Raw genomic sequence first — 206,761 nt, forward strand, 5'->3', positions numbered from 1 at the left:
AGGCGATGAGCAGGCTCTTCCTGCAGCACCCCGTGAAGTATCTGTACGTGGTGGACGCGGACAAGCGCTATCTCGGCGTGGTGCCGCTCTCGTCGCTCGGTACGGCGCCCCAGGAGACGACGGCCGCCGCCCTGCTCTCCCAAACGATCCAGCCGATCACCGCCGGCACCGGGCTGGGCGAGGCGCTGCAGCGCTTTCTCGACCACCTGGGCGAGCGGCTGCCGGTGATCGAGAGCGCGGAAAACCCCGTGCTGCTGGGCGTGGTCGCCAAGAGCGCGCTGCTGGCCACCTACGTGCGGCTGAGCGAGGCCTGAAAAGGCCGCGAAGGGTTTGATCGGCAGGCTGCAAAGCCGCAGAATCCCTGCCACGTCGGGCAGCGCGTCCGGCCTCGGCGGGACCGCCTCCCCGGGAAACTACAATCGCCAACCATGCCCGCCTCCAGCCCCATCGATCAGATCGCCGAGCGCGTCGAACGACTGCTCGTGCGTCACGAAGAGGTGCAGCGCACCAACGCGCTGCTGCAGGAACAGGTCGATGCGCTCACGCGCGAACGCGACGCACTGAAGTCGCGGCTCGTCGCGGCCCGCACGCGCCTCGATGCCCTGCTCGAACGGTTGCCGGCTGAACCACCTTCCGAAGATTCCCCCGCATGAAGCAGATTGAAGTACAGATCATGGGACAGAGCTATCTGCTCGGCTGTCCCGATGGCGGCGAGGCGCAGTTGCGCGAAGCCGTCGAACGCGTGGATGCCGCCATGTGCAAGATCCGCGACGCGGGAAAAGTCAAGGCCCGCGACCGCATCGCGGTGCTGGCCTCGCTGAACCTGGCATTCGACCTCGCGGCCCAGCAGGCCGCCGCCAGCGCGCCGCCCACTCCGGCAGCCGCGCCTGATACCACCGAAACCGATCCGAAGGCCGCCCAGCTCATTCAAAGACTCGATCAGGCCCTGGCGGGCGATGGACATTTGCTCTGAGCGGGTTCCGCCGGCGGGGCGGCAGCGGTAAAATCCGATTCGTCTGCGGTGCGCGTTGGGCTTTATATGTCCTTGTTCCAATGCTCTACGGAGCCGGGCTTGGTAAATCGCTCGACGGGTGTGATCATCTCGCGTCAGATGAACCCGAAGTCCTGCTGCCCTCGCCCACCTGAACCCCGGTTCAGGATGCGAGTCCGGCGCCCACTTGCAGACACCTAATTCCGCCACGGCCCCCTGCACACACTGCTCGGGGCCGTTGCTTTTTGCGATACAGAATTTCCGTGAACGTCTCCAGCCTGCTCGACCCCATCCTCATCGCCGAACTCGCCGCCCTCGGGCTCGGCACCGGTTTCCTCGCAGGCCTGCTGGGCATCGGCGGCGGCATGCTGATGGTGCCCTTCATCACGATCATCATGGGCCACCGCGGCGCGCCGGCCGATCTCTCGGTGAAGATGGCCATCGCGACCTCGATGGCGACCATCATCTTCACCTCGGTGTCGAGCGTGCGCGCGCACCACAAGCGCGGCGCGGTGCGCTGGGACATCGTGAAGCGGCTCGCGCCGGGCATCGTCATCGGCAGCCTGGTGGGCAGCCTGGGCGTGTTCTCGCTGCTCAAGGGCACGGCGCTGGCGATCTTCTTCGCGCTGTTCGTGGGCTTCTCGGCCACGCAGATGTTCCTCGACAAGAAGCCCGCCCCCACGCGGCAGATGCCGGGCACGGGCGGCCAGTTCGCGGCGGGCGGCGCCATCGGCTTCATCTCGGGCCTCGTGGGCGCGGGTGGCGGCTTCATCAGCGTGCCGTTCATGACGTGGTGCAACATCTCCATCCACAACGCGGTGGCCACCAGCGCGGCGCTGGGCTTTCCCATCGCGGTGGCGAACGTGCTGGGCTATGCGGTCAGCGGCCAGTCGGTGCAGGGGCTGCCCGCAGGCTCCTTCGGCTACATCTGGCTGCCCGCGCTGGCGGTGATCGCCCTGTGCAGCGTGCTCACCGCACCTCTGGGCGCGAAGGCGGCGCACAGCCTGCCGGTGAAGAAGCTCAAGCGCGTGTTCGCGAGCATCCTCTACCTGCTGGCGGCCTACATGCTCTGGAAGGGCCTGCACGGCTGATCCTTGCAGCTGAAGAAGAAAGGGCGCAAAGCCCTTCGGCAGGAGGTGCGACTCGTTGCCGCCCCCGCGGCACGCGCCGTATAACGGGGCCATGAAAATCCTCATCGCAGTCGACGGCAGCGCCTACACACAGAAGGCTCTGGCCTATCTCGTCGCCAACCGCGCCATGTTCGTGGATGGTCACGATCTCGTGATCGTGCACGTGTGCACCGGCATCTCGGGCCATGTCACGCGCCACCTCAGCAAGGAGCTCGTCTCCGACTACTACGCCGAGGAAAGCGCCAAGGTGATCGAGCCCGTGAAGGCACAGCTCGCGGCGCAGGGCATCGCCAACTACACGGTCGACGCGCGCCACGGCCACATCGCCGAGGAAATCCTCAAGTCGGCCACCGCCGCGCAAGCCGGTCTGATCGTGCTCGGCACGCACGGCCACGGCATCCTGGGCCGCGCGCTGATGGGCTCCGTCGCCACCAAGGTGATCGCCGAGACGAACACCACGGTGCTGCTGGTCCAGTAGTTTTTCTTCTTCGCTCGCTACTGCTGCGTGCGCTGCTGCCGCCATTCGCGCGGCGAGCAGCCGAAGCGTTCCCTGAACGCGCGGCTGAAATGCGCCGCGTCGTTGAATCCCCGGCCATAGGCGATGTCCGCCACCGGACGCCCAGCGAGTCGGGGCTCCAGCAGGTCGCGGCTGCATGCCTCCAGCCTGCGCTCCCAGATGTACTGCGACGGCGTGAGCGGCTCGCTCCTGAACACGCGATGGATGTGGCTGACCGACACGCCCAGCTCCGTCGCCAGCGTACTGACAGACAGCGACGGATCCGACAACTGCTCGTCGATGCGCCGCTTCACCCGTGCGAGGTGATAGGCGGTGAGATTGCTCAGCGCCGGAGCGCGCGCGGCCGGCAGTGTCTGCAGGCCCGCCACCAGGATGTTCTGCACGCCGTTGGCCACCGCGAGCGCGGAGGCAGGCTGCAGCGTGTCGATGTCCTCGCGCAGCGTATGGATCATGCCCAGCAGCAGGTGCCCCGCGCCCTCGCGCCCCGACACCGTGGTGGCCGTCAGCGCCTCGGTGTCGCGCAGCTCGCTGCGCAGGCGCTCGCCGGGCAGCTTGAGCACGATCTGCTCGAATGACTCGTCGAAGAGCAGCTGGTAAGGCCGGGTGCTGTCGTACAGGGCAAAGTCGCCGGCCGACAGCACCGCGTCTCGGCCGTCCTGCCGCACCACGCCACGGCCGCGCGCCTGGATGCTCACGAGGAAGTAGTCGTCGCCGGAATGCGAGATGTGGCCCGGCGTGCGCATCACCTTCTGCGGGCTCGAGGTGACGACCGACACGTCGAGCCCCGGCAGCGTGTGCTGGCGGATGCTGCCCTCGAAGTCGCGCGTGTCGCCCTCCCGCACGGGGTCGCAGCCCAGCTGCACGTAGACGTTGCAGATCATGTCGGTCCAGTAGGCGAGCCGCTGGTCGCGCGGGACGGCGTCGGTGCTGAGCAGTTGGGTCATCGGGGTTCCTCGGAAGGCCTGGGCAACGAACGGATGCAACGCTGGAACAAGAACGCCGCCAATCCGGGTCAAGGCGTTCCGGCGGCGCGAATCTACGCTTCAAGCAACCCGCATGCCACAGCGCAAACCCGGTGCAGGCACGCGGCGGACGCTTCGCCTCGTTACTTTCATTGCATCTGGAGAACCTTCATGCCGACCACCGTCCATCCCAAGCTGCGCGTCGCCGCAGTGCAGGCCGCCCCCGTGTTCCTCGACCTCGACGGCACCATCGACAAGACCATCGACCTGATGGCGCAGGCCGCGAAACAGGGCGTGAAGCTCATCGCCTTTCCCGAGACCTGGGTGCCCGGCTACCCGTGGTGGATCTGGCTCGACTCGCCGGCCTGGGGCATGCAGTTCGTGCAGCGCTACCACGACAACTCGCTGGTCGTCGGCTCGACCGAGTTCGAGCGCATCGCGCAGGCGGCGCGCAGGCTCGGGATCTGGGTGTCGCTCGGCTACAGCGAGAAGGCGGCCGGCAGCCTCTACATCGCGCAGGCGCTCATCGACGACCAGGGCCGCACGGTGCAGACGCGGCGCAAGCTCAAGCCCACGCATGTGGAGCGCACGGTGTTCGGCGAAGGCGACGGCTCCGACCTTGCCGTGGTCGAGACACCACTGGGCAACATCGGCTCGCTCTCGTGCTGGGAGCACCTGCAGCCGCTGAGCAAGTACGCGATGTATTCGCAGAACGAGCAGATCCACTGCGGTGCATGGCCGAGCTTCTCGCTCTACCGGGGCGCAGCCTACGCGCTGGGCCCCGAGGTCAACAACGCGGCGAGCCAGGTGTATGCGGCCGAGGGCCAGTGCTTCGTGATCGCGCCCTGCGCCACCGTGTCGAAGGCCATGAGCGAGCTGATGTGCACCGATGCCGGCAAGCAGCAGATGCTGCGCACCGGCGGCGGCTACGCGCGCATCTACGCGCCCGACGGTTCGCCGCTGGGAACGCCGCTTGCGGAGGACGAGGAAGGCCTGGTCGTCGCAGACATCGACCTCGGCATGATCTCGCTCGCCAAGGCAGCCGCCGACCCCAGCGGCCACTACTCGCGGCCCGACGTCACGCAGCTGCTGCTCAACAAGACGCGCCGCGAGCCTGTCGTGGTGCAGCAGTCGCCATCGCCCTTGCCTTCGCCGGAACCCGAGAGCAGCGCGACCGAGCCGGTCGCGGCCTGAACCATCGGAGGCACGCCATGGAATCCGCCATCGCCGAGCACCTGAAGTGCCCCCGCACGCGGCACCGCCGCGTGGAAGACGACTACGTGCCGCCCTACCCCGTGTGGTCGGCCCGCGCCCCGGTTTCGGTGAAGCAGGTCGTGATGGGCTTCTTCGGCGTGCAGTCGCGCGGCCCCGGGATGCAGGGTCGCGCCTGCGCCGCGCTGATGAAGATCGCGCGCGACTTCGCCCTGCCCGACGGCCCCGACCATCACGACCTGACGCACTACGTCGACGCGCAAGGCTTCGACAACATGATCGCCATCGCCTACTGGAGCGACCCTGTCGCGTACGCCCGCTGGTGCGCGACACTCGCGGTGGACGCCTGGTGGCGCTCCGACGAGCGGCTCACGGAAGGCTTGGGCTACTTCCGGGAGATCGCCTCACCGCGCGTCGAGCACTTCGAGACCATGTTCAACACGCCCGACCGCTTCGAGGGCGTCGGCGTGGTGATGGGCAGCGTCAGCGGCGAGCTGCAGGAGCATGGCTATTGGGGTTCGATGCGCGACCGCATCCCGCTGTCGCAGACCGACGCGATGGCGCCCTCGGGCACGCGCGCGGTGATCGCAGGCATGCCGGCTCCCGGTCAGCGCGTGCGCATCGCGGGGCACGAGAACATCGCGATGATCCGCTCCGGCCAGGAATGGACCGACACCACTGGCCAGGAACGCAAGCTCTACCTGGAAGACATGGAGCCCGTGCTGCGCGAAGGCATGGATTTCCTGCGCGACCAGGGCCTGCCGATCGGCTGCTACAGCAACCGCTACATGCGCCACCTGGACACGCACGGCTCGCCGCTGCAGAAATCCTTCGGCCTGAGCTACTGGCGTTCGCTGGCCGACATGGAGCGCTGGGCCGAGTCGCACCCGACGCACGTCGCAATCTTCGGCAGCTTCATGCGCTACGTGCAGGCGCTGAACTTCCAGCTGCAGCTGCGCGTGTACCACGAGGTGTCGGTGCTCAAGGCCGACGAGCAGAGCTACGAATACGTCAACTGCCACGCGGGCAGCGGGCTGATGAACGGGCTGGCCTGACCTCGGTTCGATGCGGGATGCCTTAGGATGCCGGGCCTGATTCCTGAGGCAAGGACCCCGACATGTGGCGTGATCTCGAGAGGCTGCTCGAAGCCTCGATGCATGAATGGAAGATCCCGGGCCTGGCGCTCGCGGTGGTGCGTGATGGCGAGGTGGTGCACCAGAAGGGCTACGGCGTGCGCGACATGCGCAGCACAGAAATGGTGACGCCCGAGACGCAGTTCCTTCTGTGCTCCATCACCAAGTCGTTCACCGCCGCCGGTCTCGGCCTGCTGGTCGATGAAGGCAGGCTCGAATGGAATCGCCCCGTACGCGAAGTGATACCCGAGTTTCGCCTGCAGGACGCGCTCGCGACCGAACGCCTCACCATACGCGACCTGCTATGCCACCGCAGCGGCCTGCCGCGCCACGACTGGGTGCACATGCCCGGCGATCTTGGTGGCGCGCAGATGCTGCCGCTGCTGCGCCACATCGCGCCAAGCCGTGAACTGCGTGACGCCTTCCAATATTCGAACTTGGGCTACATGGTGGCCGGCATGGTCACGGAGCGCCTCAGCGGCCAAAACTGGGAACACTTCACCACCGAACGGCTGCTGAAACCACTGGGCTTCAGAAACTTCGGCTTCACCATCGAGGCACTCGAAACCGCGGACAACTCAGCCCGGCCGCACGCGATGATCGGTGACGAATGCGTGCCTTCCCCTCTATGGCCGATCCGCACCACAGCTGGCGGCGGCATGAATGTTTCGGTGGCTGACATTGCGCAGTGGGCGCGCTTTCTGCTTGACGAAGGCAAGGTGAATGGCGCGCAACTGCTGTCGACGAAGTCGCTGCGCGAGATGTGCACACCGCATGTACACATGGGGCGCTCGGAACACACCGAGATTGGAGACTCGCACTACGGCTTCGGCCTGTTCTGCGAGAACTACCGCGGCGACCGGACATACGCTCATTCAGGCTCATGGCTTGGCTGGGGCACGCTGATGACGTTCGCGCCTGAGCGTCGCACCGGTGTGGTGGTGCTGACCAACCGTGCGCCGAGCGCAGTCACCTCCATGCTGACCTATGCGGTACTCGATCACGTCAGCGGCCGCGAGCCGGTCGACTGGTTCGCTCGCTTCCAGCCTAAACGACGCGAGTTCATCGAGCAGCAGAGAGTCGAGCGTGCCGCCCGCGAAGACAAGCGCAAAAAAGGCACACAGCCCAGCCACGCGCTCGATGAGTACGTCGGAAACTACGCGCACCCCGCCTACGGGAACATCGAGATAACGCAGGAAGCCGGCAGCCTTGCCTGGCGCTGGCGCACCTTTTCAGGCCCGCTCACGCACTGGCACTACAACGTGTTCACCACGCCATACCGGCCTGCCGAGTTCCACCCTGACGAATTGGCGCTGACCTTCCTCTATGACCGCGCGGGCCACATCGACCGCATCGCGGCCCCCTTCGAGCCGACAGTTGCGGACATCGTGTTCCAGCGCGCCGACGCGGAAGCCAAGCCCGGAGCCTAGGCCGCGAACAGCCCCTTGTGCTCGGTGCGCAGCAGCGCTTTCTGCACCTTGCCCATGGCGTTGCGCGGCAGCTCGGGCACCACGAAGCAGCGCTTGGGGATCTTGAAGTTGGCGAGCTTCGACTTGAGCTCCGCCACGATGGCGTCGCCGTCGAGCGCGGCGCCCGCCTTGGGGATGACGATGGCCACGCCCACCTCGCCGAAGTCGGGGTGCGGCACTCCGACCACGGCGCTCTCGGCCACGCCGGCCATCTCGTTGATGTAGCCCTCGATCTCGGCGGGGTACACGTTGTAGCCGCCGCTGATGATCAGGTCCTTGCTGCGCCCGACGATGGTGATGTAGCCGCGGCCGTCGATCTTGCCGACGTCGCCGGTCTTGAAGAAGCCGTCGGCGGTGAACTCTTCCTTCGTCTTCTCGGGCATGCGCCAGTAGCCCGCGAACACGTTGGGGCCGCTGACCTCGATGTTGCCGATCTCGTCGGTGGTGCAGTCACGGCCGCTGTCGTCGCGCACGCGCAGCTGCACGCCCGGCAGCGCGAAGCCCACGGTGCCGCCGCGGCGCTCGCCCTGCTCCGGCTTGTAGGGGTTGGAGGTGAGCATGACCGTTTCGCTCATGCCGTAGCGCTCCAGGATGGTGTGGCCGGTGCGCTCGCGCCATTCGTCGAAGGTCTCGATGAGCAGCGGCGCCGAGCCCGCGACGAACAGACGCATGTTGCGCACCGCCTCGCGCGTGAGGCCCGGCTCGGCCAGGAGGCGCACGTACAGCGTGGGCACGCCCATGAACACGGTGGCCTCGGGCAGCTTCTGCACGACGCGCTTCGGATCGAACTTCGCGAACCACAGGATCTTGCTGCCGTTGAGCAGCGCGCCGTGCAGCGCAACGAACAGGCCGTGCACGTGGAAGATGGGCAGCGCGTGGATCAGCACGTCGCCTTCGGTCCAGCCCCAGTAGTCTTTGAGCACCTCGGCGTTCGACAGCAGGTTGCCGTGCGTGAGCATCGCGCCCTTGCTGCGGCCGGTGGTGCCGCTGGTGTAGAGGATGGCGGCCATGTCGCCGGCCTTGCGCTTTGCCGGCACGTGCCGGTCGCTGCACTGGGCGGCCACCTCGAGCAGCGTGCCGGTGCGGTCGTCGTCCAGCGTGAAGACGTGCCTGGTGCCCGCCGCGCTGGCGATGGGCGCAACCCACGACGCGTTGCGGCTGGTGCACACCACCACGGCCGGCTCGGCGTTGCCGATGAAGTATTCGATCTCGGCGCTCTGGTAGGCGGTGTTCAGCGGCAGGAACACATAGCCCGCGCGCAGCGTGGCAAGGTACAGCAGCATCGCCTCGACCGACTTCTCGACCTGCACCGCAATGCGCGCGCCCTTCTCCAGCTTCAGTGCGTCGAGCAGGTTGGCGATCATGGCGCTGGCGCGCTCGATGTCGCGCCATGAATAGAACAGGCCGTTGTCGGTTTCGACGGCAATCGCGTCGAGGTCGGCGGGAAATGCCGCGCGCAGGGCGGCGAACAGGTTGGCGTTGGCGGTCTTCGTCATTCGGACAGGTTCTTCTCTTCAGAAATTCGGGCGGCGCTTGGCAAGGAACGCGGCGATGCCCTCGCGGTGCTCCGCGGAATCGGCGTAATCGTAAGCAGTGGCCAGCAGCACATGAGCCGAGGGAGCGCCGGCGCGCAGCGCCGCGAAGGTCGCCTTGTGCAGGCGCGCGGCCTGCGGCGAGAGCACGGCGATGCGCTGGGCGTGCGACTGCGCTGCGAGCGCCACCTCGTTGTCGGGCAGCACCTGCAGCAGGAAGCCGGCGTCGTACAGCCGTTGCGCACCGTGCACGCCGGCGGCCAGCAGCATGTCGCGCGCGAGCACGTCGCCGATGGCGCCATGCACCAGCGCCGCTTCGCGCGGCGCCATCGGAAAGCCGAGCTTGGCGATGGGCGCGCCGAACTTCGCGGACGCGCCTGCCAGGCGAATGTCGCAGCAGCTGGCGATCTCGATGCCCGCGCCCATGCAGGCGCCTTCGATCTGCGCGACCAGCGGCAGCGGGCAGTCGAGCATGGCCTGCAGCGCGGCCCAGACCTCGTTCTCGTGGAACTCGCGCAGGCTGGGCTCGCTGAAGCGGAACGACGGGTACTCGGAAATGTCGCCACCCGCGCAGAAGGCACCGCCCTCTCCGCGCACGACCACGCAGCGCAAGGCGCTGTCGCCTTCGCTGCGCAGGCCGTCGAACACGGCGCGCAGCTCGCGCCACATGGCGCGCGTCATGGCATTGAGACGCCCCGCGTTCGACAGCGTGACGACCGCGACGGCGCCGTCGCGGCGCAGGGAAATGGAGCTTTCAGTCGTCATTCGAGCTTGGCGCCCGACGCCTTCACCACCGCGGCCCAGCGCTTGATCTCGGCATTCACGAAGCTGCCGTAGGCGGTGGTGGTGAGGTTCGGGATCTCGGAACCGTTCTGGGCCCAGATGCCCTTCAGGTCATCGGTGGCCAGCGCCTTCTTCATGTCGTCGATGGCGCGCGTCTGCGTATCGGCCGGCGTGCCCTTGGGCGCCCACAGGCCGTACCAGGTGGTCACGGTGTACTCGGGCAGGCCCACTTCGGCGGCGCAGGGCACGTCGGGGAAGGCGGGGTTGCGCTTGGTGCCGGCCACCATCAGCGCCTTGATGCGGCCGCTCTTGATGTGCTGCGCCGAGGAGCCCAGGCCGTCGAACATCAGGTCGACGTTGCCCGAGATCAGGTCGGACAGCGCCGGGCCCGCGCCGCGGTACGGAATGTGGGTGATGAAGGTGCCGGTCTGGATCTTGAAGAGCTCGCCCGCCAGGTGGTGCGAGGTGCCCGAGCCGGCCGAGCCGTAGTTGAACTTGCCGGGGTTGCGCTTCACCAGCGCGATGAATTCCTGGATCGTGTTGGCCTGCACCCGCTTCGGATTGATGACCACCACCTGCGGCACGTTGGCCAGCAGCATCAGCGGCGCGAAGTCCTTCTCGATGTCGTAGTCGAGCTTCGGATAGATGGATGGCGCGATCGCGTGGTGCACCGCGCCCATGAAGAGCGTGTAGCCGTCGGCCGGCGCCTTGGCGGCGATGCTGGCGCCCAGCGTGCCCCCTGCCCCGCCGCGGTTGTCGATCACCAGCGTCTGGCCCGCGACGCGCGAGAACTGCCCCGAGAGCGGCCGTGCGAAGGCGTCCGTGCCGCCACCGGCCGGGAACGGCACGATCATCGTCACGGGCTTCGTCGGCCAGCCCTGCTGGGCCCGCGCGGCGCCGCACAGAACGGCCGCACCGGCGGCGGCCACGCGCAGTACGTCGCGGCGCTGAAAGCTTGGGTTCATTTGTCTCATCTCCTGTGTGTCGTTGTGGATCTTGCCGCCCCGTGCGGCTGCCGGCCATCGGTGCACCAGCTCTTTGCTCTGCTTCGACTTTCTCGACTTCCTCGACCTCCTCTTCGACGGTCTTCAGCCTTTCTTGAAATACAGGCTCTCGACGTCTCCCGATACTGCCACCTTGCCCTCGGCAAGCCAGGTGCGATGCTTGTCCAGGCGCTTGAGGTCATAGAGGTAGTTGACCATGAGGCCGTAGGCCTGTTTGTGCCCCTTGGGCGACGGATCGCCGGCCCAGTTCAGGCGCTCGACGCGCGCGCCATTGCCCAGGTGGAAGCGCGCGACCGGATCGGCCGGCGTGCCGTCGACCAGCGCACGGCCGAGGTACTCGGCGGCCGCCTGCATCAGCCATTGGCGCAGCGGCGACTTCGCATCGAAGGTGGCGGCCGCGTCCACCGCGGCGAGCAGGCGCTCGGCGGTCGGCGGCAGCGAACCGACGAGGCGGCCGATCTCGGCCTCGCGCTTCTCGTCGAGGCGCGGCAGCAGGTCGGCGGCGTTCTTCGCGAGCCAGGTGCGGAAACCCGGAATCGGCGAGAGCGTGGCGAAGGTCTTCAGGCGCGGCAGCTCGTCCTGCAGCGTCTCGACCACGCGCTTGATGAGCGAGTCGCCGAAGCTCACGCCGCGCAGGCCGTTCTGCGTGTTGCTGATCGAATAGAAGATGGCGGTGGTCGCCCGGGCGGCGGGCACCGGCACGGCGGCCTCGTCGAGCAGCGGCGTGATGCCGGCGCTGATGCGATCGACCAGCGCCACCTCGACGAAGATCAGCGGCTCGTTGGGCAGGCGCGGATGGAAGAAGCCGTAGCAGCGGCGGTCGCTGTCGTCGAGCCGGTTCTTCACGTCGGACCAGCTCTTGATGTCGTGCACCGCCTCGTAGCGGATGAGCTTCTCGATCAGCGAGGCCGGCGAATCCCAGTCGATGCGGCGCAGCTCGAGGAAGGCGACGTCGAACCAGGTGGAGAAGAGCTGCTCCAGCTCGGCGTCGAGCGCGAGCAGGCGCTTGTCGGCCTTCAGGCACGGCAGCAGGTCGGCGCGCAGGTCCACGAGAAAGCGCATACCCTCGGGCTCGACAGCGAAGCGCTGCAGCAGGCGCATGCGCGGCGACACCAGCGCGCGGCGCAGGCGCAGCTCGGCCTGTCCTTCGTCGGGCGTGCCGACGGCTGCCTGGTGCTGGTCGCGGGCGGCCTTGAGCTTTTGCGCATCGGCCGCGAAATGCTCGCTCATCAGCGACCAGTAGTCGCGGCGCTCGTCGGCCGTGGCTGCGCGGTAGGCATCGGCGATGGCATGCGCGCGGCGGCCGCCCTCGACCTCGCTCACGCGCGGGTCGATCACGGCCTGCAGGTCGGCCAGCACCCGGCGCAGCGCGCGCGGCGAGAGGGCTTCGTCGGCCTTGCGCAGCGTGGCCTGCAGGCGCTCGGCAGTCGTGCGCGCACTGGGCTTGGGCGCATTCTTCGACGCGCTCTTCGCTGCGCCTTCCGGTGCCACCGGCACCTTCGACTTCTCGCCAGAACGCAGCCGCGCCTGGAACCATTCGGTCGCACTCATCGGGGCACTCCAATGCTTGAGGGGGTTGTCACGACATCACCCTGGATTTCTGCTGGCGCGCGACCTCGCGCAGCGCCTCGCGCTGCCGGGTCAGGTGCGTGCGCATGGCGGCGTCGGCGCCTTCGCTGTCGCGCGCCTTCAGCGCCGCGAACACGGCCAGGTGCTCCGACAGGCTCTGCTCTAGCCGCCCCGGAGCATGCAGCTGCTGCAGGCGGGCAAGCTTGAGGATCTTGCGCAGATCGCCGATCACCTGTGCCAGCCACTTGTTGTCGGCCAGCTTGATGATCGCCTCGTGGATGATGTGATTGGTGGCGTAGTAGTCGTTGATGCGCTTGGCCTTGGCGTGGCGCACCAGCCGCTCGTGCAGCGCGTCGAGCTCCTGCAGTTCGGCGTCGCTGGCGTTGCGGGCGGCCTCGTAGGCGCAGCGGCCTTCGAGCAGAGCGATGACGGGGAAGATCTCGTCGAGGTCGCGCTCGGTCACCTCGTTGACGAAGCAGCCGCGGCGCGGCTCGTGCCGCAGCAGGCCTTCGGCGGTGAGCACCTTGAGCGCTTCGCGCAATGGCGTGCGCGAGATGGAAAGCCGCTCGCACAGGGCGATTTCATCGACGAAGCTGCCGGGGGCCAGCGAGCCATCGAAGATCTGCTCGCGCAGCGTGGCGGCGACTTCGTCGTGCAGGGAGTTGGGGACCAGGCGCATGGATCAGGGCCGCATAATTTCCTGTAATTACGCGTAATTCTGAGCCTGCATCCGGATCGATGCAAGTGCCGCGCAGCGGATGCGCGGCTGGTAGTTACCCTGAAAACTCAGGGCTCAACGAGCCCTCAGAAGGCTCAGGCGCGGGCGGTGGCCGTCTTGCCGCCGGTGCGGCCGAACCAGAACCACAGCGCGATGCCGGCAACGACCATCGGGATGCTGAGCCACTGCCCCTGGCTCAGGTCGAGTGCGCGCAGGCCCAGGAAGTCGTCAGGTTCGCGGAAGTACTCCGCCACGAAACGCAGCACGCCGTAGCCGATCAGGAACACCGCGGCCACCTGCCCCTGCCTGCGCTCCTTGCGCGCATAGAGCCACATCACGACGAAGAGAAGCAGCCCCTCGAGCAGGAACTGGTAGACCTGCGAGGGATGGCGCGGCAGCATCGAGTTGCTCTGCGGAAACACCATGCCCCAGGGCAGGTCGGGGCTGCTGAAGCGCCCCCACAGCTCGCCATTGATGAAGTTGCCCACGCGGCCGGCCGCGAGGCCCGTCGGCACGCAGGGCGCGACGAAGTCCATCACCTGCCAGAAGGGACGCTTGCGCGAGTGCGAGAACCACACCATCGCGCCGATCACGCCGAGCAGTCCGCCATGGAAGCTCATGCCGCCCTGCCACACGTAGAGGATCTCGAGCGGATGCGTGAGATAGAACTCGGGCTTGTAGAACAGGCAGTAGCCCAGCCGTCCGCCGACGATGACGCCCATCACGCCGAGGAAAAGAATGTCCTCGATGTCCCGGCGCTGCCACACGCCCGCGTCCACCAGGCTGCGGAAAGGCTCGTGCCGCAGGCGGCGCGTGCCGAGAAAATAGAACAGCGCAAACGCGGCCAGGTAGGTCAGGCCGTACCAGTGGATGGCCACCGGCCCGATTTGCAGGGCGATGGGATCGATATGCGGATACATGAGCATCCGCGGATTGTGCCCCGGCCGAATGTCGAGGCCGAGGCGGGGCTTTTCGGGCCCGCTCAGGCGTGAATCAGCGCCCGAACTTCCACCACACGAGCCCCGCCGCCACGGCTGGCACCGCGAAGATCAGCAGGAAGATCGGCAGCTCCTCGGCCACCGAATACCCCGCCTTGATCACGCCCACGGCCATGTTGATGCCCGCGCCGGCGAACCACGCCGGAATGAACCACCTGGCCGCCACGGCCAGCGCCGCCGAAGAGCCGTCGCCCAGCAGGCGTCCGGCCAGCAGGAACACCGCCAGCAGCACGAAGCCGCCGCCCATCACCATGATCGTGTGCATGTCGTTCGTCCTCCTCGCGCCATCTTGCCCGATCAGCGCGTGGTGTAGCCGCCATTGGCGAAGATCGTCTGGCCGGTGATCCACCAGCCCTCGGTGACGAGGAAGCGCACGATGGGCGCGATGTCCTCGATGTCGGTCAGGCCCTTCTTCGAGAACTTGCTGAGCGCGGCGGCGCTGCTGTGGTACTCGACGGCTTCCTTGCTCTCCTGGCCGTAGAAGAACGGCGTGTCCATGGGGCCGGGGCCGATGGCGTTGACCGAGATGCCGCGCTCGCCGAATTCCTTCGATGCGGCGCGCGTGTAGTGCTCCACCGCAGCCTTCGAGCCCGGGTAGATCGCATAGAACGGCGTGTAGGCCGCCAGCAGCGAGCTCACCAGCGTGACGATGCTGCCGCCGTCTGCCAGCGTGCGGCCAGCCTGCTGGATGAAGAAGAAGGCAGCCTTGGCGTTGGCGTCGAAGCTCTTGTCGTAGTCGGCCTCGGTGACGTCGAGGATCGGCTTCTTGATGACCACGCCGGCAGTGTTGATCGCGATGTCGACCTGGCCGAAGTGCTTCACCGTCTTGTCGAAGAGGCCGACGCAGTTCTCGACCACCGAGAGGTCGCCCTGCACCAGCAGCGTGTCGGCGCCCTTGGCCTTGAGTTCGGCGGCGGTCTTCTCGGCGTCGGCGCGCGACGCGTCGCTGTTGTAGTGGATGGCGATGCCGCGGGCGCCGCCGTCGACCATCTGGTGGCCGATGAGGGCGCCGAGGTTCTTGCCGCCGCCGGCGATGACAACGACCTTGTTCTTGAGAGTACGTGCGGACATGGGTGAGCTCCTTGAAGTAAAGCGTGATGCGTGACGAGAGCCTTCAGTCTATTGATGGCTCCGTCACTGATAAATCACCCATCCAAGGCTAGACTGTTCAATAAATCACGAACAATCAAGCCGATATCGAAGAACGACGATGGACCGCATCGACCTACTCCAGGTTTTCGTGTGCGTGGCCGAAACCGGCAGCTTCACGCGCGCCGCCGACCGCCTCGGCCTGCCGCGCGCAAGCGTCTCGACGGCCGTGCAGCAGCTCGAGACTCGCCTCGGCTCGCGCCTGCTTCACCGGACCACGCGACGCGTCGGCCTCACGCCCGACGGCGAAGTGATGCTGGAGCGCGCCCGCGCGCTGGTGGCCGACATGGAGGACATGGAGCAGCAGTTCCTGCCCGCCCACGGCCAGGTGAGCGGACGCCTGAAGGTCGACGTGCCCAGCCGTATCGCGCGGCGGCTCATCGCGCCGGCGCTTCCGGAGTTCTTCGGGCGCCATCCCGCCATCGAGCTCGAGCTGGGCTCCAGCGACCGCGCGGTGGACCTCGTGCTCGAAGGCGTCGACTGCGCGCTGCGTGTCGGCCCGATGGCCAGCAGCAGCCTCGTGGCGCGCCCTCTCGGGCACTTCACGCTGATCAACTGCGCGAGCCCGGCCTACCTGGTCCGCCACGGCACGCCGCGCACGCCCGCCGACCTGCCGCAGCACATCGCCGTCAACTACGCCTCGCCGACCAGCGGCCGCGCCGCGCCCTGGGAGTGGCTGCGCGACGGCGAGATCGCGACGCTGCGCATGCGCAGCCAGGTGGCGGCGAACAACGCCGAGACCTACATCGCCTGCGCACTGGCCGGGCTGGGCCTGATCCAGATCCCGGCCTACGACGTGCGCGAGCACCTCGCGACCGGCGAGCTGGTCGAGGTGCTGCCCGATGCCCGCGCCGAGCCGCTGCCGGTGCAGCTGGTGTATCCGCACCGGCGCAACCTGTCGCGGCGCATGCAGGCCTTCGCGGGCTGGCTCGAAACGGTGCTGGCCGATTCGCTCGACCGGCCTGCGGCATCGGCATCCGGCCGGCCGCGCAAGACGCGCTGAAGCGGCGGCTGCGAGCCTCGCTCAGGGCTTCGTCCGATCCGCGCGTCCGTAGGGCACGCTGCGGATGAACCTGAACTCCCCGTCGCGCAACTCGTAGAACTCCACCACGTCCTTGCCGCTGCTGTTCGAGCTGTCGATGTCGCCCGCCTGCACCAGCAGCCGGCTCGACAGCTTGTAGATGAGTTCCTGGCCGTCTTCCTTCTCGTACTGCGGCTTCAGCGGATAGACGCTCGTCAGCGCGTTCGGCATGCTGACGGCATGGCCGGTGCTCGCGTCGATCACCGCCCCCACGTTGCAGCCGCCCGTGCCGCAGCCCCAGCGCGTGACGATGTAGCGCCCGGCGAAACTGGGCTTGCCGCTGGCGATCGCCTCGCGCAGCCGGGTGCGGTAGCTGCGGGAGAAATCGCTGTCGAGTACGAGCGGGTGGTTCTTGCCGGTGTACGGCGCGTCGGCCGGATAGTCCTTGAACTGCGGCACGGCGGGTGGTGCGGGCGTCATCTGCGCCGTGGCAGCTGCGCTGCACAACAGCAGCGCCAGCAAGGCAAATCGCGTCTTCGTCTTCATTCGGTTCCCTCCTCCCTGTTCTTCGGATTGGCGCCCCGCTCTCGCACGAAGGCGATGAAGCGGGCAAGCGCCGGACTGACCGCTCCCTCGGGCCACACCAGGCTAGTCTCGCAGGCAGGCAGCACGGGCGTATTGCGTCGTCGCGCGGCCGGCGCGAATTCCGAGGCACGCCGGTACACCACCCCCGCGCGGCGGAACTGCGTGACGCTCTCGGGCACCCAGGCCACGCCGATGCCGCCCGAGACGAGGTTCACGATGGTCTGCATCTGGATTGCCTCCTGCCCCAGTTGCGGCGTGCGCCCGGCCGCGTGATACAGGTCGAAGATGGCATCGTGCAGCGAAGGCACGATGCGGCGCGGAAAGATCACCAGCGGCTCGGCCAACACGTCCGCCAGAAGCAGCCTGTCGGTGCGCGCAAGCGCATGCCGTTCGGGCAACGCCAGCACCAGAGGCTCTTCCGACACGGCCAAACGCGCGAGTCCGGGCGGCGCGGCGCCGGGCGAATGCAGCATCAGCCCGGCATCGATCTCGCCGCGCGCGAAGGCTTCGAGCTGCACGTCGCCGGTGGCCTCGACCAACTCCAGCGCCACTTCTGGGCACAGCACACGGAATTCGCGCACCCAGGCCGGCAGCTGCTCGAAACCCACCGTCGAGACGAAGCCGATGCGCACCCGCCCCACCTGCCCCGCCGCCGCCGCGCGTGCCCGCGCCGGCAGCGCCTGCGCGCGGGCCAGCAGCTCTCGCACGTCGGGCAGCAGCGCCTCGCCGGCCGGCGTGAGCGCCACGCGCCGCCGGGTGCGGTCGAACAGCACCACGCCCAGCGTCTTCTCGAGCTGGGCAATGGCCTGCGTGACCGGGGGCTGCGTCATGTGCAGGCGCTGCGCTGCCCGGCCGAAGTGCAGCTCTTCGGCCACGGCGACGAACTGGCGCCAGGCGCGCAGGTCGATGAGTGCTTCATTCATATGCCGAGCATATCAATCTGCAATTGAAAATGGATTGGAAGCAATCAATCAGAAGTCCGATACTTGGACTCCCCCGATCTCCCCACGACAGAAGAGACACCATGGACACCAAGCCAATCCAGATCAATCGCCGCAGCGCCAACATCGTCGAAGGCAAGAGCCGCGCCCCCAACCGCTCGATGTTCTACGCCATGGGCTACGAGGAAGGCGACTTCAAGAAGCCGATGGTCGGCGTCGCCAACGGCCACAGCACCATCACGCCCTGCAACTCGGGCCTGCAGAAACTGGCCGACGCGGCCATCGCAGGCATCGAGGAAGCCGGCGGCAACGCTCAGGTGTTCGGCACCCCCACCATCTCCGACGGCATGGCCATGGGCACCGAGGGCATGAAGTACTCGCTGGTCAGCCGCGAAGTCATCTCGGACTGCATCGAGACCTGCGTCGGCGGCCAGTGGATGGACGGCGTGCTCGTGGTCGGCGGCTGCGACAAGAACATGCCCGGCGGCCTCATGGGCATGCTGCGCGCCAACGTGCCGGCCATCTACGTCTACGGCGGCACCATCCTTCCCGGCAAGTACAAGGGCCAGGACCTGAACATCGTGAGCGTGTTCGAGGCCGTGGGCCAGAACGCGGCCGGCAACATGAGCGACGAGGATCTGCTCGAGATCGAGAAGCGCGCCATTCCCGGCACCGGCTCGTGCGGCGGCATGTACACGGCGAACACCATGTCGAGCGCGTTCGAGGCTCTGGGCATCTCGCTGCCCTACTCGTCGACCATGGCCAACCCGCACGACGAGAAGGCCAACTCGGCCAAGGAATCGGCCAAGGTGCTGATCGAGGCGATCAAGAAGGACCTGAAGCCGCGCGACATCGTGACCAAGAAGGCCATCGAGAACGCCGTGGCCGTCATCATGGCCACCGGCGGCTCGACCAACGCGGTGCTGCACTTCCTGGCCATCGCGCACGCCGCAGGCGTGGAATGGACCATCGACGACTTCGAGCGCATGCGCAAGAAGGTGCCGGTCATCTGCGACCTGAAGCCCTCGGGCAAGTACCTCGCGGTCGACCTGCACCAGGCCGGCGGCATCCCGCAGGTGATGAAGGTGCTGCTGAACGCAGGCCTGCTGCACGGCGACTGCATCACCATCAGCGGCCAGACCATCGCCGAGGTGCTGAAAGACGTGCCCGACGTGCCGCGCGCCGACCAGGACGTGATCCGCACCATCGACAACCCCATGTACGCCGAAGGCCACCTGGCCATCCTGAAGGGCAACCTGTCGCCCGAAGGCGCGGTCGCCAAGATCACCGGCCTGAAGAACCCGGTCATCACCGGCCCGGCGCGCGTGTTCGACGACGAGCAGTCGGCGCTCAAGGCCATCCTGGACGGCAAGATCAAGGCCGGCGACGTGATGGTGCTGCGCTATCTCGGCCCCAAGGGCGGCCCGGGCATGCCCGAGATGCTGGCGCCGACCGGCGCGCTGATCGGCGCAGGCCTCGGCGAGAGCGTCGGCCTCATCACCGACGGCCGCTTCTCGGGCGGCACCTGGGGCATGGTGGTGGGCCACGTGGCACCCGAAGCGGCTGCCGGCGGCACTATCGCCTTCGTGAACGAGGGTGACTTGATCACCATCGACGCGCACCAGCTCAAGCTCGAACTCAACGTGCCCGAAGCCGAGATCGCCAAGCGCCGCGAAGGCTGGAAGGCACCGGCTCCGCGCTACACGCGCGGCGTGCAGGCGAAGTTCGCGTTCAACGCGTCCAGCGCCAGCTCGGGCGCCGTGCTCGACAAGTTCTGAGATCGCTCAAGCCATCATCCACGCGCCGTAGCCGAAGGCCAGGAACCCGAGGCCTACGATCGCGAGGATGCTGCGCGACTGGAAATCCATCGCCGGCGGCAGGCTTTGCACGAGAAAGTGCAGCATGGCGCCGGCGCCTATGGTCATGAAGCCGGCGCCGAACTGCTTCATCGGGCTCGGGTCCGGGTAAAGAAACACGAGTGCGAAGCCGGCCAGGAAGACGAGGTTCGCGAGCACCGTACCGCGCGTGCGCCAGCGCTTCTGCCCCGGCGTGGGCTCGCGCACCGGCGGCGGCTTGCTGCCACGGCCGGACTTCTCTCGCGCCTCCTTCACCGCCATGCCGATGAAAAACAGGCCGAACATGGTCGGAAACGCGCCGAAGATGCCGAGCCCCCAGACCCCACCCCACATGTTCTGGAAATCGGCCACCAGCGCCTGCGAAGGGTCGGTCAGGCTGTAGCGCACCTCGACCGGGTCGCCCCATTCCTTGTCCGAAAGGCCGCCGCCCAGCCCCTTGACGCGGCGCTTCTGGCCATCGGGCGTGACGTACTCGACGACGGGCGCTCGCGACACCGTGGTGCGCCCCTTGCTGTCCGTGCTTTCCTCTTCGACGAATTCGACCAGGCTGCCCTGCACGGTGGTGGTGCCGGCGATCGACTGGTACCTATGCCAGCCGAGGGTGGCCGCGCCATAGAGGCCGGCGCAGCCGATGAGCAGCGCTCCCACGCCCACGCCCCAGAAAAAGTTCTTCAGCCATCCCACGAGCCCGCCGATGGCCGGGCCGACCAGCAGCGAAAGTCCGAAGACGATCAGCGCGCGGGTGGTGGCTTCCTCGTCCATGGCACTTCAGCGTGATGCATGCGGTGCGCGGACTCCGGCCGATGGAAGAAGCGTCTCAGCGGCGCGGGCGCTGCCCGTTGCTGGTCTTCATGCCCATGTTGGTCTTCTGCCGGTCGATGCGCGCCTGCTTGCGCCTGTCTTCGCGCTCGACGACCTTGCGCTTGGTGTAGCCCGACGAATCGGCCCAGGCCCACCAGGCGACTGCCATTGCGAATGGCGACAGCACGATCCACCAGCTCCAGCTGGCGACCATGCCGATTTCGAAGTATTTGAGGGCCAGCGCAAGCAGGCCCAAGCCGAGAAACCACATCGCGAATCCCTCAGGGTTGTATTGGCACCGCATTCGTGCGCCGTGCACGGTGCTGCCTAAAATCGCGTTGAGTCGAATGTAACTCAGCCCTTACCAATTACATCCCCCATGAAAAGAGTCTTGTTGTCGGCAGCCCTGGGCCTCGGCCTTGCGGGAGCCGCTGCGCCCGCCCTCGCCGACCTGGCACTGGCGACTTCGAAGAACTGCATGAGCTGCCACGCTGTCGAGCGCAAGGTGCTCGGCCCGTCGTTCAAGGACGTTGCCGCCAAGTACAAGGACGACAAGGGCGCCGTCGACACCCTCGCCAGCAAGATCATGAAGGGCGGCTCCGGCGTGTGGGGACCGGTGCCGATGCCGGCGAACAACCAGGTCAGCGAAGCCGATGCGAAGAAGCTCGCCGCCTGGGTGCTTTCGACGAAGTAAGCCCCAGGGACTTTCGCATCACACCTGCGGGTTGATGTCCGCCGGCACGGGCCGGCGCTCGATGCGATCCTCGAGCTGGCCGATGTGCGCGGCCATGGTGTTGTCGGTCTGGTCCGACCGCAGGCGGATCGCCGTCTCGAGCTGCTCCAGCCGCGCCAGGATCGCCGACTGGCGGTCGGCGTTCTGAGCCATGTGCTTGTTCTCCTGCGCCTCCAGGAAGTTGCGCAGCTCGGTGAAGCGCGAAGCCTCGGCCTTGTCGGCCAGGTCGCGCTGGGCCTGCATCTCCTTGGTGTGGCGCTTGGTGTCGATCAGCACCGAGCTGTGCAGGTACAGCACGTAGACGAGGAAGAAGGCCGCCAGCACCGCGGTCAGCCCCAGCATGATCAGTCCCAGCGGGGCCGAGACGGTCATGAAGCCCAGCCACACGTCGGTGGGCGTGGACAGCGCGCCCCAGTTGAGCGCGGCGAGCGCCACGATCAGCAGCACGACGACGAAAAGAAAAGCGGATCTCACGCCCATTGGAGGCCTCCTTCGGAAAGATCGAACACATGGGAAACCCGCGCGCTTCGAGGCGCGCGGTGATCCGATGGTTTTACCTCAGCGAAGAGCCCCGTTCGGCGCAAATGGCCGCATTAACGGCCACGTCCTACAGCACTACTGCTCAGTTGGTCTGAGACAGCTGCTCCAGGATCGCAGGGTTCTGCCGGCACATCACATCGCTGCGCGATATGAGTGCCGTCTTCACCTACGCGCGTGCTTCGCACGCACCGGCCTTCGGCCGGATCCCGGATCAGTTCGTCTGCGACAACTGCTCCAGGATCGCAGGGTTCTGCCGGCACATCACATCGCTGCGCGATATGAGTGCCGTCTTCACCTACGCGCGTGCTTCGCACGCACCGGCCTTCGGCCGGATCCCGGATCAGTTCGTCTGCGACAACTGCTCCAGGATCGCAGGGTTCTCGAGCGTGGACGTGTCCTGCGTGATCGCCTCGCCCTTGGCGATGCTGCGCAGCAGGCGGCGCATGATCTTGCCGCTGCGGGTCTTGGGCAGGTTGTCGCCGAAGCGGATGTCCTTGGGCTTGGCGATCGGGCCGATTTCCTTGGCGACCCAGTTGCGCAGCTCGTTGGCGATCTGTTTGGCTTCCTCACCCGTCGGGCGTGCGCGCTTGAGCACGACGAAGGCGCACACAGCCTCGCCGGTCACATCGTCGGGGCGGCCCACCACCGCGGCTTCGGCCACGAGATCGGTCTTGGAGACCAGCGCCGATTCGATTTCCATGGTGCCCAGGCGGTGGCCCGACACGTTCAGCACGTCGTCGATGCGGCCGGTGATGCGGAAGTAGCCGCGGTCGGCGCTGCGCACCGCGCCGTCGCCGGCGAGGTAGATCGTGCCGCCCATCTCCTCGGGGAAGTAGCTCTTCTTGAAGCGCTCGGGGTCGTTCCAGATCGTGCGGATCATCGAGGGCCACGGCCGCTTGATGACCAGCATGCCGCCGGCGCCGTTGGGCAGGTCCTTGCCTGTCTCGTCGACGATGGCGGTCATGATGCCCGGCAGCGGCAGCGTGCACGAGCCCGGCACCAGCGGCGTGGCGCCCGGCAGCGGCGTGATGACGTGGCCGCCGGTCTCGGTCTGCCAGAAGGTGTCGACGATGGGGCAGCGCTCGCCGCCCACATTGCGGTGGTACCACATCCATGCCTCGGGATTGATCGGCTCGCCGACCGAGCCCAGGATGCGCAGGCTGGTGAGGTCCCAGTTCTTCGGGTGCACCTTCTCGTCGCCGTCGGCCGCCTTGATGAGCGAACGGATTGCGGTGGGCGCCGTGTAGAACACCGACACCTTGTGCTTCTCGATCATCTGCCAGAAGCGGCCCGCGTGCGGGAAGGTCGGGATGCCCTCGAACACCACCTGCGTCGCGCCGGCCGCGAGCGGTCCGTAGGCGACGTAGGTGTGGCCGGTGATCCAGCCGATGTCGGCGGTGCACCAGAACACGTCTTCGGGACGGATGTCGAAGGTCCAGTCCATCGTGAGCTTCGCCCACAGCAGGTAGCCGCCGGTGGAATGCTGCACGCCCTTGGGCTTGCCGGTGGAGCCCGAGGTGTAGAGGATGAAGAGCGGATGCTCGGCGTTGACCGGCACGGGCGCGCACTCGGTGCTTTGCCCGTTCAGCGCCTCGGTGAAGGTGATGTCGCGGCCCTCGACGCGGTTCCACGCGGTGGGCGTGCGCTCGTACACCAGTACGGTCTTGATCGACTCGCAGCCGCCGAGCGCGATGCCGTCGTCCACGATGGCCTTCAGCGGCAGTTCCTTGCCGCCGCGCAGCTGGTAGTTGGCGGTGATGACGGCCACCGCGCCCGCGTCGATGATGCGCTCCTGCAGCGCCTTGGCCGAGAAGCCGCCGAACACCACGCTGTGGGTGGCGCCGATGCGCGCGCAGGCCTGCATGGCGACGACGCCCTCGATGGTCATCGGCATGTAGACGATGACGCGGTCGCCCTTCTTGATGCCGCGCGCCTTCAGCGCATTGGCGAACTGGCTCACGCGGGCGAGCAGCTCCTTGTAGGTGACCTTGGTGACGGTGCCGTCGTCGGCCTCGAAGACGATGGCGGTCTTGTTCTCGACCGGAGTGCCGACGTGCCTGTCGAGGCAGTTCGCGCTGGCATTGAGTTCACCGTCGCCGAACCACTGGTAGAACGGCGCATTCGATTCGTCGAGGGTCTTCGTGAAGGGCTTGGTCCAGTTCAGGTTGTCCTTGGCCAGGCGGGTCCAGAACCCTTCGAAGTCCTGTTCGGCCTCCTTGCACAGGGCCTCGTAGGCAGCCATGCCGGAAATGCGCGCGCCCTGGGTGGCGCGGGTATCGGGCGGGAACACGCGGTTCTCGACCAGGACGGATTCAATGTTCTTCGATGCGCTGCTGCTCATGCTCTTTGTCTCCAGGAGGGGTGCGGCCGTAATGTCGGCGGGCCCACTTACGGGTCACTGACGGTTGCGATGTTAGAGCCTGTTCGATAGCCCTCTCGGGGTTATCACGAGTGCGTCACTGGGACACCCCTAGAATTCCCGGTCCCCCACAACCGCCCTGCCGATGTCCGCTCCCGACCCTTTCGATACCCGGAACCCGCCCGTACCGCGCCGAGGTTCGCCGCTTCGCCCCCTGCCCAAGCTGATCTTCGCGAGCCGCTGGCTGCAGCTGCCGCTGTACCTGGGCCTGATCGTGGCGCAGGCCGTGTACGTGGTGCACTTCCTGGTCGAGCTGCTGCATCTGGTCGAGGCTGCATTCGGCAGCAAGGAAGCGCTGCAGGCGCTGATCACCAGCATCGGCTACAAGACCACCGCGCCGGTCGGCACGCTGAACGAGACGGTCATCATGCTGGTGGTGCTCGCGCTCATCGACGTGGTGATGATCTCCAACCTGCTCATCATGGTGATCGTGGGCGGCTACGAGACCTTCGTGAGCCGCATGGACCTCGAAGGCCACCGCGACCAGCCCGAGTGGCTGAGCCACGTGAACGCCTCGGTGCTCAAGGTGAAGCTGGCCACCGCCATCATCGGCATCAGCTCCATCCACCTGCTGAAGACCTTCATCAACGCGGACAACTACACCGACCGCGTGCTGATCGCGCAGACCGTAATCCACATCGCGTTCCTGTTCTCGGCAATGGCCATCGCCTACACCGACCGGCTGATGGCGCCAGCCCATCCTCCGGGCGACTCGCACTGAGTTCCTAACCCCGATCCTGGCCGGCCTGCGATGCAATGTCCCAGGCCGGCGGGTCGGTGAAGCGTGCGGCCAGGAAGTCGAGCATCGTGCGCAGCGTGGCCGGCATGTGCTTGCGCGAGGCATACACCGCGTACATGCCCACCACCTGCGGCTCGAAATTCGCGAAGAGCCGCACAAGTTCGCCGGACTGCAGCAGCTGGCATGTGAGATAGGTCGGCAGCATCGCGATGCCGGCCCCAGCCCTCGCCAGATACATCAGGCTCGCAGCATCGTTGGTCGAAACGTTGCCACCCACGGCCACGGACACCGGCTCCCCGCTCTCCTTGCGCGTGAAATTCCAGAGGCTGCGGCCGAAATACGAGTGAGTGAGGCAGTTGCGCTGCGCCAGCTCTTCCACGCTCGACGGCCTGCCGTGCTCCTTCAGGTAGGCCGGTGAAGCGCACACCACCGAGCGGCAATCCGTAAGCCGCCGCGCGATCAGGTTCGGGTCGATCTCCGCCGCCACGCGGATCGCGAGGTCGATGCGCTCGTCGACGAGATTCACCGCGCGATCCAGCAGCACCAGGTCGACCGCCACGCCCGGATAGAGCCGCACGTACTCGGCCATCGCATCGGCCAGTTGGGCCTGCGCGAACGATGTGCTGGCCGTGATGCGTAGCTGCCCGCGCGGCGCCTCGGCCGGATGCCGCACCGCCGCCTGCATGTCGCCCGCGAGTTCCAGCACCTGGCGGCAGCGCGGCAGCAGTTCCTCGCCCGCGGCAGTGAGGCTCAGGCGGCGCGTCGTGCGGTGCAGCAGGCGCGCGCCGGTCCATTGCTCCAGTTCGGCCACGTAGCGCGTGACCACCGGGCGGGACATGTCGAGCTTGTCGGCCGCGGCCGAAAGGCTGCCCGAATCGACCACCGTCACGAACACGCGCATTGCATTCAATCGATCCATTCGAACGATTTTAGGAATAAACAAGCGCGTAAATCGAGGTATTTCTTTCGAAAGCAGAAACCTAAGATTCGACTCATCCCATCCGATCTTTCACAGGAGTCACCATGAGCCACATCGCCATCATCGGCGCCACCGGACGCGCCGGCAGCCAGCTTCTCGAGGAGGCCCTGCGCCGCGGCCACACCGTCACCGCCATCGCCCGCAAGGCCAGCGCCAAGCTGGCGGGCCGCGCCAACGTGAAGGCCGTCGACCTCGACGTGCTCGACGGCGCCGCCCTCGAGAAGACGCTGGCCGGCCACGACGCCGTGTTCAGCGCCGCGCACTTCGCCACCGTGCCGCCCGCGGCCATCATCGAACCGACGAAGCGCGCCGGCGTGAAGCGCCTGCTGGTGGTCGGCGGCGCGGGCAGCCTGTTCGCGGCGCCCGGCCTGAAGGTGATCGACACGCCGAACTTCCCCGATGCCTATCGCGCAGAAGCCTCGGCCGGCGGTGTGTTCCTCGACACGTTGCGCAACGAGAAGGACCTGGACTGGACCTTCCTTTCGCCCTCCGCCGAATTCGTCGAAGGCGAGCGCACCGGCAAATTCCGCCTGGGCAAGGACGACCTGCTCGTGAGCGCCGAAGGCCGCAGCTGGATCAGCTTCGCGGACTACGCGATCGCGTTCATCGACGAACTCGAAAAGCCGGCTCACTCGCGCCAGCGCTACACCATCGGCTACTGAGCCGCAGGCAACAAAAAAGGACCCGCGAGGGTCCTTTTTTTCTTGAGCGGGCCGGATCAGCGACCGGTCATGTTCTCCGGCACCACCCACTGGTCGAACTGCTCGGCCGTCAGGTGGCCCGAAGCGATCGCCGCCTCGCGCAGGCTGGAGCCTTCCTTGTGCGCCTTCTTGGCGATGAAGGCGGCCTTGTCGTAGCCGATGTGGGTGTTGAGCGCCGTCACCAGCATCAGCGAACGCTGCACCAGCTCGGTGATGCGCTCGCGGTTGGGCTCGATGCCCACTGCGCAGTGGTCGTTGAAGCTCACCATGCCATCGGCCAGCAGGCGCACGCTCTGCAGGAAGTTGTGCGCCACCATCGGGCGGAACACGTTCAGCTCGAAGTTGCCCGAAGCGCCGCCGATGTTGATGGCGACGTCGTTGCCGAACACCTGCGCGGCCAGCATCGTCACGGCTTCGCTCTGCGTCGGGTTGACCTTGCCCGGCATGATCGACGAGCCCGGTTCGTTCTCGGGAATGCTCAGTTCGCCGATGCCGCTGCGCGGGCCGCTGGCGAGCCAGCGCACGTCGTTGGCGATCTTGTTCATGCTGGCGGCGAGCGTCTTCAGCGCGCCGTGCGCATGCACCAGCGCATCGACGCTGGCCATGGCCTCGAACTTGTTCGGCGCGGTCACGAAGGGCAGGCCCGTGAGCTTCGCCAACTCGGCCGCCACCTGTTCCGCATAGCCCTTGGGCGCATTGAGGCCGGTGCCGACGGCGGTGCCGCCCAGCGCCAGTTCGCACAGGTGCGGCAGCGCGGCGCGCACGTGCGCTTCGCCGTGCGCCAGTTGCGCAACGTAGCCCGAGAACTCCTGGCCCAGCGTGAGGGGCGTGGCATCCTGCAGGTGGGTGCGGCCGATCTTCACGATGTCGGCGAAGTCCTTGGACTTCTGCTCCAGCGTGGCGCGCAGCTTGCCGATGGCCGGCAGCAGCTTGTGCGTGATGGCCTCGACGGCGGCCACGTGCATGGCGGTCGGGAACACGTCGTTGCTCGACTGGCTGCGGTTCACGTCGTCGTTGGGGTGAACCAGGCGGCCTTCGCCGCGCTCGCCGCCAAGGATCTCGCTGGCGCGGTTGGCCAGCACCTCGTTGACGTTCATGTTGCTCTGCGTGCCCGAGCCGGTCTGCCAGACCACCAGCGGGAACTCGCCCGGATGCTTGCCGGCGATGACTTCGTCGGCCGCGGCCACGATGGCGCCGGTCTTCTTCTCGTCCTGCAGGCCCAGCGCGTTGTTGACCACCGCGGAAGCGCGCTTGACCTGGGCCAGCGCCTTGATGATCTCGCGCGGCTGCTGCTCGCCCGAGATGTCGAAGTTCTGCAGCGAGCGCTGCGTCTGCGCGCCCCACAGCTTGTCGGCCGGCACGTCGATCGGTCCGAAGGTATCGCGCTCGGCACGGGTCTTGGGGGAAGTCGTCATGAGAAAAAGCTCCGCAGGATCATGAAAGGTCGCGCCGCTTTCCGGCGCGCCCGAGAGTATCGCCCCAATGAGAGTAGCTCTCATCTGACGAGGGCATTGCGCCACCGCCGACAGAGGCGGCGCCTGCCCTGCCTTGACCTCATCATGTCAAAAAGTTATAATCGATAGCTTCTGACGACCAACAAGTCATGATGATGACGCTGTTGGTCAAGCCTTCACTACTCGCGGATCTCCGAATCCCGTCGCGGTGCAAGGTGCTCCCGCCGGGCACTGCCCGGCAAACCGGCCGGATCTTTCCAGCCCCATTGCCACGTCACGCTCATCCAGTCGGCGCCCCTCGACCAGGCCCGTCGTTCTGCGAATGAAGCATCCGGCGGGCACTGGCTTCGTCGCCCTGTCGTCTTCAGTGCCTGTCGGCAGCCCCTCCATCTGACGGGCTGGGACGTGGTCGCGTCGCCCTTCCGGAGCTTTCGGAGGGTGGCGATCTGTCAACCCTTCACCCAAGGAGCCCCGACGTATGGCCAAAGGAATTCTCATCGACCATGTCTTCAAGGTGTTCGGCGACGAGCCCGAGCAAGCCTTGGAGCTGGTCCGGCAAGGACTTTCCAAGAAGGAGATCCTGGCGCGCACCGGCCAGTCGATCGGCGTGTTCGACGCCACCTTCGAAATCCAGGCCGGAGAAATCTTCGTCATCATGGGTCTCTCGGGCTCGGGCAAGTCGACGCTGGTGCGGCTGCTGAACCGCCTCATCGAGCCGACCGCGGGCCGCATCGTGATCGACGGCGCGGACATCAACGAGCACTCCGACATCAAGCTGCGCGCGCTGCGCCGCAAAGACATCAGCATGGTGTTCCAGTCGTTCGCGCTGATGCCGCACATGACGGTGCGCGAGAACACCGCCTTCGGCCTCGAACTCTCGGGCACCGGCAAGAAGGAACGCCTGGCGCAGGCCGACAAGGCGCTCGCCCAGGTGGGCCTGGCCGGCTGGGGCGACAGCTACCCCGACGAACTCTCCGGCGGCATGCAGCAGCGCGTGGGCCTGGCGCGCGCGCTGGCCTCCGACCCGTCGATCCTGCTGATGGACGAGGCCTTCTCGGCGCTCGACCCGATCATCCGCACCGAGATGCAGTCGGAGCTCCTGCGCCTGCAGCAGGAGCAGCGCCGCACCATCGTCTTCATCTCGCACGACCTCGACGAGGCCATGCGCATCGGCGACCGCATCGCGATCATGAAGGACGGCCAGGTGATCCAGGTCGGCACGCCCGACGAGATCCTGCGCAGCCCCGCCAACGACTACGTGCGCAGCTTCGTGCGCGGCGTGGATGCGGCGGCCGTGTTCAAGGCCGGCGACATCGCGCGCAAGCAGCTCACCGTGGTCTGCGAGCACCCCGAGCGCGGTGCGCGCGCGGCGCTCAAGCAACTGGAAGACCAGGACCGCGACTTCGCCTACGTGACCAGCCCCAACAGGCGCTACCTGGGCACCGTGTCGGCCGACACGCTGCGCGCCGCGCTCGACGGCCATTTCGGCCCGCTGGGCCTGCGCCACGCCTTCCTGAACGACCTCGGCACCATCGACGCCGATGCCCCTGTGGCCGGACTCTTCGGCCAGGTGGCCCAAGCGCCGTGCGCGATGCCGGTGGTGGCGGCCGACGGCCGCTTCTGCGGCGCGATCAGCAAGACGACGCTGCTGAAGTTCCTCGACCGCGACACGCCGCCGATCGACCCGGCGCACCAGCCCCAGCAACCTGCTGCCGCTGCCGCCACGGCCGCCATCTGAACGAACTCGAAGGACACAACCGATGAACGACACCGCACTGCCCTCCGAACTCGCCCCGCTGAGCGACGCCGCGACGACGCTGGCGACGCCCGCCCCTGCCCCCACTCCGGTCGACCCGTGGGAAGCCCTGTCGGCCGCCCCCGACGCCTCGGCGACGAGCGCATGGCTCGACGCTCCTGCGCAGCTCGACACGGCCCATCAACTTGCCGGCCAAGCCGACGCCGCGACCAACGGCTTCCAGCTGCACCGCCTCTGGGACGGCTCGCTTCCGATCGAATCCTGGATCAACAGCGGCCTGGGCTGGGTGGTCGAGCACTTCCGCCCCTTCTTCCAGACCGTGCGCCTGCCCATCGACAGCACGCTCAACTGGGTGCAGGCCATGCTCACCGGCCTGCCCACGCTCGCGATGATCGCGCTCATCGGCCTGCTGGCCTGGCAGTTCGCCGGCCGCGCGCTGGCCGTCGGCACCACGGTGGCGCTGCTGCTGGTGGCCATGCTCGGCATCTGGCCCGAGGCGATGGTGACGCTGTCGCTGGTGCTGACCTCGCTGGTCTTCTGCATGGTCATCGGCCTGCCCCTGGGCGTGCTGCTGGCCAGCAGCGACCGGGCGCAGCGGGTCATGCGCCCGGTGCTCGACGCGATGCAGACCACGCCGGCCTTCGTTTACCTGGTGCCGGTGGTGATGCTTTTCGGCATCGGCAACGTGCCGGGCGTGATCGTGACGATCGTCTTCGCGCTGGCCCCGCTGGTACGCCTGACCAACCTCGGCCTGCGCCAGGTGCGCCCCGACCTGATCGAGGCCGCGCGCGCCTACGGCGCCTCGCCGTGGCAGATGCTGGTGAAGGTGCAGCTGCCGCTGGCCATGCCGTCGATCATGGCGGGCATCAACCAGGCGCTGATGCTGTCGCTGTCGATGGTCGTCATCGCCTCGATGATCGCCGTGGGCGGCCTTGGCCAGATGGTGCTGCGCGGCATCGGCCGGCTCGACATGGGCCTGGCGACCGTGGGCGGCCTGGGCATCGTGCTGCTGGCGATCTCGCTGGACCGCCTGACGCAGGCCATGGGCAAGTCGCGCCGCAGCGCCGGCCGCCGCTGGTGGCACACGGGGCCGGTGGGCCTTGCACTGCGGATGCTGCAGCGCGCCGTGGCACCGGGCCGAGCGGATGCCGAACCGGCACCCGCCCTGTCGACGCAAGCCCAGTGACAGGAGGCCCCGCACACATGATCAAGAAGACCAGACTCATCGCACGCGGCCTGCTGGCCCTCGCCTTCGTGGCCTCGGGCGCGGCCGCCCAGGCCGCCAACGACCTGCCCGGCAAGGGCATCACGGTGCAGCCGCTGAAGAGCTCGCTCGCCGAGGAAGCCTTCCAGACGCTGCTGGTGATGCGCGGCCTCGAGAAGCTCGGCTACAAGGTCGAGCCCATGAAGGACCTGGAGCCCGCCACCGAGCACCTGGCCATCGCCAACGGCGACGCCACCTTCATGGCCAACCACTGGAGCCTGCTGCACGCCGACTTCTACAAGAACAGCGGCGGCGACGCCAAGCTGTGGCGCAAGGGCGTGTACTCCGACGGCGCGGTGCAGGGCTACCTGATCGACCGCAAGACGGCCGAGCAGTACGGCATCACCAACATCGCGCAGCTGAAGGACCCGGCCATCGCGAAGCTGTTCGACACGGACGGCGACGGCAAGGCCGACCTCACGGGCTGCAACCCCGGCTGGGGCTGCGAACTGGCCATCGAGAGCCACCTGACGGCCTACCAGCTGCGCGACACCGTCACCCACAGGCAGGGCAGCTACGCCGCGCTGATGGCCGACACCATCGCCCGCTTCAGGCAGGACAAGCCGGTGCTCTACTACACGTGGACGCCTTACTGGGTGAGCGCCGTGCTGCGCCCCGGCGCCGACGTGGTGTGGCTGCAGGTGCCCTTCTCGTCCTCTCAGGGCGGCAGCGCCGTCGATACGCAGCTGCCCAACGGCAGGAACTACGGCTTCCAGGCCAACCAGGAGCAGATCGTGGCCAACCGGGCCTTCATCGAGAAGAACCCGGCTGCGGCGAAGCTCTTCGAGGTGATGAAGCTGCCGATCGGCGACATCAACGCCCAGAACCTGCGCATGAGCCAGGGCGCGAACACGCAGCAGGACGTGGAGCGCCACACGGACGGCTGGATAAGGGTGCACCGGCAACTCTTCGACGGCTGGGTGGAGCAAGCCCGGGCCGCCGCAAGGTAAGCGGGGTAGGCGGGGTAGGCGCGGCGGCTGAGATAATCGGGGGGCGTTTCCACACTCCTATAAAGCCCCCCACCATGACGACCACGATCCAGCAGGCCGACCTGATCGAATCGATCAGCGCCGCGCTGCAGTACATCAGCTACTACCACCCCGCCGACTACATCTCCCACCTGGCCCGTGCCTACGAGCGCGAGCAGAGCCCCGCGGCCAAGGACGCCATTGCGCAGATCCTGACCAACAGCAAGATGAGCGCCACGGGCCAGCGCCCGATCTGCCAGGACACCGGCATCGTCAACGTGTTTCTCAAGGTGGGCATGGACGTGCGCTGGGGCGGCTTCACCGGCAGCCTGGACGACGCCATCAACGAAGGCGTGCGCCGCGGCTACAACCACCCCGACAACACGTTGCGCGCCTCGGTCGTGGCCGACCCGCAGTTCGACCGCAAGAACACCAAGGACAACACGCCCGCGGTGATCTTCACGGAGATCGTTCCGGGCGACAAGCTCGAGGTCACCGTGGCCGCCAAGGGCGGCGGCAGCGAGAACAAGAGCAAGCTGGTCATGCTCAACCCCGGCGACAGCGTGGTCGACTGGGTGCTCAAGACCGTGCCGACCATGGGCGCCGGCTGGTGCCCGCCGGGCATGCTGGGCATCGGCATCGGCGGCACGGCGGAAAAGGCAGCGCTGATGGCCAAGGAAAGCCTGATGGACGACCTCGACATGCACGAACTGCTGGCCAAGAAGAACTCGGGCGCAGAGCTGAGCAAGGTCGAGGCGCTGCGCGTCGAGCTGTACGAGAAGGTCAATGCGCTGGGCATCGGCGCCCAGGGCCTGGGTGGCCTGGCCACCGTGCTCGACGTCAAGATCCAGATGTACCCCACGCACGCGGCGAGCAAGCCCGTGGCGATGATCCCCAACTGCGCGGCCACGCGCCACGCGCACTTCACGATGGACGGCAGCGGCCCCGTGTACCTCGAGGCGCCCTCGCTCGACCTGTGGCCCGACGTGAACTGGGCTCCCGACGAGAAGAAGAGCAAGCGCGTCGACCTCGACAAGCTCACGCCCGCCGAAGTGGCGAGCTGGAAGCCGGGCGACACCCTGCTGCTCAACGGCAAGATGCTCACCGGCCGCGACGCCGCGCACAAGCGCATCCAGGGCATGCTGGCCAAGGGCGAGAAGCTGCCGGTCGATTTCACCAACCGCGTCATCTACTACGTCGGCCCGGTCGACCCGGTGAAGGACGAGGCCGTGGGCCCCGCCGGCCCCACCACCGCCACGCGCATGGACGGCTTCACCGAGATGATGCTGGCGCAGACCGGCCTGATCGCCATGATCGGCAAGGCCGAGCGCGGCCCGGTCGCCATCGAGGCCATCAAGAAGCACAAGAGCGCCTACCTCATGGCCGTGGGCGGCGCCGCCTACCTGGTCAGCAAGGCCATCAAGACCGCCAAGGTGGTGGGCTTCGAGGACCTGGGCATGGAAGCCATCTACGAATTCGACGTGGTCGACATGCCCGTGACGGTGGCGGTCGACGCCGGCGGCACCAGCGCACACATCACCGGCCCGGCCGAGTGGCAGAAGCGCATCGCCACGGGCGAGTTCAAGACCATCATGATGGAAGAAGCCTGAGTTGAGCCCGATAGGCGTCTTCGACAGCGGTGTCGGCGGCCTCAGCGTGCTGGCCGCGCTGAGGGCCGAGCTCCCGCAGGAGAACTTCGTCTATTTCGCCGACACGGCCTACGCGCCCTACGGCGAACGCGGCGACGCCTACGTGATCGAGCAGTCGCGCAGGGTGATCGGGCACCTGCGGCGCGAACACGGCATCAAAGCGCTCGTCATCGCGTGCAACACCGCCACGACCGCTGCCGTCCACCTGATGCGCGCCGAGAACCCCGACCTGCCGATCGTCGGGCTGGAGCCCGCCCTCAAGCCCGCGGTGGCGGCAAGCCGCACGGGGCACATCTCGGTGCTGGCCACGCGCGGCACGCTGGCCAGCGCCAAGTACGCCACGCTGCGCGCCTCGTTCGGGGGCGGCGCCGACGTGCGGCCGGTGCCCTGCGACGGGCTGGTGAAGGCCATCGAAGGCTTCGACTCGGCGGGCATCGCGGCACTGAGCGAACGCTACATGGCCGAGGCCGGCCCCTTCGGCGACGGGCCCGGCGAGGTCGACACGGTGGTGCTCGGCTGCACCCACTATCCGCTGGTGAAGGACGAGCTGGGCAAGCATGCGCCGGCCACGCTGCGCTTCATCGACACGGGCGTGCCGGTCGCGCAGCAGACGAGGCGCCTTCTCGCGTCCGCGGGCCGGCTTGCCGCGAGCGGCAGCGGCGGTCTCCTGCTGCAGAGCAGCGGCGACGTCGCCGTGCTCGAGGCTGCGGCCGCGAAATGGCTCGGGCTTCCCGCCGCGGCCACGGCCTGAGCCGGACCTGAGCCGGACGACGACCGAACCATGCGCCTGCCGCGCCGCATCGCCTTCTGCGCCCTCTTCTTCCTGGGCCTTTCGAGGGCCGGCCTGAGCCATGCGGCCTGCGAGAGCGGCCTTGCCGAGCGCATGCACGCCAAGCTGCATCCCAACCGCCAACTCGACGAGCGGCTCGCGGCCTGCAAGATCTGGCCGGCCTTTCCGGGCCGCAGCATCGTCGTTCTGCCGATGCCGCGCGAAACCACCGACCGCGGCGCCAAGGTGTTCGACCTCGAGATCCTGCTGATCCAGCGCCCGGACAACGGCAACACCGACCGCGACACCGTGATCGGCCGGCTCATGCAGCCGGAGGCGCTCGACGAGGACGCCACCACCTCGATCCAGGACATCCGCATCGACACCTCGCGCTACGTGCTCTCGCCCGAGGCGCGCGCCTTCGGGCTGCGCGTTCGCTATCGCGGCAGCAACGCGCCGGGCAACCCGCTGGCCAGCGAGACCGTGCGGCTCTACGTGCACCACGGCAAGCAGCTGCGCCAGGTGCTGCAGGAGATCGAACTCGACCACGACCATGGCGGGTGGGATTCCACCTGCACCGGCCACTTCGAGAAGCTGCGCACCATGGTGTCGGTCGGCAAGGGCGGCAGCAACGGCTTTGCCGACCTGCAGCTGTCGCGCACGCTGCTGCAGAGCCGCGCGCAGGAGCAGGAGGACCAGGGCTGCGTGGAGAAGGCGCTGCCTCCGAAATTCAACACAGTCACGCTACGCTACGACGGCGAGCGCTACAAGGTGCCGAGGTCGCTCCAGCAGCAGACACCCTGACGCAGGCCTGACCCCGGGGCCGATTTTTCACGGGGCCGTCACACAAAAGTACCAGCATGCGCGGTTTGTCAAAAAGTATTGCCGCGCACAATGAACTCACTCTCCCAGGCCCACATCCCCTTCAAGCCTCTCCTGCTCGCCGGCGCGCTCGCGCTGATGCTGGCTGCCTGCGGAGGGGGCAGCGGCGGCTCAGGCTTCGGCGGATTCCTGCCGCCCGCCAGCACCAACCCGCCGGCGCCCGCGCAGCCGCCGGCCACGCAACCCCCAGCCGAACCCGACCAGCTCGTATCGAAGGCCCGGTTCACGCCCAATGCGGGCACCACCAAGGGCTCTTCGGACGCATCCACCGCCATCGCCCTGCCCGACAACTTCATGATCGTGGCGGACGACGAGGCCAACGTGCTTCGCATCTACCCGCGCGGCGGCGGCGCGGCGGTGAAGGAATGGAGCTATGAGCTCGAAGGCCCGAAGCTGGCGAAGGAGCTCGATCTGGAGGCCGGCACGCGCATCGGCGACACGCTGTACCTCACCGGCTCCAACAGCAACAAGAAGGACGGCGCCGACGCGGCCGCCGATCGCTCGCATCTCTTCGCCGTCAAGGTCAGCGGCACCGGCGCGGCCACCGCGTTCGACTATGTCGGCAAGTTCTCGCAGCTGGAGGCCCAGCTGATCGCCTGGGACGTCGGCAACGGTCACGGCCTCGGCGCCAACCGCTTCGGCTTCGCGGTGTCGGCCGGGGCCGGCATCGTGCCCGAGCGTGTCGACGGCTTCTCCATCGAAGGCATGACCAGTTCGCCCGGCGACACTGCACTGTGGCTCGGCTTCCGCGCGCCGCAGACCGGCACCCGTGTGCGCGCCAAGGCGCTGATCGTGCCGCTGCAGAACTACGCAGCCCTGATCGCCGGCACCGCCACGCAAGCCACCTTCGGCGCTCCCATCGAGCTCGAACTGGGCGGCCGCGGCATCCGCTCGATCGACAAGGGCACCGACGGCAACTACCTGATCGTTGCCGGCCCCGCGGGCGCTGCGAGCCCGGACGTGGACCGCGACTTCGCGCTGTTCGCGTGGGACGGCAACCCGAACAGCACCCCTGTGGAGCTGTCGAACGACCTCGACGCACTGCGCAAGGAAACGGGCGGCAGCTTCGAATCGACCGTCGAGGTGCCGGGCCCCGTGAAGGCCGGCACGCAGGTCCAGCTGCTGCTGGACAACGGCGACACCAAGTGGGACGGCAAGACCGCGTCCAAGGACCTGCCCGCGGCCGACCAGAAGTTCGACGGCTTCGTCGTGAACCTGGGTAAGCCGTGGGTCGATACCGCCGCCCCGACGCTGAAGAAGTCGATGCCCGCCGCCGGCCGCGTGGGCGTCAACCTCGACACCGCGATCACGCTGTCGTTCAACGAGGCCGTGCGCCTGGGCTCCGGCAGCATCGTGCTGCGCAAGGCCGACGGCAGCGTGGTCGAGACCTTCCACTCCAACAGCCCCGCCGCGCGCCTGCAGGTGGCCTTCAACGTGCTGAAACTGGTGCCGACGGCCCCGCTCGAGCTCAGCACCGGCTACTACGTCACGGTGGATGCGAACGCGATCACAGACGCCACCGGCAACGCCTTCGCCGGCATTTCCGACGCCACCAGGCTGAGCTTCACGACGACTGCCGGCGCCACGCCGCTGGTGGCCGGCGACCTGCTCTTCATGGCCGCCAATGCCGAAGCGCCCGATGCCTATGCCTTCGTGCTGCTGAAGGCAGTGAACGGCGGCACGCAGGTGCTGTTCACCGACCGCGACCGCAAGGCGGGCACGACCGAGTTCGCCGGCATCACCAATGAAACGGCCTTCTTCTGGACCGCCGACCAGAACCTGCCGGCGGGCACCATCGTGACGATCCAGACCGACGTCACGGGCAATCCGATCGCGGACAAGGGCTTCACGCTCGGGTCGCCGGGCGGCATCGGCAAGTCGGAAACCGTCTACGCCATCGCGGGCGGCACCATCGCCGGACTGGGCGACGGCGTGGCCGGACAGATCACCGCCGTCGGCAACCATCTCGCGACCATCACGCTCGGCGGTACCGCAGGCACCATCCCCGACGCCGTCACGACGGCCGGCACGGCGTTCAGCTTCACCGTGACGCCCGCGAACCAGACCAACGCGATCTACACCGGCTCGCTCGACCGCTCCGATCTGGCTGCCTTCGCAGCCCGCGTGAAGAACCCGGCGAACTGGACGGTGCGCTATGCGCCGGAGGTCGGCTGGCCGCTGACCAACGACAGCCTGTTCGGCGACAAGCTGCCCTGATCGCAGCCTGGCTTGGCTAGTTGCGCAGCGCGGCCTGGCGGCCGCGCTGCATGTCGATCGGCAGCAGCAGCACCAGCCCCACCACGAAGAGCACGGCCGTCGAGAGGATCGCGATACGCTGGTTGCCGCCGGTCATCCAGGTGATGGCGCCGAAGCTCAGCGGGCCGACGATGCTCGCCAGCCGCGTCGCGAAGGTCCAGAGGCCGAAGAACTCCGCCAGCTGCAGCGGGGGCGCCAGGTAGCCCGTCATGGCGCGGCCGGCTGACTGGCTCGAACCCATGGCCAACCCCGCGATGGTCGCGGCCCACCAGAAGCCGCCCTTGGTGGTGACCATCGCGGCGATGACGCAGACCGCGATCCACGCGACCAGCGTGCCGGCCAACGAGACCTTGTGGCCGATGCGGTCCTGCACGTAGCCGAAGCCGAAGGCCCCCAGCGATGCCGCGATGTTGAGCACGAAGATCAGCACCATCGTCTCGCTCGCCACGAAGCCGATCACCTGCTCCGCATAGATGGCCGCGAGCGTGATGGCCACCGCTACGCCGCCCTGGTAGCAGACCGTGCATGCCAGCAGCCACATGAAGTCGCGATATGCCCGCGCCTGGCGGTAGGTCGCGCGCAGCTGCTGCCATGCGCCGAGCCCGGTATCGGCGGCCCTGGGCTGCGCACGCTCGGGCAGCAGCGCGAAGGTGGCGCATGCGGCCAGCCCGTAGATGGCGGCCGTGATCAGCATCGTGACCGGAACGAAATGCGCCGCAGGCAGGCCCCTGGATTGAGACCACAGCACGTAGGCCAGGCAGATGCCCAGCGCCAACATGCCGCCGACATAGCCGAAGGCCCAGCCCCACCCGCTCACCTTGCCCATTCCCTCGGCCGTGGCGAGTTCGGGCAGGAAGGCGCCGGTGAGCGACTCGCCGTAGGAGTAAAAGGCGTTGGAGACGACGATCAGCGCCATCGCGAGCGCAACTCCGGCAGCGCCCGAGAAGCTCGGTGTGACGGCCAGCGCCGCCGTCGCGAAGACGCAGCCGATGGTCGCCAGCACGAGCACCCGCTTCTTGGCCGCGCGCAAATCGGCCCATGCGCCGATGGCGGGCATCGTGAGCATCACGATGGCATACGAGGTGCTGAGTGCTGCCGTCCACGCAAAGGCGGCCCATGGAGCGCCCTTGGCGATGCCGCCCACGAAGTAGGCGGCGAACACCGCGGTGATGACGACCGTGGTGTAGCCCGAGTTGGCGAAGTCGTACATCGCCCAGCCGAACACCTCGCGCTTGCGCACGCCCGGTCTCAGCGCCGAGGCGGGGAACAGGGCCATGCGACGGCCTGGCTGGGTCTTGTTGCGGCGTCTTTTCGCGGAGGAGTGCCGCGGAATCAGTGCAGGTGACGCGGACGGCGGCCGCCGCCATGTCCACCGCCGCTGCCCCCACTGCCCGACCCGCCGGTGCCGCGCGGACGCTTGCCGATCTCGAGCGAGTTCACGAGCGCATCGAAACGATCGCTGAAGAGGCGATCGATCTCGGCAACCACGCCGCCCAGCTCGGAGCCGTCGAAGTGACGCTCCATGAGGTTGACGACGTCTTCCACGAGCAGGTCGCGTTGCACCTGCATGATGGCGGCGGGGTTCGGGCCGACGAACAGCATCAGGAAGTCGTCGCGCGATTCTTCCTCGGGGTCGCCCTCTTCCTCGTCGAAGTCGGTGTCGTAGAAGGTGACCTCGATGGCGGCTCCGCGCTCGGAGAGCTCGTTCAGGCCCATGCACATCTCGTCGAGTGCCTGGCGGAAGTCTTCGTCGCCTGCCACGGTCCAGCACATCTGGAGCACGTGGTCCTTCTGCTCGAAACGGATGCCGGGTTCTTCCTCGTAGCTGCTGGTCGCGCCGTCGGCCAGCGACTTGGCGCCGGCGTATTTCCACAGCGGCTTGAGCGCTTCCTGGATCTGCTCGAAGCTCACGTCCGAACGCAGCGGCACATCGCCGTGCACATGAATCTCAAATGGAGCGTTGTAGCGAGGCATCTAATGCTCCCTTGTAAGTGTGGTACCCGGAACGGGGGTCGAACCCGTATGCCCCGATTAAGGAAGCGGCGGATTTTAAGTCCGATGTGTCTACCAATTTCACCATCCGGGCGTCAGGTTGGACATCGACGATAACCCAAACAAAACAAGCCCCGGCAACGTCGGTTGGCGGGGCTTGGCAGTCGGAGTCGAATCTGGTTGAACCGAGAGAGTGGAGGCGCGATCCGGAGTCGAACCGGACTAGACGGATTTGCAATCCGTTGCATAACCGCTTTGCTATCGCGCCACGCAGAAATACGAAATCGAACTAGCGAAAAAAAGGGAAGCTGCTGCTTCCCTTTTTCAAAACTGGAGCGGGAAAAGAGTCTCGAACTCTCGACCTCAACCTTGGCAAGGTTGCGCTCTACCAACTGAGCTATTCCCGCGTTTCGAGCCTTGAATTATATACCAGTTTTTCGAGGCTCCACAAGTTTTGCGAAGGGCTCGTCAGTGCTTGACCGAACCTTCCGAAGCCGGCGCCGGCGCGCGCTGCTTGGCCAGTTCGGCCATCGCGGCAGCGGACGCAGCAACCTCCTCGTCGGACAGCGGCTCGGGCTGCTTCTCGAGAGCGATCTCGAGAACCTTGTCGATCCACTTCACGGGCACGATCTCGAGGCCGTTCTTCACGTTCTCGGGAATCTCCTGCAGGTCCTTGGCGTTCTCTTCCGGAATCAGCACGGTCTTGATGCCACCGCGCAGCGCGGCCAGCAGCTTTTCCTTCAGGCCGCCGATGGCGGTGACCTCGCCTCGCAGCGTGATCTCGCCCGTCATCGCGACGTCGCCGCGCACCGGAATGCCCGTGAGCGCCGACACGAAAGCCGTCGTCATCGCAGCGCCCGCGCTGGGGCCGTCCTTCGGCGTGGCACCGTCGGGCACGTGGATGTGGATGTCGCGCTTCTCGAACATCTCGTCCTTGATGCCGAGCCGGCGCGAGCGGCTGCGCACCACCGTGCGCGCGGCCTCGACCGATTCCTTCATCACGTCGCCCAGCGAACCGGTGCGGCTGATCACGCCCTTGCCGGGCATGGTCACGGCCTCGATCGTCAGCAGGTCGCCACCGACTTCGGTCCACGCGAGGCCGACCACCTGGCCGACCTGGTTCTGCTTCTCGGCGAGACCGAAGGTGTACTTGCGCACGCCGAGGAACTCGTTGAGGTTCGCGCCGTTGACGGTGACCTTGGGCGTGAGCTGCTTGAGCAGCAGGCCCTTCACGACCTTGCGGCAGATCTTGGACAACTCGCGCTCGAGCGAACGCACACCCGCTTCACGCGTGTAGTAACGCACGATGTCGCGCACGGCCTCTTCGGTGACGAACAGCTCGTCGTCCTTCACGCCGTTGTTCTTCATCTGCTTGGGCAGCAGGTACTTGATCGCGATGTTGGTCTTCTCGTCCTCGGTGTAGCCCGAGAGGCGGATGACTTCCATGCGGTCCAGCAGCGCCGGCGGGATGTTCATCGAGTTCGAGGTGGCGACGAACATCACGTCGCTCAGGTCGAAGTCGACTTCCACGTAGTGGTCGCCGAAGGTGTGGTTCTGCTCGGGGTCGAGCACCTCGAGCAGCGCGCTCGACGGGTCGCCGCGGAAGTCCGTGCCCAGCTTGTCGATTTCGTCGAGCAGGAACAGCGGATTGCGCGTGCCGATCTTGCTCAAGCCCTGCAGCACCTTGCCCGGCAGCGCGCCGATATAGGTGCGGCGATGGCCGCGGATCTCGGCTTCGTCGCGCATGCCGCCCAGCGCCATGCGGGTGTACTTGCGGCCGGTCGCCTTGGCGATCGACTGCCCCAGCGAGGTCTTGCCCACGCCCGGAGGTCCAACGAGGCACAGGATCGGCGCCTTGACCTTGTCCACGCGCTGCTGCACCGCGAGGTACTCGAGGATGCGGTCCTTGACCTTCTCGAGGCCATAGTGGTCGGCGTTGAGCACCGCCTCGGCGTTGGCCAGGTCGTGCTTGATCTTGGTCTTCTTGCTCCATGGCAGGCCGATCAGCACGTCGATGTAATTGCGCACCACGGTGGCCTCGGCCGACATGGGCGACATGAGCTTGAGCTTCTTGAGCTCGCCCTCGGCCTTCTTCAGGCCTTCCTTGGACATCTTCGCGAGCTTGATCTTCTTCTCGATCTCCTCGATGTCCGCGCCCTCTTCGCCTTCGCCGAGCTCCTTCTGGATGGCCTTGACCTGCTCGTTGAGATAGAAGTCGCGCTGGTTCTTCTCCATCTGGCGCTTCACGCGGCCACGGATCTTCTTGTCGACGTTCAGGATGTCGACTTCGCGCTCGAGCTGACCGAACAGGTTTTCCAGGCGCGCCTTGACGTCGTCGAGGTCGAGCACGGCCTGCTTGTTGTCGAGCTTGAGCGGCAGGTGAGCGGCGATGGTGTCCGCGAGGCGGCCCGGATCGTCGATGCTGGAGATCGAGGTGAGGATCTCGGGCGGGATCTTCTTGTTCAGCTTAACGTACTGGTCGAACTGCTGCATCACGGCACGGCGCAGCGCCTCGACCTCGGTGCCCTTCTCGCCGCCTTCGGGCGCCTCGACGGGCGTCACGTTGGCCGAGAAATGGGTCTCGCCGTCATCGATGCGGTTCACGCGGGCGCGTTGCTGGCCCTCGACCAGCACCTTCACGGTGCCGTCGGGCAGCTTGAGCATCTGCAGGATGGTCGAGACGCAGCCGACCTCGAACATGTCCTCGACGGAGGGCTCGTCCTTGGCAGCGGCCTTCTGGGCCACCAGCATGATGCGGCGCTCCGCCTCCATGGCGAGTTCGAGTGCCTTGATGCTCTTGGGGCGCCCCACGAACAGCGGGATCACCATGTGCGGAAACACCACGACGTCGCGCAGCGGCAGCAGCGGCAGGTCGAGGGCTTCGGGAGGCAGAGGGGTGTGGCCAGACATGCAGATCCTTCGCGTCTTTGGCTTTAAGCCTTTTTCGCCGCTTCGCGATACACGAGCAGCGGGGGCTTGTTTTCGTCGATGGTCGATTCCTCGACCACCACCTTGTCGACATTGGTCGCGTTCGGCAACTCGAACATGGTGTCGATCAGCGACTGTTCAAGGATCGATCGCAAACCGCGCGCACCGGTCTTGCGCGCCAGCGCCTTGCGGGCGATCGCCTTGAGCGCCGCCGGGCGGATCTCGAGGTCCACGCCCTCCATCTGCAGCAGCTTGGTGAACTGCTTGACCACGGCGTTCTTGGGCTCGGTCAGGATCTGGACCAGCGCATCCTCGCTGAGTTCCGCGAGCGATGCGACCACGGGCATGCGGCCCACGAGTTCGGGGATCAGGCCGAACTTGATCAGGTCCTCGGGCTCGACTTCGCGGAACACCTCGGTGATGCTGCGCTGCTGCTTGCTCTTGACCGACGCGCCGAAACCGATGCCCGAGGCCTCGGTGCGGTTTTCAATGACCTTCTCCAGACCCGCGAACGCGCCGCCGCAGATGAACAGGATGTTGGTCGTGTCGATCTGCAGGAAATCCTGATTCGGGTGCTTGCGTCCGCCCTGCGGCGGCACGCTGGCCATGGTGCCTTCGATGAGCTTCAGCAGCGCCTGCTGCACGCCCTCACCCGACACGTCGCGCGTGATGGATGGGTTGTCGGACTTGCGCGAGATCTTGTCGATTTCGTCGATGTAGACGATGCCGCGCTGTGCGCGCTCGACTTCGTAGTTGCAGCTCTGCAGCAGCTTCTGGATGATGTTCTCGACGTCCTCGCCGACGTAGCCGGCTTCGGTCAGCGTGGTGGCGTCAGCCATCACGAAGGGCACGTCGAGCATGCGCGCAAGCGTCTGGGCCAGCAGCGTCTTGCCTGAGCCGGTGGGGCCGATCAGCAGGATGTTGCTCTTGCTGAGCTCCACGTCGTCGCCCTTGGCCTTTTCCTTGTGGCGCAGGCGCTTGTAGTGGTTGTAGACGGCCACCGACAGCATGCGCTTGGCCGGCTCCTGGCCGATCACGTAGTTGTCGAGGTTGGCCTTGATCTCCAGCGGCGTCGGCAGGTCGTTGCGCGACTCGCGCGCTTCCTCACCCGCCGGGAGTTCGTCGCGGATGATCTCGTTGCAAAGGTCGATGCACTCGTCGCAGATGAAGACCGAAGGGCCCGCGATCAGCTTCTTGACCTCGTGCTGGCTCTTGCCGCAGAACGAGCAATAAAGCGTTTTTTCGCTGGAGGAGCCTTTTTTATCGGCCATGGACATTTGCCTCGTTACAGGGTAGGGACAATGATAACTAAACAAAAACGGCGTTTCCCGTGTGGAAAACGCCGTTTTTTGCCATTTGGCGCCCTCGGCGCCGGCGTTCAACCGCGCTTGGCGACGACCTGGTCCACCAGGCCGTAGTCCTTGGCCTCGTCGGCCGTGAGGAAATAGTCGCGCTCGGTATCGGCCTTGACCTTTTCCAGCGGCTGGCCGGTGCGCTCAGCCAGGATGCGGTTCATCTGGTCCTTGGTGCGCAGGATGTCGCGCGCGTGGATCTCGATGTCGGTCGCCTGGCCGCGTGCGCCGCCGAGCACCTGGTGGATCATGATCTTGGAGTTGGGCAGCGAGAAACGCTTGCCCTTCTCGCCGGCCGCCAGCAGGAAGGCGCCCATGCTGGCCGCGAAGCCCAGACACATGGTCGACACGTCGGGCTTGATGAACTGCATGGTGTCGTAGATGGCCATGCCGGCGCTCACGCTGCCGCCCGGGGAGTTGATGTAGAAGGAAATGTCCTTGTCCGGGTTCTCGCTCTCGAGGAACAGCAGCTGGGCCACCACGAGGTTGGCGGTCTGGTCGTTGACCTCGCCCACCAGAAAGACGATGCGCTCCTTGAGGAGGCGCGAATAGATGTCATACGACCGCTCGCCGCGGCCGGATTGCTCGATGACCATCGGGATCATGCCGAGGGCCTGGGTTTCCTGTGCGCTCATGTATTTGCTCTCCGGGAAATGGAATCGTTCGCTGTTTCTGAACTGTACGCCTGAGTGAAATGGGGCTCGTGCCGCAAAGCACAAGCCCCATCGGCGTAGCGGGCGGCGACGGAAATCAGCCTTGCTGCTGAGCCATCAGTTCGTCGAACGACACCGACTTTTCGTTGACCTTGGCCTTGCCGAGGACGAAATCGGTCACGTTGTTCTCGATGACCACGGCTTCGACTTCCGCCAGGCGGTTGTTGTCGCTGAAGTACCAGCGCACCACGTCAGCCGGCTTCTCGTAGCTGGCGGCCAGCTCGTCGATGTGGGCCTTGATCTGCTCGGGCTTGGCCTGCAGGTTGTTGGCACGCACCAGCTCGGCCACCACCAGACCCAGGCGCACGCGGCGCTCGGCTTGCGGGCGGAACACTTCGTCGGGGATCGGGGCCTTGTCGGCGTCCTTGATGCCGCGCTGCTTCAGTTCGGCGCGGGCGCCTTCGACCATGCGGCTGACTTCCGACTGCACGCTGGCGTTCGGCAGGTCGAGCTCGGCGTTGGCCACCAGGGCGTCCATCACGGCGTTCTTGTTGCGGGCCAGCAGGCGGAACTTCACTTCGCGCTCGAGGTTGCGCTTGATGTCGGCGCGCAGGCCTTCGACGGTGGCTTCGGCGATGCCGAGCGACTTGGCGAGCTGCTCGTTGACTTCGGGCAGGTTCGAGGCTTCGATCTTCTTCACGGTGACGAGGAAGTCGGCCTGCTTGCCGGCCACGTCCTTGCCGTGGTAGTCGGCCGGGAACGACAGCGGGAAGGTGCGGCTGTCGCCGGCCTTCATGCCGCGCACGGCGTCTTCGAATTCCTTCAGCATCTGGCCTTCGCCGACGACGAACTGGAAGTCTTCGGCCTTGCCGCCCTGGAAGGGCTCGCCGTCGATCTTGCCTTCGAAGTCGACGGTCACGCGGTCGCTGTCCTGAGCGACGGCGTCTTGCGCGCGCTGGGCGAAGGTGCGGCGCTGCTTGCGCAGGATGTCGAGGGTCTTGTCGATGGCGTCTTCGCCGACTTCGGCCGACAGCTTCTCGACTTCGGCGCCCGACAGGTCGTTGATCTTGACGTCGGGGAACACTTCGAAGATCGCGTCGAAGGCCAGTTCGCCTTCAGGTGCGTCTTCCTTCTCGGTGATGCGGGGCTGGCCGGCGACGCGCAGCTTGGCTTCGTTCGCGGCTTGCGAGAAAGCCTCGCCGACCTTGTCGTTCATGACTTCGTAGTGCACCGAGTAGCCGTAGCGCTGGGCCACGACGTTCATCGGCACCTTGCCGGGACGGAAGCCGTCCATCTTGACGGTGCGCGCGAGCTTCTTGAGGCGCGAATCGACTTCGGACTGGATGGTGCCGACCGGCAGGGTCAGCGTGATCTTGCGTTCGAGCTTCTCGAGAGTTTCAACGGTCACGGTCATGATGTCTTCCTTGTGAGGGGTCTGTTGCGCGGGGCCTGCGTCTTTTTACCGATACAGATCAAGGACTTGCACGCGCTAGCGGGATTTATGCGGAGGCACACGCGTGCCGCCTGCAAAACTGGGCAACCCATGATTCTAATCGGCTGGAAGCGCCCGTTTTGAGCGAGCCGGCGACCAGCTGCAGCAGAGATTGCGCACCACGCCCGGATTCATGGCCGATTTCGCCTTTACAGTGGCTGCGATTCGACATTTCCCCAAGGAACGAATGCCCATCCTCTTCCAGCGACTGCTCGCCGCCCTCGCCTTCGCCCTGGTCCTCGTGTTCGGCATGCCTTCGCCCGCGCTGGCCAAGACCACCGCGGCGCCGGCGGCAGCGGCGAAGGAGCCGACCATCCAGCAGATCTACGAAGCGGCAAGCAACGGCAGGATGGCCGATGCCGACGCGATGATCGCGAAGGTGCTGAAGAACCATCCGAAGAGCGCGAAGGCCCACTACGTGCACGCCGAGCTTCTTGCAATGAAAGGCGAACTCGACGATGCCAGGGACGAACTGGCCCTGGCCAAGGAGCTGTCGCCCGGACTCAAGTTCGCGAAGGCCGAGTCGGTCGCCAAGCTCGAACGCAAGCTGGAGAAACCGGTCGAGACCAAACCCGAGCCACCGCCCGTACCCAGCCCGGCTGCAGCATTGGCATCCGGCAAGGCGGATACGGGCTCATCGTCCGGCCCGATCCCCTGGGGGCCGATCGGCATCGTGGCGCTGTTCGTCGTCGCCTATGTGGTCTTCCAGCAGCGCCGCCGCGCCACCACCTTCGAGGCGCCTGCCCCCGCCGGGAGCGGAACCAGGTTCTCCAGGCCCACCAGCGATTCGTCGATGGGCTACGGCAGGACGGACGACTACAGGGACTACGGCTCCGCCCCTCCCGCCCCCAGCCAAGGCCCCGGCATCGGCGGCGCACTGGCCGCGGGCGCCGCGGCGGGCGTCGGCGCGGTGGTCGCGGGCGAGCTGCTGCGCCACATGCTGAACGACCGCTCCGACGACCATCGGGGCAACACGACCAACATCTTCAACAACCACCGCCACCACGACACCGGCAACGACAGGATGGGCAGCAGCCTCTGGCCCTCGTCCGATCCGGAGCCGGAGCGGCAGGTCGATCGCAGCTTCGTGGACAACAACTTCGGCATCAGCGATACGAGTTCGTGGGACGACTCGAGCAGCAGCAGCAGCAGCTCCGACAGCGGAAGCAGCGACAGCAGTAGCAGCAGCGACTGGTAGGCCAGGAAAAGAGAAAAGAGGAAAAGAAAAAGCCCCGCTCCTTGCGGAACGGGGCTTCATTGCTGCTCGATAGAACGGGCTACGTGCAGGGCTGGTGCGCGGGGCCGGACTCGAACCGGCACGTTCTTGCGAACGTCAGGACCTAAACCTGGTGCGTCTACCAATTTCGCCACCCGCGCGATGCCAATCTTTTTTCAGGTGAATGCAAAAGCGGACGGGCTTTTCGCACCACGGATTCCCGTGGGCCAAAGACCATCCGCTTGAAATCGGTCAGCCTGCGATTTTAGACGCTAATCGGCACCGTTTCCGGCTCGCGCTTCACGCGGAACGCGGCGGCGTACATCGCGGGCAGGGCAAGCAGGGTCAACACCGTTGCCACGATCAGCCCACCCATGATTGCAACGGCCATCGGTCCCCAGAAAACGCTGCGCGACAGCGGGATCATCGCCAGCACCGCCGCGGCAGCGGTCAGCACGATCGGCCGCAGCCGCCGCACCGCCGACTCCACGATCGCGTCCCACGCCGGCACGCCCGCCGCGCGGTCGAGCTCGATCTGGTCGATCAGGATCACGGCGTTGCGCTGGATCATGCCCATCAGCGCGATCACGCCCAGCAGCGCGACGAAGCCGAAAGGCCGGTTCAGCACCAGCAGCGCGCCGGCCACGCCGGCGATGCCCATCGGGCCGGTGATGAACACCAGCAGCGAACGGCTGAAGCTGTGCAGCTGCAGCATCAGCAGCGTGAACACCAGGAACAGCATGATCGGCACGCCGGCCACGATGGAGGCCGAGCCCTTGCTGCTTTCCTCCACCGCGCCCGCCACTTCGATGCGATAGGCGCCCTGCCCGGCCGCGACCCAGCCGGCCTCGAGCTCGCGCAGCTTCGGCAGCAGTTGCGCCGTCACGGTCGCGCCCTGCAGGCCTTCGATCACGTCGCCCTGCACGGTGATGGCGTAGTCGCGGTTCTCGCGCCACATCACTCCCGGCTCCCAGGTGAACACGGGCTTGGCGATCTGCGTGAGCGGAATCGAACGGCCCGAAGTCGTCGGGATGTATGCATTTCCGATGTCCGAGATGGCCTGGCGCTCGTCGGGCGCCTGGCGCAGCACGATGTCGATCAGCAGGTCGTTCTCGCGGTACTGGCCCACGGTGGTGCCGCTGAACATGGTCTTGGAGGCCTGCGCGATGGCCTGGCTAGTCACACCGAGCGCACGCGCCTTGGCCTGGTCGATCTCGAGGCGGATGACCTTCACCGACTCGTTCCAGTTGTCGTTCACGCCACGCATGTTGGCGTTGTCGCGCAGCACGGCCTTCACCTCGTCGGCATGGCCGCGCAGCAGCGCCGGGTCCGGGCCGATCACGCGGAACTGCACCGGGTACGGCACAGGCGGGCCGTTGGGCAGCAGCTTCACGCGGCCGCGCACCTCGGGGAATTCCTGCGCCAGCACCTGCGGCAGCTTGATGCGCAGGGTCTCGCGCACCTTCAGGTCCTTGGCGAGCACGATCAGCTGCGACACGTTGGTCTGCGGAAACACCTGGTCCAGCGGCAGGTAGAAGCGCGGCACGCCCGAGCCGATCCAGGTGCTGACGGTGCTCACGCCGGCCTCCTGCATGACGCGTTTCTCGACCCGCTTGGCCACTTCCTCGTTCGCGGCGAACGAGGTGCCTTCGGGGAACCAGATGTCGACCAGGATCTCGGGCCGGCTCGAATCCGGGAAGAACTGCTGCTGCACCTTGCCCATGCCGAAGATGCCGAGCGCGAAGATCAGCACCGTGGCGCCGATGGTCATCCAGCGGTGCTGCACGCACCAGTTCACGGTGGAGCGGAAGGCGTTGTAGAACGGCGTGTCGAAGAGCTCGTGCGGCGGCGCATCGGGGTCGTGCGGCTTCACCTTCAGCAGCAGCGTGCCGAGGTAGGGAACGAAGTACACCGAGACGATCCACGACAGCACCAGCGCGATCACCGTCACCGCGAAGATGGCGAAGGTGTACTCGCCCGTCACCGACTTGGCGATGCCGATCGGCAGGAAGCCCGCCGCGGTGATGAGCGTGCCCGTGAGCATCGGCTTGGCCGTCACGTCGTAGGCGAAGGTGGCGGCGCGGACCTTGTCGTAGCCCTCCTCCATCTTCCGCACCATCATCTCGACCGCGATGATCGCGTCGTCCACCAGCAGGCCCAGCGCGATGATGAGCGAGCCCAGCGATATCTTGTGCAGCCCGATGCCGAAGTAGTTCATCGCCAGGAAGGTCACGGCCAGCACCAGCGGAATGGTGATCGCCACCACCAGCCCCGGTCGCATGTCGACGTACCAGCCGAAGCGCCCGCCCTTGTGCAGGCCCAGCGAGATGATGCTCACGGCCAGCACGATGGCCACGGCCTCGATCAGCACGCCGACGAACTCGTTGACCGAGCTCGCCACCGCCACCGGCTGGTCCTGCACCTGCGCCAGTTTCACGCCGGCCGGCAGGCGCTGTTCGATGGTGACGGCGGTGGCCTTCAGCGCCTTGCCCAGCGCGATGATGTCGCCGCCCTTGGCCATCGACACGCCCAGGCCGATCACTTCCTTGCCCTGGTGGTGCATCTTGACCGTGGGCGGATCGACGTAGCCGCGGTGGATGTCGGCGATGTCGCCGAGCTTGAGCTGGTTGCCCGAGCTGCCGCGGATGGGCATCTCGCGCAACTGGTCGACGCTGGTGAACTGGCCGGCGACGCGCACCTGCACCACGTCCAGCGGCGACTGGATCGTGCCCGCGCTCTCGATGGCGTTCTGCGAGCCGAGCTGCGAGAGCACGGCGTTGAAGTCGAGCCCCAGCTGCGCCAGGCGCTTCTGCGAGATCTCGATGTAGACCTTCTCGTCCTGCACGCCGAACTGGTCGACCTTGGCCACGTCCTTCACGCGCAGCAGCTGCTGGCGCACGTCGTCGGCCAGCGTCTTGAGTTCGGCGTAGCTGAAGCCTTCGCTCTCCAGCGCGTAGATCACGCCATAGACGTCGCCGAAGTCGTCATTGAAGAACGGCCCCTGCACGCCGGCGGGCAAGGTGGCGCGCATGTCGCCGATCTTCTTGCGCACCGTGTACCAGACGTTGGCAACCTCGGTGGATTTCGACGAGTCCTTGATGTTGAAGATGATCTGCGACTCGCCGGGCTTCGAATAGCTGCGGATCTTGTCGGCGTACGGCGCCTCCTGCAGCGTGCGCTCGAGCTTGTCGGTGACCTGCTCGGCCACCTGCTGTGCGGTGGCGCCGGGCCAGTAGGTCCGCACCACCATCGCGCGGAAGGTGAACGGCGGGTCTTCGTCCTGCCCGAGCTGGAAGTACGCGAACGCGCCCAGCACCATCAGCACCACCATCAGGTAGCGCGTGAGGGGCGCGTGGTCCAGCGCCCATTTGGAGAGATTGAAGCCGGAGGGCTTGTCGTTGGGGTTCGCCGCGCCGCCGCTCATTTGGCGGCACCCGCTGCGATCTCCTTGTTCGTCGCGGCAACGGCCGTGACCGGCTGCACGGACTCCTTCGCACCGGCATTGGCGGCGGCCGCGGCCGCCTCCTTGGACTGGTAGATGGTGACCTTCTGACCCGGCGACAGCACATGCACGCCCGCGGCCACGACCATCATGCCGGGCGAGATGCCGCCGGCGATCACGGCCTCGTTGCCGTCGGCCGTGGCCACCTGCACGGGCTGCGAGCGCACCGTCATGGTCGACTTGTCGAGCACCCACACGGAAGTGCCCTTGCCTTCCTGGCGCAGCGCGCTGGTCGGCAGCTTCATCACCGGGGCGCTGGAGTGAGCCAGCGCCTGCGGGCGCGCATAGACGGTGGCACCCAGCGGCGGCGCCGTGGCGGCATCGATGGCCACCTTGACCGAGTAGGTGCGCGTGACCGCATCGGCGCTCGCCGCCACCTCGCGCACCTGGCCCTGCAGCTCGTTGCCGCCGGACCAGCCGCGCACCGTCACGGGCGAGCCTGTCTTGATCAGCGTGGCCCGGTCTTCGGGCACTGCGAACACCACGTCACGGGCGCCGTCCTGCGCAATACGCACGACCGGTGTGCCGGCCTGCACCACCTGGCCAGGCTCGGCCTCGATGGCTGTGACGATGCCCGCCACGTCGGCAACCAGCGTCGTGTAGTTGGCCTGGTTGCCCTGCGAGGCGAGTTGCGCCTGCGCCTGCTCGAGCTGGGCCTGCGCGGCCTTCCAGGTGGTTTCGCGGCGCTCCAGCTCGGCTCCGCTGATGAAGTTCTGCGACCGCAGTTCGGTGTAGCGCTTGAGGTCGGCGGCTGCCAGGTCGCGGTTGGTCAGCGCGGCGGCCTGCTGGGCGCGTGCTGCTTCGGCGGCAAGGCGGTAGTCCTGAGGATCGAGCTGGGCCAGCACCTGGCCGGCCTGCACATGCTGGCCGAGTTCGGCCTGCCGCCTGGTGATCTTGCCGCCGACGCGGAAGCCCAGTCGCGATTCGACCCGGGCGCGCACCTCGGCCGAGAACTCGGGCTGGGCATCGAATTCGCTCGCCCCCACGGTCACGAACTTGACCGCGCGGACCGGATCCTCGGCTACGGGTTTAGGCGAACAGCCAGCCAGAAAGATGGCGGGAAGCAGCAGCCAGGCGGCACTGCGGAGGCGGGACGGGAAGACGGCGGAAGCGGTCATGAGACACCCTGGAAAGGACGAACCGGGCCATTACTGACCCACTGGTTAGTAATCTAGGGTAAACGTGAACCAGTGTCAATGACCCGCTGGTCACTAGGGCCTGCCGACCGCGAAATCTAGGTGCGCTGGCCCATCTCCACCAAGCGGTTGTCGGGCAGCTCGAAATAGTCCGAAGCCCGCCCCGCATTACGCTGCAACCAGCCAAAGAGCACTCGCCGGATCGGGTTCATGCCCGGCAGGTTTTCCTCGCCCACCGAGGCCCGCGAGACGAAGTACGACGTCTTCATCGAGTCGATCGCCAGCGTCTTCTGGTACGCCAGGATGCGGATGAATTCCGGCACGTCGGGCCGCTCCATGAAGCCGTGCCGCGCCGTGACCATCCAGATGCCCTCCATCAGCTGCTCGGCCTCGATGCGGATGCGCGCGTCGACGCGCGGCGTGTCGCAGGCCAGCACGCGCAGCACGATCACCTGCTCGTGCAGCACCTGGTTGTGCTTGAGGTTGTGCAGCAGCGCATGCGGCACCGCCGTGGCGTCGGGGTTCAGGAACACGGCCGTGCCGCTCACCCGGTGCGGCATGTGCTGCGCCAGCGATTCGACGAAGGGCCGCAGCGGCAGGCTCTCGGCCGCGGCCGCCTCCAGGCCCAGCCGGCGCCCCTTCGACCAAGTCGTGAAGAGCACCATCACCACGGCCGCCACCGCCAGCGTGAGCCAGCCGCCCTCGGCCACCTTCAGGCTGTTGGCGATCACGAAAGTCAGGTCGACCACCGCGAATGCGGCCACGCCGATCGCCACCGCCACCTTGTTCCAGCGCCACAGCCCCCAGGCCACGATGCCGGCCAGCAGCGTGGTCGTCACCATCGTGATCGACACCGCGATGCCGTAAGCCGCCGACAGCGCCCCGGAACTGCGGAAGCCCAGCACCAGCAGCAGCACGCCCACCATCAGCAGCCAGTTGACGGCCGGCACGTAGATCTGCCCGATGGCCGTGCCGGATGTCTGAATGACCCGCATGCGCGGCAGGTAGCCCATGCGCATCGCATGCGCCGTGAGCGAGAACGCGCCCGAGATCACCGCCTGCGAGGCGATCACCGTCGCCATCGCGGCCAGCACCACCATCGGCAGCACGCCCCATGAGGGAAAGAGCCGGAAGAACGGGTTGTCGATCGCAGCCGGGTTCGCCAGCACCAGCGCCCCCTGCCCGAAGTAGTTCAGCACCAGTCCGGGCAGCGCGATGAAGAGCCACGCCAGCCGGATCGGTCTTGCGCCGAAGTGCCCCATGTCCGCATACAGCGCCTCGCCGCCGGTGAAGGCCAGGAACACCGCGCCCAGCACCGCCAGCGACTGCGCCCGGTGCTCGATCAGGAAGCCGAGGGCGCGCCGCGGATCGAGCGCCGCCAGCACCTGCGGCTGCTGCAGCACCTGCCATGCGCCTGCCGCGGCCAGCACGATGAACCACAGCAGCATGACCGGCCCGAAGATCTTGCCCACCGTGCCGGTGCCCTTCTTCTGCACCATGAACAGCGCGATCAGGATCACCACCGTGATCGGCAGCACCGCGCGCTGCAGCACCGGCGCCTGCACTTCCAGCCCCTCGACCGCCGACAGCACCGAGATGGCCGGCGTGATCAGGCTGTCGCCGTAGAACATGGCCGCGCCCACCAGGCCCAGCAGCCCGATGGCGTTCCACACCCAGGGCTTCGTCTTCGGCCCCGCCACGGCGCTGCGCGCGAGCGCCTGCAGCGCCAGGATGCCGCCCTCGCCGTCGTGATCGGCACGCAGCACGAACACCACGTACTTCAGCGTGACCACGAACATCAGTCCCCAGAAGATCAGCGAGAGCAGCCCCAGCACCGAATCGGGCGTGAACGGCACGCCGTGCTCGGGGTTCATCGTTTCCTTGAAGGCGTAGAGCGGCGAAGTGCCGATGTCGCCGAACACGACGCCCAGCGCCGCCACCATGAGCGCCGGGCCCGTCGGGTGCGCCGCCTCGCCGTACGCTGAAACCTGGGACCCGGAAGCCGGAGCGGATGCTTTCATGAAGCGGGGAGTTCGTAGTGGCGACGCTGCGAGCATAGTGCCGGGGCATTGCGTCGTGGCTGACAATCGTGGCGTGCCCGCCACTCCCCACCTCGCCGCTGCGCCGGCGCATTACGAAAACTTCCCCGTAGCCTCGTGGCTATGCCCGCCGCACCTGCGCCCGCCGATCGCGGCCATCTACCACTTCGCGCGCACCGCCGACGACATCGCCGACGAAGGCAGCGCCTCGCCGGCCGAGCGCCTGGCCGATCTGCACGCCTACCGTGAAGAGCTGGCCGCAGCCGTCCGCGGCGAAGTACCGCCCGAATCGCGCTGGCCCCACGTCTTCGGCCCGCTCGCCCACAGCATCGCCCGCCACGGACTGCCCGAAGACCTGCTCGCCGACCTGCTGAGCGCCTTCGTGCAGGACATCGAGAAAACCCGCGACCGCGGCACCTACGCCGACCGCGCGGAGCTGCTCGACTACTGCCGCCGCTCCGCCAACCCCGTCGGCCGCCTGCTGCTGCACCTCTACGGCGTGCACGACGCCACGGCCCTCGCGCAGAGCGATGCCATCTGCAGCGCGCTGCAGCTCATCAACTTCTGGCAGGACCCGAGCGTCGACCTGCCGCGCGGCCGCTTCTACTTTCCGCTGACGGACTGCGACCGGCGCGGCCTGACGCCCGAGAACTTCAAGGTCTTCGCTCCGCTATCCGCCGCCGAGCCTCCGCAGGAAGCTATCAATCTGATAGCAGTAGTGGTCTACTGGGCACGCGAGCTCATGCACCGGGGCGCGCCCCTCGTGCATCGCCTGCCGGGCCGCGCCGGCTGGGAGCTGCGCCTGGTCGTGCAGGGCGGCCTGCGCATCCTCGACAAGATCGAGGACCTGGGCTTCGACACCTTCTCCCAGCGCCCCGCCATCGGCAAGACCGACGCGCCGGTGCTGCTCTGGAAGGCCGTGCGGATGCGGAGACAATCAGCGCCCATGAAAGCAGCGCCTCCCCGATGACCCCCGAGCAATACGTGCAAGACAAGGCAGCCGCCTCGGGCAGCAGTTTCTATTACGCCTTCCTGTTTCTTCCCAAGCCGCGCCGTGCAGCGATCACGGCCTTCTACGCCTTCTGTCGTGAAGTCGACGACGTGGTCGACGAGGTCAGCGACCCCGGCGTGGCCGCCACCAAGCTCGCCTGGTGGCGCACCGAGGTGTCGCAGTCGTTCGCGGGCACGCCGCGCCATCCGGTGATGCAGGCACTGATGCCGCACACAGCCGCCTACGGCATCGAGGCGCGCCAGCTCAACGAGGTGATCGACGGCTGCCAGATGGACCTCGACCAGACGCGGTACCTCGACTTCCAGGGCCTCTCGCGCTACTGCCACCTAGTGGCCGGTGTGGTCGGCGAAGTCGCGGCGCGCATCTTCGGCCAGACCGAGACCCAGACCACGGCCTACGCCCACAAGCTGGGCCTGGCGCTGCAGCTCACCAACATCCTGCGCGACGTGGGCGAGGACGCCATGCGCGGGCGCATCTACCTGCCGGTGAACGAGTTGCAGAAGTTCGACGTGAAGGCGCACGAGCTCCTGAACCGCGTGCACTCCGAGCGCTTCGTCGAGCTCATGAAATTCCAGGCCGCCCGGGCCCACGCCGCCTACGACGAGGCGCTCGCCCTGCTCCCGCTGGCCGACCGCCGCTCGCAGAAGCCCGGCCTGATGATGGCCAGCATCTACCGCACCCTGCTGCGAGAGATCGAGCGCGACAACTTCCAGGTGCTGAACCAGCGCGTGAGCCTGACGCCGGTGCGCAAGTTCTGGCTGGCGTGGAAGGTCCAGGCGCTGGGGCGGATATGACTCGCCCCCAGGCTCCGCGCACTTCGTGTCGCTTCGCCACCCCCCTACCGGGGGCAACACCTGAGGCCCGGCAAAGCCGGTTCCTCGGTGTTTCTGGAAGTGGGGCCGCATCACCATCGCGTCGCGAGGCTGAGGACGACGATCGCGGCCGCTTCATCGCCGCGTACCTGCACTCATGAGGGTCGCCGTCATCGGCGCCGGCTGGGCCGGCCTCGCCTGCGCGGTGGAGGCCACGCGCCTCGGCCATGCCGTCACGTTGTTCGAGGCCGCGCACATGCCGGGCGGCCGGGCGCGACGGGTCGACAACATGCACGGGCTGGCGCTGGACAACGGCCAGCACATCATGATCGGCGCCTACACCGCCACGCTGCAGCTGATGCGCGACGTCGGCGTGGATGTCGAAGGTGCTCTGCTGCGTATGCCTCTTTCGCTGCGTTTTGCCGATGGCGGCGGACTCAAGCTGCCGCGGCTGCCAGCACCGCTCGACCTGCTGGCGGGCATCTTCACGGCGCGCGGCTGGACCTGGCGCGACAGGTCGTCACTGCTGCGCACCGCGATCGGATGGCGGCTCTCGGGCTTTCGTTGTGCCAGCGGCACGACGGTCGCCGATCTCTGCACCAACCTCACGCCACGTGTGATGCGGGAGCTGATCGAGCCGCTGTGCGTTTCAGCGCTCAATACGCCCGTGGCGCAGTCGAGCGGGGAAGTCTTCCTGCGCGTGCTGAAGGACGCACTTTTCAGCGGCAGCGGCGGTGCTGACCTGCTGTTGCCGCGCGCCGATCTGGGCGCCCTGCTGCCCGACGCCGCCATCCGGTGGCTGCTGCAGCGCGGTGCCACCGTGCGCATCGGCACTCGCGTCCGCGCCATTTCGACCGAGGCCGGGCAATGGCAGGTCGACGGCGAAGCGTTCGATCGGGTCGTGCTGGCCTGTGCGCCGTGGGATGCCGCGCGGCTGGTCCGCGCGTCCGGCCTGCCTGCGGCCCCTTGGTGCGATACCACCGAGGCCCTGCGCTTCGAGGCCATCGCCACCATCTACGTGCGCGGCGCGACGCCGCTCGCCGAACCGATGCTCGCGCTGCGCAGCGATCCAGCCACGGCACCAGCCCAGTTCGCGTTCGACCGCGGTCAGCTCGGCGGCCTGCAAGGCGTGCTCGCCATGGTCGTGAGCGCGAACGAAGCTTCACGCGAAGTCCTGGAAGAGCAGGTCATCGCCCAAGCCGCCGCGCAGTTGGGCCAATCGAACCTGCAGCTGGTGCAGACCGTGGTCGAGAAGCGCGCCACCTTCGCCTGCACGCCGGGCCTCGCGCGGCCGCCCTCTGCCATCGCACCTGGCCTGCAGGCCTGCGGCGACTACGTCGAAGGCCCCTACCCCGCCACTCTCGAAGGCGCGGTCCTCAGCGGACTGGCCGCCGCCAAGGCACTCGCCCCATGACGACCGAACTGCGCTACCTCGACTTCGACTACAGCGAGGACACCGAAGGCCACGGCACCTTCGACGCGATGGCATCGACCTCGCCGGACAGGACGCCCGAAGTGCGGGCCGAAATCGCCCGGGTGCTGGCCTGGGCCGAGGCCACGTTTCCCGATGCGCGCGGCGCCCTCGACGAAGGCGCGACCTGGGACTGCGACCTGCAGGAATCTAGCGAGGACGACCCGCGCTACGACACCATCACCCTCTCGATCAGCGGCACCGCCGACTTCTGCGCGGCGCTGCGCGAGCGTTTCGGGCTCGACTGAGGAAAACGGAATCAGGCCGTCTTGTTGCGCAGCCGCAGCAGGCTCAGCCCCAACAGCACGAAGGCTCCGCCCGAGACCTTGTTGAAGATGCGCGTGCGGCGCGGATCGGAGAGCTGCTTGCGCAGCAGGCGGGCCAGCAGCACGTAGAACGAATGCGCGACCACCGAGGCCGCGGCGAAGGTGCCGGTCAGCACCGCGAACTGCGTGAGCATGGGCGCATCCTGCGTCAGGAACTGCGGGAACAGCGCCGAGAAGAAAAGAATGCCCTTCGGGTTGGTCAGCGCCACCGTCATCCCGTGGCCGAACAGACGCCAGCTCGAACGCGGCGCGGCGGCGCCCTGACTTCCCTGGACGTCGGCGAACACGCTGCCCTGGCTACGCCATTGCTTGATGCCCAGGTAGATCAGGTAGGCGGCGCCGGCCAGCTTCAGCACCATGAAGGCGTGGGCCGAGGTGGAAAGAACCACGCCCAGCCCGGCCATCGCGGCTGCAGACACCATGAAGAGCCCTGCCGCATTGCCCAGCGAACTGATCATCGCCCGTCGCGGGCCCACGCTCATCGAATTCGAGACCGCGAGCAGCACGGCCGGCCCCGGGGTGAAGACGACGAGCAGCGTGACGCTGCAGAAGATGAGCCAGTTGGAGAGATGCACTTCGGGTTTCCTGCCCGGCGCGGGGCCGCAAGGGAGATGGGTGGGTGGGAACGAGAAACTATAGTCAGCCCGGCGCCTCGTCGCTGGCGCCGCGCCAATACCCCTGCGCTTCCCTCAACCCACCACCAACCGAACCGCCATGGTCACCTGCTACCTGCGCTACATCGTCGATCCCTACAAGCTCAAGGAATTCGAGCACTACGGCCGGCTCTGGATTCCTCTGGTCGAGAAGTTCGGCGGCAAGCACCACGGCTATTTCCTGCCGTCGGAAGGCACGAACAACGTGGCGCTGGCTATGTTCAGCTTTCCGAGCCTGGCCGCCTACGAACAATATCGCGCCGACTCGATGCAGGACTCGGAATGCCAGGCCGCATTCAAGTACGCGGAAGAAACCCGCTGCATCCTCAGCTACGAACGCAGCTTCTTCAGACCAGTCTTCGGCTAACGCCTCAGCCGCCCAACGCCATGCACAGCGCGTGCAGGTTGGGCACGATCAACTGCGGCCGCGCACCGTGCACCCAGGGCCGCTCGTCGCGCACCAGCCATGCAGCCTGCATGCCGGCGTTGAGCGCGCCGACCACGTCGAGCTCGGCGTCGTCGCCCACATGCAGCACGTCCTTGGGCAGCAGACCGACCGATGCCGCGGCCGCGCGGAAGATGGGCGCATGCGGCTTGCCGCTGCCGAAGGCGCGCGCGTTGAAGGCGGTGCGGAACCAGCGGCCCACGCCCGTCTTGTGGATGTCGGCGTTGCCGTTCGAGATCGCCACCAGCGGATAGCGCTCGCTGAGCCACTTCAGCGCCGGCAGCGCATCGTCGTAGAGCGTCACGCGCTGGCGCTCGGCGAAGAAGGCATCGAAGGCCGGCTCGGCCAGCGCCGGGTCTTCACCGGCGCGCACGAGCGCCGTGCGGATCGACTCGCGGCGCAGCGCACTCAGGTCGTGCGCGAGATCGGAGCGCTCCTTGGCGGTGGCTTCGCGCAACTCGCGCAGGATGCCCGGCGTCATCAGCAAGGTGGCGGTCTTGGGCGCCTCGCGCAGCAGCCACTGGTGCAGCACGGCCTCGGCGCGTTCGATAGTCGGCCAGATCGGCCACAGGGTGTCGTCGAGGTCCAGGGAGATCGCCGAGATGCGCTTGAGATCGAGAGGCGCGGCGCCCGCAGGCACCGGGGAAGCGGAAGTCATGCCCGAGAATATCGCATGCCTTCGACCCAAGAGAACGCCTCCCCGAGTACCCCGCGCACAGCAGTGCTCTGGTGCAACCTGGGCTCCCCCGACGCCCCCACCGCGGCCGCCGTTCGCCCCTACCTCGCCGACTTCCTGGGCGACCCGCGCGTGGTCGAGATTCCGAAGGCGGTCTGGGCGCCGATCCTGCACGGCATCATCCTGCGCACGCGGCCGGCCAAGTCGGCCGCCAAGTACGCGAGCATCTGGATGCGCGAAGGCTCGCCGCTCAAGGTCTGGACGCAGAAGCAGGCGACGCTGCTGGCCGGATGGCTCGGCGAGCGCGGGCACCGCCTGACGGTGCGCGACGCAATGCGCTACGCCAGCCCCTCCATCGCCTCCCGCCTCGACGCGCTGCAGGCCGAAGGCGCGACCCGCGTGCTGGTGCTGCAGGCCTATCCGCAGTACTCGGGCACCACCACCGCGAGCGTGATCGACGCGGTGAACGCCTGGAGCCGCAAGCAACGCCGCGTGCCCGAATTCCGCTTCGTCAACGACTACCACGACGACCCGGCCTACATCGACGCGCTGGCCCAGAGCATCGAGAAGCACTGGAAGACCGAAGGCCGCGGCGAGGTGCTGCTGATGAGCTTCCATGGCATCCCCGCGCGCAACATCGCACTGGGCGATCCGTACCAGGCTCAGTGCACCGAAACCGCCCGGCTGCTCGCGACACGCCTGGGCCTTTCGAGCACCCAGTACCGCGTGACCTTCCAGTCGCGCTTCGGCAAGGCCAAGTGGCTGGAGCCGTACACTGAGCCCACCCTGCGCGAGCTCGGCGCATCCGGCGTGAAGCGCGTGGACGTGGTGTGCCCAGGCTTCCCCGCAGACTGCCTCGAGACGCTGGAAGAAATCGCCATGGAAGGCCGCGAAGCCTTCCTGCACGCCGGCGGCCAGGCCTTCAGCTACATCCCTTGCCTCAACGACAGCCCGGCATGGATCACCGCGCTCGCGGGCATCGCCGAACGCAACCTGGCGGGCTGGCCCACGCAAAAAACACCAACCATATGAAGCAGGATCTGCACGAAGCCAACCGGCTCTCGTGGAACGCGGCCACCGTCGCGCACAACAGCCACAAGGGCGACCAGGCCGCCTTCTTCCGCAAGGGCGGCTCCACCCTCTTCCCCGAGGAAGCCGGCCTGCTCGGCGATGTGAAGGGCCTGCGTGTGCTGCACCTGCAATGCAACGCGGGTCAGGACAGCCTGAGCATCGCGCGCCTCGGCGCCGAGGTGACGGGCGTGGACATCTCCGACGAAGCCATCGGCTTCGCGACGCGGCTTTCGCAGCAGTCGGGCATCGCGGCGCGCTTCATCCGCTCGGACGTCTACGACTACTTCCGCGAGGCGCAGGCACGCGGCGAACGCTTCGACATCGTGTTCTGTTCGTACGGCACGCTGTGCTGGCTGTCCGACATCGCCGCCTGGGCACGCGGCGTGGCACAGGTGCTCCAGCCAGGCGGCCGCTTCGTGTTCATCGAGTTCCATCCCTTCGCGCTGGTGTTCGACCCGGCCTGGAAGTTCCACTACGACTACTTCAACGAAGCCCCCGTGCCCGAGGAAGGCGTTGGCGACTACGTTGCCGAATCCGGCGACGGACTGGTCCGCGAGGGCTACGAGCGCGGCGTGGAGAACTTCGCCAACCCGCACCCGAGCTTCGAGTTCACCTGGGGCGTGGGCCAGGTGACGACCGCGCTGTCGCAGGCGGGGCTCGTCATCGAGCGGCTCGACGAGTACCCGTACGCCAACGGCTGGAAGCCCTTCGAGGGCATGCGCGACATCGGTGGCCGCCGCATGGCGCCGCCCGAGGGCATGCCGCGCATTCCGCTCATGTATTCGATCTCCGCACGCAAGCCATGACGAAACATCTTCGAGCCCGTTGCCTCGGCGGCCTTGTCCTGCTGCTGCCCTTCCTGGCCCACGCGGCCGGTACCGTCGATGTGCCCAGGGGCGTATGGGAAGGCACGCTCGGCACCAAGGCCATCGTGGCCTGCTTCAACGCCGAGTTTCCGAGCGGCAGCTACTTCTACAAGCAGTACAAGACGGCGATCCCGCTGAGCCGCGTCGAGAAGGACAGCTTCTGGCACGAAGCCGGCGACACCGGCCTGTGGTCGCTCGACCCGGCCAGGGGCAACACGCTCACCGGCACGTGGAAGAGCGTGAAGGGCACGCCCGTCACGCTGCCGATCAAGCTGGACCTCGCCGATGCCACGGGCGGCGACAGGGCCTGCGGAAGCGACGGCTACGCAGGCCAGCTCGAAGCTCAGCCGAAGATCGTGACCGGCAAGAAAGAGGAATACGCGGCCGGCCGCAGCTTCCGCCGGCTGCGCTTCGCGGGACAGGAAACCATCGAACTCTCCGGCCCCGAACCCACGCTCGCGGCCATCAACCAGGAGCTTCGCCGCGACTTCGACACCGGCAATGACACGATCAAGGAATATTTCGACAAGCGCCGCGAGTTTCTCGGCCGGGTCGGCGTGCCCGCCGAGGACGAGAACACCACCGAGCCCGAATACTGGACTTCGCAGTGGCTCAGCATCCGCAACTACACCTGGGCGGCCGGCACGGGCCGCGCCGGCATCTCCTGGTTCTACCGCACGTGGGACCTGCAGACGGGCAAGCAGGTCGACCCGTGGTCATGGTTCGGCCCGCGCCCGCAGGTGCAGCCGCAGAAAGCGCCGGGGCAGATAGCCGGCACCGAAAGCGGCCCGATGCCGCCGAAGCTGCGCCGCTTCCTGTTCAAGTACGCGGGCATCCAGCCGTCGAAGGCCGAGGAGAACTGCAAGTCCAACTACGAGGAAGACGCCCACTACGACCTTACGCTGGAAACCAAGGGCATGCGCTTCTCGCAGCCCGAATACGGCACCGGCTGTGAGATCGCCATCGAAGTGCCCTACGCCGAGCTCGGCCCGGTGCTCACGCCTGCGGGCAAGGCCGCGGTGCGGCGCATCGTCGAGCCGGCGAAGTAGTTCGGCGCCCTGCTCAGGCCGGCTGCCTGCGCCCCAGCAGCGCCTCGATCGCGGCTTCCATCTCGGCGTACTCCCCTTCGCCGAAGTGCTGCCGCATCACCTGTCCGTTTCTGTCGGCGAGGTAGAACGCCGGCCAGTACTGGTTGTTGTAAGCCTTCCAGGTGGCGAAGCCGTTGTCCTGCGCCACCGGATAGCGGATGCCGAAGCGCTGGATCGCGTCCTGCACGTTGCGCGTCGACTTCTCGTAGGCGAACTCGGGCGAATGCACGCCCACCACCACGAAGCCCTGGTCCTTGTACTTCTCGTACCAGCGAACCACGTAGGGCAGCGTGCGGATGCAGTTGATGCAGGAGTAGGTCCAGAAATCGACCAGCACCACCTTGCCGGCCAGGCCCTGCATCGTGAGCGGCTCCGAGTTGAGCCACTTGTCGATGCCCGCGAACTCGGGCGCCTTGCCGTAGTCGCGCAGGCCCGGCGACACGGCCAGCGCACTGCGCACCGGCCACGCGCCACCCACGGCAGCCGCGAGCGCGGAGGAGCCGGCAGCCAACCCCGAGAACGCCCTTCTGGACAACATCTGCATGATCGCGAACCTCGCTCGAATGCCAGACCGAAAGCGGTCAGGCGCGATTGTTCGCGGCGCACGCCGGGCGTGCGCATGTGTCACGGCAATTTGAAGTTTGTCCCGGCGGCGTGAAGAGCCGCCCGGGTCAGAACTCAGAACTTGCCCAGATAGTCCATCTTGCCGATCGGCATGCCCTTGTGGCGCAGCACGTCGTAGGCGGTGGTCACGTGGAAGAAGAAGTTCGGCAGCGCGAACTGCAGCAGGTAGCGCTGCGCGGTGAAGGTCGCCTCGCCTTCGCGGGTCTTGATGGTCACGGCGCGATCTTCATGGCCGTCGATCAGCGCGCGGTCGACGCTCGCCAGGAAGTCCCGCGTCTTCGCGATGCGCGCGACCAGGTCGTCCCAGGTCTTCTCCTCGTCGGGAAAGCTCGGCGCAGTGACACCGGCGATGCGCGCCGTGCCCAGCTTCGAGGCATCGCTCGCGCGCTGGATCTGGCCGACCAGCGTGAGCATGTCGGGCGCGAGGCGCGCATCCACCAGCGTGGCGGGATCGATGCCGTTGGCCTTGGCGTGCGCCAGGCTCTTGTCGAGCAGGTGGGTGAGTTGGCCGAGGCCGCGCGCGAAGACGGGCACGGAGAGGTCGTACAGCGAAAGCGCCATGATGTTCGAGGCCTGTTGCTCGGCCTGGTGGTTGAGGTGGGCGGCGATTGTCCCGCCGCCGCAGCCTCAGCGACCGGCCGCGCGGATAAACCCCTCGATGGGCTCAAGTTGTTCGGGCACGTTGAGCGCGGGAGCGTGACCGCAGGCAGGAACTTCGATCACCTGCAACCTGCCGGCCACGCCGGGGCCGCGTCGCTTCATCTCCTCGACCACGCCGGGCAGCACCAGGTCGGACTCGGCTCCGCGCAGGCACAGCACCGGCACCTCGATGGCGTCGTAGTGCGGCCAGATCAGGTAGTCGTTGTCGTGCGCGCTGAACTGCCGGACCATGGCCGGGTCGTAGTGCGGCGTGACGCGCCCGTCGGGCAGGCGGCGCGTGGAGGTCTCGGTCAGCCGGCGCCATTGCGCGTCGCTGAGCCAGCCGTAGGGCTTGTAGACCGTGCGGAAGAAGGCCTCCAGCTCGGCCACCGTGTCGAAGGCGGGCGGATTGCCCGCGTAGGCGCGGATGCGCTCGATGGCGGGCTGCGCCAGTTCGGGCGCGTTGTCGTTGAGCACCAGGCTCGCGATGCGCGCCTTCATGCGCGGCTCGAACAGGCCCGAGGCGCAGACGGTGCCGATGGCGCCGCCCATCGAGGTGCCGACCCAGTGCACCCGCCCCAGCCGCAGCTCGTCGCACAGCGCGTTGGCGATGCGCGCATAGAACGCGAGCGTGTATTCCTCGTCGGGCAGCGGGCTCCACTGGCTCAGGCCCCGGCCGATGGTGTCGGGGCAGATCACGCGGAATCCGCGCGACGCGAAGTGCTGCGCCAGCTCGTCCATGTCGCGTCCGGTGCGCGCCAGGCCGTGCCAGGCGATGACCACGGGCGCCTCGGGCGAGCCCCATTCGAGCCAGTGGATCTCGCGGCCCGCGAGCTGCGCATAGCGCGAGATTGGAATCTGATTGTTGTGGTTGTCGCTCATCGCGCCGCTCTCGCTCGCAGTTTTCCGACGATGCCGGTGGGGAAGTAATAGACGGAAAGAACGAACAGCACGCCCAGCCACAACAGCCAGCGGTCTGGCGACAGCAGCGCCGCCAGCCAAGGCAGGCCGCTCGCTGCTTCGTTGCCGATGCGCAGCAGGTCCTGCAGGTAGCTCTGCGCCACCACGAAGAGCACCGCGCCGATGGCCGCGCCGTAGATGGTGCCCATGCCACCGATCACCACGATCAGCAGCACGTCGATCATGATCTCGAAGCTCAGCGAGGTGTCCGGTCCGTTGTAGCGCAGCCAGATCGCGAGCATCGCGCCGGCCAGCGTGGCGAACAGCGCCGACAGCACGGCGGCCGTGGTGCGGTAGACCACCACGCGGTAGCCGATGGCCTCGGCGCGGAACTCGTTCTCGCGAATGGCCTGCAGCACGCGGCCGAAGGGCGAGTTCACGATGCGCAGCAGCGCCAGCACCAGCACCACCGCCGCCACGAACAGCAGGTAGTAGCAAAGCAGCCGTCCGTCGAGCGAGACGCCGAGGAAAGGCTCTTCCGCGAACTCGAAGCTCGGAGAGATCAGCTCGGGCAGCTTGAAGGTCAGGCCGTCCTCGCCGCCGGTGAAGTCGGACAGCTGCGAGGCCAGCGTCTGGAAGGCCGAGGCCACGGCCAGCGTGATCATCGCGAAGAAGATCGCTCGCACCCTCAGCGAGAACAGGCCGATGGCGAACGAGAGCACCAGCGAGATCGCCAGCGACGCGCCCAGCCCCACCAGCACCGCGCCCCAGTTGGGCCCGAGCCGGGAGGCCGAGATGGCGATGCCATAGGCCCCGATGCCGAAGAACATGGTGTGCGCGAAGCTCACGATGCCGGTGTAGCCCAGCAGCAGGTCGAAGCTGGCCACCAGCACCACGAACACCAGGATCTTGGCCGCGACGCTGAGCGCCTTCACGCCCGGGAAGATGAAAGGCGCGAAGGCCAGCGCGATGAACACCGCGAGCAGCAGCAGCGCAAGCAGCCGGCTGCGGGGCATGTCGTTGGAGAGGAGTCGTTTCAGGAACATGTTTTCGCCCTCCTCTTCAGCGGTTGGCCACCGGGTACACGCCCTGCGGGCGCCACAGCAGCACGGCCACCATCAGGAAGATGCTCGCGAACTGCGTGAGCGTGGGCAGCAGGAAGCCCACGTAGTTGGTCATCAGCCCCACCAGCAGCGCGCCGATGAGCGCCCCGCCCGTCGAGCCCAGCCCGCCGATGATGATGACGATGAAGATCAGCACGTTGACCTGCGCGCCCATCTGCGGCACCAGGTTCTGCTGAAACAGCCCCCACATCACGCCGCCCAGGCCGGCCAGCGCGCTGCCCACCACGAACACGCCGACGAAGAGCCGCCCGATGCGGTAGCCCAGCGACTCGACCATCTCGCGGTCCTGCACGCCGGCGCGGATGAGCAGGCCGATCTTGGTGCGGCCCAGCGTCCACGCCAGCACGCCGAAGACGACGGCGCCCACGGCCACCGCGAGCAGGCGGTACTTGCTGATGGCCGCATCGCCCACCAGCAGCGAGCCGCGCAGCGCCTCGGGCAGCGGCAGCGGAATCTGCGCCGGGCCCCAGATCACCTTGATGAGCTCTTCGCCGATGATCATGCCGCCCATGGTGATGAGAATCTGCTTCAGGTGCTGGCCGTACACGGGCCGCACGATGAAGCGCTCGAAGGCCAGCCCCACTGCGCCGGCCACGGCCATCGCGACCAGCATCGCCGGGAACACCGCCACGAGGTTGCGCCACAGCTCGCCCGAGCCGGTCCAGTCGCCCATCAGGCCGAGCACGCTGCTCGCCACGAAAGCGCCGAGCGCGATGAACACGCCGTGGCCGAAGTTCAGCACGTCCATCAGGCCGAACACCAGCGTGAGGCCCGAGGCGATGATGAAGATGATCATGCCCATGGCCAGCCCCGCCACGGTGAGCGTGAGCCAGGTGGAGAAGGAGCCGGTCAGCGGCAGCGCGACCAGCGCGAGCACCGGTGCGAGCAGCAGCGGCCGCCAGTCGAATTCGAGTTTCTTCATAGAGCCAGTCCGAGCAGCGATTGCTGAAGTTGCGCGTCGGCGGAGAACTCCGCCATGGAGCCGGCGTGCACCACGCGGCCGTTGTCCATCACCGCGACGGTGTCGCCCAGTCGCTGGGCGAAGTTGATGTTCTGCTCCACCAGCAGGATGGTCACCCCGCTGCGCTTGAGCTCGGCGAAGGCGTCGATCATGTTGTTGATCATCACTGGCGCCAGGCCCTTGCTGGGCTCGTCGATGATGAGCAGCTCTCGCGGCTCCACGATGGCGCGCGAGACGGCCAGCATCTGCTTCTGCCCGCCCGAGAGCTTGCCCGCCGGGTGATTCCAGAACTTCTCGACCGCGGGAAAGAGCTTGAAGATCCACTTCAGCCGCGTGTCGTTGATCTGCGCCGCGTTCTTCGCGCCGCGCGCGGCCAGCAGCATGTTCTCCTTCACCGTGAGGTCGGAGAAGATGCCCATGTTCTCGGGCACGTAGGCGATGCCCAGGCCGGCGATCTGCGGCGTGTGCTGGGTGGTGATTTCTTTTTCGCCGAAGCGCACCCTGCCCTGTGATGCATGCCAAAGGCCCATGATGGTTCGCAGCGTGGTCGTCTTGCCCGCGCCGTTGCGGCCCAGCAGCATCGTGAGTTGGCCGCGCGGCACGGCGAGGTCGACGCCGTGGAGGATGTGATACGCCCCGATGTGCGTGTGCACGCCCTCGAGGGTCAGCAGATTGTTCGTGCTCATGCGGCCTCCTTCGATACGCCCAGGTAGGCCTCCTGCACCACCGGCGAGGCGATCACCTCGGCCGGTTCGCCGTCGGCAACCAGCGTGCCGTTGTGCAGCACGATGATGCGGTCGGCGAGTTCGCGCACCACGTCCATCTTGTGCTCGACCAGCAGGATGGTCTTGGTCTTGTCCTTCTTGAGCTTGCGGATCAGGTCGAGGATGACGGGCGCCTCGGCCGCGTTCATGCCTGCCGTGGGCTCGTCGAACATGAAGACCTTGGGCTCCAGCGCCATCAGCAGCGCCACCTCGAGCTTGCGCTGGTCGCCGTGCGGCAGGCTCGCCACCGTGGCGTGCTCGCGCGACTTCAGCGCCACCTCGGCCAGGATCTGGTCGGCGCGCTCGGTCAGCGCCTTGTGGTCGCTCCAGATGCTCCACAGGTTGAGCCCGCGCCGGTGCGCGCCATCGCGCGTGGCCTGCACCGCGAGGCGCACGTTCTCGAGCACCGTGAGGTTGGGAAACAGGTTGGTGAGCTGGAAGGCCCGCCCCAGCCCCGCGTGCGTGCGCGCGGAGGGGGACAGGCCCGACAACGAATGCCCATCGAGCGACACGGTGCCCGCGCTCGCCTTGAGCTGGCCCGAGATCAGGTTGAAGTAGGTGGTCTTGCCCGCCCCGTTGGGGCCGACGATGGCCGTCAGCGTGCCCGGCGCGAAGGCGCAGCTCACGCTGTTGACGGCCACGTGCCCACCGAAGCGGATGGTCAGATCTCGGGTCTCAAGCATCGTTGTTGGTCATTGCGAATCGGAAAACAGGAATGAAGACCGGCCTGCCTCAACAGGTGCCGATCACGTAGTAGTTCGGGCCCGTCTGCTTCAGCGTGGTCGTCACGTAGATGTTCCACAGGCCCATCGACTGGTTCGAGCCGTACGCATAGGTCAGGCCGTACAAGGCATAGGCGCGCCCGGCGATGGTGTGCGTGTAGTTGCTGGCGGTATAGCAGGTGCCGCCGCTGCCGCCCCCGGTGGTGGTGCCGGTGGCGGCCGACGACATGGTGCCTTCGACGTTGCTCGCGTTCAGCGCGGCCACGGTCCAGCTGTAGGTGGTCGACGCGGCCAGGCCGCTGTCGGTGTAGCTGGTGGCAGTCACCGGCGAGGCGTTGACCTTGCTGCCGCCGCGGTACACGTTGTAGCCGCTGGCGCCGCTCACGGCATTCCAGGCGATCACCATGCTGCTGGCGGTGGCGCCCGAGGTGCCCACGCCGGTGGGCGCCGGAAGACCGCTGCCGCCCGAGGAGCCCGTGACGCGGTCGATCATCGCCTTCATCGCCGCCATCTGCGGACCGGACTTCTTCGCGTAGTTGGCGTTGTCGTAGCCCCACCAGTCCCAGCAGCTGTTGGTGGCCGCCGTGCTGGTCTGCGGGTAGATCAGCACGATGTTGTTGGTGTCGGCCCAGCGGTTGTAGCCGGTCTTGCGCACGTACTGGTCGCTCACGTCGGTGTAGTTCTGCTTGCAGCCGTGCAGCACCAGGTGCACGCGGCACGAGGTGGTGGTGCAAGCCTGCGGCACGTAGATCCAGCCGGTGGCGGCCATGCCGTGGCCGCTGATGAACTCCGACTGGTTGAACTCGGTGAAGGTGCCGCCGAGCGTGCCGTTGTTGCGCGGGTTCAGCGGGCCGTACAGCTGCGTGAGGATCTCGCCCGCGAGGTCGAAGCCGCAGTTGTTGATGTAAGGCGCGGCCGTGGTGCTGCAGGCGCTGCCGTAGTCGTCGGTGACCATCGCGTGGCCCGCGCCGATGTTGTTCTTGTAGGCGACGTTGGCCGCGGGCACGAAGCTCTGGTAGTAGGTCTTGAGGTCGTCCATCACCGGCTGCTTGACGGTGTTGTCCGAGGTGCCCGAGAACATGTACACCTTGGAGTTGCTCATGTTCGACACCGGGTCGATCGCACCGCTGGCGGCCCAGCTGTTGGTGGTGCTCACGAGCGAGGACACCGGGATGCTGGTGCTGTGCGTCATGCAGCGCCCCGTTGCGTTGACCACAGAACCCTCGGCGCAGTAGTACGGGCCGCCCGCCACCACGCCGGCGCCGCGCTTGAAGGTGGCCGAATAGGCCACGTGCAGTTGCACCGCCATGAAGCCGCCGGCCGACAGGCCCGACACGCTCACCTCCGCCGGGTTGGCGCCGAGCGCAGGCAGCGGCACCGCCGCCTGCGCGGCGTGCGCCGCCACCGTCATTGCCGCGGCCGCGGCAAGTCCCTTCCAGTTCTTCCATTTCATCGCTGGCATCGCTGTCTCCTTGTGTTGTGGGTATCGAACGCTTGCTTTGCTGACTGACGAATCGAATCGGCCGTGGGAACAACACGCCGCCGCGAAAAGGCGCAGGCTGGCGCTTCGCCCGGCGGCCATCCGGGGCGAAAAACGGGCGGCGCTCCTCGGGCGCCGCGCGGGTCAGGGGAACGATCTACGCCGTGGTGCTCAGCGCTTGTTCTTGATGGGGATGTCCATCTCTTCAGGCTTGATCTCGTGCACCAGCTCGGGCACGCCCCAGGCGAACGCCGGGTCGACCTTGATCTTGAAGTGGTACATCGACTGCATCGCCTGGTGGTCTTCCTTGCGGAAGGTCATCTTGCCCTTGGGGGTGTCGAAGCTCATGCCTTCCATGGTGCTGATGAGCTTGTTGGTGTTGGTGTCGCCGTTGGTCTTCTTCAGCGCCGTCACCACCGCCATCGCGGCGGAGAAGCCGCCGGCCGTGAAGAAGTCCGGCGGCGTCTTGAATTCCTTGTAGTGCGCCGACACCATCGCCTCGTTCACCGGGTTCTTCGGAATGCCGAAGTAGTAGTAGGCAGCGCCCTCCATGCCCGGCAGCGCCTTGTAGGCGGCCATGGCCGGCAGGATGTTGCCGCCGGTGGCGATCTCGATGCCATAGCGCTTGAGGTCGAGGTCGACGATCTTGAACGGGTTGCCCGCGCCGGCCCAGACGATCCAGATGATCTTGCGGCCCGGCTGATCCTTCAGCTTGTCGATCAGGCGCTGCGCGCCGGCCGTGAAGTCGGTGGTGGTGGGCGGCAGGTACTCCTCATGGACCAGCTTGGCTTTCTTGAGCGCGGCGCCGAAGGCCTTCACGCCGTCGCGGCCGAAGGCGTTGTCCTGCGCCAGCGTGGCGACGGTCACGCCGGGCTTGTCGACGGCCACCGCATTGGAGATCGCGTCCTGGCTCGAATTGCGGCCGGTGCGGAAGATGTACTTGTTCCACTTGTCGCCGGTGATCGAATCGGCCACGGCGGGCTCGACGATCAGGATCTTCTTGTATTCCTCGGCCACGGGCAGCATCGCGAGCGCGACGCCCGAGGCGGTCGGGCCGACGGCCAGCGCGGCCTTGTCGTCGGAATACGCGGCTGCCAGCAGCGACTTGCCGAGGTCGGGCTTGCCCTGGTCGTCCTTCTCGATGACCACGAGCTTCTTGCCGTTGATCGTCATCGTGCCGCCGGTGGCGTAGTCCAGGCCCATCATGAAGCCGGTCTGGGTCTGCTTGCCGTAGGCCTCCAGCGCGCCGGTCTTGCTGTAGATGTGGGCGATGCGGATTTCGTTGGACTGGGCCCATGCCGGGGCGGCTGCGGCACAGGTGGCGAGCGCTGCCAGCGCGACGAGGTGGCGACGGTTCATTCTTTGTCTCCTGAAAAAGGTGACTGAATATTGCACACTCCGTGCCATCCTCTAAGCCATTGATAACAAACGTTTCTTCATTCGGGAGAAACGCCCTCAGGCTGAATTCAGAACACTTGCATTGCCTGAATTTCAAACATTTGTCTGATTTTCAGTCAGGGTTTTCGCGGAGGCCCGGCGCTGCGCGATCCACTGCTCGAACTGGCGCTCGGCCTGCATGCGGAACTCGTTGCGCGCATGGTTGCACGCCGCGTGCGCCAGCCGACGGTGCTTCGACGAGCGGATGCCGCCGAAGGTCGAGTCGACGAGATGCTCGATGGTGGCGGACTCCGGCCGCCCCGCGGGCTCGTCGAAATCCATGGGCAGGCCGCACCAATGGCAGTTCGGCCCGAAGGTGGAGCGCAGCGCCTTGATGCTCACAGGCTCGCGTACTCCAGGACTTCCTGGCCCATCAGAGTGCAGTCGGCACCCGACACGTAGTAGATCAGCCTCATCCGATAGTTGCCCTTGTAGATCGATCCCCAGACCTCGAGCACCTTGAACTGCTGCTTGCTGTTCGCGGGATTGCGGATGGACGGCAGCTCCTTCACGTCGGGACTGATGCTGATGCGGTCGTCTTCGCCGAAATGGAAAGTCAGGAGTTTCTTCGCGCGGACGACTGCGTCGCTGGAGCACTGGGGTGCGGCGTTGGCGAAGCTGGCCGCAGCGCAAAGAGCAAGACAGGCGGTGGTGCGGGCAAGGGCCTTCTTCATCGGATATGACGCCGGGGTTGTGTACGGGAGCGGGAGTATCGCTTGGTGTCGGCTCAGTGCTCATGCTCTGCACACTCCACCCAGTAAAGCTGCTTGTGGCCCCGAGCCTCGTAGACGCGCTGGTAATAGTCGGCAACACGGCGACTCTCGTACTCGTGCATCAGGATGCGATTGCCGTTGTCGTCCAGCCGGAAGAGGCGGCAGGGCCCCAGATCCTTCGTGTAGACGGGATACCTGGCCCTCAACAGATCCACCATGTACGCCTCAACGTGCGTCTCGAAAGCTCTCAGTTCCAGAAAGTCGAGCACGGCCTCGATCTCCAGAGACTCGAGATAGATGTTGAACCAATCGATGGACTTGTGACGCTCGATGGTGATCTTGTGCCCCCATGGAAGCTCGAAGAACCAGAGCTCCACTGGCCCTGGCGCATCCCAATCGGCGGGGTGATCCGAATGTTTGTCGCCAAACCGCCTCACGAACTCCGGATACGACATTTCGACGGAAATCAAGCGCTCGCCAATCTCGATATCGGCACGACCGATCCTGCGCATGGCGAGCAACGGATTCACGCCGACCGCTCCTGGCTCGTCATCCGCTCGTACAAGGTCGCACGCGAAATCCCGAGCAGCCGCGCCGTCGCCAGCTTGTTGCCGCCGGTGGACGCCAGCGCCGCCGCGATCGCCTTGCGCTCGAGTTCGGCCACCTGCTGCGCGAGCGGGCGCAGCAAGGCCGCTTCTTCGTCCGCATCGTGCGCGCTCTGCAAAGTGGCCGGCAGCTCGATCTGCTCCAGCCCGGCCTCGCGCAGGATGCGTTCGAGCTGCACGGCGTCGATGCGCTGCGAGTCGCTTCGCATGGTCACCTGTTCCAGCACGTTGCGCAGTTCGCGGATGTTGCCGCGCCAGTGCTGGCCCGCGAGCAGCGCCAGCGCGTCGGGCGTGAGCTCGGGCGGAGCCTCGCCGCTGCGCAGCGCCATGTCTTCACCCAGTGCCTCGACCAGTGCGGGAATGTCCGCACGCCGTTCGCGCAGCGGCGGTACGCGCAGCGGCAGCACGTTGAGGCGGTAGTACAGATCTTCGCGGAACTGGCCGCGCCGCACGAGTTCGGGCAGGTCGCGCGAGGTGGCGGCGATCACGCGCGCGTCGAAGGGCACGAGCTTGTTGGAGCCCAGCGGTTCGATCTCGCCTTCCTGCAGCGCGCGCAGCAGCTTGGCCTGCAGGCCCAGCGGCATGTCGCCGATCTCGTCGAGGAACAGGCTGCCGCCGTCGGCCAGCTTGAACTTGCCTTCGCGGCCCTTGCGGTCGGCGCCGGTGAAGGCGCCGGGCGCGAAGCCGAAGAACTCTGCTTCGAGCAGCGTGTCGGGCACGGCCGCGATGTTCACGCTGACGAACTGGCCCTTGGCACGTGCGGACGAGGCATGAATGGCATGCGCCAGCAGTTCCTTGCCGGTGCCGGTCTCGCCCAGCAGCAGCACGGGGCTGGTCGACTGCGCCGCGCGCCGCGCATGCCGTTTCACCTCCACCGCGGCGGGGCTGCTGCCGATGAAGCTCGCGAAGGTGTACTTGGAACGCCGCTGCCCGTCGGCAGCATGCTGGTAGAGCGGGTTGTTGCGCTGGCTCGCGAGCTCGCGCCGCGCATCGTCGAGGTCTCGCTGCAGCAGCGCGAACTTGCTGATGAGCGGCTGCAGCGTGGTCTCGGGCTGGTCGAACAGCACGATGCCGATGGCGCCGATGACCTTGCCCATGCCGCCCTCGCCGCCCGCCGGCTCCTCGCGCAGCGGGATGCGGCTCACGACGAAGGTGCCGGCCTTGTTGGTCAGCAGGTCGACCAGTATGGGCTCGCCGGTCTCGAGCACGCGCCGCATCTGGGTGTTGGGAATCACGTCCTCCACCATGTGGCCCATGAACTCGTCGATGGACGAGAAGCCCAGCGCCGGCAGGAAGCGCCGGTAGCCCTCGTTCACCCACACGATGCGTCCGGTGCTGTCGACCAGGAACATGCCCTGGCTGATGCTCGAAAACAAATGAAACATCGAGCGCGCGGCAAGCGCGAGAATTCCTTCTGCGTCCAGAGGCAGCGAGGGCGTTGCGGTAGAGGGAGCGGCGGGCATGGCGGGATCGTAGCGCGCCCCGGTACGGAGCCGATGCAGGGCCGGTCCGGCACCCCTCGCCTTCAGCAAGCGCTCAGGTTCCTCGGCTTTCCGGAAGACCCTTCAGCAAACGTTAAGTAAATCAAACGTTTGATTTCGCACATGGTCTAATGCCGGCCATGAATGCGAGAGATCCGATCACCCAGGCACCTCGCCGCGCACCGCGCGCAGACGGTGCCGAGGCACGCCACCGGCTGCTCCACACCGCGCTGCGGCTCTTCGCGCAGAAGGGGTTCGCCAAGACCTCCACGCGCGAGATCGCCCGCGAGGCCGAGGTCAACATCTCGGCCATCAGCTACTACTTCGGCGACAAGGAGGGGCTGTACGCGGCCACCTTCAGCGAGCCGATGGGCGGCGACTCCAGCGACCTCATCGCCGCCTGCAACGCGCCCGGCCAGTCGCTCGAGGAGACGCTGCGCACCTGCATGGTGTCGATGATCGACCCGCTCAAGCAGGGCGAGATCGTGCGCCAGTGCATCCAGCTGCACATGCGCGAGATGCTGGAGCCCACCAGCCGCTGGGCCGAGGAGCTGGAGCGCGACATCAAGGGGCCGCATCGCGCCATCGCCGACCTGCTGTGCCGCCACCTGAAGGTGGAGCGGGCCGACGACGACATCCACCGCCTGACCTTCGCGATCACCGGGCTGTCGATGCAGCTCTACGTGAGCCAGGACTTCATCGAGGCCATCCGCCCTTCGCTGCTGCGCACGCCGCGCGCCATCGACGCCTGGGCCGATCGCCTCACTGCCTATGCGCTGGCGCTGGTCGAGGTCGAGGCGACCCGCCGGCGCGCCGAGAGAAAGCAGAAGAAACAATGAGAAAACTCCGACTCGAATTGCTGGCCGCCGTCTGCCTGGGCATCGGCCTCTCGGGCTGCGCGCTGACGCGTCCGCCCGCGCAGGTCGAGGCGCCTGTGCCCACGCAATGGCACGCGCCCCTGCCCCACGGCGGCTCGCTGACCTCGCTGGCCGACTGGTGGAGCCAGCTCGACGATCCGCTGCTGGTCGAGCTGATCGCCGCCGCCGAGGCCGCGAGCCCCAACGTCGCGAGCGCCGCGGCACGCGTGGCCGAGGCACGCTTCACGCGCGTGCAGGCCGGCGCCGCGCTGCTGCCGAGCCTCGACGGCACCGCATCGGCCAGCCGCGGCCCCGTGGGGCTGTCCAGCGGAAGCTCGGGCAGCGGGAGCGGACTCTCGAGCAGCACGCCGATCACCACGCTGCAGGCCGGCCTGCAATCGAAGTGGGAGGCCGACCTGTTCGGCCGCCTGCGCGCCGATCGCGATTCCGCCGAAGCCAAGCAGAGCAGCGCCAATGCCAAGTGGCACGACGCCCGCGTCGCCGTGGCGGCAGAAACTGCCAACGCCTATTTCGCCGAGCGCGCCTGCCAGCAGCAGTTGCGCGTGTCCGAATCGGACGCACGCTCGCGCGCCGAGACCTCGCGGCTCACCGATCTGTCGGCGAAAGCCGGCTTCACCGCACCCGCCGATGCAGCGCTTGCCCGCGCCAGCGCCTCCGACGCATCGGGCCGCCTCACCCAGCAGCGGGCCCAGTGCGCGGTGCAGCGCAAGGCGCTGGTCGCGCTCAGCGGCATCGACGAGACCACGCTCGAGCAGAAGCTCGCGGCCGCGCCGGCGCAGCGCTCGCTGCCGGCAGTGGGCAGCATCGCCAGCGTGCCTGCCGAGGCGATCTCGCAGCGCCCCGACGTGTACGCGGCCGAACTCGGCGTGGCTTCGGCCAGTGCCGACGTGGGCTCGGCCGAAGCCGAGCGCTATCCCAAGCTCACGGTGTCGGGCTCCATCGGCCGCACGCAGTACCGCGTGAGCGGCGTGCACCAGTCGCTCGAAACCTGGACGGTGGGCCCGATTGCGCTGACCGTGCCGCTGCTGGACGGCGGCGCGCGCAAGGCGAATGCCGACGCGGCCAAGGCGCGCTACGCCGAGGCCGTGTCGCTCTACCGGGCCAACGTGCGCCAGGCGGTGCGCGAAGTCGAAGAGGCGCTGGTCAACCTCGACGCGACCAACACCCGCACTGCCGACGCCGACGCCGCGGTGAAGAACTACCAGGCCTCCTTCGATGCCACGCAGGCGCGCTACAGCAGCGGCCTCGCCAGCCTGTTCGAGCTGGAGGATTCGCGCCGCACGCTGTTCACCGCGCAGACCGCGCGCGTGACGCTGCAGCGCGAGCGCACCGAGGCATGGGTGGCGCTGTACCGCTCGATGGGCGGCGGCTGGAACCGCCAGTCCGCCGCGGCACCCTCCTCTTCCGAATCGACCTCAATGACCACCACACCGACCGCCAAGGTCGCGACGTCGCCATGAAAACAATGAAGCGTTCCACCCTCGCCATCGCGCTGGCCGCGCTGGTCGTCGTCATCGCCGCGATCTTCTTCATGACGCGCGGCAAGCCGGCGGACAAGACCGCCGAACCCGCAGCGGCAGCCAAGGCCAAGGACGGCGCCGCCTCGCCCAAGCCCGCGCTGACCGTCACCGTCGCCAGGCCCGAGGCCACCGAGCTGATGCTCACGCTCGCGGCCAACGGCAACGTGGCCGCCTGGCAGGAGGCCGTGGTCGGCTCGGAGTCCAACGGCCTGAAGCTGGCCGAAGTGCGCGTGAACGTGGGCGACCTGGTGAAGAAGGGCCAGGTGCTGGCCGTGTTCTCACCCGAGACGGTGCAAGCCGACATCGCGCAGGCGCGCGCCTCGCTGGCCGAAGCCCGTGCCACCGCGGCCGACGCGGCGGGCAACGCCGCGCGTGCGCGCACGCTGCAGGCCACCGGCGCGCTGAGCCAGCAGCAGATCAACCAGTACCAGACCACCGAGCAGACTGCCAAGGCACGCGTGGAAGCTGCCGAGGCCGTGCTGGCCGCGCAGCAGGTGCGCGGGCGCAACACGCAGGTGCTGGCGCCCGACGACGGCGTGATCTCGGCGCGCACCGCCACGGTGGGCAGCGTGGTGTCGGCCGGCACCGAGCTGTTCCGCCTGATCCGCCAGGGCCGCCTCGAATGGCGCGCCGAAGTGACCTCGGCCGAGCTCAGCCGCGTCGCCGTGGGCACCACCGCCTTCGTGGTCAGCGCCAGCGGCGCGCAGGTGCGCGGCAAGGTGCGCAGCGTTGCGCCCACGGTCGATCCGCAGACGCGCGCGGCGCTGGTGTACGTCGACCTGCCCAACGTGCAGCAGAACACCGGCATCAAGGCCGGCATGTTCGCGCGCGGCGACTTCGAACTGGGCCGCAGCACCGCGCCGACGGTGCCGCAGAGCTCCATCGTGCCGCGCGACGGCTTCAACAACGTCTTCCTGCTGAAGCCCGACAACAAGGTGTCGCAGCTGAAGGTGCAGACCGGCCGGCGCCTGAACGACCGCATCGAGATCACCAGCGCGCTGCCCGACGGCGCCCAGGTGATCGTGCAGGGCGCGGGCTTCCTCAACGACGGCGACCTGGTGCGCGTGGTGGATGCACCCGCGCCCGCGCCCGCAGCCGCGGCGCAGCCGGCAAGGTCCGCGGCCTCCGCCGCCACCGCCCGGTAAGCAACGGCAGAAGAAATTCAAAGGAACACGCCCATGAACGTTTCCGCCTGGTCCATACGCAACCCGATTCCGGCGGTGATGCTGTTCGTGCTGCTCACCTTCGGGGGGCTGCTGTCGTTCAACGCGATGAAGGTGCAGAACTTTCCGGACATCGACCTGCCGACCGTGACGGTCTCGGCCTCGCTGCCCGGCGCCGCGCCTTCGCAGCTGGAGACCGACGTCGCGCGCAAGCTCGAGAACTCCATTGCCACGGTGCAGGGCCTGAAGCACATCACCACCAAGGTGCAGGACGGCGCCGCCACGCTGATCGTCGAGTTCCGCCTCGAGAAGCCCGTGCAGGAAGCCGTGGACGACGTGCGCTCGGCCGTGCAGCGCGTGCGCGCCGACCTGCCGGCCGACGTGCGCGACCCGGTGGTCACCAAGCTCGACTTCGCGGCGCAGCCGGTGCTGGCCTTCACCATCGCCTCGTCGGCCATGGATGCCGAGGCGCTGAGCTGGTACGTCGACAACGACGTCACCAAGAAGCTGCTCGCCCTGCCCGGCGTGGGCGCCGTGAACCGCGTGGGCGGCGTCACGCGCCAGGTGCACATCGACCTAGACCCGGGCAAGCTGCAGGCGCTGGGCGCCTCGGCCGCCGACATCTCGCGCCAGCTGCGCCAGGTGCAGACCGAGAGCGCGGGCGGCCGCTTCGACCTGGGCGGCAGCGAGCAGCCGGTGCGCACCATGGCCACCGTGAAGTCGGCCGACCAGCTCGCCGACATGCAGATCGTGCTGAGCGACGGCCGCCGCATCCGCCTCGACCAGGTGGCGCGCGTGAGCGACACCATCGCCGAGCCGCGCGCGGCCGCGCTGCTCAACGGCAAGCCGGTGGTGGGCTTCGAAGTGGCGCGCAGCCGCGGCGCCAGCGAGGTCGAAGTGGGCCACGCCATCATGAAGGCGCTGGCCGACATGCGTGCCGCGCGCCCCGACATCGAGCTGACCGAGGCCTTCAACTTCGTCGACCCGGTGGAAGAGGAATACAACGGCTCGCTGCACCTGCTGTACGAGGGCGCCATCCTGGCGGTGGTGGTGGTGTGGCTGTTCCTGCGCGACTGGCGCGCCACCTTCGTCTCGGCCATCGCGCTGCCGATGTCGGTGATTCCGGCCTTCATCGGCATGCACCTGCTGGGCTTCTCGGTCAACGTGATCTCGCTGCTCGCGCTGTCGCTGGTGGTGGGCATATTGGTGGACGATGCCATCGTGGAGGTCGAGAACATCGTGCGCCACCTGCGCATGGGCAAGACGCCCTACCAGGCAGCGATGGAGGCGGCCGACGAAATCGGCCTGGCGGTGATCGCCACCACCTTCACGCTGATCGCGGTGTTCCTGCCCACGGCCTTCATGAGCGGCGTGGCCGGCAAGTTCTTCAAGCAGTTCGGCTGGACGGCCTCGCTCGCGGTGTTCGCGTCGCTGGTGGTGGCGCGGGTGCTCACGCCGATGATGGCGGCCTACATGCTCAAGCCCGTGGTCGGCGCCGAGAAGGAGCCGGGCTGGCTGCGTTGGTACATGCGCGCCGTGGAATGGAGCACGCACAACCGCTTCAAGACGATGGTGCTGGCCACCCTCTTCTTCTTCGGCTCGCTGGCGATGATCCCGCTGCTCAAGACCGGCTTCATTCCGCCGGACGACAACTCGCAGACGCAGATCTATCTCTCGCTCGCGCCCGGTTCCACGCTGGCGCAGACCACTGCGGCGGCGGAGGAAACCCGCAACCGCGTGATGAAGATCCAGCACGTGAAGAGCGTCTACACCACGGTGGCCGGCGGCAGCGCGGGCGGCGACCCGTTCGCGAACTTCGGCACGCCCGAGACGCGCAAGGCCACGCTCACCATCAAGCTCGACCCGCGCGGCGACCGCCCGCGCAAGCAGGTGATCGAGAACCAGATCCGCACGGCGCTCGAGACGCTGCCCGGCGTGCGCAGCACGGTGGGCCTGGGCGGCTCGGGCGAGAAGTACATCCTGGCGCTCACGGGCGAAGACCCGGTGGCGCTGGCCAGCGCGGCGAGCGCGGTCGAGAAGGACCTGCGCACCATTCCCGGCCTGGGCAACATCACCTCCACCGCGAGCCTGATCCGCCCCGAGATCGCCGTGCGCCCCGACTTCGCGCGCGCCGCCGACCTGGGCGTGACCAGTTCCGCCATCGCCGAGACGCTGCGCGTGGCCACGCTGGGCGACTACGACCAGTCGCTGGCCAAGCTCAACCTGGCCCAGCGGCAGGTGCCGATCGTGGTGAAGCTGGAGGACTCGGCCCGCAAGGACATCGACCTGCTCGGGCGCCTGTCGGTACCGGGCACGCGCGGGCCGGTCATGCTGAGCCAGGTGGCCTCGCTGAGCATGGAAGGCGGCCCGGCCGTGATCGACCGCTACGACCGCTCGCGCAACGTGAACTTCGAGATCGAACTCTCGGGCGTGGGCCTGGGCGACGCGAAGGACGCGGTGCAGAAGCTGCCGTCAATCGAGAAGCTGCCGCCGGGCGTGCGCATCGCCGAGGTGGGCGACGCGGAAGTGATGACCGAGCTCTTCGCCAGCTTCGGCCTGGCCATGCTCACCGGTGTGCTGTGCATCTACATCGTGCTGGTGCTGCTGTTCAAGGACTTCCTGCACCCGGTGACGATCCTGTGCGCGCTGCCGCTCGCGCTGGGCGGCGCCTTCGTGGGCTTGCTGATCGGGCAGAAGGCGCTGTCGATGCCCTCGCTGATCGGGCTGATCATGCTGATGGGCATCGCCACGAAGAACTCCATTCTTCTGGTGGAGTACGCCATCGTGGCGCGACGCGACCACGGCATGAACCGCTGGGACGCGCTGCGCGACGCCTGCCACAAGCGCGCGCGGCCCATCATCATGACCACGCTGGCCATGGGCGCGGGCATGCTGCCCATTGCGGTGGGCTTCGGCACGGCGGATTCAAGCTTCCGCTCGCCGATGGCGATGGCGGTGATCGGCGGGCTGATCACCTCCACCGTGCTGAGCCTGCTGGTGGTGCCGGCCGTGTTCACCTACATCGACGACATCGAGCACTGGATCAGGCGCACCGTGCGCAGGCTGCGCGGGCAGCCGGCCGATCCGCACATCGACGACGACCTGGTCGAGACGCCCGCGGCACCGAGCCGCTAGCGCGCCTCGAGGTTGAGCACGATCACGCCCGCGACGATCGCCGCCACTCCGGCGATCCGCGGCAGCGTGACGGGCTCGCCGAGCCAGATCATGCCGAGCACGGCGATCAGCACCGTGCCGCTGCCGGCCCAGACCGCATAGCTCAACCCCACGCCGAGCTCGCGCACCGCGAGCGACATGAGCCAGATCGCGGCGGCATAGCAGGCGCCGGTGACGACAGAGGGAACAAGGCGGGTGAAGCCCTCGGCAAACCGAAGGGCCATGGTGCCGGCAACCTCCGCCGCGACGCTCGCGGCGAGCAGGAGCCAGGCAAGGGTCTGGGGACTCACTGAATACCTCACTGCACTCCCCGCCGTACCGGGCGGAGAGTGCATGTGGGGGAAAAGCGGTACCCAAAAACGAAAAAACCGGATGCTGACAGCATCCGGTTTCCCGATGATGACGAAAAAAAGACTCAGGCGTCCATCTGCGCCAGCTTTGCCAGCTTGCGTTCGCTCATGCGCTTGGCCAGGCGCGGGAGGATCAGCACGGCCACAACGATGACGATCAGCGTGATCGACATCGGGCGCTGGAAGAACACCGCCGCGCTGCCCTCGCCGATCGACATCGCGTTGCGCAGCTGCGCTTCGGCGAGCGGGCCGAGGATCATGCCGACCACCACGGGAGCGGTCGGGAAGTCGAAGCGGCGCATCACCACGCCCAGGATGCCGATGGCGTACAGCAGGAACAGGTCGAACGCGCTCTGGCGCATGCCGTAGGCACCCACCGTCGCGAAGATCAGGATGCCGGCGTAGAGCTGGGGCTTCGGGATCTTCAGCAGCTTGACCCACAGGCCGACCATCGGCAGGTTCAGCACCAGCAGCATCACGTTGCCGATGTACAGCGACGCGATCAGCGCCCACACCAGCGCGGCCGAGGTGGTGAAGAGCTGCGGACCCGGCTGGATGCCGTAGTTCTGGAACGCGCCCAGCAGGATGGCGGTGGTGTTCGAGGTGGGAATGCCCAGCGTGAGCAACGGAATCAGCGCGGCCGTCACCGTGGCGTTGTTGGCGGCCTCGGGGCCGGCCACGCCTTCGATGGCGCCGGTGGTGCCGAACTCGGCCTTGGCTTCCGCGTCCTTCGCGAGCTTCTTCTCGGTGGCGTAGCTCAGGAAGGTCGGGATCTCGGTGCCGCCGGCCGGGATGCAGCCGAAGGGCGTGCCGATGGCGGTGCCGCGCAGCCACGCGGGAATGGAGCGCTTCCAGTCGCGCTTGGTCATGTGCACGCGGCTGAGCTTGTTCTGGCCCTCGACCACCCGGCCTTCGTACAGCACGGCGTACAGCACCTCGGCCACGGCGAACAGGCCCACGGCCACCAGCACGATCTCGATGCCGTCGAGCAGTTCGGGAATGCCGCCGGTGTAGCGGCCCTGGCCCGAGATCTGGTCGAGGCCGATGCAGCCGGCCGCGAGGCCGACGAACAACGCCGTCATGCCGCGCAGCGTGCTCTTGCCGAGCACCGCGCTCACCGTGGTGAAGGCCAGCAGCATCAGCAGGAAGTATTCCGGCGGGCCGAGCTTGACCGCGAAGTCGGCCACGAAGGGCGCGAACAGCGTGACGATGACGGTGGCGATGGTGCCGGCCACGAAGGAGCCGATGGCCGCCGTTGCGAGCGCCGCACCCGCGCGGCCGCTCTTGGCCATCTTGTTGCCCTCCATCGCCGTCACCATGCTGGCGGTTTCGCCGGGCGTGTTCAGCAGGATGGAAGTGGTCGAGCCGCCATACATGGCGCCGTAGTAGATGCCCGAGAAGAAGATCATCGAGGCCGTGATGTCGACCTTGCCCGTGATGGGCAGCAGCATGGCCACCGCCACGGCCGGGCCGATGCCGGGCAGCACGCCCACGGCCGTGCCCAGGGCACAGCCGACCAGGCACCAGAGCAGATTGACGGGGGTGATGGCGGCCGCGAAGCCCGCCATGAGTGCGTTGAAGATTTCCATGTCAGATCCACCCGGTGTTGGTCAGGCCAGGCAGGTTGATGGCCAGGAATTGCGTGAACATCCAGAACACCGGTGCGGAAATGACTGCGCCGGTGACGAAATCGGTCACCCAGGTGCGGGGTGCGTTCACGCCGGCCTGCCCGCTCGCGCGGCGCAGCCCCTGCACGGCCAGCAGGTAGCACAGCGTGCAGCTCAGGATGAAGCCGAGCGTGGTGATGAGCGCCGCGTTGAGCAGCAGGCCCGCCGACACCCAGATGAAACCGGGCCAGTAGGCATGTTCAGCGCCAGAGGGAGCGTCGAGCTCGCGAAAGCCGCCGGTGCGCGCCTCCCACAGGATCCAGGCGCCGCACAGCATGAGCACCACGGACACCAGCCAGGGCAGAAAGTTGGGGCCGACGCCGCCGTAGCCCGCGTCGGAAGAAATGCCGATGGCACCGAAGGCCAGCGCGATGCCGGTCACCAGCACGCCGATGCCGACCAGGGTTTGCGGCCAGGTGACCGCGGGTTGCGGCGGGGCCGAGGAGTCTGGAGTTGTCATTTTTTGCTCCCGCATTCAGGGGAAAGAGAGCCCCTTCGAGGAACACCGAGGAACCGGCTCTGCCGGGCCTCAGGTGTTGCCCCCGGTAGGGGGTTGGCGAAGCGACACGAAGTGCGCGCAGCCTGGGGGCGAGCCTTGTTCAGACCATGCCGGACTTGGTCATGATGGCGCGCAGGCTCGCGAAGTCGTCGTCGACGAACTTGGCGAAGGCTTCGCCCGACAGCACGGCCGGCGTCCAGTCGTTCTTCTTGAGCGATTCGGCCCACGACGAGCTCTTCATGGCGGCCAGCACCATGTCGGTCAGCGCCTTGCGCTGCTCGGCCGAGATGCCGGGAGCGCCGTAGACGCCGCGCCAGTTGCCGATCTCCACGTCGATGCCCTGCTCCTTCAGCGTGGGCACGTTCACGCCCGGCAGGCGCTGCGCGGAGGTGACGGCGATGGGCTTCATCTTGCCGGCGGCGATGTACTCGGCGAACTCGCTGTAGCCGCTGCCGCCGATGGTGACGTTGCCGCCCAGGATGGCGGCGGTGGCCTCACCGCCCCCACGGAAGGCGACGTAGTTGATCTTGGACGGATCGGCGCCGACCTTCTGCGCGATCATGGCCGCGGCGATGTGCTCGGTGGATCCGCGCGAACCGCCGCCCCACTTGACGCTGCCCGGGTCCTTCTTGAGCTGCTCGACCACGTCCTTCATGGACTTGAACGGCGAGTTGGCCGGCAGCACGAACACGTTGTATTCGGTGGTCAGGCGCGCGATGGGCGTGGCCTGCGACAGGTTGACCGGCGGCTTGCCGGTGATGATGCCGCCCAGCATGACCGAGCCCATGACCATCAACGCGTTGGCGTCGCCCTTGGAGCCGTTGACGAACTGGGCCAGGCCCAGCGCGCCGGCAGCGCCGCCCTTGTTGTCGTAGGTGACGGTGTCGGCGACCTTCGCGTCCGTCAGCGCCTTGCCCAGCGCGCGGCCGGTGGTGTCCCAGCCGCCACCCGGGTTGGCCGGGATCATCATCTTGACGTTGGCGCCCGCCCGCGCGGACAGTGGCAGGGCCCCGGCGGCGGCCAGTGCGGCCAGTGACTTCAGAAAGGTGTCGCGACGCATGCGTGTCTCCTGGATTGGAAGGAATTTGAAAGGAAGCTGACTTTTAGCTGAGCGCTATCATGCGCCGCCCCGCTGTCAGTTGGCTGTCCGCCAGACTGGGGAAAACACCAAAGTACGCACCCCCGACGCCACCGTATGAAGCTGCTGCTGGTCGAAGACGACCCATCGATGCAAATCACCCTGCAGCGCACCCTCGGGCGCCGCCGGATCGACGTGCGCGTCTGCGGCGACGGCGCCGAGGCCGTCGCGCAATGGCGCGCCATCGAGCCCGACGTGGTCGCCCTCGACCTGAGCCTGCCCAACGTCGACGGCCTTCAGGTGCTGGCCCAGGCCCGTGCCGAGGGCCTGCGCACGCCGGTGCTGCTGCTGACGGCGCGCGGCACCGTCGGCGACCGCATCGTCGGCCTGAACGCCGGCGCCGACGACTACCTGCCCAAGCCCTTCGACCTCGACGAACTCGAGGCCCGCATCCGCGCGCTGCGCCGCCGCAGCCACGGCGTTGCCGGACAGGACGCGGGGCTGAACCCGCAGGAGATCGGCGGGCTGCGCTTCGAGCCCGACAACGGTGCCATCTACAACCGCGCCGAACTGCTCGAACTCACGCCGCGCGAACTGGCGCTGCTGAAGGCGCTGATGATGAAGCCCGGCCATGCCGTGACCAAGGAACGCCTCTTCGAGCTGGTGTTCCCGGGCGAGACCGACGTGCAATACGAGGCCATCGAGGTGGTGGTGTACCGGCTGCGCAAGAAGCTGGTGGGCACCGGCGCCGTGCTGATGACGATGCGCGGGCTGGGCTATCTCCTGCGCCCCGAGACATGACACGCCGCAAGCCCGTTCGATGACCCGTGCGATCTCGTTGCGTGCCCGGCTGCTGCTCGGCATCCTCGCGCCGGTGGCCGTGTTCATCGTGATCAACAGCGTGAGCCTGTATCGCCAAAGCCTGGCGGCGGCCACCACGGCCTACGACCGCACCCTGCTTGCCTCGGCCAAGACCATCGGCGAGCAGCTCGACGTGGAGGGCTACGACGACATGGCGCGGCTGCGGGCCATCGTGCCCTACTCCGCGCTGGAGGCCTTCGAGGCCGACAACCGCAGCCGTCTCTTCTACCGTGTCTCGGCACTCGACGGCGAGATGATCTCCGGCTTCGCCGAGCTGCCCTTCTGGCGCGGTCGCATCCCGGACCGCAGCGCCTATGCGGCGCTGGTCGACTTCTACGACGCGCAGTTCCGCAACCAGCCGGTGCGCGTGGCGGTGCTGCTGCAGCCGGTGGCGAGCGCGACCGGCCGCGGCATGGCCGTGGTCCAGGTGGCCGAGACGCTGGAGCTGCGCGAGACGCTGGTGCGCAAGCTGCTGGTCGACATGCTTTGGCGCCAGCTGCTGTTGATGGGCGTGATCGCGCTGGTCACGGTGTTCGTGGTGCAGCGCGCCACGCGGCCGGTGCGCGAGCTGGGCGAAGCCATCGAGAAGCGCCAGGCCGACGACTTCTCGCCCATCGACGCGCCCGACGCGCCGCGCGAGCTGCGCCCGCTGGTCGATGCCACCACGCAGGTCATGGGCCGGTTGCAGCGGCTGCTGGACCACCAGAAGCGCTTCGTGCGCGACAGCGCCCACCAACTGCGCACGCCGCTGGCGGTGCTGAAGGCGCAGGTGCAGTCGGCGCAGCGCGGCGACGTGGCCCCCGAACAGGCGCTGGACGAGATCAGCGGCACCGTGGACCGCGCGACAACGCTCGCCAACCAGATGCTGTCGCTGGCCAAGGTGGAACAGCTGCGCCAGCAGCCGGAATCGGTGACGCTCGACCTGGGCGACGTGGCGCGGAACATCGCGCTCGACCTGTCGCCGCTGGTGGCCGACAAGGCGCTCGACTTCGAGCTCGCCATCGAGGAGCCCGTGCCGGTGCGCGCCCACCAGTGGATGCTGCAGGAGCTCACGCGCAACCTGCTGCACAACGCGATCAAGCAGAGCCCGGCGGGCGCCGCGCTGTCGGTGGCTGTGCGCGCGGAAGGCCCCGACGCCGTGCTCGTCGTGCGCGACTGCGGCCCCGGCATCTCGCCCGAACTGCGGCAGCGCCTGTTCGCGCCCTTCGCGGCGGGAAGCACGTCGAGCGGCTCGGGGCTGGGCCTGGCGATCTGCCGCGAGATCGTGCTGGCGCTGGGAGGAAGCATCAGCCTCGACAACCGGAGCGCGCCCGGCGGCGCCGAGCGCGTGATCGGACTGGACGCGGTCGTGCGCCTGCCGCTGTACCAGCCGCCGGGCCGGCCGCTGTAGCGGGCCGTCTCGCGGCACAATTCCTGATCTCCACTTCCCCACATTCATGGACCGTCTGCGCATCGACAAATGGCTCTGGGCCGCCCGCTTCTTCAAGACGCGCTCGCTGGCCGCGGAGGAAATCGGCAAGAACCGCGTGCAGGTGAACGGAGACATCGCCAAGGCCTCGCGCGAGGTCAAGGCCGGCGACACCGTCGCCATACGCATGGGCCCGCTGACGCGGACCGTGACGGTGCGCGGCCTCAGCGGCCAGCGCGGGCCGGCGCCAGTGGCGCAGCAGCTCTACGAGGAAACGGCCGAGAGCCTGGCGGCACAGGCTGCGTTCAGGGAAATGCGCCGCGCGGGCATCGAGCCGGCCCTGGCCATCGAACAGGGCCGCCCCACCAAGCGCGACCGGCGCGAGCTCGACGGCGCGGTGCGCCGGCACACCGACTGGGACAGCCGCTGGAGCGCCTCGCTGCCGCCCGAGGACGACGAGCGCTGACGGCCGTCCGCCGGGTCGATCGCTTACGCTGTGGGCTTCGTTGTTCTTCACGGAGTCCCGCTTCATGGCCAGCTTCAAGAAATACCGCGTCGGCGGCAAGTTCAAGCTCTCGCACGTCGACCCCGGCGACACGCCCTTCTGCGAAGGCGATGAAGCCACGCAGCGCGCCGAAGTCGACGCGCTGGCGGTCGAGCTCGATGAGCTGCAGGACCTGCTGAACGCCGAAGGCCGGCGCAAGCTGCTGCTGGTGCTGCAGGGCATGGACACCAGCGGCAAGGACGGCACCGTGCGCTGGGTGTTCTCGCGCACCTCGCCGCTGGGCGTGCGCGTGACGGCCTTCAAGGCGCCGACCGTGGACGAACGCGCGCGCGACTACCTCTGGCGCTGCCACGCAGCGGTGCCGCGCACCGGCGAGATCATGGTGTGGAACCGCAGCCACTACGAGGACGTGCTGGTGCCCGTGGTCGAAGGCTGGATCGACAAGGCCGAGGCGAAGCGCCGCTACGCGCAGATCAACGACTTCGAGCGGCTGCTCACAGAGACCGGCACCGTGGTCGTCAAGTGCATGCTGCACATCGACAAGGACGAGCAGCGCGAGCGCCTTCAGGCGCGCATCGACACGCCCGGCAAGCAATGGAAGTTCAGCATGGACGACCTGGAAGTGCGCACCAAGTGGGGCGCCTACCAGCAGGCCTACCAGAACGCGCTGGCCGCCACGTCGACGGAGCATGCGCCCTGGTACGTGGTACCCGCCAACAGCAAGCGGCATCGCAACGTGATGATTGCCCAGCTGCTGGTGAAGACGATGCGTCAGATGAAGCTCAAGGCCCCGCCGCCGGACCCGGCGCTCAAGGGCATGATCGTCAAGTGAGCCCGGGGCCGGCGAAGCGGCCCGGCCCGGAACTCAGGCTCAGGAGCGGCGGATGACCGCCTGCGCCAGCACGCGGCACTTGCCGAACTCGCAGCGCACCGCCCAGGTTCCGCCGTTGTCGCAAGGCACGTTGTAGGTTTCGTAGCCGGGGCCCTTGGCCGTGAGTTCGGCGCGCGGCTGGATGTTGCAGCGGCCGGCCTTGGCCAGCGTCTCGACGTTGTAGGTGTCGACGCCCGTGCGGCGCGGCTTGACGATGACGCCCGGGTCGAAGGTGTTGCCGTAGAACGAGTCGCGCACGTTGGGATCGAGGTTGCGATAGCCGCGCTTGGCCATGCAATGCACGATGGCGATCTGCTGGTGCTCGGCGATGAGTTCGGAGCTGGGGCGGCCGTTCCAGTCGATGATGGCGGCGGTGATGCCGGTGTACGACGCAGCGGCCACGATGCCCTGGCCATGCACGGTGATCAGCCCCAGGCCCAGCGCGCCCCACATGGCATCGCCGGTTTCGCTGCGTGCCGAGATGCGATTGGCGGCGGTGCGACAGTCGGCCACGTCGTTGTCGTAGCGAGCCTTGTCCACGCCTTCCATGGCGACCATGGGCACATAGGAAGTGCCCCTGCCCGTTCCGGGCTCCGTGGGCGTGGTCGGTGCACTGGCGCAACCGGCCAGGGCCACGGCGGCGAACGCAATGCTCAGCAGCAGCTTCATGCAATCCCTCTTCTTCTTCGCGATAGTTGCGCGGATTTAACCATACATATAGTTACTCTTGAATCACCTTGTCGTGAATGCACGACGACGGCGCCCTGCCCGGCACATGCGACGATGCCCTGCAGAAGCCACACCCGCCACATGAAGATCGAGACCCCCGGCACATTCCTTTCCGCCCTTGCCGCCGCTGCCCTGACAGCCGTCCTGGCAGTACCTCCGAAAACGGCTGCAGCCCAGCAGACGACACCCGCCGACCTGGCCCGCAGGAACGCCTGCATGGCCTGCCACGGCCTTGTCCACAAGCAGGTGGGCCCGGGCTTCGTGCAGATCGCCGAGCGCTACCGCGGCGACGGCGAAGCCGCGGCGCGCCTCGCCGGGAAGATCCGCGACGGCAGCGTGGGCACATGGGGCCGTGTGATCATGCCCAGGCAGACGCAGGTTTCGGAGGCCGAAGCTCGCGCCCTGTCGCAATGGATCCTGTCGCAACAGCCGCCACGCTGAAAACCCCAAGGGAGCAAAACTGCTTCCGGATGGTTACAAAGTGAGAAAATAGGTTACATGCCTCGCGTCGGCTCCGGACGCGGCCCATGCCCCTGCACCTCTTGAACTACCGTCCCGCGCCCTTCTTCGCCAACGTGGTGCTCATCATTTCGATGGCGCTGCTGGGCATCATCGGCGTCTTCCTGGTCGGGGCGACGGGCCTGCAGCAGTCCGACGCGCTGCAGCACCTGACCAGGGCGGACTGGCAGGTCGACGACGCATCGGGCTTCAGCGCCCCGCCAACCACGCAGGAAAGCAGCACGCTGCCGGACAAATGGAAACCGGTCGAGCTGCCCCTGGCCCTCCCCATCGCGCTGCTGAGCCAGGCCGAGAACACCTCGACCACCACGACACGCACCACCTGGATCAGGCTGAGCACCCGCGGCCTGCACGCGGGCCCGGGGCCGCTGGCCCTGTACGGCGCGCGCATCAAGACCGACGGCACCATCGCGGTCTATGTCGACGGCCAGCTGGTCCATCGCGCGCAGCAGTCTGGCCCGCTGTGGAACAGCACCCGCACTCCGCTGTGGGTCCAGCTCGACGACAACAGCGTCGGCAAGGCGCCGCCCCGCGAGATCCTGCTGCGCCTCGAGCACACGCGCAGCGCGCAGGTGGCACTCTCGTCGCTGTGGCTCGGCCCCGTCGACGCACTGAGGGGCCGCCACGGGATGCGCCAGTGGCTGCAGCAGGAACTGCCCGCGATGCTTGGCGCGGCGTTCATGGCAGTGGGCGTGTTCGCGCTCTTCGTGTGGTTCAGGCGCCGCGACGAAACGGGCTACCTGCTCTTCTTCAATCTCGCGGCCACTTCCTTCATGCGGGGGCTGCATTTCTACGTGAGCCTGCCGGTCCTCAACGACTGGTTCGCATGGCTGACCGTCAACTCGCTCTTCTGGCTGGTGATGGTCGTGCACTTCTTCCTGCGGCAGCTTCATGGGCGGCAGCTCGCATGGCTCACCCGCGGCGTGGTCGTGACGACGGCGGCCATCGGCATCGTCACGATTCCCGGACTGGCCATCGTGCAGAACACGCCGCAGGTGACGCCGCTGATCTATGCGATCGCGGCGCTCATGGGCACGGCGGTCTGCCTTGTCGGCGCCGTCAGCGCGTGGCGCCGGTCCACCGAAGGCCGGCTGGTCGCGGTCGGCATCGGCATCTGCGTGCTACTGGGTATCACCGACTGGCTGCTGCAGAACAACTTCATCAGCCCCGAGGGCTGGTACCTCGGGGCGTACACCAACGCCGTCACCTTCAGCGTGTTCGGCGTGCTGATGTACCGCCGCTACATGCACGCCATCGGTGAAGTCGAGCAGCTCAACGCGAGCCTCGCGCAGCGCCTGCAGAAGCGCGAAGCCGAGCTGGAAGTCAGCCACCGCCGGCTGCGCGAAATCGAGCGCCGGCAGACCATCAGCGACGAGCGCCAGCGGCTGATGCAGGACATGCACGACGGGCTGGGCTCCTCGCTGATCAGCGCCATCCGCTCGGTCGAGGGCGGCGGCATGAGCGACGACAAGGTCTCGCAGATCCTCAAGAGCTGCCTCGACGACCTGAAGCTCACGCTCGACTCGCTGGAGCCGGTGGAGGCCGACGTGCTCCTGCTGCTGGCCACGCTGCGCTACCGGCTCGAACCTCGCCTCGAAGGCACCGGCGTCTCGCTGCGCTGGGAAGTGCAGGAACTGCCCGCGCTGGAATGGCTGGACCCGTCGAGCGCGCTGCACATCCTGCGCATCGTGCAGGAGAGCATCTCGAACATCCTGCGCCACACGCGCGCGACGGAGATCCGCGTGGCCACCTCGTTCGACGGCGCGGGCGTGTCCGTGACCATCGAGGACAACGGACAGGGCTTCGACATCGACAAGGCAATGGCCTCCTCGTCCGGCCGCGGCCTGCAGAACCAGCGGCGACGCGCGCGCTCGATCCACGGCACCGTCGACTGGGAATCCCGGCCGACGGGAACGCGGTTCGTGCTGTGGCTGCCCCTGCGGCGCGAGGCCCAGGCAGCCTGAGGGACGAGCCGCGCCGGGCGGCCGACTACAGCCGATCGACGGGAATCTTCAGGTAGGCAACGCCGTTGGCCTCGGCGGGCGGCAGGCTCCCGGCGCGGACATTGACCTGGACCGAAGGCAGCATCAGGGCCGGCATCGCCAGCGTGGCGTCGCGCGCACGGCGCAGGGCCACGAACTCCTCTTCGCCGATGCCGTCGCGCACGTGGATGTTGCCCTCCCTTTGCGCGGCCACGGTGGTGCCGGGCGCCGGCTCGCGCGAGGCAGGCGGGTAGTCGTGGCAAAGGTACAGACGGGTGTCCCCGGGCAGCGCGAGCAGCCGCTGGATGGAGCGATAGAGCTGGCGTGCGTCGCCGCCGGGAAAGTCGCAGCGCGCCGTGCCTACGTCGGGCATGAAAAGCGTGTCTCCCACGAACACTGCCGCGGGCCCTCCGGCCGGGTCCTCCACGAGATAGGCCACGTCCGCGGGCGTGTGGCCGCCTGCGTGGAGAGCCCGGGCCTGGAGCCGGCCGATGCGGAATGCCTCGCCGTCGGCAAACAGATGCTGGAACTGCGAACCGTCCACCGCCAGGTCTTCGGCATTGAAGACGCCCCGGAACACCCGCTGCACCGCGGTGATGCCGCTGCCCACTGCCAGCGTGCCGCCGAAGCGCTTGCGCAGATACGGCGCTCCCGACAGGTGATCGGCATGCGCATGCGTCTCCAGCAGCCACTGCAATGTCAGCCCTCGTCGCGCGATCGCCTCGGCCACCGCGTCCACCGGGGCGGGGTCGGTCCGCCCCGAATTCGCCTGGTAGCCCATCACCGGGTCGATGACCGCGCAGGAGCCTGCACCGTCATCGACCAGATAGGAAAAAGTCGAGGTGGCAGGGTCGAAGAAGTGCTGGATCGTCAGTTCGGCTTGGTTCATATAATGAAAGAAGTTTCATTGAACGAAATAAATTATATGACCCGCGATTCGGAATCGGTCCTGGCAGCCCACCTTGCGGCCATGCAGGGCCGCCCTCTTGCCCAAGCTACCCGCGACCGCCTGGCGCAGGCCATGCTCGACTGGTTCACCGCCGGGTGGTCCGCGATCGGCATGGCCGGCGCGACCGCGTTGCACCGGCTTGCCGCCGCCAGCATGCCGGGGCAAGGCCCGGCTCCGGTCTTCGGTGGCCCCTCTCTGCAGCCGCTGGCCGCGGGCTTCGCCAACGCCGGCATCGCCCATCTGCGCGAGATCGACGACGCACACCGCGCCGCGATGCTGCACCCTGGCGTGGTCGCCATCTCGCCAGTGATAGCGCTGGCCGCGACACAACCGCTGCCGATGCGGCGAGCTGCCGACGCGATCATTGCCGGCTACGAGGTGGCGCTGCGCGTCGGCGAAGTACTGGGCACGCGCCACGCCGCCGGCTTCCACGCCACCGCCACCGCCGGTTGCGTAGGCGCGGCGGCCGCGAGCGCGGTTGCGCTGGGCTTGCCGCAAGCGCAGTTGCACCACGCGATGGGAATCGCGGCGACGCAGTCCGCCGGCCTGTGGCAACTGGTGGACGACGAGGCGCACGAATCGAAGTCGCTGCACCCGGCCTTCGCCGTGCGCAACGGCATGATGGCCGCATGGGCTGCGCAGGCGGGCTTCCCCGGCGCGCGCGCCTTCGTCACCGGGCGACGCGGCCTCTACGCACTCCTGCAAGGAGACGGCCCGCTGGCAGCGCTGGACGGCGAGCTCGACGCGCCCGAACGGCTGAACACCGCCACCATCAAGGCCTGGCCCTGCTGCGCCCAGCTGTTCACCCCGCTGGATGCCGCGCGCGAAATCATGGACAGGCACCGCCCCGCGCCGCACGAGATCGAGTCGGTGGACGTGACCATCTTCCCGCACGCGCTGAAGATCGCCGGCGTGCACTGGCCGTCCAAGGCGGCGGAGACGGCCTTCTGCCTGCGCTACGTGATGGCCACCCTGCTGTTGAGCGGCCGACTGGGCATCGAGGACATGGAGACGCCCGACCTGCATTCGCCGACGCTGCTCGCGCTGGCCGAACGCGTGCGTGTGGCGACGGACGACGGCTTCCAGCAGGCCTTTCCGCGGAAACGCCCCGCGCGCGTGACCATCACGATGCAGGACGGCCGCAGCTTCAGCTCGCTGCGCGAACTGCGCCGGGGAGATCCGGAAGACCCCTTCGACTGGCCGCAGCTGCAGGCACGCATGCGCGCATTCGTCCCGGCGATGACCGATGCGCAGGCCGTGCGAATCGCCGACTGGTGCGCCACCTTCGCCGATGCATCGCGGGACGACGAGCCTTGCCTGCCGTCGCCCGAACTCTTCGGCCGCTGAGACCGCGCCCCGGCGTCAGGCCTGCACCGGCCTCCAGCCGCTCGGGGCCTTGCTGGCGAACCCCTGCAGGGCCAGTTCGTGCCGCACGATCTCCGCGGCCTTGCGCTGGGCCGCCACGCTATGGCGCGACGCCAGGCCGATGACCACCAGCGCGCCGAGAAAGGTGCCATCGCCGTCGAACACCGGAAGCGCGACCGATGCCATCTCGGCGACGCGCTCGGCGCGCGTCATCGCATAGCCCTTCGCATCGATCTCGGCCTGATGCTCCGTGGTGCCGCCGGTGAAGGCCAGGAGGATGTGGGCCGAGGAACCGCCGGCGGAAAGCGGAATGCGCGTTCCCACCTCGACGTGGTGGCGCACCTCCCTGGCCGTGTTCTCGCGGTAGAGGCAAACGCGCTCTTCCCCGCTGCGGATGTAGAAGGCCACGGTCTCGCCGGTCTGCTGCATCACCTCGTGCAGCACCGGCTGCAGCCGCGTGCCGAGGTCGAAGGTGCTGCGGTAGAGCATGCCCATGTGCAGCAACGCCGGACCGGGCGCGTAGCTGCCGCTGTCGAAGCGATGAATCATCCGGGCGCGCGTCAGCACGCCGAGCAGCCGCAGCAGCGTGGCCTTGTCCAGGCCCGTGCACTCGGCCAGCTCACGCAGGGACATGCGCAGCCGGTTTTCGCTGAAGCACTCGAGGATGGAAATGCCCCGCTCCAGCACGCCGGCGGGAGGCTTGGGTCCGACGGACGCTGCGGTATCGATTTCTTGGTTTTTCATGGTGGGCGCTCCGGGCTGCGGATTATCCGGGTTGACAGTTGCCGCCTGCGATCCTACAGTTTCATTCATTGAAGTTTGTTTTATTCATTGAAACAGACAAGAAAACGAAGAGACAACCCGCCGCCCAGCGGCGCAGCCATCGCGGAAGCGCGCAATCCATGTCGAACCCTGCCGACCCATTCGTCGAAGAGCTCCGTGCAATCACAGGCGCGGTCCACGTGCTCACCGACGACGCATCCACGGCGCGCTACGTCGGCGACTGGCGCCGCAACTACCCCGGCGCCGCGCGTGCCGTCGTGCGGCCTGCGAGCACCGAGGAGGTTTCGCGCGTGGTCGCCCTGTGCGCGACATGGGGAGTTCCCGTGGTGCCGCAGGGCGGAAACACGGGGCTGGTGGGCGGCTCCACGCCGGACGCGTCGAGCCGCGAAGTCGTGCTGAGCCTCGACCGCATGACCAGGGTGCGCCGCGTGGACCCTCTCGACAACAGCATGACCCTGGAAGCCGGCTGCACCGTGCTCGCGGCGCAGGAAGCCGCCGCCGCCGCCGGCCGGCTCTTTCCGCTTTCGCTGGCGTCCGAAGGCAGCGCCACAGTCGGCGGCGTGGTCTCGACCAACGCCGGCGGCGAACAGGTACTGCGCTACGGCAACACGCGCGACCTGACCCTGGGCATCGAGGTCGTGCTGGCGGACGGTCGCGTGCTCGACGCATCGGGAGCGCTGCGCAAGGACAACACCGGCTACGACCTGAAGCAGCTGTTCATCGGCGGTGAAGGCACGCTCGGCATCGTGACGGCGGCCACCTTCAAGCTCCATGCAAGGCCGGACAAGGTCGTCACCGGCTGGGTGGCCGTGCGCGATCCGCAGGCAGCCGTGGAACTGCTGGCCCGCCTGGGCGACGCCGTCGGCGAACGGGTGACGGCCTTCGAGCTGATCGGACGCGAGGCGCTGGCCCAGGTGCTCGCGCATGGCACGCCCGGCATGCGCGACCCGCTGGCGGGCGAGCACGCCTGGGCCGTGCTGTTCGACGTTTCCGAGACCTCCGCCCTGCTCGACCCGACGCCCGCGGTGGAAGACGCACTGGCCGGCGCGATGGAGCAAGGCCTCGTGCTCGACGCGGTGCTCGCCGCATCCGGCCAGCAGGCCCATGCGCTGTGGGCTCTGCGCGAACACGTGCCCGAGGCCCAGCGGCTCGACGGACCGTCGATCAAGCACGACATCTCCGTCGCCGTGTCGCGCATCCCCGAATTCATCGCCGAAGCCGGCGCCGCGCTGGAAGGCCTGCTTCCCGGCATTCGCGTGGTCTGCTTCGGCCACGTGGGCGACGGCAACCTTCACTACAACCAGAGCAAGCCGCCCGGCATGTCCGACGCAGCGTTCCGCGCGCGCGAGGAAGCCGTGCACGACGTGGTGCATGCGATCACCGCGCGCATGCAGGGCTCGATCTCCGCAGAGCACGGCATCGGGCGTCTCAAGCAGGAGGCCTTCCTGCAATACAAGCAGCCCGTCGCGCTGGAACTGATGGCGCGCATCAAGCATGCGCTCGACCCCGCGAACACCTTCAATCCGGGGCGAGTGTTGCCCCTGCCCGTCGCCACCCCGCGCCCCTCTTCCCTCTAGCACTTCAGGACTCACATGCCCGTTTCCGTTTTCGACATGCAATCGCTCCAGCACCTGTGGGGCACCGACGAACTGCGCAGGATCTTCGGCGAGGAGAACCGCGTGCAGAAGTGGCTCGATTTCGAAGCCGCGCTGGCCGCCGCGCAGGCCGAGCTGGGGATCATCCCGCCGGCCGCCGCACGCGAAATCGCGATGCAGGCGCAGGTGGAGAACATCGACATCGCCGCGATGTCGGCCGAGATCCGCCGCATCAAGCACTCGCTGGTGCCCGCGCTGAAGCAGCTGCAGTCGCGCTGCTCGAAGGAAAACGGCGAGTGGGTGCACTACGGCGCCACCACGCAGGACGTGGTGGACACCGGCGTGGCGCTGCAGCTCAAGGAGTTCCATGCCGTGGCGCTGCGCGACATCAAGGCGGTCGGCAAGGAACTCGCCCGTCTCGCTACCACTCACCGCGACGTTCCGATGGCCGGCCGCACGCACGGCGTGCAGGCCCTGCCCATCACCTTCGGCCACAAGTGCGCGGTGTGGCTCGACGAGCTGGGCCGCCATCACGAGCGGCTCGTGCAGGCCGCCCCGCGCGTGCTTGTGGGCATGCTGGCCGGCGCCGTGGGCAGCCAGGCATCGCTGGGCCCGAAGGCCGAGCAGCTGGAACACCTGATGCTCGACAAGCTGGGCCTGGGCACGCCCGCCATCAGCTGGGCGCCGGCGCGCGACCGCTTCACCGAGTACGCCAACCTGCTGGCCATGCTGGGTGCCACGCTCTCGAAGATCGGCAACGAACTCTTCAACATGCAGCGCAACGAATTCGGTGAAGTGGAAGAAGGCTTCTCGGACGGCAAGCTGGGCTCGTCGACCATGCCGCACAAGCGCAATCCGACATCGGCCGAGAACCTGGCCGGGCTGTCGCGCCCGCTGCGCTACAACGCCGCGATGATGGTCGAGGGCATGGTCCAGGAGAGCGAACGCGATGGCATCGCCTGGAAGATGGAATGGAAGGCTCTGCCCGAGTGCTGCATGATCGCCGGCGCCATGCTGTTCCAGGCGAAGAACCTGCTGGCCGGGCTCAAGGTCAACGCCGACGCGATGGCCGCCAACCTCGACCGGATGCGCGGCTACCTGCTGTCCGAGCGCGTCATGCTGGAACTGTCGGAGCGCGTGGGCAAGCAGACCGCGCACGAATGGATCTATGAAGCCTCGATGCACGGCATCACGTCGAAGCTCGACTTCGCCGACGCCATGCGCAGCCATCCCGGCCTCTCGAAGCTGCTGAGCGACGCCGAGATCCGCGACCTCACCGACCCGCTGCAGTACCTGGGCCAATGCGGCGCCACCGTCGACCGCGTCGTCGAGCAGCAGAAGGCCTGGCTGCAGGACTGAGCCGCCGCGCCTGAATCGCCGAACGGCACCCACAAGAGCAAAACGGAGACAGCCCATGACAACCTTTGCAAGCGCAACCATGCGCCGCCGCCGCATGGCGCTGGCATTGGCCGGCCTGCTGGGCCTGGCGGCCATGCCGGCATTCGCCGCCTATCCCGAGCAGCCGGTCAGGCTGGTGGTGGGGTTCCCTCCCGGCGGGGGCGGCGACCTGTACGGCCGACTGATCGCCAACGCACTCGGCAAGACGCTGGGGCAACCCGTGATCGTCGACAACCGCGCCGGAGCCGGCGGCAACATCGCGGCGGACGCGGTGGCCAAGGCGAAGCCCGACGGCTACACGCTGCTGCTCGCGATGAGCGGCAACCTCGCGGTGGCACCCGCCATCAGGCCGCAGGCCATCCCGTACAAGGCGCCCGAAGACTTCACGCCCGTCGGGCTGATCCTGGAAGCGCCGCACGGCCTGTTCGTCGCCCACAACTCGCGCTTCAGGACGGCGCGCGAACTGCTCGACGCGGCCCGCACGCAGAAGCTCAGCTTCGCCTCCACGGGCGCCGGCGCGGCCGCGCACATCGGCATGGAGATGGTCAAGAAGGAAGCCGGCGTCGAGATGCTGCACGTGCCCTACCGTGGCTCGGGCCCCGCCATCACCGACATGCTGGGCGGCCAGGTCGACTGTTTCTTCGCGACCGCCTCGCCGCTGGTCGGGCAGGTGCGCCAGGGGCAACTGCGCCTTCTCGCCATCACGGGCAATGCGCGCAACCCCGCCATTCCCGACGTGCCCACCTTCAAGGAGCTGGGCGTGAACGTTCCCGTGACCCAGTGGTACGGGCTGGTCGCGCCAGCGGGCACGCCCGCGCCGGTGGTGAAGTACCTGGCCGACCACCTGGGCCGCGCGCTCGCCACGGCGGAAGTGCGCGACGCGATCCGGCGCGATGCAGCCACGGAGCACAACCTGCCGATGGACGGCTTCGGCAAGTTCATCCAGGAAGACATCGCGCGCTACAAGGGCGCCGCCACGCCCGCCCTGCTCAAGGAGATCTCGCCCTAGGCGAGGCACGCAGCCCCTTCCTTCCGCACCTTTCACCGACTCTTCTCCTCCATGATCTTCGACACCCTGATTTCCCCCGACCAACTCGCCGCGGCACGGAAACAAGACCCCGCGCTGCTGCTGCTCGACTGCGGCTTCGAACTCACGGACCTGCAGGCGGGTCAGCGCGCCTACGACGCAGGGCACATCCCCGGCGCCTTCTACCTGCACCTGGAACACGCGCTGTCCGCCGCCAAGACCGGACGCAACGGCCGCCACCCCCTGCCCTCGCGCGAAGCCTTCGCAAGGACCACGGCTGCGATGGGCCTGAACGCCGATGCGCAGGTGGTGGCCTACGACAACGCCGGCGGCATGTACGCCGCGCGGCTGTGGTGGATGCTGCGCTGGGTCGGGCACCGGCAGGTCGCCGTGCTCGACGGCGGCATCGCCGCCTGGAAGGCCGCCGGCCACGCGCTCGACACCAAAAAGCCGGCACCGCGCCCCGAGGGCAGCTTCAGCCTGAAGGCTCCGCTGGTCGCGACGGTGTCCTATGACGAGGTCCTGGCCAACATCGACGGCACGCAGCGGCTGGTGCTGGACGCCCGCGCACCCGATCGCTTCCGCGGCGAGAACGAAACGATGGACCCGGTGGGCGGGCATATTCCCGGCGCGCGCAACCGCCTCTTCAAGGACAACCTGGGCCCGGACGGCCGCTTCAAGGCACCGGCCCTGCTGCGCAGCGAGTTCGACGCCGTCACCGGCGGACGCCCCGCCACTCAGCTCATCAACCAATGCGGCTCGGGCGTGACCGCCTGCCACAACCTGCTGGCGATGGAAGTCGCGGGACTGCGGGGCGCGGCGCTGTACCCCGGCTCCTGGAGCGAATGGAGCGCCCAGCCGGGCGCGCCCATCGCCACCGGCGCGGCCTGAGCCCCCATCGAGCGATCACAAGAACAGACTGGAGACACCCGTGCAAAGAATTCCTTCGATCGGACGCTGCTTCCGCATGGTCGCCGCGGCATGCCTGGCAGGCGCCGCAACGGTGGCCATGGCCGCCGGCTATCCCGAGCAGCCGATCCGGCTGCTGATCGGCTTTCCTCCGGGCGGAGGCGGCGACCTCTACGGCCGCACCATCGCCAACGAACTGGGCAAGCACATCGGCAAGCCCATCGTGGTCGACAACAAGCCGGGCGCGGGCGGCAACATCGCAGCCGAGCTGATGACGCAGGCCAAGCCCGACGGATACACCCTGCTGCTGGCGATGAGCGGCAACGTCGGCAGCGCGCCCGCCATACGCCCCAACCTGCCCTACAAGGTGCCCGACGACTTCGTCTTCATCAGCCAGCTGGTCGAGACGCCCTACGGGCTGGTCGTCAGCGGCAACTCGAAGATCAAGACCATCCAGGACTACATCGCCGCAGCCAGGGGCGGCAAGCTCACCTACGCGTCCACCGGTGCCGGCGGCGCGGCGCAGATCGTAATGGAAATGGTCAAGCAGCAGGGCAACCTCGACATCCTCCACATTCCCTACAAAGGATCGGGCCCGGTCATGACGGACCTCATGGGTGGGCTGGTCGACAGCTTCTTCGCGCCCTATACGCCGCTGATGGGACAGATCAGCAGCGGCAAGCTGCGGCTGCTGGCGGTGAGCAGCGAGAAGCGGATCCCGGGCATGCTCGACGTGCCCACGCTCAAGGAATCGGGCATCGACGTGGTCATGACCCAGTGGTACGGCCTGGCAGCCCCCAAGGGCACGCCCAAGCCCGTCATCGACAAGATCGCCCAGTCCGTGAAGCAGGCCATGCAGGCGCCCGAGGTGCTGCGCGTGTACCGCGCGGACGGCGCCCAGGAAGCGACGCGTACCGGCACCGCCTTCAGGGACTTCGTGCTGCAGGACATCGCCAACTACAGGCGCGGCGTGGAGCGCGGCAATCTCAAGGTGGAGTGACCCGCAGGTGCCCTCGTCGTCCATCACTGCGCCGGAACCCGGCACCGCCATGCGCCCGCACAGCGCCCATTGGGGCGTCTTCTCCGCGGGCTGGAAGGACGGCGCGCTCGTCGTGCGGCCGCACCCCGGCGACCCGGACCCGAATCCGCTGATCGAGAACTTCGCGACGGCCGTTCATCACCGCGCACGCGTCACCACGCCCATGGTGCGCCGTGGCTGGCTCGAGCGAGGGCCGGGCCCCGATGCGCGGCGCGGCGAGGACAGCTTCGTTCCCATGGCCTGGGACGAGGTCCTGGACCGGCTGGCGGCCGAACTGCGGCGCGTGCAGCAAGAGCACGGTTGCGAGGCCATCTTCGGCGGCTCCTACGGCTGGTCCAGCGCGGGGCGCTTTCACCACGCGCAGAGCCAGGTCCACCGCTTCCTGAACACCACGCTGGGTGGCTACGTGCGCTCGGTCAACAGCTACAGCGCCGGCGCTTCGGGCCCGATGCTGCCGCACGTCATCGGCACGATGGAGGAAGTGGCAAGGCGCAACGTGACCTGGGAGCAGATCGTCGAGCACACCGACGTGGTGCTGGCCTTCGGGGGCATGGCGCTCAAGAACTCGCGCGTGGCCTCGGGCGGGATCAGCCGGCACGTCGAGCGCGAGTCCATGCGCGCGGCCGCGGCACGAGGCTGCCGCTTCGTCTCCATCAGCCCGCTGAAGAGCGATCTTCCCGAGGAGGCTGCCTTCGAATGGCTGAGCGCCGTGCCGGGCACCGACACCGCGCTGATGCTCGCGCTGGTCCACCAGCTGGTGACCGACGGCTCGCACGACCGCGGCTTCATCGAACGCTATTGCGACGGCTGGAGCACCTTCGAGGATTACCTCATGGGGCGCAGCGATGGCATCGCGAAGAGCTGCGACTGGGCTGCCCCCATCTGCGGACTGCCCGCAACGCAATTGACGCAGCTGGCCCGCGACCTGGTCGGCAAGCGCGTGCTGGTGGTGGTCTCGCATTCGCTGCAGCGCTCCGAGCACGGCGAGCAGCCCGTATGGATGGGCGCGGTGCTGGCCGCCGCGCTCGGCCAGCCCGGACTGCCCGGCGGCGGCTACAACTACGCCCTGGGCACCCTGGCGCACTACGGCAAGCGCAACAACGCCGTCCCCACTGCGGCGCTGCCCCAGGGCGACAACGGGGTCAAGGCGTTCATTCCGGTGGCCCGCATCAGCGACATGCTGCTGAACCCCGGCCAGCCCTTCGACTACAACGGCAAGCGCCATACCTATCCGCACGTCCGGCTCGCCTACTGGGCCGGCGGCAACCCGTTCCATCACCACCAGGATCTGCGGCGCCTGAGCGAGGCCTTCCGTACCCTCGACACCTTCGTCGTGCACGAGATCGCATGGACAGCCACCGCCCACCACGCCGACATCGTGCTGCCCTGCACGATGACTCTGGAGCGCGAGGACATCGGCGCCACGCCCACCGATCCGCTGATGGTGGCCATGCACCGCGTCTGCGAGCCCCACGGGCTCGCGCGCGACGACTACGACATCTTCTGCGACCTGGCTCGGCGCCTGGGCGGGCTCGAAGCCTTCAGCGAAGGACGAGGCACCCGCGAATGGCTCGCGCACCTCTACGAGCGCACGCGCGCGGGCCTCGAGGCACTCGGCCTCGAAGCGCCGGACTTCCAGGCTTTCTGGCAGCGCGGCGAGATCACGCTGCCGCAGCGGGAGGACGACGGCGGCATCCTGCGCGCCTTCCGCAACGATCCAGAAGGAGCCCGGCTGGCCACGCCCAGCGGCAGGATCCAGGTCAGCTCGCCCACGGTGGCGGGCTTCGGCTACGCGGACTGTCCCGGCCATCCGGCGTGGCTGCCACCGAAGTTCGCGCCTGACGCGGTCCACCCGCTATGGCTCGTGGCCAACCAGCCGCACACCAAGCTGCACAGTCAGCTCGACTTCGGTGCCCACAGCCAGGCCAGCAAGCGCAACGGGCGCGAGGTCTGCACCATGCACCCCTCGGCGGCGGCCGCGCGCGGCATCCGCGAGGGCGACATCGTCCGTCTCTTCAACGAGATCGGCGCCTGCCTGGCCAGCGCGCACCTGTGCACAGACATGCGCGAAGACGTCGTGCAGCTGCCCACGGGCGCCTGGTATGACCCCGTGCTCGACGCCAGGAACAGGCCGATGTGCGCGCACGGCAATCCGAACGTTCTCACCCGCGACATCGGGACATCGTCGCTGGCGCAGGGATGCGCCGGACAGCTGAGCACCGTGCAGATCGAGCGCTTCGACGAGGCGCTGCCTCCGATCCGGGCCTACGATCCGCCGGAGGTCACTGCTCGTTGAGCGCCGCGCGCGAGACGATGTCTCGCAGGTCGGCTCCGTCGGCCAGCGTGCCGATCACGCCGGCATGCCGGCCTCCAAGGCGCGACTCGATGAAGCGCTGCGCGACCGCGCCGTCGCTGTGCCTGAGCATCTCGCTCGCCTGGAGCGCAAGGGCCATGCGCGTCACGATGGCTCGCGAGTTGCCCTCGTCGATCGCGCCCGCGCCGAGATCGTCGCGCAGGCTGGCGATGAACTTCGCATGCGCGGCGTTGCCCGCCGCCTGCGGTACCGACACCTCGTCGAGGAAGACTTCGAGCGCGCCCTTCTCGCGTCCCAGTGCGCGCACCACGTCCATGCACATCATGTTGGTGGTGCCTTCCCAGATCGAGTTGAGCGGCGCCTCGCGATAAAGCCGCGCGATCGGGTTCTCCATGATGAAGCCGTTGCCGCCGTGCACCTGCAATGCCTCGTAGACGAAGTACGTCGCGCGCTGGCAGTTCCAGTACTTGACCACCGGCGTCGCCACGCGGGCCAGAAGCCGCTCGCGTTCGTTCGATTCCATGCCGTCGGTAGCGCGCGCGACGCGCATCGCCGACAGCATGGCCGCTTCGCTTTCGAGCGCGAGGTCCGCCAGCACGTTGGTCTGCATGGGCAGGTCCGCCATGCGGCGGCCGAAGCCGTCGCGCGTCGATGCGTGGCCTATCGCCAGCGTCAGCGCCTGCCGCATGAGGCCGGCCGAGCCGACCGCGAAGTCCAGCCGCGTCAGGTGCGCGTGCGTGAGGATTTCTCGGATGCCGCGTCCCTCCTCGCCGACCAGCATCGCCCAGGTCTTGTTGAACTCGACCTCGCTCGATGCGTTGGAGCGGTTGCCGCACTTGTCCTTCAGCCGCTGCACCGCGACGCGATTGGCGCTGCCGTCCGGCAGGAAGCGCGGAACGAAGAGGCAGCTCACGCCCGATTGCGTTCGTGCCAGCGTGTAGAAGCCGTCGGAAGTCGGAACCGAGAAGAACCACTTGTGGCCCGTGATGCTGTAGACCTGCACGCCGTTGTCGGTGCCGACGAAGGCCGCCGTGGTCTGCGTCTGGCGCAGGTCGGAGCCGCCCTGCTTCTCGGTCATGGCATAGCCGATCACCGCGCCCGTCTTCTGCGAAAGAGGCAGGCGTCGCGGGTCGTACCGGCCCGAGAGCGTCTTCTCTCTCCACAGCGCGAACTCCGGCCGCCCTTCGAAGCCGGCGCACGCAGCGTACGCCATGCCGGTGGGGCAGCCAGTGCCGTTCTCGACCTGGTTCCACAGATAGCTCAGCACCGCGCGCGCGAAGTGGCCCGAGTCTTCAGTGGTCGTCCATGCAAGGCTTGGCACGCCATGCGCAAAGGCCAGGCTCATCAGTTGGTGCCATGAGGGATGGAACTCGACCCAGTCCAGCCTGTTGCCGAAGCGGTCGTGCGTGCGCAACTGGGGGTTGTGCTCGTTGGCGAGCCGCGCGAGGTCCTGCACCTGTTCGTCGCCTGCCAATGCACCCACAGCCGTCGCGTTCGGAATGCTCCATGGTGCATGCTTGCGAGCCAGTTCCCGTAGAGCCACGTCGCCCGTGAACGCGTTGTGGCCGATGCAAGGCTCGGCCTGGTTGAATACCTTGTGCGTTTCGACGCCGTCGGCCAGCGAAAACTGAAACGCCAGTTCTGTGCTCTCGAGAGGCATGTTCATGAAGATCTCCATGGAATGGCTTTGCGCCGCGCAGCATGGTGAATCATTCGCCGCGATTCGTGAACCTGATCTTTCCCGGTGCGACGCATCGCGTTCGAACGGAAGGCGGACGGAATGCAGACGGCCCGCAAAATGGCATAGCGTTTGCTTGAATCGAGTCACCGCGACCGGAAGCTTCCCGCTTCACCCAAGATCGCGCTGTAATCACCGGAACGAGACGGCCTTGCTCACCATTCAGGTGCCATCGACCGGTTGAACGAAGGGTGCGTTGCAACCGCTGATCCAAACGGAGGTATTCGTTGGCCAAGCTGGACCCTCTGAACACGTCGCGCTACTGGCATGCATCCGGCATCCCCGGCATGGACATGCTGCACGCCGACTTCACCACGCACGAATACGCGCCGCACGTGCACCATTCCTTCGTGATCGCGGTCACCGAAGTGGGCGGCGCGGAATTCAAGAGCCGCGGCCGCACCGGCATTGCGCATCAGCAGGCGCTGCTCGTCTTCAACCCTTCCGAGCCCCATTCGGGCCGCATGGGCGGCAGCAACCGGTGGCGATACCGGGCGCTCTACCTGGCCGACCCGGGCATCAGGCACCTGATGAGCACACTGGGAGTCGACCAGACCCGATACTTTGGTTCCAACATCTACGACGATCCGGAACTCATTGCCTGCTTCCTGGAGTTGCATCGGGCCTTCGACGGAGACAGCGGCCAATGGGATCCGCTGCGACAGCAGGAGCTCTTCGTCCATAGCTTCGGAACGCTTTTCCAGAACCACGCGCAGCCAGGCCAGCGCGTGCTTCCGGTGCCGGCGGATGCGAGCGTGCTCGCGCCGGTGCTGGAACTGCTGCGCGATGCCTTCGCGGAACGCCTGACCCTCGAGCAGATGGCGGCCGCGGCCGACCTGACGCCCTTCCAGCTGATCGGCGCATTCAACCGGACGATCGGCCTGACGCCGCACATGTACCTGACGCAGCTGCGTCTCAGGGCCGCCATCGGTCTTCTCACCGCGGGCCGTCCCCTGATCGAGGCCGCGGTCGCGAGCGGCTTCTACGACCAGAGCGCCCTCACCCGGCACTTCAAGCGCACCTTCGGCATGACGCCCCTGCAGTACGTCCGCGCGCGGATCAACTGAAAGGCCGAGAGCCTGACTCGCTCCCCGCGATACGCGCCGGGGCACCTTCACTTTTCCCGATACCACCTCGCGCGACATATGCGCGCCGGGTCGGCTTTACCTCGTCCGTTCCGGCCTCGCCAGGCCGGCCGCATTCTTTCGGCTCTCTTTTTTGGCTCTTGCTGCTGTGCCGCAATTTTTACCAATACGGCCTCCGGCACCCTGACTATCGTGCAACTAAATGGTTTCGGCCATTGCAAAGTAATCAGTTCGTTTTCAATAGTGTTTAACCCACAGGTGACCCATGCAAAATGTTGATCGCGGCATTACTGGTTCTTCCCTCGCAGGTTCTGCAATCCTGCTGGAAATAGGCGCTGAATACGGAGTCATCGATTTCCTCCAGAAATCGCCGATCGTGGACGCGGCAGCCGCTTCCCGCTCCTGCGGCATCAAGGAATCGGTCATTTCGGCCTACCTCGATTCGCTGAGCAAGGCCGGCATCATCGAGGACCTCGGCACCAAGGCACCGCCCACCTACAAGGTCGGCAGCAATTTCGACGAGCTGATCAACGAGGTCGGGTACCTCTCCTGGGCGCTTCGCGCCTGCGCGCCCCTGATCAACAACGCGAAGGAATTCTCGGAACGCAACGAGGAAGCTCAGGCCAAGTACCCGCGCAGCGGCGGCCTGGTCGCCCGCACGTCGAAGTGGATGGGGGAAAAGTCCTTCTATCCCCAGCCGGAGAACGCCATCGTCGCGATGGCACCAAAGAAAATCGTGGATCTTGGATCGGGCTCCGGCGGCTTCCTGATCCGCATGCTGCGCAAGATCCCGGGCTCCACGGGCGTGGGCATCGACCTGAGCGCATCGGCCACCGAGCAGGCCGTGCAGGCCGCCAAGGACGCCGGCATGAGCGACCGGCTGCAATTCGTGACGGCCCCCATCCAGGTGCTCGTGGAAGACGCGTCCCTCATCAAGGACGCCGACATCATCCACGCGGGCTTCGTCATGCACGACCTGCTTCCGGCCGAGGAAGCGACGCTCGACGCATTGCTGCGCGCCTGCTGCGCCTATGCGATCAAGGGCACTCTGATCATCGTCGATGCAATTCCCGTCGCCCAGTCGAATTGGGAAAAGCCGTTCGCGGCGGCATTCAACCACCTTCACAACCATTTCATGTCCAGGCGTCTTCTTAGCGAAGAAGAGTGGACTGAAAAATTGTTCCGCGCGGGATTTTCCAACGTGCGGATCGAAGTACTCGATCACCCTGGAGGGCGCATGCTGATGGCAAGCAAGTAATCAAGAAATTCAATTCTTCGTTTTTTCCTCGTGGCATTTTTTAACCAACCGTAATTAGGAGAAAGAAATGAGCGTTACCATTTCCGATCTGGTCGAAAGAGTTAAAAGTCATCGTTGCTATTCGCACCCGATTTTCAAGAATTGGGCGAAGGTCGAACCGGAGCCGCCCGTCGTCGGGGCGCTTTTCCACCAGATCCAGAGCTTCTGCGCGTCGACGCGTCCTGGATGGGCCTTCCCCGATGCACTGAAGGCGCACGGGCTGCACAGGCAAAGCGAGCTGCTCGAGGAAATCGTCGAGAGCGAATCGGGCCACGGCCCCGAGTTGGCGACCATGGCCGGCTACATCGTCAACCAGTCGGCCGAGCAGCCCGTCTTCGCGGACCTCTACAACCAGGAGAAGGTCGAGGCGAAGCTGAAGGCCTTCTCCGACCAGCTGCTCGGCTCCCTGCCCGGCTACGACATGGAGACCGGCCTGACCACCCAGGTCCGCAAGGCCATCGGCGTGTTCGACCACCGCAAGCTGACGGACATCGAGAACACCTACCGCAACCTCGGCACCACGCTGGCGCTGGAGATGATCTCGAACCAGCAGCTGATCCCCGGCGAGAAGTACTGCCTGGTGGACAGCGGCATCTACAACGCCGATCTCGAAGTGCCCGAGATGCACTACCTGCTGGAGCACTGGGGCGAAGTCGGCGCCGAGCAGCACCACGAGCAGAACGCGCGCACCGCCGTCGAGCTCGCGCTGAAGACGGAGTACGCGCACCTGGTCATCGAAGGCGCTGACGACTTCCTCGACTCGCTGACCGGCCTCTGGGACATCCTGGACGCGGCCCTGCTGCAGTCCGGCGTCGCGGCGCAGGCGCAGCAGCGCAAGGTGGCCTACGTCTGAAGGCGGCCGACGACGTCTTCTCCGCGCTCGGACACAGCGTTCATTGAAGCGAGTCGGGTAGCCACATGGTCGCCTATCTGATTGGCCGGATGTCCATCGTGAATCCGGACCAGTACAACGAGTACAAGCAACTCACGCCCGGCATCGTCGAGAAGTTCGGCGGCAGGTTCCTGACGCGGGGAGGCGAGCGCATGCACCTGGAAGGCGCTCACGACGACAGGCGCGTGGTTCTTGTCGAGTTCAAGACCGCGGACGCGGCGAGGGAGTTCTACGAATCGCCCGAATACACCCACGCAAGAGGGTTGCGAAAAGACGCCGCGGTCGACATGCAGCTCATGGTGATCGAAGGATTCGAAGAGCCGCTACTACGGCCCTAGCTTCTCGCCTTCGCCATGTCTGTCCTCCAGATCATTCACAACAAACCGAGCGATACGACCGATGGAGACCCGGTCGTATCGAACAGAACATGACGACAACCATCGCACTACCGGCTGCCTCGAAGAGCAGCTTCTTCTCGTTCGTCGCGCTGCTGCTGGGCGCGGCGGCATTGGCACTGGGCGGCGTCTTCCTGCGCCACAGCGAACTGCCTCCCACCGCCAGCGCGGTCTACCGGGTGGCGCTCGCGATCCCGATCTTCTTCCTGCTCGACATGCTCGCGGCAAGGGCCGAACCCGTACCCGCGAACATCGCCCCCGCCGACCGGCAGCAGCGCATGCCGGCCATTCCGGTGAAGCTCATCCTCGTTGGCTTCATCTTCTCGGGAAACCTCGCGCTCTATCACTGGTCGATGACGCTGACCACGCTGGCCAACTCCAACCTGCTGGCCAACCTCGCGCCCATCTTCGTGGTCCTCGGCTCCAGGATCTTCCTCGGCAAGCGGTTCAAGCCGGGCTTCCTGTTCGGCATGCTCTTCGCGCTGACCGGCGCGTTCATCCTCATAGGCCATCGGCTCGACTTCGGCTCCAGCTACATGGCGGGCAACCTGCTGGGGCTGCTCACTGCCGTCTTCTACGGCTCCTATCTGCTGGCGGTGAGCCTCGTGCGTTCCAACTACCGGACGATGACCGTCATGGCCTGGAGCAGCGTCGGCACCTTCATCGTGCTGCTGCCCATCACGCTGCTGCGCGGCGAATCGCTCGTGCCGCACACGCTCCACGGCGTGCTGATGCTGGTGGCGCTGGCCGTCGTTTCGCACGTCGGCGGCCAAGGCCTCATCGCCTATGCGCTGGCCAAGCTGCCTGCCGCGATGTCGTCGATCACCCTGCTGATCCAGCCCGTCATAGCCACCGTGTTCGGGGCCTATCTGTTCCACGAGTACCTGAGCGTCACCGAGTTCGTGGGCGCCGTGGTGATCCTGGTCGGCATTGTGACGGCCCGTCGTTTTTCCTGAGAAAGCAATCAAGCATCCCGCACAACCCGAGGAATTCATGTCCCAGTATCTTTGCCACATCGAACCCGATCGCCTCCAGTTCGAGGCGGACGTCATCGCACGCCGACCGAACGCAGTTCTTCTCGACAAGTCCTACTTCTATCCGGGCGGCGGCGGGCAACTGGCGGATCGCGGCACGCTGCAGTGGAACGGCAGCGAAGTGAAGATCGACCGCATCGAGATGGAAGGCAGGAACGCCTGGCACGTCTTCGACGAATCGGACATCGGCAAGGCCCCCGGCGACAAGGTGGTCGCAAGCGTCGACCAGGACTTCCGCTTCATGATGAGCCAGCTGCACACGGGCCTGCATATCCTCAACGCGCTCGTCTACCAGCGCTTCGAGGGCTCGCTGGTGACAGGCGTGCAGATGGCAGCCGATGGCACGGCCCGCATCGACTTCGACCTGCCCTCCGTCGACAACAACGAGCTGCGCAAGCTCGAGCCTCAGCTCAACAGCCTGATCTCCGACGGCCTGCAGGTGAATGCCGTGTACCTCGACGCGGCGGCGCTCTCGCTCGAGCCCGGCGTGCTGCGCAGCCGCTCGGTCGCGCCGCCTGCCCAGGACGACGGCACCACACGCATCATCGAGATCGTCGGTCTCGACCGGCAGGCCTGCGGCGGCACGCATCTCGCGAAGACTTCGCAATCGGCGCCGCTGCGCATCCTGAAGATCGAGAACAAGGGGCAGCACAACCGCAGGATCCGGATCGGCCTGCTCAAGTAGGCGGAAAGACATGCCGGCCGAAGCACCACCCGAAGCAGCCAGCTCCCGTCCCCTGCCCGAGGGCTTCCTGCCCTCGAACTGCACCTACGCGGAGCAGGACTGGCCCATTCTCGCGAGGCAGTGGTTTCCGGTCTGCCGGGCCGACGATGCGCTTGCCAGGCCCCGGCAGGTGATGGTGCTGAACCTGCGGCTGGTCATCTACCGGATGCCCGACGGCATCCGCGTCGGCCGCGACATGTGCCCGCATCGCGGGCTGCCGTTGAGCGGCGGCCGCGTCGAAGGCGAAGAACTCGTCTGCGCCTATCACGGCCTGCGATTCGGCTCCGACGGCCAGTGCACGAAGGTGCCGGAGAAGCTCGCGCCGAAGACGGCGGACTGCTTCAAGGTCACGATGTTCCCTGCGGTCGAGCGGCACGGTCTTGTCTGGACTTGCCTGATTCCGGATGCAGGACCGGAGGTTCCCGATGGAACTTCGGATTCACCATTCAAACTTTCAAGCGACCGCTTCGCTGAATCGATGGTTTTCGAATTTTTCGACAGCAGCATGATTGTCGATCCTGAAAATCATCAATCCTTGACGAACCTCGGACTCACCGAGTACCAAAGGCTTCTCGAAGAGATTGGCTTCAGCAGCGAGACAAGCCCTTCTCCGTCATCTGCCGCCTGATCTTTATCAGGCAGAAATTTTCGCCAATATCGCGGCGAATCTACCTGTCATGCTGCACCTCAAAGCGAGGCCAACACATGACGCAATCATTTCGCCAAGCAAGCACTGAAGTCCTTCCTCTATCGGGCATGGATCTCGATGTCCGTCCGGTGGAGCTTCTACTACGACTACGTCGCCTGTTGCTGTTCCTAGCCTGCTTTCGCGGGCATTGATGCGGCGGCCTTGCATTGAAGCCGGTCCGCACTCGTTCACACGAAATCCAAGAAGCACCAGATGACAGTTTTCTCCACCGAGTCTTTCGCGGACCACGAGCAGGTCGTTTTCATATCCGATGACAAGGTCGGGCTGCGGGCCATCATCGCCATCCACAGCACGCGGCTCGGGCCGGCGCTGGGTGGCTGCCGGATGTACCCGTACGCCGACGAAGCCTCCGCCCTGCGCGACGTGCTGCGGCTGTCGCGCGGCATGACCTTCAAGGCCGCGGCCGCCGGGCTGGGCCTGGGCGGCGGCAAGTCGGTGATCCTCGGAGATCCGCGCAAGAGCAAGACGCCCGAGCTGCTGCGGGCCATGGGCGTGGCAGTCAACCGCCTCGGCGGCCGCTACATCACCGCCGAGGACGTGGGCACTACCGTCGACGACTTCGCCTGGGTGAGGCAGAGCACGCGGCACGTGGTCGGCCTGCCGGTGGCACTGGGCGGCACGGGGGATCCCTCGCCGACCACTGCATTGGGCGTCTATCACGGCATCGTGGCCAGCGTCGCGCACCGGCTCGGTCGCGACCTGCGCGGGCTGACGGTGGCCGTGCAGGGCCTGGGCAACGTCGGCTGGAACCTCTGCCGGCTGCTCGCCGATGCAGGCGCGCACCTGGTCGTGACCGACATCGACGCGACGCTCGCGCACAAGGCCTCCGCCGAATTCGATGCGCTGGTGGTGGAGCCCGACGCGATCTACGCCGTGCGGGCCGACGTGTTCGCGCCCTGTGCGATGGGCGCCGTGGTGAACGACCGGACCCTGCCGCAGATGAAGTTCCGGGTGATCGCGGGCGGCTCCAACAACCAGCTTGCGCGCGACGAACACGGCAGGCAGCTGCGCGACAGGGAGATCCTGTACGCGCCCGACTTCGTCATCAACGCGGGCGGCCTGATCCGCGTGGCGTCGGAGCACGAGGGCTTCAACGCCGCGAAGGTGGATGCGCAGGTGGAAGGCATCGGCGCCACGCTGCACCGGATCTTCGAACTCGCCTCCCGCACCGGCACGCCGACCCATTCCGCGGCCATGCAGCTGGTGCAGGAGCGGCTGGGCGGACATCCCGCACAGCCCGGGCATCCCTTGCATCCGGCCGGCGGCGTCCGCGGCGGCGGCAACAACACTCTTGCCGAGCGTGTCGCATGAACACCATCGAGATCCTTCGCGCCCTGGTGGCATTCGACACGACCTCGCATCGCTCCAACCTCGACCTGATCCACTGGATCGCCGACTACCTCGCGGGGCACGGCGTCAAGGTGCAGCTCGTGCACAGCGACGACAAGCGAAAGGCGAACCTGCTCGCCAGCATCGGTCCCGACATTGCCGGCGGCATGGTGCTCTCGGGGCACAGCGATGTCGTGCCCGTGACCGACCAGAACTGGACTTCGAGTCCCTTCGCGCTGGCCGAGCGCAACGGCCGCTTCCACGGCCGCGGCGCGGCGGACATGAAGGGCTTCATCGCCGCCAGCCTCTCGGCCGTGCCCGCATGGCGGCGGCAACGGCTGCGCCGGCCGATCCACCTGGCCTTCTCCTACGACGAGGAGATCGGTTGCCTCGGCGTTCCGCAGCTCGTGGAGCAACTGAAGGCCCAGGTGCCAGCGCCTGCGCTGGCCATCATCGGCGAGCCGACCGAAATGCGGGTCGGCGTGAGGCACCGCGGCTTCTTCGGGCACCGGGCCATCTTCACCGGGCTGCCCGCGCATTCGAGCGACCCGTCGCTCGGTGCCAGCGCGATCGAGCCGGCGGCATACCTGGTCACCCGCCTGGCCGGGCTGCGGCGCCGCCTGGCGGACCAGGGCGGCGAAGCCACGATCAACATCGGCCGCATCGACGGAGGCACGGCAATCAACATCGTGCCGGGCTGCTGCGAAGTGCTGTGGGAGTTCCGCCCGAAGGACGAAGCGACAGCCGAGCTCGTGCGCAGCACGGTCCGCGAAGCGCTGGCCGACCTTCCCGCGGGCGTCACTGTCGAGGCTTCGCAGGTCGCAGGCGTGCCGGCGCTCTCGGCGCGCGACAACGACGCGGCCGTCTCGGTGGCACGCGAGCTCGGCGCCCTCTGGCCCGAGGCGGAGCTGCCCTTCGGCACCGAGGCAGGCTTCTTCCAGCAGGTCGGCATCTCGACGGTGGTGTGCGGCCCGGGCTCCATCGCCCAGGCCCACCAGCCCGACGAATGGATCGCCGCATCGCAACTGCAGGCGGCCGACCGCTTCATGCAGTCGGCCGGCGCCTGGGCGCTGGCCAAGCCCGCCGCCCGTCTCACTTCAACTCTCAAGACAGCATGAAAAACATCGACGCAGCCGCGCTGGCGGACGCCACCAGCAATTTCTCTCCGCTCGCCCCCGGCGCCCACGTGGCGCAAGGCGTGCAGACCCACGACGCCAGGCGCCGGACGATTCTTGCGGCGGTCATCGGCAACACGCTGGAGTGGTTCGACTTCGCCGTCTACGGCTTCTTCGCGCTCACCATTTCAAGGCTCTTCTTCCCCACGGGCGACGAGACCTCCTCTCTGCTGCTGACGGTCGCGACCTTCGGCGTGGGGTTCGTGATGCGGCCGATCGGTGCGATCGTGCTGGGCGCGCTCGGCGACTCGCGCGGGCGCAAGGCTGCGCTGTCGACCACGATCCTGCTGATGGCGCTGGGCACGGCCATGATCGGCTTCGCGCCGACGTACGCCGACGCGGGCCTCTGGGCGCCTGCGTGGATCGTGGTGGCGAGGCTGATCCAGGGCTTCTCCGCCGGCGGCGAGGTCGGCGGCGCGACGGCATTCCTCGTCGAGCACGCGCCCAAGGGGCGCAGGGGCTACTTCGCAAGCTGGCAGCAGGCGAGCCAGGCCGGCGCGCTGCTTCTGGGTTCGGTCTTCGGCGCGACGCTCACCGACGTGCTGACGCCCGAGCAGCTCGAGGCGTGGGGATGGCGGATTCCGTTCCTGTTCGGACTCGTCATCGGCCCGGTGGGTTGGTACATCCGCACCCGGACGCAGGAGTCGGAGAGCTTCGTGCAGGCCAAGGCGGCCCAGGGCCAGCACGGCCAGGCCTCCCCGCTGAAGCGGGCGCTCGGCTCCTACCGCAAGGAAATCATTGCCGGCTTCGGCGTGACCATCGTGTGGACGGTGTGCACGTATTTCTTCCTCGTCTACATGCCGACCTATGCGGTGCGCACGCTGAAGCTGCCGCAGAGCGTATCGCTGTGGGCCAACGGCGCGGGGCTGATGGTGCTGGTGGTGCTGGCGCCCTTCTTCGGCGCGCTGTCGGACCGGATCGGCCGCAGGCCCCTGCTGATCGGCTTCGCCACCGCGATCCTCGTGCTGGCCTATCCGGCGCTGTGGCTCCTCACGGCCGTGCCCAACCCGTCGACCCTGACCATCGTGCTGCTGGTCTTCGCGGTGCTGATCGCCGGCTTCACCGGCCCCGCGCCCGCTGCGATGGCCGAGCTCTATCCACCGGAGGTGAGGTCCACGGGTCTCTCCATTGCCTACAACTTCGCTGTCACGATCTTCGGAGGCTTCGCGCCGTTCATTGCAACGGCGCTGATCGCGCGGACCGGGAATCCGCTCGCTCCGGCCTGGTACGTGGTGTTCGCGGCGGCGGCCAGCCTGGTCGCGCTGCTGGCCGCCGGCTCGGCCCTGCGCAACAGGGACTGAGGCCGACGCGACCGATCGCTCGACCAATCAATCGATCAACAAATCGTCTCTCTCGAAAAAGAAAACACCACGCCACATGCCAGATCTAAAGAGCACCCTGAACCTGCTGACGACCCCGTTCCCGATGAAGGGAGACCTGCCCCGGCGCGAGCCGGCGCTGGTCGAGCGCTGGGCGCGGCTGCGCATCTACGAGCGGATGCGCGCCGCGGCGGCGGGACGCCCGCCGTTCATCCTGCACGACGGCCCGCCGTATGCGAACGGCGACATCCACATCGGGCACGCGGTGAACAAGGTGCTCAAGGATATGGTCTTCAAGAGCCGCTTCTTCGACGGCTTCGACTCGCAGTGGATTCCCGGCTGGGACTGCCACGGCATGCCCATCGAGCACCGCATCGAGCAGATGAACGGCCGGGGCCTGCCGACCGAGCAGGTGCAGCAGCTGTGCCGCGAATACGCCCTTTCGCAGACGCAGAGCCAGAAGAAGGACTTCCTGCGCCTGGGCCTGCTCGGCGACTGGGACAACGCCTTTCGCACGATGGATTTCGAGACCGAGGCCAATGAGATCCGCTTTCTCGACCGCATCCGGCAACGCGGCCTTCTGTTTCGCGGCCAGAAGCCGGTGAACTGGTGCGTCGATTGCCAGTCGGCCCTGGCCGAGGCGGAGCTGGAGTACGCGAACAAGCGATCGACGACCGCGTATGTGGGGCAGCGGGTCGTGGATGCGGCCGACCTCGCGGCGCGCTTCAGCCTTGCCATCGCGCCCGGCAGGCAGGCCCGCGTGGTGATCTGGACCACGACTCCGTGGACGTTGCCCGGCAACGCGGCCGTAGGCCTGGACCCGCAGGCCAGCTACGGCCTGTACGACTCGCCCGACGGCATGCTGGTGATGGCGGCGGAGACCGGCGGCAAGCTGCTGCAGTCCTTCGGTGTCGAGCACGAGCTCTGCGCGGTCGCGCCCGGCGCGGACCTCGTCGGCCTCGTGCTGAAGCATCCGCTGCGGGACGTCGACGTGCCCGTGGTGGCCGCCGACTTCGTCTCGCTGGAGACCGGCACCGGCCTCGTGCACCTCGCGCCGGCGCACGGCGCGGAAGACTTCGAGCTGTGCCGCGGCCTCGGCATCGCCGGCGACAACGTGATCGACGGTGCCGGCCGCTTCGTGGCGAGCCTGCCTGCCATCGGCGGCATGTCGCTCGAGGAAGGCAGCAAGGCCATTCTCGAAACTCTGAAGGCGGATGGCTCGCTGCTCAGGCAGGAGCGCATCGAGCATTCGTACCCTCACTGCTGGCGCCACAAGACGCCGATCCTGTTCCGCTCGACGACGCAATGGTTCATTGCCATGGACCATCCCGCGACGGGCGATGCGCGCACGCTGCGCGAGACCGCGCGAGAGGCGATCAGGGACGTGCCGTTCTACCCCGCTTCGGGCCGCTCGCGCATGGAAGCGATGATCGACGGCCGGCCCGACTGGTGCGTCTCGCGGCAGCGCGCCTGGGGCGTTCCGCTCGCCTTCTTCGTCAGGCGCAGCGACAACTCGCTGCACCCCGAGACCTCACGCCTCATCGAGGAAGTGGCGCGGCGCGTGGAGCGCGAAGGAATTTCCGCCTGGACTCGATTGAGTCCCGCGGACCTGGGCGTGGATGAGTCGGAGTTCGAGAAGCTGTCCGATACCCTCGACGTGTGGTTCGACTCCGGCTCCATCCACGCAACCGTCTACCGGGACCCGCGGCGCCCCGACGCGCACGGCCATCCGGCGGACCTGTACCTGGAGGGCTCCGACCAGCACAGGGGCTGGTTCGGCTCCTCGCTCATGACGGGCTGCGCGGCGGACGGCCACGCGCCGTTCAAGGCCGTGCTGACCCATGGCTTCGCCGTCGATGGAAACGGCAAGAAGATGAGCAAGTCGCTGGGCAACACGGTGAGCCCCCAGCAGGTGGCCGGAACGCGGGGCGCGGAGATCATCCGGCTGTGGATCGCGAGCACGGACTACTCGACGGACATCTCAGTTTCGGAAGAGATCCTGGACCGCGTCGTCGAGATGTACCGGCGCATCCGCAACACGATCCGCTTCCTGCTGCTGAACGTGTCGGACTTCGATGCGGGCGCCGACCGGGTGCCCGTGGAATATCTCGAAAGCGTCGACCGGCACGCTCTGGCCCGTTGCCGCGAATTGGCGGAGCAATGCCGCAAGGGCTACCGCGACTACGACTTCGTGGCCGTCACACGGCTGGTGCACGGCTACTGCGCCGACGAACTCGGCGGCTTCTATCTCGACGTACTGAAAGACCGGCTGTACGCCGGCGCACGCGACAGCCGCGACAGGCGCTCCGCGCAGACGGCGCTGCACGTCATCCTGGAGAACCTGCTGCTGCTCGTGGCCCCCATCCTCAGCTTCACGGCCGAGGAAGCCTGGGGAGTGCTGCACGAATCGTCCGCCGGGGACGACAGCGTGTTCCTCTACACCTGGGACGAGGCCGTGCCGCCGGTTACGGACGATCCGGAGGCTGCCGAGTTCTGGCGGCACGCGAGACAGCTCCGACCGAGCGTGATGAAGGCCATCGAGGATGTCCGCTCGTCCGGGAGCATCGGCCGCTCGGGCGAAGCGAGCGTTGTCATCGAGGCGCCAGCCGAGATCGTCGGATCGCTTTCGTTCCTGCGCGCCGAGCTGGCGTCGATCTTCATCGTTGCCGACGTGACCTTGAAGGAGGCCGACAAGGTCGACGTCAAAGTCAGGCGCACCGCGTCGCTGCGCTGCATGAGGTGCTGGAGGCACGACGCCTCGGTGCATGACGACACCGATGCCGAGCAGGGAATGCTTTGCGACCGCTGCAGGACGGTGCTGGCCGGCTTTCCCGAGCTGTCCGGTGCGTGAGGCAGGCGCGCAAGCCGATGCCTTGCTCAGGACGGGGGAGTCTCGCCCTGCCCGCGCTCCGCCAGGAAGTCGATGAATGCCCGCACGCGCGATGGCAGCAGGCGGCCATGCGGGTACATCAGGCTGACGGGACGTGAACGCCCGCCGAAGGGCTGCAGCACCTCGACCAGCTCGCCATTGGCCAGCTCCTTCTCGACCGTGAAGCGATAGGCCTGGAAGAGCCCCGCTCCGGCCTTGGCCAGGGTCACGCCGGCGAGCACGTCCTCCGCGCAGTTGTAGTGGCCCGTGGAGAAGACTTCCTTCTCGCGGCCGTCTTCCATGAACAGCCACGCGATCTGCCTGCCGCTGCTGGGCAGGTCGAACTGGATGCACTCGTGCTGCGCCAGGTCCGCGAGCGTTGTGGGCCGGCCCGCGCGCTGGAGGTAGCCGGGGCTGGCGACGACGACCAGTTCGGCATCTTCGAGGTGCCGGGCCACCATCGTCGAATCGGGCTGAGCCCGCAGGCGGATCGCGACGTCGAAGTTCTCTTCGCGAAAGTCGACATTGCGGTTGCTGACGTGCACCTCCACGCGGATCAGCGGGTACTGCGCGCGAAACGCGGGCAGCAGCGGCAGCAGGCGGTGGTGCCCGTAGGTGGTGGGTGCGCTGATGCGGATGGTGCCGCTGGGCTGCACCTGTTCGCCGGTGACCTTGCGCTCCGCCTCGACCAGTTGCTGGAGCGCGGCACGGCACTGCTCGAAGTACTCCCGGCCTGCCTCGGTAAGGCGACTGCTGCGCGTGGAACGCACGAACAGGCGCACCCCCAGGCGCTTTTCGAGGCGCGAGACCGACCGGCTGACCGCCGCGGGCGTGACGCCCGCGATGCTGGCTGCCGCGGTGAAGTTGCCCGACTCCGCGGCGAGGCAGAACAGTTCGATGCTGCCCAGCAGCACATCGTCGAATTGCCGGTGCATATTCATTACGCCATGTATCAATACAAGTGCTCTGGAGCCTATTTTTTGCGCATGACGTTGTCAATAAAGTCCCACTCAACCGGTGGGCGCACAGAAAAAGAGCCACCGGCCTCCCTGAAACCCAACCCATCCGAGGTACTCCATGAGCAAGTCTGAACAGAACACCGTCGTCATTACCGGCGCCAGCAGCGGCATCGGCCTGGGCCTGGCCGATGCCTTCCTGAAGCGGGGCTACAACGTGGTCGGCACCGGCCGCTCCGCCGATCGCCTGCAGGCCGCGGCCCGCACGCTCGATGCGGGAGACCGCTTCCTCGCCGTCGCGGGCGATGCCGGCCAGCCCGAGTCCGCGAAGAATGTCTTCGAGCAAGCCATCGCCCGCTTCGGCAAGGTGGACGTGCTGGTGAACAACGCCGGCATCTTTGCCGCGCAGCCCTTCGTGCAGTTCACGCCCGAACAGATCGAGGAACAGATCGGCACCAACCTGAAGGGCGTGCTGTACGCGTCGCAGGAGGCGGCCCGCCACATGATCGGGCGCAAGCAAGGGAAGATCGTCAACATCACGGCCGCGCTGGCGATGCAGCCGCACAGCGGCGTGCCGGCGCTGCTGGCGGTCGCGCTGAAGGGCGGCGTCAACGACGCCACGCGCGCGCTGGCGCTCGAGCTGGCACCGCACGGCATCACCGTCAACGCCGTCGCGCCGGGCCTGGTCGATACGCCGATGCATGCGCCGCAGTCGCACGACTTCCTGGCCAAGCTGGCGCCGCTCAATCGCATCGCGAGCGTGGGCGAGATCGCGGACGCGGTGCTCTACCTGGTCGACGCGGACTTCGTGACCGGCACCGTGCTGCCGGTCGACGGCGGCTTCAGCGCGGGCCGCTGAGGCGCTTTTTTTCATCCTTCATCCGCACGTCAAAAGGAGAAAGACACCATGCCATTCGTCAGCATCCGCATCACCCGCGAGGGCAACACCGCCGAGCAGAAGGCCCAGGTGATCAAGGAAGTCACCGAGACGCTGGAGCGCGTACTGCACAAGCCGCCGGAGTGGACCCACATCACCATCGAGGAGATCGACACCGACAACTGGGGCTTCGCGGGCGTCACGACCACCGAGATGCGCAAGGCCCAGGCTTCGGGCAAGCGCTAGGCTGGGCGACCCGATCTGTCACAGGGCAAAAGAAAAAACCCCGTCGATCAAACGATCGACGGGGCTTCATCAACTTGGCGGAACCGGAGGGATTCGAACCCTCGATGAGGCTCTACACCCCATACTCCCTTAGCAGGGGAGCACCTTCGGCCACTCGGTCACAGTTCCTGAAAGAAGCCGAGATTATGCCACTACTTAGGCGCCCGGCTGATCCAGATCGAAGGCTTTATGCAGTGCGCGCACTGCCAATTCCATATATTTTTCGTCGATCACGACCGAAGTCTTGATTTCGCTGGTCGAGATCATCTGGATGTTGATGCCCTCTTCGCTCAGCACGCGGAACATCTTGCTCGCCACGCCCACGTGGCTGCGCATGCCGATGCCGACGATGCTGACCTTGCAGATCTTGGTGTCGCCGACCACTTCGGTCGCGCCCAGCGAGGGCATCACCTTCGACTGCAGCAGGTCGATGGTCCGCGCGTATTCGTTGCGGTGGACGGTGAAGCTGAAGTCGGTCTTTCCGTCCTTGCTGAGGTTCTGGATGATCACGTCGACTTCGATGTTGGCGTCGGCCACGGCACCGAGGATGTGATACGCGATGCCCGGCTTGTCGGGCACGCCGAGCACCGAGATCTTGGCTTCGTCGCGGTTGAATGCGATGCCGGATACGACGGCTTGTTCCATGTTTTCGTCTTCCTCGAAAGTGATCAGCGTGCCGGACTTGGCCTCTTCATTGATGTCGATGTCCCACGGCGTGAAGCTCGAAAGCACGCGCAGCGGCACCTTGTACTTGCCGGCGAATTCCACCGAGCGGATCTGCAGCACCTTGGAGCCCAGGCTCGCCATCTCGAGCATCTCTTCGAAGCTCACGGTGGTCAGGCGGCGCGCATCGGGCTCGACGCGCGGGTCGGTCGTGTAGACGCCGTCGACGTCGGTGTAGATCAGGCATTCGTTCGCCTTCATCGCCGCGGCGATGGCCACGGCCGAGGTGTCGCTGCCGCCACGGCCCAGCGTGGTGATGTTGCCCTCGTCGTCCACGCCCTGGAAGCCGGTGATGACCACCACCTTGCCGGCGTTCAGGTCGGCCATCACGCGCTCGTTGTCGATGCTCTCGATGCGAGCCTTGGTGTAGGAGTTGTCGGTGCGGACCGAAACCTGCCAGCCCGCGTAGCTCACGGCCTCGACGCCCTCGGCCTGCAGCGCGATGGCCAGCAGGGCCGACGACGCCTGCTCGCCGGTGGAAGCCAGCATGTCGAGCTCGCGGTTGTGGGCCACGCCCGGTTTGCTGGGCGCCAGTTCCTTGGCCAGGCCGAGCAGGCGGTTGGTCTCGCCGCTCATGGCACTCGGAACCACGATCATCTGGTGGCCTGCGCGCGCCCACTTGGCGACGCGCTTGGCGACATTCTTGATGCGCTCGGTCGAGCCCATCGACGTACCGCCGTATTTGTGAACGATCAATGCCATGGGTGAATTCAGAGAAAAGAAAAGGGCCGCTGGATAGGCGGCGCCCTGCAAGCGGTCAGAGCGAAGTCTTCGGCGAGGGCGGGGCATTGTACCAATGCAGGAAATCGCCCTTCCGCTCGACGAAACCGGCGGCCACCTTGAGATGGATGCGGTGGCCGCGCGTGGTGCACGCGCGGACCTGTTCGAGCAGCTGGTCGAGCTGCGCCGCGCTGGGCGCGCAGCCGTGCGACTGCATCAGCCAGTGGCGCAGCAGGTTGGCCTGGCGCGCGCACGTCAGCGTCTGCAGAGTGGCGATGCGCGGCGGGCTCCCCACGCTTTCCAGGTCCTGGGCCGCCAGCTCGTTCAGCAGCTGCTGGGCCTGTGCGGCGTGGCCCACGCTGCGCGCGAAGGTGGCGCGGAATTGGGGAAAGGCCTGCTCCAACGCGGGCAGCAGCACGGAGCGGATCCTGTTGCGCGTGTAGCGCGCGTCGTCGTTGGTCGGGTCCTCGATCCACTGGAGGTCACGGCCGGCCAGCCATTCGCGGATCTCGGCGCCCGCGACCCCGAGCAGCGGCCTGTAGATGTCAAGGCCATTGCGCCGTGCATGCGCCGGCATGGCAGCCAGCCCCGGCAAGCCCGCGCCACGCGACAACGCAAGAAGCAGCGTCTCGACCTGATCGTCGGCATGGTGCCCGAGCGCCACGGATCGGATGGCTGCCCCGCCCTCCCCGTTGCGTGCCATTTCCGCAAACGCCGCATAGCGCGCGCGCCGCGCCGCATCCTCAGGGCTTTCGCCTTGCGCATGCCGCGCGTCGACGCGATGGACGATCAAGCGCACGCCCAGCCGCTCGCAGGTCGAGCGGCAATGCTGCTCGAATCCGTCGGCCGCGGCCTGCAGCCCGTGATGCACATGGAAAGCGACCACCTGCCTCGGCCAGCGCAATGCGCAGGCAGCGAGCAAGGCCGTCGAATCGGCGCCTCCGCTGAACCCCACCGCCAGCGGCCAGTGCGCCGGCTCGAACGCGGCAATGGCGCGTTCGAAAGCGGAGTTCATGACAGCGCCCGCCTATTACCTGCCGCCGCTCTCGGCCTTGGTGTCGTTGAAGCGGCCGTAGCTCTGCAGGCGCTCGTAGCGGCGCTCCAGCAGTTCCTTCGGCTTCAGGTCGCTGACCTGGCGGAAGGCGTCGTTGAGGGCGCGCTTGAGGAACGCAGCCATCTGGCGATGGTCGCGGTGCGCGCCGCCGACGGGCTCGTTCACGATCTTGTCGACCAGGCCCAGCGCCTTCAGGCGATGCGCGGTGATGCCCAGCGCATCGGCTGCTTCCTGCGCCTTCTCGCCTGTCTTCCAGAGGATGGAAGCGCAGCCTTCGGGGCTGATCACGGAGTAGATCGAGTACTGCAGCATCAGCAGCTGATCGCCGACCGAGATGGCCAGCGCGCCGCCGGAGCCGCCCTCGCCGATGATCGTGACGATGATCGGCACCTCGAGCTGCGCCATCTCGAAGATGTTGCGGCCGATGGCTTCCGACTGGCCGCGTTCCTCGGCGTCGATGCCGGGGTATGCGCCGGGCGTGTCCACGAAGGTGAACACCGGCAGCTTGAACTTCTCGGCCGTCTTCATCAGACGCAGCGCCTTGCGGTAACCCTCGGGCTTGCTCATGCCGAAGTTGCGCGCGGTGCGCTCCTTCGTGTCGCGGCCCTTCTGGTGGCCGATGACCATGCAGGGCACGCCGTTGAAGCGAGCGAGACCGCCCACGATCGACAGGTCGTCCGAGAAGTGACGGTCGCCGTGCAGTTCGACGAAATCGGTGAAGATTTCATTGACGTAGTCCAGCGTATAGGGGCGCTCCGGATGCCGTGCGATCTTGGTGATCTGCCAGGGCGTCAGGTCGCTGTAGATGTCCTTGGTGAGCTGCTGGCTCTTCTTGCCGAGCTGATCGATTTCTTCAGAGATGTCGACCGCGGATTCGGTCTGCACATAACGCAATTCTTCGATCTTTGTTTCGAGCTCGGCAATCGGCTGCTCGAAGTCGAGGAAGGTTCGTTTCGCCAACGTCTTCTCCTGTTTATTTCAGTTTGCTGCCCGCAAGTCCGTCGCATCCATTCCAGGAACACCGCGGAACCGGCTTCGCCGGGCCGCAGGTGTTGCCCCCTTGAGGGGGTTGGCGAAGCGACACGAAGTGCGCGCAGCCTGGGGGTGTTGCTAGTACGCGACTGGAGCGGGGTCCAGCGATCGCCAAATATACCAAGTCGCCACGCTGCAATAAGGCGCCCAGGCCACTGCGACGTCGCGGGCATCGCTGCGGCTGACCGGATCGCCCGAAAAGTAGTTGACGCTGATGCCGTGGAGCAGCCCCAGGTCGTCTACAGGCAGCACGTTCGGGCGCATCAGGTGGAAGATGAGGAACATCTCGGCCGTCCAGCGGCCGATGCCCCGGATGGCCACGAGCTCCTCGATGATCTGCTCGTCGTCCATGTCCTTCCATGCATCGACGTGCACCAGGCCCGAGTCGAAATGCAGGGCCAGGTCGACGAGGTACTCGATCTTGCGGGCGGACAACCCTGCTCCGCGCATGTCGTCGACCTTGAGCTTGAGCACGTTGGCCGGCGTCAGCTTGCGCGGCAGCGCGGCGAACTTGTCCCAGACCGACTGGGCGGCCTTCACCGAGATCTGCTGGCCGACCACGCTGCGCGCGAGCGTGGTGAACGCGTCGCCGCGCGACTCCAGGCAGGCGTCGCCGAACTTCGGAATCAGCCGCTTCATGACGCGGTCTTTCCGGGAGAGATGCTTGCATGCCTCCTCCCAATAGTCCGGCGTGTAGATCGTGACGCTGGACTTCCTGGGGGCGGGCATGGGGTTCGTCGTTCCGTTCACTGCGCGGCCGCCCAGGTCGTGCCCGTGGGCGAATCCTTGAGCACGATGCCCTGCTCGAGGAGTTCCTGGCGGATGCGGTCGGCTTCGGCGAAGTTCTTCGCTGCCTTGGCGGCGGCGCGCGCGTCGATCTTCGACTGGATGGTGGCTTCGTCGAGCGTTGTTCCGGCGCGCAGGAAGGCCTTTGGGTCGTCCTGCAGGATGTTCAGGCAGCCGCCCAGCGCCTTCAGCAGGCCGGCCTGCGTGGCCGACTGCGTGCGGTTCACTTCGCCCGCCAGCTCGAAGAGCACCGCCACCGCCTCGGGCGTCGCGAAGTCTTCGTCCATCGCGGCCCTGAAGCGCGCTGCGTGCGGGTCGGCCCAGTCGATCTTCACGTCGGCAGGTGCCACGAGGTCGAGCGCCGTGTACAGGCGCTTGAGCGAGGCGCGTGCATCGTCGAGGTGCACGTCGCTGTAGTTCAGCGGACGGCGGTAGTGCGCACGCAGCACGAAGAAACGGATCGTCTCCGCGTCGTACTTCTTTAGCACGTCGCGGATCAGGAAGAAGTTGCCCAGGCTCTTGGACATCTTCTCGTTGTCGGTCACGATGAAGCCGTTGTGCATCCAGTAGTTGGCCAGCGGCTTGCCGTTCGCGCCTTCGCTCTGCGCGATCTCGTTCTCGTGGTGCGGGAACTGCAGGTCCTCGCCGCCGCCGTGGATGTCCAGCGTCTCGCCGAGCAGTTCGCAGGCCATGGCCGAGCACTCGATGTGCCAGCCCGGGCGGCCCGCGCCGAACTCGCTGGCCCACTTCACCTCTTCGGGTTCGCTGGCCTTGGCGCTCTTCCAGAGCACCGGGTCGAGCGGATCGTCCTTGCCGTCGAGCACGGCCACGCGCTCGCCGGCATGCAGCTCGTCGATCGACTTGCCGCTGAGCTTGCCGTAGCCCGGGAACTTGCGCACCGCATAATTCACGTCGCCGTTCTCGGCGCGATAGGCCAAGCCCTTCTTCTCGAGCGTGCCGATCATCGAGAGCATCTGCGGGATGTAGTCGGTGGCGCGCGGCTCGTGCGTGGGGCGCTCGATGCCGAGCGCGTCGGCGTCCTCGTGCAGCGCGTCGATCATGCGGTCGGTCAGCGCGCGGATGCTCTCGCCGTTTTCAACGGCGCGGCGGATGATCTTGTCGTCGATGTCGGTGATGTTGCGAACGTAGGTCACGTCGAAGCCGCTCGACTTGAGCCAGCGCTGCACGATGTCGAAGGCGATCATCGACCGGGCATGGCCGAGATGGCAGTAGTCGTAGACCGTCATGCCGCAGACGTACATGCGCACCTTTCCCGGTTGCAATGGGGAGAAATCCTCCAATTCACGCGACAGCGTGTTGTAGATGCGCAGACTCATGAGATTCGGAAAGCGTCATTTCGCGCGCGTGCGGCACGGGCGAAAGACGGTGTTTTTCAGGGGTGACGGGGACTGTGGTCGCGAGGGGGTCGACATGGCCCCTCGGCTACAATCCGGGCAAGTATAAACGGCTGCCACCGCGCAGCGTCCGGGTGTTCCCCAAGCCCGCAAGCCTTCATCTCCCCCCATTTCCGTCGAGGCTTCATGAAGCACGCCGCATTCTCCAGACTCTCCATTGCCTTCGCACTGCTGTTCGGCCTCTGGGGCTCCGCAGCCCATGCGAACGAGTACGACGACGTGAACGCGCTGCTGCGCCAAGGCAAGTCGAACGAGGCGCTCGCCAAGGCCGACACCTACATCGCCGGCAAGCCGCGCGATCCGCAGATGCGCTTCCTGCGCGGCGTGATCCTCACCGAGCAGAACAAGCAGGCCGAGGCCATCATCGCCTTCACGCAGCTCACGCAGGACTTCCCCGAGCTTTCCGAGCCCTACAACAACCTGGCCGCGCTGTATGCGTCGCAGAGCAAGTTCGACCAGGCGCGCGCCGCCCTCGAGCAGGCACTCAAGCTCAACCCGAACTACGCCACGGCGCACGAGAACCTCGGCGACGTGTACGCGCGTCTCGCGGCACAGGAATACGTGCGCGCCCAGCAGTTCGCCAGCACCAACGCCAGCGTTGCGCCCAAGCTCGCGCTGATCCGACAGATCTTCACCTCGAAGACCGAGGCCGAGGCGGCGGCCCTGCCCGCGGCACCCGTGGTCATCCGCAAGCCGGTCGGCCGCACCAGCAAGTAAGCAGCCAGTCGCCGCCGTTCCGGGCGCCGCAATGGCGCCCACCGCGCGGCCCCGTTCCCTCATCCGCAAACGGAGCTCCATTTGACGATCAACTCCCTCTCCCGTTTCAGCCGCCGCGGCGCCCTCGTGCTGGCCGCAGCCTTCGCGTTCGCCGCCACCGGCCACGCGCAATCGGCAACGCCGCGCGTCAAGCTCGCCACCTCGGCCGGCGACATCGTGGTCGAGCTCGACGAGGCCAAGGCACCCAAGACGGTCGAGAACTTCCTGCAGTACGTCAAGGACAAGCACTACGACGGCACGGTCTTCCACCGCGTGATCGACGGCTTCATGATCCAGGGCGGCGGCTTCACGGCCGACCTGCAGCAAAAGTCCACGCGCGCTCCCATTCCGCTGGAAGCCAGCAACGGCCTGAAGAACGACAAGTACACGATCGCCATGGCCCGCACCGGCAACCCCAACTCGGCGACCTCGCAGTTCTTCATCAACGTGAAGAACAACGACTCGCTCAACGCCCCCAACCCCGACGGCTACGGCTACACCGTGTTCGGCAAGGTCGTTGCCGGCACCGACGTGGTCGACAAGATCCGCGCGGTGGCCACCGGCAACAAGGGCGGCATGCAGAACGTGCCGCTCGAGGCCGTCACCATCAAGTCCGCCACCGTGGTGGCGAAGTAATCCCTTTCAAGTAGGAGTCCTCTCATGAGCAATCCCCAAATCGAACTGCACATCAAGAACCTCGGCGTGATCACGCTCGAACTCGACGCCGACAAGGCGCCGAAGTCGGCCGAGAACTTCGTCGCGTACGTGAAGAAGGGTCACTACGACAACACGGTGTTCCACCGCGTGATCCCCGGCTTCATGGTGCAAGGCGGCGGTTTCGAGCCCGGCATGAAGCAGAAGCCCACCGACGCCGAGATCCAGAACGAAGCCAACAACGGCCTGAAGAACGACAACTACACCGTGGCCATGGCCCGCACCAGCGCGCCCCACTCGGCCACCGCCCAGTTCTTCATCAACGTGGCAGACAACGGCTTCCTGAACCACACCGCCCCCACGGCCCAGGGCTGGGGCTATGCCGTGTTCGGCAAGGTCACCAAGGGCGCCGAGGTGGTCGACAAGATCAAGGGCGTGAAGACCGGCCGCAAGGGCTTCCATGACGACGTGCCCCTCGAGGACGTCGTGATCGAAAAGGCCGTCGTCATCGCCGAATGACCGGCGACCGGCTCGGCTCGGCAGCAGCGGCGGCGGCATGAGCACGGTGGCGAACCCGGCCTTTTCGGAGCTGGTGGCGCCGCCCGCGTGGCGCACGGTCGACCTCATCTCCGACCTGCACCTGCAGGCCGGCGAGCCAGCCACCTTCGAGGCCTGGCAGGGCTACCTGCAGACCACGCCGGCGGACGCCCTCATCATCCTCGGCGACCTGTTCGAGGTGTGGGTGGGCGACGATTCCGCCACCCAGCCCGGCTTCGAGGCGCAATGCGCCGAGCTCCTGCGCCAGACCGCACAGCGGCTGCCGGTGTTCTTCATGCACGGCAACCGCGACTTTCTCGTCGGTGCCGCGTTCGCCGCGCAATGCGGCCTCACCCTGCTCGATGACCCGACGGTGCTGGTGCTGCACGGCCAGCGCTGGCTGCTGAGCCACGGCGACATCCTCTGCCTCGAGGACACCGAGTACCTCAAGTTCCGCGCGCAGGTGCGCACGCCCGGGTGGCAGGCCGCATTCCTCGCCCGGCCGCTGGAAGAGCGCCGTGCGCTCGCGCGCTCCATGCGCGTGCAGAGCGAAGACCGCAAGCGCAATCCGTCGATGGTCTGGGCCGACGTCGATACCGCCGCGGCGCGCGACTGGCTGCATCGCGCCAACGCCCATGCGCTGGTGCACGGCCATACGCACCGCCCGGCCGACCACGACTTGGGCAACGGCCTGCGCCGCATCGTGCTGAGCGACTGGGATGCCGACGCGCATCCGCCGCGCGCGCAACTCCTCTGCCTGTCCGCCGCCGGCGCGCAGCGCGTCGACCTGCGCTAGCCGCGCCGCCGCCAGCAATGTTCAAGTGGCTGCGCCGCCTGCGCGCCCTGCCCCCGATTCCCGAAGCCGCCTGGCAGGCCACGCTCAGGCGCTATGCCTTCCTGGGAGCGCTGCCGGATGCCGACCGCCAGCGGCTGCGAACGCTCACGGCCGAGTTCCTGCGCGACAAGGAGTTCCACGGCGCGAAGGGCTTCACCATCACCAACGAAGTGGCACTGGCCATCGCGGCGCAGGCCGTGCTGCCCGTGCTGCATCTCAAGGGCGGGCTCGACTGGTACGACGATTTCGTCGGCATCGTCGTGCACCGCTCCGAGGTGGTGGCACGGCGCAAGGTGATCGACGAAGCCCAGGTGGTGCACGAATACGGCGAAGTCGTCGCCGGCGAGGCCATGGACCGCGGTCCCGTCATGCTGAGCTGGGACGACGTGCTGGCCAGCAGCATCACCAGCGAGCGCGGCTACAACGTCGTCATCCACGAGTTCGCCCACAAGATAGACATGCGCGGCGGCGACGCCAACGGCTGCCCGCCATTGCCGCCCGGCTTCGCGGGCCAGCGCAATTCGCGCGCAGCCCGCGCAGCCTGGATGGCCGTGCTGCAGCCCGCCTATGACGATTTCCGCGAGCAGACCATCAAGGCGGAGCGCTTCGGCACCGAGGCGCCGTGGCTCGATGCCTACGGCGCCACGTCGATCAGCGAGTTCTTCGCGGTGGCCTGCGAGGCCTACTTCGTGAACCGCCCGAACTTCGCCCGCGACTTCCCCGGCGTGCTCGCGATCTTCGATGAATTCTTTCTGCCTAAAAGGCTCTAATCCCTCGCCCAATCTCGCTCTTCAGCTACCGATTCGATAGCATCACAACCCTTACCATTGATGGGTTATCAACTCACCAAAAAGGTAAACAACATGAGGGATTGGTTCTATCAGCTGACGGGCAAGGCGTGGATCGCGCTGGTGTTCGGCATCGGCATCCTGGGCTGGGCGGGATATGCGCAGTTCAAGGCGAGCTCGGACACGCACGGCACCGCCGTGGAAGATCTGGTCGCGAAGAGCGGCACGATCGTCAGCGGCAGCGAAGTCACCGAGACCACCAAGCGCCGCCGCGGCGGCAGCACCACGCGCCGCTATTTCGTGCTCGACGCCAAGCTGGCCGACGGCAACACGGAGAAATGGCGCGTCGACTACGCGGTGGGCCGCAGCAAGCTCGAGCCGCTGATCGACGAGGCCGTCGAGGTGCGCGTCGATCCTTCGGACAACAACCTGGTCTACGAAGTGAAGCTCAAGGGCAAGCCCGTGGTGTCGCTGGCCGATGTGCAGAAGATCATGGAAGTGAAGGACAAGGCCGCGGCATCGAGCGCCACGGACAAGGGCACGCTGATCGTCGGCGCCATCGCCCTGCTGCTTGGCATCGGCGGCCTCTTCGCCCGGCGCAAGATCCGCGACAGCTATCTGGCCGAGCAGGCTGGCACCGTGCAGACACCGGCCATCGGCGAAAAGGTCTGAAAGAACGGCTGAGAGAAACTCGGCATCGGCGCTGACGCGCCAATGAAAAAGGCGCCCCGCGGGGCGCCTTTTTCATGGCCGAAGGCTGCCTTCTTCCCTTACTTCCGCAGCAGCGCCTTCAGCGCGTTCTGCAGACGTCGCGCGCTGGCGGCATCGTGGGCCGCGGCCAGCACCTTGCCGGCGTCCTGGCCCCAGGTCTGGGCAGGCGCCGGGTCGCCGCGCTTCGTCAGCAGCTTGAGCTGCAGTGCACGACGCGCGTCGAGTTGCTCGGCGGGCGTCGGCACCTCGGCAGCCATTTCGAGGCGCAGCAGCGCTTCGGCAGCATCGTTCGCCGCAGCCGTAGGCGCGGAGCCGATGGCTTGCGACCAGCCGCTGCGCACGGCCGGCGTAACCGCGCGACCCAGTTCCTGGATGCTCGGCAGACGGCTGGCGTCGCGCTGCTCCCAGGCGCCCAGCACCTGGGTCAGCGCTTCGCCATGGGCCTGCGCCGCGAGCTTGCGCAGCGCCATGTCGGCACGCTCGAGAGCTTCGCGCTGTGCACGGAAGGCTGCGTCGCCCAGGCGCGGGCCGCGGTCTTCGCGCGGAGGACGATCGCCGAAACGGCCGCCGGGCGCGCCACGGTCGCCACCACGAGGGGCTCCACGATCACCGCGATCGCCGCCAGGACGACCCGGGCCACCGGCACCGGGACGGCCGCCATCGCGGCGGTCGCCGAAGCGGCCGCCGGCCCCGCCGCGCGCGGCAGGTGCCGGCTCGGCCTTCTTGCTGCTCGGACGGTCGTCGCCGCGCATCGCCACGACGGGCTTGGGCGCGGCCTTCGGCGCCGCGGCCGGTGCTTCGACGGCTGCGGCAGCTTCGCCGGCGTCGTGCGCCGCGCCATCGGTGCGTGCCGAAGCGTCGGCACCGTCTGCGGGCGCCACGAGGTCCGTCGAAGCGGCGGGCGCCGCGACCGGATCGGCGTGCGTGCCGGGCGATGCTTCCGCGTCGCTCGGGCTGGGCGCCTGTTCGGCGCTTTCACTGAATTCGGCGGCTGCCTGCCCCGGCGCCACGACCTCGGTCGCGCCGACCGACGGGCCGTCGGCCTTCGGTGCGGGCGGCGGCACCTCGCCACGCAGCGCGGCTTCGAGGCCGGCAATGGCCGCGCGGATCTTCTGCGCATCGCCGCCGGCGTTGGCCGCGTCGAGCGCCTTGGATGCCTCGAGCACGTGGCGGTCGTGCGCGTTCATCGCGGCCGACGCCTTCTCGCGCTCGGCGGTCTTGCGGTTGAAGGCTTCGTCGATGGGCGCGCGGAAGGCGTCCCACAGCTTCTGTTCATGGCGGCGATCGAGCGGCACGCTCTGCGCCTCAGCCTGCCAACGCTGCTGCAGCGCCTTGACGGCGTCGATGCGCAGCACCGACTGCGCGCCGAGCTCGGTCGCCTCGGCGATCATGGCCTGGCGGCGTTCGACGCTGGCCTTCTGCGCCGTCTCGAACGGCGCACGGGCGGCACCGAAGGCTTCGTTCCACAGCGGCTGCAGTTCGGCGAACACCTTCTCGCCCACGTGGCCGGCGTCGCGCCAGCGGTCGGCGAACTGGTGCAGCGCGCGGTTGTGCGCCTTCAGGTCGGTAGCGCCGGCATGCTCGGCAGCCCAGCCCTTGACCTCCTCGATCAGCGCGACGCGCAGGGCGCGGTGCTCGGCCGCATCGGCGCGGACCTTCTCGAGCCAGGCCTCGACCACCTTGTGGGCTTCGTTGCAGGCTTCGTCGAAGCGCTTCCAGAGCGCATGGTTGGGCACGCCGCCCTGGTCGGCCTGCTTCCACTGGTCGCGCAGGGAGCGCAGCGTTTCCTGCATCTTGCGGCCGCCGAGGGCCTGGCCTTCGGGACGCTTGAGCAGCCCCTCGGCCTTGGCGACGAGGTCTTCGCGAACCTTGTCGGCGCTCCAGCGCTGCCAGCCTTCGAGTTCGCCGGCAGCCACCAGCGCGGCATGCACGCGGGCTTCGAGCGGTGCCTCGACCAGCTTGCCATGCTCCTTGAGCACGGCGCGCAGCGCGGCGGCCGCGCCGGCGCTGGCCTTGCCGTGGCCTTCGGCGGTTTCCTGCTCGAGCTTGGTCAGCGCGGCCTGAACGGCGTCCTGGGCGGCGGCACGCACGGCCGGGTCGACCTTGGGGGCAGCCGGACGGGCGGGAGCAGCGGGCTTGGGCGCCACGACCTCGCCACGCGCGGCGCGCAGTTCGTCGGCCCACACGGGCACGGGCGGCAGCGGTGCCGCGGCATCGGCAGCGGCTGCAACAGCCTGCGCCAGCGCGCTGTGGAAGGCGTCGGACACCACCAGCAGCTGCGACTTGGAGGATTCGAGCTGCGGCGCGAACTTGGCGTCGAGGCTGCTCCAGTTGGTATCGGCGACGATCTCGGCCGCCTGCTGCTGCCAGTGCGTCACGTCGGCGCGCAGCGATTCCTCGGCGACCTGGGCATCCTGCCAGCCCTTGGTGGACAGCACTTCGAAGCGCTGCGCCAGCAGCACGGCAGCCTCGCGGTGTACCTGCGCGCGATGCTGCAGGTCTTCGATGCCCTTGACGCGCTCGGACAGCTTGAGCTTCAGGCCGGCCAGCGGCTCGCGCGACAGCGGAGCGCCAGCCTTGGCGGCGTCGCGCTGCCAGGCGAGCGCGTCGGCGATGTTGAGCTTGGACTGGGCGACGAGGGCTTCCGCCTTCTGTGCCCATTCGGCGGCAATCGCCTCCTGGCCCTTGGCGCGCTTGAGTTCGTCGAGCTTTTCGCGCAGCAGGCGCGCGGCGCCCTTGTCACGACCGCTCAGTTCCTTGAAGACTTCCTGCATCTGCTCGGGCGCCGGGTTGCCCGCGAGCCAGTCGCGGATGCGCGCGGCGCGCTCGCCGGAAGTCGGCGCGGTGAAGGCGCCGCCGGTGAGCGTGTCGAGGGCCTGAATGTCGTGTGGCTTGGAAGAAGTAGAGGTCACTGCGCGAAATCGTTGTCTTGGTAGAGAAAGCGAAGGCGCCGGCAAAGGCCGGCGCACATCGACATTTTCACCCACTTGCGGTCGCCCGCAGAAATCCGTACCGAAACGGAGACGCGCGCGGGGTCGTGGGTGGTGGAGCCGACGGACTACATATATAGCAAGCCGGAGGAAAAAACCAAGTCGGCGGGCCCGATCGCTCCCGCCCGTTCGGTATCGGGTTACTTCATGGTCAGGCTGAGCTCGGCGCCCGGCTTCCAGTCGCTGCCGCTGGCGCTGGTACGCACCGCGCCCAGGAAGAGCCGCTCGCTCGGCAGCTTCTTCGAGAGCAGGTAGTCGCGCACGGCCGCTCCACGCTCGACGGCGAGCTGGCGCATCGACTCCTCGTCGACCGGCACGCTGGCGAACAGCAGCTTTTCCATGTCCTGCAGCGGCAGGTCTTTGGCCAGGCCGACCATGTTGCGCGGCTTGGTGATGTCAGCGCGCTTGTAAACGGCGGTCAGCAGTTCGGGGTATTCGGCGTCGGTGACGGGCGGCACGTCGGTGCCGGTCTGGCCGCCGCGCACCGCAACGCGGCGCTTCTCGGCGTAGGCGAGCTGGCGCACGCGCTGGCGCTGGTAGGCGTCGCGCTCCTTCTCGAGGCTGGAGGTGCCGACCACGGTCATCTGCAGCGTGGGCCGGTCGGTCAGCGCCTTGGCGACCTTGTCGAGGCTTTCCTTGGCGGAAGCACTGAGTTCGGAACCGCCGGGCTCGAAGGTGATGGCGCTCGATTCGCCGCTGCCGCCGCCCAGGCCGCCCGTGAGCAGGCTGAACGGCGCGGTCACGGCCTTCACGACCAGATTGACCACGGCCTTCCAGATCAGCGGGCCGACGCTGAACTGCGGATCGTTGAGCGAGCCGCTGAGCGGCAGGTCGACATCGATCACGCCGTTGCGGTCGGCCAGCAGCGCCACGGCCAGCTTCACGGGCAGGCTGTTGGTGGAGCCGGCCACCTCGTCGCCGAACTGCAGCTGGTTGAGCACCAGCTTGTTGGTTGCCGTCAGCTGGCCATCGGGCGCGACCTTGTAGTTGACGTCCATGCTCATCTTGCCGCGCTCGATGCCATGGCCGGCGTAGCGCACCGAGTACGGCGACAACGGCGCCAGATCGAGGTCGCGCATCTTGGCCGTGATGTCGAGTTCGAGCGGCTTGGCCAGCGGATTGAGCTTGCCGGTGATTTCCAGCGCCGCGGTCTGCTGGGCCTTGCCGCGCAGCTCGAGGTCGGCCAGCGCGGGCCGGCCGCTCTCGCCCTTGGGCGGGTTCGACGAGAAGGAACTGAGCTTGCCGGTCAGCTCGCTCAGGTCGGCCGAGTAGTTGGGCTTGACGAACAGGTCGGTGAAGTCGATCTTGCCGTTGACCAGGCTCATCGGGCCGAAGTTGATGACCGGCGCTGGCCCTGCGTCGGTCGCCGCTGGTGCGGGTGCCGCCGCGACGGTGGCCGCCGGCTTGGCGGGCTCGGGCGCTCCGCCGACCATTTCTTCCGCCGACACCGCGCGGCCGGCGGGCCGCTGTGCCGTCGCCCGGGCAGTCGTCGTGGTGGTCGTTCCGCCCGGCCCCTTGCGGGTGCTGGCCTCGCCGGCAGCCGCGGCGGCTGCGGTCGCTTCGGCCTCGCCCTTCTTGGTCAGGCTCAGCAGGTTGAGGCGGCCGGTGGGGTCGACGATCACGCGGGCGAAGAAGTCGGTGAGCGTGGTTTCGCGCACGTCCACGTTCGGGGGCGCGTTGGGCGCCATGCTGACCTGCAGGCCGCGCAGGCTCAGGGTCTTCCAGCTCAGCAGCTGGTTGTTGTTGCGGTCGAAGCCGGGCGACTGGGTCAGCGAGACGCTGTTGGCGCGGAAGTCGTCGAGCGCCGTGTCGCCGGACAGCTTGACGCTCATGCCCGCAGGCGAGGTCGCGTAGCGCACCGTGCCGCGATAGCTCGCGAAGGCGCGGCGGATGTCGACGTTGAGCGCATCGGCGTAGTAGGCCTTGAAGGTATGCGCGGGGAACGACACCACCTCCACCCTGCCCTCGGCCGCGAGCGGCTTGAGCACGATGTTGCCCTTGTAGTCGAAGCGGCCCGGTTCAGAGCGTCCGGAGCCGATACGGCCCGAAACCTCCAGCGGCGAGGTCGTGCTGGTTTCGGGCGCGAGCTTCTGGGCATGCAGCTTGAAGGCCGTGACTTCGACCGTCACCGGTGTCGCGCTGGCCTTGTCCGAATAGGAAAGCGCGCCGTTGTCGACCGCCAGCGTGCCGATGGTCAGCGCCCAGGGCTTGGTGTTGGCGCCCGGCTGCGGCGTTTCGGCGGCCGCGGGCTTGGGCGCGGCGACCTTGGCCTCGGCTTCCTTCGTGCCGCCGCCGGCCGGCGTCTTGAGCCAGCGCTCGAACATCCAGCGCTTCTCGCTGTCGCGCTCCACGCGCACCTTGGGGTTGGTCGCGGTGAACGAGGCCACGTTCAGCGTGTGCTTCGTCATGTCGGCCTCGGCGTCGACCAGCTCGAAACGCCCGACGCTGGCCAGGGCAGTCTTGCCCTGGGTCAGCGCCAGCCCGTCGGCGGACAGGCGGCGGGCCTTGAACTTCAGGTCGGGCTGGGCCCAGGCGATGTCGATCTGGCCGCTGAGCTTGCCGTCGAGCGTGGGCTCCAGGCTCTGCGCCAGGTAGGGGGCAGCCAGCGACAGCGGCAGCGCGTCGACCTCGGTCTGCACGTCGGCCACCTTGTCGGTGGCGTTGCCCTTGAACTTGAGCGAGGCGCCGGCAATGGCGGTACTGCCGCTGAATTCGGCCGGCTTCTCCATCGGCCAGGTGACGCCCGCGACATTGATGCCTAGGTCGGTCAGGTCGACCGCCGCCGCGGGGTTGACGGTTTCGTCGCGCCAGCCGATGCGCCCGCCGTTCAGTGCCACCTTGTCCACCTGCACCTTCAGCGCCGGCTTCGGCGCGGGCTTGCCTGCCGCCGGCGCGCTCGCTGCCGCGATTGGTGGCGAGGCGACCTTCTCGGCTGCTCCGGTAGCCGGGTCGGTCGCGAGCAGGTTGAGCTTGCCGGCCGCGTCGCGGGCCACGGCGAGCTGCGGATTGGCCAGGGCCACCTCGCTCAGGTGGAACACCGACTCCAGCGGCCGCACGTCGGCCAGCGCCAGCTTGAGCGACTCGAAGGCCAGCAGGTCGCGGCCGCGCGCGTCGGCGACCTTGGTGGTGTGGGCCTCGACCGTGCCGGTGATCTTCAGGCCGGTGGTCGCGCCCTGCTCGAAGCCGATCTTCAGGTCGGCATCGAGGCTGCCCGCCTGCAGCTTCACCGGCAGGCCGCCGGGGATGTAGCCGAGGTAAGGCGCGAGGTCGAGCCCCTTGAACTGCACATGGGCGTCGGTCTTGCGGTTGTCGGCGAAAGGCGTTGTGAAGGCGGCCGAATCGAACTTGCTGCCGTTGAGCGCGAAGGCGAGCTTGGGCTCCGTATTGATGTCGCGCTTGGAATCCAGGTTGCTCAGGAAAGGCACCTTGAGCACGAAGTCGCGCAGCTCGTGCTTGCGCTTGACGGTCTGGTCGTCGAAGTCGACGGAGCCGCCATTGATCGCGATGTTGTAGATGGCAAAGCGCGCAGGCTTGGCGTTCGGGTCGGGCGGCGGGCCGGCCGAGAGCTTGGCCAGGATGTCGTCGATGTCGTACTTGCCGTCCGCCAGGTGCGTGAGCAGGATGGCCGGGCCGTCGATGGTGACGGCGTCGATCACCGGCGCAAGGCGGAAGATCGATTGCAGCTCCGCGTCGGCATAGATGCGATTGATGGCCACCTGCGGCTTGCTGCCGTCGGCGGTGGCGATGCGCAGGTCGTTCAGCGCGAGTTCGAGGGTCCAGGGTTTGAAGTCGATCTTGCCGACTGTTACCTGCCGGCCGAGCTTTTCGCTCGCGATCTTCTGGAGCTGGCTCTTGGCGATCGGCGGAACGGCCAGCCAGGCGATGACCCAGAAAGCAAGTAGCGCCAGCAACGCGACGATCCCACGCCGCACCCATTTGTTCTGTTTGATCGTAGCTACGTCCATCGCTGGAGTGTGCCGCAAACATGCGCCAACGCTACGTACGCAGAAAGGACGCAGGCCCCGTCCCGGAAGAATTACCGGAGAAAGGCCTTCATCGGATCTCCCAGATGAAGAAAGCCCGGTGAGTCGACGGAATGTCTTGTCACCGGGCTTGATGGCGGGCACAAAACCCATGCCATCGATTCGCGCGACCGGAAGTCAATGGTTCCCGCCGTGCTGGCAGCAAGAGATTGCCACCGTGACTCCTCGACCGCTGAACCCTCGGACTTGCACCTCGGGTTTCCCGGGCCTCGGAAGAACGCCTGAAAAGCCAGGCCCGTCCAGATTAGGCGTCGCTCCCTCCGATTGCAAACGTGTTTTACAAAGGGATTTCCCGTAAGCCTAAACGCCTCTACGGGAGCCAATTTTTTAAACATCTATTAGCATAAGAAAACAAATACTTATGCTTGACCGGGTATTTAGCCACGCTAGAATCCGCGCTGCCCTGACTGCCCGACGCAGAGGGGCCACCTGAATCCGCTGCCGAATTCCCCCGGCTTGATCAGGCCGCCGCGCTCCCAACCAACCCTTCACTCCATGCGCGGAGCCTGATTCGTACCAATCCAAGCGCCGCCGCCTTCATCCCTCGCCTTCCATGGCGTTGCGACTCGGGTGCCGCACAGAAAGGAAGAGCGATGAACAAGGCGTTTGATGTCACGGCCCGCGGGCTACGGACTTTCGTGTCCGACGTGGCAGACGGCTTTTTTGAAATAACCCACAACGGGTTCGCACTGGTCGGTCTGGCCATCGTGTTCGCGGCCCTCGCCCTGGTGGCGCGGCCCGACCTGCGCAAGACCGGCGAAGAGGAGCTGATGGGCTGGCTGCAGTCGCGCAAGCCCGCGCCCGAAGCCACCGACCTCGAGCCGACTGCCATCGAGCGCACCACGGCTGCGAGCCCCGCCGACCTGCCCAAGCAGCAGGCCGCCGTGGCCTACTGGCTGAGCAAGAAGTACCGCGTGGCCGCCGAGCCGCTGAGCGTGCTGGTGGCCGAGGCCTATGGCATCGGCAAGCGCACCAAGATCGACCCGACGCTGATCCTCGCGATCATGGCCGTCGAATCCAGCTTCAACCCCTTCGCCCAGAGCCAGGTCGGCGCGCAGGGCCTGATGCAGGTCATGACCCGCGTGCACGGCGACAAGTACGAGAGCGCGGGCGGCACGCTCACCGCGTTCGACCCCGTGACCAACATGCGCGTCGGCGTGAAGGTGCTGCAGGAATGCATCGCGCGCGCCGGCTCCCTCGAAGGCGGCCTGCGCTACTACGTGGGCGCGGCCAACCTCGAGGACGACGGCGGCTATGCCGCCAAGGTGATGGCCGAGCACGAGCGCCTGCTGCAGGTGGCCAACGGCCGCGCGCCGTCGACGGTCACGCCGCCGACCGTGCGCCCGCAGCCCATCCCCGTGGCGGTGCCTCCGGCCAAGCGCGAGGAAGGCTCCGAGCCGGCCAAGGTGGCCCTGCTTTCTTCCGTTTCCTGAAGAAGGAACATTGCGGTCTGGGTGTGGGCTCCTGAGCTACACTCGGCCGGTACGCGACTGGCGATAGGCGCAGCACCCGAACAAGGTGCCACGCGCTGACGTGGAATACCACTGGGAAGCGTGCCGCCTGGCCACAACAGGCGTTCAGCCGTTCGCCTGGGCAGCCCTTGTTTGGTTGAAGAACAAGGACCTCGTCTTCAAAGGACTGCCATGTACCAACGCAATATCCTGGTCGAACAGACCGATCCCGAAATCTGGGCTGCGATTCAAGCCGAAAACGCGCGCCAGGAACACCACATCGAGCTGATCGCCAGCGAGAACTACGCCTCGCCGGCCGTCATGGCAGCCCAGGGCTCGCAGCTCACCAACAAGTACGCCGAAGGCTATCCGGGCAAGCGCTACTACGGCGGCTGCGAGCACGTCGACGTGGCCGAGCAGCTGGCCATCGACCGCATCAAGCAGATCTTCGGCGCCGACGCCGCCAACGTGCAGCCGCACTGCGGCGCCTCGGCCAACGAGGCCGTGATGCTTGCCTTCCTGAAGCCCGGCGACACCATCATGGGCATGAGCCTTGCCGAAGGCGGCCACCTGACCCACGGCATGCCGCTGAACATGAGCGGCAAGTGGTTCAACGTCGTGAGCTACGGCCTGAACGAGAAGGAAGAGATCGACTACGACGCGATGGAGCGCAAGGCGCATGAGCACATGCCCAAGCTGATCATCGCGGGCGCATCGGCCTACTCGCTGCGCATCGATTTCGAGCGCTTCGCCAAGGTGGCCAAGGACGTCGGCGCGATCTTCATGGTCGACATCGCACACTACGCCGGCCTCGTGGCCGCGGGCGTGTACCCCAACCCTGTGCCGCATGCCGACGTGGTCACCTCCACCACCCACAAGAGCCTGCGCGGCCCGCGCGGCGGCATCATCCTGATGAAGTCGCAGCACGAGAAGGCCATCAACAGCGCGATCTTCCCGGGCCTGCAAGGCGGCCCGCTGATGCACGTGATCGCCGCCAAGGCCGTCGCCTTCAAGGAAGCGATGTCGCCCGAGTTCAAGACCTACCAGCAGCAGGTGGTCAAGAACGCCCAGATCGTGGCGGAGACCCTCACGCAGCGCGGCCTGCGCATCGTGAGCGGACGTACCGAAAGCCACGTGATGCTGGTCGACCTGCGCGCCAAGGGCATCACCGGCAAGGAAGCCGAAGCCGTGCTGGGCAGCGCCCACATGACGATCAACAAGAACGCGATCCCCAACGACCCGGAAAAGCCGATGGTCACCAGCGGCGTGCGTATCGGCACCCCCGCCATGACCACCCGCGGCTTCAAGGACGAAGAGGCCCGCATCACCGCGAACCTGGTTGCCGACGTGCTCGAGAACCCGCGCGACGCGGCGAACATCGAAGCCGTGCGCGCCAAGGTTCACGCCCTGACGAGCCGCTTCCCTGTCTACCGCTGATTCTTTCCAGACAGTAGAAGAAGACGTGGCCGCATGAAATGCCCCTTTTGCGGCCATCTTGAAACGCAGGTCGTCGAGACCCGCGTTTCGGAAGACGCCGACTTCGTCCGCAGGCGCCGCCAGTGCAGCGCCTGCGACAAGCGCTTCACCACCTACGAGCGGCCCGACGTCAACTTTCCCGTGGTCGTGAAGAAGGATGGCAGCCGCGCCGACTTCGACTCGACCAAGGTGCGTGCCTCCATGATGCTGGCGCTGCGCAAGCGCCCCGTGAGCATCGAGCAGATCGACAACGCCCTGCTGCGCATCGAGCAGAAGCTGCTGGCCAGCGGCCTGCGCGAAATCGACTCGACGAAGGTCGGCGAACTCGTCATGCGCGAACTCAAGAAGCTCGACAAGGTCGCCTACGTGCGCTTCGCCTCGGTCTACCGCAGCTTCGAGGACGTGGACGAGTTCAGGCAGCTGCTGCGCGACATCTGAGCCGCGCCCTCCCCCTCACCCTTCATCTTCCTGCCCGCGTTCAGCGGTTCCAGCAGAGCTGCACCAGCGCATCCGAGGCGCTGACGTGGCCGGCCGCCAGCTTGACGCCCTGCTGGTTCACCGTGAGCGTTCCGCATTCATCGCCGCTCGACGCTCCTTGCGGCACGGCTCGCAGGGTGTAGGCGGTCGCGGTCCTCGTGCCGTAGCTGATGACATAGCTGGCCGAGCCTGACGACGGCGACCGGCTCAGCCCCGCCGGCAGCGCGACGCTGGCGGGCGGATATCCGCCATTGGCAGTCAGGTAGCGCTCGGTCCATTGCGCAGCCTGCAGTAGTTGCTGCTTCGCGTCGGCCCGCTTGGCCCGCAGCACATAACGCGTGTAGCTCGGATAGGCGATGGCGGCGAGGATGCCGATCACGACCACCACGACCATGAGTTCGATCAGGGTGAAGCCGCGCGAGTACGTCCGCTTGCCAGCCTGTGGCCTTGGGTGCTTTTTCATGGTTCGGCCTTCAGTTCGTCGAGATCAGGCTGCGCCAGCCGAAGCGGCGCACGATGTCCGGCCGCTTCGGCGTCTTGCAGTCGCCGGCGGCATTGCAGATCACGTCCTTGCCTTTTTCGCGGTCCTGCGGCTCGAAGACGATGTCGTCCCTGCCCGAGCGATTCCGGAAACCCAGATAGGCCCCCACCGCTCCGGAGCTGGTGTAGGCGATGCCCTCGGGGGCCGAGCCGCTGAAGAAGTCGACCACCAGCGACCAGCCGTCGTCGCCCGTGCCGGCAGTGCAATCGATCGAATTGCTGCTCGAGCCGGGAATGGTGGTCGAGAACAGCCCGACACCACTACCCAGCACGTCACCGGGATAGACGATGCGCTCCCCTGCCGTCGGCAGCTTCAGGTGCCAGCCGCGCCTGGCGTCGGAGCCGGTGTAGCTCACGCCTCTGCGGGAGACGGTGCGCAATGCGACATCGGCTTCCTCGACAGGAGTGGCGCCGATGGTCTGCGCCACGAGGTCGGTCAACGTCGCGGTGCCGGTGTTTCCGTTGGCCGGGTCCCAGATGCCGTACAGGTACTGGTCGGCGGTCGAGCCTTCGTCGCTGGAGGCGAACAGCCGCCCGGTGCCGAAAACCACCATGTAGCCGCCACGCGGATGCCCGACGACCACCGGCGCCGCCGTGATCGGCTGCGCGGCTCCGGCCGCGAACAGCGGCTTGTTGTCGAGGCTGGATGCGGCAGCGGTCGAACGTTTCGGGGCGACCGGGCCCATGGTGGCTTTCCACTTGCGGCTGTCGGAGTTGCTCAGGTCGAATTTCCAGAGGTTGCCGAGCAGGTCTCCGGCGTAGACGAGATCGACCTTGCCGTCGCCGTCACGATCCACCGGGCGCGGCGCGGACAGGCCATTGCCGGTACCGACCCTCTGCATGGCGGGCGCAGGAATCTTCAGGATCGCCTTGTCGCCGTCGAGATACTGGATCCACAGCACGGCCTTCTCGCTCTTGCTGTTGTAGCCGTTGCCCAGGATCACGGCCTTGCGCTCGTTGTTCAGCGGCGCCACCTGCAGCGCTCGCCCGGAGAAGGAATCGAGCGCGGGTTGCTGGAACTGATGGCCAAGGTCCTCGTCGACAAGCGCGGTCGTGTCGATCAGCGCCACCCTGGCCGCCTGGCTCTCCTCGATGTTTTCGGGCCTGGTGACATCGAGCACGAAGTAGCCCTTGCCGCCCGCTCCCAGCGTGCCCACGAGCAGGGACCTCCACTGCGCCGCCTTCTCGGCGTCCGTGACCCTGGCGGCGGTTGTCGCCCCGCTGCTGCCCATGTAGATGTCCGCCACGAAGGCGCTGCCGTCGACGTAGTACCTGTGCGAGTAGGCGCCCTCGCTGAGCCGCTTGAGCCCCGGCGCTTCGGCCGTGCCGAAGAGGCCTTCGGGCACATAGGCGAACTCTTCCCTGCCGGTCGACGCGTTGAAGGCGTGCAGCATGCCGTCGTTGGCGCCGACGTAGACCATCGGCGCACGGGCAACGCTCGCTGCGAACCTGGCGTAGGCGTCGTTGGTGAAGCCGCTCCTGGGCTTTCCGGCGTACCAGACGCCGGAGCCCACGATGTCGCCGAGCACGTGAGCGCGCTTGCGCAATCCCAGGCCGGTGCCCTCGTTGCTGCGGTCGCCGCGAACGAAGTCGAGCACGCCCTGACCCAGCGCCGTGCTTGCCGTGTCGGTGTCGGTGCTGCCCTTGAGCGCATCCTTTTGCGCGTTGCTCAAGCGGCTCCATCGGAACGGCACGCCGGAGCCGCTGGTCGCGGCACGGGTGGCCGTTGCCGCGGTCGTGCCCGAAAAGCTGAGCACCTTGCGATCGCTGCCGTGCGCTCCCGGCGTCGCCATGCGCGCGTCGAGCAGATCGCGCGCAGACCAGACGGACGAGGATGCCAGCCTGCCGTCGGCGCCGAACCTCGTGGCGGTGAGCGTGCCCGACCAGTCTGCGGAGTCGTAGCCGGCCTGGTAGACGGTCGTGCCTGTCGACACCCTGGAGCCGCTGGCGGCGATGGAGGTCAGCGGAAGGCGCGTGTCGGTCATGATCTGTCCGAGGATCGATTTGAAGGCGCTGTCGAGCGCCCGGGCGTTCGAGGCCGGCGTGAAGGTGCCGCGGCTGTTGAGCGCGGCGTGCCACAGGTCCATGCGCACGGCGGCGGCGTTGGAAGATTTCTCCTGGTAGTACCCGCTGCCACCGTTGAAAGTATTCCAGGCTTGCATCCCCAGCGTGCTCGCCAACGGGTCCGCCCATGCGACCGTGCCGTCGACCAACCGCGCATAGTCGCCGCTGTAGGTGGGCTGTGCAGCCCCCGACGAAATTACGGGAACGCCCGCCCACGAAGAGGCAGCGCCGAATCCGATGGTGTAGGTCGTCAGGTGCTGCCAGCCGGCCGGATCGTTCTTCGGATTCCAGTACTCGGGGACTGCCTCCGAACCGACCGCCACGGTGCCGACCTCGGCAACGATCTTCCGAATATTGTTCGGAATACCCGGCTGCAGGTCGCTGGCCCAGTAATGGAAGGCCATGTCGGCCAGGGTTGGGCGGTATTCGGTCTTGGGCGTCCAGTTGCCCCACCACGCATCCTTGCTCCAGTTGGCAACATCGTGGACGGCGCCAACGTTGTCCTTGTAGGGCGCGCGCGGCACATAGGCCACGGAGTCGGGCAGGACGCGGCGCGTCCCGTCCTCGTTGCCGATGGCCGGCATGTTGAGTTCATTGGGATCCTGGTTGAATCCGAAGAGGTTGTAGTCGCCATCCGTCATGAATATGTGGAAGGACCTGCGGCAACCCGACGTCGCGGCCCCCTCCACTCCCGGATCGTCCGAATACGGGCTGTACCTGCCGGTGGTCTTCATGTATTCGCCGGCGCGGGTCATCATGGCGTGCAGGGGCGTTCCGCCGTAAGGAACCAGCAAATCGACCCAGGCCATGAAATTGGCGCGATGCGCGCCGTCCAGCGAACGCATCAGGTTCGCATTGCTGCCGCCTCCGATACGGCATTTGCCCGCCCGGTAGCGGCCTGGCGAGGTGTCCCCGAAGAAGCCGACACAGTTGTTGTCGTTGCTGTTGCGGCTGTCGACGTTCATCGCCTGCCAGGCAAGGCGGATCCGGTCGTTGGGAATGTTGGCCTCCGCGAAGTTCTCTCTCAAGGCGGCCTTCAGCGCTTCCATTCGAGAGGGGATTCCGGCGACCGAGCTATTTCCATCGGATGCACGCGATGAAAAATCCATGCTGCCCGAGTTGTCGACCGACACGATCACGTTGGGCGCCGGCTCCTTGACCGCGGTGTTGCGCGGCACCTGCGCCAGTGGATACGGCGCGGCGCAGCCGATGGACTGTGCCAAAACAAGTCCGCACACGGCGGTCCTCTTCGAAATTCCGGTGATGCTCATATGTATCCCTCCCGCCATGCTCAATTCACCCCTCTGACCGGGTCCGGGTCGAAGGACGCCTGCAGTTCGACCCGCGTGCCGCCCGTCAGGCTCGGCGAGCGCGCGCCGGTCGCGACCGCGGTGATCCGGTAGAGCGGGTATTTGCTGTTCCTTCGGTCGATCACCTCGATCCAGTACCTGGCACCGATCAGCGCCGGGCTGCCTGCATCGGGGGCTCCGGTGAACTGCCCATAGGACGCGTGCCCGTCCCTGTACGCATCGCGGGTCCAGAACCGGTAGGCCTCGCTGCCGGAGGCGGCCGCCACCGAATCGAGCGCGGAGAAGTAGCAGATGCCTCGCGCACAGCTGTCGGCCCCGTCGTTCATGTAGGCGGTCACCCAGCCGGTGTCGCGGTCGGGGAAGACGCGGCCGTCTTCAGCCTTGCGGCAGCGCGATGCGGCAAGCGCCGCGCACGCCACATAGGTCTTGCTCGCGGAATCGAAGGCCAGCTGCCGGATGTCGCGCTCCGCATCCAGCAGTGCGGCTTCGGCCGCCTCGAAGGCGCGCTGGTATTCGCGCTGATTGCCCGCCACCGATTCGAGCAACTGGGCCGTTCGCGCGCCGCCGATCACCAGCAGCGCCGCGAGCAGCAGCATGATCATCACGATGAAGAGCGAAAAGCCGTGCTGCACCGGGCGCTCGCCAGCAGGACCGCGGAGCGATCTCGATCTCATAGCGCCCCCAGGTCGTTGCGCAGCGAGAACACCGCCGTGTAGACGCGCCGCAGCCTGCCGTCGCTGCCTGTGCGCGACTCCCCGTTGCAGTCGGTATGGCTGCCGCCGGGGTTGCTCTTCGAGGTACCGACGAGCTGAAGACAGATGCGCACCGTGCGAACGCTGTTGAAGTCCGCGACGTCGTCGGCCGTCACGTAGCGCACCACCTGCTGGCTCCCGGCCTTCGCATTGACGCCATACATCACGTCGAAACGCTCGACGCCGTCGATGACCGGCTGCGGCGTCGCATTGCCGCTGCCGCGGCACCTGAGCACGCCCTTGTTGTCCACCGAGAACTCGCTGGTGATCAGCCTCGCATTGCCCGACGCGGCAGGGTCGGCTGCGTCGTACCCGCCGCCCGATGCACGCCCGGGCTCCTGCCCCAGGCAGTCCTTGAAGTAGTCGGGGTTCGGCGCGTAGCCGAGCTTGAGCCTGTCGTTCTCCGCACCGCCGGGAGACTCCACGCCCCGGATCGCGAAGAAGGCCGGCTCGCCCGTGAGATTGGTGCCCTTGCCGGGGCTGACGCTGAAGTAGTACAGCGGCTCGGTGGCATCGATGGGGATGTATCCGGCCTGCCGGATCTGCTGCCCCAGCAGTCTGAACGCCAGGGCCGACGACTGGTTGAGCGCATTGACGTCGTCGCCCGTCATGGCGGTACTGCGCGTGCCGAGCATGGTCGCGATGGCGGCCAGCACGACGAGCATGCCGATGATCAACGCGACCAGGAACTCGACCAGCGTGAAGCCCGCCTGCCGCGACGCGGGCGCGATCGACTTGCGGCTCATGGCTGCGGCACCGCGACGGAGACTTCGAGACAGGCCTTGCCCGTGGGGCACTGCCAACCGGGGGCGGGGGCGATCGGATTGAGCACCGCCGGTTCGTCCCAGGCAATGTGCATGAACAGCATGCCGCCGGCTGCCGCCCTGCCCTGCACGTCGGCCAGACCGCCGGGCAGCGCAGCCGCCACCGCGTGCTTCCAGCTCCACAGGTCGTGCGCCGCAAGCTCGGCGGCATTGCAGCTGGCACCGGCGCTCACGCACGAGGGCTTCGGCTCGTCCTCATCCGCAGGCGACCAGTCGGCCACGTAGGGGCTGGCCGTTGAGGCACCGGCTACGGGATTGGCCCTGATGCGGTCGGCCATGTCGCCGGCCAGTTGCATGGCGATGTTCTGGTTGCTCGCGCCGACGCTGTCGGTCAGCACGCGGATCTGGAAGCCGGCCAGTGCCAGCAGTCCTAGCGAGAGCACGAGAAGCGCCACCAGGGCCTCGATCATCGAGAAGCCCGCCTGCGCGCCGCCCGGCCGGCGGGTGGAAGCGCCCGGCATCAGCACGATCCGCCCCCCTTCACCAGCTTGACGCGCCCGCCGAGCGACAGGCACACCGCGACGGCATTGGGCGAGCTGTCGCTGTCCGACGGGCGAAAGCCGAAGCTGGTCGCGCCTGTCGAATAGCCCATCGCGTCGAACGACATGGCGCCGCCCGTGTTCTTCTCGATCGCGACCCGACCGTCGGGGTCCTGCCGCTTGAGGGTTTCGCTGGTGCTTCCGCTTGCAACCAGCGTGTCCCAGCCGCAGCTCCAGTCCCGGCCCCGGCACTCCGCGCGCTGCTGGATGGTCACGGTCGTCCCGCGCCGGGCCGCCTCGGCTCGCGCCTGGCTCACGCTCGCGACCAGCGCGTTGGCCATGCCCTCGACCCGATACCGTTCGACGAGGCCGGTGAAGCTGGGCAGCGCCATCGCCAACAGCACGGTCATCAGTACTATGACGACCATCATCTCGACGAGCGTGAAGCCCCGCTCAGGCGCGCAGAATCCCTTGTTTTCCATGTCGTGCCGCCTGTCGCCTTGCACCACGTGCCGGACTGGCGTTTCTCCCTGATTGAAATGGCCGCGAATTCTATTTATGCAATTTCCCGCCAAATTGAATTCGCACGACAAACGGTCAAAACAAATAGATCGAAGGCGAGTTGTTTTCGATCGATTCCGAATTCACATTTGCAGCGAATTTGATTTAACAAAAGAATGACAAAAGAAAATCCGAATTTCATGATTCAGGCGCTGAATCTCGCGCGCCAGGCCGGCCCGGAAACCGATCCGAATCCACGCGTCGGCTGCGTGCTGGTCGCTCCCGACGGCACGGTGATCGGCCAGGGCCACACTCAGCAGGTCGGCGGCCCGCACGCGGAGGTCATGGCGCTGCGCGACGCGGCGGCACGGGGCAATTCGGTTGCCGGTGCAACTGCCTGGGTCACGCTGGAGCCCTGCTCGCACCATGGCCGCACCGGCCCGTGCTGCGATGCGCTGGTCGCGGCCGGCGTGGGCAAGGTCGTGGCGGCGATGGCCGACCCCAATCCGCTGGTCGCGGGTCAGGGTTTCGGGCGGCTGCGCGCCGCCGGCGTCGAAGTCGAGGTCGGGCCGGGCGCCGATGAAGCGCGGGAACTCAACCTCGGTTTCTTCAGCCGCATGGTCCGCAAGACGCCGTGGGTGCGGCTCAAGGTCGCGGCCTCGCTCGACGGCAAGACCGGCCTGCGCAACGGCGTGAGCCAGTGGATCACGTCCGAGCCGGCACGCGCCGACGGCCACGCCTGGCGGGCCCGCGCCAGCGCGGTGCTGACCGGCGTGGGCACGGTGATCGAAGACGATCCCAGGCTCGACGTGCGCCTTGTGCAGACCACGCGACAGCCGCGCTTGGTGGTGGTCGACAGCCAGCTTCAGACGCCTCCGGGCGCGAAGCTCTTCATGCCGGGCCGCGAGGTCTGGATCTACGCCGCGGTACAGAATGAACAAAAAGCCGCCGCCCTCGAGGCGCGAGGCGCCACCGTCACCTGCCTGCCCAATGCGCAGGGCAAGGTCGACCTGGCGGCGATGCTGAAGGATCTCGCCCGCCGCGAAGTCAACGAATTGCACGTCGAGTCCGGGCACAAGCTCAATGGCTCCCTGCTTCGCGAAGGCCTTGTCGACGAGCTGCTGGTTTATCTGGCGCCGAAATTGATCGGCGACGGGCTGGACATCGCCTCCGGCATCCACGCCGGCGGGCCATTGACCGAATTGGTGGGCGCATTGCCTCTGGAATTCCGCAGCCTCGGGGAGGTCGGCCCCGACCTGCGGATCGTGGCCAGGGTGGCCGGAAGGGACGCCTTCTAGCCCGCCCGCCGCGAAGCCCCTTCGTTCTCTGCGAAAATGCGCGGATGTTCACCGGAATCATCACCGGCGTGGGGCGCATCGCCGCCATCCACGACCTCGGCACCACCTCCTCCCATGGCAAGAGACTCAGCATCGAGGTGCCCGCCGGCTACCTCGACGACGTCGGTCTCGGCGACAGCATCGCGCTCAACGGCGCGTGCATGACCGTCACCACGCTCGCTCCCGAGCGCCAGCAGTTCACCATCGACATTTCGGCCGAATCGCTCGACAAGACCGCCGGCCTGACCGACGAAGGCAGCCGCATCAACCTCGAGAAGGCCTTGCGCGCGAGCGACCGCCTCGGCGGCCACATCGTTTCGGGCCACGTGGACGGCATCGGCAGCGTCAGCCGGTTCGAGCCGGTCGGCGAAAGCTGGGAGTTGCGCGTGGTCGCACCCGTCGCCCTGGCCCGCTTCCTCGCCTACAAGGGCTCGATCACCATCAACGGCGTGAGCCTCACGGTCAACAGCGTCAAGGACATCGCCGACGGCGCCGAGATCAGCATCAACCTGATCCCGCACACCGTCGAGAACACATCCCTGGGCAGCCTGAAGGCCGGCTCGAAGGTCAATCTCGAAATCGACACCGTGGCGCGCTACGTGGAGCGCATGCTTCAGGCGGGCGTGCTCACACCGACTCCATCCAAGGACATCTCCAAATGAACGCCTCCGTCACGCCGATCGGCGCCGCTTCCCGCGCCGCGCGCGCTCCAGCCCCGATCTCCTCGGTCGAAGAGATCGTGGCCGAGCTCGCCGCCGGCCGCATGGTGATCCTCGTCGACGAGGAAGACCGCGAGAACGAAGGCGACATCGTCATCGCGGCCGACCACATCACGCCCGAGGCCATCAACTTCATGGCCCGCCACGCACGCGGCCTGATCTGCCTCACGCTCTCGCGCGAGATGTGCGAGCGGCTGCAGCTGCCGCCGATGGTCCAGCGCAACGGCGCCAAGCATTCGACCGCCTTCACCGTCTCCATCGAGGCGGCCGAGGGCGTGACCACCGGCATTTCGGCCGCCGACCGCGCGCGCACCGTGCAGGCCGCCGTGGCGCCCAACGCCGTGGCCGCCGACCTGGTCCAGCCCGGCCACATCTTCCCGCTGCAGGCGGTGGACGGCGGCGTGCTGATGCGCGCCGGCCATACCGAAGCCGGCTGCGACCTCGCCGCCATGGCCGGCTGCTCGCCCGCCTCGGTGATCTGCGAGGTGATGAACGAAGACGGCACCATGGCCCGCCTGCCCGACCTGCAGATCTTCGCGGCCGAGCACGGCATCAAGATCGGCACCATCGCCGCCCTCATCGAGCACCGCAGCCGTGTCGAATCGCTGGTCGAGAAGGTCGGCTGCCGCGAGATCCAGACCGCCTGGGGCACCTTCACCGCCCACGCCTTCCTCGACAAGCCCAGCCACGGCGTGCACCTCGCGCTGGTGCGCGGCAAGTGGACGCCCGAAGAGACCGTGTCGGTGCGCGTGCACGAGCCGCTGTCGGTGCTCGACGCGCTCGAAATCAACCGCTCGCTGCACTCCTGGAGCCTGGACGCCAGCCTCTCGCACATCGCGAACGAGGGCAAGGGCGTGGCCGTGCTGCTGAACTGTGGTGAAACCGCCGGAGAGTTGCTCGCGCAGTTCGACGGCACCGCGCGCCCCGCGCAGGCACCCGAGCGCGGCCGCATGGACCTTCGCAGCTACGGCATCGGCGCGCAGATCCTGCGCGAATGCGGTGTGCACAAGATGAATCTGCTCGGCACGCCGCGTCGCATGCCGAGCATGGCGGCGGGCTACGGCCTGGAAATCGCCGGCTATCTCACGAAAGACTGAACGACCATGCAAGGTTCAAACAAGGGCGAGACGCCGCTCAACGGAAAGGGCCTGCGCATCGGCATCGTGCAGGCGCGCTTCAACGCCGACATCACCGACGCGCTGGCCTCGGCCTGTCTCTCGGAGCTCGAGGCGCTGGGCGTGGCCGCCAGCGACATCCACCACCTGCAGGTGCCGGGCGCGCTCGAAGTGCCCGTGGCGCTGCAGGCGCTCGCCGAGCGCGGCGGCTACCACGCGCTCGTGGCGCTGGGCTGCATCATCCGCGGCGAAACCTACCACTTCGAACTCGTGGCCAACGAATCGGGCGCGAGCGTGAGCCGCGTTGCGCTCGACTACCGCCTGCCCATCGCCAACGCGATCCTCACCACCGAAAACCTCGAACAGGCCGTCGCCCGCCAGACCGACAAGGGCCGCGACGCTGCCCGCGTGGCTGTCGAGATGGCGCAACTGCTGGCCACCCTTTCATGACCGAAGACCGCTCCAAGTCCCTCAAGGCCCTGAAGGCCGCCGGCGAAAAGCCCAAGCAGTCGCGCGTGGGCCTCACCAGCACCGGCGTGCGCAAGGCTGCGGCCAAGTCGAACCGCACCCGTGCGCGCGAATTCGCGCTGCAGGCGCTCTACCAGCACCTGGTGGGCCGCAACGATCCGACCGACATCGACCACTTCACGCGCGACCTCGCGGGCTTCCACAAGGCCGACGCGCTGCACTACGACGCGCTGCTGCACGGCTCCATCGAAGGCGCTGAACAGCTCGACGCGCTGATCCGCCCGCTGCTCGACCGCAAGTTCGAGGAGATCTCGCCCATCGAGCACGCCGTGATGTGGATCGGCGTGTACGAATTCCAGAACTGCCCCGACGTGCCCTGGCGCGTGGTGCTCAACGAGTGCATCGAACTCGCCAAAGAGTTCGGCGGCACCGATGGACACAAGTACGTGAACGCGGTGCTTAACGGGCTGGCGCCGCAGTTGCGTCCGCTCGAAGTGGAAGCAGATCGCGCTTCGGGGAAAGCGCGAGCATGAGGAGCGCCGCACGGCCGCCCGAAGGCGCTCGCCCCCTCGCTTGCGAGGGGGTTGGCGAAGGCGCGCAGCGCCGCAGCCTGGGGGTGCGATGAGAATTTCCACGCGCGCACAGCGCATCGAGCCCTTCTATGTGATGGAAGTGGCCAAGGCCGCCGGCGTGCTGGCCCGCGAGGTCGCCCACACCGACCGGCCGATGATCTTCCTTAACATCGGCGAGCCCGACTTCACCGCCCCGCCCTTGGTGCAGGAAGCCGCCGCCCGCGCGGTGCGAGCCGGCGCCACGCAGTACACGCAGGCCACCGGCCTCGACCACCTGCGCGAACGCATCAGCGCCTGGTATCGGCAGCGCTTCAACGTCGACGTGCCGGCCCGCCGCATCGTCGTCACCGCCGGCGCCTCGGCCGCACTGCAGCTGGCCTGTCTCGCGCTGATCGAATCGGGCGACGAGATCCTGATGCCCGACCCGAGCTATCCGTGCAACCGCCACTTCGTGAGCGCTGCCGAAGGCAAGGCGGTGCTGCTGCCGACCACGGCCGAGGAACGCTTCCAGCTCACGGCCGCCAAGGTCGAGGCCGCCTGGACGGACAAGACGCGCGGCGTGCTGCTGGCATCGCCCTCGAATCCGACAGGCACCTCCATCGCGCCCGACGAGCTGCGCCGCATCCACGAGGTGGTGTCCAAGCGCGGCGGCATCACGCTGATCGACGAGATCTACCTCGGCCTCTCCTACGACGATACCTTCGGTCAGACCGCGCTGGCCATCGACGAGAACGTCATCAGCATCAACAGCTTCAGCAAGTACTTCAACATGACCGGCTGGCGCCTCGGCTGGCTGGTGGTGCCCGAAGTGCTGGTGCCGGTCGTCGAGCGCCTGGCGCAGAACCTCTTCATCTGCGCGAGCACGGTGTCGCAGTACGCCGCGCTGGCCTGCTTCGAGGACGAGAGCATCGCCGAGTACGAACGCCGCCGCGCCGAGTTCAAGGCGCGCCGCGACTGGTTCATTCCGCAGCTGAACGCGCTGGGCCTGAAAGTGCCCGTGGTGCCCGACGGGGCGTTCTACGCCTGGGCCGACTGCACGTCCTTCGCCGAGAAGCTGGGCATCTCGGGCAGCTGGGACTTCGCCTTCGAGACGATGAAGCGCGCCCACGTCGCCGTCACGCCCGGTCGCGACTTCGGCACCGCCGAGACCGCGAAGTTCGTGCGCTTCTCCACTGCCAGCTCGATGGCGCATCTCCAGGAGTCCATCGAACGCCTGCGGGCGATGGCAGAGAACCGGGCCCGATGAGCTACGCGTTCCCGATCCGCGTCTACTGGGAAGACACCGACGCCGGCGGCATCGTGTTCTACGCCAACTACCTGAAGTTCATGGAGCGCGGCCGCACCGAGTGGCTGCGCTCCCTGGGCGTGGAGCAGCGCAAGCTGCGCGAGGAAACCGGCGGCCAGTTCGTGGTGAGCGAGACGCAGCTCAAATACCATCGACCCTCGCGACTGGACGACGAACTGCTCGTTACGGCCGATCTTCAACAACTGGGCACCGCGTCACTGATAATCGGACAGCGCGTGCTATCGAAAACAGAGCAGGAGCGAACGGGGGCCTCCGAACCCGTCCTGCTGTGCGAAGGCACGATCCGCATCGGATGGGTGGACGCGGCCACACTGCGGCCCGCACGCATCCCGAAACAGGTGACGGGAACCCTCGAGCGCTACAGCGGCTCCATGACTCAACCTTTCAAGCCATGAACCAAGACCTTTCCATCATCAATCTCCTGCTCCATGCGAGCTTCGTGGTGCAACTGGTCGTGCTGCTGCTCGTGATCGTCTCGATCGCAAGCTGGGCCGCGATCATCCGCAAGTACTTCGCGCTGCGGCGCATGCGGGCCCTCAACGACGACTTCGAACGCGAGTTCTGGTCGGGCACCAGCCTCAACGAGCTGTTCGCCTCCGCCGCGCAGAACGCCAAGTTCGCCGGCCCCATGGAGCGCATCTTCGCCTCCGGCATGCGCGAGTACCAGAAGCTGCGCGAGCGCCACGTCACCGACGCCGGCACGCTGCTCGACGGCGCCCGCCGCGCGATGCGCGCGAGCTTCCAGCGCGAACTCGATGCGGCCGAGCAGAACCTTTCCTTCCTCGCCACCGTCGGCTCCGTCTCTCCGTACGTGGGCCTCTTCGGCACCGTGTGGGGCATCATGCACGCCTTCACCGGCCTGGCCGCCCTGGCGCAGGTGACTCTGGCCACCGTGGCCCCCGGCATCGCCGAGGCGCTGGTGGCTACCGCCATCGGCCTCTTCGCCGCCATCCCGGCGGTCGTGGGCTACAACCGCTTCGCCCGCGAGATCGACAAGATCGCCATCGCCCTCGAAACGTACATCGAGGAGTTCTCCAACATCCTGCAGCGCAACCTGTCGGCCAACCCGGCCGCCGGCGGCGCGGGCTCCTCGGTGGCTCCGGCCAACCGCTGAACGGAGGCGCAGCGCATGCCCGCCGTTTCATCCCGGGGCCGCGGCCGCCGGACGATCAACGAGATCAACATGGTCCCGTTCATCGACGTGATGCTGGTGCTGCTGATCATCTTCATGGTCACCGCGCCGCTCATCACGCCGAGCGTGATCAACCTGCCCTCGGTCGACCGCGCCAGCAAGCAGCCCGACAAGCCCATCGAGATCGTCATCAAGAGCGAAGACGAAGTGCAGATCAAGAAGGACCCGTCCACCGGCACGGGCGGCACCTCGATCCCCATGGCCCAGATCGGCTCGGCCGCCAAGCAGGCCCAGGGCGGCGACGACCAGCGCCCGGTGGTCATCAGCGCCGACAAGGCCGTGAAGTACGAGACCGTCGTGAAGGCGATGAACCAGCTCAAGCGCAGCGGTATCGAGCGCGTGGGCCTGTCCGTCACGACCACGGGCGGCAAATAAGGCATGTCGCTCGCACTGGATCGCCCCGAGTTCGCACCGCCGCCGCAACGCGGCACTGGGCGTGCACTGGTACTGGCGCTCATCGCTCACGGCCTGCTGATCGCGGCGCTGACCTGGGGCGTGCGCTGGCGCAGCGACGCCGACGAAGGCGCCGTCGATGCGGAGCTGTGGTCATCCACGGTGCAGCAGGCGGCTCCCCGCCTGCAGGCACCGCCGGCCCCTACCCCGGTTCCCGCACCGCCGCCGCCCGCTCCCGCACCGGCCCCACCGCCGGTGGCCAAGGCCCCCGAGCCCGCGCCTGCGCCGAAGGCTCCTGACATCGCCCTCGAGCGCGAGAAGAAGCTCAAGGAGCAGAAGGAACAGCAGGAGCGCGAGCTCGAGCGGCAGCAACAGCAGAAGAAGAAAGAGCTCGAAGCCAAGCAGCGCGCCGAGGACGAGGCCGAGCGCAAGAAGGAACAGCAGAAGAAGCTGGCCGAGCAGAAGAAGCAGCAGGAAGCCGATGCCAAGCAGGCTGAGGCCAAGAAGGCCGAGGCCGCCGCGAAGCAGGCCGCCGCCGACCGTGCCGCTACGCTCAAGCGTATGCAGGGCATGGCCGGCGCCAGCGGTGCCGACGATTCGAGGGGCAACGCATTGCGCTCATCCGGTCCATCCGGGGGATACGGCGCGAAGGTGAACGGAGCGGTCCGCCCCAACGTCGTGTACCCCGACGCGGAACTTGTCAGCGGGAATCCGGGTGCCGAATTTGATGTTCGCTTGGCGCCCGATGGCACCATCGTCGGGACCCCCACCCTGACCAAGTCGAGCGGCCTGCCGACCTGGGACGAAGCTGCGCTGCGTGCATTGCAGAAGACAGAAAAACTGCCGCGCGACATCGATGGCACAGTGCCCCCTCGCTTGATTATCACGCTGCGTCCCAAGCGCTGACCCCTGCGCGCATCTAATGCGCAGCTAAGAAAACGGGGCCCTTCCGGGTGACTTGCACGTCACCCGGAACTCGATAATCGAGGCTCATGACCCCCAACGGCCGCATCCGCTACGGCAGCAGTCCCCTGCTCGCCAGCCCCACTCCCGTGTGGCGCAGCAAGTTCATCGTGGCCAGCGTCGCCTTCGGCTTCCTGCTGCTGGCCGGGCGCGCAGCCTACGTCCAGATCTTCGCCAACGACTTCTTCCAGCACCAGGGCGAGGTGCGCTACCAGCGCACGCTGGAGCTGCCGGCAAACCGGGGCCGCATCCTCGACCGCAACGGGCTGATCCTGGCCTCGGACATCCCCGCTCCCAGCATCTGGGCCATTCCGGAAGACATCGAGCGCGACGACCCGGCCACGCAGGAAAAACTCAGGCAGGCCGCGAAGCTGCTCGGCATGCCTCAGAAGGACTTCGACAAGAAGCTGGAGGACGAGGACAAGAGCTTCGTCTGGATCAAGCGCCAGGTCGACGAGCCCGTGGCGAAGCAGGTTGCCGCGCTCAACATCAAGGGCATCTACCTGCGCCGCGACTACCGTCGGCAGTACCCCGAGGGCGAGGCGGCGGCGCACCTGGCGGGCTTCACCAACGTGGAAGACATCGGCCAGGAAGGCATCGAACTCGCCTTCGACCACGACCTGGCCGGCAAAGCCGGCTCGCGCCACGTACTGAAGGACCGGCTGGGCCACATCGTGGAGGACACCGAGGACCAGGTGCCGCCCACGCCCGGCCACGACATCCAGCTCAGCATCGACGACCAGGTGCAGTTCGTGGCCTACGAGAAGATCCGCGACGCCGTCATCGCCAACAAGGCGCGCGCCGGCAGCGTGGTGGTGGTGAATGCGCAGACGGGCGAGCTGCTGGCCATGGCCAACTACCCGAGCTACGACCCCAACGACCGCCACAGCCTCACCGGCGAGCAGCTGCGCAACCGCGCGATGACCGACGTGTTCGAGCCCGGCTCGACGATGAAGCCCATCACCGTCGCCACCGCGCTGCAGCTGGGCCGGGTCACGCCCAAGACCATCATCGACACCAATCCGGGGCGCATCACCGTCTCGGGCGCGACCATCCACGACGACGAGAACTTCGGCGTGCTCACGGTCGAAGGCGTGATCCAGAAGTCGAGCAACGTCGGCGCGACCAAGATCTCGCAGCGCATGTCGGCGCAGGAGATGTGGAATTCGCTCACAGCCGTGGGCCTCGGCCAGAAGCCGCAGACGCCCTTCCCCGGCGCGGTGACCGGCAGGCTGCGGCCGTGGAAGTCGTGGCGGCCGATCGAGCAGGCCACCATGTCGTACGGCTACGGCCTGTCGGCGTCGCTGTTCCAGATCGCGCATGCCTACACGGCCTTCGCGCACGACGGCGAGGTGATCCCCATCAGCCTGCTGAAGAACCACGGCGAGGAACCCGCCGGCGTGCAGGTGTTCTCGCCGCTGGTGGCCAGTGAAGTGCGCCAGATGATGCACATGGCCGCCGCGCCCGGCGGCACCGCGCCGCTGGCCCAGACCGTGGGCTACTCGGTGGGCGGCAAGACCGGCACCGCGCACAAGCAGGTCGGCAAGGGTTACGCGAGCAACAAGTACCGCGCCTGGTACACGGGCATGTCGCCCATCGACAAGCCGCGCATCATCGTCGCGGTGATGGTCGACGAGCCCAGCGCCGGCAAGTACTTCGGCGGCCTCGTGGCCGCGCCGGTGTTCAGCCAGGTGGTGCAGCAGACGCTGCGCATCATGAACGTGGTGCCCGATCTCGCCGTGACGTCGATGGCGCACTGAACCGAGCTGCCTCCATGCTCGTTTAGGATCGTCGGCAACATTTGTTGCCGGCGCTCCTGACATGGTCGAAACCACCCCTGCCGTAAGCCTCGAGGACCTGACTCCGCTGCCCTACCAGCGCGCCCTGGCCGCATGGCTTGAGGCGAACGAGCCCGAGGTCTGGCGCTGGGCCGCCTCCGCCGAGGCGCGCGAGGAGCACGCCGCCACCGTGCGCGCCGAACTGCTGCGCAACTCCTACCGGCTCGACGCGGCCGCGCACCCTGAGCTGCATGCGCATGCCCAACTCGCCTCGCAGCGGCTGGGCATCACCGCGTCCGTCACGCTCTACCAGGCGGGCGACGGCGCGATGAACGCCGCGATCCACTTCATGCCCGGCGAGGCGCACATCGTGCTCTCGGGCCCGCTGCTGGAGCGCCTGCAGGGCGCCGAGATGCAGGCCGTGCTGGGTCACGAGCTGGCCCACTACCTGCTGTGGGAGCTCGACGGCGGCAGGTACCACGTCGTCGACCGGCTGCTGAACGCCACCGCGGCCGATCCGCGCGCCGATGCCAGCCACCTGCAGGCGGCACGCCGCTACGCGCTCTACACCGAAGCCTTTGCCGATCGCGGCGGCTGCGTGGCCTGCGGCGCGCTGGAGCCGGCGGTGAGTGCGCTGGTGAAAGTGCAGACCGGCCTGAGCCAGGTCAACGCCGCCAGCTACCTGCAGCAGGCCGAAGAGATCTGCGCCGCGCCCGACATGCAGACGCGCGGCACGAGCCACCCCGAAGTGTTCGTGCGCGCCCGTGCGCTGCGCCTGTGGACCGAACGCGAGCCCGATGCCGACGAATGGCTGGCCGGCGCGCTCGAAGGCCCGCTCGACCTGGGCACGCTCGACATCCTCGGCCAGCAACGCGTGGGCGCAATTACGCGCGCCACCATCGCCCAGCTGCTGCAGCGGCCCTTCCTGCAGTCGGAGCCGCTGCTGGCGCACGCGCGCCGCTTCTTCCCCGACTTCAAGCCGCCCGGTTCGGCCATGCCCCCGCCCGAGGAGGTGCCCGCCGGCCTGCACGACTACCTGGCCAGCGTGCTGGTCGACTTCGTCGCGGCCGACCCCGAGCTCGACGACGTCACCCTCGCCGCCGCGCTCGGCATCGCCGAAGCACTGGGCTGCGCCGGGCCGCTGGAGCAGCGCGTGGTCAAGGACATGCGCTTTCCCAAGCGCAACCTCACGCGCGTGAAGCGCGAAGCCGCCGCCCTGCTCGACAAGGCGCAGTCCCAGCACCAGCAAGCCGCGACCACATGACGACACAGGCATCCGCCCCCCTGCTGCAACTGATCGACGCCGCCGACGCGCACGGCGGCCTGCAGACCGACGATGTGCTCAAGCTCGCGCTGCCGCTGCTGCGCGAGGTGTCCGCCCTGCACGAGCAGGGCAAGGTCGCCGCCCTCGGCAGCGCGTTTGCCTACCGCGTTACCGAGGCCCCGGCGCTCGCGCTCGCGCAGCCCGAAGGCACCGAGCCGCGCCGCAACCTCGAAGCGATCGCGCCGCTGGAGCAGCCAGCCACGTCGGTGCTGCGCGTGGTCGGCGAACAGCGCGTGACCATCGACGCCGATGCCGGCTTCTCGGTCGAGAACCTCATGCTCATGGCCGACGCCGCGCCCGATGCGCTGCCAACGCGCCCGGTCTACCTGCCCGGCTACGGCGCCTGGGAGCAGCGCTTCGCGCATCACGACGCGCTCAGCGACATCCTGTGCCTGGGCCAGGTGCTCGCCAGCCTCTCGTGCGGGCTCGACTTCAACGACGGCGAGGAGCTGGGCCGCTTCGTCGCGAATCGCGGCAACCTGTTCAACCTGAACCGCCGGCTGCATCCGGTGGTGGCCGCTGTGATCTTCGAGATGACGGCGCTCGACCGCCACGAGCGCGCGCGCGACCTGCCCTCGGTGATCCGCCGCCTCGAAACCTACCGCGACCAGCCGCTGGACCTGGGCCTGGAACGCATCGCTCCCGCCAAGGACGGCGCCGGCCAGCGCCGCGAGGCGATCCAGCTGCACCTGCGCGACCGACTGTTCGACCTGTCGCGGCGCAACCGGCTGCTGTACTTCAAGCCCACGCAGGCGCACGTGAACCTCACTATCGCGAGCGTGCCGCTGGTGGTCGACATGCACAGCATCCGCGTCGACCAGCTCTGCCTGTGGGACGGCCGCTTCGCCTCCGACATCACCGCGTGCAGCCCCGTGCCGCTGGCGCGCTGGCTACGCTTCGAGGACCAGCCCTACCTGCCCGGCGCGCTCGACCGTATCCTGCAGGAGGCGCGGCGCGATCGCTCCGAATACGGCTTCTCGCAGCTGTCGCTGGTCATCGCCTTCCTGCGCTGGCACAACCTCAAGGAAGACGCGGCCGAGCGCATCGCGTCGCCGCTGCTGATGCTGCCGGTGGAACTTACGCGCAAGAAAGGCGTGCGCGACCAGTACCTGCTCGAGGCCTCGGCCAGCGAGGCGCAGGTCAACCCCACGTTGCGGCACCACCTGCGCCAGCTCTACGGCATCGTGCTGCCCGAGACGGTGGACCTGCGCGAGACCACCATCGAGCAGTTCCACGCCCAGCTCGCCGCGCAGATCGCGCAGAGCGAGCCCGGCGTGCAGCTGCGGCTGGTGCGCCAGCCCGAGATCGCGCTGATCCACCAGCGCGCACGGCAGCGGCTCGAACAGTTCAAGCGCCGCACCCGCGTGCGCGCCACGTCGGCGCTGCCGACGGCGGTGCACGACTTCAGCTACGCGCAGGACGACTTCCGTCCGCTGGGGCTGCAGCTCTTCCACGCGCGCGTGCGCGGCGTGCCGCTGCCGGTGCGAGACGCCGTAGGCGCAAGGCCGCAGCCGCGCGCGCCGCAGATGGCTCCCGCCGCCGCCTCGGCCGAAACCGAACGCAAGACCATCGAGCTGCGCGAAAGCACCGGCAACCCGTACCAGTGGGACATCGACCTCACGGCCGTGACGCTGGGCAACTTCAACCACCGCAAGATGTCGCTGGTGCGCGACTACTCGGGACTGGCCGAGTCGGGCATCGCCAACGAAGCCTTCGACCGCGTGTTCTCGCTGCAGCCGCGCCAGGTAGATGCAGAGGCGCCGCCCTCGCTGCCGCTGGCCGAGCAGTGGCCCGTGGTGCAGGCCGACGCCACGCAGACCGCCGCCGTCGCGCTGGCACGCACGGGCACCAGCTACATCATTCAAGGTCCTCCAGGGACGGGCAAGTCGCAGACCATCACCAACCTGATCGCCGACTACGTGGGGCGCGGCAAGCGCGTGCTCTTCGTGTGCGAGAAGCGCGCCGCCATCGACGTGGTGTTCCACCGCCTGCGCCAGCAGGGGCTGGACGAGCTGTGCTGCATGATCCACGACTCGCAGGGCGACAAGAAGGCCTTCGTGCAGAACCTGCGCAAGACCTACGAGCACTGGCTCGAAGCCCCCGAGGAGCTGGCGCAGGAAAGCGCCGAACGCGGCCAGCTGGTCGATGCGATGGAACTCGACCTGCGCGCGCTGGAACGCTTCGACGCCGCAATGCGCGAGGTGCCGGCACATATCGCAGTGACGCTGCGCGAGCTGGTCTCTCGGCTGATCGCGCTCAAGCCGCATGACCCGGCGCTGACGCCGCTGCAGGCCGAGGCGCTGCCCGCCTTCGCCGCATGGCGCGGCCATGCCGAACTCATCTCGCGCCTGCACCTGGCCGTGACCGAAAGCCTGGGCACGGCGAGCCTTGCGCAGCACGCGTTCGCGCAGCTCGCGCCCTCGCTGCTGCGGCAGGAAAAGCCGCTGGCGAAGCTGGTCGAACTCTCCGAACGCGCCGCCGATTCGAGCGGCACCTGCCTCGATGCATTGGCCGGCGCCTGGCCGCCGCTCGCCGAAGCCCGCGCCACATGGGCGGACGCCTTGGCCGTAGTGGCCGATGCGCGACGCGTAGCCTCGCTGGCCGCACGCGGACAGCTCAGCCTGCTCGACGGCACGCACGCCGACAGCCTCGCGCTCGGCAACACCATGACCGAGCGCCGCGGCCTGACGCAGGCGCTGGACGAAGCACTCCAGCGCACCGCCCAATGGCACGACAAGCTCACGCCCGCCGACACCGAGGCCGGCCTCGCGCAGGCCCGCGCCCAGCAGGGCTCCCTGCTGCGCTGGCTCAAGCCCTCGTGGTGGCGCCTGAACGGCGAACTCAAGCGGCGCTACAACTTCGCGGCCCATGCGGTGCGCCCGCAGCCCAGCCAGATCCTCGAACAGCTGCTGGCCGAGCACACGGCCCGCGCCGCCGTGCAGAAGCACCAGGCACGGATCGAGGCCGACTACGGCTGCGCCGACCCGGAAGCCTTCGTGCAGCAACTGCAGGCGCTGCGCAGTCCCGACGGCAGCGCCGGCCTGCGCGCGGAATTCCAGGCCCATCTGCGCACCGGCGCCAGCGCCGCCACCCGCAGCGTCGAGCAGCTTGCCGCCGCCGGCACGCGCGTCGACACGCTCGACGCCCTGCTGCGCGAACTGCTGCACGACGCCGCCGGCCAGCCGCTGGAGGCGCTCGAAAAGCTGGCTCGCACCCTGCGCGAACAGGCCGACGCCCTGCCCTCCGTGCTGGTGCCGCTGCAGGAACTTGCCGAGGCCGACCCCGCCGTCGCCACGGCCCTGCGCACCCTGCCGCTGCCGCCCGATGCCATCGAGTACGCCGTGGCGCGCGAGAGCCTGGAGCGCGTCTATCGCACGGAACGCTGGCTCCCGCGCTTCGACGGCGCCGCGCTCGCGCGCCACGCCCAGCGGCTGGCAGAGGCCGAGCGCAAGCTGCTCGAGCGCAACGCCCGCACGCTCGCCGCCGCGGTGCGGCAGCGTTTCCGCGACCATGTGCAGAAGAGCGCTCTTTCAGCCAGCCAGCTCGACGCCGAGGGCAAGCTCTTCAAGAAGAGCTACAACGCCGGCCGCCGCGAGCTCGAGCACGAGTTCGGCAAGACCATGCGCTACAAGGCGATCCGCGAACTCGCCAGCGGCGACACCGGTCAGGTGGTGCGCGACATGAAGCCGATCTGGCTCATGAGCCCGCTGTCGGTGTCCGACACGCTGCCGCTGGCGGCCGACCTGTTCGACGTGGTGATCTTCGACGAGGCCAGCCAGATCCCGGTGGAGGAAGCCGTGCCCGCGCTGTATCGCGCGCCGCAGATCATCGTGGTGGGCGACGAGATGCAGCTGCCGCCGACCAGCTTCTTCTCGTCCGGCCGCGATCCCGAGGACGACACCGTCTCGGTCGAGGAGGAAGGCGACCGCATCGCCGTGGTGCTCGACGCCGACAGCCTGCTGAACCAGGGCGCGCGCAACCTGCCCGCCACGCTGCTGGCGTGGCACTACCGCAGCCGCTACGAGTCGCTCATCGGTTTCTCGAACGCGGCCTTCTACGCGGGCAACCTCTACACCATTCCGGACCGCAGCCTGCCGGCGCCAGAGCGCGACGAGATCCTGGTGCAGTCGCGCAGCCCCTCGGACGAATCGGCGGCCGCACAGGCCGACGCGCTGCTCTCGCGCGCCATCAGCTTCCACCGCGTGACCGACGCGGTGTACGAGAACCGCGTGAACGAAGGCGAGGCGCGCCACATCGCGCAGCTGGTGCGCGAGCTGCTGCGCCGCGAGACCGGCCTGAGCCTGGGCATCGTGGCCTTCTCGGAAGCGCAGCAGGGCGAGATCGAGGAAGAGCTGGAAGCGCTGGCCTCCGTCGACAGCGCCTTCGCTGCACGGCTCGAGGCCGAGTACGTGCGCGAGGAGGACGACCAGTTCTGCGGCCTCTTCATCAAGAACCTGGAGAACGTGCAGGGCGACGAGCGCGACGTCATCCTGCTGAGCATCTGCTACGGGCCGAACCCCGAGGGCCGCATGCTGATGAACTTCGGGCCGATCAACCAGCGCGGCGGCGAAAAGCGGCTCAACGTGATCTTCAGCCGCGCGCGGCACCACATGGCGGTGGTCTCGACCATCCGGCACGAGGCGATCACCAACGACCACAACGAGGGCGCGGCCGCGCTGAAGAATTTCCTGCGCTATTCGGAATGCCTCTCGCGCGGCGATGCGGGCACGGCAAGGCGAGTGCTCGAAGGCATGAACCCGCTCACGCGCGGCAGTGGCGGTCCGCGTCATGCGCGGGCCGACGAGGTGACGGCGCAGATCGCCGCCGCGCTGCGTGCGCGCGGCCATGCGGTGGACGAACAGGTGGGGCAGTCGCGCTTCCGCTGCGACCTGGCATTGCGCACGCCCGGTTCATCGCCGAACGATGGTCACTACGCGCTCGGCATCCTGGTCGACACCGCCACCCACTACGAGAACCGCAACGTGCTGGAGCGGTACGTCTCGCGCCCGCGCATCCTCGATGCCTTCGGCTGGCGGGTGATTCAGGTGCTGGGCAAGGACTGGCTGCACGAGCCCGACGCGGTGCTCGAGCAGATCGAGCAGGCCCTGGCGAAGGCCGGGGCTGCGTCCAAGGAGGAAATCAGCGCAGCACGCTGAGGCGCTTCACGTCGAGTTCGACCTTGCTGCCGATCAGGTCCTTGTCGAACTCGCCCGTGACCTCGACGCGCACCTTGTCGTCGATCTTCACGCCCGGCGGGAAATGCTTGGCGTCGATCTCCACCTTGATGCGGCCGGTTTCGTCCGCGAAGGTGTAGTGCTCGCCGCCGTCGTGCGACACGATGAAGCCGCGCAGCGTGACGTGCTGGTCGTCCTTGCCGGTGTCGAGCAGCTGCTTCACGCTCATCGTCGGCACGGTGCTCGGGCCGGCATACGGCGTGCCCGATCCGGCTGCCGGCTGGGTGCTCGGGCCGGTGTACTGGGCCGAGGCGGCAAAGGGCAATGCCAGGGCCAGGGCAACGACGAGGGACTGTTTCTTCATGGCGGGATCCTCCTGAGCTTCATGATTGAAAAGCGAGAGGCATCGTAGCGAGGGCCTCAAAGAGCCCACGCCCGCCGGGCACTTGTCATCGCGCCGGCAGAAATCAGTCGTAGACGATCAGCGCCTTGCCCGCTTCGGCCTGCGCGGTCCAGCTGGCCAGGGCCGCGTCGGTCGGGAAGAACTTCGCGCGGTCGCCCAGCTGCAGCTCGACCTGCGCGCCCGAACGAGCCATCGACAGCCGCACCGGCAGCCCCTGGATCAGGTCGCCGACCTCGGTCTGCTCGGTGCGCGGCGGAAAGTCCTTCAAGAGGCGCGCGATGTCGGGCGCCTTGCCGTTCACCGCCACGCGCAGGAACTTGCCGAAGCGGCAGCGCGCCGAGGCCAGGTCCCACACCTGCTGCACCTGGAAGCGCGCCTCGAAGCCGCCGCGCGCGGGCTGCAGCCGGCCGCTCACGATGACGAGTTCGTCGTCCTTCAGCGTGTTGCGGTTGGCGTTGATGAGCGCCTCGTCGGCCGTGGCGTCGATGGAGTCCGACTTGTCGTCGAGCTTGAAGATCGCCAGCCGCCCGCGCTGGCCGTTGATGACGCGGAAGTCGCTCACGATGCCGGCAATGACCTGCTGGTCGCGGCTGTCGAGCAGGTCGGTGATCTCGCGCTTGCAGAAGCGCCGCACCTCGTGCGAGACCTCGTCGAACAGGTGGCCCGAGAGGTAGAAGCCGATGGCCGTCTTCTCCAGCGTCAGGCGCTCCTTCACGCCCCAGGGCGTGGCGTCGACCAGGTCGGGCTCGGCGGTGGCGGAGCCATGCTCGGAGTCGCCGAAGATGTCGACCTGCGATGCGTTGGCCGCCGTCGCGTTGGCGAATTCGAAGGCGCGGTCCAGCGAGGCGACCAGCGACGCGCGGTTCTGCTGGATGGCGTCGAAGGCGCCGGCCTTGATGAGCGCTTCCACGGTGCGCTTGTTGATGCGCTGGCGGTCGATGCGCACGCAGAAGTCGTACAGACTCTTGAACGGCCCGCCCTCCTCGCGCGCGCGCACCACGGCCTCGACCGCGAGCTGGCCCGTGCCCTTCACGGCGCCAAGGCCGTAGCGGATGATCTTGTTGGTGACCGGCTCGAAGCGGTAGTTGCCGCGGTTCACGTCCGGCGGCTCGAAGGTGATGCCGAAGTTCTTCTGGGCGTCCTCGAACAGCAGCTTGAGCTTGTCCGTGTCGTCCATTTCCACGGTCATGTTGGCGCAGAAGAACTCGGCCGTGTAGTGGACCTTGAGCCAGCCCGTGTGATACGCCAGCAGCGAGTAGGCGGCGGCGTGCGACTTGTTGAAGCCGTAGCCCGCGAACTTCTCCATCAAGTCGAAGATTTCGTCGGCCTTGTCCTGCTCGATGCCGTGCGTCTTGAGCGCGCCCGCGCGGAATTTCTCGCGGTGCTCGGCCATCTCCTCGAGCTTCTTCTTGCCCATCGCGCGGCGAAGCAGGTCGGCGCCGCCGAGCGAGTAGCCGCCCAGGATCTGCGCGGTCTGCATCACCTGCTCCTGGTAGACCATGATCCCGTAGGTCTCGGAGAGCATCTCGGCCACGGCCGGGTGCGGGTACTCCACGTCCTCGCGGCCGTGCTTGCGCGCCACGAAGCTGGGAATCAGGTCCATCGGGCCCGGGCGGTACAGCGCGTTCAGCGCGATCAGGTCTTCCAGGCGCGTGGGGCGCGCGTCCTTCAGCATGCCCTGCATGCCGCGACTTTCAAACTGGAACACGGCTTCGGTCTTGCCGTCGGAGAAGAGCCTGTAGGTGGGCCCGTCGTTCAGCGGGATGTTCTCGAACGCGAAGTTCTCCTGGCCCTTGTGGCGCTTCATGATGAACTCGCGCGCGATCTCCAGGATCGTGAGCGTGGCCAGGCCCAGGAAGTCGAACTTCACGAGGCCGATGGCTTCGACGTCGTCCTTGTCGTACTGGCTCACGGCCGATTCGCTGCCGGGCTGCTGGTAGAGCGGGCAGAAGTCGGTGAGCTTGCCCGGCGCGATGAGCACGCCGCCGGCGTGCATGCCGATGTTGCGGGTCATGCCTTCGAGCTTCTGCGCGAGCTCGACCAGCATCTTGACTTCTTCTTCCTTCTCGATGCGCTCCGCGAGCTGCGGCTCCATCTCGATGGCGTAGTTGTTCTTGTCGCCCTCGATCTTCTTCTCGGGCGGGTACTGCAGCGTGACCGACATGCCGGGCTTGTTCGGAATCAGCTTGCTGATGCCGTCGCAGAACATGTAGCTCATGTCGAGCACGCGGCCCACGTCGCGGATGGCCGCGCGCGCGGCCATGGTGCCGAAGGTGGCGATCTGGCTCACGGCGTTGCGGCCGTACTTGTCCTTCACGTAGTCGATGACGCGGTCGCGGTTGCCCTGGCAGAAGTCGATGTCGAAGTCGGGCATCGAGACGCGCTCGGGGTTCAGGAAGCGTTCGAACAGCAGCTTGTATTCGAGCGGGTCGAGGTCGGTGATCTTCAGCGCGTAGGCCACCAGCGAGCCGGCACCCGAGCCCCGGCCCGGGCCCACGGGGCAGCCGTTGGTCTTTGCCCACTGGATGAAGTCGCCCACGATCAGGAAGTAGCCGGGGAACCCCATCTTCAGGATGGTGTTGATCTCGAACTCCAGCCGCTCGACGTAGCGCGGGCGCTCGGCGTCGCGCTTGGCCTCGTCGGGGTAGAGATGCTTCAGGCGCAACTCGAGGCCGTCGAACGACTCCTGGCGGAAGAAGTCGTCGATGGGCATGCGCACGCCCTCGGCGATGAAGGGCGTCGGAAAGTCCGGCAGCTGCGGCTTGCCCAGCACCAGCGTCAGGTTGCAGCGCTTGGCGATCTCCACCGTGTTGGCCAGTGCGCTGGGCACGTCGGCGAACAGCGCCTGCATCTCGGCGCTCGACTTGAAGTACTGCTCCTCGGTGAAGCGGCGCACCCGGCGCGGGTTGCCCAGGATTTCGCCTTCGGAAATGCACACGCGCGCCTCGTGCGCCTCGTAGTCCTCGCGCTCGGCGAACTGCACGGGGTGCGTGGCGACCACCGGCAGGTGCAGCCGGGCCGCCAGTTGCACCGCGGCGATGACGTGCGGCTCGTCTTCAGGCCGGCCCGCACGCTGCAGCTCGATGTAGAAGCGGTGCGGGAAGATGCCCGCCAGTTGCAGCGCCAGCTCGGCGGCACGCTCGCCCTGCCCCTGCAGCAACGGCTGCCCCAGCGGCCCCGCCTGCGCGCCCGAAAGCGCGATCAGCCCGCCCGATAGCTCCTGCAGCCATTCGAGCTTGCAGGCCGCCTGCGACTGGCCCCGGCCCACGTTCTGCGTCCACGCCCGCGCCAGCAGCTCGGACAGGTTGAGGTAGCCCTCCATGTTCTGCACCAGCAGCACGATGCGGGTCAGGGCGCCGGGCTCCTTGCCCAGCCCGTCAACGAAGGCCTCGGCGCCGACGATGGGCTTGACGCCCTTGCCCCGGCCCTGCTTGTAGAACTTGACGGCCCCGAACAGGTTGTTCAGGTCGGTGATGGCCAGCGCGGGCTGCTTGTCGGCAGCGGCGGCCTTGACGACATCGTCGATTCGGTTGGTGCCGTCGACGACGGAAAACTCGGTGTGCAGGCGCAGGTGAACAAACATGCTTGCATTGTAGAAAGCAGCGTCTCCACGATGTGGGTTGGCAATCCCTGAAATTGCCCTCGGCAACACCCCGCCGGGGCCCGGCAGAGGCCCCGCACCCGGGCGATATTCCGCCGACACCTAAAATCCCGCCCCGTGCAAGAGATTTTGAATATCGCGGCCTACAAGTTCGTGGCCATCGACGACAGCCCCGCGCTGCGCGAAGACCTGCGTGCCCGCACCCAGGCCCTGGGGCTCATGGGCACCATCCTGCTGGCGCCCGAAGGTATCAACATGTTCCTGGCCGGAACGGCCGACAGCGTGCGGGCCTTCCTGGCCCATCTGCGCGCCGACGCCCGCTTCGCCGACCTCGAGGTCAAGGAGAGCTGGTCGGCCGGCCAGCCTTTCCGGCGCATGCTGGTGAAGCTCAAGCGCGAGATCATCCGCATGGACCACCCCGCCATCCGCCCCGCCGCCGGCCGGGCGCCCGGTGTGGACGCCCCGACGCTCAAGCGCTGGCTCGACCAGGGCCATGACGACGAGGGCCGCGAGATCGCCCTGCTCGACACCCGCAACGCCTTCGAGGTCGACTACGGCAGCTTCGAGGGCGCCATCGACTGGCGCATCGACAAGTTCACCGAATTCCCTCCCGCCCTGCGCGCGCACCGCGACGAGTTCAAGGGCAAGACGGTGGTGAGCTTCTGCACCGGCGGCATCCGCTGCGAGAAGGCTGCCATCCTGATGCACGAGGAAGGCGTGGAGAACGTGCTGCAGCTCGAAGGCGGCATCCTCAAGTACTTCGAGGAAGTCGGCGGCGCGCACTACAAGGGCGACTGCTTCGTCTTCGACGGCCGCGAGGCCCTGGCGCCCGACCTGAGCGCGCGTTCGGCGCGCGCCAGCGCCCGCGCCTCGGAAGACCCCGACCTCGCCATCAAGCAATAACGGCGACAGCGACGACAAGACGCGACAGGCCTCCTCCCATGCGCATCCTCCTGGTGGAAGACGAACTGGACATGGCCTCGTGGCTGATCCGCGCGCTCACCCAGAGCGGCTTCGTGCCCGACCATGCGCCCGACGCGCGCACCGCCGAAGCCTTCATGGCCGGCACCGAATACGACGCCATCGTTCTCGACCTGCGCCTGCCCGACAAGCACGGCCTGAGCGTGCTGGCCGACATGCGCGCCGCCGACGACCGCACGCCGGTGCTGATCCTCACCGCGCAGGGCGCGCTGCAGGACCGGGTGCGCGGCCTGAACCTGGGCGCCGACGACTTCCTCACCAAGCCCTTCGAACTCGAGGAGCTCGAGGCGCGCCTGTCGGCGCTGGTGCGGCGCAGCCGCGGCAAGCAGCACCCGCGCCTGCAATGCGCCTCGCTCTCGTACGACAGCCAGAGCCGCGCCTTCACGCTGCGCGGCACGCTGCTGTCGCTCACGCCGCGCGAGCAGGCCGCGCTCACCGCCCTGCTGCTGCGCAGCGGCTCGCCGGTGGGCAAGTCGCAGCTCTTCGCCAAGGTGTTCACCAACGACAGCACCGCCGGCCCGGACGCCATCGAGGTGGTGCTGCACCGGCTGCGCCGCAAGCTCGCGGACAGCGACGTGCGCATCGTCACCGTGCGCGGCCTGGGCTACATGCTGGAGAGCATTGCCGATGGTTCCTCAGCCCCGGCCAGCACCCGACTCCCCGGCGAAGGCGACTGAGGCGCCGCAGCCGCAGCGCTTCGGCATCCGCGCGCGCCTGCTCGCGCTGCTGCTGCCCGGCATCGTCGCGCTGTTGGCGCTCGACAGCTGGAACGACTACCAGACCCTGACCGACTCGCTCGTGGTCGCCTACGACCAGAGCCTGCTCGAACCCGTGCAGGCCCTGGCCAACGGTATCGTGGTCGCGAGCGACGGCAGCGTGCGCGTGCAGGAGCCGTTCTCGATCCAGGCGATGTTCGAGTCGACGCGGCTGCGCTACAAGTATCTGCACGTCGGCGTGCAGCGCATTCCCAAGGGCGAGGCGCTGGACGTGAACTCGCCCGAGACCACGCTCATGGGCGTGCCCGGCCTGCCACGCCCCGCGCAGCGCCCGCCCGACGGCACGCCTGTGTTCTACGACGCGGAGCACGAAGGCCATCCGGTGCGCGTGGCCGCGCTGCGCCAGACGGTGTACGACAACGTCCATCCCGGCGTCGCCTACAGCGTGCTGATCCAGGCGGCCGAGGGCACCAGCCCGCGCGCCCGGGCACAGGCCGAGACGCTGCGCCAGGAGGTACTGCGCGACACGCGCATGGTGCTGGTGACCGCCCTGCTGGTGTGGCTGGGCGTGGCCTGGACGCTGCGCCCGCTGGAGCGCCTGCGCCGCTCGCTGCGCGAACGCCCGCGCGACGACCTCACGCCGCTCGACGCCGGCGGCGTGCCGCGCGAAGTCGCGCCGCTGGTGGATGCGGTCAACCACCACATCGCGGGCCACCGGCGCATGGTGGCCGAGCAGTCGCAGTTCCTGGCCGATGCCTCGCACCAGCTGCGCACGCCATTGAGCATCCTGTCGATCCAGGCCGGCTACGCGGTGCGCGAGACCGATCCGGCGCGCATGCGCGAGTCGCTGCACGCCATCGTCGCGCAGCTCGCGCGCACGCGGCGCCTGAGCGAGCAGCTGCTGGCGCTCGCCCATGCCACCACCGGAGACGAAGCCGCGCCCGCCGGGGAGCCGGCCATCGCCGACCTCAACGCCATCGCACGCGGCGTGGTGCTCCAATACCTGCCCCTCGCGCGCGAGAACGACCAGGACCTGGGCTGGGTCGATGCGCGCGGCGACATCGTCGGCGACGAAGCCGACGGCACGGACGAGGCAGGCGACGATGACGACGCGCCCGTGCTCCCCGTCTCGGCCAATGCCGCGGAGCTGCACGAGGTGCTGGCCAACCTCGTGCACAACGCCATCAAGTACACGCCGCGCGGCGGCAACATCACCGTGACCGTCAGGCGCGAGGCATCTCACGCATTGGCCGAGGTGTGTGACAGCGGACCGGGCATCGCGCCCGAACGGCGCGAGAGCGTGTTCGAGCGCTTCCATCGCGACACATCCTCGACCACCGGTGCCGCGCAGGGCGCCGGACTCGGGCTCACCATTGCGCGCAGCTATGCACGACGCAACGGCGGAGAGATCGAACTCTCCAACGCCGACATGCCCGAGAGGCCCAACGGCGGCGGATTGCGCGCGACGCTGAGACTGCCTCTTCGCGCTGCCTGAACTGCGTCGCAAGGCGCAACTGCAGGCGCGGCTCGAGCCCCGTTTTTGCAAGGGTTTCACCCGATACGCCGGTACGTGATTACACGTATTTTGCGGCCCGCAAGGCTGTACGAGCCTCTCCCGAAAGGGGATTGAAAGTCTCGATTCCTAGACTGCGCTCCTTCCAAACGAAGGAGACTTATGCAGCACCAGCTCGGTGAAGATCCGGCCTCGCACGCGCCCCGGCCCGCTTCGAAATTCAAGAAAGACTACTACGGCGGCGCACTGCTGATCGTGGTCGGGCTGGCAGCCGTGTATGCCGGCGTCGGCTACCGCGTGGGCGAGCTCGCGCACATGGGCCCGGGCTTCTTCCCCGTCGCGCTCGGCGCGCTGCTGGCGCTCACCGGACTGCTCATCGCAATTTCCGCGCGCGGCGACAAGGCTGGCAATGGCGGCGCGAGCGAGGAAGCCGCCTCGCACGGCCACCCGGGCGGCATGCCCGACCTGCGCGGATGCATCTGCATCGTGCTCGGCATCCTCGCCTTCCTGCTCTTCGGCGAATACGGCGGCCTGCTGCCCGCGACCTTCGCCATCGTGTTCATCTCGGCGCTCGGCGACCGCGACAACACGCTGACCGAGGCGCTGCTGCTTTCGCTCGCGATGTGCTTCATCGCGGTGGTGGTCTTCTGGTGGGCGCTGAAGCTTCAGCTGCCCCTGTTCCAGTGGGGAGGCTGACACCATGATCGGTCAATCGCTCCACGACCTCTGGTTCGGCTTCGGCGTGGCCTTCCAGGGCTCAAACCTGATGTGGTCCTTCTTCGGCGTGCTGGTGGGCAACCTGATCGGCGTGCTGCCGGGCATGGGCGCGCTGCAGGCCATCTCGATCCTGCTGCCGCTCACCTACGTGATGCATCCGGTGCCCGCCATCCTGATGCTGGCCGGCATCTTCTACGGCTCGCAGTACGGCGGCGCCATCGGCGCCATCCTGATGAACATGCCCTCGCATCCGCCGCACGCGGTGACCTGTCTCGACGGGTACCCGATGACCAAGCAGGGCAAGGGCGGCGTCGCGCTGGGGGTGACGATGATCGCCTCGTTCCTCGCGGCCTCGGTCGGCATCATCGTGATGATCTTCGCCTCGCCGCTCCTGGTGCAGATCGCGTTCAAGTTCGGCCCGACCGAGATCTTCTCGATCATGCTGCTGGGCCTGCTCGCCGGCTCCACCATGTCGCGCGGCTCGCCGCTCAAGGGCGTGGCAATGACGCTCTTCGGCCTGCTGTGCGGCGTGGTCGGCACCGACGTGAACAGCGGCAGCTTCCGCTTCGCCTTCGGCCTGCCCGAGCTGAGCGACGGCCTCGAGCTGGTGGCGATCTCGATGGGCCTGTTCGGCGTGGCCGACTTCCTGCTCAACGTGAACCGCATGAAGACCATCGGCGACACCGGCACGCTCAAGCTCAGCGACATGCGCCCGAGCAAGGAAGAGCTCAAGCGCGCCTTCCCCGCGATGATCCGCGGCACCATCGTCGGCACGGTGTTCGGCGCGATGCCGGGCACGGGCCCGACCATCACCACCTTCATCGCCTACGCGCTGGAACGCAAGGTGTCGAAGACGCCCAACAGCTTCGGCACCGGCATGATCGAAGGCGTGGCCGGCCCCGAGGCCTCGGCGCACTCGAAGACGCAGGTCGACTTCATCCCGACGATGAGCCTGGGCATCCCAGGCGACGCGGTGATGGCGCTGATCCTCGGCGCGCTGCTGATCCAGGGCATCCAGCCCGGCCCGCAGCTCATCACCGAGCATCCGGACATCTTCTGGGGCCTGATCGCCTCGTTCTGGATCGGCAACGTGATCCTCGTGATCCTGAACGTGCCGCTGATCGGCGTGTGGGTGAAGCTCTTGAAGGTGCCCTACAAGTACCTGTTCCCGGCCGCGATGTTCTTCATTGCAACCGGCGTGTACAGCACGCAGAACAGCCTGTTCCAGATCTGGGAAGTGCTGGTCTTCGGCATCGTCGGCGCGGTGCTGATGACGCTGGAGTTCTCGGTCGCGCCGATCCTGCTGGGCTTCGTGCTCGGGCCGATGGTGGAGGAAAACTTCCGCCGCGCGCTGCTGCTGTCGCGCGGCGACATGTCGGTGTTCGTGACGCGGCCGATCAGCGCGACCTTCATCGGGCTGTGCGCGTTGCTGCTGCTGGGCGTGAGCTACTCCGCGTGGCGCGGTCGCGGTGGCCGCAAGGGCGTGGTCGAGCTGCCCAAGACGCCTGAAGGTGCACCGCCCGCCGAGACGGTGTCGATCAGCGGCAAGTAGTCAGCCATCAGCAAGAAGAAAGGCCCGCATCGCGGGCCTTTTTCATGTCTGCGGTTTTCCGTTCGCCGCCTACTTGAGCTTCTGCGCGAACGCCAGCAGGCGCTCGCCGTCGCCGTCGGTGAACACCGAGGCCGGCGTCAGGCCGACGTAGCGGCCGCCCTCGTGCGGCCGGGCCTCCACGAGCTGCATGCCCACGAGCTTGCCGCTCTTCACGTAGCGGGTCTCGATGTAGATGCCGGTCTGGCCTTCCTTGTTGATCGGCAGCTCGGCGACGGCCGCGTAGTCGTCGGCCTTGAGCAGCTGCGTGAGCCTGTCCTTCAGGTGGAAGTCGTACCAGGCCTGCTGGTAGACCATCGACTCGCCGGTCTGCACGTGCTTGAGCATGAGGACCAGTTGCCGCTTGAAGAGCTTCAGCTCCTTCATCAGGAACTCGAAGAGATCGCCGTATTCGCCCGGTGCAACCTCGGGTGTACGAAAGACTGCCATTTGCCTTGCTCCCTTTCTGGGGATGTCGTTGGGACGGCGATCCCCTCGATCGCCGCTTGCGGGGCGGAGCTTACCGTCCTCGCAAGACAGGCCGGCCCGGGGCAGTTCAGAGCGGCGTGGTGCCCGTGTCGGGCTCGCGCACGCCGAAGGGCTTGCCCGGCAGCGGAATGAACTCGGTCTCGCCGGGCACGTGGCCCATGCGCTGGGCGGCCCAGTCGGCACCGGCCTCGAGGATGCGCTCGCGCCGGCTCGACACGAAATTCCAGGTGATGTAGCGCGGGCCGTCGAGCGGCTCACCGCCGATCACCACCAGCCGCGCGGCGGCGCTGGCCGTGAGCACCGCACCCTGCCCGGCCGGCAGCACGGCCATGGAATGCACGGGAACCTGCTCGCCGTTCACCGCGAGATCGGCATCGACCGCGTAGACCGCAAGCTCGGGTGCCAGCGCGGGCAGCTCGAAGCGGCCGCCCGCGGGCAGCGCGATGTCGAGATACACGGTCTGCGAGAGCGTCTTCACCGGCGAGCGGGCACCGAAGGCCTCGCCCACCAGCACGCGCACCGCAACGCCCTGCTCCGTCAGCTCGGGGATCGCGTCGGCCGGCGTGTGCTCGAAGCTGGGCTCGATCTCCTCGTGTGCCTGCGGCAGCGCGGCCCACAGCTGCAGGCCGTGGTTCACGTAGGTGTCGGCCTTCAGGCGCTCGGGCTTGCGCTCGGAGTGCACGATGCCGCGGCCCGCGGTCATCCAGTTGATGGCGCCGGGCAGGATCTCCTGCACGCTGCCGAGGCTGTCGCGATGCATCATCGCGCCCTTGAAGAGATAGGTGACCGTCGAGAGCCCGATGTGCGGATGGGGGCGCACGTCGTGCTCGGTGCCCGGCTGCTCGGTGGCCGGGCCGAAATGGTCGAAGAACACGAAGGGACCGACCGAGCGCTGCTGCGCCGCCGGCAGCAGGCGCCGCACGTTGAAGCCGCCTCCGAGGTCCTTGTCGTGCGGCTTGAGCAGTCGGGTTTCGGGGGTGGCGTCAGTCATCGTGTTCTCCGTGAGTGATTGGTCGGCTTCGTTCGTCGCAGTCCGTTCGCGAGACACCGCGGAACCGGCTTTGCCGGGCCGCAGGTGTCGCCCCCCCCCGGCGAGGGGGTTGGCGCAGCGACACGAAGTGCGCGAAGCCTGGGGGTGAGTTCTAGCCTCGCGATCTTGCCACCGTGCCGATGCGCTCACCGAAAGCACGGGCAGTGTCGAAATCGCCCTTGAGCATTTCGGCCGGGCTCGCGTCCGACGGCGACTGCGTCAGCAGGCCGCCGTAGCCGCCCACGTAGTTCAGCGCGTCGCGCGTCGCCGCCTTGCTGTTGCTCGGCAGGATGCCCATGCTGACCCAGATGCCGCTGTGCTGCATGGCCAGCGTCCACAGGTAGGTCATGGTCGTGACCTTGTCGCCGTTCATGGTGGCGCTGTTGGTGAAGCCGGCGAAGAGCTTGTCCTTCCAGCCCTGCGTGTACCAGACCTTCGACGACGCGTCGGCGAATTTCTTGAACTGCCAGCTCACGCCGCCCATGTAGGTCGGCGAGCCGAAGATGATCGCGTCGGCCGCGGCCAGCAGCTCCCAGCCGCCTTCGGGCAGGTTGCCGTCCGCGTCGATGGCCAGCAGCTGCGCGCCCGCGCCGTCGGCGACGGCCTGGGCCACGCGCTGTGTGTGGCCGTAGCCGGAATGGAAGACGACGACGATGTTTGCCATGGGATGTTTCTCCTGAATGAACGATGGGGAAGGTGCCCCTTCGCGAACACCGAGGAACCGGCTTTGCCGGGCCTCGGGTGTTGCCCCCGGCGAGGGGGTTGGCGAAGCGACACGGAGTGCGCGAAGCCTGGGGGAGAGCTTACTTTTTGTCGATGCTGAAGCGGCCGGGACCGAAGGCAGCCAGTGCGAGCAGGCCGCCGGCGATGGCGATGTTCTTGTTGAAGTTGATCTGCTGCATCATCTTCATCGCATCAGGGGCCGACCAGTACTTGTGGAAGAACAGCGCGGCCGCGACGGTGAAGATCGCCATCACGATCGCCGTCCAGCGGGTCTTGAAGCCCAGCAGCAGCGCGATGCCGAAGCCCAGCTCCACGACGATCGCGATGACCGCGCCCACTTCGGGCAGCGGCAGGCCGACGGAGGTGATGTAGCCGACGGTGCCCCCGAAGCCCAGGAGCTTGCCGATGCCGGCGGGAACGAACAGGTAGGCGATCAGGATGCGCCCGATGAGGGCCAGGGTGTCCTGCGCGGGGTTGGGTGCGGTGTTTGCGGTTGCCATGGTTGAAAACTCCTCGGTTGTTGGATTGGAAAAGAGAGAAAGGTGAAAAAAAGCCGGGCGGCCAGCGCCCGGCAAGGGGGAAAGATCAGGCGGCCAGGTCGAACACCAGCACTTCGGCGTCCTTGCCCGCGCCCAGCGTCACCTGCGATTCGCCTTCGAGCATCGCGGCGTCGCCGCCGGAGAGCTTCTGGCCATTCACTTCCAGCTCGCCGCGCACCAGGTGCACGTAGCTCTTGCGCTTCGGGTCGAGCGCCAGGCTGGCCTTTTCGTCGCCGTCGAACAGGCCGGCGTACAGGCTCGCGTCGGCGTTCACCTTCACCGAGCCTTCGCTGCCGTCGGGCGAGGCCACCAGGCGCAGCTTGCCGCGCTTCTCGGCGTCGCTGAACTTCTTCTGCTCGTAGCCGGGCTCGATGCCGCGCACGTTCGGCAGGATCCAGATCTGCAGGAAGTGCGTGGTCTCGTCGGCCTTGTGGTTGAACTCGCTGTGCATCACGCCGCGGCCCGCGCTCATGCGCTGCACGTCGCCGGGAGGAATGCTCTCCACGTTGCCCATGCTGTCCTTGTGCGCCAGTTCGCCCGAGAGCACGTAGCTGATGATCTCCATGTCCTTGTGGCCGTGGGTGCCGAAGCCGGCGCCCGCCGCCACGCGGTCTTCGTTGATCACGCGCAGGTTGCCGAAGCCCATGTGGGCCGGGTCGTAGTAGTTGGCGAAGGAAAAGCTGTGGAACGAGCGCAGCCAGCCATGGTCGGCATAACCGCGTTCCTGTGATTTACGGACTTGCAACATCGTCTTGCTCCTTCTGCCCTGCCCCGGTGGGGTGTCGGGCCTTTTTCGTATGCCGCGCCGGATGCGCAGCGGATGAGAAGAATTTTGGGCCGCCACCCTCCTCGGAAAGACGCCGCGGTTTGATGGCAACATTCAAATATTTTGATCAATGGAGCCACGATGCCCAGTCCCAGAGACGTGCTGACCCCCGACGCCCTCGCCATGCTCCAGACCGTGGCCAGCACCGGCAGCTTCGCCGCCACGGCGCGCGCGCTGAACCTCGTGCCCAGCGCCTTGAGCTACCGGGTGCGCCAGATCGAGGACGCGCTCGACGTGCTGCTGTTCGACCGCAGCGCCCGCCAGGCCCGGCTGACCGAGGCCGGCGCCGAGCTGTTGCGCGAGGCCGAACGGCTGCTCAACGAGATCGACGCGGTGGCCAACCGCGTCAAGCGCGTGGCCACCGGCTGGGAGCCGATGCTGACCATCGCGGTCGACAGCGTGATCGCGCGCGACCCGCTGCTCGACCTCGCCACCGCCTTCTTCGCGCTGGAGCCGCCCACGCGGCTGAAGCTGCGCGACGAGACGCTGATGGGCACCATCGAGGCCCTGACCTCCGGCGAAGCCGACCTCGCGATCGGCGCGGTGCTCGACGCCGCGAGCCTGGCCTTCACCTCCACCGGCATCCGCAGCCGGCCGATCGGCGAGTTGAGCTTCGTCTATGCGGTGGCGCCGCACCATCCGCTGGCGCGCATCACGCAGCCGCTGAGCGACACGGTGATGCGGCAGCACCGCGCGGTGGCGGCGGCCGACTCGGCCCGTCAGGCACCGGGCCTCACGGTGCATCTGGTGGGCGGACAGGACGTGCTCACCGTGCCGAGCATGCAGGCCAAGATCGCGGCGCAGCTGCACGGGCTGGGCGGCGGCTTCCTGCCCGAGCCGATGGCGCGGCCGTACATCGAGGCCGGGCACCTGGTCGAGCTGCAGACCGAGCGCAAGCCGCCGCGGGGTGAGCTGCACTGCGCATGGCGCGTGCGCAGTGCCGGCAAGCCCGGCCGGGCGCTCGAATGGTGGCTGGCGCAGTTCGAGCACGAAGGCACGCGGCGCGCGCTGCTCGAACGGCATCGGGGGCGATGAGGCAGCCGTGCTTCATCGACGGGGCCGACGAGTATTGCCGAGGATCGCGCAACGCCGCTAAGGGTGTGCCCTCAGGCGAAGCGGCCGCCGGACCGATGTAGAGTGCAGACACATCCATCCGCATTCCATCCAGAAGAAAAGAGTCGTTCATGAGCACTCGCGCAACTGCAAAGAAACCGGCCAAGGCCGCCGCCGACCGCCACCGAACTCCAGCCGCCCCGTCTTCTTCGCCTCCTCCCTCCTCCTCTTCCCGTTCCTCCTCCCGCCACTACGCCGTCGTCGGCGCCGGCATCGCCGGAGTGGCCTGCGCGCGGACGCTGGCGCAGGCCGGCCACAAGGTCACGCTGTTCGAGCGCAACGACGCAGCCGGCGGACGCATGGCCAGCGTGGACACCGCCTTCGGTCGCTTCGACAGCGGCGCTCAATATTTCACCGTGCGCGATCCGCGCTTCGCCCTGGCGCTCGAAAGCGCGCCCGGCACCAGCAAGCGCTGGAGCGCCAACCTCGTGCGCGTGCTCGACGCCCACGGCCGCGTGGCCGAGGCTGCCCTGCCCTCGCTCGAGCCGCACTGGGTGGCCCAGCCCGGCATGGAGTCGCTGGTGACCCGCTGGGCCGCTCCGCTGGGCGACAGCCTCGTCACCGGCACGCAGGTCACGCAGATCGAGCCCGATGCACTCGACCCGAAGCGCTGGCAGCTGCGCACGACCGGCGCCGACGATTCGCGCCACGTCTACTCGGGCTTCGACGCCGTGCTGCTCGCCGTGCCGCCGGCTGGCGCCCGCGCGCTGCTGGGCGACGGCAAGCTCTCGGCCACGCTCTCGCGCAAGATCGAACCCGTGCGCATCGCGCCCTGCTGGACGCTGATGATCGCCTACCCCCAGGCCAACCAGCCCAACATGTCGCACCTCGGCCCGCAGTGGAACGCGGCGCGCAGCACGCACCACCGCGTGGCGTGGCTGGCGCGCGAGTCGTCCAAGCCCGGGCGCGAGCCGATCGAGCGCTGGACGCTGCAGGCCAGCGCGACCTGGTCGGAGGAACACCTGCGCGACGCGCCCTCGCGCATCGAGGCCAAGCTGCTGCGCGCCTTCGCCGAGATCACCGGCATCCACGCCACGCCGGCCCACGCCCAGGCCATCTGCTGGAACGAGGCCCAGACCCAGGTGCCCGTGGGCACCACCCACCTCTGGGACGCCAAGGCCCGCATCGGCATCGCGGGCGACTGGTGCACCGGCCATCGCGTGGAAGACGCCTTCCTCTCGGGCCTGTCGCTCGCGCTCGACGTGATCTGACCGGGAGATGAGGGAGACCGGCCGCTTCGCGCCCTCGCCCACCGGCCCGCTGCACGCGGGCTCGCTGGTGGCCGCGCTCGCGAGCTGGCTCGACGTGCGCGCGCGCGGGCCGCAGGCGCGCTGGTTGGTTCGCATCGAGGACGCCGACACCGAGCGCTGCCTGCCCGGCATGGGCGAGCACATCCTCCAGCAGCTGGCCGACTGCGCGCTGCTGCCCGACGAGCCCCCCGTCTCGCAGACCCAGCGCACCGCCCGCTACGAGGCCGCACTCGATCGGCTGAAGGCGCGCGGGCTGGCCTACCCCTGCGGCTGCTCGCGCAAGGACATCAACGAGGCGCTCGCGCGGCTCGGCCATCGGCACGAACGCCACGGCGAACGCGTGTACCCCGGCACCTGCCGCGACGGGCTGCACGGCAAGCCCGCGCGCGCATGGCGCTTTGCCACGGAGAAATTCGAGGCCGACCTCCCGCCCACGCCCAGCGTGCCGTGGGAGGAAGACGGCGACGATGCAACCGCCGGCGGCGAACTCTGCTTCGTCGACCGCCGCCTGGGCCGCCAGTGCCAGAACGTGAGCCGCGAGGTCGGCGACTTCGTGCTGCGCCGCGCCGACGGCCCCTGGGCCTACCAGCTCGCGGTGGTGGTCGACGACGCCGAACAGGGCGTGACCGACGTGGTGCGCGGCGAGGACCTCACGGACAACACCGCGCGCCAGATCCTGCTGCAGCGCGCGCTGGGCTTTCCCACGCCCAGCTACCTGCACACGCCGCTGGTGCGCGGCGCGGACGGCGACAAGCTGTCGAAACAGAACGGCGCCACCTCCATCGACACCGGCTCCCCGGCAGCCGCGCTGGCCGCGCTCGACGCCGCCGCACGGGCGCTGGGCCTGCAGCCCGCCACGGCCGCCGACTGCCCCTCGGCGCTGGCCGGCTGGGTGCCCCAATGGCGCGATCTCTACAATTCGCGCCTGTGATGAATCTTTCCGATACCGTGTCCAACGACCTCCCTCCGGGCAATGACGAGGGTGCCGACGAAGGCGCCGACAAGCCCCATCCGCTGCACCGCCGCCTCAAGAGCTTCGTCAAGCGCGGCGGCCGCACCACCGAGGGCCAGGCGCGCGCCTTCTCCGAACTGGGCCCGCTGTACCTGGTGCCCTACAAGCCCGAGCCGATCGACCTGACCGCCGCCTTCGGCGGTCGCGCCGGCCCGACCGTGCTGGAAATCGGCTTCGGCATGGGCGAGGCCACCGCGCACATCGCGACGGTGCTGCCCGACACCAACTTCTTCTGCTGCGAAGTGCACGAGCCCGGCGTGGGCGCGCTGCTCAAGCGCATCGGCGAGCAGCAGCTGTCGAACATCCGCATCTGCGCGCACGACGCCGTCGATGTGCTCGACCACATGCTGCAGCCCGGCACGCTGGCCGGCGTGCACGTGTTCTTTCCCGATCCTTGGCACAAGAAGCGCCACAACAAGCGCCGGCTGATCCAGCCCGGCTTCGTGACCAAGCTCGCGCAGCACCTGCGCCCTGGCGGCTACATCCACTGCGCCACCGACTGGCAGCCCTATGCCGAGCAGATGCTCGAAGTGCTGGCTGCCGAGCCGCTGCTGCGCAACACGGCTGAGGGCTACGCGCCCAAGCCCGAATACCGTCCGCTCACCAAGTTCGAGAACCGCGGCATCAAGCTGGGCCACGGGGTGTGGGACCTGGTGTTCGAGCGCAAGGCCTGACCCTCCCCCGCATCTGCCCGCCCCCGCCCCGGCCGCCGGGGCTGCCGGGTTGAGCCTGCCGGTCCGGCATGGCACGATCCCGCGGATGACCAGCAGCAAACCCGACGCCGAGCAACTGCATCTTCGCGAACTGGCCCGGCTGCGCCGCGTTCGCGACCGCATCGACCGCGAATACGCCCAGCCGCTCGACGTCGAGGCCCTCGCCTTCGGCGTGCACATGTCGGCGGGCCACCTCAGCCGCCAGTTCAAGCTCGCGTATGGCGAGTCGCCCTATTCCTACCTGATGACGCGGCGCATCGAGCGCGCGATGGCGCTGCTGCGCCGGGGAGACCTCAGCGTCACCGAGGTCTGCTTCGAGGTCGGCTGCTCGTCGCTGGGCACCTTCAGCACACGCTTCACGGAGCTTGTCGGCATGCCGCCCAGCGCCTACAAGCGCCAGGCCGCGCTGCAGACCGCGGGAATGCCCTCGTGCGTGGCGAAGCAGGTCACGCGACCGATCAGGAATCGAGAAGCGCCGGTCGTGGAGCCGCATCTAGACTGAGCGCTCCTCGACAACACAACGACCGGACGACCACCATGAACCTCAGCATCCACGCCAGTTTTCTTCCGCACAACGACCCCGAAGCCTCCCTCGCCTTCTACCGCGACCTGCTCGGCTTCGAGGTCCGCAACGACGTCGGCTACGGGGGCATGCGCTGGATCACCGTCGGCCCGGTCGGCCAGCCCGCCGTGTCCATCGTGCTGGCGCCACCGGCCGCCTACCCCGGCATCACCGACGAAGAGCGCCGCACCATCGCCGAGATGATGGCCAAGGGCACCTACGCCGCCATCCTGCTGGCCACGCCCGACCTCGAAGGCACCTTCGCGAAACTGCAGGCCAGCGACACCGAGATCGTCCAGGAGCCGACCGACCAGCCCTACGGCGTTCGCGACTGCGCGGTGCGCGACCCCGCGGGCAGCATGATCCGCATCCAGCAACTGCGCTGAGGCGGGGAAACGAACCGATGAGCACGAAGGCCCCGAAGAAGACTACGACCACGACCGCGACGAAGACGGGCAAGCCGGCGAAGGCGCAGGCCCGAGCCTCCGCGCAGCACGCAGCCGACAGCCACGACATGATCCGCGTGCACGGCGCGCGCGAGAACAACCTGAAGGACATCAGCATCGAGATCCCGAAGCGCAGGCTGACGGTGTTCACCGGCGTCTCGGGCTCGGGCAAGAGTTCGCTGGTGTTCGGCACCATCGCGGCCGAGTCGCAGCGGCTCATCAACGAGACCTACAGCGCCTTCGTGCAGGGCTTCATGCCCACGCTGTCGCGGCCCGATGTCGACGTGCTCGACGGCCTGACGACCGCGATCATCGTCGACCAGCAGCGCATGGGCACCGACCCGCGCTCCACGGTGGGCACCGCCACCGACGCCAACGCGATGCTGCGCATCTTGTTCAGCCGCCTGGGCAAGCCGCACATCGGCCCGCCGGGCGCATTCGCCTTCAACGTGCCATCGGTCAGCGCGGCCGGCGCCATCACCATCGAGCGCGGCGCGAAGACGAAGACCGTGAAGGAAACCTTCAATCGCATCGGCGGCATGTGCCCGCGCTGCGAGGGCCGGGGCTCCGTCACCGACTTCGACCTGTCGCAGCTCTACGACGACGGCAAGTCGCTCAACGAGGGCGCGCTCAAGATCCCCGGCTACAGCATGGACGGCTGGTACGGCCGCATCTTCCGCGGCTGCGGCTTCTTCGACGCCGACAAGCCGATCCGCAAGTTCACGAAGAACGAGCTGCACGACCTGCTCTACAAGGAAGCGACCAGGATCAAGGTCGACGGCATCAACCTCACCTACGCGGGGCTGATCCCGACGATCCAGAAGTCGTTTCTCTCGAAGGACGTGGAGGCGATGCAGCCGCACGTGCGCGCCTTCGTCGACCGCGTGGTGACCTTCTCCACCTGCCCCGAGTGCGACGGCACGCGGCTCAGCGCGGCGGCGCGCTCGTCGAAGGTCAAGGGCATCAGCATCGCCGACGCCTGCTCCATGCAGATCAGCGACCTGGCCGCGTGGGCGCGCGGCCTGAAGGAGCCCTCTGTGGCGCCGCTGCTCGAGGCACTGGCGGCGACGCTCGATTCCTTCGTGGAGATCGGCCTGGGCTATCTCTCGCTCGACCGGCCCTCGGGCACGCTCTCGGGCGGCGAGGCGCAGCGCACGAAGATGATCCGGCACCTCGGCTCCTCGCTCACCGACGTCACCTACGTCTTCGACGAGCCCACCACCGGCCTGCACCCGCACGACATCCAGCGCATGAACGAACTGCTGCTGCGGCTGCGCGACAAGGGCAACACGGTGCTGGTGGTGGAGCACAAGCCGGAGGTCATCGCCATCGCCGACCACGTCGTCGACCTCGGGCCCGGCGCGGGCACGGCGGGTGGCAGCGTGTGCTTCGAAGGCAGTATCGAGGGGCTGCGCGCCAGCGGCACGGTCACCGGCCGGCACCTCGACGACCGGGCCACGCTGAAGAAGAAGGTGCGCAAGCCGACCGGCAAGCTCGAGATACGCGGCGCGACGGCGCACAACCTGCGCAAGGTGAATGTCGATATTCCGCTCGGCGTGCTCGCGGTCGTCACCGGCGTGGCGGGCTCGGGCAAGAGCTCGCTGGTGCACGGATCGATTCCGGCCGGCGCGGGCGTGGTGAGCATCGACCAGGGCGCCATCCGCGGCTCGCGGCGCAGCAACCCGGCAACCTACACCGGGCTGCTCGACCCGATCCGCAACGCTTTCGCGAAGGCCAACGGAGTTAAGCCGGCGCTCTTCAGCGCCAACTCCGAAGGCGCGTGCCCCACCTGCAACGGCGCGGGCGTCGTCTACACCGACCTGGCGATGATGGCCGGCGTCGCCACCACCTGCGAGGAATGCGGCGGCAAGCGCTTCCAGGCCTCGGTGCTGGAATACCGCTTCGGCGGGCGCGACATCAGCGAGGTGCTGGCGATGCCGGTGGACGAGGCCGCGGCCTTCTTCGGCGAGGGCAAGGCCCGCACGCCGGCCGCGCACGCCATCCTGCAGCGGCTGGCCGACGTGGGGCTGGGCTACCTGCGGCTCGGGCAGCCGCTCACCACGCTCTCGGGCGGTGAGCGCCAGCGGCTCAAGCTGGCCACGCAGATGGCCGAGAAAGGCGACATCTACGTGCTCGACGAGCCGACCGCCGGCCTGCACCTCGCCGACGTGGCGCAGCTGCTGGGCCTGCTCGACCGGCTGGTGGATTCGGGCAAGTCGGTCATCGTGGTCGAGCACCACCAGGCCGTGATGGCGCATGCCGACTGGCTCATCGACCTCGGCCCCGGCGCGGGGCACGACGGCGGCCGGGTCGTCTTCGAGGGCACGCCCTCGGACCTGGTCGCCAAGCGCGCCACCCTGACCGGCGAGCATCTCGCCAGTTACGTCAAGGGAGGCTGACCCCACCCGCGCGTTTGCCGCCTTCCACCCTGGCCCCGATATTGCTACACTTTTTTACTAATGTGAAAGAAGGTGTCCAATGAACAGGTCACGCAGGGAATGGTTGGGCAAGGCATGTGGCGCGCTGATGCTGGGAAGCGGCATCGGGGTTACCCACCCCGTCATGGCGCAGGCCACGCGGACGCCGGCGGCGGGCGGAGCGCGCGTCGTGCTCCTCGGGCAATCGGTGCCGCTGACGGGCAGTGCTTCGGAAATCGGCACCGCCTTCGCCGCCGGCAGCCGCCTCGCGGTGAGCAGCTTCAACGAACGCAACGCCGCCAGCGGCCTGCAGCTCAAGCTTCTGCAGCTCGACGACGGCTACGACGCGGCCCGCGCCACCGCCAATGCGCGCACCCTGCTCACCGCCGACAAGGCCGACATGCTCTTCGGCTTCGTCGGCACGGCCAGCAGCGAGGCCGGCGCGAACGTCGCCACGCAGCAGGGCAGCCTGCTGTTCGCGCCCTTCGCGGCTTCCGACACGCTGCGCGGCGCCGAGCACCCCAACGTGTTCCATGTGCGCCCCGGCATGATCGACGAGGCCCTGAAGATCGTGAGGCAGTGCGCCACCGTGGGGCAGACGCGCGTGGCGCTGGTGGGCGACGACGACGCCATGGGCCGCGCCGGGCTCGCGGCCGTGGAACAGGCCATCACCGAACTCAGGCTCACGCCGCTGGTCGCGACCGCGCTCGTGCCGGCCAGCGGCGACAAGCTCGACGCGGCACTGAAGGAAGTGCAGAAGCAGTCTCCGCAGGCCATCGTGCTGGTGTCGCTCTCGGGCACCACGGCCAACGCGATCCGCAAGCTGCGCAAGAGCGGCTACGCGGGCAGCTTCATGGCCTTCTCCATCGTCGGCATCGACCCGCTGTACGCCACGCTCGGCAAGGACATCGGCGGCATCGTGATCTCGCAGGTGGTGCCCTCGCCCCGGCCCTCGGCGATTCCGATCGTCAAGGAGTACCTCGCAGCCGTCGACAACTCCGACCAGACCGCGTCGTACGAAGGCCTCGAAGGCTTCATCGCTGCAAAAGCGGCCGGCGAGGCGGTGCGCCGCGCGGGCAAGGGCTTCAACACGGCGAGCCTGCAGCGCGTGATGTCCGGCATGACCGACTACGACGTGGGCGGCTTCCGCATCAACCTGCGCCCGGGCCTGCGCGACAGCGTGCGCAACATCGACCTGATCAGCATCTCCGCCGACGGCCGCGTGCTGCGGTAGTCCGCTTTCGCATCCGCTTCGCGCGGATCGTCAGGCCGGCGTGTCGCGCAGCAGCTCGGTGAAGCGCTTCTGCACGTAGCTCGCCGTCGCTCCTGGCTGACGCCCCTGCAGCCACAGCATGCGCACCGACAGCCTCGGCAGCGCCAGCGACGGGCAAGGCACTTCCTGCAGCGCCTGCCTGAAACCCTCGTAGTGCGCGATGTTGACGGGCAGCACCGCCCAGCCGAGCTTGTCGGCCACCATCTCGGCCGTGCTGTAGAAGCTGTCGGAGCGCCAGACCCTGGGGCTGTAGGCCACCTCGTGCACGTCGTCGGCATGCATCAGCAGCTGCCGGTGGCGGGCCAGGTCCTTGCGCCGCACCACGCGCCCGTCGGCCAGCGGATGGCCGTTGGCGACGAACACGCCCTGCGGCACGGTGCCGATGTGCCGCTGGTCGAAGCTCGCGCGCACCGGTCCCCTGTCGAAATGGAAGGCGACGCTGGCGCGCTCCTGCTCGACGTAGTCGGCCACCTCGGTGGCCGCGCCATTGAGCAGCGTGAGTTCGAGGCTGGGAAATTTCACCGAGATCTCGCGCATCAGCGTGGCGATGGCGGTGTACGGCAGCGCCTCGTCGAGCGCCAGCGACAGCGCGGCCTCGTTGCCCGCGTTGAGCGAGCGGGCGCGCTGGTCGAGCTGCTCGGCCTGGCGCAGCAGCTCGCGCGCCTCGAGCAGCAGCACCTGCCCGGCTTCCGACAGCTGCGCGTTCCTGCGCGAGCGGTCGAAGAGCGCGACGCCGAGGTCCACCTCGAGCAGCCCGATGGCTGTGCTCACGGCCGACTGCGCCTTGCCGAGGTGACGTGCGGCAGCCGAGAACGAGCCGCACTCGGCGGTCGTCACGAACTGGCGCAACTGGTCGACGGTCCATTCCATGCGGTGCTCCTGAACTCGATGCATAACCCTATCCATCTGATTTTCAGATGGATTTCATCTTTATCCATCCATTTTAATGGCGCAACATGGCGCCCATGCTGAAAGATCCCCGTCAAACAAAGGCGCCGCTGCGAATCGAGTGGTGCAGCGATCCCGCCAGGGAGCGGGCCATCGTCGAGTTGTTCATGAAGCAACTGAGCCCCCGCTACATCTCCCACTCCGAGCTGCAGGAGCAACGCGCCGTCGCGATCGGCGAGTGGCGCCCCGACCTGGCCGAGGTGCTGGGCGCGCAGGTGCGCCACGCGCTCGCGCAGCCCGTTGCCGCATCGCGCTCGCTGATCGCGACCGCGCACGATGAAGACAGCGGCGCACTGGCCGCCGTCGCATTCGTTTCCATCGACGAGACCCGCCTGGCCTCGCGCCCCTTCGCCACGCTCGACGATCTCGTCGTCGACGCATCCCGCCAGGGCAGCGGCGTGGGCCGGCTGATGTTCGACTGGATCTGCGCCGAGCTGAAGCCGCGCGGCATCCGCCGCCTCTTTCTCGAAAGCGGCATCGGCAACGAAGGCGCCCACCGCTTCTTCGAGGCACGCGGCTGCACGCCGGTGTCGATCACGATGCTCAAGGAGCTGGAGGCCTGAGCCATGACGCACACCACGAACAACACGAGAAAGTGGATCACGCTGCTGATCGTCTCGACGGCGCTGCTGCTGATCGTGATCGACATGACCGTGCTCTACACCGCGCTGCCCAGGCTCACGCACGATCTCGGCGCGTCGGCCTCGGCCAAGCTCTGGATCATCAACGCCTACACCGTCGTCGTCTCCGGCTTCCTGCTGGGCATGGGCGCGCTGGGCGACCGCGTGGGCTACAAGCGCATGTTCATCGCGGGGCTGGCCGTGTTCGGCGCGGCCTCGCTGTGCGCGGCCTATGCGCCGGGCGCGGGCGCGCTCATCGCCGCGCGCGCCTTCCTGGGCCTGGGCGCCTCGATGATGATGCCGGCCACGCTGGCGATCATCCGGCTCGCCTTCACCGACGACCGCGAACGCGCGCTGGCCATCGGCGTGTGGGCCGCGGTGGCCTTCGGCGGCGCGGCGCTCGGCCCGGTGGTGGGCGGCGTCCTGCTCGAGTACTTCTGGTGGGGCTCCGTCTTCCTCATCAACGTGCCGGTGGTGCTGGTGTCGCTGGTGCTGGGCCTGTGGCTGCTCCCGGGCGAGCGCGCCACCAGCCGCAGGCCGTGGGACTTCATCGGATCGGTGCAGGTGTTCGCCGCGCTGGTCTGCCTGGTGCTGACGATCAAGGAATTCGCGAAGCCCGAGCCATCGCTCGCGGTGGCCGTGGCGAGCGGCACGCTGTCGATCGTCGCCATGCTTCTCTTCGTGCGGCGCCAGCGCCGCAGCACGTCACCGCTGATCGACTTCAGCCTGTTCCGCAATCCGCACTTCTCCAGCGGCGTGATCGCCGCCACCGTAGCCTCGGCTGCGCTGGTGGGTGTGGAGCTGGTGTTCAGCCAGCGGCTGCAGCTGGTGACCGGCCTCACGCCGCTCGAGGCGGGCCTGGCCATCCTGCCGATTCCGCTGGCCGCCTTCGTGGCCGGGCCCATCGCGGGCCTGCTGCTTGCGCGCATCGGCTCGCGCAGCATCATCGTGCTGGGCCTGGCCACCACTGCCGTGGCGCTCTTCGGGCTTGCGCTGACCGTCGAGGCATCGGGCTTCGCGCGGGTGGCCGTGCTGGCGCTGCTGGGCGTGAGCGTCGGAGCGACCATGACGGCCGCCTCCAACGCCGTCATGAACAACGCGCCGGAAGACCGCGCGGGCATGGCCGCGTCGGTCGAGGAGGTGTCGTACGAACTGGGCAGCGTGCTCGGCGTGGCGCTGCTGGGCAGCGTGCTCTCGTCGAGCTACACGGCCGCGCTGGTCATTCCGCGGACGCTGGCCGTGCCCGCCTCGGCCAGCGACGGCATCGATGCCGCGCTGCTGGCCGCGGAGAGCCTGCCGGCGCATGCGGCGACGCAGCTCGTGTCGCTCGCGCACGCTGCGTTCGACAAGGGCTTCTTCGCGGTGATCGCCGCGGCGGTGCTGATGGTGATCGCGGCCGCGGGCTCGGTCGCTGCAATCGGGTGGCAAGCCGGCGCGCGACGGCAGCGCACGCGCACTGGAGAGTGCGCGTCCTGAACTGCTCGCGGCGCAATCAGCCGGCGCTCGCCGCCTCGTCGATCAGCGCCGCCACCTCGACGGGCTTCGACGCCAGCGAGGCATGGCTGGCCGCCAGCGTGATGACCTTCTTCGCGCCCAGCCGCGCCGACATGCGCTCCTGGTTGGCCGGCGCGATCATGCGGTCGTCGCTGGAGATCTGGTACCACGACGGCTTCTTCTTCCACGCCGGCGCGGTGATCGCATCGCCGAAGGTGCTGGCGAGCGGCGCCTTCTGCGTCACGCCCATCACGAGGCCTTCGTCGGGCGTGAGGTCCTGGCAGAAGCTCTCGTGGAACTTCTCCGGCTTGACCCACAGGTAGCCGTCGCTGTCGGGCGCCAGGTTGGGCACGGCCACCGGCGGGTGCTCCTGCGTGATGCCGCCGGGGCTTTCGCCCGCATCGGGCGCGAAGGCCGCGATGTAGACCAGCCCCGTCACGTTGGGCAGGTCGCCCGCCTGCGTGATGACCGCGCCGCCGTACGAGTGGCCGACCAGCAGCACCGGGCCGTCGACCTGCGCCACCATCTTGCGCAGCCGCTGCGCATCGTCCGCGAGCGAGGTCAGCGGCAGTTCCACCGCGCGGATTCCCGTGTGCCCCTTGCGCGAAAGCTCCACGATGACCTTGGCCCAGTGGGCCGCGCCGCCCCAGAAACCGTGGACCAGAACGACTGTCGGTTTGTTGCTCATGATTGGTTGCCTTCCTGTGATGTCTACCGTGCATGGCCGCACCGGCGTCCGCTCTTGATGGCTCCGGCCGGTGCGGGGCTTGTCGGCCGGCGGCCGACGCGCACTTATACGCCGCGCAGCTTGTCGGCATGTGAACAACCACACCCGTCGCCCAAGCGCGGGGAAGACGGGCTGCCTTAACGCTGGCCTAACAGTTGCATAAAAGTTCTATAAACCACGCCTCATAGATTGCCCGCTCCTTCCCCGAAGCGAAGAAACCGATGAACGACATCGACGCAAGAAAAGCTTGCGCCGCACGCGCGGCGCCGCCTCCCGCCAGGCAAGTACGCCGAAAGCATGCTCCCGCAACCGGCCCCGCACCCGGCCTCGCAACCGGCTTCACGCTTGGCCTGGCGCTCCTGCTCGGAGGCTGCACGCTCGGGCCGGACTACAGCCGGCCGGCCATCGACATTCCCGCGTCGTTCAAGGAAGACGACGGCATCACCTGGCGGCGCACGCAGGCCGACCCGCAGGCGGTGCTGCCGGGCACCTGGTGGAGCGCCTACGGCGACGAAGTGCTGGGCTCGCTCATCGAGCGCGCGCTGCAGGCCAACCAGAACATCGCGGCGGCCGAGGCTTCCTACCGCGCCGCGCGCGCCACGGTGGCGGCGAGCGAAGCCAGCCTCTATCCGGTGCTCTCGCTCGGTGCCTCGGCGAGCCGCAGCCGCAACCTCGCGAGTACCGGCGGCTCGTCGGGCAGCGGCACGCAGTCGAGCCTGCTGTCCACGCAGGTCAGCGCCAGCGCCACGGCCAGCTGGGAGCCCGACCTGTGGGGGGAGGTGCGGCGCCAGGTCGAGGCGAGCCGGGGCAGCGCGCAGGCCTCGGGCGCGCAGCTGGCCGGGCAGCGGCTGTCCATCGCCGCCACGCTGGCCAACAGCTACTTCGCGCTGCGCCAGCTCGACATCGACATCGCGCTGCTGGGACAGCAGGAGCGCATCCACGCCCGCGTGCTCGATATGACCCGCGCGAGCTTCCAGCATGGGCTGGTGGCTGCCGACCAGGTGCTGGTGGCTCAGGACAACCTGGAGTCGTCCATCGCCGCCCTGGCCGCCTCGCGCGCCGCGCGCGCCCAGTACGAGCACTCGATCGCGGTGCTGACCGGCGTGCCTCCGGCGGCCTTCGCGCTCGCCCCGCAGCCGGAGTACCGCTTCGCGCTGCCGCCGGTGCCGCTGGCCCTGCCCTCGCAGCTGCTGCAGCGCCGCCCCGACGTGGTGGCGGCGGAGCGCAACGCCGCCGCCGCCAATGCGCGCATCGGCGTCGCGCAGGCGGCCTTCTTCCCATCGCTCACGCTGTCGGCGCAGGCCGGCTACCGCAACAACAGCCTGTCGCAGCTCTTCACCGCGCCGCACCGTTTCTGGACGGTGGGCCCCGCGCTGGCGGGCACGCTGTTCGACGGCGGTGCGCGCAGCGCCGCGCTGGAAAGCGCGCGCGCCGGGTACGACCAGAGCGCGGCCAACTACCGGCAGGCCGTGCTGAGCGCATTCCAGAGCGTGGAGGACAGCCTCGCGTCCTACCAGCAGCTGCAGGGCCAGGCCCGTGCCTTCGGCGCCATCCTGCAGCGCAACCAGCAGCTCTTCGCCAGCGCGCGCGCACAGCGCAGCGCCGGCAGCACCAGCGAACTCGAGCTGCTGACCCAGCAGCTCGCGCTTCTCACCGCCGAGCAGAACCTGCGCGACACGCAGGGCCTGCTCACCCAGAGCAGCGTCACGCTGATCCGGAACCTCGGCGGCGGCTGGCAATGGGACGAAGCCCAGGGCACTCCTGCCTCCGCGCCATCTTCCTCCACGGCCTCCTCATCCACACCCGCGACACCGCACACGACGCCCTAGCCGCCATGCGCATCCACTCTCTTCATTCATCGACGCGCTGGCGCCTTGCAACCAGCATCTCGCTGGCCGCCACGCTGCTGGCCGCCTGCGGCCCGCAGACCGCCCCGCCCGCCCCGCCGCCGCCCGAGGTCGGCGTGATCGCCGTGCAGCCGCGCGACGTGCCGCTGGTCAAGGACATGGTCGGCCGGCTCTCGCCCTTTCTGAGCGCCAACGTCACCGCCCGCGTGTCGGGCGTGCTGCAGCGGCGCACCTACGTGGAAGGCGCCAACGTCAGGCAGGGGCAGGTGCTCTTCGAGATCGACCCCGGTTTCTACCGCGCACAGCTGGAGAACGCGCTGGCCGTGCTGGCACAGGACCAGGCTACGCTGGCCAACGCGCGCGTGACCGCCGCGCGCAACAGGCAGCTGCTGCCCGTTGGCTCGGTCTCGCAGCAGACCGTGGACAACTCCGACGCCGCCGAACGCAGCGCCGCCGCCAGGGTGCGCGCCGACGAAGCAGCCGTGGCCACCGCGCGGCTCAACCTCGGCTACACCAAGGTCACTTCGCCCATCGACGGCATCGCCGGCCAGCAGCAGCTCACGGTGGGCGCGGTAGTGGGCAACGGCACCAGCGACGGCGGCGCCAACGGCACCCTGCTGGCCACCGTGCAGCAGATCGATCCGCTCTACGTCAATTTCACGGTGAGCGCCGACGAGCTGATGGCGCTGCGGCAGGCTCAGGCGCAGGGCCGGGTTTCGCTCGCGCAGCAGAACCGGGTGCAGGTGAAGGTCAGGCTGCCCAACGGCGCGCCGTACGAGCACCCGGGCACGCTCGACTTCACGGCCGCGGTGGTGAACGCGGCCACCGGCGCGGTCAACCTGCGCGCGCGGCTGCCCAATCCGCAGCAGGCGCTGTTGCCGGGCCTTTACGTCACGCTCTCGGCCGAACTCGGCGAGCAGAAGCAGGTGTTCCTGGTTCCGCAGCGCGCGATCCTGCGCGACACGGCCGGCGCCTACGCGCTGGTGGTCGGGCCCGACGCGAAGGTGCTGCGCAAGAACGTGCAGGCCGGCACGGCGCGCGGCAGCGACTGGATCGTCACGGGCGGTCTGGCCGCCGGCGACCGCGTGATCGTGAGCGGCCTGCAGGGCGCGGCGCCCGGCAGGGAGGTCAAGGCTTCGGACTGGCAGCCGCCGCCACCGGCACCCGTGCCCGGGAACGTGCCCGCGCCCGCTCCGGCCGCACCGGCATCCGCCCCCGCTCGCTGAAGGACCGCCCGCATGCCGAAGTTCTTCATCGACCGCCCGGTCTTCGCCTGGGTCGTCGCCATCCTGATCTCGCTGGTCGGCGCCATCGCCGTGAGCCGGCTTGGCATCGCCTCGTACCCCAACGTCGCGCCGCCGCAGATCACGGTGACAGCCACCTATCCCGGCGCCAGCGCCGAGACGATGGAAACCACCGTCACGCAGGTGATCGAGCAGCAGCTCATCGGCCTGGACAACCTGCTGTACTTCAGCTCCACCTCGCGAGCCAACGGCACCGCCACCATCACGCTGAGCTTCGCCACCGGCACCAACCCCGACACCGCCGCGGTGCAGGTGCAGAACAAGGTACAGCTGGCGCAGCCGCTGCTGCCCTCGCAGGTCACGCAGCAGGGCGTGGTGGTGGCCAAGGCGAGCCCGGACATCCTGATGTTCATGCAGCTCATCTCGGACGATCCGACGATCGACTCCGGCCGGCTCAACGACATCATCGCCTCGCGCATCCTGCCGGTGATCGCGCGCATCGACGGCGTGGGCAGCACCATCACGCCGGGCTCCGAATACGCGATGCGGCTGTGGCTCAACCCCGACAAGCTCCAGGCCTACGGCCTCTCCGCCAGCCAGGTGCTCACCGCGGTGCAGGCGCAGAACGCCCAGTTCGGCGCCGGCTCGCTCGGCGCCGATCCGGCAGCGCCGGGACAGGAGGTGACCGCCACCGCGGCGGCCGACACCCTCTTCACCTCGCCCCAGCAGTTCCGCGACATCATCCTGCGCGCCAACAACGACGGCACCGTGGTGCGCCTGTCCGACGTGGCGCGGGTCGAGTTCGGCCCCCAGACCTACGGCCAGCGCGCCCTGCTCGACGGCAAGCCGGCGGGCGGCCTGGGCATCAACCTCGCGCCCGGCGCCAACGCGCTGCAGGTGGGCGAGACCATCAAGAAGCAGATGGACCTGCTGGTGCGCGACCTCCCCGGCGTGCGCTGGACGGTGGCCTACGACACCACGCCCTTCATCACCGCATCGATCACCGAGGTGGTGAAGACGCTGTTCGAGGCGATCGTGCTGGTGTTCCTGGTGATGCTGGTGTTCCTGCAGAACCTGCGCGCCACGCTGATCCCCACGCTGGTGATTCCGGTGGCGCTGCTGGGCACCTTCGCGGGCATGCAGCTGCTGGGCTTCTCGCTCAACCAACTGACGCTGTTCGGCATGGTGCTGGCCATCGGCATCGTGGTGGACGACGCGATCGTGGTGATCGAGAACGTCGAGCGGCTCATGACCGAGGAAGGGCTGGAGCCCCGGGAGGCCACGCGCAAGAGCATGGGGCAGATCACCGGCGCCATCGTGGCGATCACGGTGGTGCTCACCGCCGTGTTCGTGCCTTCCGCGCTGCAGCCCGGGGCCACCGGCATCATCTATGCGCAGTTCGCCTTCACCATCGCGCTGTCGATGGCCTGCTCGGCCTTCCTGGCGATGACCTTCACGCCCGCGCTGTGCGCCACGCTGCTCAAGCCCACCGACCACGCGCGCAAGAACGCCCTCTTCCGCGGCTTCGACCGCCTCTTCGACTGGGTGGCGCGCACCTACAACGGCCACGTGGGCTGGGCGCTGCGCCACGCGCCGCGCTGGATGCTGGCCTTCGTGCTGGTCACGGTGCTCACGGGCTTCCTGTACGCGCGCATGCCCACCGGCTTCGTGCCGGGCGAGGACCAGGGCTCGGTGCTGGTGTCGGTCACGCTGCCGCCCGGCGCCACGCTGGAGCGCAACGACCGCGTGATGGCGGAGATCCGCGAGCGCATCCTGAAAAGCCCGGTGGGCGCGAGCGTCGATGCGATCTTCCAGGCACAGGGCTTCGGCTTTGCAGGCAACGCGGAGAACGCCGGCACGGTCTTCGTCAAGCTCAAGCCGTGGGAGCAGCGAAGCAAGACCGCGATGGAGCTCATTCCCGAGATCACCCGCGCGCTGCGCGGCCTGCCCGACGCGCAGGCCATCGCGTTCAACCAGCCGGCCATCCGCGGCCTGAGCCAGCTCGGCGGCATCGACATGTTCCTGCAGGCGCGCGCGGGCCAGTCGCGTGCCGAGCTGGCACAGGCCTCCCGCACGCTGGTGGAAAAGGCCGGCCAGAACCCGACGCTGTCAGGCATCCGGCCCAACGTGCTGCCCGACGCGCCGCAGTGGCAGATCGCGGTCGACCGCGCGCAGGCCTATGCGCTCGGGCTGACGCTCACCGACGTCTACAACGGCGTCGCGATGCTGCTGGCCCCCACCAACGTCAACCAGTTCCGGTACGACGGCCGCATCAAGCGCGTGTACATGCAGGCCGACGCGCCCTTCCGCATGGGCCCCGAGGCGCTCGACCGCGTGTACACGCCGAGCACGCTGGCGGGCAGCGCCGGCGCGATGGTGCCGCTGTCGAGCGTGGTGAAGGCCCAGTGGGGCACCGGGCCGATCGCGCTGCAGCGCTTCAACGGCAACGCGGCGGTGCAGATCGTCGGCAACCCGGCGCCCGGCACGTCCACCGGGCAGGCGATGGCCACGCTGCAGGACATCGTACGCAACGAACTGCCGCCGGGCTTCGGCTACGACTGGAACGGCCTGTCCTACCAGGAGCAGCAGGCCGGCAACTCGGCCACGCTGCTGCTGGTGCTGTCGGTGGTGGTGGTGTTCCTGTGCCTGGCCGCGCTGTACGAGAGCTGGTCGATCCCGGTGGCGGTGCTGCTGGTGGTGCCGCTGGGCATGCTGGGCGTGATCGCCTTCTGCTGGCTGGCGGGCTTTCCGAACGACGTGTTCTTCAAGATCAGCCTGGTGACGGTGATGGGCCTGGCGGCGAAGAACGCGATCCTGATCGTCGAGTTCGCGGTCGAGGCGCAGCAGCGCGGGCTGACGCTGTACGAATCGGTGCTCGAAGCCGCGCGGCTGCGGCTGCGCCCGATCCTGATGACCTCGCTGGCCTTCATCCTCGGCGTGTTCCCGCTGATCGTCTCCAGCGGCGCGGGCGCGGTCTCGCGGCACGAGATCGGCATGGGCGTGACCGGCGGCATGCTGTTCGCGACCTTCCTCGGGCTGCTGATGATCCCGGTGTTCTACGTGGTGGTGCGGCGCGTGCTGGGCGACAAGCTCGACCAGCCCTCGCGCAAGCTGGCGAAGACAGGGACCAAGCCGGAAACGGGGTCGATGCCCGCCGACGAGGCCGCAGACGGCGTGCGCCCCTAGCCCATGCTCACCAGCTTCCTCAGCGCATCGAGCGACAGCAGCTCGATGCGCCCGTAGCCCAGCGCGACCACGCCTTCGGCTGCCAGCGCGTTGAGCTCCTTCGACAGCGTCTGGCGCGTCACGCCGAGCATCATCGCCAGCGCCTCCTGCGGCAGCTGCAGCTCGTGCCGCAGGTGCACCGACTGCGTGGCATCGCCGCGCGCCAGCACCAGCAGCCGGTGCGCCACGCGCGCGCGCAGGCTGCGCAGCGTGGCGTCTTCCGCGAGGCCGTAGAGCATGCGCACGCGCGCCGCCAGCATCGCGGCGATGGCATTGGAGAAAACCACCTCGCGCATCAGTTGCACGAAGGCGGCGGGCGGCACCACCAGCAGGTCGAGCGCTTCCAGCGCGGTGGCGTCGTGGGTGCGCGGCGAGCCGTCGATCAGCGTGATCTCGCCGAACCAGTTGCCGGGCTCCAGCACCGCGAGGATGGCCTCGCGGCCGTCCTGCCGCAGCGAGGAGATCTTGATCGTGCCCGCCACCAGCCCGTAGAAGCCACCGTCCGTGGCATGGATGGGGTCGCCCTGGCGAAACACCATTGCGCCGCGCCGCACGTGGTGAAGCTCCGCCGCGGCTACCAGCGCCTCGCGCTGGGCGCGCGGCATGCTCATGAACCACGGGTTGCCTTCCAGCGCGGCACGGTGCGCGGTGGAAAGGCGCGGTTTCGGGGAGGTGGCCATGAAGGAGGAATGACGAGGGAACGGGGGTTTACCAGAACCCCGCATTGTCAAATTCTTGACAGTTGATGGTCAAGCGCAGGCATACAGTGATCAGCTCCCCACAAGACAAGAACGGAGACTCCGGCGATGAACGCACGCGCAAGTTTCAAGAGCATGCAGGAAAGCACGCGCGAAGACTGGCAGCTGATCGGTGGCGAATTCATGCAGTTCGCGGGCGGCCTGCCCGCGCGCGTGATCAAGCACCTGCAGATCCTCGAGGGCGACTACGGCGGCTTCCCGGTCGACCGCTACACCCACTCGCTGCAGACCGCCACCCGCGCGCTGCGCGACGGCCGCGACGAGGAATACGTGGTGTGCGCGCTGCTGCACGACATCGGCGACACGCTCGGCAGCTTCAACCATCCCGACATCGCCGCGGCCATCCTGAAGCCCTTCGTAAGCGAGGCCAACCACTGGATGGTGCAGAACCACGGCATCTTCCAGGGCCACTACTTCTTCCACCACATCGGCCTGGACCGCGACATGCGCGACAACTTCAAGGGCCACCCGCACTACGAGCGCACGGCCGAGTTCTGCGCGCTCTACGACAACCCCGCCTTCGACCCCAAGGCCGAGACGCTGCCCATCGGCGAATTCGAGCCCATGCTGCGTCGCGTGATGGCGCAGCCGAAGCAGAGCATCTACAAGGCCGCGCTCACCGAGCCCGCGGCCGCCTGACCCCATCCGAGGACCAATCCCATGAACGCCTTCGCCCAACCCGAAATCCAGAAGCTCGTCTCCGCCGAGGAGTGGCAGCTGCGCGTCGACCTCGCCGCCTGCTACCGCCTCGTGGCGCTGCACGGCTGGAGCGACCTCGTCTTCACGCACATCAGCGCGCGCATTCCCGGCCCCGAGCACCACTTCCTGATCAACCCCTACGGCCTGATGTTCGACGAGATCACCGCGTCGAGCCTGGTCAAGGTCGACCAGCAGTGCAACAAGATCATCGACTCGCCCTACCCCGTGAATCCGGCGGGCTTCGTGATCCACAGCGCGGTGCACGCCGCGCGGGAAGACATCCAGTGCGTGCTGCACACCCACACGCGCGCCGGCATCGCCGTGAGCGCGCAGAAGAACGGCGTGCTGCCCATCAGCCAGCAGTCGACCTTCGTGCTGGCCTCGCTGGCCTATCACGACTACGAAGGCGTGGCCTTCCGCGACGACGAGAAGCCGCGCCTGCAGGCCGACATGGGTAATGCGAACTTCCTCATGCTTCGCAACCACGGCCTGCTGACCTGCGGCAAGACCATTGCCGACGCCTTCCTTTCGATGTACACCTTCGAGGCCACCTGCCAGATCCAGATCGCGGCGCAGTCGGGCGGCAGCGAACTCACGCACGTGGACCCGCGCATCGTGGAAGGCGTGGGCCAGGCCATGAAGGTGCAGACCGGCGGCATGGGCGGCCAGTTCGTCTGGCCGTCGCTCATCCGCAAGCTCGACCGCATCGACGACAGCTACAAGCAGTAAGACCTTCGTCGGTCCCGGTTTCCACGGCTGCCAGCGCCTGCGCGACAGGTGCTGGCGGCCATTTTTTTGCCACGCGAACAACAACTACAAGAAAAGAAGAACCAACGAGGAGACAGATCCATGGACAGTACCGTCATCGTCACCCGCTTCCTGTTCGGCGCGCTCGCGCTCGTGATGTTCGGGCTCGGGCTTTCGCTTTCCCTTGCCGACTTCAGGCGCCTCTTCAAGCACCCGAAGGCCGTGACCATCGCGCTCGTGCTGCAGGTCGTCGGCCTGCCGCTGGCCTGCTACGCGATCATCACGGGCTTCGGGCTGCCGCCGGTGTTCGCCATCGGGCTGATGCTGCTGGCGGCCTCGCCGGGCGGCATCTCGGCCAACCTGTTCTCGCACCTGTTCGGCGGCAACGTGGCCATGAACATCTCGCTCACGGCCGTGAACACGCTGCTGTCCATCGTCACGCTGCCGCTCATCGCGAACTGGGCCATCGGCCACTTCGCACAGGGCGGACAGGTGGTGCCGCTGCAGACGCGCAAGCTGGTGGAGGTCATCGCCATCGTGCTGGTGCCGGTGGCGCTCGGCATGTTCGTGGCCTCGCGCCGACCGGGCTTCGCGGCGCGCATGGAGAAGCCGACCAAGATCTTCAGCGGCGTGGTGCTCGCGGTAGTGACGGTGCTGGCCATCGCGAACGAGTGGAAGACCATCACGACCACCTTCGCGCAGATCGGCGTGCCGGTGCTGCTGTTCAACCTGCTGAGCCTGCTGGCGGGCTACTACCTGAGCCGCGCCGCCGGGCTCGACAAACCGCTGGCCACCGCCATCAGCTACGAGATCGGCATCCACAACTCCACGCTGGCGATCTTCATCGCGGTGAGCGTGCTCGGCAGCTTCCCGCTGGCGCTGCCGGCGGCCATCTACTCGGTGGTGATGTACATCACCGCGCCGCTCTTCGGCTGGCTGCTGCTGCGCCGGCCCGCACCGGCGACCGCGCCTGCGCGATGATCGGCGGATGGAACTCCGGCAACTGCGCTACTTCGTCAAGGTCTGCGAGCTTCGCAGCATGGGCCGCGCCGCGGTCGAGCTGGGCGTCGTCACCTCGGCGCTGAGCCAGCAGATCAGCCGGCTCGAGGGCGAGCTCTCCACCCGGCTGCTCAAACGCAGCTCCAGCGGCGTGGTGCCCACCGATGCCGGCGTGGCCTTTCTCCACCAGGCCCAGCTCGTGCTGCGCCATGCCGACGACGCGGTGCTCGCGGCGCAGCAGGCGCGGCTCTCAGGCCACGTGAGCGTGGGCCTGGCGCCCACCACCGCCACGGTGCTCGGCGTACCGCTGATGCGCGCCATGCGCGAGCGCTACCCCGAGGTGCGGCTGCACATGGTGGAGGCGCTCTCGGGCCATCTCACGACCATGCTGCAGGCGCGGCAGCTCGACCTGGCCGTGCTGTTCCAGACCGACACCCCGCGACGCTGGAGCGTGACGCCGCTGCTGGCCGAGAAGCTCTTCGTGATCGCATCGCCCGCCCTGGCACAGCGCCCCACCGGTGCGCGCGTGCGCCTGTCGCAGCTGGCCGACCTGCCGCTCATCCTGCCCAGCGGCAGCCACGGCCTGCGCGCCACGCTGACGGCCGCCTTCACGCGGGCACGCATCTCGCCGCGCATCGTGGCGGAGGTCGACGGCCTTGCGCTGTTGATGGACGCGGTGCGCGCCGGCCACGGCGCGACCATCCAGCCCGGCGCCGCCACCGCGCGGCACGACCGCGACGACTTGCAGCTCACGCAGATCGCCGACGCGCACGTGGGCCGCCGCAACCTGCTCGTGAGCCTGTCGGACGACGAGCTCTCCCCCGCCGCGCTGGCCACGCGCGTGGTGGTGGCAGAGACGGCGCGTGCGCTGGTGCGCGAGGGCCGCTGGGCCGGCGCCAGTCTTCTCGAAACGTGAACACCCGTTGCCCGAACCGGCCTTTCGCCTGAAGGCCGGCCTGCCTAGAGTCTCCTGATTCCAAGGAGACCCACGAGTGATGGACGTACTGGTTGTCGGAGGCGGCAATGCCGCCCTCTGCGCCGCCCTGATGGCGCGCGAGGCAGGCGCCTCGGTGCTGCTGCTCGAAGCCTCGCCCAAGGCTTGGCGCGGCGGCAATTCGCAGCACACGCGCAACCTGCGCTGCATGCACGACGCACCCCAGGACGTGCTGGTCGATGCCTACCCCGAAGAGGAATACTGGCAAGACCTGCTGAAGGTGACCGGCGGCCTCACCGACGAGCACCTCGCGCGCCTGGTGATCCGCGCCTCGTCGAACTGCCGCGACTGGATGCGCAGCCACGGCGTGCACTTCCAGCCGCCGCTGTCGGGCGCGCTGCACGTGGCGCGCACCAACGCCTTCTTCATGGGCGGCGGCAAGGCGCTGGTGAATGCCTATTTCCGCAGCGCCGAGAGGCTCGGCGTGCGGATCCGCTACGAAACGCCCGTGGCCTCGGTGGAGCTCGACGGCGACCGCTTCGTGGCCGTGCGCACCGAAGCCGGCGAACGCATCGAGGCGAAGAGCTGCGTGCTGGCCGCCGGCGGCTTCGAGTCGAACCGCGAATGGCTGCGCGAGGCATGGGGGCGGAACGAGCGCGGCGAATGGCCGGCCGACAACTTCCTGATCCGCGGCACGCGCTTCAACCAGGGCGTGCTGCTCAAGCACATGATCGAAGCGGGCGCCGACAGCGTCGGTGATCCTTCGCAGGGCCACATGGTGGCCATCGACGCGCGCGCGCCGCTGTACGACGGTGGCATCTGCACGCGCATCGACTGCGTGTCGCTGGGCGTCGTGGTCAACCGCGAGGCGAAGCGCTTCTACGACGAGGGCGAGGACTTCTGGCCCAAGCGCTACGCCATCTGGGGCCGGCTGGTGGCGCAGCAGCCGGGCCAGATCGCGTGGTCGGTCATCGACCAGAAGGCGGTCGGGCGCTTCATGCCGCCGGTGTTTCCCGGCACTCAGGCAGCCACGCTCGGCGAGCTGGCACGCAAGATCGGCCTCGACGAAGCCACCTTCGTGCGCACCGTGGAGGACTACAACGCCGCATGCCGCGTCGGCCGCTTCGACCACACCACGCTGGACGACTGCCGCACCGAAGGCATCGCGCCGGCCAAGACGCACTGGGCGCGCCCCATCGACACCGCGCCCTTCCACGCCTACCCGCTGCGTCCCGGCATCACCTTCACCTACCTCGGGCTGAAGGTGGACGAGACGGCGGCCGTGCGCTTCGGCGGCCGCGCGAGCCCCAACCTCTTCGTGGCCGGCGAGATGATGGCCGGCAACGTGCTGGGCAAGGGCTACACGGCGGGCGTCGGCATGAGCATCGGCACGGCCTTCGGGCGCATCGCCGGCACGCAGGCGGCCAAGGCCGCGCGGGCTTCCACGAAGAACGACAAGGAGGCCGCGCTTGCAGCAGCTCACTGATCTCGTCGCACGCGCCCGAGCGGATGCCGAGGGCACGCCCGCGCAGCGCGTGATTCCCATCGCCCCCGCGCTGCCGCTGAGCGCCGGCGAAGAAGAAGTCGCGCGCATCCTGCAGATCTGCAACGCCTGCCGCTACTGCGAAGGCTTCTGCGCCGTGTTCCCGGCCATGACCCGCCGGCTCGACTTCGGCAACAAGGCCGACACGCACTACCTTGCCAACCTGTGCCACAACTGCGGCGCCTGCCTGCATGCCTGCCAGTACGCGCCGCCGCACGAGTTCGCGGTGAACGTGCCGCAGGCGATGGCGCAGGTGCGCATGCAGACGTACCACGACTACGCATGGCCGCCCGCGATGGGGGCGCTGTACCGCAAGGCCGGCCTCACGGTCGCACTGGCACTGGCGGGCGGACTCGCCCTCTTCCTGGTGCTGGCCGTGGCGATGTCGGGCTCGCTGCTGCACGAGCCGATGGCGGGCAACTTCTACGCGATCTTTCCGCACAACCTGCTCGCGCTGGTGTTCGGCGCGGTGTTCCTCTTCGTGATGTTCGCGCTGGCCATGGGTGTGCGCCGTTTCTGGCGCGATGTATCGCCTGCGCGCGACAACCCGCGCGCCGAGGTGGCAGGCGTGCGCACATCCGCCGGCGCCGAGGCCGCGCACGACGCGCTGCGCCTGAAGTACCTGGACGGCGGCCACGGCGAAGGCTGCAACAACGAGGACGACCGCTTCACCCTGTGGCGCAGGCGCTTCCATCACTTCACCTTCTACGGCTTCATGCTGTGCTTCGCCTCGACCTGCGTGGCGACGCTCTACCACTACCTGCTCGGCCTTCACGCGCCCTATGCACTCACCAGCCTGCCGGTGTTGCTGGGCACGGCAGGCGGCATCGGCCTCGTCATAGGCCCTGTCGGCCTGCTCTGGCTGAACCTGCGGCGCGACCCGGCGCACGGCGACGCCGCGCAACGCCCCATGGACCGCGGCTTCATCGCGCTGCTGCTGCTCACCAGCCTCACCGGCCTCGCGCTGCTGGCGTGGCGCGACACGCGCTTCATGGCGCTGCTGCTGGCGGTGCACCTGGGCGTGGTGATGGCGCTTTTTCTCACGCTGCCCTACGGCAAGTTCGCGCACGGCATCTTCCGATCGGCCGCGCTGCTGAAGTTCGCCATCGAGAAGCGCCTGCCCAGCCGTCTGCAACTCGGCTCCGACTGAACACTCACCCGCGAAGGAAAGACTCATGACACAACCCGGCGTACTCCGGATTCCATCGATGAAGGGGCAATGCTCCGAAGCCGAATGGCAGGCCCGCGTCGACCTCGCCGCCTGCTACCGGCTGGTGGACCTCTACGGCATGTCCGACATGATGGCCAACCACATCTCCTCGCACGTGCCGGGCGAGAAAGGCGCCTTCCTCATCAACCCCTACGGGATGATGTACGAGGAGATCACCGCCTCCTGCCTCATCAAGGTGGACCAGGACGGCAACATCCTGTCGAAGCCAGACTTCGGCGAGCTCGACTACGGCATCAACAAGGCCGGCTACGTGATCCACAGCGCCGTGCATGCCGCGCGGCCCGACGTGGCCTGCGTGATCCACACGCACAGCTGGGCGTCGATGGCGGTCTCTTCGCTCGAATGCGGCCTGCTGCCGCTCACGCAGACCGCCATGCGCTTTTTGAAGATCGGTTACCACGAATACCAGGGCGTGGTTCTGAACACCGAGGAGCAGGCCTCGCTGCTGGCCGACCTGGGCGACGGCGAGGCCGTCATCTTCCGCAACCACGGCGCGCTGGTGGTGGGCCGCAGCGTGGGCGAGGCCTTCAACTGGATGCACCGGCTGGAGCTGGCCTGCCGCGCGCAGATCGGCGCGATGTCGTGCAACTCGCCGCTCAAGGCGGTGCCGCAGCACATCCTGGAAGAGACCTGGAACAACTACCAGCCCGGCACCCGCAGGCCCTACGGGCTCATGGAATGGCCGGCGCTGCTGCGCAAGCTCGACCGCATGGACCCGGGCTTCCGCGACTGAGCCTCCCTCCATCCGCTTCAGCCAACTCCCACGAGGACGAACAACAATGACACGAGACAAGCTTTCCTTTCCCTACCTGCGCAGGCTCTTCTGCGCCACGGCGCTGCTCGCCACCGCTGCCTGCGCCGCCGCACAGACGGCCTATCCGAACAAGCCCGTGCGCGTGGTCGTGGCCTTCACGGCCGGCGGCACCACCGACATCCTCGCGCGCGCGGTGACGCAGCAGATGTCGGAAAAGCTCGGCCAGCCCTTCGTCATCGACAACAAGCCCGGCGGCGGCGGCAACATCGGTACCGAGTTCGTGGTGCGCGCACCGGCCGACGGCTACACGCTGATCGTCAATTCCGTCGGCCCCATGGCCGTCAACCAGACGCTCTACAAGAGCCTGCCCTACGACCCGCTCACCGACCTCGTGCCGGTGGTGCAGATCGCCGACGTGCCCAACGTGCTGGTGGTCAACCCCGCCGTGCCCGCGAAGACGCTGGAGGAGTTCATCGCCTACGCCAAGGCCAACCCTGGCAAGCTGAACTACGGATCGACCGGCATCGGAACTTCGTCGCACCTGTCGAGCTATATGCTCGGCAAGCGCGTGGGCGCGGACATGCTGCACGTTCCCTACAAGGGCGCGAACGCGCTCAACGACCTGCTCGCGGGCCGCGTGCAGTTCATGTTCGCCACCATTCCTTCCGTCATCTCGCACATCAAGGCGGGCAAGCTGCGCGCCATCGCGGTGAGCAGCCAGAAGCGCTCGCGCTCGCTGCCGGACGTGCCCACGGTCGCCGAGAAGGGCTTCGCCGACTTCTCCGCCGGCTCGTGGTTCGGCTTCTTCGCGCCCAAGGGCACGCCTGCGCCGGTGATCGCGCTGCTCAACAAGTCGGTGAACGACGCACTGCCTTCGCTCGAAGCCCAGATGATCCGCGAAGGCGCCGACCCGGTGGGCGGCACGCCCGAGCAGTTCGGCAAGTTCACGCGCCAGGAGTACGAGAAGTGGAAGGCGATCGTGCGCGAATCGGGCGCGACCGCCGAGTGAGCGCCGGATGACGAGTACCCCACCCCTGCGTATCCTGATGAGCGCGCAAGCCGTCGCGCAGGCGGCGTCCGACCTGGGTGCCGCACTCGGCGAACGCACGCACGTTCTGGTGAGCCCGGGCGACGATGCCGACATCGCCTTCGTCTCGCGCGACGTCACCGGCCTTTCGACCAAGCACGAGGTGCTGCCGCACACGCAGGCCTTTCACGACGCGATGCGCAATGCGCCCTCGCTGCGCTGGGTACACGCGCATTCGGCGGGCGCCGACCGGCCGGTGTACGGCGAGCTGCGCGCGCGCGGCGTGGAAGTGACGACCTCTTCCGGCGCCAATGCCGGCGTGGTGGTGCAGACCGCGCTCGCGGGCGTGCTGATGCTGGCGCGGCAGTTTCCACAGCTGATGGCCGCGCAGCGCGCGCATGCATGGTCGCCGCTGGTAGGCAGCGGCCTGCCGCGCGACCTTGCGGGGCAGACCGCCGTGATCGTCGGCTGGGGACCGATCGGGCAAGGGCTGGGTGCGCTGCTCGCGGCGCTGGGCCTGCGCGTCGTGTCCGTGCGCGGCAGCGAGGCTGCGGCCGCGGCACCGGCGCACGAGAGCTTCAGCTACGAGCAGCTGCACACGGTGCTGCCGCGCGCCGACTGGCTGCTGCTGGCCTGCCCGCTGAGCGAACGCACGCGCGGCCTCGTCGATGCGGCGGCGCTCGCGCTGATGCCTGCGGGGGCGCGGCTGGTGAATGTCTCGCGTGGCGAAGTCGTCGACGAAGCGGCGCTGGTCGACGCACTGCGCAACGGCGCATTGAGCGGCTCCTACCTCGATGTGTTCGCACACGAGCCGCTGCCGGCAGGCTCGCCGCTGTGGAACCTGCCGAACGTGATCGTCACGCCCCACACCGCGGGCCATTCGGACGGCAACGAGGCGCGCGTGGCCACCATGTTTCTCGACAACCTGCGGCGCTGGGTGCGCGGCGAGCAGCTGTTGAACCGGGTGGCCTGAAGCGGTCGCCTTTTATTCCGGGCGGCATGGAAATGGCCGCGCCTTGCGTTTGCCGCGAGCATTTCTTCACGCATTTCCCTGCTTTCCGCGCTTCGTCATCCTCCTCGAATCGCTCGCTCGAATAATCCGAAAAAACTATTTTCGGTCGAGCAGTCGACTATTCAGGGAGGATCTCTCGTGCCCAAGCCCATCCTGGCCGGCCGTCGCGTCACCATTGCCACGCCCATGGGCGAGGCGCTGCAATTCCACCGGCTGGTCGGCCGCGAGGCGCTGAGCCGGGCCTACGCCTTCGACGTCGAACTGCTGGGCAGCAGCAACGCCATCGACCCCAAGGCCCTGCTCGGCAAGACGGCCACGGTGTCGATGCAGACCGGGCACGGCGGCACGCGCCATCTCGCAGGCATCGTCACCCGCTTCGGGCTCGTGCGGGAAGACGCGCGGCACTGCTTCTACGCGATGAGGCTGCGCCCGTGGTTCTGGCTGGCCTCGAAGCGGCACGACTACAGGATCTTCCAGGACCGCAGTGTTCCCGAGATCCTCGCCGAGGTACTCGGCCGCTACGGGCACCCCTTCGAGCAGAAGCTCACACGCAACTACAGGGCGTGGAGCTATTGCGTGCAGTACGGCGAGAGCGACTTCGATTTCGTGTCGCGCCTGTGCGAGCACGAGGGCATCTGCTACTACTTCCGGCACGAAGCCGCCCAGCACGTGCTGGTGCTCGCGGACGACATCGCCGGCTCGCACGACCCACTGCCCGGCGGCGAGACGGTGCGCTACCACCCGCACGAGCAGTCGGGCATGACCGGCGGCGAGGAGCCGGCCGAGCGCATCTATGCCTGGGAAATGGCCGAGGACCTGCGCTCCGGCCACCACTGCACCGACGACTACGACTTCGAGAAGCCCAAGGCCGACCTGAAGAGCCGGCGCCAGATGCCGCCGGGCCACGATCACGACGGCCATGAAGTCTTCGAGTGGCCCGGCCACTACCTGCAGAACGGCGACGGCGAAATCTACGCCGGCATCCGCAACGAGGAACAGCTGAGCGCGCGCAGCCTCGTCTCCGGGCGGTCCAACCTGCGCTCGCTGGCGCCGGGCCACACGCTGCGACTTGCCGGCCATCCGCGTGACGACCAGAACCGCCAGCACCTGGTGCTCGGCGTGGCCTATCACCTGCAGGAGAACCTGCGCGCCAGCGAAGGCACGGCCGGCACGTCGGGCGGCTCCATCCAGCGCTTCGCCTTCGATGCGCAGCCCACCAGCTTCGCGTGGCGCCCGCCGCGCTCCACGCCGAAGCCCCGCACCGGCGGTCCGCAGACGGCCGTGGTGGTCGGCCCGGCGGGCGAGGAAATCTGGACGGACCAGCATGGGCGGGTGAAGGTGCAGTTCCAGTGGGACCGACTGGGAAGCAATGACGAGAACTCGTCGTGCTGGCTGCGCGTGTCGCACGGCTGGGCGGGCGCGCAGTTCGGCACGGCGGCGCTGCCGCGCATCGGGCAGGAGGTGGTCGTCGATTTCCTCAACGGCAACCCCGACCGCCCGATCATCGTTGGCCGCTTTCACAACGCCGACGAAATGCCGGCATGGAAGCTGCCCGCCCAGACTCACCTGATGGGCATCCGCAGCCGTGAACTCGGAGGCGGCCTGCGCGGCAACCACCTGGCCCTCGACGACAGCGCGAGCAAGGTGCAGGCGCAGCTCAAGAGCGACCACCAGTGCAGCAGCCTCAGCCTCGGGCACATAGGCCGCATCGAGGACACCGCCGGCCGCAAGGACGATCGCGGCCAGGGCTTCGAGCTGCGCACCGATGGACACGGCGCACTGCGCGCCGCGCACGGTCTGCTGGTGAGCACCGAGCCCCGGCCGAACGCGCGGGCGCACATCACCGACATGGGCGAGACCATCGCGCGGCTCACCCAGGCCCGCGACGTGCACGAAGGCATGTCGCAGATAGCGCTGGCTGCCAAGGCTCACGAGGAAGGCGATCAAAGCGAAGTCGCCAGGGAACTCAAGCAACAGAACGATGCGATCAGGGGCAAGACCGGCGGCGCCGCGCAAGGCGAGTTCCCGGAGTTCGACCAGCCGCACCTGACGCTCGCCAGCCCTTGCGGCATCCAGGCCTCCGCACAAGGCTCAAGCCATTTCGCGAGCGGCGGACACAACGCGCTCACCAGCGGCGGGCACACCAGCGTCGCCAGTGCGAAGAGCTTCCTGGTTTCGGCGAGGAACGCGGTGCGCATGTTCGCCTACAAGGCCGGCATGAAGCTGGTGGCGGGCAATGCGGACATCGACATCGCGGCGCTGAAGAACAGCATCAACGTGCTTGCGAAGATGAACATCCGGCAGGAGGCCGACCGGATCACGATCACGGCGGCCGAAGAGGTCGTGATCAACGGTGGGTCCAGCTACACCTGCTGGAACGCTTCGGGGATCGTGCACGGCACTCGGGGCATCTGGCGGGCGCATGCGACCACGCACAGCTTCGTGAAGCCCGACAGCCGCACGCCCGACAAGATGAACCGGGACGTCCAGACGCGCTTCGACCAGGAGGTCATGTTTCATCACGTCGATGAAAAGGACACCCTCGCGGCAAGGCAGCGCTTCGAGCTCTTGCGCAACGGCGAGCCCAGCTCGCGGGCTGCGCCTTCCGGCGAGACGACGGGGCCGGGCCGGCAAGGCGGCGAGGTCACAAGCACCGACGGCACCACGCGGCAGCAGCGATCGGATGGCCCGGAGGTCTACAAGGTCCGATGGCTCGGGAGGAAAAAGTGATGGCGGTACAGGGAGAAGAAGAGGACATCTGGCTGGACTTCAGCCTGGGTCTGGGCGGTTTCGCGGAAGTCACCGCCGTGACGACGCCGCTCGACGACAGGAGAAAGATCCGCGTGCGCGTGCC

At 67.7% G+C, this 206,761-nt stretch carries 182 protein-coding genes, 5 tRNA genes and 1 riboswitch (1 of these 188 cut by a window edge); of the genes, 109 read left to right on the plus strand and 78 right to left on the minus strand.

Annotated elements, in window-relative coordinates; genetic code table 11:
* The 5 genes from BMY35_RS19415 to BMY35_RS19435 all read left to right on the plus strand — a co-directional run.
* On the plus strand, nt 1–314 hold the 3' portion of the coding sequence (locus tag BMY35_RS19415; protein WP_093202484.1) for a ClcB-like voltage-gated chloride channel protein. The gene continues 1,408 nt to the left of window position 1, outside the view; the window shows 314 of its 1,722 coding nt (coding positions 1,409–1,722); its start codon lies beyond the left edge, outside the window; the stop codon is at nt 312–314.
* Nucleotides 315–428: 114 nt separating this feature from the next.
* The gene (locus tag BMY35_RS19420; RefSeq protein WP_019652365.1) at nt 429–653 is read left to right on the plus strand and encodes a hypothetical protein; all 225 of its coding nucleotides are present in this window, start codon (nt 429–431) and stop codon (nt 651–653) included.
* The gene (locus BMY35_RS19425; protein WP_093202487.1) at nt 650–973 is read left to right on the plus strand and encodes a cell division protein ZapA; all 324 of its coding nucleotides are present in this window, start codon (nt 650–652) and stop codon (nt 971–973) included. The genes BMY35_RS19420 and BMY35_RS19425 overlap by 4 nt, the downstream gene beginning before the upstream one ends.
* A 281-nt stretch (nt 974–1,254) precedes the next feature.
* A complete protein-coding gene (locus BMY35_RS19430) occupies nt 1,255–2,082 on the plus strand; it encodes a sulfite exporter TauE/SafE family protein (protein WP_093202489.1) in 828 nt (275 codons plus the stop codon).
* Nucleotides 2,083–2,173: 91 nt separating this feature from the next.
* Nucleotides 2,174–2,599: a universal stress protein gene (locus BMY35_RS19435; RefSeq protein WP_093202492.1), complete on the plus strand. Its 426-nt coding sequence runs from the start codon at nt 2,174–2,176 to the stop codon at nt 2,597–2,599.
* Between the two features lie 17 nt (nt 2,600–2,616).
* Here the strand turns inward: BMY35_RS19435 and BMY35_RS19440 are convergent, their stop codons facing one another.
* Complete coding sequence (locus tag BMY35_RS19440; RefSeq protein WP_093202494.1) at nt 2,617–3,582, minus strand: AraC-like ligand-binding domain-containing protein; 966 nt, start codon at nt 3,580–3,582, stop codon at nt 2,617–2,619.
* A gap of 189 nt (nt 3,583–3,771) precedes the next feature.
* Here BMY35_RS19440 and BMY35_RS19445 point away from each other — a divergent pair, with 189 nt between their 5' ends.
* From BMY35_RS19445 to BMY35_RS19455, 3 genes are all read left to right on the plus strand, one after another.
* The gene (locus tag BMY35_RS19445) at nt 3,772–4,794 is read left to right on the plus strand and encodes a carbon-nitrogen hydrolase family protein (RefSeq protein WP_093202496.1); all 1,023 of its coding nucleotides are present in this window, start codon (nt 3,772–3,774) and stop codon (nt 4,792–4,794) included.
* Nucleotides 4,795–4,811: 17 nt separating this feature from the next.
* Nucleotides 4,812–5,867: a phenylacetaldoxime dehydratase family protein gene (locus BMY35_RS19450; protein ID WP_093202499.1), complete on the plus strand. Its 1,056-nt coding sequence runs from the start codon at nt 4,812–4,814 to the stop codon at nt 5,865–5,867.
* Between the two features lie 62 nt (nt 5,868–5,929).
* Nucleotides 5,930–7,375: a serine hydrolase gene (locus tag BMY35_RS19455; RefSeq protein WP_093202501.1), complete on the plus strand. Its 1,446-nt coding sequence runs from the start codon at nt 5,930–5,932 to the stop codon at nt 7,373–7,375.
* Here BMY35_RS19455 and BMY35_RS19460 read toward each other — a convergent pair.
* The 8 genes from BMY35_RS19460 to BMY35_RS19495 all read right to left on the minus strand — a co-directional run bounded on the left by BMY35_RS19460 (nt 7,372) and on the right by BMY35_RS19495 (nt 15,089).
* Nucleotides 7,372–8,910 carry a malonate--CoA ligase gene (locus BMY35_RS19460; RefSeq protein WP_093202504.1) on the minus strand — a complete coding sequence of 513 codons (1,539 nt, stop codon included), beginning with the start codon at nt 8,908–8,910 and terminating at the stop codon, nt 7,372–7,374. The two genes, BMY35_RS19455 and BMY35_RS19460, sit on opposite strands and share 4 nt — an antisense overlap.
* A gap of 18 nt (nt 8,911–8,928) precedes the next feature.
* On the minus strand, nt 8,929–9,711 hold the full coding sequence (locus BMY35_RS19465) for an enoyl-CoA hydratase/isomerase family protein (RefSeq protein ID WP_093202506.1): 783 nt from the start codon (nt 9,709–9,711) through the stop codon (nt 8,929–8,931).
* Complete coding sequence (locus BMY35_RS19470; protein ID WP_093202509.1) at nt 9,708–10,694, minus strand: Bug family tripartite tricarboxylate transporter substrate binding protein; 987 nt, start codon at nt 10,692–10,694, stop codon at nt 9,708–9,710. Before BMY35_RS19470 ends, BMY35_RS19465 begins: the two co-directional genes overlap by 4 nt.
* A gap of 123 nt (nt 10,695–10,817) precedes the next feature.
* Nucleotides 10,818–12,284, minus strand: a complete 1,467-nt coding sequence (locus tag BMY35_RS19475; RefSeq protein WP_093202511.1) for a malonyl-CoA decarboxylase — start codon at nt 12,282–12,284, stop codon at nt 10,818–10,820.
* Nucleotides 12,285–12,312: 28 nt separating this feature from the next.
* A complete protein-coding gene (locus tag BMY35_RS19480) occupies nt 12,313–12,981 on the minus strand; it encodes a GntR family transcriptional regulator (protein ID WP_093202514.1) in 669 nt (222 codons plus the stop codon).
* A gap of 134 nt (nt 12,982–13,115) precedes the next feature.
* On the minus strand, nt 13,116–13,946 hold the full coding sequence (gene lgt / locus BMY35_RS19485; RefSeq protein ID WP_093202516.1) for a prolipoprotein diacylglyceryl transferase: 831 nt from the start codon (nt 13,944–13,946) through the stop codon (nt 13,116–13,118).
* A gap of 67 nt (nt 13,947–14,013) precedes the next feature.
* A complete protein-coding gene (locus BMY35_RS19490) occupies nt 14,014–14,283 on the minus strand; it encodes a hypothetical protein (protein WP_093202519.1) in 270 nt (89 codons plus the stop codon).
* 32 nt (nt 14,284–14,315) lie between these two features.
* Nucleotides 14,316–15,089, minus strand: a complete 774-nt coding sequence (locus BMY35_RS19495) for an SDR family oxidoreductase (RefSeq protein ID WP_093202522.1) — start codon at nt 15,087–15,089, stop codon at nt 14,316–14,318.
* Between the two features lie 139 nt (nt 15,090–15,228).
* Here BMY35_RS19495 and BMY35_RS19500 point away from each other — a divergent pair, with 139 nt between their 5' ends.
* Complete coding sequence (locus BMY35_RS19500) at nt 15,229–16,170, plus strand: LysR family transcriptional regulator (protein WP_093202524.1); 942 nt, start codon at nt 15,229–15,231, stop codon at nt 16,168–16,170.
* A 21-nt stretch (nt 16,171–16,191) separates the two neighbouring features.
* Here the strand turns inward: BMY35_RS19500 and BMY35_RS19505 are convergent, their stop codons facing one another.
* Entirely contained in the window at nt 16,192–16,734 is a 543-nt protein-coding gene (locus BMY35_RS19505) for a hypothetical protein (RefSeq protein WP_093202527.1), read from the minus strand.
* Nucleotides 16,731–17,696: a LysR family transcriptional regulator gene (locus BMY35_RS19510; RefSeq protein ID WP_093202529.1), complete on the minus strand. Its 966-nt coding sequence runs from the start codon at nt 17,694–17,696 to the stop codon at nt 16,731–16,733. Before BMY35_RS19510 ends, BMY35_RS19505 begins: the two co-directional genes overlap by 4 nt.
* A gap of 101 nt (nt 17,697–17,797) precedes the next feature.
* On the opposite strand from BMY35_RS19510, the gene ilvD reads away from it, so the two are divergent.
* Nucleotides 17,798–19,492, plus strand: coding sequence for a dihydroxy-acid dehydratase (gene ilvD, locus BMY35_RS19515; protein WP_093202532.1), 1,695 nt, complete (start codon nt 17,798–17,800; stop codon nt 19,490–19,492).
* 6 nt (nt 19,493–19,498) lie between these two features.
* Here the strand turns inward: ilvD and BMY35_RS19520 are convergent, their stop codons facing one another.
* Together BMY35_RS19520 and BMY35_RS19525 are read right to left on the minus strand one after the other, a co-directional pair.
* Complete coding sequence (locus tag BMY35_RS19520; protein WP_093202534.1) at nt 19,499–20,332, minus strand: DUF3592 domain-containing protein; 834 nt, start codon at nt 20,330–20,332, stop codon at nt 19,499–19,501.
* A 55-nt stretch (nt 20,333–20,387) separates the two neighbouring features.
* Nucleotides 20,388–20,642: a TIGR04438 family Trp-rich protein gene (locus BMY35_RS19525; RefSeq protein ID WP_093202537.1), complete on the minus strand. Its 255-nt coding sequence runs from the start codon at nt 20,640–20,642 to the stop codon at nt 20,388–20,390.
* Nucleotides 20,643–20,750: 108 nt separating this feature from the next.
* Here BMY35_RS19525 and BMY35_RS19530 point away from each other — a divergent pair, with 108 nt between their 5' ends.
* Nucleotides 20,751–21,065: a c-type cytochrome gene (locus BMY35_RS19530; RefSeq protein ID WP_093202538.1), complete on the plus strand. Its 315-nt coding sequence runs from the start codon at nt 20,751–20,753 to the stop codon at nt 21,063–21,065.
* Between the two features lie 18 nt (nt 21,066–21,083).
* On the opposite strand, the gene BMY35_RS19535 is transcribed toward BMY35_RS19530, so the two are convergent.
* A complete protein-coding gene (locus BMY35_RS19535; RefSeq protein WP_093202541.1) occupies nt 21,084–21,584 on the minus strand; it encodes a DUF485 domain-containing protein in 501 nt (166 codons plus the stop codon).
* 400 nt (nt 21,585–21,984) lie between these two features.
* The gene (gene acs / locus BMY35_RS19540) at nt 21,985–23,985 is read right to left on the minus strand and encodes an acetate--CoA ligase (RefSeq protein WP_093202543.1); all 2,001 of its coding nucleotides are present in this window, start codon (nt 23,983–23,985) and stop codon (nt 21,985–21,987) included.
* 163 nt (nt 23,986–24,148) lie between these two features.
* On the opposite strand from acs, the gene BMY35_RS19545 reads away from it, so the two are divergent.
* On the plus strand, nt 24,149–24,784 hold the full coding sequence (locus BMY35_RS19545) for a YqhA family protein (RefSeq protein WP_093202546.1): 636 nt from the start codon (nt 24,149–24,151) through the stop codon (nt 24,782–24,784).
* 4 nt (nt 24,785–24,788) lie between these two features.
* Here BMY35_RS19545 and BMY35_RS19550 read toward each other — a convergent pair whose 3' ends face one another.
* Nucleotides 24,789–25,721 (minus strand): LysR family transcriptional regulator, encoded by a 933-nt coding sequence (locus BMY35_RS19550; RefSeq protein ID WP_093202548.1) that lies wholly within the window; start codon nt 25,719–25,721, stop codon nt 24,789–24,791.
* 104 nt (nt 25,722–25,825) lie between these two features.
* On the opposite strand from BMY35_RS19550, the gene BMY35_RS19555 reads away from it, so the two are divergent.
* Entirely contained in the window at nt 25,826–26,443 is a 618-nt protein-coding gene (locus BMY35_RS19555; protein WP_093202551.1) for an NAD(P)-dependent oxidoreductase, read from the plus strand.
* Nucleotides 26,444–26,499: 56 nt separating this feature from the next.
* On the opposite strand, the gene fumC is transcribed toward BMY35_RS19555, so the two are convergent.
* Entirely contained in the window at nt 26,500–27,897 is a 1,398-nt protein-coding gene (fumC, locus tag BMY35_RS19560) for a class II fumarate hydratase (protein ID WP_093202553.1), read from the minus strand.
* 517 nt (nt 27,898–28,414) lie between these two features.
* On the opposite strand from fumC, the gene proV reads away from it, so the two are divergent.
* The 7 genes from proV (at nt 28,415) to BMY35_RS19595 (ending at nt 37,441) form a co-directional block, all read left to right on the plus strand.
* On the plus strand, nt 28,415–29,674 hold the full coding sequence (gene proV, locus BMY35_RS19565; RefSeq protein ID WP_093202556.1) for a glycine betaine/L-proline ABC transporter ATP-binding protein ProV: 1,260 nt from the start codon (nt 28,415–28,417) through the stop codon (nt 29,672–29,674).
* A 22-nt stretch (nt 29,675–29,696) separates the two neighbouring features.
* Nucleotides 29,697–30,878 (plus strand): glycine betaine/L-proline ABC transporter permease ProW, encoded by a 1,182-nt coding sequence (proW, locus tag BMY35_RS19570; protein ID WP_093202559.1) that lies wholly within the window; start codon nt 29,697–29,699, stop codon nt 30,876–30,878.
* A gap of 17 nt (nt 30,879–30,895) precedes the next feature.
* A complete protein-coding gene (proX, locus tag BMY35_RS19575) occupies nt 30,896–31,906 on the plus strand; it encodes a glycine betaine/L-proline ABC transporter substrate-binding protein ProX (protein ID WP_093202562.1) in 1,011 nt (336 codons plus the stop codon).
* A gap of 74 nt (nt 31,907–31,980) precedes the next feature.
* Complete coding sequence (locus BMY35_RS19580) at nt 31,981–33,534, plus strand: fumarate hydratase (protein ID WP_093202564.1); 1,554 nt, start codon at nt 31,981–31,983, stop codon at nt 33,532–33,534.
* 1 nt (nt 33,535) lies between these two features.
* Nucleotides 33,536–34,324, plus strand: a complete 789-nt coding sequence (gene murI / locus BMY35_RS19585; protein WP_093202567.1) for a glutamate racemase — start codon at nt 33,536–33,538, stop codon at nt 34,322–34,324.
* Nucleotides 34,325–34,354: 30 nt separating this feature from the next.
* Nucleotides 34,355–35,146, plus strand: coding sequence for a PA3715 family protein (locus BMY35_RS19590; RefSeq protein WP_093202569.1), 792 nt, complete (start codon nt 34,355–34,357; stop codon nt 35,144–35,146).
* 90 nt (nt 35,147–35,236) lie between these two features.
* Nucleotides 35,237–37,441: an Ig-like domain-containing domain gene (locus tag BMY35_RS19595; RefSeq protein ID WP_093202572.1), complete on the plus strand. Its 2,205-nt coding sequence runs from the start codon at nt 35,237–35,239 to the stop codon at nt 37,439–37,441.
* A 16-nt stretch (nt 37,442–37,457) separates the two neighbouring features.
* Here the strand turns inward: BMY35_RS19595 and BMY35_RS19600 are convergent, their stop codons facing one another.
* The 9 genes from BMY35_RS19600 to tig form a co-directional block, all read right to left on the minus strand.
* On the minus strand, nt 37,458–38,756 hold the full coding sequence (locus BMY35_RS19600; RefSeq protein WP_093202574.1) for an MFS transporter: 1,299 nt from the start codon (nt 38,754–38,756) through the stop codon (nt 37,458–37,460).
* A gap of 56 nt (nt 38,757–38,812) precedes the next feature.
* Nucleotides 38,813–39,454 carry a DUF6806 family protein gene (locus tag BMY35_RS19605; RefSeq protein WP_093202577.1) on the minus strand — a complete coding sequence of 214 codons (642 nt, stop codon included), beginning with the start codon at nt 39,452–39,454 and terminating at the stop codon, nt 38,813–38,815.
* Nucleotides 39,455–39,474: 20 nt separating this feature from the next.
* Nucleotides 39,475–39,566, minus strand: a tRNA-Leu gene (locus BMY35_RS19610).
* A gap of 100 nt (nt 39,567–39,666) precedes the next feature.
* Nucleotides 39,667–39,740: transfer RNA gene (locus BMY35_RS19615), tRNA-Cys, on the minus strand.
* 63 nt (nt 39,741–39,803) lie between these two features.
* Nucleotides 39,804–39,879 (minus strand) — tRNA-Gly (locus tag BMY35_RS19620).
* 61 nt (nt 39,880–39,940) lie between these two features.
* Nucleotides 39,941–42,382: an endopeptidase La gene (gene lon, locus BMY35_RS19625; protein WP_093202580.1), complete on the minus strand. Its 2,442-nt coding sequence runs from the start codon at nt 42,380–42,382 to the stop codon at nt 39,941–39,943.
* A gap of 23 nt (nt 42,383–42,405) precedes the next feature.
* The gene (clpX, locus tag BMY35_RS19630) at nt 42,406–43,671 is read right to left on the minus strand and encodes an ATP-dependent Clp protease ATP-binding subunit ClpX (RefSeq protein WP_093202582.1); all 1,266 of its coding nucleotides are present in this window, start codon (nt 43,669–43,671) and stop codon (nt 42,406–42,408) included.
* Nucleotides 43,672–43,778: 107 nt separating this feature from the next.
* Nucleotides 43,779–44,387 carry an ATP-dependent Clp endopeptidase proteolytic subunit ClpP gene (gene clpP / locus BMY35_RS19635; protein WP_093202585.1) on the minus strand — a complete coding sequence of 203 codons (609 nt, stop codon included), beginning with the start codon at nt 44,385–44,387 and terminating at the stop codon, nt 43,779–43,781.
* 115 nt (nt 44,388–44,502) lie between these two features.
* The gene (gene tig, locus BMY35_RS19640) at nt 44,503–45,819 is read right to left on the minus strand and encodes a trigger factor (protein WP_093202586.1); all 1,317 of its coding nucleotides are present in this window, start codon (nt 45,817–45,819) and stop codon (nt 44,503–44,505) included.
* Nucleotides 45,820–46,084: 265 nt separating this feature from the next.
* Here tig and BMY35_RS19645 point away from each other — a divergent pair, with 265 nt between their 5' ends.
* Nucleotides 46,085–47,095: a tetratricopeptide repeat protein gene (locus tag BMY35_RS19645; protein ID WP_093202589.1), complete on the plus strand. Its 1,011-nt coding sequence runs from the start codon at nt 46,085–46,087 to the stop codon at nt 47,093–47,095.
* A gap of 92 nt (nt 47,096–47,187) precedes the next feature.
* Here the strand turns inward: BMY35_RS19645 and BMY35_RS19650 are convergent.
* The 4 genes from BMY35_RS19650 to BMY35_RS19665 all read right to left on the minus strand — a co-directional run bounded on the left by BMY35_RS19650 (nt 47,188) and on the right by BMY35_RS19665 (nt 53,694).
* Nucleotides 47,188–47,274, minus strand: a tRNA-Leu gene (locus BMY35_RS19650).
* Nucleotides 47,275–47,378: 104 nt separating this feature from the next.
* Nucleotides 47,379–50,537, minus strand: coding sequence for an efflux RND transporter permease subunit (locus tag BMY35_RS19655; RefSeq protein WP_093202590.1), 3,159 nt, complete (start codon nt 50,535–50,537; stop codon nt 47,379–47,381).
* A complete protein-coding gene (locus tag BMY35_RS19660; protein ID WP_093202593.1) occupies nt 50,534–51,733 on the minus strand; it encodes an efflux RND transporter periplasmic adaptor subunit in 1,200 nt (399 codons plus the stop codon). The genes BMY35_RS19655 and BMY35_RS19660 overlap by 4 nt, the downstream gene beginning before the upstream one ends.
* Before the next feature lie 116 nt (nt 51,734–51,849).
* Nucleotides 51,850–53,694 carry a potassium transporter Kup gene (locus tag BMY35_RS19665; protein ID WP_093202596.1) on the minus strand — a complete coding sequence of 615 codons (1,845 nt, stop codon included), beginning with the start codon at nt 53,692–53,694 and terminating at the stop codon, nt 51,850–51,852.
* Between the two features lie 151 nt (nt 53,695–53,845).
* Here BMY35_RS19665 and hpnC point away from each other — a divergent pair, with 151 nt between their 5' ends.
* From hpnC to BMY35_RS19685, 4 genes are all read left to right on the plus strand, one after another.
* On the plus strand, nt 53,846–54,760 hold the full coding sequence (gene hpnC / locus BMY35_RS19670) for a squalene synthase HpnC (RefSeq protein WP_093202598.1): 915 nt from the start codon (nt 53,846–53,848) through the stop codon (nt 54,758–54,760).
* On the plus strand, nt 54,757–55,596 hold the full coding sequence (gene hpnD, locus BMY35_RS19675) for a presqualene diphosphate synthase HpnD (protein ID WP_093202600.1): 840 nt from the start codon (nt 54,757–54,759) through the stop codon (nt 55,594–55,596). The genes hpnC and hpnD overlap by 4 nt, the downstream gene beginning before the upstream one ends.
* A 175-nt stretch (nt 55,597–55,771) precedes the next feature.
* A complete protein-coding gene (hpnE, locus tag BMY35_RS19680; RefSeq protein WP_093202602.1) occupies nt 55,772–57,028 on the plus strand; it encodes a hydroxysqualene dehydroxylase HpnE in 1,257 nt (418 codons plus the stop codon).
* Nucleotides 57,025–57,333 (plus strand): hypothetical protein, encoded by a 309-nt coding sequence (locus BMY35_RS19685; RefSeq protein ID WP_093202604.1) that lies wholly within the window; start codon nt 57,025–57,027, stop codon nt 57,331–57,333. Before hpnE ends, BMY35_RS19685 begins: the two co-directional genes overlap by 4 nt.
* 11 nt (nt 57,334–57,344) lie before the next feature.
* On the opposite strand, the gene BMY35_RS19690 is transcribed toward BMY35_RS19685, so the two are convergent.
* Nucleotides 57,345–57,986 (minus strand): LysE family translocator, encoded by a 642-nt coding sequence (locus BMY35_RS19690; protein WP_093202607.1) that lies wholly within the window; start codon nt 57,984–57,986, stop codon nt 57,345–57,347.
* Nucleotides 57,987–58,125: 139 nt separating this feature from the next.
* On the opposite strand from BMY35_RS19690, the gene BMY35_RS19695 reads away from it, so the two are divergent.
* The gene (locus tag BMY35_RS19695) at nt 58,126–58,431 is read left to right on the plus strand and encodes an NIPSNAP family protein (protein ID WP_093202610.1); all 306 of its coding nucleotides are present in this window, start codon (nt 58,126–58,128) and stop codon (nt 58,429–58,431) included.
* A 4-nt stretch (nt 58,432–58,435) separates the two neighbouring features.
* On the opposite strand, the gene BMY35_RS19700 is transcribed toward BMY35_RS19695, so the two are convergent.
* Nucleotides 58,436–59,167, minus strand: a complete 732-nt coding sequence (locus BMY35_RS19700) for an HAD family hydrolase (RefSeq protein WP_093202612.1) — start codon at nt 59,165–59,167, stop codon at nt 58,436–58,438.
* A gap of 15 nt (nt 59,168–59,182) precedes the next feature.
* Here BMY35_RS19700 and hemH point away from each other — a divergent pair, with 15 nt between their 5' ends.
* From hemH to BMY35_RS19715, 3 genes are read left to right on the plus strand one after another with little or no spacing between them, the layout of a single operon-like run.
* Nucleotides 59,183–60,217 carry a ferrochelatase gene (gene hemH, locus BMY35_RS19705; protein WP_093202615.1) on the plus strand — a complete coding sequence of 345 codons (1,035 nt, stop codon included), beginning with the start codon at nt 59,183–59,185 and terminating at the stop codon, nt 60,215–60,217.
* Nucleotides 60,214–61,062: a class I SAM-dependent methyltransferase gene (locus BMY35_RS19710; RefSeq protein WP_093202617.1), complete on the plus strand. Its 849-nt coding sequence runs from the start codon at nt 60,214–60,216 to the stop codon at nt 61,060–61,062. Before hemH ends, BMY35_RS19710 begins: the two co-directional genes overlap by 4 nt.
* On the plus strand, nt 61,059–62,171 hold the full coding sequence (locus BMY35_RS19715) for a hypothetical protein (RefSeq protein WP_093202620.1): 1,113 nt from the start codon (nt 61,059–61,061) through the stop codon (nt 62,169–62,171). Before BMY35_RS19710 ends, BMY35_RS19715 begins: the two co-directional genes overlap by 4 nt.
* Before the next feature lie 13 nt (nt 62,172–62,184).
* Here the strand turns inward: BMY35_RS19715 and BMY35_RS19720 are convergent, their stop codons facing one another.
* The 13 genes from BMY35_RS19720 to BMY35_RS19780 form a co-directional block, all read right to left on the minus strand.
* Entirely contained in the window at nt 62,185–62,748 is a 564-nt protein-coding gene (locus BMY35_RS19720) for a thioredoxin family protein (RefSeq protein ID WP_093202932.1), read from the minus strand.
* A 140-nt stretch (nt 62,749–62,888) separates the two neighbouring features.
* Entirely contained in the window at nt 62,889–63,395 is a 507-nt protein-coding gene (locus tag BMY35_RS19725) for a DUF1993 domain-containing protein (RefSeq protein ID WP_093202622.1), read from the minus strand.
* 66 nt (nt 63,396–63,461) lie between these two features.
* On the minus strand, nt 63,462–64,355 hold the full coding sequence (locus tag BMY35_RS19730) for an alpha/beta fold hydrolase (protein ID WP_093202624.1): 894 nt from the start codon (nt 64,353–64,355) through the stop codon (nt 63,462–63,464).
* The gene (locus BMY35_RS19735; RefSeq protein ID WP_093202627.1) at nt 64,352–65,419 is read right to left on the minus strand and encodes a branched-chain amino acid ABC transporter permease; all 1,068 of its coding nucleotides are present in this window, start codon (nt 65,417–65,419) and stop codon (nt 64,352–64,354) included. The genes BMY35_RS19730 and BMY35_RS19735 overlap by 4 nt, the downstream gene beginning before the upstream one ends.
* 16 nt (nt 65,420–65,435) lie before the next feature.
* A complete protein-coding gene (locus BMY35_RS19740; RefSeq protein ID WP_093202629.1) occupies nt 65,436–66,419 on the minus strand; it encodes a branched-chain amino acid ABC transporter permease in 984 nt (327 codons plus the stop codon).
* Nucleotides 66,416–67,144 carry an ABC transporter ATP-binding protein gene (locus BMY35_RS19745; protein WP_093202632.1) on the minus strand — a complete coding sequence of 243 codons (729 nt, stop codon included), beginning with the start codon at nt 67,142–67,144 and terminating at the stop codon, nt 66,416–66,418. Before BMY35_RS19745 ends, BMY35_RS19740 begins: the two co-directional genes overlap by 4 nt.
* On the minus strand, nt 67,141–67,905 hold the full coding sequence (locus tag BMY35_RS19750) for an ABC transporter ATP-binding protein (protein WP_093202634.1): 765 nt from the start codon (nt 67,903–67,905) through the stop codon (nt 67,141–67,143). Before BMY35_RS19750 ends, BMY35_RS19745 begins: the two co-directional genes overlap by 4 nt.
* A 49-nt stretch (nt 67,906–67,954) precedes the next feature.
* Nucleotides 67,955–69,406: an extracellular catalytic domain type 2 short-chain-length polyhydroxyalkanoate depolymerase gene (locus BMY35_RS19755; protein ID WP_093202636.1), complete on the minus strand. Its 1,452-nt coding sequence runs from the start codon at nt 69,404–69,406 to the stop codon at nt 67,955–67,957.
* A 189-nt stretch (nt 69,407–69,595) separates the two neighbouring features.
* Nucleotides 69,596–70,783 carry a substrate-binding domain-containing protein gene (locus tag BMY35_RS19760; protein WP_093202639.1) on the minus strand — a complete coding sequence of 396 codons (1,188 nt, stop codon included), beginning with the start codon at nt 70,781–70,783 and terminating at the stop codon, nt 69,596–69,598.
* A gap of 132 nt (nt 70,784–70,915) precedes the next feature.
* The gene (locus tag BMY35_RS19765; RefSeq protein ID WP_093202641.1) at nt 70,916–71,203 is read right to left on the minus strand and encodes a hypothetical protein; all 288 of its coding nucleotides are present in this window, start codon (nt 71,201–71,203) and stop codon (nt 70,916–70,918) included.
* Nucleotides 71,200–71,535, minus strand: a complete 336-nt coding sequence (locus BMY35_RS19770; RefSeq protein WP_093202644.1) for a hypothetical protein — start codon at nt 71,533–71,535, stop codon at nt 71,200–71,202. Before BMY35_RS19770 ends, BMY35_RS19765 begins: the two co-directional genes overlap by 4 nt.
* Nucleotides 71,536–71,588: 53 nt before the next feature.
* The gene (locus BMY35_RS38545; protein WP_218153001.1) at nt 71,589–72,104 is read right to left on the minus strand and encodes a hypothetical protein; all 516 of its coding nucleotides are present in this window, start codon (nt 72,102–72,104) and stop codon (nt 71,589–71,591) included.
* Nucleotides 72,101–73,642 carry a sigma-54 interaction domain-containing protein gene (locus BMY35_RS19780; RefSeq protein ID WP_093202938.1) on the minus strand — a complete coding sequence of 514 codons (1,542 nt, stop codon included), beginning with the start codon at nt 73,640–73,642 and terminating at the stop codon, nt 72,101–72,103. Before BMY35_RS19780 ends, BMY35_RS38545 begins: the two co-directional genes overlap by 4 nt.
* A 158-nt stretch (nt 73,643–73,800) precedes the next feature.
* On the opposite strand from BMY35_RS19780, the gene BMY35_RS19785 reads away from it, so the two are divergent.
* From BMY35_RS19785 to BMY35_RS19800, 4 genes are read left to right on the plus strand one after another with little or no spacing between them, the layout of a single operon-like run.
* Nucleotides 73,801–74,499: a TetR/AcrR family transcriptional regulator gene (locus BMY35_RS19785; RefSeq protein WP_256228896.1), complete on the plus strand. Its 699-nt coding sequence runs from the start codon at nt 73,801–73,803 to the stop codon at nt 74,497–74,499.
* Nucleotides 74,496–75,998: an efflux transporter outer membrane subunit gene (locus tag BMY35_RS19790; protein WP_093202649.1), complete on the plus strand. Its 1,503-nt coding sequence runs from the start codon at nt 74,496–74,498 to the stop codon at nt 75,996–75,998. The genes BMY35_RS19785 and BMY35_RS19790 overlap by 4 nt, the downstream gene beginning before the upstream one ends.
* Nucleotides 75,995–77,203: an efflux RND transporter periplasmic adaptor subunit gene (locus tag BMY35_RS19795; RefSeq protein WP_093202651.1), complete on the plus strand. Its 1,209-nt coding sequence runs from the start codon at nt 75,995–75,997 to the stop codon at nt 77,201–77,203. The genes BMY35_RS19790 and BMY35_RS19795 overlap by 4 nt, the downstream gene beginning before the upstream one ends.
* A gap of 33 nt (nt 77,204–77,236) precedes the next feature.
* Nucleotides 77,237–80,356, plus strand: coding sequence for an efflux RND transporter permease subunit (locus BMY35_RS19800; protein ID WP_093202654.1), 3,120 nt, complete (start codon nt 77,237–77,239; stop codon nt 80,354–80,356).
* Here BMY35_RS19800 and BMY35_RS19805 read toward each other — a convergent pair.
* The 4 genes from BMY35_RS19805 to BMY35_RS19820 all read right to left on the minus strand — a co-directional run bounded on the left by BMY35_RS19805 (nt 80,353) and on the right by BMY35_RS19820 (nt 83,971).
* The gene (locus BMY35_RS19805; protein WP_126468404.1) at nt 80,353–80,685 is read right to left on the minus strand and encodes a DMT family transporter; all 333 of its coding nucleotides are present in this window, start codon (nt 80,683–80,685) and stop codon (nt 80,353–80,355) included. The genes BMY35_RS19800 and BMY35_RS19805 overlap by 4 nt on opposite strands.
* A 125-nt stretch (nt 80,686–80,810) precedes the next feature.
* The gene (locus BMY35_RS19810) at nt 80,811–82,334 is read right to left on the minus strand and encodes a tripartite tricarboxylate transporter permease (protein ID WP_093202659.1); all 1,524 of its coding nucleotides are present in this window, start codon (nt 82,332–82,334) and stop codon (nt 80,811–80,813) included.
* A gap of 1 nt (nt 82,335) precedes the next feature.
* On the minus strand, nt 82,336–82,872 hold the full coding sequence (locus BMY35_RS19815) for a tripartite tricarboxylate transporter TctB family protein (RefSeq protein WP_093202661.1): 537 nt from the start codon (nt 82,870–82,872) through the stop codon (nt 82,336–82,338).
* Between the two features lie 139 nt (nt 82,873–83,011).
* Nucleotides 83,012–83,971, minus strand: a complete 960-nt coding sequence (locus tag BMY35_RS19820) for a tripartite tricarboxylate transporter substrate binding protein (protein WP_093202664.1) — start codon at nt 83,969–83,971, stop codon at nt 83,012–83,014.
* A gap of 135 nt (nt 83,972–84,106) precedes the next feature.
* On the opposite strand from BMY35_RS19820, the gene BMY35_RS19825 reads away from it, so the two are divergent.
* The 4 genes from BMY35_RS19825 (at nt 84,107) to BMY35_RS19840 (ending at nt 87,595) form a co-directional block, all read left to right on the plus strand.
* A complete protein-coding gene (locus BMY35_RS19825) occupies nt 84,107–84,790 on the plus strand; it encodes a response regulator transcription factor (protein ID WP_093202666.1) in 684 nt (227 codons plus the stop codon).
* 19 nt (nt 84,791–84,809) lie between these two features.
* Nucleotides 84,810–86,240, plus strand: coding sequence for a sensor histidine kinase (locus tag BMY35_RS19830; RefSeq protein WP_093202669.1), 1,431 nt, complete (start codon nt 84,810–84,812; stop codon nt 86,238–86,240).
* Between the two features lie 46 nt (nt 86,241–86,286).
* Nucleotides 86,287–86,724, plus strand: a complete 438-nt coding sequence (locus BMY35_RS19835) for an RNA-binding S4 domain-containing protein (protein ID WP_093202671.1) — start codon at nt 86,287–86,289, stop codon at nt 86,722–86,724.
* Between the two features lie 64 nt (nt 86,725–86,788).
* Nucleotides 86,789–87,595, plus strand: a complete 807-nt coding sequence (locus BMY35_RS19840; RefSeq protein WP_093202673.1) for a PPK2 family polyphosphate kinase — start codon at nt 86,789–86,791, stop codon at nt 87,593–87,595.
* 39 nt (nt 87,596–87,634) lie between these two features.
* Here BMY35_RS19840 and BMY35_RS19845 read toward each other — a convergent pair whose 3' ends face one another.
* The gene (locus tag BMY35_RS19845; protein WP_093202675.1) at nt 87,635–88,303 is read right to left on the minus strand and encodes a hypothetical protein; all 669 of its coding nucleotides are present in this window, start codon (nt 88,301–88,303) and stop codon (nt 87,635–87,637) included.
* 141 nt (nt 88,304–88,444) lie between these two features.
* On the opposite strand from BMY35_RS19845, the gene BMY35_RS19850 reads away from it, so the two are divergent.
* Both BMY35_RS19850 and BMY35_RS19855 read left to right on the plus strand, forming a co-directional pair.
* A complete protein-coding gene (locus BMY35_RS19850) occupies nt 88,445–88,804 on the plus strand; it encodes a c-type cytochrome (RefSeq protein WP_093202678.1) in 360 nt (119 codons plus the stop codon).
* Nucleotides 88,805–88,956: 152 nt separating this feature from the next.
* Complete coding sequence (locus BMY35_RS19855; protein WP_093202941.1) at nt 88,957–90,846, plus strand: sensor histidine kinase; 1,890 nt, start codon at nt 88,957–88,959, stop codon at nt 90,844–90,846.
* 25 nt (nt 90,847–90,871) lie between these two features.
* On the opposite strand, the gene BMY35_RS19860 is transcribed toward BMY35_RS19855, so the two are convergent.
* The gene (locus tag BMY35_RS19860; protein WP_093202680.1) at nt 90,872–91,753 is read right to left on the minus strand and encodes an MBL fold metallo-hydrolase; all 882 of its coding nucleotides are present in this window, start codon (nt 91,751–91,753) and stop codon (nt 90,872–90,874) included.
* Nucleotides 91,754–91,789: 36 nt separating this feature from the next.
* Between BMY35_RS19860 and BMY35_RS19865 the strand changes: the two genes are divergently transcribed.
* A complete protein-coding gene (locus BMY35_RS19865; RefSeq protein ID WP_093202683.1) occupies nt 91,790–93,160 on the plus strand; it encodes an MmgE/PrpD family protein in 1,371 nt (456 codons plus the stop codon).
* Nucleotides 93,161–93,175: 15 nt separating this feature from the next.
* Here BMY35_RS19865 and BMY35_RS19870 read toward each other — a convergent pair whose 3' ends face one another.
* The gene (locus BMY35_RS19870) at nt 93,176–93,922 is read right to left on the minus strand and encodes an IclR family transcriptional regulator (protein ID WP_256228907.1); all 747 of its coding nucleotides are present in this window, start codon (nt 93,920–93,922) and stop codon (nt 93,176–93,178) included.
* 158 nt (nt 93,923–94,080) lie between these two features.
* Between BMY35_RS19870 and BMY35_RS19875 the strand changes: the two genes are divergently transcribed.
* The 6 genes from BMY35_RS19875 to BMY35_RS19900 are packed head-to-tail and all read left to right on the plus strand — an operon-like array spanning nt 94,081 to nt 102,225.
* Nucleotides 94,081–95,538, plus strand: a complete 1,458-nt coding sequence (locus BMY35_RS19875; protein WP_093202685.1) for an FAD-binding oxidoreductase — start codon at nt 94,081–94,083, stop codon at nt 95,536–95,538.
* A 15-nt stretch (nt 95,539–95,553) separates the two neighbouring features.
* Entirely contained in the window at nt 95,554–96,915 is a 1,362-nt protein-coding gene (gene purB, locus BMY35_RS19880; protein ID WP_093202688.1) for an adenylosuccinate lyase, read from the plus strand.
* 55 nt (nt 96,916–96,970) lie between these two features.
* Complete coding sequence (locus tag BMY35_RS19885; protein WP_093202691.1) at nt 96,971–97,963, plus strand: Bug family tripartite tricarboxylate transporter substrate binding protein; 993 nt, start codon at nt 96,971–96,973, stop codon at nt 97,961–97,963.
* A gap of 51 nt (nt 97,964–98,014) precedes the next feature.
* Nucleotides 98,015–98,872 carry a sulfurtransferase gene (locus BMY35_RS19890; RefSeq protein ID WP_093202693.1) on the plus strand — a complete coding sequence of 286 codons (858 nt, stop codon included), beginning with the start codon at nt 98,015–98,017 and terminating at the stop codon, nt 98,870–98,872.
* A gap of 40 nt (nt 98,873–98,912) precedes the next feature.
* Nucleotides 98,913–99,890: a Bug family tripartite tricarboxylate transporter substrate binding protein gene (locus tag BMY35_RS19895; RefSeq protein WP_256228911.1), complete on the plus strand. Its 978-nt coding sequence runs from the start codon at nt 98,913–98,915 to the stop codon at nt 99,888–99,890.
* A 49-nt stretch (nt 99,891–99,939) separates the two neighbouring features.
* The gene (locus BMY35_RS19900) at nt 99,940–102,225 is read left to right on the plus strand and encodes a molybdopterin-dependent oxidoreductase (RefSeq protein ID WP_093202698.1); all 2,286 of its coding nucleotides are present in this window, start codon (nt 99,940–99,942) and stop codon (nt 102,223–102,225) included.
* Here the strand turns inward: BMY35_RS19900 and BMY35_RS19905 are convergent.
* On the minus strand, nt 102,212–103,909 hold the full coding sequence (locus BMY35_RS19905) for an acyl-CoA dehydrogenase family protein (RefSeq protein WP_371287179.1): 1,698 nt from the start codon (nt 103,907–103,909) through the stop codon (nt 102,212–102,214). The genes BMY35_RS19900 and BMY35_RS19905 overlap by 14 nt on opposite strands.
* Nucleotides 103,910–104,208: 299 nt before the next feature.
* Between BMY35_RS19905 and BMY35_RS19910 the strand changes: the two genes are divergently transcribed.
* The 11 genes from BMY35_RS19910 to ileS all read left to right on the plus strand — a co-directional run bounded on the left by BMY35_RS19910 (nt 104,209) and on the right by ileS (nt 116,791).
* Nucleotides 104,209–105,048 carry an AraC family transcriptional regulator gene (locus tag BMY35_RS19910; protein WP_093202703.1) on the plus strand — a complete coding sequence of 280 codons (840 nt, stop codon included), beginning with the start codon at nt 104,209–104,211 and terminating at the stop codon, nt 105,046–105,048.
* A gap of 283 nt (nt 105,049–105,331) precedes the next feature.
* Entirely contained in the window at nt 105,332–106,324 is a 993-nt protein-coding gene (locus BMY35_RS19915; protein WP_093202706.1) for a class I SAM-dependent methyltransferase, read from the plus strand.
* Between the two features lie 67 nt (nt 106,325–106,391).
* Nucleotides 106,392–107,216, plus strand: coding sequence for a hypothetical protein (locus tag BMY35_RS19920; RefSeq protein WP_093202709.1), 825 nt, complete (start codon nt 106,392–106,394; stop codon nt 107,214–107,216).
* 65 nt (nt 107,217–107,281) lie between these two features.
* A complete protein-coding gene (locus BMY35_RS19925; RefSeq protein WP_093202712.1) occupies nt 107,282–107,593 on the plus strand; it encodes a DUF1330 domain-containing protein in 312 nt (103 codons plus the stop codon).
* Between the two features lie 89 nt (nt 107,594–107,682).
* A complete protein-coding gene (locus tag BMY35_RS19930) occupies nt 107,683–108,606 on the plus strand; it encodes a DMT family transporter (protein ID WP_093202714.1) in 924 nt (307 codons plus the stop codon).
* 37 nt (nt 108,607–108,643) lie between these two features.
* Nucleotides 108,644–109,369 (plus strand): alanyl-tRNA editing protein, encoded by a 726-nt coding sequence (locus BMY35_RS19935; protein ID WP_093202717.1) that lies wholly within the window; start codon nt 108,644–108,646, stop codon nt 109,367–109,369.
* A 10-nt stretch (nt 109,370–109,379) separates the two neighbouring features.
* Nucleotides 109,380–110,036, plus strand: a complete 657-nt coding sequence (locus tag BMY35_RS19940) for a Rieske 2Fe-2S domain-containing protein (protein ID WP_093202720.1) — start codon at nt 109,380–109,382, stop codon at nt 110,034–110,036.
* 273 nt (nt 110,037–110,309) lie between these two features.
* The gene (locus BMY35_RS19945; RefSeq protein ID WP_256228917.1) at nt 110,310–111,428 is read left to right on the plus strand and encodes a Leu/Phe/Val dehydrogenase; all 1,119 of its coding nucleotides are present in this window, start codon (nt 110,310–110,312) and stop codon (nt 111,426–111,428) included.
* A complete protein-coding gene (argE, locus tag BMY35_RS19950) occupies nt 111,425–112,564 on the plus strand; it encodes an acetylornithine deacetylase (protein ID WP_093202722.1) in 1,140 nt (379 codons plus the stop codon). The genes BMY35_RS19945 and argE overlap by 4 nt, the downstream gene beginning before the upstream one ends.
* A complete protein-coding gene (locus tag BMY35_RS19955; RefSeq protein WP_093202725.1) occupies nt 112,561–113,922 on the plus strand; it encodes an MFS transporter in 1,362 nt (453 codons plus the stop codon). The genes argE and BMY35_RS19955 overlap by 4 nt, the downstream gene beginning before the upstream one ends.
* Before the next feature lie 76 nt (nt 113,923–113,998).
* Nucleotides 113,999–116,791 carry an isoleucine--tRNA ligase gene (gene ileS, locus BMY35_RS19960; RefSeq protein ID WP_093202728.1) on the plus strand — a complete coding sequence of 931 codons (2,793 nt, stop codon included), beginning with the start codon at nt 113,999–114,001 and terminating at the stop codon, nt 116,789–116,791.
* Between the two features lie 26 nt (nt 116,792–116,817).
* Here ileS and BMY35_RS19965 read toward each other — a convergent pair whose 3' ends face one another.
* The gene (locus BMY35_RS19965) at nt 116,818–117,744 is read right to left on the minus strand and encodes a LysR family transcriptional regulator (protein ID WP_093202730.1); all 927 of its coding nucleotides are present in this window, start codon (nt 117,742–117,744) and stop codon (nt 116,818–116,820) included.
* A gap of 142 nt (nt 117,745–117,886) precedes the next feature.
* Between BMY35_RS19965 and BMY35_RS19970 the strand changes: the two genes are divergently transcribed.
* Nucleotides 117,887–118,624 carry an SDR family NAD(P)-dependent oxidoreductase gene (locus BMY35_RS19970; protein WP_093202733.1) on the plus strand — a complete coding sequence of 246 codons (738 nt, stop codon included), beginning with the start codon at nt 117,887–117,889 and terminating at the stop codon, nt 118,622–118,624.
* A 48-nt stretch (nt 118,625–118,672) separates the two neighbouring features.
* Complete coding sequence (locus BMY35_RS19975) at nt 118,673–118,888, plus strand: tautomerase family protein (RefSeq protein ID WP_093202735.1); 216 nt, start codon at nt 118,673–118,675, stop codon at nt 118,886–118,888.
* A gap of 75 nt (nt 118,889–118,963) precedes the next feature.
* Here BMY35_RS19975 and BMY35_RS19980 read toward each other — a convergent pair.
* The 6 genes from BMY35_RS19980 to cysS all read right to left on the minus strand — a co-directional run bounded on the left by BMY35_RS19980 (nt 118,964) and on the right by cysS (nt 124,579).
* Nucleotides 118,964–119,056: transfer RNA gene (locus BMY35_RS19980), tRNA-Ser, on the minus strand.
* 27 nt (nt 119,057–119,083) lie between these two features.
* Nucleotides 119,084–120,352, minus strand: coding sequence for an aspartate kinase (locus BMY35_RS19985; protein ID WP_093202738.1), 1,269 nt, complete (start codon nt 120,350–120,352; stop codon nt 119,084–119,086).
* A gap of 55 nt (nt 120,353–120,407) precedes the next feature.
* On the minus strand, nt 120,408–121,385 hold the full coding sequence (gene tilS / locus BMY35_RS19990) for a tRNA lysidine(34) synthetase TilS (protein ID WP_093202740.1): 978 nt from the start codon (nt 121,383–121,385) through the stop codon (nt 120,408–120,410).
* A 15-nt stretch (nt 121,386–121,400) separates the two neighbouring features.
* Nucleotides 121,401–122,384, minus strand: a complete 984-nt coding sequence (locus BMY35_RS19995) for an acetyl-CoA carboxylase carboxyltransferase subunit alpha (protein WP_093202743.1) — start codon at nt 122,382–122,384, stop codon at nt 121,401–121,403.
* Between the two features lie 150 nt (nt 122,385–122,534).
* Complete coding sequence (locus tag BMY35_RS20000; protein ID WP_093202746.1) at nt 122,535–123,185, minus strand: DNA-3-methyladenine glycosylase family protein; 651 nt, start codon at nt 123,183–123,185, stop codon at nt 122,535–122,537.
* 17 nt (nt 123,186–123,202) lie between these two features.
* On the minus strand, nt 123,203–124,579 hold the full coding sequence (gene cysS / locus BMY35_RS20005) for a cysteine--tRNA ligase (protein ID WP_093202748.1): 1,377 nt from the start codon (nt 124,577–124,579) through the stop codon (nt 123,203–123,205).
* Nucleotides 124,580–124,783: 204 nt separating this feature from the next.
* Between cysS and BMY35_RS20010 the strand changes: the two genes are divergently transcribed.
* From BMY35_RS20010 to BMY35_RS20035, 6 genes are all read left to right on the plus strand, one after another.
* Nucleotides 124,784–125,374, plus strand: coding sequence for a tetratricopeptide repeat protein (locus BMY35_RS20010; RefSeq protein WP_093202751.1), 591 nt, complete (start codon nt 124,784–124,786; stop codon nt 125,372–125,374).
* A gap of 81 nt (nt 125,375–125,455) precedes the next feature.
* Entirely contained in the window at nt 125,456–126,049 is a 594-nt protein-coding gene (locus BMY35_RS20015) for a peptidylprolyl isomerase (protein ID WP_093202753.1), read from the plus strand.
* Between the two features lie 24 nt (nt 126,050–126,073).
* A complete protein-coding gene (locus BMY35_RS20020) occupies nt 126,074–126,586 on the plus strand; it encodes a peptidylprolyl isomerase (RefSeq protein ID WP_093202756.1) in 513 nt (170 codons plus the stop codon).
* A gap of 37 nt (nt 126,587–126,623) precedes the next feature.
* Complete coding sequence (locus tag BMY35_RS20025) at nt 126,624–127,400, plus strand: UDP-2,3-diacylglucosamine diphosphatase (RefSeq protein WP_093202758.1); 777 nt, start codon at nt 126,624–126,626, stop codon at nt 127,398–127,400.
* Between the two features lie 17 nt (nt 127,401–127,417).
* Entirely contained in the window at nt 127,418–128,209 is a 792-nt protein-coding gene (locus tag BMY35_RS20030) for a M90 family metallopeptidase (RefSeq protein ID WP_093202761.1), read from the plus strand.
* A 93-nt stretch (nt 128,210–128,302) separates the two neighbouring features.
* Nucleotides 128,303–128,899, plus strand: coding sequence for a hypothetical protein (locus BMY35_RS20035; protein WP_093202764.1), 597 nt, complete (start codon nt 128,303–128,305; stop codon nt 128,897–128,899).
* A 98-nt stretch (nt 128,900–128,997) separates the two neighbouring features.
* Here BMY35_RS20035 and BMY35_RS20040 read toward each other — a convergent pair whose 3' ends face one another.
* Both BMY35_RS20040 and BMY35_RS20045 read right to left on the minus strand, forming a co-directional pair.
* The gene (locus BMY35_RS20040) at nt 128,998–131,850 is read right to left on the minus strand and encodes a DUF349 domain-containing protein (RefSeq protein WP_093202766.1); all 2,853 of its coding nucleotides are present in this window, start codon (nt 131,848–131,850) and stop codon (nt 128,998–129,000) included.
* 218 nt (nt 131,851–132,068) lie between these two features.
* A complete protein-coding gene (locus BMY35_RS20045) occupies nt 132,069–135,893 on the minus strand; it encodes a DUF748 domain-containing protein (protein WP_093202769.1) in 3,825 nt (1,274 codons plus the stop codon).
* Nucleotides 135,894–136,564: 671 nt separating this feature from the next.
* On the opposite strand from BMY35_RS20045, the gene BMY35_RS20050 reads away from it, so the two are divergent.
* The 3 genes from BMY35_RS20050 to nrdR all read left to right on the plus strand — a co-directional run bounded on the left by BMY35_RS20050 (nt 136,565) and on the right by nrdR (nt 139,336).
* Complete coding sequence (locus tag BMY35_RS20050; RefSeq protein ID WP_093202772.1) at nt 136,565–137,404, plus strand: lytic transglycosylase domain-containing protein; 840 nt, start codon at nt 136,565–136,567, stop codon at nt 137,402–137,404.
* Nucleotides 137,405–137,447: 43 nt separating this feature from the next.
* Nucleotides 137,448–137,573, plus strand: a riboswitch (ZMP/ZTP riboswitch).
* Nucleotides 137,574–137,614: 41 nt separating this feature from the next.
* Complete coding sequence (glyA, locus tag BMY35_RS20055) at nt 137,615–138,859, plus strand: serine hydroxymethyltransferase (protein WP_093202774.1); 1,245 nt, start codon at nt 137,615–137,617, stop codon at nt 138,857–138,859.
* A gap of 33 nt (nt 138,860–138,892) precedes the next feature.
* Nucleotides 138,893–139,336, plus strand: a complete 444-nt coding sequence (gene nrdR / locus BMY35_RS20060; RefSeq protein WP_007836918.1) for a transcriptional regulator NrdR — start codon at nt 138,893–138,895, stop codon at nt 139,334–139,336.
* A 40-nt stretch (nt 139,337–139,376) separates the two neighbouring features.
* Here nrdR and BMY35_RS20065 read toward each other — a convergent pair whose 3' ends face one another.
* The 6 genes from BMY35_RS20065 to BMY35_RS20090 are packed head-to-tail and all read right to left on the minus strand — an operon-like array spanning nt 139,377 to nt 145,826.
* On the minus strand, nt 139,377–139,838 hold the full coding sequence (locus tag BMY35_RS20065; protein ID WP_093202777.1) for a type IV pilin protein: 462 nt from the start codon (nt 139,836–139,838) through the stop codon (nt 139,377–139,379).
* A 10-nt stretch (nt 139,839–139,848) separates the two neighbouring features.
* Nucleotides 139,849–143,217, minus strand: a complete 3,369-nt coding sequence (locus BMY35_RS20070; protein WP_256228930.1) for a pilus assembly protein — start codon at nt 143,215–143,217, stop codon at nt 139,849–139,851.
* Between the two features lie 53 nt (nt 143,218–143,270).
* Complete coding sequence (locus BMY35_RS20075; RefSeq protein WP_256228931.1) at nt 143,271–143,921, minus strand: pilus assembly PilX family protein; 651 nt, start codon at nt 143,919–143,921, stop codon at nt 143,271–143,273.
* Nucleotides 143,922–143,959: 38 nt separating this feature from the next.
* Nucleotides 143,960–144,787 (minus strand): PilW family protein, encoded by an 828-nt coding sequence (locus BMY35_RS20080; RefSeq protein WP_093202784.1) that lies wholly within the window; start codon nt 144,785–144,787, stop codon nt 143,960–143,962.
* Nucleotides 144,784–145,326 (minus strand): type IV pilus modification protein PilV, encoded by a 543-nt coding sequence (gene pilV, locus BMY35_RS20085; RefSeq protein WP_093202947.1) that lies wholly within the window; start codon nt 145,324–145,326, stop codon nt 144,784–144,786. Before pilV ends, BMY35_RS20080 begins: the two co-directional genes overlap by 4 nt.
* Entirely contained in the window at nt 145,326–145,826 is a 501-nt protein-coding gene (locus BMY35_RS20090; protein ID WP_093202787.1) for a GspH/FimT family pseudopilin, read from the minus strand. The genes pilV and BMY35_RS20090 overlap by 1 nt, the downstream gene beginning before the upstream one ends.
* A 195-nt stretch (nt 145,827–146,021) precedes the next feature.
* Here BMY35_RS20090 and ribD point away from each other — a divergent pair, with 195 nt between their 5' ends.
* The 13 genes from ribD (at nt 146,022) to BMY35_RS20155 (ending at nt 162,168) form a co-directional block, all read left to right on the plus strand.
* Complete coding sequence (ribD, locus tag BMY35_RS20095) at nt 146,022–147,143, plus strand: bifunctional diaminohydroxyphosphoribosylaminopyrimidine deaminase/5-amino-6-(5-phosphoribosylamino)uracil reductase RibD (protein WP_093202789.1); 1,122 nt, start codon at nt 146,022–146,024, stop codon at nt 147,141–147,143.
* A 44-nt stretch (nt 147,144–147,187) separates the two neighbouring features.
* On the plus strand, nt 147,188–147,844 hold the full coding sequence (locus BMY35_RS20100) for a riboflavin synthase (RefSeq protein ID WP_093202792.1): 657 nt from the start codon (nt 147,188–147,190) through the stop codon (nt 147,842–147,844).
* The gene (gene ribBA / locus BMY35_RS20105) at nt 147,841–148,998 is read left to right on the plus strand and encodes a bifunctional 3,4-dihydroxy-2-butanone-4-phosphate synthase/GTP cyclohydrolase II (protein WP_093202794.1); all 1,158 of its coding nucleotides are present in this window, start codon (nt 147,841–147,843) and stop codon (nt 148,996–148,998) included. Before BMY35_RS20100 ends, ribBA begins: the two co-directional genes overlap by 4 nt.
* Before the next feature lie 6 nt (nt 148,999–149,004).
* A complete protein-coding gene (gene ribH / locus BMY35_RS20110; protein ID WP_093202797.1) occupies nt 149,005–149,466 on the plus strand; it encodes a 6,7-dimethyl-8-ribityllumazine synthase in 462 nt (153 codons plus the stop codon).
* A complete protein-coding gene (gene nusB / locus BMY35_RS20115) occupies nt 149,463–150,017 on the plus strand; it encodes a transcription antitermination factor NusB (RefSeq protein ID WP_093202799.1) in 555 nt (184 codons plus the stop codon). The genes ribH and nusB overlap by 4 nt, the downstream gene beginning before the upstream one ends.
* Nucleotides 150,018–150,105: 88 nt before the next feature.
* Nucleotides 150,106–151,302 (plus strand): pyridoxal phosphate-dependent aminotransferase, encoded by a 1,197-nt coding sequence (locus BMY35_RS20120; protein ID WP_093202801.1) that lies wholly within the window; start codon nt 150,106–150,108, stop codon nt 151,300–151,302.
* The gene (gene ybgC / locus BMY35_RS20125; RefSeq protein ID WP_093202803.1) at nt 151,299–151,757 is read left to right on the plus strand and encodes a tol-pal system-associated acyl-CoA thioesterase; all 459 of its coding nucleotides are present in this window, start codon (nt 151,299–151,301) and stop codon (nt 151,755–151,757) included. The genes BMY35_RS20120 and ybgC overlap by 4 nt, the downstream gene beginning before the upstream one ends.
* Entirely contained in the window at nt 151,754–152,476 is a 723-nt protein-coding gene (tolQ, locus tag BMY35_RS20130; protein WP_093202806.1) for a protein TolQ, read from the plus strand. The genes ybgC and tolQ overlap by 4 nt, the downstream gene beginning before the upstream one ends.
* A 15-nt stretch (nt 152,477–152,491) precedes the next feature.
* Complete coding sequence (locus BMY35_RS20135) at nt 152,492–152,929, plus strand: ExbD/TolR family protein (RefSeq protein WP_093202808.1); 438 nt, start codon at nt 152,492–152,494, stop codon at nt 152,927–152,929.
* Between the two features lie 3 nt (nt 152,930–152,932).
* Nucleotides 152,933–153,853, plus strand: a complete 921-nt coding sequence (locus tag BMY35_RS20140; protein ID WP_093202811.1) for a cell envelope integrity protein TolA — start codon at nt 152,933–152,935, stop codon at nt 153,851–153,853.
* 86 nt (nt 153,854–153,939) lie between these two features.
* On the plus strand, nt 153,940–155,670 hold the full coding sequence (locus tag BMY35_RS20145; RefSeq protein ID WP_093202814.1) for a peptidoglycan D,D-transpeptidase FtsI family protein: 1,731 nt from the start codon (nt 153,940–153,942) through the stop codon (nt 155,668–155,670).
* 61 nt (nt 155,671–155,731) lie between these two features.
* Entirely contained in the window at nt 155,732–156,952 is a 1,221-nt protein-coding gene (locus tag BMY35_RS20150; RefSeq protein ID WP_093202816.1) for a SprT-like domain-containing protein, read from the plus strand.
* A complete protein-coding gene (locus BMY35_RS20155) occupies nt 156,949–162,168 on the plus strand; it encodes an AAA domain-containing protein (protein WP_093202819.1) in 5,220 nt (1,739 codons plus the stop codon). Before BMY35_RS20150 ends, BMY35_RS20155 begins: the two co-directional genes overlap by 4 nt.
* Here the strand turns inward: BMY35_RS20155 and BMY35_RS20160 are convergent.
* Complete coding sequence (locus tag BMY35_RS20160; protein WP_093202822.1) at nt 162,152–162,550, minus strand: YgiW/YdeI family stress tolerance OB fold protein; 399 nt, start codon at nt 162,548–162,550, stop codon at nt 162,152–162,154. The two genes, BMY35_RS20155 and BMY35_RS20160, sit on opposite strands and share 17 nt — an antisense overlap.
* Nucleotides 162,551–162,653: 103 nt before the next feature.
* Entirely contained in the window at nt 162,654–166,172 is a 3,519-nt protein-coding gene (gene dnaE / locus BMY35_RS20165) for a DNA polymerase III subunit alpha (protein WP_093202824.1), read from the minus strand.
* A 135-nt stretch (nt 166,173–166,307) separates the two neighbouring features.
* Between dnaE and BMY35_RS20170 the strand changes: the two genes are divergently transcribed.
* From BMY35_RS20170 to BMY35_RS20190, 5 genes are all read left to right on the plus strand, one after another.
* Nucleotides 166,308–167,093, plus strand: a complete 786-nt coding sequence (locus BMY35_RS20170) for a sulfurtransferase (protein WP_093202827.1) — start codon at nt 166,308–166,310, stop codon at nt 167,091–167,093.
* A 38-nt stretch (nt 167,094–167,131) separates the two neighbouring features.
* On the plus strand, nt 167,132–167,848 hold the full coding sequence (locus BMY35_RS20175) for a response regulator (protein ID WP_093202829.1): 717 nt from the start codon (nt 167,132–167,134) through the stop codon (nt 167,846–167,848).
* Nucleotides 167,799–169,382: a sensor histidine kinase gene (locus BMY35_RS20180; protein ID WP_093202832.1), complete on the plus strand. Its 1,584-nt coding sequence runs from the start codon at nt 167,799–167,801 to the stop codon at nt 169,380–169,382. Before BMY35_RS20175 ends, BMY35_RS20180 begins: the two co-directional genes overlap by 50 nt.
* A 180-nt stretch (nt 169,383–169,562) precedes the next feature.
* The gene (locus BMY35_RS20185) at nt 169,563–170,096 is read left to right on the plus strand and encodes a tripartite tricarboxylate transporter TctB family protein (RefSeq protein WP_176947591.1); all 534 of its coding nucleotides are present in this window, start codon (nt 169,563–169,565) and stop codon (nt 170,094–170,096) included.
* Nucleotides 170,097–170,100: 4 nt separating this feature from the next.
* Nucleotides 170,101–171,669, plus strand: coding sequence for a tripartite tricarboxylate transporter permease (locus BMY35_RS20190; protein WP_093202834.1), 1,569 nt, complete (start codon nt 170,101–170,103; stop codon nt 171,667–171,669).
* A gap of 69 nt (nt 171,670–171,738) precedes the next feature.
* Here BMY35_RS20190 and BMY35_RS20195 read toward each other — a convergent pair whose 3' ends face one another.
* From BMY35_RS20195 to BMY35_RS20215, 5 genes are all read right to left on the minus strand, one after another.
* Complete coding sequence (locus BMY35_RS20195; protein ID WP_093202837.1) at nt 171,739–172,155, minus strand: hypothetical protein; 417 nt, start codon at nt 172,153–172,155, stop codon at nt 171,739–171,741.
* Nucleotides 172,156–172,261: 106 nt separating this feature from the next.
* Nucleotides 172,262–173,185 (minus strand): pirin family protein, encoded by a 924-nt coding sequence (locus BMY35_RS20200; protein WP_093202839.1) that lies wholly within the window; start codon nt 173,183–173,185, stop codon nt 172,262–172,264.
* Nucleotides 173,186–173,336: 151 nt separating this feature from the next.
* On the minus strand, nt 173,337–173,888 hold the full coding sequence (locus BMY35_RS20205; RefSeq protein ID WP_093202842.1) for a flavodoxin family protein: 552 nt from the start codon (nt 173,886–173,888) through the stop codon (nt 173,337–173,339).
* Nucleotides 173,889–174,027: 139 nt separating this feature from the next.
* Nucleotides 174,028–174,447 (minus strand): DoxX family protein, encoded by a 420-nt coding sequence (locus tag BMY35_RS20210; RefSeq protein WP_093202844.1) that lies wholly within the window; start codon nt 174,445–174,447, stop codon nt 174,028–174,030.
* 85 nt (nt 174,448–174,532) lie between these two features.
* The gene (locus BMY35_RS20215; RefSeq protein ID WP_093202847.1) at nt 174,533–175,234 is read right to left on the minus strand and encodes a pirin family protein; all 702 of its coding nucleotides are present in this window, start codon (nt 175,232–175,234) and stop codon (nt 174,533–174,535) included.
* Nucleotides 175,235–175,393: 159 nt separating this feature from the next.
* Here BMY35_RS20215 and BMY35_RS20220 point away from each other — a divergent pair, with 159 nt between their 5' ends.
* The 8 genes from BMY35_RS20220 to BMY35_RS20255 all read left to right on the plus strand — a co-directional run bounded on the left by BMY35_RS20220 (nt 175,394) and on the right by BMY35_RS20255 (nt 184,059).
* On the plus strand, nt 175,394–176,347 hold the full coding sequence (locus BMY35_RS20220) for a LysR family transcriptional regulator (protein WP_093202849.1): 954 nt from the start codon (nt 175,394–175,396) through the stop codon (nt 176,345–176,347).
* Between the two features lie 149 nt (nt 176,348–176,496).
* Nucleotides 176,497–177,636 (plus strand): NAD(P)/FAD-dependent oxidoreductase, encoded by a 1,140-nt coding sequence (locus BMY35_RS20225; protein WP_093202852.1) that lies wholly within the window; start codon nt 176,497–176,499, stop codon nt 177,634–177,636.
* Between the two features lie 7 nt (nt 177,637–177,643).
* Complete coding sequence (gene gluQRS / locus BMY35_RS20230; protein WP_093202854.1) at nt 177,644–178,606, plus strand: tRNA glutamyl-Q(34) synthetase GluQRS; 963 nt, start codon at nt 177,644–177,646, stop codon at nt 178,604–178,606.
* The gene (gene trmB, locus BMY35_RS20235) at nt 178,606–179,361 is read left to right on the plus strand and encodes a tRNA (guanosine(46)-N7)-methyltransferase TrmB (RefSeq protein WP_093202857.1); all 756 of its coding nucleotides are present in this window, start codon (nt 178,606–178,608) and stop codon (nt 179,359–179,361) included. The genes gluQRS and trmB overlap by 1 nt, the downstream gene beginning before the upstream one ends.
* 85 nt (nt 179,362–179,446) lie before the next feature.
* On the plus strand, nt 179,447–179,902 hold the full coding sequence (locus BMY35_RS20240; RefSeq protein ID WP_093202859.1) for a helix-turn-helix transcriptional regulator: 456 nt from the start codon (nt 179,447–179,449) through the stop codon (nt 179,900–179,902).
* A gap of 35 nt (nt 179,903–179,937) precedes the next feature.
* A complete protein-coding gene (locus BMY35_RS20245) occupies nt 179,938–180,348 on the plus strand; it encodes a VOC family protein (RefSeq protein WP_093202862.1) in 411 nt (136 codons plus the stop codon).
* 17 nt (nt 180,349–180,365) lie between these two features.
* Nucleotides 180,366–182,807, plus strand: a complete 2,442-nt coding sequence (locus BMY35_RS20250; RefSeq protein ID WP_093202864.1) for an ATP-binding cassette domain-containing protein — start codon at nt 180,366–180,368, stop codon at nt 182,805–182,807.
* Between the two features lie 79 nt (nt 182,808–182,886).
* Nucleotides 182,887–184,059, plus strand: coding sequence for an ABC transporter substrate-binding protein (locus BMY35_RS20255; protein WP_093202867.1), 1,173 nt, complete (start codon nt 182,887–182,889; stop codon nt 184,057–184,059).
* A 30-nt stretch (nt 184,060–184,089) separates the two neighbouring features.
* Here the strand turns inward: BMY35_RS20255 and BMY35_RS20260 are convergent, their stop codons facing one another.
* Nucleotides 184,090–184,968: a LysR family transcriptional regulator gene (locus BMY35_RS20260; RefSeq protein WP_093202869.1), complete on the minus strand. Its 879-nt coding sequence runs from the start codon at nt 184,966–184,968 to the stop codon at nt 184,090–184,092.
* 185 nt (nt 184,969–185,153) lie between these two features.
* Here BMY35_RS20260 and BMY35_RS20265 point away from each other — a divergent pair, with 185 nt between their 5' ends.
* Nucleotides 185,154–185,609 (plus strand): GNAT family N-acetyltransferase, encoded by a 456-nt coding sequence (locus BMY35_RS20265; protein WP_177213669.1) that lies wholly within the window; start codon nt 185,154–185,156, stop codon nt 185,607–185,609.
* 3 nt (nt 185,610–185,612) lie between these two features.
* Entirely contained in the window at nt 185,613–187,142 is a 1,530-nt protein-coding gene (locus BMY35_RS20270; protein ID WP_093202874.1) for an MFS transporter, read from the plus strand.
* 16 nt (nt 187,143–187,158) lie between these two features.
* On the opposite strand, the gene BMY35_RS20275 is transcribed toward BMY35_RS20270, so the two are convergent.
* Complete coding sequence (locus BMY35_RS20275) at nt 187,159–187,848, minus strand: alpha/beta hydrolase (RefSeq protein ID WP_093202877.1); 690 nt, start codon at nt 187,846–187,848, stop codon at nt 187,159–187,161.
* 260 nt (nt 187,849–188,108) lie between these two features.
* Between BMY35_RS20275 and BMY35_RS20280 the strand changes: the two genes are divergently transcribed.
* From BMY35_RS20280 to BMY35_RS20290, 3 genes are read left to right on the plus strand one after another with little or no spacing between them, the layout of a single operon-like run.
* Nucleotides 188,109–189,716, plus strand: a complete 1,608-nt coding sequence (locus tag BMY35_RS20280) for an efflux transporter outer membrane subunit (protein ID WP_093202879.1) — start codon at nt 188,109–188,111, stop codon at nt 189,714–189,716.
* 5 nt (nt 189,717–189,721) lie between these two features.
* Nucleotides 189,722–190,960, plus strand: a complete 1,239-nt coding sequence (locus BMY35_RS20285; RefSeq protein ID WP_093202881.1) for an efflux RND transporter periplasmic adaptor subunit — start codon at nt 189,722–189,724, stop codon at nt 190,958–190,960.
* 12 nt (nt 190,961–190,972) lie between these two features.
* The gene (locus tag BMY35_RS20290; protein ID WP_093202884.1) at nt 190,973–194,164 is read left to right on the plus strand and encodes an efflux RND transporter permease subunit; all 3,192 of its coding nucleotides are present in this window, start codon (nt 190,973–190,975) and stop codon (nt 194,162–194,164) included.
* Here BMY35_RS20290 and BMY35_RS20295 read toward each other — a convergent pair.
* On the minus strand, nt 194,161–194,883 hold the full coding sequence (locus BMY35_RS20295) for a Crp/Fnr family transcriptional regulator (protein ID WP_093202886.1): 723 nt from the start codon (nt 194,881–194,883) through the stop codon (nt 194,161–194,163). The genes BMY35_RS20290 and BMY35_RS20295 overlap by 4 nt on opposite strands.
* A gap of 126 nt (nt 194,884–195,009) precedes the next feature.
* Between BMY35_RS20295 and BMY35_RS20300 the strand changes: the two genes are divergently transcribed.
* The 10 genes from BMY35_RS20300 to BMY35_RS20345 all read left to right on the plus strand — a co-directional run bounded on the left by BMY35_RS20300 (nt 195,010) and on the right by BMY35_RS20345 (nt 206,637).
* Nucleotides 195,010–195,600, plus strand: coding sequence for an HD domain-containing protein (locus BMY35_RS20300; protein ID WP_093202889.1), 591 nt, complete (start codon nt 195,010–195,012; stop codon nt 195,598–195,600).
* Between the two features lie 21 nt (nt 195,601–195,621).
* The gene (locus BMY35_RS20305; protein ID WP_093202892.1) at nt 195,622–196,389 is read left to right on the plus strand and encodes a class II aldolase/adducin family protein; all 768 of its coding nucleotides are present in this window, start codon (nt 195,622–195,624) and stop codon (nt 196,387–196,389) included.
* Between the two features lie 120 nt (nt 196,390–196,509).
* The gene (locus BMY35_RS20310; RefSeq protein WP_093202894.1) at nt 196,510–197,388 is read left to right on the plus strand and encodes a bile acid:sodium symporter family protein; all 879 of its coding nucleotides are present in this window, start codon (nt 196,510–196,512) and stop codon (nt 197,386–197,388) included.
* Nucleotides 197,389–197,395: 7 nt separating this feature from the next.
* Nucleotides 197,396–198,322 (plus strand): LysR family transcriptional regulator, encoded by a 927-nt coding sequence (locus tag BMY35_RS20315; RefSeq protein ID WP_093202897.1) that lies wholly within the window; start codon nt 197,396–197,398, stop codon nt 198,320–198,322.
* Nucleotides 198,323–198,398: 76 nt separating this feature from the next.
* Nucleotides 198,399–199,826, plus strand: coding sequence for an FAD-dependent tricarballylate dehydrogenase TcuA (gene tcuA / locus BMY35_RS20320; RefSeq protein WP_093202900.1), 1,428 nt, complete (start codon nt 198,399–198,401; stop codon nt 199,824–199,826).
* Nucleotides 199,810–201,033 carry a tricarballylate utilization 4Fe-4S protein TcuB gene (gene tcuB / locus BMY35_RS20325; RefSeq protein WP_093202902.1) on the plus strand — a complete coding sequence of 408 codons (1,224 nt, stop codon included), beginning with the start codon at nt 199,810–199,812 and terminating at the stop codon, nt 201,031–201,033. The genes tcuA and tcuB overlap by 17 nt, the downstream gene beginning before the upstream one ends.
* Nucleotides 201,034–201,058: 25 nt before the next feature.
* Nucleotides 201,059–201,847 (plus strand): class II aldolase/adducin family protein, encoded by a 789-nt coding sequence (locus BMY35_RS20330; protein ID WP_093202905.1) that lies wholly within the window; start codon nt 201,059–201,061, stop codon nt 201,845–201,847.
* Nucleotides 201,848–201,893: 46 nt separating this feature from the next.
* On the plus strand, nt 201,894–202,877 hold the full coding sequence (locus BMY35_RS20335) for a Bug family tripartite tricarboxylate transporter substrate binding protein (protein ID WP_093202906.1): 984 nt from the start codon (nt 201,894–201,896) through the stop codon (nt 202,875–202,877).
* 37 nt (nt 202,878–202,914) lie between these two features.
* Nucleotides 202,915–203,868: a D-2-hydroxyacid dehydrogenase gene (locus BMY35_RS20340; RefSeq protein WP_256228954.1), complete on the plus strand. Its 954-nt coding sequence runs from the start codon at nt 202,915–202,917 to the stop codon at nt 203,866–203,868.
* Nucleotides 203,869–204,093: 225 nt separating this feature from the next.
* Nucleotides 204,094–206,637, plus strand: a complete 2,544-nt coding sequence (locus tag BMY35_RS20345; RefSeq protein ID WP_093202952.1) for a type VI secretion system Vgr family protein — start codon at nt 204,094–204,096, stop codon at nt 206,635–206,637.
* The last annotated feature ends 124 nt before the right edge of the window (nt 206,638–206,761 follow it).

This window comes from Variovorax sp. YR750 (assembly GCF_900109805.1).
In the GTDB taxonomy this organism is placed as follows: Bacteria; Pseudomonadota; Gammaproteobacteria; order Burkholderiales; family Burkholderiaceae_C; genus Variovorax; species Variovorax gossypii.

What these genes read in the sequence shown, in the direction of transcription:
- BMY35_RS19420 (WP_019652365.1), top strand. Translation starts at nt 429, where the DNA reads ATGCCCGCCTCCAGCCCCATCGATCAGATCGCCGAGCGCGTCGAACGA.
- BMY35_RS19425 (WP_093202487.1), top strand. Translation starts at nt 650, where the DNA reads ATGAAGCAGATTGAAGTACAGATCATGGGACAGAGCTATCTGCTCGGC.
- BMY35_RS19435 (WP_093202492.1), top strand. Translation starts at nt 2,174, where the DNA reads ATGAAAATCCTCATCGCAGTCGACGGCAGCGCCTACACACAGAAGGCT.
- BMY35_RS19440 (WP_093202494.1), bottom strand. Translation starts at nt 3,582, where the DNA reads ATGACCCAACTGCTCAGCACCGACGCCGTCCCGCGCGACCAGCGGCTC.
- BMY35_RS19445 (WP_093202496.1), top strand. Translation starts at nt 3,772, where the DNA reads ATGCCGACCACCGTCCATCCCAAGCTGCGCGTCGCCGCAGTGCAGGCC.
- BMY35_RS19450 (WP_093202499.1), top strand. Translation starts at nt 4,812, where the DNA reads ATGGAATCCGCCATCGCCGAGCACCTGAAGTGCCCCCGCACGCGGCAC.
- BMY35_RS19455 (WP_093202501.1), top strand. Translation starts at nt 5,930, where the DNA reads ATGTGGCGTGATCTCGAGAGGCTGCTCGAAGCCTCGATGCATGAATGG.
- BMY35_RS19460 (WP_093202504.1), bottom strand. Translation starts at nt 8,910, where the DNA reads ATGACGAAGACCGCCAACGCCAACCTGTTCGCCGCCCTGCGCGCGGCA.
- BMY35_RS19465 (WP_093202506.1), bottom strand. Translation starts at nt 9,711, where the DNA reads ATGACGACTGAAAGCTCCATTTCCCTGCGCCGCGACGGCGCCGTCGCG.
- BMY35_RS19470 (WP_093202509.1), bottom strand. Translation starts at nt 10,694, where the DNA reads ATGAACCCAAGCTTTCAGCGCCGCGACGTACTGCGCGTGGCCGCCGCC.
- BMY35_RS19475 (WP_093202511.1), bottom strand. Translation starts at nt 12,284, where the DNA reads ATGAGTGCGACCGAATGGTTCCAGGCGCGGCTGCGTTCTGGCGAGAAG.
- BMY35_RS19480 (WP_093202514.1), bottom strand. Translation starts at nt 12,981, where the DNA reads ATGCGCCTGGTCCCCAACTCCCTGCACGACGAAGTCGCCGCCACGCTG.
- lgt (WP_093202516.1), bottom strand. Translation starts at nt 13,946, where the DNA reads ATGCTCATGTATCCGCATATCGATCCCATCGCCCTGCAAATCGGGCCG.
- BMY35_RS19490 (WP_093202519.1), bottom strand. Translation starts at nt 14,283, where the DNA reads ATGCACACGATCATGGTGATGGGCGGCGGCTTCGTGCTGCTGGCGGTG.
- BMY35_RS19495 (WP_093202522.1), bottom strand. Translation starts at nt 15,089, where the DNA reads ATGTCCGCACGTACTCTCAAGAACAAGGTCGTTGTCATCGCCGGCGGC.
- BMY35_RS19500 (WP_093202524.1), top strand. Translation starts at nt 15,229, where the DNA reads ATGGACCGCATCGACCTACTCCAGGTTTTCGTGTGCGTGGCCGAAACC.
- BMY35_RS19505 (WP_093202527.1), bottom strand. Translation starts at nt 16,734, where the DNA reads ATGAAGACGAAGACGCGATTTGCCTTGCTGGCGCTGCTGTTGTGCAGC.
- BMY35_RS19510 (WP_093202529.1), bottom strand. Translation starts at nt 17,696, where the DNA reads ATGAATGAAGCACTCATCGACCTGCGCGCCTGGCGCCAGTTCGTCGCC.
- ilvD (WP_093202532.1), top strand. Translation starts at nt 17,798, where the DNA reads ATGGACACCAAGCCAATCCAGATCAATCGCCGCAGCGCCAACATCGTC.
- BMY35_RS19520 (WP_093202534.1), bottom strand. Translation starts at nt 20,332, where the DNA reads ATGGACGAGGAAGCCACCACCCGCGCGCTGATCGTCTTCGGACTTTCG.
- BMY35_RS19525 (WP_093202537.1), bottom strand. Translation starts at nt 20,642, where the DNA reads ATGTGGTTTCTCGGCTTGGGCCTGCTTGCGCTGGCCCTCAAATACTTC.
- BMY35_RS19530 (WP_093202538.1), top strand. Translation starts at nt 20,751, where the DNA reads ATGAAAAGAGTCTTGTTGTCGGCAGCCCTGGGCCTCGGCCTTGCGGGA.
- BMY35_RS19535 (WP_093202541.1), bottom strand. Translation starts at nt 21,584, where the DNA reads ATGGGCGTGAGATCCGCTTTTCTTTTCGTCGTCGTGCTGCTGATCGTG.
- acs (WP_093202543.1), bottom strand. Translation starts at nt 23,985, where the DNA reads ATGAGCAGCAGCGCATCGAAGAACATTGAATCCGTCCTGGTCGAGAAC.
- BMY35_RS19545 (WP_093202546.1), top strand. Translation starts at nt 24,149, where the DNA reads ATGTCCGCTCCCGACCCTTTCGATACCCGGAACCCGCCCGTACCGCGC.
- BMY35_RS19550 (WP_093202548.1), bottom strand. Translation starts at nt 25,721, where the DNA reads ATGGATCGATTGAATGCAATGCGCGTGTTCGTGACGGTGGTCGATTCG.
- BMY35_RS19555 (WP_093202551.1), top strand. Translation starts at nt 25,826, where the DNA reads ATGAGCCACATCGCCATCATCGGCGCCACCGGACGCGCCGGCAGCCAG.
- fumC (WP_093202553.1), bottom strand. Translation starts at nt 27,897, where the DNA reads ATGACGACTTCCCCCAAGACCCGTGCCGAGCGCGATACCTTCGGACCG.
- proV (WP_093202556.1), top strand. Translation starts at nt 28,415, where the DNA reads ATGGCCAAAGGAATTCTCATCGACCATGTCTTCAAGGTGTTCGGCGAC.
- proW (WP_093202559.1), top strand. Translation starts at nt 29,697, where the DNA reads ATGAACGACACCGCACTGCCCTCCGAACTCGCCCCGCTGAGCGACGCC.
- proX (WP_093202562.1), top strand. Translation starts at nt 30,896, where the DNA reads ATGATCAAGAAGACCAGACTCATCGCACGCGGCCTGCTGGCCCTCGCC.
- BMY35_RS19580 (WP_093202564.1), top strand. Translation starts at nt 31,981, where the DNA reads ATGACGACCACGATCCAGCAGGCCGACCTGATCGAATCGATCAGCGCC.
- BMY35_RS19590 (WP_093202569.1), top strand. Translation starts at nt 34,355, where the DNA reads ATGCGCCTGCCGCGCCGCATCGCCTTCTGCGCCCTCTTCTTCCTGGGC.
- BMY35_RS19595 (WP_093202572.1), top strand. Translation starts at nt 35,237, where the DNA reads ATGAACTCACTCTCCCAGGCCCACATCCCCTTCAAGCCTCTCCTGCTC.
- BMY35_RS19600 (WP_093202574.1), bottom strand. Translation starts at nt 38,756, where the DNA reads ATGGCCCTGTTCCCCGCCTCGGCGCTGAGACCGGGCGTGCGCAAGCGC.
- BMY35_RS19605 (WP_093202577.1), bottom strand. Translation starts at nt 39,454, where the DNA reads ATGCCTCGCTACAACGCTCCATTTGAGATTCATGTGCACGGCGATGTG.
- lon (WP_093202580.1), bottom strand. Translation starts at nt 42,382, where the DNA reads ATGTCTGGCCACACCCCTCTGCCTCCCGAAGCCCTCGACCTGCCGCTG.
- clpX (WP_093202582.1), bottom strand. Translation starts at nt 43,671, where the DNA reads ATGGCCGATAAAAAAGGCTCCTCCAGCGAAAAAACGCTTTATTGCTCG.
- clpP (WP_093202585.1), bottom strand. Translation starts at nt 44,387, where the DNA reads ATGAGCGCACAGGAAACCCAGGCCCTCGGCATGATCCCGATGGTCATC.
- tig (WP_093202586.1), bottom strand. Translation starts at nt 45,819, where the DNA reads ATGACCGTGACCGTTGAAACTCTCGAGAAGCTCGAACGCAAGATCACG.
- BMY35_RS19645 (WP_093202589.1), top strand. Translation starts at nt 46,085, where the DNA reads ATGCCCATCCTCTTCCAGCGACTGCTCGCCGCCCTCGCCTTCGCCCTG.
- BMY35_RS19655 (WP_093202590.1), bottom strand. Translation starts at nt 50,537, where the DNA reads ATGAGCGGCGGCGCGGCGAACCCCAACGACAAGCCCTCCGGCTTCAAT.
- BMY35_RS19660 (WP_093202593.1), bottom strand. Translation starts at nt 51,733, where the DNA reads ATGACCGCTTCCGCCGTCTTCCCGTCCCGCCTCCGCAGTGCCGCCTGG.
- BMY35_RS19665 (WP_093202596.1), bottom strand. Translation starts at nt 53,694, where the DNA reads ATGGTGGCGGCGCTGGGCGTCGTGTTCGGCGACATCGGCACTTCGCCG.
- hpnD (WP_093202600.1), top strand. Translation starts at nt 54,757, where the DNA reads ATGACCCCCGAGCAATACGTGCAAGACAAGGCAGCCGCCTCGGGCAGC.
- hpnE (WP_093202602.1), top strand. Translation starts at nt 55,772, where the DNA reads ATGAGGGTCGCCGTCATCGGCGCCGGCTGGGCCGGCCTCGCCTGCGCG.
- BMY35_RS19685 (WP_093202604.1), top strand. Translation starts at nt 57,025, where the DNA reads ATGACGACCGAACTGCGCTACCTCGACTTCGACTACAGCGAGGACACC.
- BMY35_RS19695 (WP_093202610.1), top strand. Translation starts at nt 58,126, where the DNA reads ATGGTCACCTGCTACCTGCGCTACATCGTCGATCCCTACAAGCTCAAG.
- BMY35_RS19700 (WP_093202612.1), bottom strand. Translation starts at nt 59,167, where the DNA reads ATGACTTCCGCTTCCCCGGTGCCTGCGGGCGCCGCGCCTCTCGATCTC.
- hemH (WP_093202615.1), top strand. Translation starts at nt 59,183, where the DNA reads ATGCCTTCGACCCAAGAGAACGCCTCCCCGAGTACCCCGCGCACAGCA.
- BMY35_RS19710 (WP_093202617.1), top strand. Translation starts at nt 60,214, where the DNA reads ATGAAGCAGGATCTGCACGAAGCCAACCGGCTCTCGTGGAACGCGGCC.
- BMY35_RS19715 (WP_093202620.1), top strand. Translation starts at nt 61,059, where the DNA reads ATGACGAAACATCTTCGAGCCCGTTGCCTCGGCGGCCTTGTCCTGCTG.
- BMY35_RS19720 (WP_093202932.1), bottom strand. Translation starts at nt 62,748, where the DNA reads ATGTTGTCCAGAAGGGCGTTCTCGGGGTTGGCTGCCGGCTCCTCCGCG.
- BMY35_RS19725 (WP_093202622.1), bottom strand. Translation starts at nt 63,395, where the DNA reads ATGGCGCTTTCGCTGTACGACCTCTCCGTGCCCGTCTTCGCGCGCGGC.
- BMY35_RS19730 (WP_093202624.1), bottom strand. Translation starts at nt 64,355, where the DNA reads ATGAGCGACAACCACAACAATCAGATTCCAATCTCGCGCTATGCGCAG.
- BMY35_RS19735 (WP_093202627.1), bottom strand. Translation starts at nt 65,419, where the DNA reads ATGTTCCTGAAACGACTCCTCTCCAACGACATGCCCCGCAGCCGGCTG.
- BMY35_RS19740 (WP_093202629.1), bottom strand. Translation starts at nt 66,419, where the DNA reads ATGAAGAAACTCGAATTCGACTGGCGGCCGCTGCTGCTCGCACCGGTG.
- BMY35_RS19745 (WP_093202632.1), bottom strand. Translation starts at nt 67,144, where the DNA reads ATGAGCACGAACAATCTGCTGACCCTCGAGGGCGTGCACACGCACATC.
- BMY35_RS19750 (WP_093202634.1), bottom strand. Translation starts at nt 67,905, where the DNA reads ATGCTTGAGACCCGAGATCTGACCATCCGCTTCGGTGGGCACGTGGCC.
- BMY35_RS19755 (WP_093202636.1), bottom strand. Translation starts at nt 69,406, where the DNA reads ATGCCAGCGATGAAATGGAAGAACTGGAAGGGACTTGCCGCGGCCGCG.
- BMY35_RS19760 (WP_093202639.1), bottom strand. Translation starts at nt 70,783, where the DNA reads ATGAACCGTCGCCACCTCGTCGCGCTGGCAGCGCTCGCCACCTGTGCC.
- BMY35_RS19770 (WP_093202644.1), bottom strand. Translation starts at nt 71,535, where the DNA reads ATGAAGAAGGCCCTTGCCCGCACCACCGCCTGTCTTGCTCTTTGCGCT.
- BMY35_RS19780 (WP_093202938.1), bottom strand. Translation starts at nt 73,642, where the DNA reads ATGCCCGCCGCTCCCTCTACCGCAACGCCCTCGCTGCCTCTGGACGCA.
- BMY35_RS19785 (WP_256228896.1), top strand. Translation starts at nt 73,801, where the DNA reads ATGAATGCGAGAGATCCGATCACCCAGGCACCTCGCCGCGCACCGCGC.
- BMY35_RS19790 (WP_093202649.1), top strand. Translation starts at nt 74,496, where the DNA reads ATGAGAAAACTCCGACTCGAATTGCTGGCCGCCGTCTGCCTGGGCATC.
- BMY35_RS19795 (WP_093202651.1), top strand. Translation starts at nt 75,995, where the DNA reads ATGAAAACAATGAAGCGTTCCACCCTCGCCATCGCGCTGGCCGCGCTG.
- BMY35_RS19800 (WP_093202654.1), top strand. Translation starts at nt 77,237, where the DNA reads ATGAACGTTTCCGCCTGGTCCATACGCAACCCGATTCCGGCGGTGATG.
- BMY35_RS19810 (WP_093202659.1), bottom strand. Translation starts at nt 82,334, where the DNA reads ATGGAAATCTTCAACGCACTCATGGCGGGCTTCGCGGCCGCCATCACC.
- BMY35_RS19815 (WP_093202661.1), bottom strand. Translation starts at nt 82,872, where the DNA reads ATGACAACTCCAGACTCCTCGGCCCCGCCGCAACCCGCGGTCACCTGG.
- BMY35_RS19820 (WP_093202664.1), bottom strand. Translation starts at nt 83,971, where the DNA reads ATGCGTCGCGACACCTTTCTGAAGTCACTGGCCGCACTGGCCGCCGCC.
- BMY35_RS19825 (WP_093202666.1), top strand. Translation starts at nt 84,107, where the DNA reads ATGAAGCTGCTGCTGGTCGAAGACGACCCATCGATGCAAATCACCCTG.
- BMY35_RS19830 (WP_093202669.1), top strand. Translation starts at nt 84,810, where the DNA reads ATGACCCGTGCGATCTCGTTGCGTGCCCGGCTGCTGCTCGGCATCCTC.
- BMY35_RS19835 (WP_093202671.1), top strand. Translation starts at nt 86,287, where the DNA reads ATGGACCGTCTGCGCATCGACAAATGGCTCTGGGCCGCCCGCTTCTTC.
- BMY35_RS19840 (WP_093202673.1), top strand. Translation starts at nt 86,789, where the DNA reads ATGGCCAGCTTCAAGAAATACCGCGTCGGCGGCAAGTTCAAGCTCTCG.
- BMY35_RS19845 (WP_093202675.1), bottom strand. Translation starts at nt 88,303, where the DNA reads ATGAAGCTGCTGCTGAGCATTGCGTTCGCCGCCGTGGCCCTGGCCGGT.
- BMY35_RS19850 (WP_093202678.1), top strand. Translation starts at nt 88,445, where the DNA reads ATGAAGATCGAGACCCCCGGCACATTCCTTTCCGCCCTTGCCGCCGCT.
- BMY35_RS19855 (WP_093202941.1), top strand. Translation starts at nt 88,957, where the DNA reads ATGGCGCTGCTGGGCATCATCGGCGTCTTCCTGGTCGGGGCGACGGGC.
- BMY35_RS19860 (WP_093202680.1), bottom strand. Translation starts at nt 91,753, where the DNA reads ATGAACCAAGCCGAACTGACGATCCAGCACTTCTTCGACCCTGCCACC.
- BMY35_RS19865 (WP_093202683.1), top strand. Translation starts at nt 91,790, where the DNA reads ATGACCCGCGATTCGGAATCGGTCCTGGCAGCCCACCTTGCGGCCATG.
- BMY35_RS19870 (WP_256228907.1), bottom strand. Translation starts at nt 93,922, where the DNA reads ATGAAAAACCAAGAAATCGATACCGCAGCGTCCGTCGGACCCAAGCCT.
- BMY35_RS19875 (WP_093202685.1), top strand. Translation starts at nt 94,081, where the DNA reads ATGTCGAACCCTGCCGACCCATTCGTCGAAGAGCTCCGTGCAATCACA.
- purB (WP_093202688.1), top strand. Translation starts at nt 95,554, where the DNA reads ATGCCCGTTTCCGTTTTCGACATGCAATCGCTCCAGCACCTGTGGGGC.
- BMY35_RS19885 (WP_093202691.1), top strand. Translation starts at nt 96,971, where the DNA reads ATGACAACCTTTGCAAGCGCAACCATGCGCCGCCGCCGCATGGCGCTG.
- BMY35_RS19890 (WP_093202693.1), top strand. Translation starts at nt 98,015, where the DNA reads ATGATCTTCGACACCCTGATTTCCCCCGACCAACTCGCCGCGGCACGG.
- BMY35_RS19900 (WP_093202698.1), top strand. Translation starts at nt 99,940, where the DNA reads ATGCGCCCGCACAGCGCCCATTGGGGCGTCTTCTCCGCGGGCTGGAAG.
- BMY35_RS19905 (WP_371287179.1), bottom strand. Translation starts at nt 103,909, where the DNA reads ATGAACATGCCTCTCGAGAGCACAGAACTGGCGTTTCAGTTTTCGCTG.
- BMY35_RS19915 (WP_093202706.1), top strand. Translation starts at nt 105,332, where the DNA reads ATGCAAAATGTTGATCGCGGCATTACTGGTTCTTCCCTCGCAGGTTCT.
- BMY35_RS19920 (WP_093202709.1), top strand. Translation starts at nt 106,392, where the DNA reads ATGAGCGTTACCATTTCCGATCTGGTCGAAAGAGTTAAAAGTCATCGT.
- BMY35_RS19925 (WP_093202712.1), top strand. Translation starts at nt 107,282, where the DNA reads ATGGTCGCCTATCTGATTGGCCGGATGTCCATCGTGAATCCGGACCAG.
- BMY35_RS19930 (WP_093202714.1), top strand. Translation starts at nt 107,683, where the DNA reads ATGACGACAACCATCGCACTACCGGCTGCCTCGAAGAGCAGCTTCTTC.
- BMY35_RS19935 (WP_093202717.1), top strand. Translation starts at nt 108,644, where the DNA reads ATGTCCCAGTATCTTTGCCACATCGAACCCGATCGCCTCCAGTTCGAG.
- BMY35_RS19940 (WP_093202720.1), top strand. Translation starts at nt 109,380, where the DNA reads ATGCCGGCCGAAGCACCACCCGAAGCAGCCAGCTCCCGTCCCCTGCCC.
- BMY35_RS19945 (WP_256228917.1), top strand. Translation starts at nt 110,310, where the DNA reads ATGACAGTTTTCTCCACCGAGTCTTTCGCGGACCACGAGCAGGTCGTT.
- argE (WP_093202722.1), top strand. Translation starts at nt 111,425, where the DNA reads ATGAACACCATCGAGATCCTTCGCGCCCTGGTGGCATTCGACACGACC.
- BMY35_RS19955 (WP_093202725.1), top strand. Translation starts at nt 112,561, where the DNA reads ATGAAAAACATCGACGCAGCCGCGCTGGCGGACGCCACCAGCAATTTC.
- ileS (WP_093202728.1), top strand. Translation starts at nt 113,999, where the DNA reads ATGCCAGATCTAAAGAGCACCCTGAACCTGCTGACGACCCCGTTCCCG.
- BMY35_RS19965 (WP_093202730.1), bottom strand. Translation starts at nt 117,744, where the DNA reads ATGCACCGGCAATTCGACGATGTGCTGCTGGGCAGCATCGAACTGTTC.
- BMY35_RS19970 (WP_093202733.1), top strand. Translation starts at nt 117,887, where the DNA reads ATGAGCAAGTCTGAACAGAACACCGTCGTCATTACCGGCGCCAGCAGC.
- BMY35_RS19975 (WP_093202735.1), top strand. Translation starts at nt 118,673, where the DNA reads ATGCCATTCGTCAGCATCCGCATCACCCGCGAGGGCAACACCGCCGAG.
- BMY35_RS19985 (WP_093202738.1), bottom strand. Translation starts at nt 120,352, where the DNA reads ATGGCATTGATCGTTCACAAATACGGCGGTACGTCGATGGGCTCGACC.
- tilS (WP_093202740.1), bottom strand. Translation starts at nt 121,385, where the DNA reads ATGAACTCCGCTTTCGAACGCGCCATTGCCGCGTTCGAGCCGGCGCAC.
- BMY35_RS20000 (WP_093202746.1), bottom strand. Translation starts at nt 123,185, where the DNA reads ATGCCCGCCCCCAGGAAGTCCAGCGTCACGATCTACACGCCGGACTAT.
- cysS (WP_093202748.1), bottom strand. Translation starts at nt 124,579, where the DNA reads ATGAGTCTGCGCATCTACAACACGCTGTCGCGTGAATTGGAGGATTTC.
- BMY35_RS20010 (WP_093202751.1), top strand. Translation starts at nt 124,784, where the DNA reads ATGAAGCACGCCGCATTCTCCAGACTCTCCATTGCCTTCGCACTGCTG.
- BMY35_RS20020 (WP_093202756.1), top strand. Translation starts at nt 126,074, where the DNA reads ATGAGCAATCCCCAAATCGAACTGCACATCAAGAACCTCGGCGTGATC.
- BMY35_RS20025 (WP_093202758.1), top strand. Translation starts at nt 126,624, where the DNA reads ATGAGCACGGTGGCGAACCCGGCCTTTTCGGAGCTGGTGGCGCCGCCC.
- BMY35_RS20030 (WP_093202761.1), top strand. Translation starts at nt 127,418, where the DNA reads ATGTTCAAGTGGCTGCGCCGCCTGCGCGCCCTGCCCCCGATTCCCGAA.
- BMY35_RS20035 (WP_093202764.1), top strand. Translation starts at nt 128,303, where the DNA reads ATGAGGGATTGGTTCTATCAGCTGACGGGCAAGGCGTGGATCGCGCTG.
- BMY35_RS20045 (WP_093202769.1), bottom strand. Translation starts at nt 135,893, where the DNA reads ATGGACGTAGCTACGATCAAACAGAACAAATGGGTGCGGCGTGGGATC.
- BMY35_RS20050 (WP_093202772.1), top strand. Translation starts at nt 136,565, where the DNA reads ATGAACAAGGCGTTTGATGTCACGGCCCGCGGGCTACGGACTTTCGTG.
- glyA (WP_093202774.1), top strand. Translation starts at nt 137,615, where the DNA reads ATGTACCAACGCAATATCCTGGTCGAACAGACCGATCCCGAAATCTGG.
- nrdR (WP_007836918.1), top strand. Translation starts at nt 138,893, where the DNA reads ATGAAATGCCCCTTTTGCGGCCATCTTGAAACGCAGGTCGTCGAGACC.
- BMY35_RS20065 (WP_093202777.1), bottom strand. Translation starts at nt 139,838, where the DNA reads ATGAAAAAGCACCCAAGGCCACAGGCTGGCAAGCGGACGTACTCGCGC.
- BMY35_RS20080 (WP_093202784.1), bottom strand. Translation starts at nt 144,787, where the DNA reads ATGAGCCGCAAGTCGATCGCGCCCGCGTCGCGGCAGGCGGGCTTCACG.
- pilV (WP_093202947.1), bottom strand. Translation starts at nt 145,326, where the DNA reads ATGCCGGGCGCTTCCACCCGCCGGCCGGGCGGCGCGCAGGCGGGCTTC.
- BMY35_RS20090 (WP_093202787.1), bottom strand. Translation starts at nt 145,826, where the DNA reads ATGGAAAACAAGGGATTCTGCGCGCCTGAGCGGGGCTTCACGCTCGTC.
- ribD (WP_093202789.1), top strand. Translation starts at nt 146,022, where the DNA reads ATGACAAAAGAAAATCCGAATTTCATGATTCAGGCGCTGAATCTCGCG.
- BMY35_RS20100 (WP_093202792.1), top strand. Translation starts at nt 147,188, where the DNA reads ATGTTCACCGGAATCATCACCGGCGTGGGGCGCATCGCCGCCATCCAC.
- ribBA (WP_093202794.1), top strand. Translation starts at nt 147,841, where the DNA reads ATGAACGCCTCCGTCACGCCGATCGGCGCCGCTTCCCGCGCCGCGCGC.
- ribH (WP_093202797.1), top strand. Translation starts at nt 149,005, where the DNA reads ATGCAAGGTTCAAACAAGGGCGAGACGCCGCTCAACGGAAAGGGCCTG.
- nusB (WP_093202799.1), top strand. Translation starts at nt 149,463, where the DNA reads ATGACCGAAGACCGCTCCAAGTCCCTCAAGGCCCTGAAGGCCGCCGGC.
- BMY35_RS20120 (WP_093202801.1), top strand. Translation starts at nt 150,106, where the DNA reads ATGAGAATTTCCACGCGCGCACAGCGCATCGAGCCCTTCTATGTGATG.
- ybgC (WP_093202803.1), top strand. Translation starts at nt 151,299, where the DNA reads ATGAGCTACGCGTTCCCGATCCGCGTCTACTGGGAAGACACCGACGCC.
- tolQ (WP_093202806.1), top strand. Translation starts at nt 151,754, where the DNA reads ATGAACCAAGACCTTTCCATCATCAATCTCCTGCTCCATGCGAGCTTC.
- BMY35_RS20135 (WP_093202808.1), top strand. Translation starts at nt 152,492, where the DNA reads ATGCCCGCCGTTTCATCCCGGGGCCGCGGCCGCCGGACGATCAACGAG.
- BMY35_RS20140 (WP_093202811.1), top strand. Translation starts at nt 152,933, where the DNA reads ATGTCGCTCGCACTGGATCGCCCCGAGTTCGCACCGCCGCCGCAACGC.
- BMY35_RS20145 (WP_093202814.1), top strand. Translation starts at nt 153,940, where the DNA reads ATGACCCCCAACGGCCGCATCCGCTACGGCAGCAGTCCCCTGCTCGCC.
- BMY35_RS20150 (WP_093202816.1), top strand. Translation starts at nt 155,732, where the DNA reads ATGGTCGAAACCACCCCTGCCGTAAGCCTCGAGGACCTGACTCCGCTG.
- BMY35_RS20155 (WP_093202819.1), top strand. Translation starts at nt 156,949, where the DNA reads ATGACGACACAGGCATCCGCCCCCCTGCTGCAACTGATCGACGCCGCC.
- BMY35_RS20160 (WP_093202822.1), bottom strand. Translation starts at nt 162,550, where the DNA reads ATGAAGAAACAGTCCCTCGTCGTTGCCCTGGCCCTGGCATTGCCCTTT.
- dnaE (WP_093202824.1), bottom strand. Translation starts at nt 166,172, where the DNA reads ATGTTTGTTCACCTGCGCCTGCACACCGAGTTTTCCGTCGTCGACGGC.
- BMY35_RS20175 (WP_093202829.1), top strand. Translation starts at nt 167,132, where the DNA reads ATGCGCATCCTCCTGGTGGAAGACGAACTGGACATGGCCTCGTGGCTG.
- BMY35_RS20180 (WP_093202832.1), top strand. Translation starts at nt 167,799, where the DNA reads ATGGTTCCTCAGCCCCGGCCAGCACCCGACTCCCCGGCGAAGGCGACT.
- BMY35_RS20185 (WP_176947591.1), top strand. Translation starts at nt 169,563, where the DNA reads ATGCAGCACCAGCTCGGTGAAGATCCGGCCTCGCACGCGCCCCGGCCC.
- BMY35_RS20190 (WP_093202834.1), top strand. Translation starts at nt 170,101, where the DNA reads ATGATCGGTCAATCGCTCCACGACCTCTGGTTCGGCTTCGGCGTGGCC.
- BMY35_RS20195 (WP_093202837.1), bottom strand. Translation starts at nt 172,155, where the DNA reads ATGGCAGTCTTTCGTACACCCGAGGTTGCACCGGGCGAATACGGCGAT.
- BMY35_RS20200 (WP_093202839.1), bottom strand. Translation starts at nt 173,185, where the DNA reads ATGACTGACGCCACCCCCGAAACCCGACTGCTCAAGCCGCACGACAAG.
- BMY35_RS20205 (WP_093202842.1), bottom strand. Translation starts at nt 173,888, where the DNA reads ATGGCAAACATCGTCGTCGTCTTCCATTCCGGCTACGGCCACACACAG.
- BMY35_RS20210 (WP_093202844.1), bottom strand. Translation starts at nt 174,447, where the DNA reads ATGGCAACCGCAAACACCGCACCCAACCCCGCGCAGGACACCCTGGCC.
- BMY35_RS20215 (WP_093202847.1), bottom strand. Translation starts at nt 175,234, where the DNA reads ATGTTGCAAGTCCGTAAATCACAGGAACGCGGTTATGCCGACCATGGC.
- BMY35_RS20220 (WP_093202849.1), top strand. Translation starts at nt 175,394, where the DNA reads ATGCCCAGTCCCAGAGACGTGCTGACCCCCGACGCCCTCGCCATGCTC.
- BMY35_RS20225 (WP_093202852.1), top strand. Translation starts at nt 176,497, where the DNA reads ATGAGCACTCGCGCAACTGCAAAGAAACCGGCCAAGGCCGCCGCCGAC.
- gluQRS (WP_093202854.1), top strand. Translation starts at nt 177,644, where the DNA reads ATGAGGGAGACCGGCCGCTTCGCGCCCTCGCCCACCGGCCCGCTGCAC.
- trmB (WP_093202857.1), top strand. Translation starts at nt 178,606, where the DNA reads ATGAATCTTTCCGATACCGTGTCCAACGACCTCCCTCCGGGCAATGAC.
- BMY35_RS20240 (WP_093202859.1), top strand. Translation starts at nt 179,447, where the DNA reads ATGACCAGCAGCAAACCCGACGCCGAGCAACTGCATCTTCGCGAACTG.
- BMY35_RS20245 (WP_093202862.1), top strand. Translation starts at nt 179,938, where the DNA reads ATGAACCTCAGCATCCACGCCAGTTTTCTTCCGCACAACGACCCCGAA.
- BMY35_RS20250 (WP_093202864.1), top strand. Translation starts at nt 180,366, where the DNA reads ATGAGCACGAAGGCCCCGAAGAAGACTACGACCACGACCGCGACGAAG.
- BMY35_RS20255 (WP_093202867.1), top strand. Translation starts at nt 182,887, where the DNA reads ATGAACAGGTCACGCAGGGAATGGTTGGGCAAGGCATGTGGCGCGCTG.
- BMY35_RS20260 (WP_093202869.1), bottom strand. Translation starts at nt 184,968, where the DNA reads ATGGAATGGACCGTCGACCAGTTGCGCCAGTTCGTGACGACCGCCGAG.
- BMY35_RS20265 (WP_177213669.1), top strand. Translation starts at nt 185,154, where the DNA reads ATGAAGCAACTGAGCCCCCGCTACATCTCCCACTCCGAGCTGCAGGAG.
- BMY35_RS20270 (WP_093202874.1), top strand. Translation starts at nt 185,613, where the DNA reads ATGACGCACACCACGAACAACACGAGAAAGTGGATCACGCTGCTGATC.
- BMY35_RS20275 (WP_093202877.1), bottom strand. Translation starts at nt 187,848, where the DNA reads ATGAGCAACAAACCGACAGTCGTTCTGGTCCACGGTTTCTGGGGCGGC.
- BMY35_RS20280 (WP_093202879.1), top strand. Translation starts at nt 188,109, where the DNA reads ATGAACGACATCGACGCAAGAAAAGCTTGCGCCGCACGCGCGGCGCCG.
- BMY35_RS20285 (WP_093202881.1), top strand. Translation starts at nt 189,722, where the DNA reads ATGCGCATCCACTCTCTTCATTCATCGACGCGCTGGCGCCTTGCAACC.
- BMY35_RS20290 (WP_093202884.1), top strand. Translation starts at nt 190,973, where the DNA reads ATGCCGAAGTTCTTCATCGACCGCCCGGTCTTCGCCTGGGTCGTCGCC.
- BMY35_RS20295 (WP_093202886.1), bottom strand. Translation starts at nt 194,883, where the DNA reads ATGGCCACCTCCCCGAAACCGCGCCTTTCCACCGCGCACCGTGCCGCG.
- BMY35_RS20300 (WP_093202889.1), top strand. Translation starts at nt 195,010, where the DNA reads ATGAACGCACGCGCAAGTTTCAAGAGCATGCAGGAAAGCACGCGCGAA.
- BMY35_RS20305 (WP_093202892.1), top strand. Translation starts at nt 195,622, where the DNA reads ATGAACGCCTTCGCCCAACCCGAAATCCAGAAGCTCGTCTCCGCCGAG.
- BMY35_RS20310 (WP_093202894.1), top strand. Translation starts at nt 196,510, where the DNA reads ATGGACAGTACCGTCATCGTCACCCGCTTCCTGTTCGGCGCGCTCGCG.
- BMY35_RS20315 (WP_093202897.1), top strand. Translation starts at nt 197,396, where the DNA reads ATGGAACTCCGGCAACTGCGCTACTTCGTCAAGGTCTGCGAGCTTCGC.
- BMY35_RS20330 (WP_093202905.1), top strand. Translation starts at nt 201,059, where the DNA reads ATGACACAACCCGGCGTACTCCGGATTCCATCGATGAAGGGGCAATGC.
- BMY35_RS20335 (WP_093202906.1), top strand. Translation starts at nt 201,894, where the DNA reads ATGACACGAGACAAGCTTTCCTTTCCCTACCTGCGCAGGCTCTTCTGC.
- BMY35_RS20340 (WP_256228954.1), top strand. Translation starts at nt 202,915, where the DNA reads ATGAGCGCGCAAGCCGTCGCGCAGGCGGCGTCCGACCTGGGTGCCGCA.
- BMY35_RS20345 (WP_093202952.1), top strand. Translation starts at nt 204,094, where the DNA reads ATGGGCGAGGCGCTGCAATTCCACCGGCTGGTCGGCCGCGAGGCGCTG.